We start from the raw sequence: 186,853 nt of genomic DNA, 5'->3' as shown, positions 1-186,853 counted from the left end.
CTTCATGGTCGGCATCATCGCTTCGACCTGCGCGTCGATCTCCTGCCAGGGTACGGTGATCTCGCCCTGCTGGTGCGAGACCGACAAGCCCAGCAGCAGCGCGCGCACCGACTGGCCGACCATGGCCGACGAGATTTCCGCCGAGACGAGCTCCATCAGCCGGTCGACCTGCGTCGAGCGGATGGCGCTGGCCGTGACCAGCAGCTTCTCGCCCCGCTGGATGGCGGCCAGCTGGGATGAGGGGTTGAGCAGAGCGGCGTCGCGCTCGAGCCGGGTCATGCGCTGGCCGAAATCGGACTCGAAGAACTGGCTTAGCGTCGCCTGCTCGGCGTCGGAGAGCCTGCCCTCCAGCGCCTGCGCCAGCCGCTTGTGCAGCAGCTCGGCGTTGAACACGGTGAGCGCCACCGCCTCCCAATGCTCGAGGAAGATCTTGTCGCGCGAGATATCCTCGCTGCGCGCGGAGGATGCGATCGTCGCGGCGAACTGGCTGAACACCACGTCGAGCGCGGTCGCGCGCATCAGGTCGGCGACCTGCAGATGCGGGGCCTGGGTGAGCTGCGGAGCGGCGGCAACCGGGGGCAAGGCAACCGGCGCCAGCGCGAACAGCGCGGCCGTCAACATCCGGACAAGCATTCGACGCCTCCCTTGCTCACCCATAAGAAGCCTAGCGCAGCCGCAAACCCGCCGCTATCACCCGTGTTGGTCTGCGGCACAGCGTTGCCACAATAGCGCCAACAGGGGAGACGAGGAATGCAATTCACCCGTCTGGGCCATACCGGCCTCGAAGTCAGCCGCATCTGCCTCGGATGCATGTCGTTCGGCGAGCCCAATCGTGGCGCGCACGAGTGGACGCTCGACGAGGAAAAGAGCCGGCCGATCCTGCGCGCCGCCTGGGAAGCCGGGATCAATTTTTACGACACCGCCAACGTCTATTCGCTGGGCTCGAGCGAGGAGATCGTCGGCCGGGCGCTCAAGGAGTTCGGGCGCCGCGACGAGCAGGTGATCGCTACCAAGGTCAATGGCGAGATGAGCAAGGGCCCGAACGGGCGCGGGCTCAGCCGCAAGGCGATCCTCCAGGAAATCGACAATTCGCTGCGCCGGCTCGGTACCGACTATGTCGATCTCTACCAGATCCACCGCTTCGATCCGCTGACCCCGATCGAGGAGACCCTGGAGGCGCTGAACGACGTGGTGCGCGCCGGCAAGGCCCGCTATATCGGCGCGTCGTCGATGGCGGCGTGGCAGTTCCTCAAGATGATCATGACGTCGCAAAAGCAGGGCTGGGCGACGTTCGTTTCGATGCAGAACCAGCTCAACCTGCTCGAGCGCGAGGAAGAGCGCGAAATGCTGCCGCTCTGCGTCGACCAGGGCATCGGCGTCATCCCGTGGTCGCCGCTGGCGCGCGGCAAGCTCACCCGGCCATGGGGCGAGAGCACGTTCCGCACCGAGACCGATCAGTACGGCAAGATGCTCTACCAAAAGGCCGAGGACGCGAACCGCGCCATCAACGGCGCGGTCGGCGAGATCGCGGCGGCGCGCGGGGCCAAGATGGCACAGGTCGCACTCGCCTGGGTGCTGCAGAAGCAGCCGGTGACGGCTCCGATCGTCGGCGTCACCAAGCTCGAGCAGCTGCAGGACGCGGTGGCGGCGCTGGACGTCAAGCTCAGCCCCGAGGAGATCGCCCGCCTCGAAGGGCCCTACCAGCCGACCGGCGAACGCAGCTTCGCCTGACGCTCAGAGCGGCTCGCGGATGACCGAAGGGGCCGAGCGCTTCTCGGGGCCGTGGGTCACCGCCTCGATATTGTTGCCATCGGGGTCGAGCACGAAGGCGGCGTAATAGCCAGGGTGATAGTTCCGTTCACCCGGTGCGCCATTGTCGGTGCCGCCGGCCGCGAGCGCCGCCTCGTAGAAGCGCTGCACCATGGCTTCGTCGCGCGCCTGGAAGGCGAGATGGACATGCGAATGCGTCTGCCCTTCGCCCGGCAGGCTGACATAGAGCTCGTCGGCCTGGAAGGCGTAGGACGACAGGTTGCCCGGCGGCAGCTCCAGCGCCTCGAGCACGGCGGCGTAGAATTTCGCCGACCGGTCGAGATCGGCGACATTGATATGCACGTGATCGAGCAGGCGTCCGGCATGAAACTGCATCGCGGTCTCCTCTTGTCCTAAAGTGAACAAATGAGGAACGAATGTCAACGGGACTCTGCGCGGCCAATTATTCGCGGAGTCATTCCCGCTAAAGCGGGAACCTCTGTTTTCGGTCGTGCGGCCAAACGAAGATCCCCGCTTTCGCGGGGATGACCAGGTGGTTGAAATGCCCCGCTCCGAACACACAACAAAGAGCCGGCCGCTGCATCGCGGCCGGCGCTAAAAATGCAATGCCGTCAGCCTTATTCGGCCTTGTCGGCGCTGTCGGAATTCAGCTGGCCGTATTTCTCGACGCCGATCGAGTTGAGCAGCTGCAGCTGGCTCTCGAGGAAGTCGATATGGCCTTCCTCGTCGGCAAGCAGCTCCTCGAACAGGTTCTTGCTCACATAGTCGCCGAGCGACTCGCAGAGCTCGCGGCTGGCCTTGTAGGCCTTGCGCGCGTCATACTCGCCGGCGAGGTCGGCCTCGAGCACTTCCTTGATGGTCTGGCCGATACGCAGCGGCGCGATGCGCTGCAGGTTCGGATGGCCCTCGAGGAAGATGATGCGCTCGATCAGCTTGTCGGCGTGGTGCATTTCTTCGATCGACTCGGCGCGCTCCTTGGCGGCGAGCTTGGTGTAGCCCCAGTCAGAAAGAATGCGGAAGTGCACCCAGTACTGGTTCACGGCTCCCAGTTCGAGGAAAAGGGCCTCGTTAAGCCGCTCGATGACCTGTGCTTCGCCTTTCATTCCGACCTCCTTGGCGTTTACGACGCATGGCCGAAAGCCGCGCATGAACCGGGTGGGGTTCGGCGGGCTTGTCGGTCATCTGGAGGTGGTACTCTTCGGTCACGGCGAGAATAATGTCCACCACATTCGGCACGCAACCGGCGCATTTGCAGCGCTTGTTGAGCTCTCGGTAGACCATGGCCGGCACGATGATCTGCCAGGGGTCCTCGCGGAGCAGGCCGACGATGATCTGCTTGATCTCGCGGTCGGTAATCACATTGCACTGGCAGACGAGCATAGACGCGGCATTCCGAAGACGGGCGCATAGAGCGCCGCTAAAACCTGATTGTCAATGTCAGCGATTGTCGCGCACGGGCAAGTGACATCGCGACGTCACGGCGAGAGGTGGAAGGCCGGAACGGTCTGGCGCAGGGCCTCGGCTCGGCTATGATCGCAGCGAAGCAGAAGGGTGAGGGCCATGAGCGGAAAAACAAGGGTGCTGGTCGGTGCGCTGATCGCGCTTTGCGCAACCCCGGCGCTGGCGGGCGAGACATTCGACGCCTGTGCCGCCCAGGCCGCCAGCCAGTGGGAGCCGGACTATGGCGAGATCGGTGTTTCCACCACAGCAATGGATGCCCCCGCAGCGATAACCGCCTGCCTCGCGGCGCTCGAGGTCGAGCCGGATTCGCTGCCGCTCAAGGCATGGCTCGGCCGCGCCTATGACGCCAACGGCGAGCAGGAGGCGGCGATTCCTTATCTCGAGGAAGCAGCCGAGGGCGGTAACCTGCTGGCGCAGACCATTTTCGGCGACCTGCTGATCGTCGGCGACGGCATCACTGCGGACATGACGCGCGGCGCCGGCCTGCTGCGGCAGGCGGCCGATGCCGGCTTCGCGCCGGCCGAGGACAGCCTCGGGCTTTCCTACGACTATGGCGAGGGCGTAGAGCAGGACCATGTCGAGGCGAGCCGGCTCTATCGCCGCGCCGCCCTGCAGGGGCTGCCGCGCGCCATGGCCAACCTCGGCTCGCTCTATGCCGAGGGGCTCGGTGTCGACCAGGATTATGTGGCGGCGGCCGCCTGGTACCAGCGCGGCGCCGATGCCGGCGACGAGCGGGCACAGTACAACCTGGGTACGCTCTACGAGGACGGCTATCTCGGACCGGTCGACTACCCCAGGGCCGCGGCGCTCTACGAGGCGTCGGCGGCGCAGGGCTACGGCCCGGCGCAGAACGCCATCGGCTATCTCAAGCAATATGGCTATGGCACCGAGGCCGACCCGGACGCTGCCGCGGTGTTCTACCAGCAGGCTGCGGACCAGGGCATTGCGCAGGCGCAGTTCAACCTGGGCTACGTCTACGAAGACGGCATCGGGGTGGAGCAGGATCCGGCCAAGGCTCGCCAACTCTACCGGCAGGCCGCCGACAACGGCCACACCGATGCGGCGGTGAACCTGGGCCTCATGTATCTCGAAGGCGATGGCGGCGAGCCCGACTACACCAAGGGCTTCAGTTTCACCCAGCAGGCGGCCACGGCCGGCAATGCCATCGGGCTCAACAATATGGGGCACATCTACGAGCAGGGGTTGGGCGTCACCGCCGACCGCAAGATGGCGCTCGATTTCTATCAGCAGTCGGCCGCGCTGGGCTACGAGACGGCGATCGAGAACCGAAGCCGACTCGAGGCCGAGCTCAATGCTCCAACCGTTACTCCGGGCGTCGAGCCGTACGGGCCGAGCAAGATCGCCAACTAGCGGACGGCGAAGGGCTCGGCCCCTCACCCTTACCCTCTCCCCGGAGGGGAGAGGGGACGCAAGACCACGGACAGTGCCACATCGCCCCCTCTCCCCTCTGGGGAGAGGGCCGGGGTGAGGGGCCGGCCCCAGAAACCCTCACCCGTGCTCCTTCTCGCGTCGGCTGGCCAGCACGGCGACTGAGGCGGCAAGTCGGTGGGCGCTCGAGAAGAACTCGCGGTGGATGAGGAAGCCGACCGTGATGAGGCTGGTGGCGATCGCCAGCCACTCGCTGGCGAACCAGGCGACCATCGGCACGGCGAAGTAATAGGCGCGGATGCCGTTGTTGAAGTTCTTGGCAGCCAGCGAGTTGAGCTGCGCGATGCCGTCGATCTCCTCGGCCGAGGTGTGCCCGTCATGGTCGATCGCGCCGAGCAGGATGCAGAAATGGTTGAACTGCCGGAGCGCCAGCGTAAACGAGAAAAAGCTCAGCACGAAGATCGAGAGGCTGGCGAACAGGTGGATCTGGACGTTCTGGATCGAATGGCTGGAGCGGATGCCGACGGTTTCGAGCGTCTCCATCAGCGGCGTCAGGTTGCCGAAGGCGGTGAACACCGCCAGCACCAGCAGCACCGAGGTCGAGGCGAGAAAGCTCACCGAGCCCATCAGGTTGCCCGACAGGATGGCATCGAGCGGGCTTTCGCGCTGCACGGCGTTGGCCACCCAGCGCCGCCGTTGCATCGACATGATCACCGATAGCGAGGGCCGGCGCCGTTCGAGCAGCGGCACGCCATAATTGTAGAGGAACCAGCACAGCAGCGGAAACAGCGAGGCGACATAGGTCATGCGCCGGGACCCCTTGGCGAATCGGTGTCCCTTTATACCGCCGCTGTGTCGCCGACGCTCAGAGGAAGGGCGGCGACAGCAGGTTCGCGAACAGCATGGTGTCGGCCGGGTCGCGCGGAAAGCGCGGGTCTTCCGGCTTGTCGTCGGGTTTGCCTGGCTCGGATCTGGTGAGGCGCAGCTCGGGGCCGAAGAACGGCTTCTGGCGATCGTCGCCTTCCGGATAATCCTCGCGCGGGGTGAGGATCCCAATGAAATGCATCATGCCCGTCTCCTCTCGGATGACCGGCCCCGCCGCCACAGGGGAGGGACGGCGGAGCCGAAGTGACGCCGGACAGGGAGGAGTGAGCCCGGCGGATGAGGAGAGCATGACAAACTCTATCAAGCTGGTCGAGAATTGAGATGCTACGCCGAGGCGGATTGAGGGAAAGAGTATTTCAGGGGTGGTGGCCACTCTTATCCTCCCCCGCGGGGCGGGGGAGGGGGACCAGCGAAGCTGGTGGAGGGGGCGGGCAGAGGCGCCGGAGCGCGTGGCTCACCCCCACCCACCCGCTACGCGGGTCCCCCCTCCCCACAAGGGGGAGGGAAGTCGTGCCCTATCCTCTGCCTCGGATTTCCCTCCCCTTGATGGGGAGGGGAGTGAAGCTTGGCAGCTTGCTGCCTAGCGCAACTGGGTGGGGTGGAGCCCTACGCGCCGCTGCTCAGAGCGTGCGGGCATACCGCATGAAGATCTGCTGGATCCCCGCCAGCACCTCTTCCGACAGCGTCACGTCCGCCGCCGCGATATTGGCCTTCAGCTGCTCCATCGTCGTCGCGCCGATGATCACCGAGGTCATGAACGGCTTGGTCAGGCAGAAGGCGATGGCCATCTGGTTGACGTCGAGCCCATGCGCCCTGGCCAGCTCGATATAGGCGCGGATCGCCGGCTCGGTATACTGGTTGTTGCGATAGGCCGAGCCCGACACGGCGCCGCGCGTGCCCGGCGGCAGCACGCCGCCGAGATACTTGCCGCTGATCGCGCCAGCCGCCAGCGGGGAGTAGGCGAGCAGGCCCACATCCTCGTGGTAGGCGAGCTCGGCGAGGTCGAGGTCGTAGTAGCGGCGCAGGAAGTTGTATTCGTTCTGGATGGTGGCGACGCGCGGCAGGCCGAGCTCCATCGACAGCTTCAGGTACTGCATGGTGCCCCAGGCGGTCTCGTTGGAGAGGCCGAAATGGAGGATCTTGCCCTCACGCACCAGCTCGCCCATCGTCTGCAGCACTTCGAGCATGTTGGGCAGCACGGCCGCCTTGTCCTGCTTGTAGGGATTGTAGTCCCACGAGCCCTCGAAATGGTAATGCCCCCGGCGCGGCCAGTGGATCTGGTAGAGGTCGATGCGGTCGGTCTTCAGCCGGCGGAGGCTCCCCTCGACCGCCTCGCGTACGCCCGCGGCATCGATGCCGCGGCCCCCGCGCACCCACGGACGGCCGCCGCCGGCGACCTTGCTGGCGAGGACGATCTGGTCGCGCTTGCCGGTCTTTTCGAACCAGGTGCCGATGATCTCCTCGGTCTTGCCATAGGTCGAGGCATCGGGCGGCACGGCGTACATCTCGGCCGTATCGAAGAAGTTGATGCCGTGCTCGATGGCGTAGTCCATCTGCGCATGGCCGTCGGCCTCGGTGTTCTGCTTGCCCCAGGTCATGGTGCCCAGGCAGATTTCGGAGACCTGCACATTGGTGCGGCCCAGCGTCTTCATCTTCATTCGGAATGCCCTCTCGATGCGGCGCGAACCCTAGTGCAATTCGCCGCTCAAAAGGAACGGCCAATTGCCCTAGACTTTTGTTTGGTCGCGCTTCCGAACCAGAAAACCGTCACCACTTTTCCTGGAAGCGCTCCGCATTGTCCTCACGACAATGAGACAATCCCCACGGTTGCGTCCAAAAGTCGGATCGTAGAGATTTGCCGGCCACGCCACAGGGGTTCGATTTGCCCAAGCTTTTTCGTGCCGCCGCCATTGCCGCCTCGCTACTGTTCGCACTGCCGGGGCTGGCGCAGGAAACCGAGCCCGACCGCATCGCCAGGATGACGCTGCCCGAGCTCTCGACGCTCGCCGAAACCATCATCGGCAGCGTCGGGCAGGATGTGCGCCGGCTCGAGCCGGCGGCGCGGCGACGCGACTGCGCGGAGCTCACCCGCGCCTTCAACGGCTTCAACCTCGCCTATGAAATGCTCGGCCATGCCGATGCCGCCCTGGAGGGCCGACCGCCGCGCGAGGCGCTGCCGGTCAAGATCAAGCTGGTCCAGTCGCGCGTCATCACCTTCGCTTCGCGCGTGCGCGCCGAGGAGTGGCACACGCGCATGTGCCGCGCCTATGTGGCCACCGGCGAACAGGCGGGCGATGTCCGCTACGCCAAGCCCAAGCCGGTCGCCATGAGCGAGTTCACGCAGGCGGCGATCGAGGCCCGCCAGGCAGCCGAAGCCAATCTCGCCACCATCATGGCGGCGGGGGCGAGCAAGAAATGCGAGAATGTGCGCTCGGCCATGCAGTCGGTCGAGCTGTTCATCCCCTATCTCGAAAAGCTGGCGCTCGATATTTCCAAGCGTCCGCAAGCCATGGGCCCGCTGGCGAGCCGGCGAGCGCTGGAAGCGGCGCGCAACCAGCTGGTCGGCACGGCCAATCGCCTGTTCAACGAGGTCGGCCGCAGTTGCATGGCCCCCGCGCCGCCGCCGGCGCCCGAGGCTCCGGCGGAAGAGCCGGCGCCGAGAGCCGGCCCGGTGTCGCCACTGCCGCGCTCGAGCGGACCGTCCTTCCTTGCCTCGGCATGATGGTTCAAAAAACTGTCACGCCACGCGCTTTTTGGCCTTGAGATAGCATCGATCACCCCCTATATACGCCCTGCGTCGCGGCGATGGCCGCCTTGAAACGGCGCAATCAATCTCAGGATTGAATCTGACGCGGGGTGGAGCAGCCCGGTAGCTCGTCAGGCTCATAACCTGAAGGTCACAGGTTCAAATCCTGTCCCCGCAACCAATCCGAGATTGACGAAAGCCCCGCGAAAGCGGGGCTTTCGCTTTTTAGCACCGCTGCAGCCCGTGGCAGGCTTTCTGTCACGGTTTCCATCCTCGCCGACATGCGTTACATAAGCGGCCCCTTAAGCAATTAGCGGCGAACCGATGAGCCCGTTTCACCAGATTCTGGGCAACAACCTCGTTGCCAACGTCATGAACTACACCGTGTGGTTCGGCGTCACCTTCTGGGTCTATATCGAGACCCAGTCGGTGTTCGCGACGGGCATGATCGCCGGCATCTTCCTCGTGATGACGGCGGCGCTCGGCATCTGGCTGGGCTCGATCGTCGACCACAATTCCAAGAAGCTGGTGATGATGGGCTCGAGCGTGGTCTCGTTCGGGTTCTATGCCGCCGCGATGGTTCTGCTGCTGGTCGCCCCGGCGGACGCTTTCACCAATCCCTATGGGCCGGTGCTGTGGGGCTTCGTGGTCCTCGTGATGTTCGGCGTGATCGCCGGCAACATCCGCTCGATCGCGCTGCCGACGCTGGTGACGATCCTGATCCCCGAGCCGGAGCGCGACAAGGCGAACGGCCTCGTCGGCATGGTGTCGGGCATCGGCTTTCTCACCACCTCGGTGATCTCGGGTTTCCTCGTGGCCTGGGGCGGCATGCATGCGGTGCTCGGGCTGGCGCTGGTGTTCACCGCGCTCGCCTTCTTCCACATGTGGACGATCAAGCTCGACGAAGGCCGGATCGAGCCGCATCCGGACGAGCCGGCGGCGCCCAACAAGATCGATCTCGCCGGCACCATCCGCGTTATCGGCGCGGTGCCGGGGCTGTTCGCGCTCATCATCTTTGCGACCATGAACAATTTCCTCGGCGGCATCTTCATGGCGCTGCTCGATGCCTACGGCCTGTCGCTGGTCTCGGTCGAGGTCTGGGGCCTGCTGTTCGGCGTGCTCTCGACCGCCTTCATCGTTTCGGGCCTGATCATTTCCAAGACCGGGCTGGGCAAGAACCCGCTGAAGACGCTGCTGCTGGTCAACCTCATCACCTGGGGCGTGTGCTGCGTGTTCACCATCCAGCATTCGCTGTGGCTGCTGATCGGGGGCTGCTTCGTGTGGATGTTCCTCGGGCCGTTCGCCGAGGCAGCCGAGCAGACGACGCTGCAGAAGGTGGTGCCGCCCGAGCGGCAGGGACGCGTGTTCGGCTTTGCCCAGTCGGTGGAGCAGTCGGCCTCGCCGTTGACCGCCTTCCTGATCGGGCCACTGACCGAGTTCGTGGTGATCCCGTTCATGACCACCGGGGCCGGCGCCGTGGCGATCGGCAGCTGGTTCGGCACCGGCGCGCCGCGCGGCATCGCGCTGGTCTTCACCATTGCCGGCCTCGTCGGCGTGCTGCTGACCATGGTGGCGTTCAACACCAAATACTACCGCCAGCTCTCGGAGGCCTACGCGAGGGGGCCGGACGATCCCGAGGGTCCGGCGGGCGGGGCGGTGGTTACGGCTTAGCCATGCTTCGATGCCGGCGGCAGGCCTCTCCCCCCTGGGCGGGGGAGACGCGAGACTTACGAGCGTAGCGAGTTAGTCGCAGCAGAGAGGGGGTGCGGTGGCGCACCGTGCCCTCCAAGACCCCCTCTCTTGCGAAAACTAAGGACTTAGCTGTGCTAAGCCCAAGTTTTCGCTTTCTCCCCCGCCAGGGGGGGAGAAGGCAGCCGCATGCATCGCGGGAAGGCTTGCCCGCTCTCCCACCACCACCTAGCGTCACGCCATGGCCGACAAGCTCAGCAGCTACCGCAACAAGCGCGATTTCTCCCGGACATCGGAGCCCGCGGGTGCTGTCGCTGCGCCCGGGGGCACCCGCTTTGTCGTCCACAAGCACTCGGCGACCGCCGATCACTACGATCTGCGGCTCGAGCATAACGGCGTGCTGCTCAGCTGGGCGGTGCCGCGCGGGCCGTCGCTCAACCCGGCCGACAAGCGGCTCGCCGTGCATACCGAGGACCATCCGTTCGAGTATATCGACTTCGAGGACGTGATTCCCGAGGGCGAGTATGGCGGCGGCCCGATGATCGTGTGGGACACCGGTGACTGGGCGCCGATGGAGGATGTCGATACCGGCCTGCGCAAGGGCGGCTTCAAGTTCCGGCTGTGGGGCGAAAAGCTGAAGGGCGGCTGGATGCTGACCCGGCTTAAGGGCCGCCCCGGCGACGAGGGCAAGGACAACTGGCTGCTGATCAAGGAGCATGACAGCGGCGTCGACACCGAGATCGACATCGTCACCGCCCGCCCTGAGAGCGTGAAATCGGGTCTGACGACGGAAGAGCTGCTCGCGGCGTCGAAGCAGGTGGCCAAGCCCAAGCCTACCGCCGTGCTGAAGCCGGCCAAGCTCGCCGGTGCGGTGAAGGCACTTCCACCGGCGCTGGTCGAGCCGCAGCTCGCTACCGCCGCGACCACGCCGCCAGACGACACGCGCGCCGCCAGCTGGCTGCACGAGATCAAGTTCGACGGCTACCGCACCATGGTGCACGTCATCGATGGTGCGGTGAAGATGGTGACGCGCGGCGGCCTGGACTGGACGCGGCGCTATGGCGACCTGCCCAGGGAATTCGCAGAGCTGCCGGTCAAGCAGGCGATCATCGATGGCGAGGTGGTGGCGCTCGACGAGAAGGGCATCTCGCGCTTTGGCGGGCTGCAGGATGCACTGGCCGAAGGGGCCGGCAGCAGCCTCCATTTCTACGCCTTCGACCTCGTCTATCTCGACGGTTACGACCTGCGCGGTGTGGCCCTGAGCCAGCGCAAGGCGCTGCTGGCGCAGCTACTCGGCGGCCATGTCACCGGGCGCTCGGCCATCCAGTATTCCGATCATGTCGAGGGCGACGGGCATGGGCTCTACGAGCAGGCTTCCGAAATGGGGCTCGAGGGCATCGTTTCGAAGCGCACCAACGCCACCTACCAGTCCGGGCGCACCACCACCTGGATGAAGATCAAGGCGCTCAAGTCGGACGATTTCGTCATCGCCGGCTATACCGTCTCAGCCGCCGCCGAGGGGCTCGCCTCGCTGGCGCTGGCCGAGTGGGTGGGCGACGAGCTGCACTATCGCGGCAAGTGCGGCACCGGCTTCGACGCCGCCATGCTGGCGCAATTGCACCGGCGGCTCGAACCGCTGCGCGATCCGACCACGAAACTCGACGGCGCACCCAAGGATATTCTCTGGGTGCAGCCGGTGCTGCGCTGCCACGTGCACTATGCCAACCGCACGTCGGAAAACCTGCTGCGCCACGCCGTGTTCAAGGGCCTGCTCGATGTCGAGCTGACTACCTCGGCGGCGCCGCGGCAGCGGCTGGTCACCGATGCCGATCTCGCGTCGATCTCGATCACCAACCCGACGCGCCGGCTGTTCGGCAAGAGCGGGCCGACCAAGCTCGATATCGCGGTCTACTACGCGGCGGTCGGCGATTTCATGCTGCCGCATCTGTTCAACCGGCCGGTGTCGCTGTTCCGCTGCCCCACCGGCGCGGTGAAGGACTGCTTCTTCCAGCGCCACGCCTTCAAGGGCATGCCGCCCTCGATCAACGTGTTCGAGACGCAGAATTCGGGCGAGGAAGACCGCACCTATCTCACCGTCGAGGACGCCAAGGGCTACCTGGCGCTGGCGCAGTTCGGGGTGATCGAGTTCCACGCCTGGGGCACGCATCTCACCCATCTCGAAAAGCCCGATCGCGTCACCTTCGATCTCGATCCCGGTGAGGGGGTGGAGTGGCGCGAAGTGGTGGAAGCGGCGCTGCACCTGCGCGGCGAGCTCGAGGGCATGGGCGTCGTGCCGTTCGTCAAAACTTCGGGTGGCAAGGGCATCCATCTCGTCGTGCCGATCACCCCGCAAATGGCGTGGAAGCAGGTGCACGACGTCACCGGCGATATCGCCGTGGCGCTGGCGAAGACCGCGCCCGACACCTTCGTCACGGTGATCGGCGCCAGTAACCGCAAGCGGCGGATCCTCATCGATATCCATCGCAACGCGCGTTCGGCGACGGCGGTGTCGGCCTATTCGCTGCGGGCCCGCACCGGCATGCCGGCCTCGACTCCGCTCGACTGGCGCGATCTTGAATCCATCGACGCCCCGGTCGATCTCAACTATTCTACGCTTCCCGGATTGTTAACCACGACCGGCGATCCGTGGGCGGCGATTAACGAGTCCGCTCGTGATCTGCCTGCATTGTCGAAGGCTGGACGTAGTACGCGCGCGTAGGAGGCGAGAGTGGCACCAAGGGCAAGCTGGAAGGGCTATATCAAGCTCAGCCTCGTGAGCTGTCCGGTGAAGATGTTCCCGGCCACCTCGGCTTCGGAGCGCATCACGTTCAACCAGCTCCACAAGGACACGCATAACCGGATCAACATGAAGCCGGTGGATCCCGAACTGGGTCTCGTCGAGCGCTCCGATCTCGTCAAGGGCTACGAGTACGAGGACAAGCAATACGTCATCATCGACGAGAGCGACCTCGACGCGGTGCGGATCGAATCCAGCCACACCATGAATATCGAGGCCTTCGTCGACGAGGACGAGGTCGATGTCATCTACCAGGACGCCCCCTATTATCTCGCCCCCGACGGCGCCATGGCCGAGGAGACCTTCGCCGTGCTGCGCGAGGCGATGCGCCGCTCCGGCAAGCTCGCCATCGCGCGCCTCGTCATGTCGAGCCGCGAGCGCGTGATCACGATTGGCGCGCGCGAGAACGGCATGTTCGTCACCACCCTGCGCAACCCGAACGAAGTGCGCGGCACCTCCGAATATTTTGGCAACATCCCCGACGTGAAGGCCGACGAGGAGATGCTCCAGCTCGCCGAAAAGCTGATCGAGCAGAAGGTCAAGCCCTTCGACCCGAAGGACTACGAAGACCGCTACGAAGTGGCGCTGATGAACATGATCCGCGAGAAGCTCAAGGGCCACAAGCCGATCATCGCCGCCGCCCCGGAGCGCGGCAACGTCATCAACCTCATGGATGCGCTGAAAGCCAGCCTCGGCACCGCCAAGCCCGCCGCCCCGAGCAAGGCCAAGGCGGAACCGGCAGCAGCCAAGCCCGCGGCGAAAAAGCCGACGTTGAAGGAAGCGGTCGAGGCGTCGAAGGCCGTGGCCGGCAAGCCGGCGGCGCGGAAGAAGGCTTAGAGATGCCAATGGTAGGCATGCAGCTCGCCCAATACCCGATGTCATCCCGGCGCAGGCCGGGATCCATCCTGAGGTAGTCGCTGTCATCCCGGATCGTCCAAGCCATCTCAAGATGGGCCCGGCCTGCGCCGGGGTGACCCGGTGGGGATGTGAGAGCCCCGAGCAGTACGAGGCATCTTGCCCACCCACCGGCTGTCATCCCTGCGAAAGCAGGGATCCATTCCGCAGCCCGCGTTGGCGGTGAGTTGGATTCCTGCTTTCGCAGGAATGACACCGGGGTTGTGGTGACCACCGTGTCCACACTCCCCTAGCAAATCACCCCCATCACCCGTAGAATCGCCTGATGCGGAAACCGGACAGCACCATCGGTATCGTGGGAGCGCTCAGCGCCTTCCCGCGACGGCTGGCGGCGCGGGCGCTCTCGACCAAGGGCAGCCGGCTGCGGCGCGGCCTGACGCGCCACACCGGCACGGTCGTGCTCGGCCGCACGCTGCTCGACAAGCTGTCGGATGCCGAGATCGAGGCCAAGGTCGCCGACCTGCGCGCGAGCGATGCCAGGCTGATCAGCGAGAATGGCTTCCTGCGCCTCCTCGGCCTGCTCTCCGCTCCCGAGCAGTCCAATCTCACCCGACAGTCGCTGCTCGATCAATCGAAGCTCGACGCGCGCGCCTTCGACCTGCTCGTCCTGTTCGATGCCTTCGAGCACCACGCCGAGCCATTCTCGTTCCGAGACCTGATCCTCTCCCGCAAGTATGCCGGGCTCCTCGCCGGCGGCGCCACCTGGGGCGCCATCGCGCGCTCAGTGCATCGCTCCGGCCCGGTGCAGTCGCTGACGGCATTGTCGCTGCATCCGGGTGGGCCCAAGCGCATCCACGTGCTGATCGGCGACCAGCCGGCCGAGCTCGATGGCCAGCGCCTCTTGCCGCTCGCGCCGGTCGAGGACGAATCCGAGCAGTATTTCGAGCTGGCCGAGGCGGCCGAAGCCAATGGCCTGTTCGCCGAAGCCGCGGTGCTCTACGGCCATTGCCTTGCCATCGACCCGAACGACTCGATCGCCGCCTATAATCGCGCCAACTGCCTCAAGGCCGCGCAGGACAATTCCGACGCCGCCGCGGCCTATATGATGGCGATCAAGCGCGACCCGGATCTCGTCGAAGCGTGGTTCAACTATGCCGGCCTGTTGCGCGAGGAGGGCAAGATCGCGCTGGCGCGCGAGCACCTCAAGCGCGCCATCGAGATCGACCCCGACTATGCCGACGCGGTCTACAACCTCGCGACGCTGGAATACGACGCCGGCGACCTCGCCGAGGCGCGGCGCTGGTGGGTGCGCTATCTCGAACTCGACCAGGATTCGGACTGGGCCCGTACCGCCGCGCGCGGTATCGCTTACGCCGACACGCAACTGAGGCGATCGGCGGGGTGATGGCGACTGCGGGCGGGGGCGTCCGCACCCCCGAGGTTGCTACTCCCACGGAGTCATTCCCGCGAAAGCGGGAACCTCTGTTTTGGTGCCGTCCTCACGGCCGCAAACGGAGGTCCCCGCTTTTCGCGGGGATGACCCGGTGGGTACAAGTGTCATCGTGCGTGGGGGTGCAAGCATGCCAACCGATTTCCTGTTCGACGGCTCCGAGGATGCGGAGACCACCATCCTCCTCGCCCATGGCGCCGGCGCCCCGATGGATTCGGCTTCGATGAATGCCACCGCCAAGGCGCTGGCTGCCGCCGGTTTCCGCGTCGTGCGCTTCGAGTTCGGCTATATGGCCGGCCGCCGCACCGGCGTGCGCAAGCCGCCGCCGAAGGCCGAGACGGTGATGCCCGAATACGTCGCGGCCATCGACGATCTCGGCCCCACCAACGGGCCGCTGCTGATCGGCGGCAAGTCGATGGGCGGGCGCGTCGCATCGATGATCGCGGATGCCGAGTACGACGCCCGCCGCATCGCCGGCCTCGTCTGTCTCGGCTATCCCTTCCATCCGCCGGGGCGGCCGACGCAGTTGCGCACCAAGCACCTGATCGACCTGAAATGCCCGGCGCTGATCGTGCAGGGCACCCGCGACGAGTTCGGCGTACCCGATGAGGTCGCGACCTACGGCCTGTCGCCGCAGATCGAAATGAAGTGGCTCGAGGACGGCGACCACGACCTCAAGCCGCGCAAGGCGATCTCCGGCTTTTTGACCGCCGATCACCTCAAGACGCTGGCCGACAGCGTGAAGGATTTCGTCTCCCGTATCACGCCGTGAAGATCGCCAGCTTCAACATCAACAACGTCAACCGCCGGCTCGACAACCTGCTGGCCTGGCTGAAGGTCGCCCGGCCCGACGCGGTCTGCCTGCAGGAGCTGAAGGCGCGCGACCTGCAGTTCCCGGTCACGGCACTGGCGAATGCCGGCTATGGCGCGGTGTGGCGCGGCGAAGCGAGCTGGAACGGCGTCGCCATCCTCGCCCGCGGCACCGAGCCGGTGCTGACGGCCGACGAGCTGCCGGGCGATCCGGACGACAGGCAGGCGCGCTATATCGAGGCGGCCGTCAATGGTGTCGTCATCGGCTGTCTCTATGCGCCGAACGGCAATCCGCAGCCGGGGCCGAAATTCGACTACAAGCTCAGCTGGGGCGAGCGGCTGATCGCACATGCCGCCGAGCTCGCCGACAGCGGCCTGCCCATCGTCCTCGCCGGCGACTACAACATCGTGCCCGAGCCGCGCGACATCTACGTCACCACCTCGTACCGCGACAACGCGCTGGTGCAACCGGCCCCGCGCGAGCAGTTCCGGCGCCTCGTGGAGCAGGGCTGGACCGACGCGCTGCGAAAGCTCTACCCGGACGAGACGATCTACACGTTCTGGGACTACATGCGGAATCGCTGGGAGCGCGATGCGGGCCTGAGGCTCGACCATTTCCTGCTGTCGAAAAAGCTGGCGCGCAAACTCAAGGCCGGCGGCGTCGACAAGGCCGTGCGCGGCGAAGACGGGGCTTCGGACCACGCCCCGGTGTGGATCGAGCTGGATGTTTAGGCCCGGGCGCCCCCCTCCCCCTTGAGGGGAGGGGATGGGGGTGGGGGTCCGTCGGCGATCACCGGATCACCCCCACCCTCTGTCCCTCCCCGCAAGGGGGAGGGAGGCGATAGCCTTGCGCCCGGAGACACCGCACCCACCTTTAAGTTGACTACTTACATCATAATTAGTAGCCCACCTGCGTTGTCTCGCAGGAAGGTTCATCCATGGCGCCGCTCAGGCTGTTCACCGGTACGGTTCTCGCCCGCAAGATGGTGACGCCCGGCATGGTGCGGGTCACGCTGAGCGGCGAAGGCCTGAGCACGCTCGAGAGCACCGGCGTCGGCGACGAGTATGTGCGGCTGTTCTTCCCCGATCCTCAAACCGGCGAGCTGGTCCTGCCCGAAGTGAACGAGAAGGGGCAGTGGAAATACCCCGAAGGCAAGAAGCCCGCGCATTGCGAGTGCTACACCATCCGCTATTTCCGCCCCGGCGAGATCGACCTCGATTTCGTCATCCATGACCACGGCCGCGCCAGCGAATGGGCGCAGGCGGCAAAGCCGGGCGACACCATCTCGGTACGCCAGCCCTACGGCATCTACGAGGCCCCCGCCGATACCAACTGGGTGCTGTTCGTGTGCGATGCGACCGGGTTGCCGGCGCTGGGCCGGCTGCTCGAGGGCCTTCCGGCCGGCACCGAGGCACGCGCCATCGTCGAAGTGCCCGATGCGAGCCACGAGCAGCAGTTCGAGACGGCGGCCGATCTCAAGATCGTCTGGCTGCATGGGGCCGGCAACGGCATCGCACCGAGCCGGCTCGAGGAAGTGGTGCGCACCGTCAGCTTCCCGACCAATCGTCAGACCTACGTGTGGGTCGCTGCGGAATCGAAGGGCGTGCGGCCGATCCGCAAGTATCTGCGCCACGAGCTGGGCTGGGGACCGGACAAATACTCGGTCACCGGCTACTGGACCGCCAATGTCGAGGCCTGGAACGCCGGCTGGGAGGCGCTCGATCCCAAGCTTCGTCAGCAGATCGACGACCTGTGGGTCTCCGGCCGCGACCAGGAGGAAGTCGCCGACGAGGTCGAGGCGATGATGGAGAAATACGGGCTCTAGGCCGACTCGCCCAGCATGTCGCCGAGGTCGCGCGACAGGAATTTGCGGAACAGCTGCAACTGCGCGGCGCCGAGCGGGATGGCGCGAACGCCGAGCTTGCCGGCGACGATATCCGGATGCCGCGGGTAGAAGCGGCCGAGCGCAATCAACCCCCGGTCCGCTGCCTGCGCCAGTCGCTCGACGATCTCGTGCGGGAAGGTGCCGTCGATGATCACGCAATCGAATTCCAGCACGGCTCCAGTGTTGAACAGCACTTCGGCCAGCGCCGCGCCGGCGTCGTCGATCCAGGCCGCGACATGCGGTTCCCACTCGGCCCAGGGCCAGTCTGCGGGATTGGTGCCGATCGGCAGGGCGACGCCCGCTGCCTCGAGACGCCGGCCCAGTCCCTCGGCCGAGGCGATGTCGGCGGCGGTGTGGCGCTCGCTGCCATGGCCGTTGACCAGCATGGTGCCGAGATTGGCCGCGTTGCCCGTCGGCCCTTCCCACAGGGCATGCTCGGACGTGATGCCGGCGCCGAGGAAGGTGGAAACGAACAGGTGCACGAGGTTGGGCGGCCGCGGCGGCGGCGACATCACCATCTCGGCAAAGCAGGCCGCATTGCCGTCGTTGAACCAGCTGGTCGGCAGGCCGGTTGCCTGCTCGAGCGCCTGGCGCAGGTCGAGCACGCGCCACAGCGCCGCCTGCTCGGCCGGCGCGCCGGCGCGCACCACCAGCTGGTCGACATGGGTGGGCGAGGCCAGGCCGATGCCGGCCAGCCGGTCCCGCCTGCCGGCGGGGAGCCTGTCGGCCAGGTCGGCAATCGCCGCGGCCGCTTCGGCGACGATCGTGCTGGCATCGGGCCAGGCGAAATCGCGGCGGTAGCGTGCGATCTCCTGGCTGCCCATGTTGATGAGAACGATGTCAATGTGGCGCCACGAAATCTCGCAGCCGATGCCGAAGGCGCCGTCGTAGTCGAGAAACAGCGGCGTCGCCGGCTGGCCGCGGCGGCCGCGCAGCACTTCGCCGCGGGTGACCAGGCCCTCTTCCTCGAGTTCGCTGACAATGGCCGACGCGGTCTGCGGGGCGAGGCCGGTGCGGCGGGAGACTTCGGCGTTGGAAATGCCGGCGTTGAAGGTGATCGCCGTCAGCACCGCGCGGCGATTGGCCGCGCGCAGGCTTGCGTGCTGCACGCCGCGTTCCGCGGGTTCAAAGAAATCCGCCACCAGTTCTGTCCTCGCGCCCCACATGCACCAGACGCGATAACACTCCGTCCCGGGCTGACAGCGGCGGCCCGGGACCGATTCCTGCGTCCGGAGATCATATTTGGGCGATAATACAGTCCCGTCAACCCGTTAGGATGCTACCAGTTGGTCACCGAGCCGTCGCGGCGTTGCAGGTGCGGAGCTTCCCAGAACTTGAAACTCTGTTTGCGGATCAGCTCCTCATTGACCTCGATGCCGAGGCCCGGGGCGTCGCTGACCTTGTAGACGGCGCCTTCCAGCCGCGGCTGGACCGGGAAGAACTCGGTATTGTCGAAGCCGAGCGCTTCGGCCGGGCTGGAGCGGGTCTCGAGCCAGGAGAAATTGGCGACGGCGGCCGAGAAATGCACGGTCGCTGCCGTGCAGATCGGCCCGAGCGGATTGTGCGGCATCAGGTCGACATAATGCGCCTCGGACCAGCCTGCGACCTTCATCGACTCGGTCAGTCCGCCGACATTGCACACGTCGATACGGTTGAACTGATGGATGCCGCGTTCGATGTAGGGCAGGAACTGCCACTTGGATGCAAACTCCTCGCCGATGGCGAAGGGGATGTCGGTGAGTTTGCGCAGCGACTCGTAGGCCTCGGGGGTCTCGTCGCGGATCGGCTCCTCGAGGAAGTCGAGCGTGCCCGACGGCATTTTCTGGCAGAAGCTCGCCGCCTCGGCCACCGACAGGCGGTGGTGATAGTCGATGCCGAGCACCACTTCCTCGCCCAGCTCCTCGCGGGCTTTCACCATCCACGGCGCGGTCCCGGCGATCGAGGCGCGCGGCTCGTAGACATTGCTGCCGCGGTGATCGGCCGGCGACAGCCGCATGGCGTTCCAGCCGGCGGCGATCAGCATCTTGGCCTGTTCGATCATCTCGGGGCCCGGAGGGGCCGAAGTGGTGGCAAAGGTCGGGATCACGTCGCGCTGCTTGCCGCCGAGCAGTTCGTAGACCGGCACGCCCAGCGCCTTGCCCTTGATGTCGTGCAGCGCGATGTCGATGGCCGATTGCGCCGCGAGCAGCACGCGGCCGCCCTCGAAATACTGGCTGCGGTAAAGCTCCTGCCAGATGCGGCCGATCTGGAACGGATCCTTGCCGATGAGGAATTCGCGGAAATGCTCGATTGCGCCGACCACCGCCTTCTCGCGGCCCGACAGCCCGCTCTCGCCCCAGCCGAACACACCGTCGTCGGTCTCGATCTTGACGACCAGCTGGTTACGCGTGCCCACCCAGACGGCATAGGGGATGATGGCGGTGATCTTCACGAAAAACTCTCCCTCGAGGCGGGTTTCTCCCCGCTGATGGGGGAGGGGGCCCTGATTGGCAGGGTGGAGTCAATGCGACGAGGGGCGGAGGGTGGAAGTCGGAGGTCGGAAGTCGAAGGTCGGAAAGCTCAAAGCGTGCCACGGCAGGGCGCTCCGAACTCTCCAAATACGACTTTCGACCTTCGACTTCCGACCTCCGAGATCGGTTCCATCGTAAACCGCCGATGCAACGCTCTTCCCTTTTATGACAGTAGCGGGTAGGGGAATCCGGCGAGTTTTCCGAGGAAGCCGATGCCCAAGACCGATATTGCCCGGCGGGTCTACAACCACACCTGGAAGCTCGATCCGATCGTGCGCTCGCTGCTCGATACGGACTTCTACAAGCTGTTGATGCTGCAGATGATCTGGGGTCTCTACCCCAAGGTCGACGCGACCTTCTCGCTGATCAACCGCAAGACCTCGGTGCGCCTCGCCGACGAGATCGACGAGGGCGAACTGCGGGCCCAGCTCGATCACGTGCGCTCGCTGCGCTTCGGCAAGAAGGAGATGATCTGGCTCGCCGGCAACAGCTTCTATGGCTCCAAGCAGATCTTCTCGCCCGAGTTCCTGCGCTGGCTCGAGGGCTTCCGGCTGCCCGACTACCATCTCGAAAAGCGCGACGGCCAGTATGTGCTGGAGTTCCACGGCCGCTGGCTCGAAACCACCATGTGGGAAATCCCGGCGCTTGCCATCATCAACGAGCTGCGTAGCCGCGCCGCGCTCAAGGGCTATGGTCCGTTCACGCTCGATGTCACCTATGCCCGGGCGAAGGCGAGGATGTGGGAGAAGGTCGAGCGGCTGAAAAAGCTGCCGGAGCTGCGCATCTCCGATTTCGGCACCCGCCGCCGCCACTCGTTCCTGTGGCAGCGCTGGTGCGTCGAGGCGCTGAAGGAGGGGCTGGGCACGCAGGTGTTCACCGGGACCTCCAACGTGCTGCTCGCCATGGACAACGACCTCGAGGCGCTTGGCACCAATGCGCATGAGTTGCCCATGGTGCTGGCCGCCATTGCTCCAAACGAAGATGCGCTCAAATACGCGCCCTACCAGGTGCTGCAGGACTGGGAGAGCTATTATGGCGGGAACCTGCTGATCGTCCTCCCCGACGCCTTCGGCACCGACGCGTTCCTGCGCGATGCGCCCGACTGGGTGGCGGACTGGAAGGGCTTCCGCCCCGACAGCGCCCCGGCCATCGAGGGCGGCGAGAAGATCATCGACTGGTGGAAGGAGCGCGGTCGCGATCCGCGCGAGAAACTGCTGATCTTCTCGGACGGGCTCGACGTCGACATGATCGAGGAAGCCTACCACCATTTCTCCGGTCGGGTGCGCATGGCCTTCGGCTGGGGCACCAACCTCACCAACGACTTTGCCGGCGTCTCGCCATTCCCCAACCCGCAGCTCGATCCGATCTCGCTGGTCTGCAAGGTCAGCGCGGCCAACGGCCATCCGGCGGTAAAACTCTCCGACAACCCGGAGAAGGCCACCGGTGATGCCAAGGAAATCCAGCGCTACATCCGCATCTTCGGCGACAAGGGACGCGTGTCGCACAAGGTTACTGTCTGACTATTCTACGATCCGAGGACTAATGCGTTATTCCGCCTGCATCGAATGGCTGTTCGCCGACGCTAACGGCCTGCCCGGCCTGCCCGGCACCGCCGAGGGTTCCAACCCGGCGACGGTCAAGGCTGCCTTTCCCGATCGCATCCGCGCTGCGAAGGCAGCGGGCCTCGATGCCGTGGAGTTCTGGCACTGGTCGAACAAGGATCTCGATGCGGTCAAGGCGGCGCTCGACGAGACCGGGCTGCCGCTCGCCGGGATCCTGTGCGAGCCCATCGCACCGCTCGGCAATCCCGAGGCGCACCAGTTCTTCCTCGAGGGCGTGAAGGCTTCGGTGGCCGCCGCCCAGCGGCTCGGCGCCAAGGTGATCATCGCGCAGGCCGGCGACCACCAGCAGGGCGTCGCGCGCATTGCTCAGCACGCCGCCATCGTCAAGGTGCTGAAGGAAGCCGCCAAGCTGGTCGAGGGCTCGGGCGTGACGCTCGGGCTCGAGCCGCTGAACGACCGCGTCGATCATCCCGGCTACTATCTCACCTCGACCGAGGAGGGCCTCGACATCATCGATGAAGTCGGCCGTCCCGAAGTGCGGTTGCTCTACGACATCTACCATGCCGCCGTGATGGGCGAGGAGATCGAGCTTCTGAAGGGCCGGCTCGACCGCGTCGTCCACGTCCACCTCGCCGACACCCCCGGCCGCGGCGCCCCCGGCACCGGCCGCCTCGACTATGCCGAGCGCCTGCACTGGCTCTCCGCCCAGGGCTATGACGGCCTGGTCGGGCTCGAGTACAAGCCGGGCGGCGCGACGGTGGAAACGCTGAAGTTCCGCGAGAGCGTGTAGGGGGCAGGACCCCCTCTCTTGCGAAAACTGAGGACTTAGCTGCGCTAAGATCCAAGTTTTCGCTTTCTCCCCCGCCAAGGGGGAGAAGCCTTCCACAGCCGTCGAGTCCTGCAGCAACGCCCCCTCTCCCCCTTGGCGGGGGAGACGCGAGACTTACGAGCGCAGCGAGTTAGTCGCAGCAGAGAGGGGGTTAGTGGAAGCCACCGCCTCCGCACACCCCTCCATCTTCCCCCGCGCGCGCACCTATTCCTCGCGCAACCCGCGCCACGAGATGATGCCGCAACGCCCAGCTCCTCTCACCGCCGGCAGCAGCAGGTTCTGCGCCCCGGCCGTTATCATTGATCGACAGTATCGAACGATCTGTGCCCGAGCGCAGGCTTTTGTCCAACCCGGAGTGACATATATTTGTCGTCGAAACGCGGCGAGGGCGCCGCAGGATTTCGGAGACAATGCCATGCTCACTCAGATCAAAGGACTGCACCACGTCACCTCGATGGCGCGCGATGCCGCCGAGAATAATCGCTTCTTCACCCGGACGCTCGGCCTCCGCCGGGTGAAGCAGACCGTCAACTTCGACGCGCCCGATGTCTATCACCTCTATTATGGTGACGAGGTCGGCACGCCCGGCACGGTGATGACGCATTTCCCGTTCCCGCACATCGCGCGGGGCAAGCCCGGCACCGGCGAGGTTGGCCAGACCGTATTCTCGGTGCCCAAGGGCTCGCTGAGATACTGGGAAGACCGGCTCGCTGCCGACGGTGCCGGCAATCTCGAGCGTTCCGAGAGCTTTGGCCAGAACCGCCTGGGTTTCCGCGCGCCCGAGGGCGACGACATGGCGCTGGTCGAGGTCGATGGCGACGCGCGCCTGCCCTGGACCGGCAACGGCGTCGACGCCGAGAACGCCATCCGCGGCTTCCACTCGGTGTCGCTGCGGCTGCGGGACGGTGGCGCCACCGAGGAGCTGCTCAAGTACATGGGCTACGAGAACTTCGAGAGCCGCGACGGCATCAAGCGGCTGATCCGGCCGGGCGGCAATGGCGCTGACCTCGTCGATATCCAGGCGCTGCCCAGCGTCGGCTTTGCCGGTCTCGGCGCCGGTTCGGTGCACCATGTGGCCTTCGCGGTCGACAACCGCGCGACCCAGCTCGAGGTGCGCAAGGCGCTGCTCGATACGGGCTACCAGGTGACGCCGGTGATCGATCGCGATTACTTCTGGGCCATCTACTTCCGCACCCCCGGTGGCGTGCTGTTCGAGATCGCCACCAATGAGCCCGGCTTCGATCGGGACGAAGACACCGCCCACCTGGGCGAAGCGCTGAAGCTTCCCACCCAGCACGAGCATCTGCGCTCGACGCTGGAGCAGACGCTGCAGCCGCTCGATGAGAAGGAGCCTGCGTAATGGCCGATTACCAGTTCGTCGATTATCCCGGCGCGTCACCCGACGCGCCGGCCTTCTTCCTGTTCCACGGCACCGGCGGCGACGAGCACCAGTTCACCGATCTCGCGGCTGAGCTCCTGCCCGGCGCCCGCCGGATCGGCGTGCGCGGCGACGTGTCGGAAGGCGACGCGCTGCGCTACTTCAAGCGCGTCGGCGAGGGCCGCTACGATATGGCCGATCTCGCCCGCGCGACCACCAAGCTCGCCGGCTTTGTCGGCGCGCAGCGTGGCACGGCCGGCAAGTCGGTCGGGCTGGGTTATTCTAACGGGGCCAACATCCTTGCCTCGGTGCTGTTCACGGCGCCCGAGCAGTTCGACACCGCGGTGCTGATGCATCCGCTGATCCCGTTCACGCCCGACCCGCAGCCGGGCCTGAAAGGCAGGCGCGTGATTATCACCGCCGGCCGCCGCGACCCGATCGCGCCGGTGCATTCGGCCGAGCTGCTGGCGGCTTACCTCAAGGAGCAGGGCGCGGACGTCACCGTGTTCTGGCACGAGGGCGGCCACGAGATCCGGCGCGAGGAACTGCTCGCGGTACGGGACTGGCTGAGCGCGTGAAAACGGGGCCGCCGACAAGGCGGCCTCACGCGCTCAGGCACAGATACTTGATGTCGAGATAGTCCTCGATCCCGTATTTCGACCCCTCGCGCCCGTGCCCGGACTGCTTCACGCCGCCGAAGGGCGCGACCTCAGTGGAGATCAGCCCGGTGTTGATCCCGACCATGCCGTAGTCGAGCGCCTCGGCCACGCGGAACACCCGGCTCAGGTCGCGCGCGTAGAAGTATGACGCCAGCCCGAACTCCGTGGCGTTGGCGAGCCCGACCACCTCCTCCACCGTCTCGAACCGGAACAGCGGCGCCACCGGGCCGAACGTCTCCTCGCGCGCCAGTATCATGTCGGACGTCGCATCGGCGAGTACGGTCGGCTCGAAGAACAGCCCCGTCTTGCGCTTGCCGCCAGTCAGGAGCTTCCCGCCCTTGCGCAGCGCGTCGGTCAGGTGCCGCTCGACCTTTTCGACCGCTTTCTCGTCGATCAGCGGGCCGGTGGTGACGCCTGGCAGAAATCCATCGCCCAAGCGCAGACTTTCGACGGACTTTTTCAGCTTTTCGGCGAATTCTTCATACACGCCGGCCTGCACATAGATGCGGTTGGCGCATACGCAGGTCTGCCCATTATTTCGGTATTTCGACACCATCGCGCCTTCCACCGCCGCATCGAGGTCGGCATCGTCGAACACGATGAACGGCGCGTTGCCGCCGAGCTCGAGCCCCAACCGCTTGATCTGGTCCGCCCCCTGCCGCATCAGGATGCGGCCGACCTCGGTGGAGCCGGTGAAGCTGAGCTTTTTCACCACATCGTTGCTGCAGAACTCCTTGCCGAGATCGGACGAATGCGTCGACGGCAACAGGTTGAACAGCCCGCCGGGGAGCCCGGCGCGCTCGGCCAGCACCGCAATCGCAATGGCCGAGAGCGGCGTCTCGGCCGCGGGCTTGCTCACCACCGCGCAACCGGCGGCGAGCGCCGGCGCCATCTTGCGGGCCAGCATGGCGTTGGGGAAATTCCACGGCGTGATCGTCGCGACAACGCCCACCGGCTGCTTGATGACGATGATGCGCTTGTCTTCCTGGTGGCCGGGAATGGTGTCGCCATAGACGCGCTTCGCCTCCTCGCCGAACCACTCGATATAGCTCGCCCCGTACAGCACCTCGCCCCTGGCCTCGGGCACGGGCTTGCCCTGCTCGGCCGTCATGATGGCGGCGAGGTCGTCGGCATTCTCGACCATCAGGTCATAGAGCTTGCGCAGCACCGCGGCGCGCGCCTTGCCGGTCTTTGCCGCCCACACCGCCTGCGCCGTTTCCGCCGCGGTGATCGCGAGCTTGGCCTCGGCCACCCCGCAATTGGGCAGCACCGCCAGCACTTCGCCGGTCGAGGGGTTGGTGACCTCGAAACTCTCGCCATTCTCTGCCGTCTCGAGCCAGCGCCCGCCGACATAGGCTGCGGCCTTGAGCAGGCTCTTGTCCCGAAGGTGGGCGTTCAGCGCATCGGTTATCGGCATCGGAAATCTCCTTGGGGCAGAAAGCTTTGGGCTCCACCGGGCTACAACGCAAGTGGCCTTGCCGCGCTCCAATTCTTGCGATTGGATGCGCGCCAACAACAAACCTTAGGGGGGCAATCATGGCCGGTATCTACCAGCATCACGAGAAGGAATTCGGCAGCCTGCTGCAGGGCTCGGCCAAGCTCGAAACGCTCTACAGCGATTGTCGCTGGGCGGAGGGGCCGTGCTGGTTCGGCGACGCCAACCAGCTCGTCTGGTCCGACATTCCCAACAACCGCCTGATGCGCTGGACACCCGATGGCGGCGCCTCGGTGTTCCGCCACGGCTCCAACTACATCAACGGCAATACCCGCGACCGCGAGGGCCGGCTGGTCAGTTGCTCGCATGGCGGCCGCAACGTGGTGCGCACCGAGCTCGACGGCACCATCACCGTGCTCGCCGACAGCTATCGCGGCAAGAAGCTCAATGCGCCCAACGACCTGGTGGTGAAGTCGGACGGCACGATCTGGTTCACCGATCCCGGCTACGGCATCCTGTCGGACTACGAGGGCTACAAGGGCGAGTTCGAGCAGGAAGGCTGCTACGTCTTCTGCCTCGATCCGGCGACCGGTGAGCTCAAGGTGGTGGTCGACGATTTCGTCCGCCCCAACGGCATCGCCTTCTCGGCCGACGAGTCGATCCTCTATGTCGCCGATAGTGGCTACAGCCACGGCACCGAGTTCCCGCGCCACATCCGCGCCTTCGACGTCAACGCCGACAACACGGTGAGCAAGGGTCGCGTGTTCTGTGAGACCGATACCGGCCTGCCCGACGGCTTCCGCCTCGATGACCGCGGCAATGTCTGGACCTCAGCCGGCGACGGCGTCCACTGCTTCAATTCGTCAGGCGTGCTGCTCGGCAAGATCCTGACGCCGGACACGGTGGCCAATGTCGAGTTCGGCGGCGCAAGGCGTAACCGGCTGTTCATCTGCGCCACGCAGAGCCTGCACAGCATTTACCTGGCGGTGAACGGCGCGCGGCGGCCTTAAGGGTCGCTCGCCTCGCTACTATCTGATACTATCTATTGGTATCGGAGGTGCAGCATGGCCAAAGCAACATCGATCGTACTGGGTGACCAGTTGAACGACTTCGTTGACTCACAGGTGGCAAAAGGCCGTTATGGCTCGAGTAGCGAGGTCGTCCGCGCTGGCTTGCGGCTGCTTGAAGAACACGAGGCAAAGCTGGAAGCGTTGCGCCAGGCCTTGATCGAAGGCGAACGCAGCGGTGAGCCGAAGCCATTCGACTTCGACGCGTTCATTGCGCGCAAGAAGGCATGCTGATGCGATATCGGCTCAGCCCCGCCGCTGAAGCCGACCTGGAGAATATCTGGGACTTCACGGCACAACAGTGGAGTCCCGATCAGGCGGAGAGCTACATCCGCGCCATTGAAGAACGCCTTCTCGGCGTCGCTCACGGGCGGATACCAGCGCGCTCAGCTGATGCTGTCCGAATGGGCTACCTGAAGTGTGCAGCCGGTTCGCACATGATCTACTTCCGCCGCGAAGGCGATGAGATCCTGGTGATCCGCATCCTGCATCAGGCGATGGACGTCGAGGGCCAGCTCGGCGGCTAACCCCGCCGCCGCGGCACCAGCCGCGTTACGTTGCTGCCGAGTGCCTGCCGGATCACCGCGCGGGGCGGCACGCTGGTGCTGCGCACCGTGTCGGCGAACCAGTCGTCCTCGACGAAGGCGATGCTGTTGGAGCCGAGGTCGTAGCGGATCGCCAGCGCCTGGCCGGTGGTCGAGCGCATACCGGTGACGGACGAGAGTCTAGCGTGGGCACGGAGTTGGGCCATTCGAGCCTCCACGGGCTTGGCGCGGCCCGGGCCGGCCGCAGGGATTTGTTAACCATAACCTGCTGAGGCCGTGTGACGGCTGGGCCGCACAATTGTGACAGCCCAACCGTTTGAGGTGCATGGGATTTTCGCGACGCACCGAAGCCGGGCAGCGATGCCGGCTCGAATCAGCCGGCGACGGACACGACCGTGAGCACGTGCTTGTGCCCGGTGCGATCCTCCCAGGTGATCGACTGGCCGACATCGAGCCCGATCAGCGCCGTGCCGATCGGGGTCAGCACCGATATCTTGCCCTCGGCAATATCGGCATCGGCTGGATAGACCAGCGTCACCGTGCGCTCGAGGCCGCTATCGGCCCGATAGGTCACGGTCGAGCCCATGCGTACGACGCTGGACGAGAGCTTCGGCGCGGGCACGACACGGGCCCGCTCGATCTCGTACAGCAGGTCCTCGGCGGCGTCGGTGCCGGCATGCGCCAGCCCGATGAGCTTGCGGTGATCCTCCTCGGTGAGGACGATCCGGGGCCTGAGGTCGTAGCGACGAAGCGACGACATGATGAATTCCTTTCGAATGCGAGCCGTCGGCGGGCCTCATGGGCCGCGACGGCTCGGGACTGTGTTTGATGTGGCGCCGGGTGATCGACACGCGCGGGCTTGCCGCGCTGGGTCGGGATTACCCCAGACCCGGCGGCGCCTCAGGCGCGGGTCATGGGGAGATCAGCCTGCGACCGGATATTCCCGGCGCGGGGCGAAACCAACGATGATGGTCGCGATACTGATCATGATCGCCAATATGGGCACATGGCCGGCAAAGTCAAATTCATGCGGTCGGCAGCGATGTGAAGCCCTGCGGTATCGGCCCGTCATAGGGGCCGGGCCGCACGTCGGTAACGGCCGCGGCCGGCGGGCCGGCATTGAGCTCCATGAGGATATGCTGGATTTCGTGCTCGTCGCCGGCGAACACCGCCTCCACCGTGCCGTCGCGCCGGTTCCGCACCCAGCCGTCGAGCCCGAGAGCCTCGGCCTCTCCAACCACGAATGCGCGGAACCCCACGCCTTGAACGCGCCCACTGATGACAACGTGGACGCTTCGCCGCATCAGAAGGTGGCCCCGATCTGCCAGGGCACGAACTCGTTGTCGCCGTAGCCGAGCAGCTCGGACTTGGTCTTCTTGCCCGAGGACACCGCGAGGATCTCCTCGAAGATCTCCTGGCCCTTCTGTTCGAGCGAGCCGCCCTCGATGACCTCGCCGCCATTGATGTCCATGTCGTCGATCATCTTGTGGTAGATGTCCGAGTTGGTGGCGATCTTGATCGACGGGGTCGGCTTGCAGCCATAGGCCGAGCCGCGCCCGGTGGTGAAGCACAGGACGTTCGCCCCGCCGGCGACCTGGCCGGTGGCCGAAACCGGATCGTAGCCGGGCGTGTCCATGAACACGAATCCCTTCTCGGTCACTGGATCGGCATAATTATAAACCGCATTGAGCGGGCTCGTCCCGCCCTTTGCCGCCGCCCCCAGAGATTTTTCGAGAATAGTCGTGAGTCCGCCAAGCTTGTTGCCGGGCGAAGGGTTGTTGTTCATTTCCATGTTGTTGCGCTCGGCATAATCTTCCCACCAGTGGATGATATCGATGAGCTTCTCGCCGACTTCACGGTTCTTCGCACGCCGCGTGAGCAGATGCTCCGCGCCATAGATCTCGGGCGTTTCGGACAGGATCGCCGTGCCGCCGTGGCGGACGAGGATATCGGCCGCGACGCCGAGCGCCGGGTTGGCGGTGATGCCCGAATAGCCGTCCGAACCGCCGCACTGCAGCGCCAGCATCAGCTCGCTCGCTGGAGCGGTCTCGCGCTTCGACTTGTTGACGATGGGCAGCATGGCCTTCACCGCCTCGACGCCCGCCTCGACGGTCTTCTTGGTGCCGCCCACTTCCTGGATGGTCATGGTCCGGAACGTCTCGTTCTCGGTGACGCCATAGGCTTCCTTGAGGCGCGGGATCTGGAAACCCTCGCAGCCGAGCCCGACCATGATCACGCCGCCCATGTTGGGGTTGGTGGCATAACCCCAGGTGGTCTTTTTCAGCGTGTCGAAGATCACGCCGCGATAGTCGATCACGCAGCCATTGGCCTGCTTGAGCGCCACCACGCCATCGATATTGGGATAGTCGTCGAGAATGCCCGAGCGCTCGATCTCGCGCACGATGAAGCCGGCGACCGTGGTCGAGCAGTTCACCGAGGTCAGCACACCGACATAGTTGCGCGTGCCCACCTGCCCGTTGGAGCGCTTGAACCCTTCGAACGTCGCCTGGTCGGCGCCGGTGTAGAAATCGACCGGCTGCACGCCCTCCGAGAAGGCGTAGTCGCGCTCGAACGCGCCATGATCCTCGCCGATGGTGACGTTGTGCTCATGCACCCAGTCGCCCGGCACGATGCGGTCCTTGGCAAAGCCGATGATCTGGCCGAACTTGACGATCGGCTCGTTGGCCTCCACCACCCGCACGGTGAACTTGTGGCCCTTGGGCACGCGCCGGACGGTCGTGACGCCCTGCTGGGTTTCGGTGCCGACGTCGAGGTTGGTGAGCGCCACCGCGACATTGTCATTGGGGTTGAGTAGAAGCGTCTTGGCCGCGGGGCGGGACATCACGTCGGACATTGGAGAAATCTTCGTTCCTGGGGGCAGCAATGAGCCGGATTGGGGATCGTGTGGCCAGTCGTAGCGCGGTCTGGCGCCGCGTCAACTGCAAGCGCACGCGATTGAATTGCTCCGGCACTCCAACTAACATGTTAGCATGAAGCCCGACGCAAGTCCCTACTCATTTCTGTCTACCCCCACGGCGCCGACGCGCGGCAACGTCACGGTGTTCGTCACCGATACGCTGCGCCAGGCCATTGTCGGGCTCGACCTCGCGCCGGGGGAGATAATCGACAAGGGCGCACTCTGCGAACGGCTGGGCGTGTCGCGCTTCCCGGTCTCGGAGGCGTTGGCGCGGCTGCAGGCCGAGGGCCTCGTCGACATCCTGCCGCAGCGCGGCTCGACCGTGTCGCTGGTCCGCATCGCCGATGTGCTCGAGTATATGCTGATCCGCAAGGCGCTCGAGGCCGAGGCGGTGCGTGTCGTCACCGGCAGCCACTCCGACGAGCTGATCGACACGCTGCAGCGCAACATGAGCTACCAGCGTGCCGCGGTGCAGATCGACGACCGCAAGGGCTTTCACGAGCGCGACCTCGAGTTCCACGACATCATCTTCGGCGACATGCGCTTCACCCGGGTGAAGGCAGTGATCGAGAATACCCGCGCCAATCTCGACCGCGCCCGCCGGCTGATCCTGACGCCGCGCCGGCTGAGCGTCACCCTCAGCGAGCACCAGAAGATACTCGACGGGCTGAGCGCCGGCGATGCGGCTGCCGCCTCGGGCGCCATGCGCGTCCATATCGACTCGGTGATCACCGAACTCATCGAGTTCGCGCTCGCCCACCCCGAACTCTTCGCCGACGGAACCCAGCTCCGCGACGACCCGACCTACGCCGCGTTTCCATTCGGATAGGTGCGGAAGAAGGTAGGAGTTAGAAATTAGAAGTTAGAACGGCTGCGCCGCGCTGCTTCTGCCAGCCCCTTGCCTTCCTTCTACCTTCTAATTTCTACCTTCTACTGTCTATTTCTGGAGGACCCATCATCATGCTCAAAAACATCCCCCCCATCCTGAGCCCCGATCTACTGCACATCCTGCGCTCCATGGGGCACGGGGACGAGATCGCCATCGTCGATGCCAACTATCCGGCCGACAGCGCCGGCCCGCAGCTGGTGCGGCTCGATGGCGTCAGCGCCACCGACGTGCTCGACGCCGTTCTGACCCTAATGCCGCTCGACACCTTCGTCGACGACCAGGCCTTCGGCATGGAAGTGGTCGGCGATCCCAAAAAGCGCGAGCAGACGCACAAGGAGTTCGACAAGCTGGTCAAGAAGCACGAGCCCGGCATGAAGCTCAGCATGCTCGAGCGCTTCGCCTTCTACGAGCGCGTGCACGGCGCCTACGCCGTGGTGCAGACCGGCGAGCGCCGGCTCTATGGCAACGTGCTGCTGAAAAAGGGCGTGGTCCGCCCCGAATAGGCCGAAGGAACGGCTCCTTCGAGCGTGAGTTCTTCACCGGGTCATCCCCGCGAAAGCGGGGACCTCTGTTTTGCCTCACGCACCGAAACGGAGATTCCCGCTTTCGCGGCAATGACACCGAGTTCCAATTGCCCCACCAGTAGTAGTCCAAAAACTGTCCCGAATAGGCCAAAAACCGCCCATTCCGAACCGTTTCGACCTAAGTTGGCCTCGACGGGGCCTTGCCCGCTGGCTTAGGTGCGGCCCAAACTTGAGGAGTCATCCATGAAGCTTCTGCGCGTTGGCGCCAAGGGCGCTGAAAAGCCCGCCATCCTGCACACCGACGGCACCTATCGCGACCTGAGCAGCGTCGTGCCCGACATCACCGGCGCCACCATCGGGGCCGAAGGCCTGAGCAAGATCAAGGCCGCCGACCATGGCAGCCTGCCCGTGCTCGACAAGGGCTCGCGCATCGGCCCCTGTGTCGGCAATGTCGGCAAGTTCATGTGCATCGGCCTCAACTACGCCGACCACGCCGCCGAGACCGGCGCCGCGATCCCAAGCGAGCCGATCCTGTTCATGAAGGCGACCAGCGCCATCATCGGGCCGAACGACGATGTCGAGCTGCCCAAGAACACGCTGAAGCCCGACTGGGAAGTCGAGCTCGGCGTCATCATCGGCAAGACCGCCAAATATATCGAGGAGAAGGACGCCCTCGACTACGTCGCCGGCTACTGCGTCGTGAACGACCTCAGCGAGCGCCATTTCCAGACCGAGCGGGGCGGCCAGTGGACCAAGGGCAAGTCGGCCGACACCTTCGGCCCGATCGGCCCCTGGCTCGTCACCAAGGACGAAGTCGCCGACCCGCAGAACCTGAAGATGTGGCTCGAAGTGGACGGCCACCGCTACCAGGACGGCTCGACCAAGACGATGATCTTCGGCGTCGCCCATCTGGTGGCCTATCTCAGCCAGTTCATGAGCCTGCAGCCGGGCGACGTGATCACCACCGGCACCCCGCCGGGCGTCGGCATGGGCATCAAGCCGAACCCCGTCTGGCTGAAGCCGAACCAGACCATGCGCCTGGGTATCGAAGGCCTCGGCGAGCAGCAGCAGCGCACCTACGCCTACAAGGGCTGAGGCTGACTGCCATCGAATGAAAAAGGGCGTCGTCCAGAAGGACGGCGCCCTTGTCGTTCAGCGGTAGCGGCCGCAAGAACCGCCCTACGGCCTCCGGGCCACGAAATCGATCTCGACCAGCGCCCCGACGGCCAGCGCCGTCACCCCCACCGTCGTCCGCGCCGGCAGCTTTCCCGCTTCGAAGAAGCTCGGCCACAGCGCGTTGAGCGCAGCATAGTCGCGCTGGAACGCGGTGAGATAGATGCGCGCCATGGTGACGTGCTCGAGCCCGAGCCCGATGCCGCCGAGCACGATCTTCAGGTTCTCGATCACCCGCCGTGTCTGCGCCTCCACGCCCTCGGGCAGCGGCGCATCGGGAGCGGCGGGATCGGTCGGCATCTGCCCGGTAACGAACACCCAGCCATCCGCCTCGACGGCATGGCTGAACGGCGCCACCGGCTGCGGCCCGGCGGCGATCATGTGGTGGATGGGCAGTGGCATAAGATAACTCCGGTTGCGGCCCCGAGTCGGGACGGCGCATACTAGCGCCCGTTCACACGGAGTTCATTGATCCTCCGTCAAATAGCCACACAGGGCGCGCTTGAGAGTGGCCCTCTCGCCCGTTCCCGGTGCAGCGCGCCGGCCAAGGAAATCGCCGCCCATATGCTGGATCTGTTCCACAACATCGCTCTGTGGCTCGAGCTGTTCCTCGAAGCCATTTCCGACAATTTCTGGCTGAGCTTCTGGTTCGTCTTCGCCATCGCCATCGGCGAGGCGGTGTTCATCCTGGGCCTGTTCGTCCCCTCCACCCCCGTACTGCTATTGGCCGGCGGCCTGATGGCGCAGGGCAAGCTGCCGTTCTGGGAAATCTACCTCGGCGCCGTCGCCGGCGCGGTGGTGGGTGACGCGATTTCCTACACCGTGGGCTACTGGCTCAAGGACCGGATCAAGACGGTCTGGCCGTTCCGCAACTATCTCGGGCTCATCGAGCGCGGCGAGGCCTTCTTTGCCAGGCATGGTGGGAAATCGGTGTTCTTCGGCCGGTTCATCCCGGGCGTGAAGGCGGTCGTTCCCGGCGTCGCGGGCATCTACCAGATGGACTACCGCAAGTTCTCGATCATCAACATTACCTCCGCCTTCGCCTGGGCCGCGGCGCATATCCTGCCCGGCCTGCTGCTCTCGGCCTGGCTCAAGTCGATCGGCCTCAGCCTCGAACTGGTGATCATCGTCGGCGCGCTGGTGCTGCTCGGCCTGTTCCTGCTCATCCACTACTGGAAGCAGATCCTGCTGGCGGCGGCGCCGTTCCTGGGCAGTTTCGGCCGTTCGCTGCAGGCGCGCTGGAGCAAGCCCGAAGCCGGGCACTGATCGTCACAAGGTGACTTGCCACTGGCGCGCCGCGGGTCGAAACTCGGCTCATGCGACGCGATGGGGCGATGCAGTTCTGGCGGTGGACGCGCCTGTTTCTCGGCGCGCTGCTCATCGTCTTGGCCCAGCCTTCTCTCGCCGGCGAGGCCGAGGACAAGGCTGCGCTCGATGGCCTCTTCGCCCGCCTGCGCCTCGCCCCGGACGCCGGCACCGCGCAGCAGATCGGCGCACAGATATGGGATGTGTGGACCAAGCCCTCCGACCCCGAGCTCGCCCGTCGCATCGGCGAAGTGCTCTTCACCCGCAACCTGGGCGACGTCGGCAGCACCATCCTCTTGCTGAACAAGCTTGTCGCCGACTATCCAGATTACGCCGAGGCCTGGAACCAGCGCGCCACCATGTATTACGTGCTCGGTGATTTCGAACGCTCGATCGCGGATTGCGCCAGGGTGCTCGAGCTCGAGCCGCGCCATTTCGGCGCCCTATCGGGCCGGGCGCTGATCTATCTGCAACTTGGCCAGCGCGACCGGGCGCTGCGCGATATGGCCGCGGCCCTTGCCATCCACCCCTTCCTCAGCGAGCGGCAGCTCTTTCCCGAACTCGGGGAGCCTACGACCCAGATCTGACCCGCGCATATCAGCCGCGCGCCAGCGCCGCTTTGGCTCCTGCCGCATCCACCCCATATGACAGCTACGGCGCTCCCGGCGCCACATGAGGACCCCAATGACTGAGCAATACCCTGTCGAGCACGAGGAAGCCGGCGGCCGCGGCCGCTTCGTGGTCTATCTTCCCGATGGCTCGGAAGCCGAAATGACCTATTCGCGCCGCGACGCAGCCACCATCATTGCCGATCACACCGGCGTGCCGCCGCAATATCGCGGCCAGGGTATCGCCGAAGTGCTGGTCAAGGCCGCCATGGACAACGCGCGCGCCACCGGCGGCAAGATCGTCCCGGTCTGTTCCTACGTCGTCGCCCAGTTCCGTCGGCATCCCGAGTGGGCCGACCTCAAGGCCTGATCTGCGCCAAGCCCGAATGGGGCAGGGGCCTCCACCCGCCTTCTACAACCGCATCAACCCCGCCAGGGTCGGCTGAAACCCGCAGCCCTTGTAGAAGCCGTCCAGGTGCGGCTCGTAGTCGACATGCAGGTATTGTCCGCCGCGCTCGCGCGAGATCTCGGCGGCCCGGCGCACCAGTAGCGTGCCCAGCCCGCGCCGCTGCACGTCCTGGTGCACCGTGGGGTCGAGCAGGAAGGCGTGGCCGCTGCCATCGGTCGCCACATTGACGTAGCCGACCAGCCGCCCGTCCTCGTAGGCGCCGAGATGAACGAGGCTAATGCGCCAGTTCGGCAACGGCCCGCGCCATGGGCCACCCCAACCGGATTCCCATAGCGCCGAAAATTCATCGCGGGGCGGAAACGGATCGATACGGATCTCGAATTCGGCCGCGTCAATGCCGGGCATGCGGCACGGCTCCGGCGAGGCTTTCGATGATCGGACAGTCCGGCCGGTGATCGCCGTCGCAGGCCTCAGCCAGGTGGGCGAGCGTGTCGCGCATCTCGCCGAGCAGGCGAATCTTGCTGTCCAGTTCCGCGATGTGCCCCTGTGTCAGCGCCTTCACGTCGGCACTCGAGCGCTCATCGTTGCCCCACAGTTTCAGCAGGTCGCGTATCTGCTCGATCGAAAAGCCGAGGTCGCGGGCGCGGCGGATGAAGCCGAGGCGGTGGATGTCGTGGTGGCCATAGTCGCGATAATTGCTGTCGCGCCGGTCGGCGTTGGGGATAAGGCCGATCGATTCATAGTGCCGGATCATCTTTGCCGACACGCCGGTCAGCCGCGAGGCCTCGCCAATCTGCATGGGATCACCTATCTGAAGAATGTCCTTGACCTTACCATGATGGGAAGGTGCAGAACAATCCTCGACAGGAGTATCGGACTGCCCGGCGGCTGCAACGACCACGGAGTCATTCCCGCGAAAGCGGGAACCTCTGTTCTCGGTGCGCGTCGTCAAACGAAGGTCCCGCTTTCGCGGAGATGACCCGGTGGGGCGTCAAGTCCGAGGCAGACACTCTGCAATGAGACAGGAGCCGACCATGGATACGCATGCTCATCATCATTCGACCGAGGGCGCGGTGACGCGTGACCCGGTGTGCGGCATGACCGTCGACATGGGCAAGACCCCGCACCGCGCGACGCTCGAGGGCCGTGAGTTCGGCTTCTGCAGCGGTGGCTGCAAGGCCAAGTTCGAGGCTGAGCCGCAGAAGTACCTCAAGGCCACCGATCCCGTGTGCGGCATGCAGGTGGACCGGGCGACCGCCAAGCACATGAGCAAGCATGAGGGCACGCGCTACTATTTCTGCTGCGAAGGCTGCCAGAAAAGCTTCGAGGCCAACCCGGACAAATACCTGAACCAGAAGCCGTTCGTGCTGCCGGGGAAGGCTTCGGTGAGTGGAGTCTCCTCCAATTCGTCCGCTTCCCACCCGCGTCATCCCCGCGAAGGCGGGGATCCAGTGCCCCACGCACCGACGGCGCAACTGGGTTCCCGCCTGCGCGGGAATGACATCGCGCATGACAGCCATCACAGCCATCACGACCATGGCGCCCCGCCGGTCGACCCCGCAACCGTGCCCGAGGGCACCAAGTGGACCTGCCCGATGCATCCCGAGATCATCAAGGACGGGCCGGGCGATTGCCCGATCTGCGGCATGGCGCTCGAGCCGATGGTGGCTTCGCTCGATGACGGTCCGAACCCCGAGCTGGTCGATTTTACCCGCCGCATGTGGGTGAGCGCGGCGCTCAGCGTCCCAATCCTCGTCATCGCCATGGGCGCAATGGTCGGCCTGCCGGTGCGCGACTGGCTGGGCGAGCCGTTGGCCAGCTGGGCCGAGCTCGTGCTCGCCACCCCGGTGGTGGTCTGGGCGGCGTGGCCGTTCTTCCGGCGCTTCTGGAATTCGCTCGTCAACCGATCGCCCAACATGTGGACGCTGATCGGCCTCGGCGTCGGCGCGGCCTACCTGTTCTCGGTCGTCGCCGTGCTGTTCCCGTCGATCTTCCCGATGTCGATGACGCATATGAGCGGCATGCCGCCCGTCTATTTCGAGGCGGCGGCGGTGATCGTCACGCTGGTCTTCGTCGGCCAGGTGCTCGAGCTCAAGGCGCGCGACGCCACCGGCAAGGCCATCCGCGCCCTGCTCAACCTCGCGCCCAAGACTGCGCGTAGGGTGTGGGAAGGCCGCGATATCGAGGTGCCAGTCGAGGACGTCGTCGCCGGCGACTGGCTGCGCGTGCGGCCGGGCGAGGCGGTGCCGGTCGATGGCGAGGTCGTCGAAGGCCAGTCCTTCGTCGATGAGTCGATGCTCACTGGCGAGCCGGTGCCGGTCGAAAAGCTGAAGGGCGAGCCCGTCACCGGCGGCACGCTCAACGGCGAAGGCAGCTTCGTGATGAAGGCGACCCGCGTCGGGTCGGAAACCAGGCTCAGCCAGATCGTCGAGCTGGTCGGCAAGGCGCAGCGCAGCCGCGCCCCGATCCAGGCGCTGGCCGATCGGGTGGCCAACTGGTTCGTGCCGCTGGTGGTGCTGATCGCCGTCGGCGCGTTCCTCGGCTGGCTGATCTGGGGGCCCGGCCTTTCGGAAGCCATCGTCGCCGCCATCTCGGTGCTGATCATCGCCTGTCCGTGTGCGCTCGGGCTCGCGACGCCGATCTCGATCATGGTCGCCACCGGCCGGGGCGCGCATGCCGGCGTCCTGGTCAAGGATGCCAAGGCGCTCGAGGGCTTTGCCCGCGTCGACACGCTGATCGTCGACAAGACCGGCACGCTGACTGAGGGCAAGCCGACGCTCGATCAGGTGATCCCGGTCAAGGGCGTCGACGAGGGGTTCGTGCTCGCCGTCGCCGCGGCGCTCGAGCGGCATTCCGAACATCCGATCGCCCATGCGGTGGTCACCGGCGCCGAAAAGCGCGGTGCCCGGGCCTACGAGGCGACCGGCTTCACCTCGCTCACCGGCCGCGGCATTCGCGGCGAGGTCGGCGGCAAGCCGGCGCTGATGGGCAATGTGCGGCTGCTGCGCGAGCAGGGGATCGAGGTCGACAACAAGCTCGCCGCGCTGGTCGAGCAGCAGGCGGCTTCCGGCAAGACGGCAATCCTCGTCGCCCATGACGGTGCTAGTATCGGCGTCGTGACCGTGGCTGACCCGATCAAGACCAATGCCGCGGAGTCGATCCGCGCGCTGCGTGAGGACGGAGTGGCGGTGGTGATGGCGACCGGCGACGCCAAGGGCACGGCGGAGGCCGTCGGACGCGAGCTCGGCCTCTCCGATGTGCAGGCCGGCATGACCCCGGAGGACAAGCATGCCCTGATCGAAAAGCTGAAGGGGCAGGGCCGTTCCGTCGCGTTCGCCGGCGATGGCGTCAACGACGCCCCGGCCCTCGCCGCCGCCGATGTCGGGGTGGCGATGGGCACCGGTGCCGACGTCGCCATCGAAAGCGCCGGCATCACCCTGCTCAAGGGCGACCTTGCCGGCACGGTGAAGGCGCGCACGCTGGCCAAGGCGACGCTCAGCAACATCAAGCTGAACCTGCTGTTCGCCTTCGGCTACAACGCGCTCGGCATCCCGATCGCTGCGGGTGTTCTCTATCCGTTCACCGGCTGGCTGCTCTCCCCGATGATCGCCGCCGCGGCCATGGCCCTGAGCTCGGTGAGCGTCATCGCCAACGCGCTCAGGCTGAACGGAGTGAAACTGTAGCTGGCACGATCGCGCCCCACCCACGATGTCATCCCGGCGCACGCCGGGATCCATCCTGAGGTCTCTCCACTTGCTGAGGAGGTGGCGACATCTCAGGATGGGCCCCGGCCTGCGCCGGGGTGACCCGGTGAGGGGGGCGATAGTGTGCCCGTTAACCTCGACCGGCATCCAGCCGTTCAGGTTGCGTCAATGACCGGTTCAGAATCGGTCGTTCATCAGGTCAGCGAGCCTGACCCATCGCCTTCACAATCGGGGCCCGGCGCATCCTGTCGGGTTGACGCTTACGTCATTGCGTGTTGCCTTAGCCGCCTGTAATCGGCGCTAGACCGATCGGGGGGTGGCCCAGGTATGAACGTGGCCTTGCGCATTACGCGCATCATCGACGAGATCAGCCGGCTGGTCGGTCTCGTCGCCGTGTGGCTTGTGCTGTTTTCGGCCCTGCTCAGCGCCTTCAACGCGATTTTTCGCTATTCGATCAGCGGGATGCTCTGGCTGGAGCGCAGCTATGGCGGCGGCGTTTTCGGGGGGCTGGTCAGCTTCTACACCCAGTATTCCAACGTCTTTTCCGAGGGCGTCTGGTACATGTTCGGCGGCATGGTGATGCTCGGCGGCGCCTGGACGCTGAAGATGAACGAGCATGTGCGCGTCGACCTGCTCTATGGCGCCATCAGCGAGAAGGCGCGCACCTGGATCGACCTGCTCGGCGGCCTGTTTTTCCTCGTACCGCTTTGTATTCTCTTGATTTATTTCACCTGGCCGTGGTTCGTGCAGGCCTGGGTGCAGAACGTGATGTCCAACGCCGCCGGCGGCCTGCCGCGCTGGCCGGTGCGGCTGATGCTGCCGGTTGGGTTCGGCGTGCTGCTGCTTCAGGCCATCGCCGAAATCATCAAGTGCATTCTGGCACTTACCACGAACTACCACCGCGAATTCGCGTACGAGAAGCCGCTGCAATGATCGATCTGTTGCGCGAGAACATGGCGCCGGTGCTGTTCGGCGGGCTCGTCGTGTTCCTCATCATCGGCTACCCGGCGGCCTTCTCGCTCGCGGCGGTCGGCCTGTTCGGCGGCCTGCTCGCCATGGAGCTCGGGCTGATCGCCCCTAACTTCCTGGGAAACCTCACCTATCAGCTGTACGGCGTGCTCAGCAACGAACTGCTGCTCGCCATCCCGTTTTTCACCTTCATGGGTGTGATCCTCGAGAAATCCGGGCTCGCCGAGGACCTGCTCGATGGCTTCGGGCAGCTGTTCGGCGGGGTGCGCGGTGGCCTCAGCTACGCGGTGATCATCGTTGGCGCGATCCTGGGCGCCATTACCGGCACCGTCGCCGCCTCGGTGATCGCCATGGGCCTGATCTCGCTGCCGGTGATGATGCGCTACGGCTACAACGTGCGCCACGCCACCGGCGTGATCGCGGCCTCGGGCACGATCACGCAGCTGATCCCGCCCTCGCTGGTGCTGATCGTCCTCGCCGACCAGCTACAGCGCTCGCCGGGCGAGATGTATATCGGCGCCACCGGCGCCTCGATCCTGCAGGTGCTGCTATTCGCCGGCTGGGTGTTCATCCTCTCCATCATCCGCCCGCAGGATGTGCCGGCGCTACCGCCCGAAGCGCGCACGCTGCGCGGCTGGCCGCTCTGGTCCAAGATCATCCGCGGCATGGTGCCGAGCCTGGCGCTGATCTTCGTCGTGCTCGGTACGATCCTGCTCGGCCTCGTCACCCCCACCGAAGCCGGCGCCATGGGCGTCGTCGGCGCTATCCTCCTCGCCTGGTTCAACGGCCGGCTGAGCTGGCACCTGATGTGGGAAGGCATGGTCGCGACCATGCGGCTCACCGCCATGGTGGTGTTCATCCTGCTGGGCGCGCGTGTCTTCAGTCTCGTCTTCCAGGGTGTCGGCGGCGGACATTGGATCGAGCACCTGCTGTCGCACCTGCCGGGCGGCGTGGTCGGCTTCCTGATCTTCGTCAACATCTTCATCTTCGTTCTGGCGTTCTTCCTCGATTTCTTCGAGATCGCCTTCATCGTGCTGCCGTTGCTGATCCCGACCGCCAATGCGCTCGGCATCGACCTGGTGTGGCTCGGCGTGATGATCTGCGCCAACATGCAGACCAGCTTCATGCACCCGCCCTTCGGCTTCGCGCTGTTCTACCTGCGCGGCATCGTGCCCCGGGACCAGGTGAAGACGCGCGACATCTACCTCGGCGCCATCCCATGGCTGGTGCTGCAACTGATCCTCGTGGCCATCCTCATTGTCTTCCCCGAGACGGTGACGTTCTTCCTCGACAAGGCCCCGGAAGTGGACCTCAACACGGTAGAGATCGTCCTGCCGCCGCAGGGCGGGGGCACGGGCGCGCCGAACTTCGAAGCCCCGCCACCACCGAGCTTCGGGGCACCGCCGGCGCCGACGTTCACACCACCACCGGCGCCGAGTTTTAACTGAGATTTCAACTCTCGCCGGCCGCGCAGTCGGGACTCCTCTCCCGCTCGCGGGGGAGGGGGACCGCCGTTAGGCGGTGGAGGGGGGAGCCACACGCGCGATTGTTGCCAACACGGCGGCGGGCCTTGCTTCGACTTCGCCGGTCGTGAACCGCAACACTTGAATACCTTCCTTGGTCAGCCACGTTGTCCTGCGCCCGTCCCTCTCTGCAGTGTCGTTATGCGCCGGCCCATCGAGCTCGACGCAAAGCTTGACCGCAGGACAATAGAAATCCAGCACGTACGGCCCCATGGGATGCTGCCTCCGAAAGTGTAGGCCAAGCTGGTTGCGGCGCAGCAACGCCCACAGCAGTTTTTCGGGACCGGTCATCGTTCGCCGTAGTGACCTTGCGCGGTCACGGATGAAGTCTGGTGATCGCAACAGCTTGCTCCGTGCGCGTGGCTCCCCCCTCCACCACGCTACGCGTGGTCCCCCTCCCCCGTAAACGGGAGAGGAGACCCGACTGCTGGCCTCGCTGCGGGCGGAAAGCAAAAAGGGCCCGGACAAGCCGGGCCCCCTCAACTCGCTCGGCGTCGAGCCTTACAGCTTCCCAGCCCGCTGCTGGGCCTGCATGAAGGCGTCGAAGTTCAATTCCGCCACCTGGTTCCACAGATAGTGGTCGCGACGGAAGGCGGTGATCGAGTCCCAGATCTTCTTGAACGCCGGGCTCGAGACCGACAGTTCGGCATAGGTCTCGTTGGCGGCGTTGAAGCTGGCTTCCATGATCTCGGGGCTGAACGGGCGGAGCTGGGCTCCGGCCGCCACCAGCTTCTTGATCGCGGTGGGGTTCACGTAGTCGTACTTGGCCAGCATATCGTTGCTGACGGCCTGGCAGGCGGTCTTGAGCAGCGACTGGTAGGCCGGCGGCAGTTCCTCGAACTTGGCCTTGTTGATGAGGGCGTGCACGGTCGGACCGCCTTCCCACCAGCCGGGATAGTAGTAGTAGGGCGCGACCTTCTGGAAGCCGAGCTTTTCGTCGTCATAGGGGCCGACCCATTCGGCAGCGTCGATCGTGCCCTTTTCGAGCGCATTGTAGATTTCGCCGCCTGGGAGCGTCTGCGGGATCACGCCGAGCTTGGTCAGGATGGTGCCGGCAAAGCCGACGCGCATCTTGAGGCCCTGCAGGTCGGCCAGCGTATTGATCTCCTTGCGGAACCAGCCGCCCATCTGGGCGGCGGTGTTGCCGCACGGAAAGCCGACGATGTTGTAGCTGTCGAAGAACTCGTTGGTGATGTCGAGGCCGCCGCCATGGTAGTACCAGGCGCCCATGCCGCGGGCGTTGAGCGAGAACGGGATGGCCGAAAGCGCGGCCCAGGCGACGTCCTTGCCCGAGAAATAATAGCCCACCGTATGGGCCATCTCGATGGTGCCTTCCGACACCGGATCGACCACCTCGAAGGGCGGCACCAGCTCGCCGGCCGCGAACACGTCGATGGTGAAATTGCCGTCGGTCGCCTCGGACACGTATTTGGCCAGCGTCTCGCCGCCACCGTAAATGGTGTCGAGGCCTGGCGGGAAAGACGAGGCAAGCCGCCAGCTCACCTTCGGATTGGATTGCGCGATAGCCGGCGCCGCCAGCGTAGCCGCCGCGGCAGTGCCCGCCGCAACGGCGGTCGCCGACTTGAAGAACTCGCGTCTCTTCATATGCATTTTCCTCCCAATGGCATTCGGGCCGGCCCGTTTCGCCGGCCTTGCCGCCAGATTGAACAGGAGCCGCGGTACCTGTCCAGTGGCGCGAGCCCTTATCGGATCGGGTTTTTATCCGGGTCGGGAATAAACCGGAGCGGGCGGTGTTGAGCTAGGTGAGAGCCAGCCGTCCGGCTGGTCTCCATCCCGATTGGAGGAACCATCATGAAGTTCGCAATCGCGCTCGGCGCCGCCGCACTCGCCCTCTGCACCAGCGCCGCCTTCGCCGAAGACTATGCCGGCGGGGCCATCAAGACCTCGGAGATCGGTGGCAAGGAAGTGCTGACCGATGCCAATGGCATGACGCTCTACACCTACGACAAGGACACTGCCGGCGTCACCAACTGCTACGACAAGTGCGCCACCAACTGGCCGCCGCTGATGGCCGCCGCCGATGCTGCCGCCGACGGCGACTTCACCATCGTCGATCGCACCGACGGCACCAAGATGTGGGCCTACAAGGGCATGCCGCTCTACCTGTGGATCAAGGACACCGCTCCGGGCCAGACCACCGGCGACGGCGTGGGCGGCGTCTGGCATACTGCCATCGAGCAGTAAGCGGGCACGCCACCCACATGGACTTTCTGGACGAGATCGAGGCGACGGTGCCGGCTTTGCGCCGCTACGCGCGGGCGCTGACGCGCAACGCCGATCGGGCCGATGATCTCGTCCAGGACTGCCTGGAGCGGGCTATCCGCAAGCGCAGCCTGTTCCAGCCCAGCGGGCCGCTGCAGGGCTGGCTGTTCCGTATCCTCATCAACCTGTGGCGCAACGACCTGCGGTTCGAGCGCCGCCGTGGAGACCATATTCCGATCGACAGCATAGCCGAACCTTCCGTCGCGCCAGCCCAGCCGGGCCGCATCGCCCTCGCCGAAATGTCGCGCGCCCTCGACCGCCTGCCCGATGACCAGCGCGAGGCGCTGCTGCTCGTTGTGCTCGAGGGCCTGAGCTACCAGGATGCCGCCGAGGTGCTCGGCATTCCCATGGGCACCCTGATGTCCCGTATCGGCCGGGCCCGCGCGACACTGCGCGCGTTGACCACCGGCACGGGCGAACCGAGATTGAGGTCGATCAAATGACCCAGCTCGCCCCGATTTCCGAGACCGATCTCCACGCCTATGCCGACGGTAAGCTGGCGCCCGAGCGCGCCGCCGAAGTGGAGGCCTGGCTCACCGCCCGCCCCGACAAGGCCACCGAAGTCCAGAACTGGCAGCGCCAGAACGAGGCCATGCACGCCCTGTTCGATGGCGCAGCCGGCGAGACGGTGCCCTCACGGCTCGATCCGCATCTCATCGCCCGCTCGCGCGCCGTACAGGCTGGCCCGCGCTGGCCGCGCTTTGCCGCGGCGGCGGTGGTGCTGCTGGCGCTGGGTGGCGCCATGGGCTGGGCCGGGAACAGCTACTTTGCCCGCGAGCCGGTGCGCGACGAGCTGATCGCGGCCGCGGTTTCGGCGCATGCCCTGTTCGTCAAGGAGAACCGCCACGCCGTCGAGGTCGCCGCGGCCGATAGCGAGCACCTCACCTCGTGGCTATCGAACCGCATCGAGCGGCCGATCACGCCGCCTGATCTCAGCGCCGATGGCTTCAACCTCGTCGGCGGCCGCTTGCTGCCCGGCTATGACGGCAGCGCCCCGGCGGCGCAGCTGATGTACGAGAATGCGGCCAAGGAACGGGTGACCGTCTATGTCACCGCCGCGCTGGCTGACCGGCGCACCGAGCGCGAGTTCACCAGCCGCGACAATCTCGAGGCGTTCTACTGGGCCAATGACCGGATCACCTGCACCGTGGTCGGCGACCTGCCGCAGGCGCAGATGCAGGACGTAGCGCGCAAGATTTACACGCAGATGTCGTGGCGGCCCGACGGCGCCACCGGCGTCTGAGGGTCAGCGGCCCGGCCACAGCATGGCGATGCGGGCGGCGATCAGCCGGCCGATGAAGCTCAGCGGATAGGTGCGATAGACCGGCACATCCTGCGGGATCCTCGCCGGATCGGGGGCGAAGCGGGTCTGCAGCCGCATTTCGAGCGGCGGTACGTCGCCGGCATAGCCGGGCCGGTACATCGAGATCCAGTGCGGGCCGCCGTCGAAATCGACCAGCATGGCGGAGTTGCAGCAGCGGGCGACCACGCGATTGGTGCCGCTTTTTGGCTTGAGCTTGGTGCGCTCGAGCCGCTCGGCGCCGCGCACCACGCGGTGGCGATCCTTGCGATAGAGCGCCATCCAGGTGCCACCATCGGCATCGTGGAACGGGCGAGCGCCGGGCAGGGCCTCGAGCTTCTTAGCGCCGGCCTGGCAATCGTCGCAATAGCAGGCGGCCGTGAGGATGGGCGCGCCGCGCACCGCCAGCTGCACCTGCCCGCAGGCACAGCTCACCAGGCGCTCCTCCGTCCCCGCTGCAAGTCCCTCGGCCACCGCTCTCTCCCTCGCGTTCCCGGCCCGCACTCGATGCGTCCGCCTGTCAAACACAAGGCGACTTAGGCCGGATGGGCGATGTGCCGCAGCTTATCGGGCGGCGGCTGCCTCGCCGAGAATCCAGTCGCGAAACGCTATCACCTCGGGCCGCCGCCGCGCTGCCGGGGCGATCAGCAACTGGTACTGCAGGTCGGCCTCGAGCGTTTCGACGAAGCATTTGACCAGCGTGCCGCGGGCAAGATCATCGGCCACCAGCGAGTTGCGCACGAGCGCGAAGCCTTCGCCGCGGCGGCAGGCCTCCAGCATGGCGCCGAAGGTGGGGAACAGCGGGCCGCCATCGATATCGAGGCCGGGCAGGCGCTCCGCCGCCTCGTCGCCGGTGGCATTGAACAGCAGGCTGCACCAGCGGCGCCAGTCGAGCAGGGTGTTGCGGGCGCCCTCGTAGCGCAGCAGCGGCGCGGCCAAGAGGCCCTGGCGTTTGGGCAGGGTCTTGGCGAGCGCCGGCGAGCTCACCGCGAACTCGTCGTCGCGCGTCAACCGCTCGCCATCGCCGCCGCCACTCAGGCGGATGACGATGTCGGCTTCCTCGGCTGTGGGTTCGATCCGCCGGTACTCGAGCGTCAAGCGGATATCGGCCTCCGGGTGCTCGGTGCGAAACTGCTCGAGCCGCGGCGACAGCCACTGCGTGCCGAACTCCGGGGCGGTGGAGATGTGCAGCCCCGGGCGCGAACTCCGGCGCTTGGCGCCGGCCAGCGTTTCGCCCAGCCGCGCCAGCGCTTCCGCGATCGCCGGTTGGATGGCCGTTCCGCCCTCGGTCAGCACCACGCCGGCCCGGCTGCGCACGAATAGCGGAAAGCCCAGCCAGGCTTCGAGCTGCGCGATCTGGTGGCTCACCGCGGTCTGGGTAACGCCCAGCCGCTGGGCCGTGGCAGTGAAACCGCGCGTTTCAGCCACGACCACGAAGGCCCTCAGGCACTGCAGCGGCGGGAGCTGGCTATCCATGAATTTCCATCATGCATGTCCATGCGGACACTTCGTTTCCATGAGCGGCAGCCTAGCGCGATGCTAAGGCAACGTCCAATCGGAGCACGTAAAGGATGAGAAAGCTGCATGAAGGATTGTGCTCGTGGCTGAGCGCTTGGTTGCGCCACGACATCGGCCTCGACCACGAAGCCGAGCCGCGAGACTGGTGGCGCTACCTCTGAAAAGCAACGAGCCGCGCATCGGGCGCGGCTCGCTTGGGATGCCTGTGACCGGCGAGGGTTCAGTAGCCCTGACGACGCAGCAGATCGTTGGAATAGATGTTGTGCGGGCCGACATTGCGCACGTCGCGCTCGCCCATCAAGGCCATGGTCGTATCCATTTCCTTGCTGATGATGTTGAGAGCGCGGGTGACGCCCGCCTCGCCGCCGGCGCCCAGCCCGAAGGCCATGGCGCGACCGACGAAAGTGCCCTTGGCGCCCAGCGCCAGCGCCTTCAGCACGTCCTGGCCGGACCGGATGCCAGAGTCCATCAGCACTTCGGTCTTGTGGCCGACGGCGTCGACGATCTCGGGCAGCACGCGGATCGAGCTCGGGGCGCCGTCGAGCTGGCGGCCACCATGGTTCGAAACGATGATGCCGTCCGCGCCGTTATCGATGGCGAGCTGGGCGTCCTCGGGGTCGAGGATACCCTTCACTACCACCGGGCCGCCGAAGCGCTTTTTGATCCAGGTGATGTCCTTCCAGTTCAGCGTCAGGTCGAACTGGGTAGCGGTCCAGCGGCTGAGCGTGCCGAGGCTGGTGGCTTCGGTCACGTGACCGTGGATGTTGCGGAAAGTGCGGCGGTTGGTGCCGAGCATGCCGAGAGCCCAGGCGGGCTTGGTGGCGATCTCGAACAAGAATTTCGGGGTGATCGGCGGCGGCGCCTTCAGGCCGTTGCGGATATCCTTGTGGCGCTGGCCGAGAATCTGCAGGTCCATGGTGAGCACCAGCACCGGGCACTTTGCAGCCTTGGCGCGGTCGATCAGCCGTTCGATGAACGGGCGATCGCGCATCACGTAGAGCTGGAACCAGAACGGCTTGCTGGTGTTCTCGGCCACGTCCTCGATCGAGCAGATCGCCATGGTCGAGAGGGTGAAGATGGTGCCGAATTTCTCGGCCGCGCGAGCGGCCTTGATCTCGCCGTCGGCCGATTGCATGCCGGTCGAGCCGACCGGTGCGATGGCGACCGGTATCGAGACCGGCTGGCCCAACATGGTGCTCGACAGGTTGCGGTTCTCTAGGTTCACGGCCACGCGCTGGCGCAGCTTGATCTTCTCGAAGTCCGAGGTGTTCTCGCGATAGGTGCCCTCGGTGTACGAGCCCGAGTCGGCGTAGTCGAAGAACATTTTCGGCACGCGGCGCTTCGCGGCCTTCTGCAGGTCTTCGATCGTCAGATACTTGTCCATATTCGCCATAGCGCGCCCCGGAATTCGATGCCGGTTTCTATTGCGCTAACATGTCAGTGGTCAATGCGACCTTTGCTTTGAAGCCGCAGGGTGCCTGCTGGCGCCGCTCCAAACGCGGGGGTCATCCCAGCGAAAGCTGGGATCCAACTCACCGCCCGCGCTGGCTGAGAGATGGATCCCTGCTTTCGCAGGGATGACAGTGGTAGGTGAGGCCGGGGCGTGCCCAGCCCCGACCTCAGGCTCGGTTCAAGCCTCCAGCCACTTCACCTGTTCGGGCGTCAGCTTGATGTCGAAGGCATTCATGCTGTCGTCGAGCTCGTTGAGGGTGCGCGGCCCGATGAGCGGCACGGACGGGAAGTCCTGCGCCAGCACATAGGCGAGGGCGACGTGGATCGGGCTCTTGCCGAGCTTTTCGGCCAGTTCCACGGCGCGGTCGCGGCGGGCGAAGTTGCGGTCGTTGTACCAGACGCGGACCAGTTCCTCGTTGTCGCGCTTGTCACGACCGGCACGGTCGGTGAAGAAGCCGCGGGCCTGGCTCGACCAGCTGAAATTCGGGATCTGGCGATCCTTCAGCCACTGCTTCCAGTCATCGGTCGAGGCGGTGACGCAGCCGGCCCAGATCGGGTCGAGCATCTCGGCCAGCGCGAAGTTGTTGGAGAGCGCGCCCGGACGTTGCTTGCCATGCTTGTCGGCATAGGCGATGGCCTCGTCGAAGCGCTCCTTTGTCCAGTTCGAACCGCCGAACGGCCCACGGATGCGGCCCTTCTTCACCTCGGCATCCATGGCGTCGACGAACTCGCCGACCGGCACGTCGAGATTGTCGCGGTGCATGAAGTAGACGTCGACATAGTCGGTCTGCAGCCGGTCGAGCGACTGGCTCAGTTGCTTCGAAATCACGTCCGGATAGACCAGCGGGCTATGCGCGCCCTTGCCGATCAGCACCGCCTCCTCCCGCACGCCGCGCGACTTGTGCCACTCGCCGAACAGCTTTTCGGTATAGCCGCCGGCATAGATGAAGGCGGTGTCGAACATGTTGCCGCCGCGCTCCCAGAAGGCGTCAAGCAGGATCGCGCCCGAGGCGAAAGTGCGGAAATCCTCAAAGCCCAGCGCCACGGCCGAGGCCTGCTTTTTGAGGCCCGGGATAGTGCGCTTGGGGATCACGGCGCCGCCACCCTTGAGCGGCCGGCCGGTGAGGGTGTGGAGCCGCTTGGTCGGCTTTTCGACGGCATATTCGATGCCGGCATCGGCGCGCCATTTGTCGAGCACGCGGGCATTGCCGAGGCTGTCGGCCCAGGTCATGCCCGGGGCAGCGAATTCTTGGCGGCCGGCGAGGATGGCTTCGGCGGCGGCGTCGGCCTCGTAGGCGTAGAGGTGCTTGGACTGTCCGGCGACCACGGTCTCGCGGCTGCCGTCCTTCCTGATGATATCGATCTTGCCCTGGCCGCCCGAGCGGTCGCCATTGGCGAACCAGAAGGCCGGCACTTCGATGGTGCCCTCGCTGCCATGGATGCGGCCAACATTTTCGAGGTTGGCCATCACGGCGCAGCTCACCTGGGCGAGGATCCCGTTGGCGAAGGTCAACACGGCTGCCGCCGAGTTGTCGGTGCCTTCCTCGTTCAGCGTCGCGCCGCCCGCCACTTTCAGCGGATCGAGGAACGGCTTGCCCGCCGCTGCGCCGGCGATCAGCCGCGCGAACGACACCGGGTAGCCGCCGACATCGAGGATGCCGCCGCCAGCGAGCTCCGAGGCAAACAGGCGGTGCTCGGGCATGAAGCGCGGCATCTGGAAGCCGAAGCTCGCATCGATGAAGCGGATTTCGCCGATGGTGCCCGACGCGATCAGCTCCCACAGCTTCTGCGTCTGCGGGTGCAGGCGATACATGAAGGCCTCGCCGGCGAAGGTGCCGGCCTTGCGGTGGGCGTGGAAGATCGCGTCGACCTCGAAGGCGCTCAGGGCGAACGGCTTTTCGACCAGCACGTGCTTGCCGGCTTCGGCCGCCTTGATGGCCCACTCGGCGTGGCCGGTATGGGGCGTGGCGATGTAGATCGCATCGACGTTCGGGTCGGCGAGGATCGCGTCATAGCCATCGAGGATGCGGGCTTCCGGGAAATCCTCCTTGAGGCTCGCCTTTCCGGGATTGCGCGTGGCGATCGCCTCGAGCTTGCCGAACTGGCTGGCGAGCACGCCGCGGCGAAAATCCTTGGCGATAGCGCCCGGGCCGATGATACCCCAGCGAATGGGGGCCTTGATGGTCATGGTGGTCTCCTCGAAGGTCTGCGGCCGCGCCGGTAACGGGGGCCGCGAAAGGCGGGTCGGCTCAGCCGCTGGATGGCGAGCGCGTGGCTGTTGTTCTCGTTGGTCGCTGCGCGGCGATGCTATACATGCTGATTGGCGCATCGTCGGCAAGTGTGGCCAGCATAGGCAGCCGTGAGCGCATGTCCGCGACAAAGGGAAACTGGACTTGGCGGAAAGTAAGGTGGAGCAGCGGCCGATCTATCGCCCCGGTATCGGCGGCGTGGAGGGACTGCCGAACGCCCTGCAGCTCTTCTACGCATCGCCCTCGGTGATGCTCAAGCCGCACTGGCACGCGCAGGTCGAGGTCAATTTTATCATGGCGGGCGAGGTGCACTACCGCATGCACACGCACGAACTGACGCTCAAAGCCGGGCAGATGGTGCTGTTCTGGGGCGGCCTGCCGCATCAGCTCGACGATCGTTCCGACGACGTGGTCTATGCCGGCGGTCACCTGCCGCTGATGCACTTCTTCCGCCTGCGCCTGCCCGAGGATGTGCCGCAGCGGCTGATGCAGGGCGCGACGCTGAAGATCGATGCCACCGACGATTCCGATTTCCAGAATTTCCCGCGCTGGTGCCAATACGCGCGTTCCGGCGACCCGGTGAAAGCGCAGCACGCCGTCGACGAGCTGATCCTGCGGCTCGAGCGCGTGCGCTTCGAACCCTATGAACTGGTCGGCGACAGAGAGGGGGCGCAGGCCGAGACGGTCGAGATCCAGTCTTCGCGCAAGCTGGGGCGGATGTGCGATTTCATCGCGGCGAACTTCCTCAACGAGATCGACTCGGTCGATATCGCCGCCGCCGCCGACCTGCACCCGAAATACGCCATGAGCATCTTCAAGCGCTCGACCGGCATGACGCTGAACGAGTACGTCAACCTGCTGCGGTTGAGCTACGCGCAGGCGCTGCTGCTGCGCGATGATGCCAACGTGCTGCGCGTGGCGATGGAATCGGGCTTTGGCTCGCTCAGCGCTTTCAACAAGTCGTTCCGCAAGATCGCCGGCATGTCGCCGTCGGACTTTCGCCGCGACGCCTTCATTCCCGGCGCGCTCGCCTCCTGAGCTTGTATTTCCGCCGCCCGCCATTGTAACCAAGCCCGACGCTAGCGCGGGGGAGTTCGCATGTTCGTTGTCGGTGGCGAGAGCCTGATCGATCTCATTTCGGAGCCGGCCGGCCTCGATGGCAGCATCCGCCTCGTCGCGCACCAGGGCGGCTCGCCCTATAACTGCGCCATCGCGCTCTCCAAGCTCGGCAACGATACCGGCTTTCTCTGCCCGATCAGCTCGGACGGGCTCGGCACCTACCTGCTCGCCCCGCTCGCCGAAGCCGGCGTGACGCCGCTGCTGAAGGATCGCGTCGACGCCTATACCACGCTCGCCGTCGTCACCTTCGACGCGAAGAAGAGTGCGCAATACGGCTTTTACCGCCAAGCCGATCGCGCCTTCACCCGCGAGGGGCTGATCGCGGCGCTGCCCGAAAAGCTCGAGGTGTTCCAGGTCGGCGGCTTCTGCCCGATCGAGCCCGAAGATGCGGCGGTGTGGCTGGATGTATCCAAGGAAGCGGCCCGGCGCGGGGCGACGCTGTCGATGGACCCGAACGTGCGGCCGTCGCTGGTCAGAGACTTTACCGGCTACAAGCGGCGGCTCGACCAGTTCCTCGACATCGTCAACCTCGTGAAGGTTTCGATCGAAGATCTGGGGGCGCTCGAACGCAACAAGGCGGTGAAGGCGAGCGACTTCACCGTGGCCGAAACCGAGGCGCTGGTCGAAAAATACGTCGCCGACTTCCTCGGCCGGCCCAACATGGGCCTCGTCATCGTCACCTTCGGCGAGGAGGGCAGCCGGGCCTTCACCAAAGCCGGCGCGGCCACCGCGCCGATCTATCCCGCCGAACCGTTCGGCGACACGGTCGGCGCTGGCGACAGCTTGATGGCCGGCGTTCTGACGACGCTCAACGAGCGCAGCGCGCTGTCGCCCGACAGCCTGCGCCAGCTCGACGGCAAGGCACTGGCCGAGATCCTGCGCTTCGGCGCCGTCGTCGCCGGCCTCAACTGCCGCCACTTCGGCTGCGTCCCCCCGACGCGGCCGGAGGTGGATGCGGTGCTGGTAGCGCGGTAACTACGCCCTCAGTCCTCGAACAGCTCGGCTGTGATGTCGCGGGCGCCGTGCATGACACGGCGAATTTCGATGGCGTCTGGCGCGATGGTGTAGAAGATCAGGTAGCTGCCGACCGGGAAATATCGAAGGCCCACCTTCAGTTCGCTGCGATCCCTTCCCGCGGCTGGCTGTTCGGCCAACATGAAGATCAAGTACGCCGTCTGCGCCGCTGACGCTGTCCTCTGCGACTGTGAGCCATATGCCGTTCTGATCAAGCTGCGCCAAGCGCGAGCGACGGATCCTAAGCGGCATTGTTTCGGCGGCGCTCGGCAAGAATCCTCCGGCCTTCTCGCTTGGCCTCTTCCGGATCCCATGGCTCGGGCTCCCCCTCGAAGCCCTTTTCGATCTCCGCTTTCAGCCAATCAAGCTTGGCTTGCCGCTCGATATTGCGCTGTTCCATCAGTCGCAGCCCGTCGCGAACGACTTCACTGGCGCTCGCGTACCGTCCGCTCTCCACGAGCTCGCGGACGAATTTCTCGTAGTGCTCGCCGAGGGTGTAGCTGGATGGCATGGTGCGTCTCCTTTGACCTCAAGACTATCACTTTATGATAGTTTCGCCAATCACGCCCCGGCGCGGATCCTCAGTGCGTCGTCCAGCGTCATCTCGGTGTGGTGCGCCCACTCGGTGCGCGGCTCGGGGAAGTCGGTGCGGAAGTGGCCGCCGCGGCTTTCTTCGCGTTGCAGAGCGCCGGCGGCCACCAGCGTTGCCGATGTCGTCATGTTGAGGAACGAGCGGGTGACGCCTTGCGCCGTTGCCTCGAGTTCGGCGATGGAGCGGAGCGCGATGCGCAGGTCGGCGGCGTTGCGTTCGACGCCGACCAGGTCAGTCATCACCCGGCGCAGCTCCTGCACGGCGGTGAGGTTGCGCAGGCGTTCCTCCACCGCCTCGCCCTCGGCCTCGTTCCAGCCGATGCCGGGAAAGGGGGCGAGCGGAGCGCGTAGCGGTTCGAGGCCGGAAATGTCGGCGGCGATGCGCGCGCCATAGACCACCGCTTCGAGCAGCGAGTTCGACGCGAGGCGGTTGGCGCCGTGGAGGCCTGTCGACGAGCACTCGCCCGCGGCCCAGAGGCCAGGCAGCGACGAGCGGCCGTTCTCGCTCACCTTCACCCCGCCCATGTGGTAGTGCGCGGCCGGCGTCACCGGGATCAACTGGTTGACCGGGTCGATGCCGAAATCGGTGCAGTACTTGGCGACCGTGGGGAAGGCGGTGAGGATGCGCGCGCCGATCGCCTGCCGGGTATCGAGGAAGACGCGGCGGCCCGCCTTGATCTGCCGATAGTTGGCGCGGGCGACGATATCGCGCGGGGCGAGCTCGGCATCCGGGTGGATCGCCGGCATGAAGCGTTCGCCGAGATCGTTGACGAGGATAGCGCCTTCGCCGCGCAGCGCTTCGGTGGCGAGCGGAGCCGGGTCGGCGCCGGTGGCAATCGCGGTGGGGTGGAACTGCACGAATTCGGGGTCGGCGATCACCGCGCCCGCCCGGGCTGCCATGCCCATGGCGTGGCCGCGCACGCCGGGCGGGTTGGTGGTGACGGCATAGAGCCCGCCCAGCCCGCCGGCGGCCAGCACGGTGGCGCGAGCGCGCACCAGCACCGGCTCGGCATAGCGGTCGCCGAGCTTGCGGGCGTAGACGCCGATGATGCGGCCGTCGGCGCGGGCGAGGTCGACGACCGTCAGGCCCTCGACCACCCGGATGGATGGCGTTTTTCGCACTTCGGCGATGATGGCCTGCATGATGGCATAGCCGGCGCGGTCGCCGGCCACCCGGACGACGCGGTTGCGCGAATGGGCGGCTTCCTTACTGAGCAGATAGTGGCCGAGTTCGTCGCGATCGAAGGGCGTGCCCCAGCGGGCGAGATCCTCGATGCGCGCCGCGGCCTCGGCCGCCACCGACTCGGCTTCGTCATGGTCGACGATGCCGGCGCCGGCGATTTCGGTGTCGACGGCATGGTCGTGCGGGCTGTCGCCCTCGCCCACGGCCGCAGCGACGCCGCCCTGGGCCCAGGCGGAAGAGGCGCCATTGCCGAGCGGCTTGGGGCTGATGACGGTGACCGGGCGCGGCGCCAGTTTCAGCGCGCAAAACAGGCCAGCAAGACCCGCGCCGACGATCAGGGCACCGTCGGCGTTGAGCACATTGTCTGTGAAAACCATGGTCTTACCGGCGCTGCCGGTCAGGCCTCGTCGACGACGGGCGTGTCGACAGCCCGGGTCTGCAGCGATTCGATGGCATTCTTAGCGCTAGACTTGGATGCGTAGGTTTCGGTGCGGACCATGGTTTCGCCATTGGAAGCAACGAAACGCACGAAAGTCTGGCCATCCTTGGAGGCGACGATCTCGAAGCGGTAACCCTTGCCTTCTTCACCGGCTGTCGTGTCGACGACGCTGGCCCCGGGCGCGTTCTTCTTCAGCGAATCGATGCAGTTCTGAGCGCTCGACTTGCTGGCGTAGTTCTCGGACCAGAAGATCGTCTCGGCATTGTAAACGAACTTGGAAACGAACTGGCCGCCCTTGGCGGCAGTGATCTTGAATGAATGTGGCATGACGCTTCGACCTCGTGTTCCGGGCCGAGGCTCCTCCCCCGCCCGCCGCGGCAACGTTAGCGCGAAGTACCGGCGTGGCAATACAAATTTAGCCTCAGGCCCAAAGGGCTAGCCATCCCATCGGGGCGACTACGTAGACTATTTCCCGTATCCATGCCTAGTTTGCGCTGACATGGGGGCGTCGGTGGCGAGGCTGGCACTGGCAGTGGGGGAGGAGGTGCAGCTCGGCGCGGGTCGGGTTGGCTTCCGCATCCCTAGCCGCACGGGGGTGATTGCTCACCGGGCTTTCGGCCAGTCCATCGTTATCTATCAGCGTGCAGCGGAAGCTCTGCTGTTCGTGGGTAGCGGGCGGGTGATCGGCCTCGATCTTGACGCGCCGGATTTCGATGTACTGCGGCTGGGCGACTATCGAGCCTTCTCCCCGCCGGTGCTCAGCGCGATTGAAGACGAAGTCCGTGATCCCGGTGTGCGCCGCAGCCTCTCGCTCGACGACGACCGCTTCGAGGAGATCGTGCAAGCTGCGGCTGATGCCAGCGAGCAAGCGCTGGCCGAGGCGCAGGCCTTGTTCCTGCAGGATCGCGAGGCGGCGCTTGGCGCGTATCTCAAGATCCATGATCGCGTGCTCCAGCGCTGGTCCTATCGCTGCGCTTTCACCGGTGCTCAGTTCAGCCCGTCAAAGGTCCGGCCGCATCCCGGCCTGCGCGTGGTCGCCATCCGGCCGCGCGAGCTGGGCGGTCCGCTGCATGTGCGAAACTACCTGCCCATGGTGCCTGATGCCGAGCGGGCCTGGACCCACGGACACATCACGCTGGGACCAAGCTTCGGCTTCCAGGTGTCGGAACGGCTGATCGATCCGGAACTGCACGAATGCCTGCTGCCACTGGGGCGGCTGGCGCTGTCCGAAGAGCCTTCTTTATGGCCCGATCTCGAGCTGATCGCCTATCACCGGGCCCACATCTTCGACCGAGATTGAACCCGGTCGCTAGTCGCCCTTCTTCGAGAAATCGATCATCCGCTGCACGGCGGCGCGGGCGGGTTCCATCAGCTCGGCGGGGACGGTGACTTCCTCGCTCATGGTGTGGAGCGACCACAGCACGTTCTCGAGGTTGATGCGCTTCATGTGCGGGCAGATGTTGCAGCCGCGCAGGAAATCGACGCCGGTCGTCTCGGACGCGACGTTGTCCGACATCGAGCACTCGGTGACCATCACCACGCGTGGCGGCTTTTCCGATTTCACGTAGTTGATCATCGCGGCGGTCGAGCCGGAAAAATCCACCGCGTCGATCACTTCGGGCGGGCACTCGGGGTGGGCGATGATCTTGGCCGTCGGATAGGCGTGGCGCAACTCGGCGATGTCGTCGGCGGTGAAGGTTTCGTGCACTTCGCACGAGCCGGCCCAGGTGATGATCTTCTTGCCGGTCTTCTTGGCCGTGTTCCGCGCCAGAAACTGGTCGGGGATCATGATGACGGTGTCGCCCTTGATGCCGTTGACGATGTCGGCGGCGTTGGACGAGGTGCAGCAGATATCGGTCACCGCCTTCACGGCCGCCGAGGTGTTCACATAGGTGACCACCGGTACGCCCGGGTACTGGGCGCGCATGGCGATTACGTCCTCGGGCGTGATCGAGCTCGCCAGCGAGCAGCCGGCACGGCTGTCGGGGATCAGCACGGTCTTTTTGGGATTCAGCAGCTTCGACGTCTCGGCCATGAAGTGCACGCCGCACTGCACGATCACCGATTGCTTGACCTTGGTTGCCTCGATCGCAAGCTGCAGGCTGTCGCCGACGATATCGGCAACGCCGTGATAGATCTGCGGCGACTGGTAGTTGTGTGCGAGGATGACCGCATCCTTCTGCTTCTTCAACCGGTTGATCTGCAGGATCAGCGGCGCATAGAAGGGCCATTCGATCTCGGGGATGCGGTCCTTGACGCGGTCATAGACGCGCGCGGTGACACGCTCGACGGCCTTGGTGAACTTGAGGTCGAAGTTCTCCGCGAGGATGGCGCGCGCCTCCTCGAGCGGGGTCAAGGCGTTGATGGTCTGCACCGCAAGGTCCCTCCAGAGCCGGGGGGACACTTAAGGTCGAATGGTGGCCATTTCAATGCATCGATTTGGCTTGATCGCCATGCGCGTTCTGCCTAACCGTGTCGCCGAAAGCCAGACCCGAGGATCACCATGCCGCAAGATGCCGCCGCCCTTCGCCAGACGTTGTCGCTCGCGCCGGTGATCCCTGTCATTATCCACGACGATGTTTCGACGGCGCGGGACCTTGCCGAGGCGCTGGTCAATGGCGGCCTGCCGGTGCTGGAAGTGACGCTGCGCACTCCGCATGCGCTGCAGGTGATCGAGGAAATGGCCAAGGTCAAAGGCGCCGTGGTCGGCTCGGGCACGGTGCGCTCGCCGCTGCAGATGGGCCACTCGGTCGATGCCGGCTGCCAGTTCATGGTGTCGCCCGGCGCCTCGCCGCGCCTGCTCGAGGCGGCCGAGGAGCACAAGATCCCGCTGCTGCCCGGCATCGGCACGCCGACCGAGGCGATGACTGCGTCGGAGCATGGTTACTCGTATCTCAAGTTTTTCCCGGCCGAGGCGCTGGGCGGAGCCAAGGTGCTGAAGGCTTATGCGAGCCCGTTGGCCGACATCACCTTCTGCCCCACCGGCGGCATCGACATGGTCAAGGCCAAGGAATACCTGGCGCTGCCCAACGTGATCTGCGTCGGCGGTTCATGGGTGATGCCGGCGGACGCGATCGCCAACAAGGACTGGAAGCGGATCGAGACGCTGGCACGGGAAGCGGCTGGGCTGAAGGGCTGAGGCGGGCAGGGCCCCTCATCCTCCCCTGCGCAGCGGGGGAGGGGGACCAGCGAAGCTGGTGGAGGGGGCGGCCACATACGCCGGCGCCTCCCGTCGTCCCCTCCACCGCCTGCGGCGGTCCCCCTCCCCCGTGAACGGGGGAGGATGAAGAGGAGAGCTTCGTGCCCAAGAACAAGACCGTCGGCCTTTCGCACCTGCGCGTCACCCTGTCCGAGACCTTCTACATCGGCCCCGGCCGGGCCGACCTGATGGAGCTCATTGCCGAGACCGGCTCGATCTCCGAGGCGGCCAAGCGCATGGGCATGTCATACAAGCGGGCCTGGAGCCTGGTGCAGGCGTTGAACGACGGGTTTGGCGCCCCGCTGGTCGAGACGGCGCGCGGCGGTAACGCGCAGGGCGCTTCGCTCACCGCCATCGGGCGCGAAGTGCTGGAGCGCTATCGCGGCATGCAGGAGGCGACGCGGCGCGCTATCGCCCGCGATGTCGAGGCGCTGACGACGCTGCACATCGATATGTCCAAACGAAAATAACGCTTGAACGCCTGACTGTGGCTTGCCACAACCATCGATATTCCCGTTCGGACATATCGAGGACAGATCATGCGTCGGATTTCCCTGCTCGCCGGGCTTGCGATTGCCGCGCTGCTGAGCGCGCCCACGCTCGCCGCCGAGGTCAAAGCGGCCGTCGCGGCCAACTTCACCAAGCCGGCCGAGGAAATCGGCGCCGCCTTCACGGCCAAGACCGGCGACACCGTGGTGTTCAGCTTCGGCGCCACCGGCCAGCTCTATACGCAGCTGACCCAGGCGGCGCCGTTCGATGTGTTCCTGTCGGCCGACAACAAGCGGCCGGCGCAGGCGGTGATCGAGGGGCATGGTGTCGACGGCACCGTGTTCACTTATGCGGCGGGCAAGGTCGTGCTCTACTCGCCTTCGATCGATGTCACCGATGGCGCGGCGGTGCTGGCGGCCAATGCGTTCCAGCACATCGCTATCGCCGACCCCAAGACCGCGCCCTATGGCGCGGCAGGTGTGGAGGTGATCGAAAAGCTCGGGCTCACGGCAGCGGTGACGCCCAAGATCGTCCAGGGCGAGAACATCACTCAGGCGCTGCAATTCGTCGATTCCGGCAATGCGGAGCTCGGCTTCGTGGCGCTGAGTCAGGTGGTCGGCAAGCCCGACAAGCAGATCTGGCGCGTGCCGGCCGAGGACTATGCGCCGATCCTGCAGGATGCGGTGTTGACCACGCATGGCAAGGACAACGAGGCGGCCAGGGCCTTTCTCGCCTTCTTGCAGTCCGATGAAGGCACGGCCATCATCGAGAAATACGGCTACGAGGTAGCCGCCGAATAGGGGCAGGCCCGCCATGCTGAGTGCCGAGGAGATACTCCAGCCGGTCCGGCTGACGCTGACCCTAGCGCTCATCGTGACCGCCCTGCTGCTGGTGATCGGCACGCCGGTCGCCTGGTGGCTGACCCGCTCGAAAAGCGCGTGGAAGGAGCCGGTCGCCGCGATCGTGTCGCTGCCGCTGGTGCTGCCGCCCACCGTGCTCGGCTTCTACCTGCTGCTGGCCTTCGGGCCGAACGGTCCGGGCGGCCTTGTCGCCGGGTTGTGGGGCGCACGCACGCTCGCCTTCTCGTTCGAGGGGCTGGTGGTCGCCTCGGTGATCTACTCGCTGCCCTTCATGGTCCAGCCGCTGCGCACCGCGTTCGAGGCGATCGGCAGCGAGCCGCTCGAGGCCGCCGCGACGCTCGGCGCCACATCGCGGCAGAGCTTTTTCCGTGTTGTCGTCCCAATGGCGCGCTCGGGCTATCTCACCGGCGCCATCCTCACTTTTGCCCATACGGTGGGCGAGTTCGGCGTCGTGCTGATGATCGGCGGCAATATTCCGGGTGAGACCAAGCTCGTTTCGATGGCGATCTACGATTTCGTCGAGCGGATCGAATGGGACAAGGCGCATGTGCTCGCGGGCGGGATGGTGGTGTTCGCGTTTGTGGTGATTACCGCGGTGATGCTGGTGGATCGGCGGTTCGGGCGGGTGGTGGGGTAGGGGCTGGCGGTTGTGGCCGCCCCCTCCACCAGCTTCGCTGGTCCCCCTCCCCCGTTTCACGGTGGAGGATCCGCTGTGGCACGATCTCGCCGGGATCCTCCCCTGCGCAGCGGGGGAGGGGGACCGCCGCAGGCGGTGGAGGGGGCGACCACACGCACCGGCCTAAGCCAGCCGCAGCAACTCCACGAACCGCTTCAGCGCCTTGTCGATGCCCTTGCGCTTCTTGTCCGCGAGTTCGGCGAACAGGGCGCCCTCCAGCTGCTCCCAGTTGGCGGCGAGCACCTCGTGCACGCGGACGCCGCGCTCGCTCAACGCCAGCCCGGTCTCCTGCCGCACGATGATGTCGCGCTCGATCAGGCGGTTCAGCCGCGGGTCCAGCGCTTCGCGCGGCAGGCCGAGCGCGTCAGCCAGCCGGTCTTCGTCGGCAGCTCCGGCGTGCAGCACGAAGATCACCGCATCGTCGCCCGGCTCGAGCCCGCGGTCGAGCAGCGGCACCAGCAGGGCTTTGTGCGCTAGCTGGCCGGCTTCGATCAGCCGGTAGAGCGTTGAACGGGCTTCTGGTTCGGACATGGGCGGATAGATAGACTGCGGCGTGGGCTCGAGCGACATGAGCGCCATCCTATCGTTAATCGCGATGCGACCAAGGGGCCGCATTGTTCAGCATTCACAGATGAATTATGCGTTCTGTCGTCCCGTTCGCGGGATGCAGGAATTTCCCAGCCGCGAGCCCGTCAGATGAGCCAGGATCTCGCCCGTATCCGTGCCTTCGTGCAGGTGTTCGACGCCGGCGGTTTTTCGTCCGCGGCGCGCCAGCATGGCCGCTCCAAGGCGCTGCTGAGCAAGTATGTCACCGATCTCGAGGATTATCTCGGCGTGCGGCTGATGAACCGCACCACGCGAAAACTCAGCCTCACCGAGGCGGGCGAGGCTTACTATCGCGAGGCGAGCCAGCTGCTGCAGCAGCTCGATGACCTCGACGCCACCATTTCCGACCAGACGGCCGAGCCGCGCGGCATGGTGCGCGTATCGGCGCCGCGCAATCTGGGCGAGACGACGCTGGCGCCGGCGATCTTCGATTTCATGGCCAAGAACCCGCTGGTCTCGGTCGATCTCAGGCTGGAGGACCGTTATGTCGACCTCGTCGAGGAAGGGATCGACGTGGCGCTGCGCATCTCGACGCTCGCCGACTCTTCGCTGATCGCGCGCAAGATCGCCGACATGAAGCATGTCATCTGCGCGTCGCCCGGGCTGGTCAAAAAGACCGGGCTGCCCAAATCCGGCGAGGAGCTGCGCAACATGCCGTGCATCCTCGATGTGAACATGCCGTCGCACAGCACCTGGCGCTTCATCGAGGACGGCAAGCCGATCACCGTGCATGTCGCCGGTCCGGCGCGGGTAAATTCTCCTGTGGCCGCCATGCAGGCGGCGCTCGCCGGCCTCGGCTTTGCCGTATTGCCCACCTACCTCGCCGATGCGCATATCGCCGCCGGCCGGCTGGTGAAGGTATTGGAGGACCGCATGCCCGAAGGCCCGAGCCTGCAGGCCGTTTACCCGCATCGGCGGCATCTCGCGGGCAAGGTGCGCGCGCTGATCGACCACCTGGTCGGCTGGTTCGCCGATAATCCGGTCAACTGACGGAATGGCGATGTCGATGCTGCGTCAATTCGCTCTCGCCACTGCTACTGTGCTCGGGCTCACGAGCGGCGCGGCAGCGCATCCGCATATCTTCATCGACGCCAAGGCCACCATCACCTTCAACGACGCGGGCGAACTCATCTCGATCCGCAACGCCTGGACCTTCGACGAAGCCTTCTCGGTCTGGCAGGTCCAGGGGCTTGATACCAATGGCGACGGCATCACCTCGAGCGAGGAGATGCAGGATCTTGCTGCCGAGAATGTCGCGGGCCTCGCGCAATATGGCTTCTACACCTCGGCCGGCGAGGCCACGGCCTCCTTGCCGTTCGCCTCGATGGATAACGGCCAGTTCGTCTACGAGAACAACCGCTCGACCCTCACCTTCGGCATCGAGCCGCAAGCGCCATACCGGATCAAGGACAGGCTGCAGATCGCCATTGCCGATCCGGAATATTATGTCGCGATCACGCTGCGCTCCGAGGACCTGACGCTCGAGAACGCGCCGGCTGGCTGTGCCGCCCATCTCGAGCCGCCGCGCGATGTGCCGCCCGACCTGCAGGCACGGCTGTTCGAACTGCCGCCCGACGTGACGCAGCTGCCGCCCGACCTGGAGCTGGCGCTGCGCGGCACGCAGGGCGCCATCATCATCGATTGTTCCGGCGCCGCGCCGCCGCCGGTGGCCGCGACCGCCGTCGAGGCGGTGACGCAGGTGGCCGAGGCGCGGCCGGCGCTGCCGTTCGGCGGTCCGCCGCCCGAGCCCGGGTTCGTGTTGCCGCGCACCGGCTTTCTCGGTTGGGTGGCGCAGGTGCAGTCGGATTTCTATCGCGGCCTCACCGGTGCGCTGTCGGCGCTCAAGAGCGACGGCAACGCCTTCTGGATCCTGGGCGGGTTGAGCTTTCTCTATGGCGTGTTCCACGCCGCCGGGCCGGGGCATGGCAAGGTGGTGATCGGCTCGTACATGCTGGCCAACGAGCGGCAGCTCAAGCGCGGTATCTCGCTGAGCTTTGCGGCGGCGCTGACGCAGTCGCTGGTGGCGGTGGTGTTCGTCGGCATTGCGGCGGCGATCCTGGGCCTTTCCAGCATCGCCATGTCCGACGCGGTGAGCTGGATCGAAAAGGCCTCCTACGCGCTGGTGGCGCTGCTCGGCCTGTGGCTGATCGCGCGCAAACTGTTCGGCTGGGGCCATTCGCACGATCACGCGCACGAGCACGCGCCGGCGACCGATCTCGCGGCCAAGGCGCATGCGCATCTGCACGAGGAGGAACTGGTCGGCGCCGGTCTGCGTGATGCCTATGGCCGCGCACCCGGGCACGCGCACTATGGCCATGACCATGGCGACGAGCATCATCACCACGGTCACGGTCACGGCCACGATGACCACGATCATGCCCATGCACACGCCGTGACCGCCGACCGCACCGGCGGCGATTGGCGCGAGCAGCTGGGCGTGGTGCTCGGGGTCGGGCTGCGGCCGTGCTCGGGCGCACTGGTGGTGCTGGTGTTCGCCCTCAGCCAGGGCATTTTCTACCAGGGGATCGCAGCCGTGTTCCTCATGGGCCTCGGCACCGCGATCACCGTCGCCGTGCTGGCCACGCTTGCCGTCGGCGCCAAGGGATTTGCGACGCGTTATCTCGGCCGCGATGGCGTGGTGGCGCAGCGCGTGGTCTGGTGGGCGGAACTCGTCGGCGCCATCGTCGTCTTCCTGTTCGGCGCCACGTTGCTGCTGGCCTCGATCTGAGCCGGCGCGACACCCTAGCTCTTGTGTTGTCGCAGTCGCCGACTATGGTGCGCCCGATTTCGAACCGACCCCGCGTGAACCGATGGCCGTAGAGCTGCCCCCCGGACATCCCCCCATCGCCGCCCCGCGGGTCGGCGTGCTGCTGCTCAACCTCGGCACACCCGATGGCACCGACTACTGGTCGATGCGGCGCTACCTCAGCGAATTCCTGTCCGACCCCCGTGTGATCGAGGCCAACCCGCTGATCTGGCAGCCGATCCTGCAGGGCATCGTGCTCTCGACGCGGCCGCAAAAGAGCGGCGAGAACTACAAGCGCATCTGGGACAACGAGGCCGGCGACAGCCCGCTGCGCGTCATCACCCGCCGGCAGGTCGCCAAGCTCCAGGAGCGGCTTGGCCATGACGTGGTGGTCGAGTACGGCATGCGCTACGGCAAGCCGTCGACCAAGGCCGGCATCAAGGCTCTGATCGCGGCCGGGTGCCAGAAGATCCTGCTGGCGCCGCTCTATCCGCAATATTCGGCGACGACGACCGCGACCGCCAACGACAAGGCCTTCGAGGCGCTGCGCGATGTGCGCTGGCAGCCGGCCGTGCGCACGCTGCCGGCCTATTTCGAGGAACGCGCCTATGTCGAGGCGCTGGCCGAGAGCATCTACGAGGGCGTGGCGCGGCTCGATTTCACGCCCGATGTGATCCTCACCTCGTATCACGGCATGCCGGTCGAGTACCTGAAGAAGGGCGACCCGTACCACTGCCAGTGCGTGAAGACGACGCGGCTGGTGCGTGAGCACCTGGGCTGGCCGGCCGACAAGCTGATGGTGACGTTCCAGAGCCGGTTCGGGCCCACCGAATGGCTGCAGCCCTATACCGACGAGACGCTGATGGCGCTGCCGGGCAAGGGCATCAAGCGCGTCGCCGTGGTGTCGCCGGCCTTCGCGGTCGATTGCATCGAAACGCTGGAAGAGCTCGCCATCACCGGGCGCGAGCAGTTCGAGCATGCCGGCGGCGAGCACTACGCCTACATCCCGTGCCTCAACGATTCCGAGGGCGGCATGGATATGCTGGAAGCGGTGGTGCGGAAGGAACTGGCGGGGTGGATTTAGGCTGCTAGCGCGCATGCAGCGACGCGCCCTCTCCCCCTTGGCGGGGGAGACGCGAGACTTACGAGCGTAGCGAGTTAGTCGCAGCAGAGAGGGGGCATGGAGGGCATGGCGCGCGCCGCCCACCAGCTGTCATCCCAGCGAAAGCTGGGATCCAACTCTCCTCCGCGCTTGCTGAAGCTTGGATCCCAGCTTTCGCTGGGATGACAACCGAGTTGGAGGCGAACCACGATTCCTCAGCCGTCATCGGCGGGCTTGATCCGCCGACCCATAGGACGCCCGAAGCGATGCACGGGTGCCCGGGTCAAGCCCGGGCATGACGGCGGTTGGGGTTGGCCTCCGTAGTCCCCACCCGACGATCGAGCTGCCGCCTGCTGCTCAGCCCTTCAGCAAATCCTCCGGCACCTTCTCAAGCATTGCCTTGGTGATGGACTGGCGCAGCTTGAAATAGTCCGGCCACGGGTCGGGCTCCTGCGCCTTGGCGGCCGCGGTCTCCAGCGAGAAGGCATTGGCGGCCTTGAGGCCGTCGAGTTCGTCCCAGCCTACCGGCACGGCGCACGGCACGCCGGTGCGGGCGCGGGTCGAGAACGGAGCAATGGCGGTCGAGCCGCGCTCGTTGCGCAGGTAGTCGACGAACATCCGACCTTTTCGCGTCGCCTTGCGGATGTTCGAGGTGAAGCGCTCCGGCTCGGTCTCCGCCAGCCAGTCGGCGAGATAGTGGCAGAAGGCCTTGACCTCGGGCCACTCGGCGCGCGGCGTCAGCGGGGCGATAACGTGGATGCCCTTGCCGCCGGTGACCATGGGGAAGCTTGCGAGCCCCCAGTCCTTCAGCACGTCGCGGATGTAGCGCGCGGCGTCGCGAACGTGGTCGAAGCCGAGGCCCTCGTCGGGGTCGATATCGAAGATGATGCGGTCGGGCTGCTCGAGCTTGTCGATGCGGCTGCCCCAGATGTGGAACTCGAGCGTCGACATCTGCACGCCGCCGACGATGCCGGCGAGGTCGTCGATATAGAAATGGTCCTCGTCGTCGCTCTCCTTGAGCTTGATCTGGACATGCTTCATCACGTCGGGAAAGCCGCCGCTGTCGTGCTTCTGGAAGAACGGGCGCTGGCCGTGCGGCACGCGCACGAGGCTCAGCGCGCGGTTCTCGATATGGGGCAGCATGCGCTCGGCCACCGCCTCGTAATAGGCGACGATCTTGCCCTTGGTGGCGGTCTCGTCGGGCAGCACGGCGCGGCTGGGATTGGTCAGCCTGACGCCGAGCCGCTCCGCCACCGCTATCCCCATGTCGTCGGTGAGCTCCATGGACTTGAGCTTAGCCGCTGATTTTTTCTTTGTCGCCGGGGCAGCGGGCGCCTTGGTTTCCAGTTTCACCTCGCGCGCGGGCTTGTCCTTGCGCAGGCCGACGAAGGAAGGATGGCGCAGGACGCCGTCAGGGGTGAACTCGGTGAAATCGACCTCGCCGACCAGCTCGGGATCGATCCACCTGGCGCGCCGGACGATGTCGCGCGGCACGCTCTCGAAGGCCGAGGTTTTGCGCGCCCGCTTGTCCATTTCGGCCTGCAGCTCGGCGGCGCTCTGGGCATTGAAGCCGGTGCCGACGCGGCCGCGATAGATCAGCTTCCCGTTCTCCCAGGTGCCGAGCAGCAGCGAGGCGAAGCCGCGCTTCTTGTCCGACGGACGCCAGCCGCCGATGACGAATTCCTGCCGGTTGGTGCACTTGATCTTCAGCCACTCGCGCGTCCGATCATGCCGGTAGGGCGAGTCCGTCCGCTTGGCGATCACGCCTTCCTGGTGTGCCTCGCACATGGCGGCGAACACCTTGTCGCCGTGGCCGACAATGTGGTCGGAGAACAGGATCTCGTCATCCCTCCGGCGCTTGCCGAGCAGCTTTTCGAGCCGCGCCTTGCGTTCGAGCAGCGGCAGTTTCTCGATGTTTTCGCCATCAACCTCGAGCAGGTCGAAGGCGAAGAAGGTCAGCTCGCCGCCGTTGGACAGGGCGTCCTTGAGCGTCGAGAAATCGCTGCGGCCATCCTTGAAGGCGCAGATTTCGCCGTCGATCAGCGCCGAGCCCTTGGTCAGCTTGCTGAACGGCTCGACCAGCCTATTGAACTGGGTGGTCCAGTCATTGCCGTTGCGGGTGTAGAGCCGCACTTCGGGGCCGGCGACCGCCACGATGGCGCGATAGCCGTCATATTTGGTTTCGAACAGCCAGTCATTGCCGGCCGGCACTTCCTCGACGAGGGTCGCCAGCTGTGGTTCGCGGAACTCGGGCAGGGCGACTGCACCGGCCTTGGTCCACACCTGGCTCGTCGGCTTGTCGGCTGTGGCCTTGCGCCGGGACTTCAGCCCCTTGGCGATGCCGTCGAGATCGCGGCCGGTCTCGACGCTGGTGGTGAACTTTTCGGTCAGCCCATCGGTCTCGGTGGCGTAGCGGTCGCGGTGCTTGATCAACAGCCAGTTCTCGCGCGTGCCGGTGCGGGTTTTCTGGTCGCGGCCCTTCATGTGGACGAGCACCCACTCGCCCTTCATGCGCTTGCCCTTCAGCGTGAATTTCAGGTCGCCGCCATCGAGCCCCTCGTGCGGGTCGCCGATCGGCTCCCAGGTGCCTTCGTCCCACAGCATCACCGTGCCGCCGCCATACTCGCCCTCGGGGATGGTGCCCTCGAAATCGGCATAGTCGAGCGGATGGTCCTCGACATGCACCGCAAGCCGCTTGTCGGCGGGATTGGTGGAAGGGCCCTTGGTCACGGCCCAACTCTTCAGGACGCCATCGAGCTCGAGGCGGAAATCATAGTGCAGGCGGGTGGCATCATGCTTCTGCACGATGAAGCGCAGCGGCTCGTCTGTCTTGCGCCGGGCGACCTTGCCGGCGGGTTCGGCTGTCTTCTTGAAATCGCGCTTGGCGTTGTAGGCCTTGAGTTGATCGGGGGATTTCATCGTGTGGCCTCCCCCCTCCCAACCTCCCCCTCAAGGGGGCAGGTGCTGATCGAGTTTTGAGGCTCTATCCAGCCAAAGTCACCGGCCGGCACCTCCCCCCTTGTGGGGGAGGTTGGGAGGGGGGTGAGGCTCTGCATCTCAGCTCGCCTTCCGACGCGCCGGAGCCTTCGCCGCCGGCTTCTTGGTGGCGGCAGGCTTCTTGGCCGGCGCCTTGCGCGCAGCCGGTTTTGCCTCCGAGGCCTTGCCGCCTTCGAGGCTCTTTTTCAGCGCCGCCATCAGGTCGACGACGTTGTCGCCGCGCGGCCGGCGCTCTTCTTTCTCGACCTCGACCTTGCGGCCCTTCGACTTGAGCTTGCGGTCGATCAGTTCGCGCAGCGCCGCCTGATAGTGATCCTTGAAGGCCCCGATATCGAACTTGTCGGTCTTTTTCTCGATCAGCGCCGTCGCCACCTCGAGCAGGTCGTCATCGGTGGATTTGGCCGGAATGTCGGAAAAGAAGCTGTCGGACTTCTTGATCTCGTTCTCGTAGTGCAGCGTCTCCAGCAGGAGACCCTTGCCGCATGGCTTGATCGAAACGAGATACTCCTTGCCGCGCAGGGCCAACTGCCCGAGCCCAACCTTCTTCGACTTGCGCAGCGCGTCGCGCACGACGCGGAAGGCGTCCTCGGCGAGTTCGTCGCCCGGCGTGAGGTAGTAGGGCGTGTCGAAATAGAGCGGCGGGATCTCGTCCTCGTCGACGAACTGCACCAGCTCGAGGGTCTTGCGCGTTTCGAGCTTCACCGCGTCGATCTCGTCGTCGGTGAGGAGGACGTAGTCGCCCTTCTCGTACTCGAAGCCTTTGCGGATATCGTCCCTGTCGACCTTGCCGACGCCGTCGACCACCTTCTCGTAGTGGATCGGCTTGCCGGTCGGCTCATGGATCTGGCGGAAGCTCGGCTTTCCGGCCGATTTGGTCGCCGTGTACATCTCGACGGCGATGGAAACGAGGGAAAGACGCAGCTGGCCTTTCCAGACCGGACGGGTAGCGGGAGCCATAGTGAAAACTCTGAACGACTATCGTTCGGTTTCAACGGTATTTGCCGCCGGCCGTTCCCTCCCCCAGCCAACTGCAATTGGCAGCGACCGCAGGTTGCGCCGACTCCACCCCCCGCCTACATCTTTGCTGTGGGTCGGGCCGTGGACAGGGGAGTGGGATGGACTTTTTCGAACTCGATGGGCTGAGCCTCGCGCTGCTGGTGCTCGGCGTCCTCGCGGTGCTGGTGCTGTTCGCCGGCGCCAAGGTGGTGCCGCAGGGCTACAACTACACGGTCGAGCGCTTCGGGCGGTACATCCGCACGCTGAAGCCGGGCCTCAACCTGATCATCCCGTTCGTCGACAGCATCGGCAAGAAGATGAACATGATGGAGCAGGTGCTCGACGTGCCGCACCAGGAGGTGATCACGCGCGACAACGCCACGGTCACCGCCAACGGCGTCACCTTCTTCCAGATCCTCGATGCCGCCGCCGCGGCCTACGAAGTGGCGCAGCTCGAGGTGGCGGTGCTCAACCTCACCATGACCAATATCCGCTCGGTCATGGGCTCGATGGACCTCGATGAGCTGCTCAGCCATCGCGACGAGATCAACACCCGCGTGCTGCGCGTCGTCGATACGGCGGTGAGCCCGTGGGGCCTCAAGATCACCCGCATCGAGATCAAGGACATCGACCCGCCCAAGGATCTCGTCGAGTCCATGGGTCGGCAGATGAAAGCCGAGCGTGAGAAGCGCGCGCTGATCCTCGAAGCGGAAGGCAAGCGGCAGGCCGCGATCCTCCAGGCCGAGGGCCAGAAACAGAGCCAGGTGCTCGAAGCCGAGGGCCGGCGCGAAGCCGCCTTCCGCGATGCCGAGGCGCGCGAGCGTGCCGCCGAAGCCGAAGCCAAGGCCACCGAGGTGGTGTCGAACGCCATCGCCTCGGGCAGCGTGCAGGCAATCAACTATTTCGTCGCTAACAACTACATCAAGGCGCTCGAGGGCCTCGCCAAGTCACCCAACCAGAAGGTGCTGATGCTGCCGGTCGAGGCCTCCAGCGTCATCGGCGCCATCGGTGGCATCGCCGAGATCGCCAAGGAGACGTTCGGGCCGGACAAGTCGCCGCCGCGCGTCCCCAACAGCCGTCCGCCGTCGACCACCTGACCGGGAGGGTTCGTCATGCAGATCATCGAGTTCATCGCTGCCAACGGGTCGTGGTCGTGGGTGGTGGCCGGGCTGATCCTGCTCGGGCTCGAACTGGTGGTGCCGGGCGGGGTGCTGATCTGGCTCGGCGCCGCGGCGCTGGTCACCGGCATCGCCTCGATGCTGATCCCCATCTTCTGGCCGCTGCAATTCGTCATCTTCGGCGTCCTGGCGCTGGTCGCCATCTGGTTGTGGCTACGCGTGCGCGGCCGCGAGCCGGTATCGGACAGCCCCTATCTCAACCAGCGGGCGCATCGCTTCATCGGGCGCGAACTGGTGCTGGCCGAGCCGATCGAGCAGGGCGCCGGCCGCGTGTCGCTCGACGACACCACCTGGCGCATCGAGGGCCCGGACCTCGCCGCCGGTTCGCGCATCCGCGTCATCGATGCGGTGGGCGCGGTGTTGAAGGTCGAGGCGGCCTGAGCCGACTCGATTTGGCCATGCACCGCCGCTAGCCTGCCCGCGATTCGGTGGAGGGAGACGCCGTGCTTCGCATCCTGTCGCTGCTAGTGGCGCTCGCTTTCGTGTCGCCGGCCCTCGCCGAGCCGAACGAGCCGTTCGACCAGTTCCTGCGCAATTTCGAGGCCAAGGCGGTCGCGGCTGGGGTCAGCGCCGCGACCTATCGGGCCGCCACCGACGGGCTGACGCCCGATCCGAACGTGCCCGACCTCGTCGTGGCGCAGCCAGAGTTCACCACGCCGGTGTGGGATTATCTCGATACGCGCATCACCGGTTCGCGCATCGAGCGCGGGCAGGCGGCGATCGAGCGCAACCGGTCGTTGTTCGCGGCCGTAGGGCAGTCGACCGGCGTCGACCCGTATTTGCTCGGCGCCATCTGGGGCATCGAGACGGACTATGGCGCGGTGCTGGGCAATCGCAAATATATCCGGCCGATCATCCGCTCGCTGGCCACGCTCGTGCATCAGCGCCGCTCGCGCTTGCGCGAGGACGAGGCCGATTTCATCGCCGCGCTGCAGCTGCTCGAGCGCAACCGCATGCAGCCGAGCGAGCTGGTCGGCTCATGGGCCGGCGCCATCGGGCATCTGCAGGTGAACCCGTCCAACGTCGTCGCGCACGGCTCGGACGGCGATGGCGACGGGCGGATCGATCTCCACAACTCGCTGGCCGATGCGCTGGCGACGAGCGCGAAATTCCTGCGCGACCTCGGCTACCAGCCCGGCCTCGACTGGGGCTTCGAGGTCGATGTGCCGGCCGGCTTCGACTATCTGCTCGCCACCCGCGACGAGCTGCGGCCGGTCTCGTTCTTCGCCGATCGCGGCGTGCGGCGGGTGAAGGGGCGCGACTTCGCCGACCTCTCCACGCCGGTGTTTCTCTACGCGCCAGCCGGGCAGGATGGCCCGAAATTCCTGATGACGGGCAACTACCTCGTGCTGAAGGGCTATAATTTCTCGGACAGCTACGCCATGGCGGTCGCTCACCTCACCGACCGGCTGAAGGGTGGGGGCAGCTACGTCACCGCGTGGCCGCGCGACACGAAGTTCCCCAATCTCGGCCAGCGCAAGGCCATCCAGCAGGCGCTGATCGACCTCGGCCTGCTGCGTGGTTCCGTCGATGGCCGCATCGGGCCGATCAGTCAGGCCGCCTACGCCCGTTTCCAGGCAAGCCGCGGCGAGGTGGCGGATGGCTTCATTACGCTCCATAGCTACGAGGAACTGGCCGCGGCAACCCGCTAACACCGGTAGATTCTGCGCGAGGCGTCTTAACTTCGGCGCCGATCCTCCGCTAAATGCTGGCAATGATGAGAAAGCCTAACCGTTTCGTGCTCTGGATCGCCGGCCTCTTGGTCGTGACGATGCTGCTCGGCGATCTGGCCGCGAGCTTCGCCATGGCGCGCGAGACGGTCGCGCTTGCCCCGGCAGCCGTGACGAGCGGCGATGGGCGCGTGCTGGTGGCGCAGGTCGAGGGCCAGCCGCGTCGCAAGCGGCGCACGCTGTTCGATCTCCTGTTCGGCGAAGAGCCGCAGGTCGAACAGCAGGCGCCGGTGGTCGAGAAGCCGGTGGCCAAGCCCAAGAAGAAGGCCAGCCTGCCGCCGCCCAAGCCCAAGATCGAGAAAGCTCCCGGCGCCACGCGCCTCGCTGTCTTCGGCGACTCGATGGCCAGCGATCTCGGCAATGCACTCGAGCGGCTCTATGCCGAGGATCCCAACCTCGCGATCATCAACCAGGGCGTCGGCTCATCGAGCTTCGTGCGCCCGGACTTCTTCGATTGGCCCAAGGCGGTCGGCGACGCGCTCGGCAAGAACGAGTTCGATGTCGCCGTTTTCCTGATCGGCATCAACGATCGCCAGAAGATGAACCTCAACGGCGAAAGCTACGGCTCGCTGACACCGGAATGGACGACGGAGTATTCGGCTCGCGTCGCCAACGTGGTGAGGGCCATTCGCGCAGCTGGCAAGCCGATCATCTGGGTCGGGTTGCCGCCGGTCGAGCCGCCCAAGCTCGGCAAGGCACTGATCCAGGTCAACGACATCCAGCGCCTTGCGGCCTTTGGCGGCGGCGCCGAGTTCGTCGACATCTATGAGCGGTTCGCGACGGAGGAGGGCGCCTACACGGCGCGCGGCCCCGATCTCAACGGCAACCAGGTGCGCATGCGCAAGGATGACGGCATCCATTTCTCGGCCGCCGGTGCCGACAAGCTCGCCTTCTACGTCAACCAGGTGCTGCGCAACTACTATCGCGGCGGCGGCACCGTCGGCATCGAGGTCGCCGACCCGCTGCTCGGCACCGACGCGCAACTGATGCTGCGCCCGCCTTACCAGGGGCTGGGCCAGATGAAGCTGCTCGAAGTCGCCGGCGCGGTGATCCCGCTCACCAGCGCTGCCCGGCGGGCCAACGACCTCGTTACCGCCGACATGGCCAATGTCACGCCGGTCGGCTTCGATATCGTGCAGATGCTCGATGCCCCGACGGGCCGCGTCGATGCCTTCGGCGTCGGTCGGGTGGAGAACCCGACGGGGCGATGATCACCCGCCTGCTGGTGCTCCTTGCCATCCTCGTGGGAACAACGCCTGCCATGGCCGACGATGCCGGTTTTCTCGCTGCGGCGCGCGCCAACGACGTGCCGTCGTTGCACCAGATGCTCGCCGCCGGTCAGCCGGTCGATACGCGCGACGAGGGCGGCCGCACTGCGCTGCTGCTCGCCACGCATGCCGACGCGGCGGACGCGGCGCGGGTGCTGATCGAGGCCGGGGCGGACGTGAATGCCAAGGATGGTATCGACGATACGCCATATCTCTTCGCCGGTGCCGAGGGGCGGACGGAAATCCTGGCATTGACGCTCGCCAACGGCGCCGATCTCACCGACACCAACCGCTTCGGCGGTACGGCTCTGATCCCGGCGGCGGAAAAGGGGCATCCCGAGAATGTGCGGATGCTGCTCGCGGCCGGTATCGATGTGGACCACGTCAACCGGCTCGGCTGGACCGCACTGCTCGAGGCCGTGATCCTCACTGATGGCGGGCCCGTGTACCAGGAGATCGTGCGCGACCTGATCGCGGGTGGCGCTGATGCCAATCTCCCCGATGCCGAAGGGGTGACGCCGCTGCAGCATGCCCGGCGCCGCGGCTTTGCTGAGATCGTCAGGCTGCTGGAGGCGGCAGGGGCGCGCTGAGGCTTGGTGACGCTGGTGCGTAGGGCTCCCCCTCCACCAGCTTTGCTGGTCCCGCTCCCCCGTAAACGGGAGAGGATCGGCTGTGGCACGATCCCGCCCCACGGGCTCCTCTCCCGCTTGCGGGGGAGGGGGACCACGCGAAGCGTGGTGGAAGGGGGGCGCCACCCCCACAAAACGAGAGGGGCGCACCAGGCGCCCCTTTGCTTATTCAGCGTTACCGCGGCAGGTCGGTCGTCCCCATCAGCCACTCGTCGATCGAGCGGGCGCACTGGCGGCCTTCGCGGATGGCCCAGACGACCAGCGACTGGCCGCGACGCATGTCGCCGCACGAGAAGAACTTCTCGCGGCTGGTCTGGTACTTCACCGTGTCGGCCATGACGTTGGAACGCTTGTCGGTGGCCACGCCGGCGTCCTGCACCATGCCTTCCTGCACCGGGCCGAGGAAGCCCATGGCGAGCAGCACGAGATCGGCCTTGAGGGTGAACTCGGTGCCCGGGATCGGCTGGAACTTCTCGTCGGCGCGGGCGCACTGGAGGCCGATGACCTTGCCGTTCTCGCCATCGAACTTGATGGTCGCAACGGCGAAGTCACGCACGACGCCTTCTTCCTGCGAGGACGAGGTGCGCATCTTCAGCGGCCAGTTCGGCCAGACCAGCGCCTTGTTCTCCTTCTCGGGCGGAGCGGGCATGATCTCGATCTGGGTGACCGAAAGCGCGCCCTGGCGGTTGGAGGTGCCGATGCAGTCCGAGCCGGTGTCGCCGCCGCCGATCACCACCACGTGCTTGCCGCCGGCGAGGATCGGGTTGACGTTCTGCAGCGGCTCGCCGGTGACGCGGCGGTTCTGCTGGCTCAAAAAGTCCATGGCGAAATGGATGCCGTCGAGCTCGCGGCCCGGGATCGGCAGATCGCGCGGCTTCTCGGCGCCGCCGGCCATGGCGATCGCGTCATACTGGTTGGCCAGGTCCTCGACCGAAATGTCCTTGCCCACGTTCACGCCGGCATGCAGCACCACGCCCTCGGCCTGCATCTGGGCCACGCGGCGGTCGATCAGGGTCTTGTCGAGCTTGAAGTTCGGGATGCCGTAGCGCATCAGCCCGCCGATCTGCTGGTTCTTCTCGTAGAGATGAACCTCGTGGCCGGCGCGGGCCAGCTGCTGGGCTGCGGACATGCCGGCCGGGCCCGAACCCACCACGGCGACCTTCTTGCCGGTCTTGTTCGGGTTGACCTGCGGAGTGACCCAGCCTTCCTCGAACCCCTTGTCGATGATCGCGCATTCGATCGACTTGATGTTCACAGGCGTGTCCGGAATGTTCAGCGTGCAGCTCGCCTCGCACGGAGCGGGGCAGATGCGGCCGGTGAATTCCGGGAAGTTGTTGGTGGAATGAAGGTTCTTGAGCGCCTTCAGCCACTCGCCCTTGTAGACGAGGTCGTTCCAGTCCGGGATCTGGTTATTCACCGGGCAGCCGTTGTGGCAGTACGGAATGCCGCAATCCATGCAGCGCGCCGCCTGGTCGCGGGTGCCCTTGTCGCCCAGCGGAATGACGAACTCGTTGTAGTTCTTCAGCCGCTGATCGATCGGGAGGTAATCCCGCTCGACGCGATCGATCTCGAGGAAGCCAGTAATCTTGCCCATTTCAGTTCTTCCTGTCCGTGATCACGCACTTCGCAGCGATGATCGTATAGGAGTGGGTCTTGCCGTCGGCGAACACAGCATTGCCCCTCGGTATGACCTTGCCAATCTCCACTTGCTTCAAGGCACGAAGGCACCCGCCTCTGTCGTAGCCGAGGTAGCCAGGCGACTGGATTATCTCTCCGTTTTCCAACTGGAGTGTCCTCTCCAAGCGGTGTTCGAAGCCGCCCTTGGCCGCCGCAGGAAGTGCGGCGGCGGAGCAGGCGAGCAAGGTTGCGGCCCAGATGGCCGTGCGCATGCCGCACCTCATTCCGCCGCGACCTGTTGAGCGGCCACGCGGGCCTGTTCGAGCTTGGCGAGTGCCTTGCGGTACTCGGTCGGCATGACCTTGCGGAACTTGGGCAGGTACTCGTCCCAGTTCGACAGGATGTGGTTGGCGCGTGACGAGCCGGTGAAGCTCTTGTGCCGGGCGATCAGCTGGTACAGCCGCTCGGCGTCGCGACGCTGCAGGTCGTGCAGGATCTCGACCACGCCCATGGTCTCGAGGTCGTTGCGATGTCCGAACTCGCGAGCGTTGAGGCGTTCCTCCTCGACGACCGGCTCGAGTTCCACCATCGACATGTTGCAGCGGCTCTCGAAGGTCTCATCCTCGTCGAGCACGTAGGCGATACCGCCCGACATGCCGGCCGCGAAGTTGCGCCCGGTCTTGCCGAGCACGACCACCACGCCGCCGGTCATGTACTCGCAGCCATGGTCGCCCGTGCCCTCGACCACCGCGATGGCGCCCGAGTTGCGGACGGCGAAGCGTTCGCCGGCGACGCCGCGGAAGTAGCACTCACCGGTAATGGCGCCATAGAGCGCGGTGTTGCCGATGATGATCGACTCTTCCGGCACGAAGCCGCGCTGCTCCGGCGGCCGGACGACGAGGCGTCCGCCCGAGAGGCCCTTGCCGACATAGTCGTTGGCTTCGCCGACGAGATCGAGGCTGATGCCGTGCGCCACCCAGGCACCGAAGGCCTGGCCGGCGGTGCCGGTCAGCGATACGGCGATGGTGTCTTCGGCGAGGCCGACATGGCCGTAGCGCTTGGCCACCGCACCACCGAGCATGGCGCCCGCCGAGCGGTCGACGCTGGTGATGGTCTCGACGATCTTGACCGGCGTGCCGCTCTCGAGCGCGGGCTGGGCCGCGGCGATCAGCCGGCGGTCGAGCACCTTGTCGATGGGGTGGTTCTGGCTCTCGGTGTGGGTGATGCCCACGCCCTCGGCCGCGAACGGCTTGTGGAACAGCTTGGTGAAATCGAGGCCCTTGCCCTTCCAGTGGGCGACGGCCTCGGTCTTGTCCAGCATCTGCATCTGGCCGACCATGTCGTCGAAGCGGGTGTAGCCCATCTCGGCCATCAGCTCGCGCACTTCCTCGGCGACGAAGAAGAGGTAGTTGATGACGTGCTCGGGCTTGCCGGTGAAGCGCGCGCGAAGCACCGGGTCCTGCGTCGCGACGCCGACCGGGCAGGTGTTGAGGTGGCACTTGCGCATCATCACGCAACCGGCCGCGATCAGCGGGGCGGTGGCCATGCCGAACTCGTCGGCGCCGAGCAGGGCGCCGATCACCACGTCACGGCCGGTGCGGACACCGCCGTCGACCTGCACCGCGATGCGGGAACGCAGCTTGTTGCGCACCAGCGTCTGGTGGGTTTCGGACAGGCCGATTTCCCAGGGGCTACCGGCATGCTTCAGCGACGTCAGCGGGCTTGCGCCGGTGCCGCCTTCGTAGCCGGAAATGGTGACGTGATCGGCACGCGCCTTGGCGACGCCGGCCGCAACCGTGCCCACGCCGACTTCCGACACGAGCTTCACCGACACCTGGCCGTCCGGGTTGACGTTCTTCAGGTCGAAGATCAGCTGGGCCAGGTCTTCGATCGAATAGATGTCATGGTGCGGCGGCGGCGAGATCAGGCCGACGCCCGGGGTCGAGTGACGCACCTTGGCGATGGTCTCGTTGACCTTGTCGCCGGGCAGCTGGCCGCCTTCGCCGGGCTTGGCGCCCTGGGCCATCTTGATCTGCATCATGTCGGAGTTGACGAGATATTCCGTCGTCACGCCGAACCGACCCGAGGCCACCTGCTTGATGGCCGAGCGCTTGCTGTCGCCGTTGGCGAGCGGCTTGAAGCGATCCGGCTCCTCGCCGCCCTCGCCGGTGTTCGACTTGCCGCCGATCCGGTTCATGGCGATGGCGAGCGTCGTATGCGCCTCGAGCGAGATCGAGCCATAGCTCATCGCGCCGGTCGAGAAGCGCTTGACGATCTCGACGGCCGGCTCGACCTGGTCGAGCGCCACGGGCTGCCGGCCATCCTCGTCGGCCTTCCGGATGCGGAAGAGCGAGCGGATGGTGACGTACTTGTCCTCGACCTCGTTCACGAGCTTTGAAAACTCGCGATACTTGTCGCGGGCATTGCCACGGGCAGCGTGCTGGAGGTTCGCAACCGTCTCCGAGCGCCAGACATGGGCTTCACCGCGCTGGCGGAAAGCGTAGTCGCCGCCGATATCGAGCGCGTCCTCGTAGACCGGCGAGTTGCCGAAAGCATCGATGTGACGCTTCACCGTCTCCTCGGCGATCTCCTTCAGCCCGGCACCTTCGATGGTCGTCGCGGTGCCGGTGAAGTAGGTCGAGACGAAGTCGGTCGAGAGGCCCACCGCGTCGAAGATCTGCGCGCCGCAATAGGACTGATAGGTCGAGATGCCCATCTTGGCGGTGACCTTCAGGATGCCCTTACCAATCGCCTTGATGTAACGGTAGATGATCTCGTCCGCGTCGAGCTCGGCCGGCAGGTCGGGCTTCATCGCCACCAGCGTCTCGAACGCCAGGTAGGGGTTGATCGCCTCGGCGCCATAGCCGGCGAGAGCGCAGAAATGGTGGATTTCGCGCGCTTCGCCGGTTTCGACCACGAGGCCCACCGAGGTGCGGAGGCCCTTGCGGATCAGGTGATGGTGCACGCCCGCCGTGGCGAGCAAAGCAGGGATCGCCACCCGCTCGCGGCTCATGCCGCGGTCGGAGAGGATGATGATGTTGTCGCCCGAATGCACGGCCATCTCGGCATCCGAGAACAGCTGGTCGAGCGCCCGCTCCATGCCGGCCGCGCCTTCGGACACCGGATAGGTGATATCCAGCGTCTTGGAACGGAACGGATTATCCTCCATGCCGCCGATGGCGCGGATCTTTTCCAGGTCCTCGTTGGTGAGGATGGGCTGGCGCACTTCGAGGCGCTGGCGCTTGCCGCCGCCGGTGAGGTCGAGCACGTTCGGCCGCGGCCCGATGAACGAGACAAGGCTCATCACCAGCTCTTCGCGGATCGAGTCGATCGGCGGGTTGGTCACCTGCGCGAAGTTCTGCTTGAAGTAGGAATAAAGCAGCTTGGACTTGTTCGAGAGCGCCGAAATCGGCGTGTCCGTGCCCATCGAGCCGACCGCTTCCTGGCCGGTAGCGGCCATGGGCGGCAGGATCAGCTTCAGGTCTTCCTGGGTGTAGCCGAAGGCCTGCTGGCGATCGAGCAGCGGTACGTCCGAGGTCTTGGGCTCGAAATGCACCGCCGGCAGCTCTTCCAGCACGATCTGCGTGCGGCCCAGCCACTGCTTGTAGGGATGGGCGTTGGCGAGCTCGTGCTTGATCTCCTCGTCGGAGACGATGCGGCCCTGCTTCAAATCGATCAGCAGCATCTTGCCCGGCTGCAGGCGCCACTTCTGCTTGATCTTTTCGGCCGGGATCGGCAGCACGCCGGCTTCGGACGACATGACGACCTCGTCGTCTTCCGTCACGAAATAGCGGGCCGGACGCAGGCCGTTGCGGTCGAGCGTCGCGCCGATGTGGATGCCGTCCGAGAAACACATCGCGGCCGGGCCGTCCCACGGCTCCATCAGCGCGGCGTGGTACTCGTAGAAGGCGCGCCGGTCCTCATCCATCAGCGGGTTGCCGGCCCAGGCCTCGGGGATGAGCATCATCGCCGCGTGCGGCAGCGAGTAGCCGCCACGGATCAGGAATTCGAGCGCATTGTCGAAGCAGGCGGTGTCCGACTGCCCCGGATAGGAGATCGGCCACAGCTTCTGGATGTCGGCGCCGAACAGCGGCGACGACACGGAAGCCTGGCGGGCCGCCATCCAGTTATTGTTGCCGCGCACGGTGTTGATTTCGCCGTTGTGGCAGACGAACCGGTACGGGTGCGCCAGCCGCCAGGACGGGAAGGTGTTGGTCGAAAAGCGCTGGTGGACGAGGGCGAGGGCGGACTCGAAGTCCTCGTCGTGCAGGTCCTTATAGTAGGCGCCCAGCTGCCAGGAGAGGAACATGCCCTTGTAGACCAGCGTGCGGCAGCTCATCGAGACGATGTAGAAATCGTTCGGCTTGCCCTCGAAGGCCGAGAAGATCTTGGCCGACATCACCTTGCGGATGACGTAGAGCTTGCGCTCGAAGGCTTCCTCGTCGGCCACGCCGTCGCCCATGCCGATCACCACCTGGCGGTGGAACGGCTCGGTGCCCATGATCTCGGGATCCTGGCTCAGCGACGAGTTGTCGGAGGGCACGTCGCGCCAGCCGATGACCGTCTGGCCCTCGTCCTCGATCGCCTTGTTGACGACGCGTTCCATCTTGAGACGCAGCTCGGCATCCTGCGGCATGAAGATGAAGCCGACGGCATACTTGCCCTGCTCAGGCAGGTGCCAGCCGAGGCGGGCGCCTTCCTTGACGAAGAACTTGTGCGGGATCTGCACCATGATGCCGGCGCCGTCGCCCATCAGCGGGTCGGCACCCACGGCGCCACGATGCTCGAGGTTCTCGAGGATCTTCAGGCCGTTCTGGACGGTCTTCTGGGTCGGACGGTTCTTCAGGTCGACGATGAAGCCGACGCCGCAGGCATCGATCTCGCGCGTCGGGTCATAAAGGCCCTCGGCGGCGGGGCGCAGCACGCCTGTCGGCAAATCGGTGCGATAGCCGGTTTTGCGATTGGCGGTGTCCGTGACGGGATGAAACATCTTGCCGTTCCGTTCTGCTGCCATTTGCAAATCCTCTGTTGCAGTCGACTTCAAAGCCAGGGGACATCGATTCCCCGGCGTGGATTCCTTTCGACGCGTCTTCAGCCCCCAGTCGTACCTCAGTGTACGGCTCGAAACCGACGGCGCAATCCTTTAGTGGGGAGCGGCTCTGCATCCAAATGGCCGCTCATTCGGGCTCGATAAGGCCCCGCTCCTCCGTTTCCGCTCTCGTCAAGCGGGCCAGCCAGATCGGCGTGTGAAACGCATCCGGGGAGACCGGCCGCTCACGAATTTGGACAGGCGTGCTGTCCTATCGAGGCTACATTTGCATAATTCCAAACTGCGAGCAAGCGGTCGATACCACTTTTTTGCCGTGATGTCCGTGACGGGCGTAGGAAATGGCTGCAGAAAATAGGAAATGTGTAGGCAATCAAGTCAGGCAGGGCAGGGATCAGCCGCTGCCGCGCCGGGAATCGTCGAATCGTGGATAGGAGACGGGTGGGTTCTTCCGGCCCGGCTTGACCGCTGCCGCCGGCCTGCCAATGTCTTGGCGATGCGGAGGAAATTGAGATGGCAGCGCCCGAACGTCCGACCTTCATCCGGAATTATCGCGAGTTGCTGAAGCCGTTCGAGCGGGCGCCGGCCGGCATGGGCGGGGCGGGCGCGCGGTTCGGCCAGCGCTTCGGACTCAATCGCCTCGGCATCAACCTCGAGGTCATTCCGCCGGGCAACCGCTCATCGCACCCGCATGCGGAAAAGCTCGAGGAAGAGTTCGTCTACATTCTCGCCGGCACGCCCGACGTATGGATCGACGGCGTGCTTCACCCACTCGAGCCGGGAGACGCCGTCAGCTTTCCGTCCGGCACCGGCATCGCGCACAGCTTCCTCAACAATGCCGGGACGGACGCACAGCTGCTGATCGTCGGCGAGCACCAGGTCGCCGGCAACCAGCTCCTTTATCCGCTCAACCCCGAGCGCATGGACGATTTCCGCAAGCGCAACCGCGCCTGGGATAATGCGCCGCGCCACCAGCTCGGCCCGCATGACGGCGTGGCTCGGGCAGGAACCCGCCACGGGATGGCCGACAAATCCGGTCGTCCGGCCTTCATCGCACATGTCACCGACCGCATGCAGCCGGTCACCGACCCGGGCTTTGCCAATTTCGGCGGCCGCCGCAGCCGGCTCGGCGCTGAGGGCGGTCTCACCCGCCTCGGCATCCACCACGATGTGCTGCCGCCGGGCAACCGCACATCCCATCCGCATGCCGAGAGTCGCGAGGAGGAGTTCGTCTTCGTCCTCGACGGCAGGCCTGACGTCTGGATCGACGGGCACCTCCACGAACTCGAGCAAGGCGACGGCGTCGGCTTTCCCGCCGGGTCGGGCATCGCCCACAGCTTCCTCAACAACTCCGACACGGAGGCTCACCTGCTGATCGTCGGCCAGCACGATGTTGCGGGCAATCAACTGATCTATCCGCTCAACCCGCAGCGCAACGAGGAATTCCGCAAATGGGGCGAGTTCTGGGAGGATGCCCCGAAGCGTGAACTCGGTCCGCATGACGGGATGGCGAAGGCCGGGACGCGGAAGGGGTAGGGGCGGCGCAGGCCGGGGCCTATCCTGAGGTCGTCGCGGTTCGGGCTCGAGACCCGCACCCCCTCAGGATGATTCCGGCCTCCGCCGGAATGACACAGTGGTTGGTGCCCCGATGAATCGCCACCCACCAGCTGTCATCCCTGCGAAAGCAGGGATCCATCTCTCCATCAGCGCGGGCTGTGAGTTGGACCCCTGCTTTCGCAGGGGTGACAGCCGGTGGTGATGAAGAATCTTCGCCAATCTTATCCCCCTCTCTCCACCACCCCTTACAATCCCCCCGTCCGCTGCACCGAAGCGAGATCATGACGAGTGGTTGGTGCGGTGGAGATTGGGTGGGTCGGCAGTCGTGCCGGTCCAGGCCTAAAGCACGTCGGCATGATCCGGTTCGCCGGGGACGCCGCTACACAACGCGGGGGACTTGGCGGATGCACGCCGGGTCTCAGGCTGCAACTGCCCGCATCGGGCGGCGGGGTGAAGGTTGGTGAGCGCGGAATCCGGCAGCCAGCTCAGCTTCGGGCAGCTCGCGATGCGGCACGGGATGCGCCCGGGCCCACGTGCCATAAGCCCAAAACCCCGATCGGCCGGCGAGGCGTGAGCCTCACATATTGCTGCGGACTACCGCGAGGGGCAAAGGCCCCGCCGGCCCGTCGCTTCGTTCTTTGACATCCTCCGGGGCCGGTGGCCGCCGGATGCATCAGCATGGTCAGCAGGTGGCCACGGACCATGCAACCCCGCCTCCCTCCCCCTTGCGGGGAGGGATTGAGGGTGGGGGTAGTGCGGTGATCCCCGATGGACCCCCACCCCCTCACCCCTCCCCGCAAAGGGGGAGGGGAGCCTGCCGGCGGGCCTCACTATTCCAGATGGCTCTTCAGAAACCACAGGTTCTTGTCGAGCGTGCGGGAGAACGCCGTGAAGATGTCCGCTGTACCGGCGTCACCAGCCTCGTCGGCGGTATCGATCGCTTCGCGCGTCGATTTGCTCAGCGCACCGTAGCGTTCGACGAGCGCGTTGAGGTGGTCCTCGACCTTGCGGATGTCGGTGGGGTAGGGCGCGAGCTTGCTGGCCTTGCCGGCCGTCTGCAGGGTGCCGAGCGCAATGCCGTCGAGCTGGGCCACCCGCTCGGCGATGATGTCGACATGCTCGTCGACGTCGCCGCGCAGCTGGTCGAGCAGTTCGTGCACGGCGATGAAGGTCGGGCCCTTCAGGTTCCAGTGCGCCTGCTTGGTGATCAGCGCCAGGTCGATCGCATCGGCGAGGCGCGCGTTGAGCAGGTCGATCATGGCCGACTTGGTGTTCGACTTGAGGCCGATCTCGGGGGATTTCATGAGAAGACTCCGTGACGCTGAAATGCCCGTAGGAACGGGTTCCGGACGATAGAGGTTCCGTCACCGGTGCATTGGAGTCGAGCAGAATCAGTGCGGCAGAATCGAAAGGGCGCCGCCGTCGCCGGCAGCGCCCCATATTCCGTTCTCCTGATCCAACAGACCGCCTGAGGATCAGGCGTTCATGACCGGAAGCTTAGTTGACCGACTTGTCCTCGATGGTCTTGGTGCCGGCCGCGATCGGGATCTGGCGAGCCTTCTTGCTCTCCGGGATCTCGCGCTTCAGCTCGACATGGAGCAGGCCGTTCTCGAGCGAGGCCCCCGCGACCTCTACGTAGTCGGCAAGCTGAAAGCGGAGCTCGAAAGCCCGCTCGGCAATGCCACGGTGGAGGAATTCGCGGGCCTTGTCGTCGTTCTCCTGGGCCTTGGCGCCTTTGATGACCAGGTTGTTCTCCTTGGTCTCGATGGCGATGTCGCCCTCGGCGAAGCCGGCAACGGCGATCGAGATGCGGTAGGCGTCATTGCCCAGCTTCTCGATATTGTAGGGAGGATAGGTCTTCTGCTCCTGGCCGACGAGGGCGTCGAGCCGGTTGAACACGCGGTCGAAACCGACCGTGGAGCGATAGAAGGGGGAAAAATCGTATGCAGCCATCTCACATTCTCCTTTTGAGCAACGTGGCTTAGCGGGTGTCCCACGCAAGCTCCCCGATTGGGCGAACCTGCATTCTCGGGTGTCCCGATCCCCGGGGCTTCCCGGCGGACCGCATTGATTTAGGGAGCCGAAACGGAGGTTCAAGCCCCCTGTTCAGGTTGCTGAACGGAAGATGAATGTGCCGATCAAAGCCGGTTCAGGCGACCGTCCCTATAAGCGTGACTGTGCTTACTGTCTGCTGCAGAGCACACCGAATGAGCCGCCTTCACCCGCCCCCCGCAAGGCGGCCATCACAGGAAAGCCAGTGCTTCGAATCCTCGGAGCGCTGGCTTTTCTGTTTCCGGGTCACCCCGTATTGCGACGCCGTGGAATCCGCTAAGACACGCGCATGAACGCCATCGTCGATCCCAATGGTCCGGCCCTCGCGGTCGTCCCCTCCAACCCGGTGCCGGAGGGCGCGCGCGTCGGCTATTTCACCACGCCCGATAAGGTGCAGCTGCGCTACGCCACCTTCCCCAAGGGGCCGGGCGCGGCGCGCGGCACCATCTGCCTCGTGGGCGGCCGCACCGAGTTCATCGAGAAATATTTCGAGACCATCGCCGATTTCCAGAAGCGCGGCTTTGCGGTCGCCACCTTCGACTGGCGCGGGCAGGGCGGCAGCCAGCGGCTGATCGGCAACAAGAAACTCGGCTATGTCCGGCGCTTCGACGATTACTGGGAGGACCTGCGCGCCTTCCACGGCTCGATTCTTCTCCCCGATTGCCCGGCGCCCTATTATCTCGTCGGCCATTCCATGGGCGGGCTGGTGTCGCTCTATGCCGGCATCCGCGACCGCATGATGTTCGAGCGCATCTTCCTCAGCGCGCCGATGGTGGCGCTCGACCACCAGCCGCTGTCCATGGCCGGCATGGCCAAGCTCGCCGGTACGCTCAGCAATCTCGGCCTCGGCCGCCTGCCGGTCGGCCGCCCCGGCGACAAATCGCAGACCCGGCAGCGCTTTGCCGGCAACGCGCTGACCTCGGACCTCGCCCGCTTCAACCGCTCGACCGAAATCCTGCTCGCCCGGCCCGATCTCGAGCTCGGCGCGCCCACGTTCCGCTGGGTCGCCTCCGCCTTTTCCGCCATGGCCGGCGCCTCGACCGATGCCTTCCCCGGCGCCGTCCGCATCCCCGTGCTGATGCTGGCCGCCGCCCGCGACGAGATCGTCTCGACCAGCGCCATCGAAACGCTGGGCCTCAGGATGCGCACCGGCCGCCACGTCATGATCGCCGGCGCCCGGCACGAAATGTTCATGGAAAACGACACGATCCGCGGCCAGGTCTTCGCCGCGTTCGACGCGTTCATCACCGAACCGTCGGCTTGAGTTACAGCCGAAAGCGCGGCGAGAACGGACTGTCCGGGTTCACGTCGTAGTCGACTTCGGTGACGCAGGTCTGTGCCGCGCTGTGGCCGCTCCCCGCGTGCCACGGTCCATCCCGCAGCTCGATGTCCGTCACCTCGGCCAGCGTCAGGCAGCGCCACTCGCCGCCCGGCGGCAGGCTGCTGCCGCTCTCGCCGGCGAACTGGAAGGTCAGTGCCTTCTCCACTCCGCCGCCCCGGCCGAGCACGATCGGGCAGAGTTCGCGCCGCTTGCCGCGATAGGTGCAGGTGACCTGCCGCCGTTCGCGCATCGCCTCGAGGAACAGCTCGTACGCTGCGCTGGCCATGCTAGCCCCGTAGCACCGCCATGGCCGCGGCATGCAGCTCCGGTGTCGCCGCGGCGACGCAGTCGCCGCCGTTCTCGGCTCGGCCGCCATCCCAGGTGGTGATGACGCCGCCGGCATTCTCGATCAACGGAATCAGCGGGCAGATGTCGACGTCCTTCAATCCCGCCTCGACCACGAGGTCGATATGACCGGCCGCCATCAGCGCGTAGCCGTAGCAATCGAGCCCGTAGCGGGTGGTGAGCACCGCGTGGCGGATACGGCCCCAGGGCTCAAGCAGGCCGTCGCGCTCGAACAGGTCGGGCGACGTCGTAGTCATCTTGGCCCCGGCCAGTTCGGTCACCTTGGACGTCCTGAGCGGCTCCTTGTCGAAGCCGCGGTAGTAGCTCGCCTCGCCCGGAACGCTCAGGTAAATCTCGCCGGTGAAGGGTTGCGCCATCAGCCCGGCCACCGCCTTGCCGTCGACGCGCAGGCCGACCAGCGTGCCCCAGACCGGGACGCCGGTGATGAAGGCGCGGGTGCCGTCGATGGGGTCGATGATCCAGGCAAAGCGCCCCTTGCCCTCCTTGTCGTCCCATTCCTCGCCGATGATGGCGTGATCGGGAAAGCGCTCATCGAGCAGCTTGCGGATGGCGAGTTCGGCCTCGCGGTCCGCTTCGGTGACCGGGTCGAAGCCGGCGACCAGCTTGTTGTCGACGGCGAGGCCGGAGCGGAAGCGGGGCAGGGTGTGCTCGGCCGCAATCTCGGCGGCATCGAGCAATGTGCGGCTCACCAGGTCCAGTTCGAGCCCGCCAAGGTCTGCGTTGCCGTTCGCATCGTTCATATCAGCCCCCGCGCCAGGTTTTGCTTATATTTGGCAGCACATTAGCCGGCATGTTCGGCCCCCACTGCAATAGCGTGTGATAGTGATGAGTCATTTTTGCAACAGAGCTTCGAATTCCCTGTTGAAGACTTTCGTCTGCCTTGTTCGGAGCAGCAAATCAGTTCAATCCGGAAGGTGCATGATGGATGGGCGGTTCGAAACCTACGCCGCGACTTGGGCATAAGCTTCTGGCCGCCATCGTTTCCTCCCTTGACTGGGCCGCTCCGGCGGCCCGTTTTTCTGGGACCTACCTTCCCCAAATCGACGTGAGTGCGGCGCCTACTCAGCGGCGTATTTCTCGCTGGTCGCAGCCGGCGGCTGCAGCACGCCGAGATCGAGCCCGATCAGCGTCGCCACGAGGCGATCGACCAGCTGGCGCACGGCGCCGAAATCGGCTGATTTCTCCAGCGTCACCTCGTTCATATAGAGATGGCGGCTGACTTCGATCTGCAGCGCATGCACGCCATGCTGCGGCCGGCCGTAGGTGCGGGTGCAGAAGCCACCGGCATAGGGCCGGTTGCGCGCCACGCGCAGACCGGCGCCGGCAAAGATCATCTCGGCGATATCGGCCAGCATCGGCGCGCAGGTCGTGCCGTAGCGATCGCCCAGCACCACGTCCGGCCCGAGCCGGTCGCCCGAGCGGGCCAGCCGCGGCATCGAGTGACAATCGATCAATACGGCGACGCCGAAGGCGGTGAATGCCTCCGTGAGGAGCTTCTGCAGCGTCGCGTGATACGGCTGGTAGATGCCCTCGATGCGCATGCGCGCGTCGTCCAGCGTCAGCCGCTCGCGATAGATCGGCTTGTTTTCGGCCACCACGCGGGCGAGGGTGCCCAGCCCCGCGGCCACGCGCGGGCTGGTGGTATTGAATCGCTCCGACAGCGGCTCGACGAACATCGCCGGATCGAGCTCCCAGGGCTCGCGATTCACGTCGAGGTAGGCGCGCGGGAAATGCGCGCGGACCAGCGGCGCCCCCAGGTGCGGCGCGCGGCCGAACAGCTCGTCGACGAACGCGTCCTCGGATTGCCGGATCGACAGATGGTCGAGCCGGGTCATCCTCAGGAAGCGTTCGGGATAATCGCGGCCGGAATGGGCGGAGTTGAACACCAGCGGGGCGAGCACCCGGCGGGGCCGGATGGTTTCGAATGCTGGCCTGTCCCAATAGTCGGACTGCACGGGGTTCCCCTCGAGCGCCGAAGCGCCGTCACTACGTCGTCACTGTGCCGCGCCGGGGGCGGATTGTCCATATGAACGAAGGTGATGCGATCTGTTCGTTCACACTCGTGCCGGCCCGGTTCACGATCGGGCAAACTTGCATTAAACATCACCCGCTAGAGTCCGGCAGAAGCCGCGATTGGGCGTGAAGAGGATATGATGAAGCGCATTCTGCTCGCCGAAGACGATAACGACATGCGCCAGTTCCTCACCCGTGCCCTCAAGCAGGCCGGTTATGAAGTGGTCTCGTTCGACAACGGCAAATCGGCCTATGAGCGGTTGCGCGAGGAGCCGTTCTCGCTGCTGCTCAGTGATATCGTCATGCCCGAGATGGATGGCATCGAGCTGGCGCGCCGCGCCACTGAACTCGACCCCGATCTCAAGGTGATGTTCATCACCGGCTTCGCGGCGGTGGCGCTCAACCCGGACACCGAGGCTCCCAAGGACGCCTCGGTGCTGAGCAAACCCTTCCACCTCAAGGACCTCGTGCACGAGGTCGAACGGCTGCTCGCGGCCTGATCCGCCGGCAGTTTCCCCAGGCCGGAATTGACGCTTGACCCGCAAACGGGTTTCATGGTGTATCGCGCTTCGCAACGGCGGGCGCGGCCCGGCGTTGATGGCGTGATGGGTGTATAGCTCAGCGGGAGAGCACTACCTTGACATGGTAGGGGTCACAGGTTCAATCCCTGTTACACCCACCATCCGCCGCCCGAAGGACTTCCCAAGTCCTTCATCCGCCGGCCTTTCCGGCGCAGATTTCTACCGCGGCAATTTCCCGGCCCGCGGTTATCGGATGGGTGCGTAGCTCAGCGGGAGAGCATCGCCTTCACACGGCGGGGGTCACAGGTTCAATCCCTGTCGCACCCACCATCCCTTACCCCAGGACGCCACCTCGGTAGCCTTCGTAACGAAGGCTTAATCGTGTCCATTTCGACCCAAAAATGACCCCATTGCTGCCTTGATTTTGCCATCGCGGATACAGGTGTGGCGGGAATGCTACGACTCGTCCCGGCGGGGTGCGAAAGCAACGATTTGTTGGGATCCGAGGTCGCTTTTCTCGCATTCTCGGGCTAGTTCCGCAGCCCTCAGACTAGGAGTAGCACTATGAATCGTTATGCAATCGCCCTGCTCGCTGGCGTCGCCGGCGTGTCACTGGCATCGGCCGCCTCGGCTGCCGACCTCATCATCAGCGAGCCGGCGCCCATCGTGCCGATCGTAGAGACCGCCGGTGGTAACTGGGATGGCGTCTATGTCGGTGCGTTCGCTGGCTTCGGCTGGGGCACGCTCGGCGATGAGGACGACTACTTTGTCGGCGACGACTACGAGGGTGACGGTTGGAAGCTCGGCGTGACCGCCGGTGCCGACTTCACCATCTCGGAAGCCCTGGTTGCCGGTATCGTTGCCGACATCGCCTGGACCGACCTCAACGGCGAGGACACCGTCGATGGCGTCGAGTTCAGCTCGGACTGGAACGGTAGCGTTCGTGGCCGTCTCGGCTTCGACGGTGGCGCCTTCCTGCCGTACGTGACGGCTGGTATCGCGTTTGCCGACAACACCGTCACCGACACTGCACTTGACCTCGAAGACAGCGCCACCCATGTCGGCTGGACCGCCGGCGCCGGTGTGGAATTCGCCGTTGCCGACAACGTGTCGCTCGACCTGCAGTACCGCTACACCGACTTCGGTTCGCAGACCTATGACTTCGGTGGCGACGAGCGTGACATCAGCCTGACCTCGCACGCGGTCACTGCCGGCGTTAACTTCCGGTTCTGATCCGTCAGCAATCGCAAGGTCGCAAGGCCACTCGACCCCGTCCGGCAACCGCCGGGCGGGGTTTTGCTTGCGCATGCACAGAGCTGTGACGGTGTTGCGAATTTGCGCTTGCCGGACCGGAAGAAGCGGCGCATCGTTACGGTCATGTTCAACCAGCAAAGGAGGTGATCCAAGTGTCTCATCAGAAATCGTCGGTTTCGAAGGGTCTTGGAGTCTCCGCTAGCTCGGAGCAGCCTCTGGCCTAGTCGAAGGCCTCCTGGCCCTTCAGTGGGCAGGACACTTCGAAAGCCGTGCGAAATCGAGAAGGGCCGCCTCCGGGCGGCCCTTTTTCTTTGCCTCGGATCCGGTGTTCGGGCGCGGTTCAGCCCGAAAAGTGACCGCCAGAGGCGAGAAACCCCTGCAGTCATCACATTCAGGGCGAGTTTTTGTCGTTGGTGAGGCGGGTGGCGTCGGATACGTCTTCTCGACCGTAAGGCGTTGAGCCGGCTTCAATATTCATCGATTTATGCACGAAAATACTCTGTTGCGGCAGAGCAACATACGCCACATTCCCGTCAATTTCTGGCCTGAGTCCAAGCAGCCCGACTCGATTATTGTCGATCGAGGATGTATTTTGATGGACAACTGGTTGGAGGGTTTAAGTAAATGAAGCGTTATACTCTGGCACTGCTGGCGGGCCTGGCCGGCATGGGCATCATGTCCTCGGCCGTCGCGGCCGACCTCATCATCGAAGAAGCGCCGGTGGTTGGTGTGGTCGACGTCTCGAGCGACTGGGAAGGGCCCTATATCGGCGGTTTCGTCGGTTGGGCTTCCGGCGAAGCCGACATGACCGATCCCCTGGCGGGTCCCTGTTCGGTGGGCGACCTCGAGGGCTGCGATGTCGACATCAGCGGCTGGCTCGTCGGCCTCAAGGGTGGCGTGAACTTCGCGATCGCAGATGGGGTCATCGCCGGTATCGTCGGCGATATCGCCTGGGCCGACATCTCGGGCACGGACACGTTCCCGCTCCCGGTCGATGAGTCGACCAATTCGATCAACTGGCAGGGCTCGGTGCGCGGCCTGCTCGGCTTCGACGGCGGCGCCTTCATGCCGTATGTCACGGCCGGTCTGGCGTTCGCCAATGCCACGCACTATTCGGACTTCGCCGATCCGTACGTCGACGAGGTCGACAACACTCATGTCGGCTGGACGGCTGGTGTCGGCGTCGATTTCGCGGTGACCCAGGATATGTCGGTCAACCTCGAGTATCGCTATTCCGACTACGGCTCGCAGGAATATGACCACGAGACGCCCGTCGCTCCGCCGGAATTCGCGCTCACGACACACCAGATCACGGTCGGCCTCAACTGGCAGTTCTGATCGGTTCGCCGCAAGGATCGAGACATGGGGCCGCCCTTCGGGGCGGCCTTTTTGTGCCTCGCAGGCCCGCAACCTTTCGTTAACCACCGGGTCAGGGTTACCGCCAGATTAAGGAGTTATTTGCAATTCGGATTCGATTCATGCGCCCGACAAGGCATTGTTCCTCGTACCTTGGAGACACAACATGAATCGTATTTCTCTCACTCTTCTCGCCGGCGTTGCTGTGCTCTCCATGGCTTCGGCCACGCAGGCCGCCGACCTCCTCATCCAGCAGCCCTCCTCGCCCGGCTTCATCGACATGGGCGGCAGCAGCGGCGGCTGGGACGGCGCCTATGTCGGTGGCTTTATCGGCTACGGCTGGGGCACTGCCGTCGACGACCTCAACAACTATCCGAATGACATCGAACTGTCGGGCTGGACCGTCGGTGCGACCGTCGGCGCCAACTTCACCGTCGCTCCGGGCTTCATCCTGGGTGCGGCCGGCGACATCGCCTGGGCCGGCATCGGTGGCTTCGAGGCACCGATCGACTACGACGTCAACTGGACCGGCTCGATCCGCGGCAAGGCCGGCTTCGACGGCGGCGCCTTCATGCCCTACGTGACCGGTGGTCTGGCGTTCGCCGGCGCCACTGCCAGCGAAGCGGGCGACGACAGCACCCAGGCGCATTTCGGCTGGACCCTCGGCGGCGGTGTGGAAGTCGCGGTTGTCGACAACGTCTCGCTCGACCTGCAGTACCGCTATACCGACTACGGCACGGCCGACTACGACAACCTCGGCTCGCCCGCCACGTTCGACCTCAACACCCACGCGGTCACCGCGGGCGTGAATTTCAAGTTCTGATCTCTCCGATCAGTCCATGCATGGAGGGGCTGCCGCGAGGCGGCCCCTTTGCTTTGCAATCGTCGGGCCGAACGATTATGTAGCGGCTTCCCTCATTCTCGCGATTGCCATGAACGTCCACACCCCGGCCGCGGCCACCAAATTGCTGCCTTTCCAGACGCGCCGGACTTTTGCGATCATTTCGCACCCTGACGCCGGCAAGACCACGCTCACCGAGAAGCTGCTCGCCTCCTCCGGCGCCATCCAGCAGGCCGGCCAGGTCCGACACCGCGCCAACCAGCGCGCCACGCGCTCGGACTGGATGGAGATCGAGCGCCAGCGCGGTATCTCGATCACCTCGTCGGTGATGACCTTCGAGCATCTGGGACTGACCTTCAACCTGCTCGATACCCCCGGACACTCGGACTTTTCCGAAGACACCTACCGTACGCTCACCGCGGTCGATGCCGCCATCATGGTGATCGATGTCGCCAAGGGCATCGAGGCGCAGACGCTGAAGCTGTTCGAGGTGTGCCGCCTGCGCGACATTCCCATCATCACCTTCGCCAACAAGGTCGACCGTGAAGGCAAGGACCCGGTCGAGATTCTCGACGAGATTGCCTCGACGCTGGCGCTCGACGTCTCGCCGGTGGTCTGGCCGCTGGGCGGCGGCGTCGACTTCAAGGGCATCGTCGATCTCGCGGCGGGCGTCGTGAAGCGGCCCAATGGCGAGGTCTGGAAGACCTTTGCCAAGGTCGAGGACCTCGCCCGCGACAACGAGTTCGCCATGGATCCGGTCATCATGGCCAGCCTCGAAAACCTCGAGCTCGCCCGCGCCGGTTTTCCCGAGTTCGATCACGAGATTTACCTCGCCGGGCACCTGACGCCGGTCGTGTTCGGCTCGGCGCTGAAAGCCATCAGCGTGCCGGAACTGTTGACGGCGCTCGGAGCCTGGGCGCCCGAACCGCGGCCGCAGCCGGCCGAGCCCAAGCCGATCGAGCCGGGTGATCCGAAGGTCTCAGGCTTCGTCTTCAAGGTGCAAGCCAACATGGACGCCAACCACCGCGATCGCATCGCCTTCGTGCGGTTGAGCTCGGGTACGTTCAAGCGCGGCATGCGGCTCAAGAATGTGCGCACCGGCAAGGATATGGCGGTGTCGAACCCGATGTTCTTCTTCGGCCACGATCGTGAACTGGCCGAGGAAGCAGTAGCCGGCGACATCGTCGGCATCCCGAATCACGGCGCGCTCAGCGTGGGCGACACGCTGACCGAGGGCGCCAACATCAAGGTCACCGGCATCCCGAACTTCGCCCCCGAAATCATCCGCCGCGTTCGCCTCGCCGACCCGATGAAGGCCAAGCAGCTGGCCAAGGCGCTCTCCGATCTCGCCGAAGAAGGCGTGGCGCAGATATTCCGCCGCATGGTGGGCGCCGACTACATTGTCGGCGTCGTCGGCCAGCTGCAGCTCGAGGTGCTGCAGAGTCGCATCAACACCGAATACAACGTGCCGATCAGCTTCGAGGCGATCAACTTCGAACTCGCCCGCTGGGTCACCAGCGACGACAAGAAGGAACTCGAGCGCTTCATTTCCACCCAGAAGCTGGAGATGGCCGAGGACAAGTATGGCGACCCCGTCTATCTGGCGCAGTCGCAATGGTGGCTCGGCCGGGCGGAGCGAGACTATCCCGCGATCAAGTTCCATACGACCAAGGAGCGGCATTAGGGTCGGCGAATGGCATCGTACATTTGGAGGCTTTCGAGCCCTCCGGTCAGCCGCTAAGACACTCCCCAACCAAGGGAGCCACATCATGAACATCCGCAAACTGGGCAAGACCGGCTACGAGGTCTCCGAAATCGGGCTCGGTACCTGGCAGCTGGGCGAAAGCTTTGGCCCGGTCAGCGATGAGTCGGCCGCCGAAATCCTCAAGACGGCTCGCTCGCTCGACGTGAATTTCTGGGATACTGCCGACGTCTATGGCGGCGGCCAGTCCGAACGCCGGATCGGCGAATTCCGCGACAAGAATGGCGTTTTCGTCGCCACCAAGCTTGGCCGCAATGGCGAGATCTTCCCCAACAAGACCGGCTACAACAAGCGCAACATCAAGGAGAGCCTCGCTGGCTCGCTGAAGCGGCTGGGCGTCGAAACGCTCGATCTCGCCCAGCTCCACACGGTTCCCACCGAGGTGCTGCGTGACGGTGAGGTCTTCGCCATCATGGACGACATGCGGGATGCCGGCATGGTGCGCCACTGGGGCGCCAGCGTCGAGAATGTCGAGGAGGCCCAACTCGCCATGCGGGCCGATGGCTGCACCACGCTGCAGATCATCTTCAACCTGTTCCGGCAGGACTACATCACCGAAGTGTTCCCGACGGCGCAGCAGAAGAATGTCGGCATCATCGTCCGCCTGCCGCTCGCCTCGGGCCTGCTGTCGGGCAAATGGAGCAAGGACACGAAATTCGCGTCGACCGACCATCGCAGCTTCAACGCCAACGGCGAGAAGTTCAACGTCGGCGAAACCTTCTCCGGCCTGCCGTTTGAGACGGGTGTGGCGCTCGCCGACCAGCTCAAGCAGATGGTGCCCAGGACCGCTCCGCTCAGCCAGTTCGCCCTGCGCTGGATTCTCGACCAGCCGGCGGTCTCGACCATCATCGCCGGGGTGACGCGGCCGGACCAGTTGCGCAGCAACGTCGATGCGATCGGGCTCGATCCGGTCGAGCCGAAACTGGCCGAGGAATTGAGCGGCTGGTACCAGGACAAGGTGCGTCCGGCGATCCGCGGCCGGATCTGAGCCGCCGGCGCCCCCAAGTTTTCAGCCGGCCCCCTCGACCGGCCCTATCGCCCGGAATTCGGCGGATTCCGGGCGACGAGATTTTTTTCGACTTCCTTCGGTCGCGATGAAGCCGTAATCGGCGGCGTCGCAGACTTTCAATGCGAGGTTGCTAGCAAGATTACAGTCTTGCTTTAGTTGCTCCGGCAAATCTACGCCAACTCCTCCCAACTGTTGTTGCGCAAGTAGCGGGAGATTTGACAGCATTGCTGTTCAACCTTTAAGGTCCGCGCGTCAAATCACACGGAGCAGATACGGATGACTTTCAAATCCGGCGGCATTGCCGCTGCGATCGCCATTTCCCTTTTGTCCGGCGCCAGCGCGCCCGCCCAGGCCCAGGATGCCGCGGCCACGACTTGCGGCACCGACCGTACCATCGATATTGCCGAGATGACCTGGCCGTCGGCGGCCGCACTCGCCCATATCCATGCCACGATCCTTTCAGCCGGCTACGGCTGCACCGTCGAGATCGTCACCGGCGACACGGTGCCGACCTCCTCCTCCATGCTGACGCGCGGCTCGCCCGCCATCGCTCCCGAGCTCTGGACGAGCACGATCCAGGAGGCCTGGGAGCAGGGCATGGCCGACGGCACCGTGGTGCAGCTCGGCGATGCCATAACTGATGGCACGGTCGAGGGCTGGTTCATCCCGCGCTACACGCAGGAAGCCAATCCGGACCTCACTACGGCCGACGCCGTGATCGCGCGCCCGGACCTCTTCGCCGATCCCGAGGATCCGTCCAAGGGGCGGCTCTACTCCTGCCCGCCGGGCTGGGCCTGCGAGCTGTCCACCACGGCGCTGTTCGAAGCTTATGGCATGGGCGAGACCTGGAACCTGTTCTCGCCGGGCTCGGGCGGGGCGCTCGACGCCTCGATCGCCCGCGCCTTCACCCGCGAAGAGCCGATCCTGTTCTACTACTGGGGCCCGACTGCAATCCTGGGCAAGTATGACGCGGTGCAGCTCGACCTCGGCGAGGCACTGCCTGAAGTCTATGCCTGCAACACCGATCCGGATTGCACCGAGCCGGCCGGCAAGACCGCCTATCCGTCCAGCCCGGCTGTCGTCGGGGCCGCAGCCTGGGTCCAGGAGGAGGCGCCAACCGTCGCCACCTACTTCTCCAAGGTCGGCCTCAGCAACGACCAGATCAGTGAACTGCTCGTCTACGGCGACGAGAACCAGGCCGATGCCGCGCAGACGGCGGAGAATTTCCTGCGCACCAAGCAGGATGTGTGGAGCGCCTGGGTGCCGGCCGAAGTGGCCGAGAAGGTCCTCGCCTCCCTGGGCTGATCTCCAGCAGCCTCAACTTGCGGTCGGGCATCAGCCCGGCCGCCTTTCCCGTGCGTCCGATCCCCGAGCCAGCTGATTCGCTGCCTCCGGGATCGCACGTCTGACGCCTCCCGAGAGAGCAAGAATGTTTCCCGAAGTTTTCGACACGCGTCCGCTGCGACGGGCGATCGATGACGGCCTCAACTGGGTCGTCCGCAACTGGGGGGGCGGGTTCGAAGCCGCCGCCTCGCCGCTGCTCTGGCTGCTCAACGCCATCGAGCGCACCCTGGTCGCCACGCCCTGGTGGCTGATCATCGCCATTCTCGTGGGCATCGCGTGGCTGGCCACGCGCCGCATCACGCTGCCTGCCATCGTCCTCGTCTCGCTGCTGTTCCTGGGCGTGATGGAACTGTGGCGCGACGCCATGGCGACGATGGCGCTGATGCTCGCCGCCACCATCACCGCCATCGTCGTCTCGATCCCCGTGGGTGTATGGATGAGCCGCTCGAGCCGCGTGCGGCAGGTGATCACGCCGCTGCTCGACCTGATGCAGACGCTGCCGAGCTTCGTCTATCTCATCCCCACTGTGATGATCTTCGGCCCGGGCAAGATCCCGGCGCTGATCGCCACCATCGTCTACGCCGCTCCGCCGCTGGTCCGGCTCACCGACCTCGGCCTGCGCTCGGTCGATCCGGCGGTGATGGAAGCCAGCCGGGCCTTCGGTACCGATCCCGGCCAACGCCTCTTCGGCGTGCAGATCCCGCTGGCGCTGCCGACCATCCTCGCCGGCATCAACCAGACGACGATGATGGCGCTCGCCATGGTGGTCATCGCCTCGATGATTGGGGCAGGGGGGCTCGGCTACCAGGTGCTGCAGGGCATCGGCCGGCTCGAGGTCAGCCGCGGCCTGTTCGCGGGGCTGGGCATCGTGGCCCTGGCGATCGTGTTCGACCGCATCACCCAATCCTTCGGTAAACAGCTCCAGGCCCGCATCGGCCTGGCGGAGGTACGCTGATGAACGCCATCGACATCGATACCGACCTCGCCATCCGCATGCGCCACGTCACCAAGATCTTCGGCGATGATCCGCAGCGGGCGATGGAACTGCTCGCCGGCGGCAAGTCCAAGGCCGACGTGCAGGCCGAAACGGGTTGCGTCGTCGGCCTCGACAATGTGTCGCTCGATATCCGGCGCGGCCAGATCTACGTCGTCATGGGCCTGTCGGGTTCGGGCAAGTCGACGCTGATCCGGCACGTCAACCGGCTGATCGAGCCGACATCGGGCGAAATCCTCGTCGACGGCACCGACGTGCTGAAGATGAGCCTGCCCGAGTTGCGCAGCTACCGGCGCAGCACCGTCGCCATGGTGTTCCAGAAGTTCGGCCTCTTGCCGCACCGCTCGGTCATCGACAACGTCGCCTACGGCCTGGAAGTACGCGGCGTCGACAAGGCGCAACGTCTGGCCGAGGCGGCGAAGTGGATCGAGACGGTCGGGCTCAAGGGCTACGAGCAAAGCCGGCCGCGTCAGCTGTCAGGCGGGCAGCAGCAGCGCGTCGGCCTCGCGCGCGCCTTGGCCCTCGATACCGACATCATCCTCATGGACGAGGCGTTCTCCGCCCTCGACCCGCTGATCCGCTCGGGCATGCAGGACCAGTTGATCGAGCTGCAGAAGTCGCTGGACAAGACGATCCTGTTCATCACCCACGACTTCGACGAGGCGCTGAAGATCGGCGATCGCATCGCGGTACTGAAGGACGGTGCAGTGCAGCAGGAGGGCAAGCCCGAGGATATCGTGCTGCGTCCTGCCAATGCCCATGTCGAGGAGTTCGTGCGCGAGGTGAACAAGGCCCGCGCCATCCACGTTCGCTCGATCATGGAGCGCGGGGAGGCCGAGCCGTGCGAGGTCGCCGTGCCCGAGTCGGCGCGCTGCGAGGATGTGCTGCCGCTGTTTGCCGAGCACGAATGGGTCGGGGTCACCGACGAGAGTGGGCGCCAGATCGGCCGGGTGACCGCCAAGCAGGTGATCAAGGCGCTGGCGCGGTATAGCGCTACCTGACCAATTGGCGGATGGAAGGGGGCCTTCCATCCGCCATCGTGCGTCCCTAGATTGTCGGAACCCTCCACCTCCGAGTATTTCCATGTCCGAGCATCCCGCCTTCGAACTCCTCCGCGAACAGCAGATCGGGGAGATCAGTTCGCTGGCGCGGCTCTACCGGCACAAGAAAACAGGGGCGGAGGTGCTGAGCCTCATCAATGACGACGAGAACAAGGTCTTCGGTGTCACGCTGAAGACCCCGCCCGAGGATTCGACCGGCGTCGCCCATATCCTCGAGCATTCGGTCTTGTGCGGCTCGCGCAAATACCCTGTGAAGAAGCCGTTCGTGGAGCTGCTCAAGGGCAGCCTTCACACCTTCCTCAACGCCATGACCTTCTCGGACAAGACCGCCTATCCGGTCGCCAGCCAGAACCTTAAGGACTTCTACAACCTCGTCGATGTCTATCTCGACGCGGTATATTTCCCGCTGATCACCGAAGACACCTTCAGGCAGGAAGGCTGGCATTACGAACTCGACAACACGCAGGGCCCGATGGTGTTCAAGGGCGTCGTGTTCAACGAGATGAAGGGTGCGTATTCGTCGGCCGCGGCCGTGCTGGGCAAGTTCAGCCAGCTCTCGCTCTATCCCGACACGACCTATGGCGTGAATTCGGGCGGCGATCCCAAGGCCATTCCCGATCTTACCTACGCCTATTTCAAGAACTTCCACGAGAAGTTCTACCATCCGTCCAACTCGCGCGTCGTGTTCTACGGCGATGACGATCCGGCCAGACGCCTCGAAATCCTCGAGGAATATTTCGGCCAGTTCGAGCGCGGCGAGCCGGCACCCCAGATCAAGCTGCAACCACGCTGGAGCGCACCCCGCCAGTTCGCCGAGACCTATGCCGCCAACGAGAGCGAGCCGGGCAAGAAGACCGCGATGGTCAGCGTCAACTGGATGCTCGACGAGATCACCGATCCCGAGACGCTGCTGGCCCTGAACATCCTCGAGTCCGTGCTGGTCGGTAACCCGGCCGCGCCGCTCAGGAAGGCGCTGATCGATTCCGGGCTGGGCGAAGGGCTCACTGGCTCGGGCTTTGCCGATGGCATCCGGCAGCCCTATTTCACCTTCGGCCTCAAGGGCATCGACGATGCCGATGGCGGCAAGGTGCAGGACCTGATCCTCGCAACGCTCGAGTACCTGAACGTCAACGGTATCGATCCCAAGACCATCGAAGCGGCGATAAATACGGCCGAGTTCGCACTGCGCGAAAACAATACCGGCTCGTTCCCGCGCGGCATCGCGCTGATGTTCCGCTCGATGGGCACCTGGCTCTATGGCCACGACCCGCTGGCGCCGCTCAGCTTCGAGGCGCCGCTGCAGGGGCTCAAGGACAAGCTCGCCAGTGGCGAGCGCGTGTTCGAGAACCTGATCAAGGCGCACATCCTCGACAACCAGCATCGCACCACGGTGCTGCTCACCGCCGATACGGAAAAGGCTGCCGCCGAGGCTGCTGAGGAGCGGGCCAGGCTCGATGCGGCACAGCAGGAGCTCGATGCCGCCGGCCTTGCCGGTGTCGCCGAGCAGACGAGGCATCTCAAGGCGCTGCAGGAAGCGATCGACCCGCCGGAAGCGCTGGCAAAAATCCCGACGCTGACGCTCGAGGACCTGCCGCGCACCAACAAGGCGATCCCGATCGCCGCCGAGGAGCTGAGTGGCATCAAGCTCTATACGCACGACCTGCCGACCAACGGCGTCGTCTATGTCGATCTCGGCTTCAACCTCGACCGGCTGCCGGGGCGCCTGTTGCCCTACGTGCCGCTGTTCACTCGCGCGCTGACGCAGACCGGCACCAGCACCGAGGATTTCGTCTCGCTCACGCAACGCATCGGCCGCCTCACCGGCGGGGTCGGCGTCAACCGCTGGATCTCGGCGCGCCGCGACACCTCCGGCACGGCGGCATGGCTGTTCGTACGGGGCAAGGCAACGCCCGACCATGTCGACGACCTGCTCGCCATCTTCCGTGACGTCATCACCGACGCGCGGCTCGATAATCGAGAGCGCATCAAGCAGATGGTGCTGGAGGGCAAGGCTGGGTTCGAAAGCTCGCTCGCCGGCATGGGCAATGGTATCGTCTCGATGCGGGTGCGCGCTGGGTTCTCGGAAGCCGATTGGCTGAACGAGAAGCTGGGCGGCGTTTCCAACTACTTCTTCGTCAAGGACCTGCTGGCTCAGATCGATGGCAACTGGCCGGCCGTGCAGGAGGCGCTCGAGGAAATCCGCACGCTGGTCCTCGGTCGCAACGGCATGATCGCCAACGTCACCGCCGACAGCTTTGCACTCGCCGCACTGAAGCCGCAGCTTGCGAGCTTCATCGAGTCGCTACCGGCCGGCTCCGGACGCTCCGTGGAGGGCTGGGGTTTTGCGCTGGGCCCGCAGTCGGAAGGCCTCACCTTCCCGGGGCAGGTCAACTACGTGGCCAAGGGCGCCAACCTCAAGGAACTGGGCTTCGAACCGACCGGCGGTACCGCGGTCGCCATCAAGCACCTCAACACCACTTATATGTGGGACAAGGTGCGCGTGCAGGGCGGCGCCTATGGCGGCTCGTCGGGGCTCGATCCGTTCTCGGGCACCTTCGCCTTCACTTCGTATCGCGATCCCAACCTGGTCGACACCATCGACGTCTATGACGGCGCGGCGGGGTTCCTGAAGGACGGGGTAGGGGAGCAGGATCTCGTCCGCTCGGTCATCGGCGTCATCGGCACAGTCGACACCTACCGCCTGCCGGACGCCAAGGGTTTTACCTCGCTGATCTGGGAACTCGCCGGCGACACCGAAGAGACGCGCCAGCAGCGCCGCGAGGAAATCCTTACGGCCTCGAACCGCGATTTCAAGGCGCTGGCCGAAGCGCTCGACCAGGTCGCCCGCCAGGGGCAGGTCGTGGTGCTGGGGTCGGAAAAAGCCATCAAGGCCGCCAATGACGAACGCGGCGGGTTCCTGAAGGTGACGAAGGTTTTGTAGGGAGGTGGCGCCGTGCCCGCGGCCGGCCCCCTCTCTTAGAATTTCTAAGGCTAGCGAAGAGCTAAGCCCAAGAAATTCCTTTCTCCCCCGCCAAGGGGGAGAAGCTCGCCATGAACACCGGCGCATGCAGTTCGCAAGAGAGGGGGTGCGGAGGCGAGCTTACTCCCGCGAAGCATCCCCAAACATGTCATTGCGAGCCACTGCATAGTCCGCGTCACCGCCCAGGTGGAGCGAGGCGAAGATGCGGCCGAGCAGGGTCTGCTCGGCGCGGCCCTGGTTCTGGCGCGTCAGGTCGACCAGCAGGGCCGAGGTCGAGTCGAGGCGGGTCGCCATCAGGTGCGCCAGCCGATAGGCTAGCGCCGGGTCGCGCTGCAGGTATTGCTGCGCGTCGCGGATGACCCGCACGGTGGTCGGAATGGTCGCCTTCACCGTGGCGCTGGCTGCGGTGCCGAGGATGACCGACATTTCGCCCACGAGGGAGCCGCTGCGCGCGATCGTCGCGATGTCGATGCCATCACGCTGGACCGTCAGTTCGCCGCTCTCGAGGATGAACAGGTCGCCGCCCTCGTCGCCCTGTGAAATCAGCGTCGTGCCGGCCGCCAGTTCTCGTTTTGGATGGGTCTGTGCGATTTCGGTCAGGCTGATCATGTTGCGTCCCCCGGTGCTGGTGCGCAACCTAGTCCGCGGAAATCACTGCGTATAGTGTCGCCGATACGGCCTCTCGTGCGTTGTGCTGCCAAACACCATATCCGGCCCATGATCCCATTCCTCGATCGCGACCTGCGCGTCCTGCCCATCAACGCCTATATCGACCCCTCGCAGCCGCGCGCCCGGGCCATCATCACGCACGGGCACGCCGATCACGCGCGCTCGGGCCACGATGCGGTGCTGGCGACGCCCGACACCATTGCCATCATGAAGACGCGTTATGGCGAGGACTGTGCCAAGAGCTTCCAGGCGCTGGAGTTCGGCACGCCGCTGCAAGTCGACGACGTCACCGTCACCTTCTATCCGGCCGGCCATATCCTCGGCTCGGCACAGGTACTGCTCGAACACCGCGGCCAGCGGATCGTGGTCACGGGCGATTACAAGCGCCTGCCGGACCGGACGGCGCAGCCGTTCGAGCTGGTGCCCTGCGACCTGCTGGTCACCGAGGCGACCTTCGGCCTGCCGGTGTTCCAGCACCCCAAGCCGCAGGACGAGGTGAAGCGTCTGCTGCGCTCGGTCGCCAGCTTCCCGGACCGCGCCCATGTCATCGGCTGCTATGCGCTCGGCAAGGCGCAGCGCATGATTGCGCTTTTGCGCGATGGCGGCTGGGACGCGCCGATCTACCTGCATGGCGCGATGATCCGGCTATGCGAACTCTATGTCGAGCGTGGCATCGACCTCGGTGTGCTGAAACCCTCGATCGAAGCCAGCAAGGCCGAGCTTGCCGGCCAGATCGTCATCGCACCGCCCTCGGCCATCAAGGATCGCTGGAGCCGGCGGCTGCCCGATCCGGTGCTCGCCGTCGCCTCAGGCTGGATGAGCGTCAAGCAGCGGGCTCGCCAGTCGGGGGTTGAGCTGCCGCTGGTCATTTCCGACCATGCTGACTGGAACGAACTCAACGAAACCATCGCCGAGACTGCCGCATCGCGCGTCTGGGTCACGCATGGCCGCGAGGATGCGCTGGTCTATCAGTGCCGCAAGAACGGGCTCGAGGCCGAGCCACTCAACATCCAGGCCTTCGAGGAAGGCGAGGAGGACGGCGGGTGAGGCGCTTCGCGCAACTGATGGAACTGCTCGCGCTTACCCCCTCGCGCAATCGCAAGCTCGAGGCGCTCACCGAGTATTTTCGCGATACGCCCGATCCGGACCGCGGCTTCGCGCTTGCCATCCTCACCGGCGCGCTGACCTTCAAGAACGTGAAGCCGGCGATCCTCCGCGATGTCGTCCTCGCCGAAGTCGATCCGCACCTGTTCGCGCTCAGTTACGACTATGTCGGCGACCTGGGTGAGACCATTGCGCTGATCTGGCCACATCACGCTTCCTATGACGATCCGATCAGCACCGAGCCGCTGCCGTCGCTGTCGACGCTGGTCGAACTGTTCAACATGACCAGCAAGGCCGAGCTGCCGCGGCTGATCGGCTCGCTGCTCACGCGCGCCTCGATCAACGAGCGCTGGGCGCTGGTCAAATTCGCCACCGGCGCGCTGCGCATCGGCGTCAACGCGCGGCTGGCCAAGACCGCATTGGCGGCGATGAGCGGCAAGGAGCTGCAGGATATCGAGGAGGTCTGGAACGGGTTGAGCGTCCCCTATACCGACCTGTTCGACTGGCTCGAGGGCAGGGCGGAGCGCCCCGATATCGACCATACTGCTCGCTTCCATCCGCTGATGCTCTCCAATCCCATCGACGAGGAGAAAGACCTCGACAAGCTCGACCCGGCCGACTGGGTGGCGGAGTGGAAGTGGGACGGTATCCGGGTGCAGCTGATCGGTGCGCAGGGCCGCGTCTCGATGTTCTCGCGCACCGGCGACGACATCGCGGCCGCCTTTCCGGACGTGGTCGAGAACGTGTTCGGCGACGGCGTGCTCGATGGCGAACTGCTGGTCGGCGCCAATCTCGAGCCGCTGCCGTTCAACGACCTGCAGCAGCGTCTCAACCGCAAGGTGGCGATCGGAAAGCATCTGCAGACGTTCCCGGCCTTCGTTCGGGTCTACGACATGCTGTTCGACGAGCACGAGGACATCCGCAGCCTGCCCTGGTCCGAGCGCCGCCAGCGGCTCGAAGCCTGGTTCACCCGCCACAAGCAGACCCGGCTCGACCTGTCGCCCATCGTCCCTTTCACCAGCTGGGACGAGCTCGCCGAAATCCGCCGACGCGGCGCCGACGAGCAGGGGCACGAGGGCGTCATGCTCAAGTTGCGCGCCTCGCCCTATGTCCCCGGCCGCCCCAAGGGCCTGTGGTACAAATGGAAGCGCGACCCCAACGTGGTCGATGCCATCCTGATGTATGCGCAGCGCGGTCACGGCAAGCGCTCGTCCTACTACTCGGACTATACGTTCGGCGTGTGGAAGGGGAATGAGATCGTGCCCATCGGCAAGGCCTATTTCGGCTTCACCGACGAGGAGCTGAAGCAGCTCGACAAATGGGTGCGCAACAACACCGTCGCCGCGTTTGGCCCGGTGCGGGAGGTATCGAAGGAACTGGTGTTCGAGGTCGCCTTCGACAGCGCCCAGCAATCGGGCCGGCATAAATCCGGCATCGCACTTCGCTTCCCGCGCATCAACCGGATAAGGTGGGACAAGCCTGCCAACGAAGCCGCCACGCTCGACGACATGCAGGTCTTTCTGAGCGCCACCTGAGAGCCGCCATGTCCCTCGCCGCCTTCGAACGCAAGATCATCCAGCTCGAAGCCGAGATGGCCGATGCCGTGGCGCGCGAAGACTTCGAGACCGCCGCGCGCCTCCGCGACGAAATCGCTTCGCTCAAAGGCGGCGGCGCCGTCCGCAAGCCCCCGCCAGGCGAAATGGGGCTGGGCACCAACGTACCGGTGGTGAAACCGCCCAAGGGCTGGGTGCGGCCGAAGAAGCCGGACCTGATGACGAACGTGAAGCCGCGGAAGCGATAGCTATTTGTGGTAGTGGAACCGGCACTGGGCGATGATCAGGTCGTCACCGTCGACGCGATAGATCAGGCGATGCTCCTCGGCGATACGCCGAGACCACCAGCCGGAAAGTTGGTTCTTAAGGGGTTCCGGTTTGCCAAGCCCCGAATACGGCGCCCGTGTGCACTCGACCAGAATGCGGTTGATCCTCTTCAGCTGAGAACGATCTTTCTCCAGCCACCACAGGTATTGCTCCCATGCCAGCGGTAGAAAGACGGTTCTCACTCCTCGACGTCAATCAGCTCATGAGCAACAAAGCGCCCCGCCTTGTACTCCTCCAGAGCCTTCATCAGCGCCTCGCGATTGGCTTCTGTGCTGAGCAAGTAGTCCGTCTCGTCTTGTGATCCGAAGTCCTCGAGCGGAATCAGTACAGCTCCAGGCTTCCCTCCGGTCCGAACAATAACGAGCGGCTCGTGGTCGTGATTGACCCGATCGAGCTCTTTGGCGAGGTTCTTGCGGAAATCGGCAGCTGTTGTGGCACGCATAATGCACATATGTACGCGATAACGTACATATAATCAACCCCGCCCCAGCTGCTCCCCCGCGAGCTTCCGGATCTCGCGCAACTCCCCGATCGTCGTCTCGAGGTCCCGCTTCTGTGCCTCGAGCAGTTCCAGCCGTTCATCCACCTTGCTGACCAGCATGCTGGTCTGGGCGCGCTGCGACTGGGCGTCGTAGAGGCTGAGATAGTCCGAGATGTCGCGCAGCGAGAAGCCCAGGCGCTTGCCGCGCAGGATCAGGATCAGCCGGGCGCGGTCGCGGCGGCGGAATACGCGGGTGCCGCCGATGCGCTCGGGATTCAGCAGCCCCTTGCTTTCGTAGAAGCGGATGGCGCGGGTCGAAATGCCGAACTCGCCGGCGAGGTCGGCGATGGCGAAGAGGTCGCGGTTTTCCTGCTCAGGCCGGTTCATGGTTCGTCTTCCGCGCCGCGTATTCCTCGCGCAGTTCCTTCTTGGACAGCTTGCCGATCAGCGTCTTGGGCAATTGGTCCTTGAAGATGATTTCCTTGGGCATCTCGATCTTGTTGAGCGTCTCGCCGAGGAATTTCTTGAGGTCGGCCTCGCTCACCTCTTTGCCATCCTTGAGCTTGACGAAAGCGACCGGGGCTTCGCCGCGATATTCGTCGGGCACGCCGATGACATTCACTTCCTCCACCGCCGGGTGGTGCATGGCCGCTTCCTCGATGGTGCGCGGATAGACGTTGAAGCCCGAGCACAGGATCAGGTCCTTGATCCGGTCGACCAGGAACACATAGCCATCTTCGTCGAGGATGCCGATATCGCCGGTGCGCAGCCAGCCATCCATGAAGGCATTCCGGGTCGCATCGGGGTCGTTGTAATAGCCCAGCATCACCTGCGGACCTTTGACTTGCAGTTCGCCGCGCTCCCCGATCGGCACGACTTCGCCGCTTTCGACATCGACGAGGCGGATGTCGGTCGCGGGGATGGGCTGGCCGATCGACAGCGGCTTGCTTGGCACACGCAAGGCAGCGCAGCACACGACCGGCGAGGCCTCGGTGAGGCCGTAGCCTTCGGCCAGCAGGCCCGAGCTGACCTTGGCCCAGTTGGCGCGGACTTCGTCGGCGAGCGGGGCGCCGCCGGAAACCGCGACTTCTATGCTGCCCAGGTGTGCCTTGGCCTTGTCGCCAGCCTTGGCGAGGGCCTGGATCAAGGTCGGAACAGCGGGCATGATGTTGGCGCCGGTGCGGCTCACCAGCTCGAGCAGGGCCTTGAGTTCGAACCGCGGCAGCATCACCACCTGACTGCCCGCAGTGAGCGGCACGTTCATGCAGGCGGTCATCGAGAAGATGTGGAAGAAGGGCAGCACCGCCACGGTTCGCGAGGGCGGGTTGAACAGTCCGAGCGCCCAGTGGTCGATCTGGCTGCAATTGGCCGCCACGTTGGCGTGACTCAGCATCGCGCCCTTGGGAATGCCGGTGGTGCCGCCGGTATATTGCTGCAGCGCCACGTCGGTCTTGGCATCGATCGCCACGGGATCGTGGCTGAGCCTTTTGCCCACCAGTTTGTCGAACCAGACGCAGCGCTCGGCGATCTTGCTCTGGTCGGGCTTGATCATGTCGCCGGCCTTGGCGACCGAATAGGCGAGCTTCTTGATGCCGGGCAGGACATCGGGGAAATGGCAGACGACAAGGCGCTTGACGTGGCCGGCCAGGGCCAGCTCCTCAGCCTTGTCGAACAGTTGCTTCAGATCGAGCGTCACCATCAGTTGGGCGCCGGAATTGCCGACGATGTGGGTGAGCTCCTTGACCGTGTAGAGCGGGTTGCAGTTCACCACGATGCCGCCGATCTGCAGGATCGCGTAGTAGGCCACGACATAGAAGGGTGTGTTGGGTAGCAGCAGCGCCACGCGCGTACCCTTTTTGACGCCGAGTTCCTTCTGCAGTGCGCCGGAGAAGGCGTTGATCTGGCGGGCCAGCTCGCGATAGCGGGTCTTCTTGCCGAGGAAATCGAGCGCGTCGGCATCGGGGGTACGGGCGCAAGTCTCGAGCACGCGCTGATGCACCGGGGTCAAATCGATGGGCGCATCCCATGAAATGCCTTCGGGGTAGTGGTTTACCCACGGGCGCAATGCACCTGCCTCGGCTGCCGCCATACTGTCCTCCTCCGGGCCGTTCGGCCGCATCGTAGAAAACTATCCCATCCATTGACGTTAACGTCAAACGAGGGACGCGGAAATTCGACCGTTCATGTTCGGGAACCAGGCGCCAGACGCAAACGTCGTCCAGTTGACGTATACGTCAACTAACCCTATTTTATGGCGCAGGGCGCAGGCTTGGGCTTAGACTCGGGGAGAGTGGAGTCGGGCGGGGGGCACCGGCGGTGGCAACCATCGCGACGCATCCGCGTCCCGCGCCAGTCGAGGAGGACATTGATGGTCTGGGTGCTCTTGATCCTCACGCTCGTCGGTGCCGCGGTGCTTGCCATGCGGCGCGCGCCGCTCTGGCAGTGGGCGCTGCTGGCCCTGGTGATCGGCGCGCTGACCCGCATTTCGACCGACAATGGCATCTGGCTGATGACGGACACGCTGGGCTGGATCTTCGCCCTGCTGCCAGCCGCTATTCTCGGCCTCCTCGCGCTCGCTCCCCTGCGAAAGCTGGTCCTCACCGGCCCGGCCCATGGCATGGTCAAGCGTATCCTGCCGCGCGTTTCGCGCACCGAGCAGGAGGCGCTCGACGCCGGCACGGTCGGCTGGGACGCGGAGCTGTTCTCGGGGCGGCCGGACTGGACCAAGCTACTGGGCGTGCGCAAGCCCACGCTCTCGACCGAGGAGCAGGCCTTCCTCGATGGCCCGGTCGAAAAAGTCTGCTCGATGATCGACGACTGGGACACGCGCAACAATCGCGCCGACCTGCCGCCGGCGGTGTGGACCTATCTCAAGGAGAACGGCTTTCTCGGCATGCTGATCGGCCGCGAGCATGGGGGCCTCGGTTTCTCGGCGCAGGCGCAGAGCCAGGTCGTTTCCAAGATCGCCTCGCGCTCGATCGCCGCCGGCATCACCGTGATGGTGCCCAACTCGCTGGGGCCGGGTGAACTGCTCGAAAAGTACGGCACGGCCGAGCAGAAGGCGAAGTACCTGACCCGCCTTGCCAAGGGGCAGGAAGTGCCGTGCTTCGCGCTGACCGGCCCGCATGCGGGCTCGGACGCGGCCGGCATGCGCGATGTCGGCGTCGTCTGCTACGACATGTACGAGGGCAAGAAGACACTGGGTGTGAAGCTCAGCTGGGACAAGCGCTACATCACGCTCGCGCCCGTCGCGACGTTGCTTGGCCTCGCCTTCCACCTGCACGATCCCGAGCACCTGATCGGCGAAACCGACAATGTCGGCATCACGCTGGCGCTCGTCCCCGCCAGCTTCAAGGGCGTGAAGATCGGGCGCCGGCACTACCCGTCGCGCTCGGCCTTCATGAACGGGCCGACGCAGGGCCGCAACGTGTTCGTGCCGATGGATTTCCTCATCGGCGGCGTCGAGTATGCGGGCCAGGGCTGGCGCATGCTGATGGAGTGCCTTGCGACCGGCCGGGCCATCTCGCTGCCGGCCATCGGCACGGTGTCGATCAAGTACGCGCTGCGGGTGACTTCAGCTTACGCGCGCATCCGGCGCCAGTTCGGCATTCCGGTCGGGCTGATGGAGGGCGTGGCCGAACCGCTGAGCCGGATGGTGCGCTTCTCGTATATGTACGAGGCGTCGCGCGCGCTCACCGCCTCGATGGTCGACGAGGGGCAGCGGCCGTCGGTGCTGTCGGCGCTGCTCAAGTATCGCACGACCGAAGCCATGCGCCTCGCCTTCAACGACGCCATGGATATCCATGGTGGCCGCGCCGTGCAGGATGGGCCGACCAACTACCTGTTCTCGGGCTATGCCACGACGCCGGTCGCCATCACGGTGGAAGGCGCCAACATTCTCACCCGCACGCTCATCACCTTCGCGCAGGGCGCGCTGCGGGCGCATCCGTACCTCTATGCCGAAATCTCGGCGGCGCAGAACAAGGACCGGAAGGCCGGCGTCGCCGCCTTCGACACGGCCTTTTCGGGGCATGTCTCGTTCATGCTGCGCAACATGGCGGGCAGCTTCCTTCATGCGATCAGCGGTGGACGTTTTGCGGCCTCGCCGGTCGATCACGAGATGGCGCACTGGTATCGGCAACTCTCGCGCTACACGCAGAGCTTTGCGCTGGTCGGTGACTGGACCGTCGCCTTCCTCGGCGGCGACCTGAAGCGCAAGCAGCGCCTGTCGGGCCGCATGGCCGATATCCTGTCCGACCTCTACCTGCTCTCGGCGACGCTCAAGCGCTACGAGGATGATGGCCGCATTGAAGAGGACAAGCCGGTCGTCGACGCTGTGGCGCGCGACCTGGTGTTCTCGATCGAGCAGAACTTTGCCGCCGTGTTCGCGAACTTCCCCAATTTCGTGTTGCGGAACCTGATGCGGGTTCTGGTGTTTCCGCTCGGGCGGCACGCCAAGCCTGCTTCCGACCGGGCGACCTACCGGCTGGCGCGCTCCGTGCTCGTACCCGGCGCGTTCCGCGACCGGCTGACCAAGGGGGTGTACGTGTCGACCGATCCCAAGGACATCACGGGCGTGCTCGAGGATGCGCTGGTCAAGGTCACCAGCGCCGCCGAGATCGAGACGAAATTCGTGCGCGCCATCAAGAAGGGCGAGATCGAGCGCCGGCTCGATCGCGACGCCATCACCGATGCGGTGGACAAGGGCCTGCTGACCGAGGCCGAGGCGGCCACCCTGCGGCTCGCCGACCAGGCCACCGACCGGGTGATTAAGGTCGACGATTTCGATCCCGACGAACTCGGCTCGAAGCAGGTCCGGCGCGAGGCGCCGAGCATCGAACTCGCGGCGGAATAAGAGGAGTGCCTACTCTGGACTGTTCTCCTGCGGATGCCACTACGCACGGTGTCATTCCCGCGAAAGCGGGAACCTCTGTTTTCGGTGCCTGCGGTCAAACGGAGGTCCCCGCTTTCGCGGGGATGACCCGGTGGGCAGATGAGTCCGATGCGGACACCAGCGGCCAATAAAGGAGTTCCTCGTGCCCGAAGTACAAATCCCGCCCAGCCGCGCCTGGACGCTGACGGTCGATTTCGAAGGCATTGGCTGGCTCACCATCAACGTGCCGGACGCTCCCGTGAACACGCTGAGCCGCGAGACGCTGAGCGAGCTCAACGGCATTGTCGGCTCGATCGAAGAGCTGGCGCAGCGGGGCGAGCTCAAGGGCGTGGCGCTGCTGTCGGGTAAGGACTCGGGGTTCATTGCCGGCGCCGATATCACCGAGTTCGACGAGATGAGCGATCCGGGCGTGCTGCGCGCGGCGCTCGACCGCACGCACGCGATCATGGATCGCATCGAGGCGCTGAAGGTGCCGGTCGTTGCCGGCATCCATGGCTTCTGCCTCGGTGGCGGGCTCGAGCTGGTGCTCGCCTGCCGCTACCGCGTCGCGGTCAATGACGACAAGACGCGGCTCGGCTTTCCCGAGGTCAATCTCGGCATATTCCCGGGTTTCGGGGGTTCCGGCCGCTCGATCCGGCAGGCGGGGCCGGTCGATGCGATGCAGATCATGCTGACCGGCAAGATCCTGCGCGCCAGCCAGGCCAAGCGGATGGGGCTGGTCGACAAGCTCGTCCGCACCCGCGACAGCCTGCGCTGGGAATGCCGCAAGGCGATCCTGCAGAACCGCGCGAGTCCGGAAGCCGGCCTTGCGAAGCGCGCGTTCGCGCTCGGGCCGATGCGTGGCTTCACGGCCAAGAAGATGCGCGAGGGGGTGGCCAAGAAAGCCCGCCCCGAGCATTTCCCGGCGCCATACTCGCTGATCGAGCTGTTCGAGGAGCATGGCAATGACTGGCGGGCGATGAAAGAGGGTGAGATCGAGCGGTTCGTGCCGCTGCTCAATTCCGACACCTCGCGCAACCTGCGCCGTGTGTTCTTCCTCTCCGAAAGCCTCAAGAAGCTCGGCGTGCGCGGTAAGGAGAAGCCGGTGTTCCGCCGGGTGCACGTCATCGGCGCCGGCGTCATGGGTGGCGATATCGCCGCCTGGTGCGCGCTGCGCGGCATGGGCGTGACGCTGCAGGATCTCGACATGGAGCGCATCAAGCCGGCGCTCGATCGCGCCAAGTCGCTGTTCAAGAAGCGGCTGCGCTCGAAGACCGAGATCGGCAATGCCGTGGCGCGGCTCGAGGCCGATGTCACCGGCAAGGGTCTGGCGCGGGCCGATGTGGTGATCGAGGCTGTGGTCGAGAATCTGGAGATCAAGCGCAAGATCTTTGCCGACGCCGAGCTCAAGACCCGGCCGGGGGCTATCCTTGCGACCAACACTTCGTCGATCGAACTCGAGCGGATCGCCGAGGGGCTGACGGCACCCGGGCGGTTGATCGGGCTACATTTCTTCAACCCGGTGGCGCAGCTGCCGCTGGTCGAAGTCATTCGCTCGCGCTTCAACGCCGATGCCGATATCGCCCGCGGTGCGAGCTTTGCGCTCGCCATCGGCAAATCGCCGGTGGTGGTGAAGTCGGCGCCGGGCTTCCTCGTCAACCGCGTGCTGATGCCCTACATGCTGGGCGCGGTTCAGCGGGTCGAGGCTGGCGCCAACAAGGAGCAGATCGATGCCGCGGCGGTCGCCTTCGGCATGCCGATGGGGCCGATCGAGCTAATGGACACGGTCGGGCTCGATGTCGGCAAGTCGGTGGCCGAGGAGCTCGGCAATCCGGTGCCGGAGAACAGCCAGTTCGCGCGGCTGATCGCGGACAAGAAGCTCGGCCGCAAGACGGGGCAGGGGTTCTACACCTGGACCAACGGCAAGGCGCAAAAGGGCGAGGTGCCGCCGCATCCCGATCTCGCGGCGCTGGGCCGCGAGCTGGTGCAGCCGCTGGTCGGCGCCACGGCGGTGGCGGTGGCGGAGGGTGTCGTCGCCTCGGACGATCTTGCCGATATCGGCGTCATTTACGGAACGGGCTTTGCGCCCTTCCTCGGAGGGCCGATGCAGGCCCGCAAGGACGGGAGAGCCTGATGGCGGAAACACGTAAAGTCGCCATTGTCGGCTCGGCCCGCATTCCGTTCGCGCGCGCCTATTCCGGCTATGCCGACCAGGGGAACCTGTCGATGCTGGGCGCTGCACTCGGTGGCCTCGTCGACAAGTACAACCTCAAGGGCGAGCATATCGGCGAGGTGATGGCGGGCGCCGTGCTCAGCCACAGCCGCGACTTCAACCTGGCGCGCGAAGCCAGCCTTGATGCCGGCCTGTCGCCGCGCACGCCGGGGACCAACATCCAGATCGCCTGCGGCACCTCGCTGCAGGCGGCGCTCACGCTGGGGGCGAAGATCGCCATCGGCGAGATCGACAGCGCCATTGCGGCTGGGACCGATACGGTTTCGGACAGCCCGGTGGTGTTCGGCGACAAGTTCCAGCACCGCGCCATCGATCTGAGCCGGGCCCGCACCACGGGCGAGAAGCTCAAGGTGTTCAAGGGCTTCAACCTGGGCGAGTTGACTCCGGTGGCGCCATCGACGCAGGAACCGCGCACCGGGTTGTCGATGGGGCAGCATTGCGAGCTGATGGCGTGGGAGTGGGGCATTACCCGTGAGGCGCAGGACGAGCTGGCGCTGAAATCGCACCACAATGCGGCGCGCGCCTACGACGAGGGTTTTCACGACGACCTCGTGGTGCCGTTCAACGGCGTGCTCAAGGACAACAACGTTCGCGCCGACACCAGCCTCGAGAAGATGGCGACGATGAAGCCGGCCTTCGACAAGTCGTCGGGCCATGGCACGCTCACCGCCGCCAACTCCACACCGCTGACCGATGGCGCGGCCTCGGTGCTGCTGGCTTCGGAGGAGTGGGCGAAAGCGCGCGGCCTGCCGGTGCTGGCCTATCTCACCCTCGGGCAGGTTGCCGCCAACGATTTCGCCGGCGGCGAGGGGCTGCTGATGGCCCCGACCATCGCGGTCAGCGAGATGCTGCGCCGGTCCAACCTCACCTTCGACGATATCGACCTGTTCGAGATCCACGAGGCGTTTGCCGCGCAGGTGCTGTGCACGCTGAAGGCGTGGGAGAGTGCCGAGTACAATCGCGACGTGCTGGCGCGCGAGACCCCGCTTGGCGCTATCGATCCGAGCAAGATCAACCAGAAGGGCTCGAGCCTCGCCTACGGGCACCCCTTCGCCGCTACCGGAGCGCGCATACTTGGGCTCACAGCCAAGCTGCTCAACACGACGCAGAAGCAGCGGGCGCTGATCTCGGTGTGTACCGCCGGCGGCATGGGTGTGGCGGCGCTGGTCGAGCGGGCGGCGTGACGGGGGCGGACTTCTGTCCTATATTGGGAGGGTAAGGAGTCCGCGATGCCTGAAGGCAAGAAACTCGACCCGATCGTCTCCGAATTCGAGACCGAGGAACAGGCTGAAGCTTACGACAAGTGGTTCCGCGCCAAGGTGCAGGCGTCCCTGGATGACCGCGGCGAGAATGTCCTGCACGACGAAGTGATGCAGCGGATAACGCGAGTTATCGCGGATGCGGCCGGCAGCAATGAGGCGTTACCGTCCGGTTTCTACGATCCGATAGCGTCGGAGTTTCAAAGCGCTGAGGATGAGGCCAGCTACGAGAGCTGGCTGATCGCCCGTGTCGAAAAATCCCTTGCTGATCCACGGCTATCGGTTCCGCACGACGAGGTGATTGCGTCCGCGGAGACGATCATCGCCCGCGCGGAAGCTCGTCTCAAGAAGCGCGCGTGATGCAGATAGTCTAGCGCCCGGAAGCCCAGACTGCCCTTATTGACCTCATTATTGACCTCATTTCCTACATCGCCCGGCACGATCCCGGTGCCGCGCGCCGGATGCTGGCTCGCATTGTGGAGTCGGTGGAGCCTGCGCGGCAGTACCCAAACATCGGTCGCATAGGGCGCGCTTCAGGTACACGAGAGATCGTTGCGCATCCGAACTACATCGTCATCTATCGGGTGCTGAATGATACCGTCGAAGTCGTCGACGTGCTTCACGCCCGCCAACAATATCCCTGATCTCGAGCACTTTCCCCCAGCCGTTCAATCCCTGACGTTTACGTCAATGTCACGCTTGTGTCGTTTTCCGCGATGCCATAGGGTCCGTACCCAATCCGGCGGTTTCGACCAGTCGGGCCCATTGAGGCACGACATTCCAAGGTCGGTGCCCGTCAGGAAATGTCTTTATGGAGATGGGACAAGAATGAAAATAACCCGGGTCCTCAAGGCGGTCGCGGCCGCCGGCGCATTGGCGCTGATGTTGGGGGGAGCGGCACAGGCCGTCACCCTGAATCTTGGCAACGGCAGCGAGCCGGGCTCGATCGATCCGCACAAGGCGTCGGGCGACTGGGAGAACCGCATCGTCGGCGAGCTGTTCGAGGGTCTTGCCGCTGAAGACATCCAGGCGCAGCCGATCCCGGGCCAGGCCGAGTCCTGGACCATCTCGGACGATGGCCTCGTCTACACCTTCAAGCTCCGCGCCGATGCGAACTGGAGCGACGGCCAGCCGGTTGTCGCGCAGAACTTCGTCGATGCGTTCCAGCGCCTGTTCGACCCGGCCACCGCCGCCGACTACGCCTACCTGCAGTATCCGATCAAGAATTCGGCCAAGATCGGCGCCGGCGAAATCACCGATTTCAACGAGCTGGGCGTCAAGGCCATCGACGACAAGACGCTCGAGATCACCCTCGAAGCTCCCACGCCGTTCTTCATCGGCGCGCTGACCCACTACACCGCCTATCCGGTCCGCAAGGATATCATCGAGAAGTTCGGCGATCAGTGGACGCAGCCGGAGAACATCGTTTCCAACGGGCCGTACAAGCTGGTCGAGTGGGTGCCGGGTTCGTATCTGCGCGGCGTCAAGTCCGACACCTATTATGGCAAGGACAATCTCAAGATCGACGAGATCAAGTGGGACAACACCGAGGACCTGACCGCGGCGCTCAACCGCTACCGCGCCGGCGAACTGGATATCCTCACCGATTTCCCGGCCGACCAGTACCAGTTCCTGCAGGATAACTATCCGGGCCAGGCCCACGTCGCGCCGTTCCTGGGCATCTACTACTACGTGATGAACCAGGAAAAGCCGCCGCTGGACAACATCAACATCCGCAAGGCCCTGTCGATCTCGGTCCTGCGCGACGTGATCGGTCCCGACGTGCTCGGCACCGGCGAGCTGCCGGCCTATGGCTGGGTCCCGCCCGGCACCGGCAACTACGAAGGCACGCCTTATGCTCCGGATTGGGCCGAGATGCCCTATGACCAGCGCGTCGAGGAAGCCAAGAAGCTGATGGCGGAAGCCGGCTACAGCCCGGAAAACCCGCTCAAGCTGCAGCTGCGCTACAACACCAACGAGAACCACCAGCGCATCGCCGTGGCCATCTCGGACATGTGGAAGCAGATCGGCGTCGAGGTCGAGCTGTTCAACGCCGAGACCGCCGTGCACTACGATGCCCTGCGCGCCGGCGACTACAATGTCGGCCGTGCCGGCTGGCTGCTCGACTACGATGACGCCTCCAACACGCTTGACCTGCTCAAGACCGGCGTGAAGCAGGGCGATGTGGTCAACTGGGGCAACAACTACGGCCGCTACAGCGACCCGAAGTTCGATGAGCTCCTCGCCCAGGCCTCCAACGAGCTCGACCTGGTCAAGCGCGCTGCGCTGCTGCACCAGGCCGAGGAACTGGCGATGGAATCCTTCGCTGCCATTCCGATCTACTGGTATGTCAGCAAGAACGTCGTATCGCCCAAGATCACGGGCTTTGAGGACAACACCAAGGACATCAATCGCGTCCGCTGGATGACGAAGTCCGAGTAAAGTCCGCCTGAACTGCGGTCGCGAAGTTGGGACTTCGCGGCCGCTTTCCGTTTGCCGCCGGCTATCGGCGATGATCCCGCGAGCTGGCGGGAAAGGTCACGAAACAGATGCTAGGCTATGCGCTCAGGCGCGTACTCACGGCTATACCGATCGTGCTGCTCACGATCACGGTATGCTTCTTCATTCTGCGGCTGGCGCCCGGCGGTCCGTTCGACGGCGAGCGCGCGCTGCCGCCCGATCAGCTGCGCAATCTGCGCGCCTACTATCACCTCGATGAACCGTTGGTGATGCAGTTCTTCCGCTATGTGGCGGGCGTGCTGCAGGGCGATTTCGGCCCCTCGATGGTGATGAAGGATTTCACCGTCTCGCGGCTCATCGGCATCGGCCTGCCCTTCACGCTGATGCTGGGCTTCACCGCCTTCGTCGTCGGCACGCTGGCGGGCTTCATTGCCGGCGCCATCGCCGCGGTGAACCAGAACAAGTGGCCCGATTACCTGCTGGTCTTCGTGGTGCTGATCCCGATCATCATCCCGAACTTCCTGATGGCCAATATCGTGCAGCTGGTGTTCGGCGTTTACCTGAGGTGGTTGCCGGTTGGCGGCTATACGCCGGGGGCGTGGATCAACCTCGTTTTGCCGGTCCTCATCCTCGCCATGCCGCACGGAGCGCGCGTTGCGCGGCTGACGCGTGGCTCGATGATCGAGACGCTGGGCACCAACTTCATCCGCACTGCCCGGTCCAAGGGGCTGGGCACGCGGCTGATCCTTGCCCGCCATGCCATCAAGCCGGCTCTGCTGCCGGTTGTCTCCTATCTGGGGCCGGGTCTTTCCTACCTGCTCACCGGTTCGCTGGTGGTCGAGCAGGTATTCTCGCTGCCGGGCATCGGCAAGTATTTCATCACCGCCGCGCTCAACCGCGACTACGGCCTCGTGCTCGGTACAACGATCCTCTACGTGTTCATCATTCTCGCGCTCAACCTGCTCGTGGACATCGTCTACGCCTGGCTCGATCCCAAGGTGAGGTACCGATAATGGCCGGTATCACCGCCAAGGACGCGACCCTCACCGCTTACGCCCAGGCGCTGGAAACCGCGCCCAAGGGCCGCTCGCTGACGCAGGATGCGCTGCGCCGGCTGCGCGGCAACAAGGCCGCGCTGGTCTCGATCTTCGTTTTGGCCGCGCTGGTGCTGTTCGCGCTCGTGGGGCCGTATTTCCTGCCCTGGGCCTATGACAAGATCGACTGGGCCGGCATCAGGAAGCCGCCCGACTGGGCCAAGGGCCACTATGCTGGCACCGACCAGAACGGTCGCGACATGCTGGCGCGCACGCTGCAGGGCACGCAGATGTCGCTGCTCGTCGCCATGGTCGCCACGACTGTGTCGGTCGCCATCGGCATCGTCTATGGCGCCATTGCCGGCTATTTCGGCGGCAAGGTCGACGCCATCATGATGCGCTTCGTCGATATCATGTACGCGCTGCCCTACATCCTGTTCGTCATCATCCTCGTGGTGATCTTCGGGCGCTCGCCGGTGCTGCTGTTCGTGGGCATTGGCTGCCTCGAATGGCTGACAATGGCGCGTATCGTTCGCGGACAGACGCTCTCGATCAAGCAGCGCGAGTTCATCGAGGCGGCCAAGGCCGGCGGGGCAGGGCCCTTCACCATCATCTTCAGGCACATCGTACCCAACCTCACCGGGCCGGTCGTGATCTACGCGACGCTGACCATCCCGGAGATCATTATCACCGAAAGCTTCCTCAGCTACCTGGGCCTCGGCGTCCAGGAGCCGCAGACCTCGCTCGGTACGCTGATTTCGTTCGGCGCGCCGGTGGCCGAGGCGCTGCCGTGGATGCTGTTCACTCCCGCCGCCTTCCTCGTCGTCATGCTCGTCTGCTTCTCCTATATCGGCGACGGCCTGCGCGACGCGCTCGATCCCAAGGACCGCTGAATATGGCCGATGTCCTCACCGTCGACGGCCTCGACGTCACCTTCCAGCTGCATGAATCCGAAGTGCATGCGGTGTCCGATCTCGATTTCACCCTGGCTGCGGGCGAAACCCTCGCCATCGTGGGTGAAAGCGGTTCGGGCAAGAGCCAGGCCTTCCTGTCGATCATGGGCCTGCTCGCCAGGAACGGCCGGGCGTCCGGCCGCGCGATGATGGGCGATGTCAACCTCATCGGGCTCGCGCCCGGCGAGCTCGACCGCTATCGCGGCAAGGACATCGCCATGATCTTCCAGGATCCGATGACTTCGCTGAACCCCTCGCTGCGCATCCGCACCCAGCTCGCCGAAGTGCTGGTGCGCCACCAGGGCTATAACGAGGAACGGGCCTATCGCACGGTGATCGAGATGCTCGAGCGAGTCGGCATCCCCGAACCGGTGAAGCGCGCCAATGCCTATCCGCACGAGCTTTCGGGCGGCATGCGGCAGCGCGTGATGATCGCCATGGCGCTCCTGTGCCGGCCCAAGGTGCTGATCGCGGACGAGCCGACTACGGCGCTCGACGTGACGGTGCAGGCGCAGATGCTCGACCTGTTCAAGAACCTCACCAACGATTTTGGCACGGCGCTGGTGCTGATCACCCACGACCTCGGCGTCGTCGCCGGCGTCGCCGACCGCATGATGGTGATGTATGGCGGGCGCTGTGTTGAAAAGGGCCCGGTGGATACGCTGTTCTACGATCCGCGCCATCCCTACACGCTGGGGCTGCTGCACTCGACCCCGCACGTGGCCAAGCGCGCGCAGCGGCTCGACCCGATCCAGGGGCTGCCGCCCAGCCTCGAACATCTGCCCTCCGGCTGCGCCTTCCACCCGCGCTGTGCCTTCCGCTTCGATCGCTGCTTTTCCGAGCGGCCGCCGCTCATGCCGGTCGAGGACACACGCGAGAAGGCGTGCTGGTACCAGGGCGAACTCAAGTATGAAAAGGTAGCCTGATGCTGGACAAGCCCCAGGATCTGCTCCGGATCGAGAACCTTTCGAAGAGCTTCTCGATCTCTGCCGGCCTGTTCTCAAAACCCCTGCAGCTGCGTGCGCTGCAGGATATCAGCTTCACGGTGAAGCGCGGCGAAACGCTCGGCATCGTCGGCGAATCCGGCTGCGGCAAGTCCACGCTCGGCCGCTGCATCCTGCAGCTGCTGGCGCCCGACGAAGGCCGCGTGCTCTGGCTCGGCCAGGACATCACCCGGTTGCCCGAGGAGGAGATGCGCAAGCGTCGGCGCGACCTGCAGATCATCTTCCAGGATCCGCTGGCTTCGCTGAACCCGCGCATGACGGTAGGCGAGATCATCGGCGATCCGCTGCGCACGCTGATGCCCGAGGTGAATGCCAAGGGCCGGCGCGAGCGCGTGCTGCGGGTCATGGAGGCGGTGGGCCTGCTCCCCGAGATGATCAACCGGTATCCGCACGAGTTTTCGGGCGGGCAGGCGCAGCGCATCGGCATTGCCCGGGCGCTGATCAGCGAGCCCAAGCTGATCGTCTGCGACGAGCCGGTTTCGGCGCTCGACGTGTCGATCCAGGCGCAGATCCTGAACCTGCTATCCGATCTCAAGGAGCGGCTGGGGCTGACGCTGATCTTCATCTCCCACAATCTGAGCGTCGTGCGGCACGTCTCGGACCGCATCCTCGTGCTCTATCTCGGCCGCATCGTCGAGCTGGCCGAGGGCGACGAGCTCTACGACGACCCCAAGCACCCCTATACGCGGGCGCTGCTCACCGCCGTGCCGATCCCCGATCCGAAACGGGCGCGCCAGCGCACCATTGACGGGCTCGTCGGCGAAATCCCCTCGCCGATCAACCAGCCCTCCGGCTGCACCTTTCGCACGCGCTGCAGGTTTGCGCAGCCGCGCTGCGCCGAAAAGCGCCCGCCGCTGGAGACGCTGCCGAGTGGGCGGATGGTGGCCTGTATCCGGTGGGACGAGATCGAGCTGAAGTCGGGGGCCTGAGGCGGGGGCTGATGGGTGTGGCCACCCCCACCCACCCGCTACGCGGTCCCCCCTCCCCACAAGGGGGAGGGAGTGCCGACTGCAGGCCTTAGTGGCTTGGTGCTTCGGTTCGTGCACGGTCTCCCTCCCCTTGATGGGGAGGGTAGTGGACCTTGGCCGCTTGCGGCCTAGCGAAACTGGGTGGGGTGGAGCCACACGCTCGGCGTCAGTGCCTGCGGTTGCTGCCGGAATAGCTTACGCGCCGCCGCCGGCGATCGGGGCCGGCATAGCTGCCGGCCTCGATAAAGGGGCGTGGCGCGGCGACGATCGAGAGCAGGCGGGTTTCGATATGCCTGGTCGCGAACGGCTTGCGCAGGAACTCAGTGACGCCGGCATCGCGGGCGCTGGTGACGTCCAGGGCGTCGGGGGCCGACGACATCATGATCACCGGCGTGTCGCGATTCAGCCCCTCGGAGGCGAGGCGCAGGTTGCGGACGAGCGCCATGCCATCGACCGGCGCCAGGGTGTCGTTGACCATGATGGCGCCGTAGCGGCGCGACAGCAGCAGGGTTTCGGCCGCGCCGCCATCATGCGCCTCGGCGACGCTGCGCACTTTCAGATGGCGCAGCATCTGGGCGATCAGCGTCGTCATGTGCGGCGACGGATCGACAACAAGCAGATCGAGTTGGTCCAACGGGCTCCGCGGCATGCTACACAGGCTAAGCCGAAGCGGTTGCGGCCCAGTTAACCGGCAAGGCCCGGAAAACCTGCGTGCAGGCGTTGACAGGGGCGGGTTTTACCCTTAGGTACAGCGCCAATTCGAAGGGCGCGCGGCGCCTCTTTTTATTTCGGTTCCGAGGTCTGGAATGAAGGTCACCAATTCGCTCAAGGCTCTGATGGGTCGCCATCGCGCCAACAAGCTCGTGCGCCGCCGCGGTCGCGTGTACATCATCAACAAGGTGGACAAGCGCTACAAGGCCCGCCAGGGCTGAGCTGCTGCTCATGACGACGTTTTGAAAAAGGGCTCGCGCAAGCGGGCCTTTTTCTTTTGGGGCGTGCTGAAGCGGACGGCCCCCTCCCGGCCTCCCCATAAAGGGGGAGGTGAAGAGTCGGGGGCTTTGGCTTCGATGGTGCCTCACGCTGGATGCGGCACCTCCCCCTTTATGGGGGAGGATGGGAGGGGGCCCTCTCTCCCGGCGAAAACCCTACTCAGCGAACCCGGCAATAATCCGCAGCCACGAGCGGATGCCCTTGTGGAAGCTGCGCAGGTCATATTTCTCGTTCGGCGAGTGGATGCGGTCGTCGTCGAGGGCGAAGCCGATCAGCAGGGTATCGAGTCCGAGGATGTGCTTGAAATCGCCGGCCACCGGGATCGAGCCGCCGGAGCCGATCAGCGCGGCCTCGTTACCCCATTCGGCGGCCAGAGCGGTCGCGGCCTTGCGCAGGAACGGCCCATCGGTCGGCACCGACACGGCGGGGCTGCCGCCATGTTCCTTGAAGGTCGCGGTCGCATCGGGGGGCAGGCGATCGGTCACGTGCTTGCGGAAGGCGGCGCGGATCTTTGCTGGGTCCTGGTTGCTCACCAGCCGGAACGAGATCTTGGCGCTGGCCTTGGCGGGGATCACGGTCTTGAAGCCATCCCCGACATAGCCGCCGGTGATGCCGTTGATCTCGCAGGTGGGACGCGCGCGGGTCTGTTCGAGCACCGAGCGGCCCTGCTCGCCGGCCGGGGTGGTGAGCCCGGCGCCCTTCATGAACGCGGCTTCGTCATAGGGTAGGCGTTGCCACAGGGCCGCGATGTCCGCGGGCAGTTCGGCGACGTCGTCGTAAAAACCTTCGACGGCGACGCTGCCATCGGGATTGCGCAGCGAGGCGATGATGTCGGCGAGCACCTGGATCGGGTTGCGCGCGGCATTGCCATACATGCCCGAATGCAGGTCGTGGCTGGCGCAGGTGATCTCCACCTCTTCGCCGACGAGGCCGCGCAGCATGGTGACGATGGACGGGGTATCGCGGTTCCACAGGTCGGTATCGCAGACGAGCGCGATATCGGCGGCGCCGAGCTCGGCCTTGGCGTCGCGCAGGAAGGGCTTGAGGGACGGGCTGCCGCTCTCCTCCTCGCCCTCGAAGAACAGGCTCACCTTGATCGGCAGGGGGCCGTTGACGGCCTTCCAGGCGCGGCAGGCTTCGACGAAGGTCAGCAGCTGCCCCTTGTCGTCGGAGGTGCCGCGACCGACGAGGCGGGTCTCGCCATTGTCGTCCTTCACCTCGGTCGCGACGAACGGGTCGGTGTGCCACAGGTTCAGCGGATCGACCGGCTGCACGTCGTAATGAGCGTAGAACAGGACATGCGGGCCGCTCGCCGACTGGTCGTGGCCGACAACCATCGGGTGGCCGGTAGTGGGGCGCACGGAGGCGTCGAAGCCTAGGCCGTTGAGCTCGGCGGTCAGCCAGTCGGCCGCCTTGCGGACTTCGCCGGCATAGGCCGGATCGGTCGAGATCGACTTGATGGCGACCAGCGTCTTCAGGCGCGCCACGCTCTCGTCGAGATGAGCATCGGCATGGGCCAATGCTTGTGTAAGGGCTTGGGCGGCATCAAGCTGGGACATGGCTATTCCTTGTTTGGGGGAAGGCCCCCTCACCCGGCCCTGCGGGCCGACCTCTCCCCCAAGGGAGAGGTGGTGTTGTGGCACGATCGAGCCCCCGCTTCACCTCTCCCTTTGGGGGAGAGGTCGCCGCGCAGCGGCGGGTGAGGGGGCCTTTCGGGATCAGCCCGGAGCCTTACGACGAGCCGGCGCCGTCCTGGCGGACGAAGGCGATGCGCAGCATGTTGGTGGCGCCCGGGGTGCCGAGCGGAATGCCGGCGGTGATGGCGATGCGGTCGCCGGGACGGGCGAGGCCCTCCTGGTAGGCGATGACGCAGGCGCGATCGACCATGTCCTCGAGATTCACCGCATCGGGGCTCTCAACGCAATGGACGCCCCACACCACCGACAGCCGGCGCACCGTACGCAGGTTCGGCGATAGCACCAGGATCGGCTTGCTCGGCCGCTCGCGGGCGGCGCGGATGGCAGTCGAGCCGGACGAGGTGTAGGTGACGATGGCGGCGAGATCGAGCGTCTCGGCCACCTGCCGGGTCGCCGCCGAAATGGCGTCGGCGGCGGTCGCTTCGGGCTCGACACCCTGGGCGCGGATGATGGAGCGGTAGTTGACGTCGCCTTCGACGGCCACGGCCACCTTGTTCATCATGGTCACGGCTTCGACCGGATACTGGCCCGAAGCGCTTTCGGCCGAGAGCATCACGGCATCGGCGCCTTCGAACACGGCGATCGACACGTCCGACACTTCGGCGCGGGTCGGCACCGGCGAGGTGATCATCGATTCGAGCATCTGGGTCGCGACGACCACAGGCTTGCCGTAGCGACGGGCGATGCGGATCATGCGCTTTTGCAGGCCCGGGACCTGCTCGAGCGGCATTTCGACGCCGAGGTCGCCACGCGCCACCATGAAGGCGTCGCACAGCTTGATGATCTCCTCGAGCCGCTCCACCGCCTGGGGCTTTTCGATCTTGGCCATGACGCCGGCGCGGCCCTGGACGATCTTGCGGATATCGATGATATCCTCGGGCCGCTGCACGAAGCTGACGGCGATCCAGTCGGCCTCTGCCTCGAGGCCCTTGAGCAGGTCGGCGTGGTCCTTCTCGGTCAGCGCGCCCATCGGCAGCAGGGTATCGGGCAGGCTCACGCCCTTGCGGTCGGAAAGCTTGCCGCCATAGATCACCTCGGTTTCGACCTGCCCGCCGCCAACCTTGGTGGCGCGGAGCTGGAGCTTGCCGTCATCGAGCAGCAGGCGATCGCCCACCGATACGCTCTCGAGGATTTCGGGATGAGGCAGATAGACGCGCTCGGTGGTGCCCGGCGCATCGGAGCCGTCGAGGGTGAACTTGCCGCCCTGCACCAGCTGAATGGCGCCATCGGCGAACTTGCCGACGCGCAGCTTGGGGCCTTGCAGATCGACCAGCACGCCGAGCGGATGGTGCAGTCGGGACTCGACGTTGCGGATGTAGCCGACGGTCTGCCTCAGCAGCTCATGGCTGGCATGGCTCATATTGATGCGGAACACGTCCGCACCGGCGCGCGCCAGTTTCTCGATCGTTGCTTCGTCGTGGGAGGCCGGCCCCAGGGTCGCGACGATCTTCACGCGTCTCATGCGTCTCATTGTGCATCCGTTTCTTCATCACCTGACTGCTCGTCCGGCGGCGTCTCGCCATCGGTCGGCAGGTCACCCTCGAGCGGCATATCGCCCTCGCCGGCATCGTCGCCACTGACCATCTCGCCCTCGGTCAGCTGCAGCGTCCAATCGCTGCGATTATTCGTATCGACCTCGAAAAAGCCCGTGCGTTCGTAGCCGCGCGCCAGGCAATCCTCAACCCCGAAGATTGTGAAGGTTTCGTCACGGGTGCACATGAAGACGTTGCCGTCCCAGGCCCCGCCGCTCACGTCGTCGGCGGCATAGAGATAGTAGTAGCGGCGGGCTTCGAGATTGCCGCGGTAGACGGTCACGCACTTGTCGGGTTCGGCTACCCACCAGCCTTCCGACTGCCAGCCCTTGTCGGCGCGGTAGCCGAAGGCGATGGAGACGCGGTTGGCAGTCTCGTTGCAGACGCGAAAGCTGCCTTCACCAACATCTTCCGGGGCAGGAGCCGGTTCAGTTGCGGCTGGGGGCTGGTCCTGCGCCACCGCGGGGCTCGAACGCGGCATCACCATCCACAGGCCCGCCGCAGCGATGGCGGCAACCAGGACACCAGCGATAGCCAGGAGGTAGCGCAATGAACCGTCCGGATTTCGGGTGAAAACGATTGCAGCGGTGGTGTTTGTGCGCAGTGCCCGCCGCTCTGTCAACCGCTATCGGAGGCTTTTGTCGGAATTGCGAAACGCCATGTGGCAGGCGATGTGGATTGCCGCCGAATGGGCTTGATCGCGCCGCCTCAAGCGGGTTGAACGGGGGCCGAAACGAAGAGGAATAGCATCCATGTCCACCGTCTCTCCCGACAGCGTCGCGCAGGACCAGATCAAGGCGTTCATCGAGCGGATCGAGCGGCTCGAAGAAGAGAAGGCCGCCATCGCCGGCGACATCAAGGAAGTCTATGCCGAAGCCAAGGGCAACGGGTTCGACACCAAGGTGCTGCGCAAGATTATCTCGATCCGCAAGCAGGACGCCAATGAGCGCCTGGAGCAGGAAGCGCTGCTCGAGCTCTACATGACCGCGCTGGGCATGCAGGCCGCGCCGAGCGACCTCGAGTAAGTTTTCCACTCACGGTCATTCCGGCAAGGCTGGAATCCAGCCTGAGATGCTTCATCTCGCTGTGGGGGAGGAGAGACCTCAGGATGGACCCCGGCCTGCGCCGGGGTGACATCGGGGTAGACAACCAGAAGGCCGCCCATGAGGCGGCCTTTCTTATTCGGCGGCTTCCCCCGGATGTTCTCCATCCCCAGGGTCACCCCCGCGAAAGCGGGGGCCTCCGTTTGGCCGCCCAAAACAGAGGTTCCCGCTTTCGCGGGAATGACTCCGTGGACGAACAATCAGTCCGAGGACGCGACGCTATTCGGCGGCGCTGCGCTCGTCGTACTCGGGCGCATCCGGATTGCCCGGCCCGGTCTCGGTGCCGAGGTCGGGGAAGGCGACGATGCGCTGGTTCCTGAGGTCCATGCGGACGACGATCAGACCGCGCTCCTCGAAATAGGCGAGCATGCGCCGGGCGCGGCCGGTCGAATGCGTGCCATAGGCGCGGGCGATGGCGGCATCGGACGGGCAGGGCGCGCCTTCGAGCGCGGCGCGGGCGAGGACGAGGAATACGCCCTGCACATCGTCGGCGAGGGATGCCGACAGTGCCAAGGCCTGCTGCCAGGTCTCCGAACCCGCCGCCTCGGCATCGACCCCGGCGCGCACGACGGCGAGTTTCCGGCGGAAGGCCGGCAGCACCAGGGCTTCGCCGCGCACCCGGCGGATGCGGCAGCGGACGAGGAAATCCTGGTACAGCACCGCGACCGAGCGGAACGCAGCATCGGGGTCATCGAGCAGCTCGCGGATGACATCATCGAGCGCAGCCTCGCGTTCGGCTTCGTCGATCTCCGGCTCGTCGGCGGCCTGCGCCGGCTGCTGGCTGCGCACCACCTGCGCCAGCAGTTCCGTCGTCGATGGCGGCGGAGGCGGGGGCGGGCGGCGAACCGGACGCGGTACGGCTTCCGGCAGGGGAGCGAAGATCAGCTCTTTGGCATCCACCGGCGCTTCGGGCAGCGGCATGAGCTTGGGGCTGGCCGAGCGGGCCGAAGTCTCGACGGCGCCGATCACCAGCGGCAGCGGGCGGCGTGACAGGGCAGGGCCGAGGGCGACGAAATGGCCGCGCTGCAGGTCGCGGAACATCTCGGCCTGCCGCCGCTCCATGCCGAGCAGGTCGGCGGCGCGGGCCATATCGATATCGAGGAAGGTCCGGCCCATGAGGAAATTGGAGGCCTCGGCGGCGACGTTCTTGGCGAGCTTGGCCAATCGCTGGGTGGCGATCACGCCGGCGAGGCCACGCTTGCGGCCGCGGCACATCAGGTTGGTCATCGCGCCGAGCGACAGTTTTCGCGCTTCGTCGGATACTTCGCCGGCAATGGCGGGTGCAAAGATCTGCGCTTCGTCGACCACCACCAGCATCGGATACCAGTAGTCGCGGTCGGCATCGAACAGGCCGCCGAGGAAAGCCGCGGCGCAGCGCATCTGCTGCTCGACGTCGAGGCCCTCGAGGCTCAGCACCACCGAGACGCGATGCTGGCGCACGCGCGCGGCGATGGTGGTCAGCTCGTTCTCGGAACGGGAGGCGTCGACGACGAGGTGGCCGTAGCGGTCGGCCAGCGTGACGAAATCACCTTCCGGATCGACGATGCATTGCTGCACCCAGGGCGCGCTCTGTTCGAGCAGCCGCCGGAGAAGGTGCGATTTGCCGGAACCGGAATTGCCCTGCACGAGCAAGCGGGTGGCGAGCAGTTCCTCGAGATCAAGCTCCGCCCCGGCGCCACCCTGCGCCACACCCATGTCGATCGCGACCTGCATGGGGATTGGTTAGCTGATTCTTGGGTCGGGTAGGTGCGTGTTGCCGCCCCCTCCACCGCCTTCGGCGGTCCCCCTCCCCCGTTTCACGGTGGAGGATCTGCTGTGGCACGATCTCGCCGCGATCCTCCCCTGCGTGGCGGGGGAGGGGGACCAGCGTAGCTGGTGGAGGGGGCGGCTAAGTGCGCTAATCTAAGCCTTCGGCCGAACTGCCGCCGCCGCGACCGCGTCGTCCGCGATCCCCATCGTCATCAGCGCCGTGGCCACAATCCCGGCCCGATCCAGCCCGGCCACCGCGTACATGTCGCCCACCCCGGCTTGTTCCGTGAACGTATCCGGGATCATCAGCGGGCGGAATTTCAGCTTGCCGTCGAGCAGGCCATTGCGCGCGAGGAAGGTCGCGACGTGGCCGCCGAAGCCGCCAAGGCCGCCTTCCTCGATGGTGATGAGTACCTCGTGCTCATGCGCCAGTCGCGCCAGCAGCTTCTCGTCGAGCGGCTTCAGGAACCGCATGTCGGCGATGGTCGGGTTCAGCCCGTAGCCCATCAGCTTCTCGCCCGCGGCGATCACCTCGCCCAGCCGAGTGCCGAAGTTGACCAGCGCGACCGACTTGCCCTCGCGCAGCAGCCGGCCCTTGCCGACCTCGAGCACGCTGCCGCGCGCCGGCATGTCGACGCCGAGGCCGTCGCCGCGCGGGTAGCGGAAGGCTATCGGGCCTTCGTCATAGGCGGCGGCGGTCGCCACCATATGGCGCAGCTCGGCCTCATCGCCGGCAGCCATCACCACCATGCCCGGGATCGTGCCAAGATAGGCGTTGTCGTAGTTGCCGGCATGGGTCGGGCCGTCGGCACCGACATATCCGGCGCGGTCGATGGCGAAGCGCACGGGCAGGCCCTGCACGGCGACATCGTGGATCACCTGGTCGTAGGCGCGCTGCAGGAAGGTCGAGTAGATGGCGCAGAACGGCTTCATGCCCTCGGTCGCCATGCCGGCGGCGAAGGTCACGGCGTGCTGCTCGGCAATGCCGACGTCGAAGGTGCGGGTCGGGAACAGTTCGGCGAACTTGTCGAGGCCGGTGCCGTTGGGCATGGCTGCGGTGACGGCGACGACGCGGTCGTCGGCCCTGGCCTCCTCGATCAGGCTCGTCGCGAACACCGAGGTGTAGCTCGGGGCGTTCGACTGCGGCTTGGCCTGAGCGCCGGTGATGACGTTGAACTTGTTGACGCCGTGGTACTTGTCGGCCGAGTTCTCGGCCGGCGCGTAGCCCTTGCCCTTCTTGGTGACCACGTGCACCAGCACCGGGCCGCCCTCGAACTTGCTGGCATTGCCGAGCACGTCCATCAGGTCGTTCAGATTATGCCCGTCGATGGGGCCGACATAGAAGAAGCCGAGCTCCTCGAACAGCGTGCCGCCGGTGAAGAAGGAGCGAGCGAATTCCTCGGTCTTGCGCGCCGTCTCGTGGATGAGGCGCGGCATCTTCTCGGTGATCGATTTCGCCGTGTCGCGCACGCCGCGATAAAACGGGCCGGAAACGAGCTTGGCGAGATAACTCCGCATCGCGCCGGTGGGAGGGGCGATCGACATGTCGTTGTCGTTGAGGATGACGATCAGCCGGGCGTCCATGGCGCCGGCATTGTTCATCGCCTCATAGGCCATGCCGGCCGACATGGCGCCGTCGCCGATCACCGCCACGACGTTGCGGCGCTCGCCCTTCAGGTCGGAGGCGACGGCCATGCCGAGGCCGGCCGAAATCGAGGTCGAGGAATGGCCGGCGCCGAACGGGTCGTATTCGCTTTCGGCGCGGCGGGTGAAGCCCGACAGGCCGTCCTTCTGGCGCAGGGTGCGGATGCGGTCGCGGCGGCCGGTCAGCACCTTGTGCGGGTAGGCCTGGTGGCCGACGTCCCAGATCAGGCGGTCGTTCGGGGTATCGAAGGTGGCGTGGATGGCAACGGTCAGCTCGACCACGCCGAGGCCCGCGCCCAGGTGCCCGCCGGTGACCGAGACGGCGTCGATGACTTCCGAGCGCAACTCGTCGGCGAGCTGCCGGAGGTCTTCGCGCGACAGGGATTTGAGATCGGCGGGCGTATGCACCCGATCGAGCAGCGGTGTCTGCGGCTTGTCCAAAAATTACCGATCCAGTTGCCGGTGACGCGGCCGAATTGCTTGCCGAGACTTAGAACCTCGGCACAGCCAATGCAATGCATTGCTGCCGCGGCGTCTTAGCGCTCCGCCACCAGTTGCAGGCCAGAGGTGACGAAGTGGTCGTAGGCGGGGATTGCGGCATTCTCGGGAAGGAAGTCGACGCGACCGGTGAGCGGGCCGAGCTCGGTGCCCTTGTCGAGATAGCCCTCGGCATCGCTGAGCTCGGACCAGAAGGCGGTCTGCATCGGCGCCGGGTGCACCAGCGTATCGTTGACGTGGTCGATCTCGGGCGCCACGAACTCAACCTGCCGCATGGCAATGCTGTCATTGGGCTGGCGGCTGGTGGCGAGTGCGGTCAGCGCCTGCTGCATGGGCGAGGGCGCGTTGCCGGTGAGCGCATTGAAGGTCATGTCGAACATGCCCTTCAGCCCGGCATTGTCCGGCGCGCCGCCGAGTGAGGCGGTGCGGATGTTATCGGGCGCAATCAGCTGCGCCGGGGTCGGCAGCTTGGGCGCAGCGGCGGTTTCGCGCTCGATGATCATCTCGAGCGCCTGCTGCGCGCCGGGGTTCGGGCTGGTCGGCACGTAGGCCGTCACGACGTTATCCCTCGGCGACATCAGTACGCGCGGCCTGGGGACATCCATGGCTTCGAGTGCCGCCACGGCGGTTTCGCCGGCAATCGGGCCGCGGGTCGCGAGCGTCAGCCGCTCCGATTTCGTCACCGGCATCGGCGCGCCTACCGCCGCGTAGGCGGATGCGTCCCCGGGCTGCGCCAGCGCGGCGATGGTCAGGTCACCGTCAGTGCTGCGCGAGACCGGGACCGGCGCCGTTACGGCGAAGGTCGGCACCACGCGCTGGGTCGGCTCCTCGGCGGAGGCGAGCAGGATCTCGGCATTGCCGCCGAGCGCGCGCGGCCGGATCGCCGGGATCGGCGCTGCTTCCTCGGCATTGTCGGCGAGCATCACTTCGGGCTCGGGTACATAGCGGGCGCCGCCGTCGCAGGGCACGGAATGGCACTTGGTCCATTCGGCCTGGGCATAGGCGCGGCCCTGGTTCGACAGCGGCTTGCCGTCGGTGGGTAGATGCAGGGTCTTGCCGTCGGGGAAGACCTTCTTGAGCTGCGCCCGGGTCATGCGCGGCCAGGCGCGCACATTGCCGGTATCCATGTGGATGAAGGGGCTGCCGGAGGTCGGATAATAGCCGACGCCGCCGACCTGGTGGTACATCGCCACTTCGCGCAGCTTGGAAAGGTTCACGCCGGGGATGAACACGTCCATCGCCTTGCCGCGCATGTGCTGGCTGTTATCGGCGACGCCCGAGGATTTGGACGCAAGCATGGCGTTGGTCTTGGGCGAACGGTAGGATGAAACGATATTGTAGGGCTGCTTGCCGCCGACATCCTGGTAGACCTCCCACAGGAGATCGAACAGGGCGGGGTCCATCTTGGTCGGTTCCTTGGTGCGCCAGTCGGCGAGGAACACGTTGAGCTGCTTCAGCACGGCCTGGTCGTATTTGCCGTTGCGCTTGAAGGTGAAGCGGCCTTCTTGCCGCGTATGGGTGTGGTAGAGCCACAGCGTCCGGTCGCCTTCGCCCGAACCGAACAGCGAGAAGGCGGCTCCGGCCGGCACCGTGGTGGTCGGCACCAGCGTGGTCAAAGCCATCGTCGCGGCCATGAGCAGCCGCGGCAAAGAGCGCCAAAATCGCAAAGACTTACCCGACACGCCCCAACCGACCCAGTGTGACCCAACAGTCCGGCAAGGCTAGCGTGACTTCGATAGGAAGAGATTAACGCTAACGAACCGTAATCCGACGGGCTCTTGCAGTGGATGTCTTCTAGCGCCTGAATTCGGCTGAACCAAGGCCAAATTCCTAAGCAGCCGTAAACGCTTGGCCAATACGCGGCCACACGCGACGGAGACTATCCGTTACTGCCTGCCGGTTCTACAGCTCGAGCAGCTCTTTCAACCGCTCGTTCATGCCATACACGTCGCCGTAGGAGCGGATGGTGCCATCCGGGTCGACGCGCAGCGTGAAGTAGGACAGGTGGACCGGGATCTTGTTCTTGAGGTTGAACCAGCGCTCCTTCGGCCCGAACGCGGCCTGCAGGGTGTCGGCCGTCATGTCCGGCTCGGTCGCGAGCAGGGCGGCAGCGAACTCGAACGGGTTCTCGACGCGGACGCAGCCATGGCTGTAGGCCCGGAAGGAGCGGGCAAACAACGACTTCGACGGCGTGTCGTGCAGGTAGATGTCGTGCTGGTTGGGGAACAGGAACTTCACCTGCCCCAGCGCATTGCCCGGCCCCGGCTTCTGGCGGATGTGGAACTGCCGGATATTGGTCTGCGTCCAATCGATCGCGGCGGCGTTGACCACCTTGCCGCCATACAGCATCTCCATGTTCTGGCCGTTGAGATAGCCCGGATTGGCGATGAGGTTCGGGCGGATCTCGTTGCTGGCGATCGAGGCCGGCACGTTCCAGTACGGATTGACGACGATGTGGCGGATTTCGTCGTTGAACACGGCTGTCTGGTGCTTGGCGGTGCCCACCACCACGCGCGTGGTGTAGTGGACCTCGTCCTTGTTCATGATCCAGAGCCGGAATTCGGGAATGTTCACGATGACGTTGAAGTCGCCGTACTCGTTCGGCTCCCAGCGCCAGCGCTCCATGTTGGCGACGATGTCCTCGCGGGTCGTCGCCGAACCGCCGTTGAGTGCGGCGATCGTCGCCGGGCCGACGACGCCGTCAGCATTGAGGCCAAGGCTGTCCTGGAACGCCTTCACGGCTTCGACCAGCGGCTCGTCATAATTGATGTCGACCGCGGCGGCGACGCCGGCGGTCTCCGGAATATCCGGCTCGGGCACGTCGAGCCGCTGGCGCAGCAGGGTCACGCGTTCGTCCTGCGCCCCCGGCTTCAGCAGGCTCCCCTCGGGGATGGTCACCGCGGCATCGATCACCGAGCCATCGTAGAACTTGGCCAGCGCGGCCTTGAGACCAAGGAATTCCGGCTGGGTCGGCGACAGATCGAGCAGGAGCTTGCCCGGATCGTTGGCCTCGGCCAGTTGCACCAGCAGTTCCGCTTCATTGATGCGCTTGGGCGCGAGGGTCCAGGTATTGTTGACGTCGAGCGGGTTCACGCGGCCGCCGAACGCATCCTGGGCATACTTGATCGCCGCGGCCGAAAACGCCGTCTCCAGCGCGGCGAGCTTGGCCGGATCACTGCCGGCGGCGGCAACGTCGAGGTCTGGCGTCAGGTAATCGGCGGGGCGAAAGCCCTCGAGCTCGGACTTCTTGAACACGTCCATGATCTTCTCGGCCTTGGGCGAGAAGACGATGGCGCCATCGTCGCCTTGGCTGAGCCAGAGCGGCTCGAAGTGGCGCGCGCCATAGAAGAAGTAGAGCTTCTGGGTCTGCTGGTAGGCACGCGTGCCCTTCTGGGTCGCCGCGTAGGAGGCCGACAGGCCGGCCTTGATGATGCGGGCGAGTTCGCTGCGCGGCGGGGCGATCACGACGCGAGTCGTCTCGATCCCGGCCACCGTCACGACTTCCTGCGCCACCGCCGCATAGGGGGACGCGAGCGCCACGGTACCCGCCAACAACAAGGCCTTAAGCTTGCTCATAAACTACTCCGTGCCCATGCCCCAAAAAGGGCTGTCCGCGCCCGAACAACCGGCAGGAGGAGCCGGCCTGGTCAAGCGGATTAGACTGGCTTAGCCCACATTCCTTAACGCCGACAATTCCTCGCAATTTCGTGAGCAGCGAGTGTGGATTTGCTGCAACTTCACCGCCGTGAAGGTCAGGCCGCATCGCTCTCCAAACCTTCATCGAGGCCGTATTCCCTCAGCTTGCGATAGAGCGTCGAGCGACCGATCCCGAGCGCCCGGGCGACGCGCGACATGCGGTAGCCGTAGTGGCGCAGCGCGAAGACGATCAGGTCCCGCTCGACATCGGCCAGCGCGGCGACCTCGCCACCCTCTGCCACGAAACGATCGGCTGCGGAGTGCCGCCCCGCCGCCTCGCTGGAGCGAGTGCTAGCGGCGTCGATATGAACGGGAACTGAAGGGGTTGGCGCGGCCGTTGCCTGGCGCATCGCTTCGTCCCGGCCGGCACCGCTGGCGACGATCTGCGGGAAGTCGACCGACTGCAGATAGGCGCTGTCGGAGAGGATGATGGCGCGATAGACGGCATTCTCGAGCTGCCGGACGTTGCCGGGCCAATTGTAGCGGCGCAGCAGCTCCAGCGCCGCGTCGGAGATTCCGATCGTGCGCCGCCCAGCCTCGGCCGCCAGCCGGGCGATGAAGTGATCCACCAGCAACGGCAGGTCGTCGAGCCGGTCGCGCAGCGGCGGCACGTAAACCGGCAGGACGTTGAGCCGGTAGAACAGGTCCTCGCGGAAGGCGCCCTCGCGGGTGAGGTTCAGTAGCCGCCGGCGCGTTGCGGAGACGATGCGGACATTGACGCGCATGGGGCGCTCCGCACCCGCCGGCTCGATCTCGCCCTCCTGGATGACGCGCAGCAGCTTTGCCTGGGTGTCGAGGGGCAGTTCGCCGACTTCGTCGAGGAAGATGGTGCCGCCCTGGGCTTCGACGAACTTGCCGGGCAGGTCGGCGGTGGCGCCGTCGGTGCCCTTCTTGCAGCCGAACAGGATAATGTCGGCGCGTTCGGCGGGCAGGGCGCCGCAGTCGACGACCACGAAGGGCTTGCCCGCGCGATCGCTGGAACCGTGGATGACGCGGGCGACGAGGTCCTTGCCGACGCCCGCCTCGCCTTCGATCAGCACCGGGATGGTCGATTTCGCCGCCTTGCTGGCCAGCAGCAGCACGCGATCCATGATCGAGGCGCGGGTAACGATGTCACCGGTGCCCAGCGTGCCAGTGCGCCGGCTGCGGTCGGTCCGCACCAGGGCTTCGAGCTCGCCCAGCTTCAGCGCATTGCGCAGCGACACGATCATGCGTTCGGGCGCGACCGGCTTGACGAAGAAATCGGCGGCGCCGTGCCGCATCGCGGTGACGACGGTATCCATCGACGAATGAGCCGACTGAACAATGACCGGGGTGGCGATGCCTTCGCGTCGCATCGCCTCCATCACCGCCATGCCGTCGAGATCGGGCATGACGAGGTCGAGGATCACGGCGCCGATGCCGGGGTCGGCGCGGAGCAGCTCCAGCGCCTGCATGCCGCCCGTGGCGGTGACCGCAGCGAAGCCCGCCCGGCTCGCTACTTCGGAAGTCAGCCGGAGCTGGACGATGTCGTCATCGACGATCAGAACGCGCGTCATGGTCCCCCAAGGACTTGTTGTCATTCGCACGACTGCCCGCCCGGCGAATCGTGCTGTGCCGTTTTGGCGCAGCATGTGGTGAGGGAGTTAAGCGTCGATTAAGGCTAACGAATTGGTTCCGTCCGCCGGCCAGAGGCGCCGCGCACCGGCCTCTTCATGATCCTCCCCCGCAGGGCGGGGAGGGGACCAGCGAAGCTGGTGGAGGGGGTGGCCAAGTGCACCGTGCCCCAAACATACCCCCCACCCTGTCCCTCCCCCGCAAGGGGGCAGGTGACCTGCGCTCGCAAGTCTTCGTCCAACAGGCACCTGGGGGCGGTGGCAGGGTCTCCCTCCCCCTTGCGGGGAGGGGACAGGGGTGGGGGTGTTTTCGGGCACGATCCTCCCAGGCCCGATGCCCTTCACATCCCCCAGCCGCATGGCTAAGGTCGCGCGCTTTCAGACGCCCGAGGTGTTGCCATGACGAACCAGCCGACCCATGCCCCCGAAGCCCCGGCCCAGAAGGGGCACAACGAGCTCGGGCAACTGCCGGTCTGGAACCTCGACGATCTCTATCCGGGCAATGACTCGCCGCAGCTCAAGGCCGACCTCGAGGCCGCGCGCAACGAGGCCAAGGCGTTCGAGGCCGACTACAAGGGCAAGCTCGAGGCGCTCGCCAAGTCGGGCCAGCTGGTCGCGGCGATCCAGCGCTACGAGGCGCTGAGCGATGTCAGCGGCAAGCTCGGGTCCTATGCCTTCCTTCAGTATGTGCGGAACACACAGGATCCGGAGAAGGCGAAGTTCCTCGGCGACCTGAGCCAGGCGCTGACGGATCTCTCGACCGGCCTCATCTTTTTCGGACTCGAGCTCAACCGCATCGACGAGGCGGTGCTGGAACAGGCCTTCGCCGCCGACCCTTCGCTCGCCCACTACCGGCCGTGGTTCGCCGAATTGCGCAAGGCCAAGCCGTACCAGCTCGAGGACAAGATCGAGGAGCTGTTCCACGAGAAATCGGTGACCGGCGCCTCGGCCTGGAACCGGCTGTTCGACGAGACGATGGCGTCGCTGAAGTTCGACGTCGACGGCGAGGAGCTGAACCTCGAGTCGACTCTCAACTTCCTCTCCGACAAGGACGAGGTGAAGCGCGAGGCGGCCTTCCACGGGTTGTCAAAGACGCTGCACGGCAATGAGCGGCTGTTCACGCACATCACCAACGTGCTGGCCAAGGACAAGGAAATCTCGGACCGCTGGCACGGCTTCGCCGATATCGCCGATAGCCGCCACCTCGAGAACTCGGTCGAGCGCGAGGTGGTCGATGCGCTGCAGACCGCGGTGCGCGCCGCCTATCCGCGGCTCAGCCACCGCTACTACAAGATGAAGGCCAGGTGGTTCGGCAAGGACCAGCTCAACGCCTGGGACCGCAACGCGCCGCTGCCGACCTCGGATGATCGCGTCTATGACTGGCCGACCGCCGTCGACACCGTGCTCGAAGCCTACGGGGCGTTCTCGCCCAAGCTGGTCGAGATCGCCGAGCCGTTCTTCACCAAGGGCTGGATCGATGCGCCGACCAAGGACGGCAAGTCGCCGGGCGCCTTCGCGCACCCGACCGTGCCGTCCGCGCATCCGTATCTGATGCTCAACTACCTGGGCAAAGCCCGCGACGTGATGACGCTGGCCCACGAGCTCGGCCACGGTGTGCACCAGGTGCTGGCCGGCCCGCAGGGCGCGCTGATGGCGCCGACGCCGCTGACGCTGGCCGAGACCGCGTCGGTGTTCGGCGAGATGCTGACCTTCCGCTCGATGCTCAGCAAGACCACCGATCCGAAGCAGCGCTTCGCGATGCTGTCGAGCAAGGTCGAGGACATGCTCAACACGGTGGTGCGACAGATCGCGTTCTACACCTTCGAGCGCGAGGTCCACAGCCGCCGCAAGGCGGGCGAGCTGACCACGACCGACCTCAACCAGATCTGGCTCGATATCGGGGCGGAAAGCCTGGGGCCGGGGATCAAGCTCAACGAGGGCTACGACATCTTCTGGTCGTATATCCCGCACTTCATCCACTCGCCGTTCTATGTCTACGCCTATGCATTCGGCGATTGCCTCGTGAACTCGCTCTATGCGCAGTACGAGAAGTCCAATGTGGGCTTTGCCGAGCGTTACTTTGACCTGCTCAAGGCGGGCGGGAGCAAGCATCACTCCGAGCTGCTGGCACCGTTCGGGCTCGATGCGCGTGATCCGAAATTCTGGGATCTGGGGCTCTCCATGATCGAGCGGCTGATCAACGAACTGGAAGCGACGCAGCCCTGAGCCGGCGTCACCGACAAGCTGTGCGCGCCCGGTGCTTGTGCGGTGGGCGGGCGCGAAGTATGAACAGTATGGAGGGGGCAGCCGAAAGTATTATGCCCGGCCCCTGCACGCCCCCCATGGACGACAAGAAACTGAGGATCTGATGGCCAGAAAACCCGCCGCCGCGGCAGTCGAAACCCTTCCGCCCGCCATGGACTACGCCCAGCACGAGGGCACCTATGCGGGTTTTCTCGTGTTCCTGAAGTGGACCATCGTTTCCCTCGCCTTCGTGGTGCTGTCGCTCTACGCCTTCATCCAGGCGCACAACCCGATCATCGGCATCGTGCTGCTGATTCTGTCGGTCGTGGTTCCGGTCGCCGGCGTCATCCTCACCGGCCGCAGGCCGGCCGCCTGATACAGGGCTAGCTGCTCCGGGGCGCCCGGCGCCTCGGCAACGAGCGCGGGAGGGCGTTCATGAAAGTCGCCGTGTTACGGGAGCGCGCGCAGGGCGAATCCCGCGTGGCCGCGACCCCTGAGACTGTCACCAAGCTGATCGGGCTCGGCGCGGATGTCGCGGTCGAGTCGGGGGCTGGAGACCTGGCTCGCATCCCTGACGCCGAGTATGCCGCGGCGGGCGCTACCATTGGCAGCGCGGCGGCTACGATCAGGGGTGCCGACATCGTCCTCAGCGTGCGGCGTCCAGCCGCCGCCTCGCTTTCCGGCGCCGTGCCGGGTGCGCTGGTGATCGGCGCGCTCGACCCCTACGGCAACGAGTTGGAGATCGCTGGCCTCGCCAAGGTCGGCGTCACCGCCATCGCCATGGAATTCATGCCGCGCATCACCCGCGCGCAGGTCATGGACATCCTCTCTTCGCAGGCCAATCTCGCCGGCTACCAGGCCGTCATCGACGCCGCCGGCGCCTTTGACCGCGCCATGCCGATGATGATGACTGCCGCCGGCACCGTGCGTCCGGCCAAGGTGTTCGTCATGGGCGCCGGCGTTGCCGGCCTCCAGGCCATCGCCACTGCCCGCCGTCTCGGCGCCGTGGTCACCGCCACCGACGTGCGCGCCGCGGCCGGAGAGCAGGTGGAATCGCTGGGCGCGAAGTTCATCATGACCGAGGCGCTCAAGGACGCCTCGGGCGCCGGCGGCTATGCGCGCGAGCTGACCAAGGACGAGCAGGCGGCGCAGGCCGAGCTGGTCGCCGGGCACATCGCCAAGCAGGACATCGTCATCACCACGGCGCTGATCCCGGGCCGTCCGGCGCCAAAGCTGGTGAGCCGGGCAATGGTCGAAGCGATGGCGCCGGGCTCGGTGATCGTCGATCTCGCGGCCGAGCGCGGCGGCAATGTCGAACTGACGCAGCCGGGCAGCGTGGTCACGACGCCGAACGGCGTTACGATCATCGGCCATCTCAATGTGGCGAGCCGCCTTGCGACCTCGGCGAGCCAGCTCTACGCGCGCAACCTGTTCGCCTTCGTCGAGACGCTGATCGACAAGAAGCAGAAGGTCCTGGCGATCAACTGGGACGACGAACTGGTGAAGGCCACCGTGCTGACCCGCGACGGCGTGATCGTTCATCCCAACATCAAGGTGGACGCTCCGGCAGTTGCGCCGGCCGCGACGGCGAAGCCCAGGGCGCCGGCCAAGGCTGGCGCAACGGGTGCCAAGGCCGCGCCGAAGGCAGCGCCCGCTGCAGATTTCGCGCCTGCCAAGCCTGCCAAGAAGGCTGCGGCCAAGTCATCGCCTGCGAGTGCCGCTACCGCGCCGCCTGCGGCCAAACCGCGTGGTACGCGCAAGCCGGCGGCCAAGCCTGTGGCGCCCGTCAAGGCGGTCGCTAAACAGAAGCCTGCCGCCAGGAAGCCCGTGGCGCCCAAGGGGAACAAGTAATGGAACAGTCCGCCGAACAGACGGCCGACATGCTCACGGCTGCGGTCACCGCGGTGACCGCCGGCGCCATCGATCCGTTCGTCTTCCGCTTCTCGATCTTCGTTTTGGCCATCTGCGTCGGCTACTACGTGGTGTGGAGCGTCACCCCGGCTCTGCATACGCCGCTGATGAGCGTCACCAACGCCATTTCCTCGGTGATCGTGGTGGGTGCGCTGCTCGCCGTCGGCGTGCCGCTCGCGGCCGACAGCAACTGGGTGAGCAAGCTGTTCGGTTTCCTCGCGCTGGTGCTGGCCAGCGTCAACATTTTCGGCGGCTTCCTCGTCACCCAGCGCATGCTGGCGATGTACAAGAAGAAGGACAGTCGATGATCGACGCAAGTCTGGCGGCCCTTCTCTACCTCGTCTCCGGCGTTCTCTTCATCCTCGCGCTGCGCGGGCTCTCGAGCCCCGCTTCGGCGCGGCAGGGCAACACGTTCGGCATGGTCGGCATGGCCATCGCCATCGTCACGACGCTGCTGGTCGCGGGCGTGTCCGACTGGGTCAGCTGGCTGCTGATCATCGGTGGCCTCGCCATCGGCGCCGGTATCGGCGCGGTGCTGGCGCGGCGGGTCAAGATGACCGACATGCCGCAGCTGGTCGCGGCCTTCCACTCGCTGGTCGGTCTGGCGGCGGTGTTCGTCGCGGCGGCGGCGCTCTATGCGCCCGAGGCCTTCGGCATCGGTGAAGTCGGTCATATCCATGCGCAGGCCATCATCGAGATGAGCCTTGGCGTTGCCATCGGCGCCTTCACCTTCACCGGCTCGGTCATCGCCTTCGCCAAGCTGAACGGCAACATGAGCGGCAAGCCGATCCTGCTGCCGGGGCGGCACCTCATCCACATCGCGCTGGGCGTGCTGCTGGTGGGGTTGGTCTGGGCCTTCGCCGTCACCGTCGATCCGATATGGTTCTGGGCCATCACCATCGTCGCGCTGGTGCTGGGCGGGCTGATGATCATCCCGATCGGCGGCGCCGACATGCCGGTGGTCGTCTCGATGCTCAACTCCTATTCGGGCTGGGCGGCGGCGGGCATCGGCTTCACGCTGGGCAACACGGCGCTGATCATCACCGGCGCGCTGGTGGGCTCGTCGGGCGCCATCCTCAGCTACATCATGTGCAAGGCGATGAACCGCAGCTTCGTCTCGGTCATCCTCGGCGGTTTCGGCGGCGATGCCGCGGCGGCCGGTTCGGGCGAGGAGGAGACCCGGCCGGTCAAGCAGGGTTCGGCCGACGATGCCGCCTTCATGATGAAGAATGCCGGCAAGGTCATCATCGTGCCCGGCTATGGCATGGCGGTGGCCCAGGCCCAGCACGCGCTGCGCGAGATGGCCGACCAGCTCAAGGCCGCCGGGGTCGAAGTGAAATACGCCATCCACCCGGTGGCGGGGCGCATGCCCGGCCACATGAACGTGCTGCTGGCCGAAGCCAACGTGCCCTATGACGAGGTGTTCGAGCTCGAGGACATCAACTCCGAGTTCGCGCAGGCCGACGTCGCCTTCGTCATCGGCGCCAACGACGTCACCAACCCGGCCGCCAAGACCGACAAGACTTCGCCGATCTACGGCATGCCGGTGCTGAATGTCGAAGACGCCGGCACGGTGCTGTTCATCAAGCGCGGCATGGCGGCGGGCTATGCGGGCGTCCAGAACGAGCTGTTCTTCCGCGACAACACCATGATGCTGTTCGGCGACGCCAAGAAGGTGACCGAGGACATCGTCAAGTCGCTGGGGCACTGACGGACAGGCGATGGGCGACGGCACGACGCTCCTCGCCTTCTTCCTCACCTCGCTCGCCATCGAGCTGACGCCGGGGCCGAACATGGCCTACCTGGCGCTGGTGGGCGTGTCGCGCGGACGACGGGACGGCCTGATGGCCGTGCTCGGCGTGGCGCTGGGGCTGGCGCTGCTGGGCGCACTGGTCGGGGTAGGGCTGGGGTCGCTGATCCTCGAGAACCGGTTCGTGTTCGAGACCTTGCGCTGGGCCGGCGCGGCGTATCTCGTCTGGCTCGCCTATGACGGGTGGCGCGAGGCGCAACGGGAAGCCGACGCCACCGAGCTGCCGGACCGCGCCTTCACCTATTTCCGGCGCGGCTTTGTCACCAACCTCTTGAACCCCAAGGCGGCGCTGTTCTTCATTGCGGTGATGCCTGGCTTCGTGGTGGCCGACCGGCCCCTGCTCGGCCAGACGACGCTGCTCGTCGCCGTCTACGTGGCGGCGGCGACCCTCATCCACGCTGCCATCGTGCTGCTGGCGGCGACACTCCAGCCGCTGTTCGCCCGACCGGCGCTGCGCAAGGGCGCAGCGCTGGTTTTCGCTGTCGCACTGGTCGGCGTCGCGGTTTGGCTGCTGCTGAAGACGGGGTAGGGCCCGGCGCGCCAGCGCTCAGCGGTTTTTTTTGGGTCGTGATGTCGAAAACCCGATCGGCCGTTCGGCAATTTAGTGAGGGCGACATGCAATCGCGCTCCCGCGAAGAGCTGCACAGCCAAAGGAAGCATCATGACGACCACATACACATGGGATGTCTTTTCGAGCCTCGACGGGTTTGGCTCCCACCACGGCGACTGGAGTGGCTACTGGGGCAAGCAGGGCCCCGAACTGCTCGCCCGTCGTCTGGCCCTATATGAGGTGCCGCAACGTATGGTGTTCGGGGCCAATACCTTCCGCCTCAACATGCAGATGCTGGCCTCCGGCGGGCCAGACCCCTGGGTGGACCGGCTGAGACTTTTGCCGGCTACCGTGATTTCGAGCACCTTGCACGGGCCGCAGGATTGGCCGGATGCGACGGTCGCCAGCGGCGACGCAGTCGACGTCATCCGTCGCCTCAAGGAGCAGGGCACGCCGCTCCGTTCGCATGGCAGCCTGTCGCTGAACCGGGCGCTGATGGCGGCCGGACTGGTCGACCGCATCCAACTCACCATCTACCCGGTAATCACCGGCAAGACCGGTGACGCGCCGCTTTTCGCAGGTGCCGAGGATTTCGATCTCGATCTGCTCGAGCATCGGACGCTCGACGGTCGCACCCAGGAGTTGATCTACCGGCCGGTCCTCCACCGGTAGCGGCAGGCAATGCCGGGGCTTCATGCCCCGGCCGCCGCCCGCTCACCACGGGATCGTGGCATCTTCCCAGCGGGTGAACGTGCCCGTTGGTCCGTCCGGACCGAGCAGCGCCACCCGCACCACTTCGCGCGAGCCGTCTTCCAGCGTGTCGGTGCCCTCGAAATTGTTGAGGTTGGTGCTGGTGAAGCCGGGCGAGACCAGGTTCACCTTGATGCCGCTGCCCTCGAGCTCGATCATCATGGCCAGCGTGATACCGTTGAGCGCGGTCTTGGATGCGGCATAGCCCGGCGTGAAGTGGCTACGATAGCCGAAGGCCGGGTCGGCATTGAGCGTCAGCGAGCCGACGCCGCTCGAAACGTTGACGATCCGCGCATCCGAGGACAGGCGCAGCAGCGGCAGCATCGCCTGGTAGACGGCGAGCACGCCGAACACATTAGTCTCCCAGACGGCGCGCACCTCGTCCATCGGGATGACGCTGGCGAGGCTCGTGCGCGCATAGTCCTCGAGGTTCATCTCGCCCTTGCGGGTATTCGAGATTGCGGCATTGTTGACCAGCAGATCGAGGCGGCCGAACTCGGTGCGGATGCGCTCGGCGGCCGCGGCGATGGACGTGCCGTCGGTTACGTCGATCTGCAGCGGGATGGCGCCTTTGCCGATCTCGGCTGCCGCCGCCTCACCGCGCGCCAGGTCGCGCGAGCCGAGCAGCACGGTGACGCCGGCTTTCACCAGCTCCCTGGTCAGCTGGAAGCCGACGCCCTGGTTGGCGCCGGTGACAAGCGCGATGCGTTGATGGTCCATGATGGTCTCCTTCGGAAGTGTGGGGTCAGGCCGCAACGCGTTCGCCCAGCGGGCGGCGGCGCAGCGCGGCGGTGGTCAGCGCCGGCGGCTGGTAGTTGGCTTCGTTGATGCCGGCATCGACGCCGGGCGGCACGATCTGGTCGATGCGGTCGAGGATGTCGTCGCCGAGCCGGACTTCGGCGCCGGCGAGCAGATCGTCGAGCTGCTCCATGGTGCGCGGCCCGAGGATGGCCGAGGTCACGCCCGGATGCGCCATCACGAAGGCCATCGCCATGTGCGTCAGCGACATGCCGGCTTCGGCGGCCAGTGGCAGCAATTGCTCCACGGCCTCGAGTGCGTTCTCATTGCTCATCTGCCTGGGCATGAAACGGGCGCGCAGGGAATCGGGCAGCGGCTGGCCCTTGCGGTAGCGGCCGGTAAGCATGCCCTTCGATAGCGGGCTCCACACCATCACGCCCATGCCGTAGCGCTGGGCGGCGGGCAGCATGTCGCGCTCGATGCCGCGGTCGAGGATGGAGTAGGGCGGCTGCTCGGTGCGGAAGCGGGCGAGCCCGCGTTTCTCGGCCACCCACTGTGCCTCGACGATTTCCGAGACCGGAAAGGTCGAGGAACCGATCGCCCGGACCTTGCCGGCCCGGATCAGGTCGGTCAGCGCACCGAGCGTTTCCTCGATATCGGTGTCCGGGGTCGGGCGGTGGATCTGGTAGAGGTCGATATAGTCGGTCTGCAGCCGCTTCAGCGACGCCTCAACCGCCTGCATGATCCAGCGGCGCGAGCCACCCTGCTGGTTGGGATCCTCGCCCATCGGCGCGAAGAATTTGGTCGCCAGCACCACGTTGTCGCGCCGGCCCTGCAGCGCCTTGCCGACGATTTCCTCGCTCTCGCCATCGGAATAGCGGTCGGCGGTGTCGATGAAGTTTATCCCCGCATCGAGCGCGCGGTGGATAATGCGGGCGCCGTCCTCGTGGTCGGGGTTGCCCAGCTTGCCGAACATCATGGCGCCCAGCGCGTAGGGGCTCACCTTGATGCCGGTGCGGCCCAGCGTGCGGTACTGCATGTCACTCTCCTTCAGGAAATTCCGTCCCGCCCGTTGCCGCGAGGGCGGCCCGGTGTCATATAAACGGAACAGCATTCCGCATTCATATACGGAACAATGTTCCGTTTACAAGAGGACATGAGCGAATTGAGCACCGGCACGCCCGGCGACACCGATGACGCAGCTGCGAAGGCGGGCAGGCGCGCGCCGCGCGCCGATGCGCAGCGCAATCTCGAAACGCTGGTCGCGGCGGCGAAAACCGTGTTCGCCCGCTCGGGTGTCGACGCCCCGGTGCGCGAGATCGCCGAGGAGGCGGGGGTGGGCGTCGGGACGCTCTACCGCCACTTCCCGCAGCGGGTGGACCTGGTCGTCGCCGTCTACCGGCAGGCGGTCGATGCCGCCGCCGACGCAGCTCCCGGGCTCGCGGCGCAATATCCGCCCGGCGAGGCGGTGGCGCAGTGGATGCAGCGCTTCGTCGATTTCATCGGCACCAAGCGCGGTCTCGTCGCGGCGCTTCACTCGGGCGATCCGGCTTTCGCGACGCTGCCGGCCTATTTCCGCGAGCGCTTCATTCCAGCGCTGAAGGGGCTGCTCGATGCGGCCATCGCCGCTGGCGAGATGCGCTCGGGGATCGAGCCGGCCGATCTGCTCACCGCAGCGGCCAATCTCGCCCATGGCGATATCGAGCAGGGTCGCCGCATGGTGGCGTTGCTTGTCGATGGCCTGCGCCTCGGCGCGGGGACCGGGTGATTTCACCCTTCAGACGGCGTTAATGAACCGTTGGAATCGGCGGGCCGAAAAGGGAGGCAGGCTGTCCTATCGGCCATCGGCGGATGTTAGTCACCTCCATGTGCGTGCTTGCGCAGCCGCACTCGAGCGTCCACCTGTGGCTCGACCCGAGGATCTCCATATGCCCCGCACCATCAAGATCGATCTGTTCACCGACACCGTCTGCCCGTGGTGCCTGGTCGGCGCCGAACGGCTGGACCAGGCCATCGCCGCGCTGCCGGCCGATGTGACGGTCGAAGTCGAGAACCACCCCTTCTACCTCAACCCCAATACCCCCGAGGAAGGCATCGTCGTCGCCGACATGCTGCGCGAGCGTTATGGCCGCGACCCCAGGGAAATGTGGGCGCGCGTCGAAGGTGAGGCCAAGGCCTCCGGCATCGACCTCGATCTCAGCCAGCAGCCGCGTTCCTTCCCCACCCGCAAGGGCCACACGCTGGTCCGGCTGGCCAAGGCCAAGGGCACCCAGCACGCGCTCGCCAATGCCATCGCTTGGGCCTATTTCATGGACCACAAGCTGATCAACGATGACGAAGTGCTCGCCGACGTTGCGGTCGAGCACGGCTTCACCCGCGAGGAAGCGCTGGCGGCGGTGCGCGACGAGCGCGAGCTCGCCATCACCCACCAGCAGGCGATCGCGGCGGCGCAGCAGGGCATCCAGGGCGTGCCCTTCTTCATCTTCGATAACCAGTTCGCGGTCTCCGGCTGCCAGCCGCAGGACGTGTTCGAACGCGCCTTCGAGTTCGCCCTCGATCCGGAAAAGCTGGCTGCGGCCAAGGGCTGATCCAATCCCCGCCTCCCTCGTTCCGGGCTATTGTCCGTCGAGCGGGGAGACGGGTCATGCGAGAGAATAGCCAGCCGAACGAATTGAACGATCAGCGTTCAATTCGTTCAAAAAGAAAAACGCCGGCCCAACGGACCGGCGTCTTGTTCGGCGCTGTTCGCGCGATCAGTAGAGGGTTAGGCCCGAGAAGGCGACCGAGTAGTTGAGGCCGACCTGGCCCTGGATGGACCAGGGCTGCAGTGCGAAGCCCTTGCGCGAGCCGCCGATCAGCCAGTTGCCGCCGAGGCCGACGCCAAGCGTGGCTTCGGCCGAACCGCCGACATAGGTACCGGCCAGCGAACCGCGACCATATTTGGTATCAGAGGCCGAAAACACCAGCCAGGCGATCTGCGTGACGCCGGTCACGCCGATGTCGATGCCGAGCTTCTTGATGTTGCCTTCATAACGCTCGGCCTTGTGGCCGTCGCGCTTGAACGTGCAAGTCATGTCCTTGGACGAGCCGATGATGAACCCGATGCCCGGATCGACGGTGCAGCTGAGCACGCCGACGCGGACGCGCGTTTCGGCCTGGGCCGCGCCGGCAGTCATCAACATGACAGCGGCCGCAGCGGCGGCGATGATCTTCTTCATTGTGGAGTCCCCAATTGTTTGACGCTTTCGACCCTTATGGGCCTTCACTTTACTGTCTGCCACCAACGCCCGGAAGCCCTCCGATCGCGGCAGACAAAAAGAAACGCCGCCTTGTGAGGCGGCGTTCCTGAACCAGGTCTGAACAAGGCCGATGGCCTCGAATCCTACGGCCGCGGCGAGCGGGCAGCAGCAGCGGGGCTGGGCAGACCGCCTTCGCGCTGGGCGCGCTTGCGCGCCAGCTTGCGGGCGCGGCGCACGGCCTCGGCCTTCTGGCGGGCCTTCTTCTCGGACGGCTTCTCGTAGTAGTTGCGAAGCTTCATCTCGCGGAAGACGCCTTCGCGCTGGAGCTTCTTCTTCAGTGCGCGGAGCGCCTGATCCACATTGTTATCGCGAACAACTACTTGCAAGCGTAACCGCCCTTCGTGATCGTCAGTTTGTCTGGTGAAAGCGTCCCAAAGGGGCGCCGACCGGGCGAGCCGGTCAGTTCGTGGGCGGCTATATAGGCCAATCGGATGGGCTTGTCCACACCGCTTAGGCGGCGAGATCGCTCATTTTGCGCGCTTTTTGACGGCAACCCGGTTGATGTGGCCCATTTTTCGCCCCCTGCGCGCTTCGGCCTTGCCGTAGGCGTGCGGCTGCGCCGACTCGCCCAGGCGCTCGGGAATGGCGCCGATCTCGTCGCCGATCAGGTTCTCCATCACCACGTCGGCGAGCCGGGTGGGGTCGCCGAGCGGCCAGTTCAGCACGGCGCGGATATGCTGCTCGAACTGGTCGGTGATGGCCACGGCCTCGGTCCAGTGGCCCGAGTTATGGACGCGCGGGGCGATCTCGTTGACCAGCAGCTTGCCGCTCTCGAGCACGAAGAACTCGACGCCGAGCACGCCGACATAGTCGAGCGCGGTGGCGATCTCGGCGGCCAGCTCGATGGCCCTCTTCGTGGTCTTTTTCGGGATATCGGCCGGGACCGTGCTGGTCTTGAGGATATGGTCGCGGTGGACGTTTTCGGCCGGCTCGAAGGCGGCCACTTCGCCGGCCGCGTTGCGGGCGACGACGACCGAGATTTCCTTGGCGAAGGCAATGAAGCCCTCGAGCACGAGCGGCTTGGGGTTCAGCAGCTCCCAGGCGAGGGCGGCGTCCTCCATGTTCTTGACGATGCGCTGGCCTTTGCCGTCATAGCCGAGCCGCGTGGTCTTCAGCACAGCCGGGGTGCCGATCTCGTGCAGCTCGGCCTCGAGCCGGTCGAGATCGGTGATGGCGGCGAAGGGCGCGACGGGGATGCGGTTGATGGTGAGGAAGGCTTTTTCGGCCAGCCGGTCCTGCGCCACGGCCAGCGCGTTGGCGCCGGGGCGCAGCGGCTTCAGGTTCTGGAGGAACGCAGCGGTCTTGGCCGGGACGTTCTCGAACTCGTAGGTGATCACGTCGACGGCGGCGGCGAATTCGGCCAGCGCGGCCTCGTCATCATAGGCGGCGACGGTCTTGCGCGGGGTGACGTCGAAGGCCGGGCTGTCCGGATCCGGGCAGTAGATATGGGTCTTCATGCCCAGGCGTGCGGCGGCGAGTGCCAGCATGCGGCCGAGCTGGCCGCCGCCCAGAATACCGATGGTGCTGCCCTGCGGCAGGGGAGAAAGATCAGACATCGTCGGTTGGAAATTCCGGTATGGCGGCCGTCTGGTCGGCACGGAAATCGTCGAGCGCCGAAGCGATCTCGGGATCGGACAAGGCGAGGATGGCGGCGGCCAGCAACGCAGCGTTGATGGCGCCGGCGCGGCCGATGGCGAGCGTGCCGACCGGGATGCCCGGCGGCATCTGGACGATCGAGAGCAGGCTGTCCTCGCCGCCCAGCGCTTTGGTCTCGGCCGGCACGCCGAGAACGGGCAGGGGGGTGAGCGCGGCGACCATGCCGGGCAGATGCGCGGCGCCGCCGGCCGAGGCGATGATCACCTGAAAGCCCTCGGCCTTGGCGCCGCGGGCGAATTCATACATCCGATCGGGCGTGCGGTGGGCGGAGACGATGCGCGCCTCGTAGTCGATCTTCAACGCGTCCAGCGTCTCGGCGGCGTGGCGCAGGTTCGGCCAGTCGGACTGGCTGCCCATGATGATGGCGACGGGTGGCGAGGTCGGCACTTGGTTCCCCCGGGAAGGCGCGGCGCATGCCCTGATGGGTGTCACCCATAGGCAGGCGAGCCGGCGAGTGCAAGCGCTGCGTCAGGCAGCGTCGGGCGGAGCGTCGAGCCCGCAGGCGAGGGTATCGAGCAGGTCGCGGTCGGCGAGCTCGATCGAGCCCTCGGGCAGCCCGAGAATGCGGTCGATCACCGTGCCCATGTAGTTGAGTTTCACCATCAGCTCGCGTGCCAGCCGCTCGAAGGTGAAGCGGTCGCGGGTGAGGTAGAGCTCGGTGATGAGGTCGCGGTTGCCACTCAGCAGATGGATGATGGTCTCGGCTGCGTTTTCCGGATCCGGCGTGTCGAAGGTCTGTTCAGCTACGCCCTCGACGATGATGCGGGTGAGGATGGGGCGTACGACGCCGTTGACGGCGCGGTGAGTGCGCTGGAACAGCGCTATATTCTCGGGCCGGAACAGCGGCTCGAAGGTGGCGCGCAGCTCGGCGGCATTGCGCAGCTTGTGGCCGCGCATGGTTTCGAGAAAACCGATCAGCCGCGCAAAGGGATCAAGCGTAGGGTCGTCCAGCACGTCATTGGCGAGGGCCGCAGTCTGCTGGGCGTAGCGGCAGGCGAGGGCCTCGAGCAGGTCCTCCTTGGCCTCGAAATGATGGTAGAAGGCACCCTTGGAGACGCCGACTGCCGCGATGATGTGGCTCACCGAGGTCGCATCGTAGCCCTGGCTGGCAAAGAGCTGCTGGGCGACATCGAGGATCTCGTCACGGCGGGCCGGAGCGGCCTTCACGATTCGCGGAAACGGCATGCGTCAACCCTCCCAAGGGCCCCAACCGACCGACAGTCGGTTTGCGATTAACATAGGATAGGGCGAAGGTTCAACGGCTGGGTTGTCGCGGGGGTGGCGGTCGTAGGGGATGCGGATGCACGGAATGTCACCCCTGCGAAAGCAGGGGCCAATTCCCAGCCCACGCGAGCGGCGACATGGATCCCTGCTTTCGCAGGGATGACAGTCGGTGAGGAGGCACTCTTGTGCGCAGCGAGGTTGGCGCTAAGCGATAATGTCGGGCAGCAGGATGTTCTCGAGCTGGGTGATGCGGTCCTTGAGCGCGAGCTTTCGCTTCTTCATGCGCTGGATCAGCATCTGGTCGGAATAGCCGGAGGTGGAGAGGGTGTGGATCGCCGCGTCGAGGTCGGCGTGTTCCTGACGCTTTGCCGCCAGCTCGAGGCCGAGCGCGGCCTCCTGTTCCTTGGTCAGCGGCAGCATGGCGGCGGTCTGATTTCCCCTCGCACACGGCTCTCAAGCCATTACCGAGGGATACTCGATCACCCTGGCCTTTGCACCTGCTTTTCCACGGATCGCGGGGTGTTGCACCGTTGCCATGTCGACATCGTGCGAATTTTTTGTGACGATGCTCCTCGCCGAATATGTGGAAGAGGAGTTGTCATGACGACTGAAGGCCACATCGAGTCGCTGGAGCGGCGTCACCGCGATCTCGATCGGAAAATAGAAGACGAAATGAGCCATCCCAGCCACGATGACCTGTTCGTCGCGGCACTCAAGCGCAAGAAACTGGAGATCAAGGACGAGCTGGCGCGACTGCAGTCAGCCTGAGGAAGCGACCCACACGCGCGAGCCAGGGCCACGGCAGTTGCCGCGGCCTTTTTTATTGCTCGAAGGCCGGAGGTCGAAAGTCGGAGTTCGGAAGTCGATGGGGTTAGGTCCCGACCTTCGACTTCCGAATTCCGACTTCCTCACACGAAGTCGTTGATCTCGAACCAGTAGCCGTTCGGGTCCTGCACGAACACCGCCCGCATGCCGTCGGGACGGACGTTCACCTCGCCGAGATCGCCCTTCATGTTGGAGAAGGGGACGCCGAGCGTCCGGAAATGGGCAAGCACGGCGTCGAGATCGGGCGCCGACAGGGCGAAATGGGTGCGCTTTTCCACATGGGTGCGGCTGAGGTCGCCGGCCTGGATGTGAAAGCGCTGGCCGTTACCGAACTCGAACCAGCGAATCTCGGTGCCGCCCATGGGGTTGGGCACGGCGCGCACCTGCAGCACCTCGGTGAGGAAGCGCTCCGTCTCGTCGAGGTCGCGGACGAGCAGAGCGATGTGGTCGAGGCGGTAATCGATGCTCATCGCAACCCTCAGGCGGTGGCGCCGGTGAAGAATACGCCGACAAAGCCATCATAGATCAGCTTCAGCGACAGCACGAATACCAGCCAGTAGGTGAGCTGGTAGAAGCGCTTCACCGATATCCGCCGCACCGCCCACACGCCGGCGAACACGCCGGCGATCGCCACCGGCACGAGGAAGGCGCCGTGGGTGAGGTTGGAGACGTTGATCTGGCCGAGGAAGAAATAGGGGACGAGCTTGGCCGTGTTGACGATGGCGAAGAAGAAGGCCGTCGTGCCGGAATATTTCACCGGATCGAGGCGCTGCGGCAGCACGTAGATCTGGAAGGGCGGGCCGCCGGTATGGCTGATGAAGCTGGTGAAGCCCGCAAAGCCACCCCAGAAGATGCCCCATGGCCGCGATGGCGGCAGGCCTTCGAGGCGCTTGCGCAGGGGCAGCAGCGCGTCGAGCACGAAGAGCAGAGTGATGACGCCGACGAACAGCAGCACCATGGCGTCGCTCACCACGGTCCACAGAGCCCAGCCGATCAGCGTGCCGATGGCCGCGCCGGGCAGCATGATCCTCAGAATGTGCCAGTCCGCATCCTTGCGATAGGTCCAGACGGCGATGGCGTCCATCACCAGGAGCAACGGCAGCAGCATGCCGGCGGCGTCTCGCGGCTGCATGCCGCCCAGTACCAGCAAGGGCACGGCGACCATGCCAAGGCTGCCAAGCAGGCCGGACTTCGAAAGGCCGACAATGAAGACGGTCAGGACCGCAACGGTCCAGAAAAGCGGACTATCCATGAGGAGAAAGGGCCGAAAGGAGGGAGGTGGAGCTGTTCACCGTTTCGCGGAAACGCTGAATTGCTCCAGTTGTTGAGTGTCGCGCTTCCGAGCCAGAAAAGTCTGCAACTTTTCCTGGAAACGCTCCTACTGGGACGGTCCAGCAGCCTTCTTGTCAATATCGACGGAGGTCTCGTCCCCGGCTTGCTGGGCGCTATCGCGGTCGGCGCGCATCACCGCATCCAGCATCTCGGTCGAGCGGCGGACGAAGCCGATATAGGCGTCCTGGTCGTGGCGCACGGCATAGCTCTCGCGCAGCATGCGGGTATCGTGACGCTCGAACGCGTCGGCGGCGCGCCGGGCGCGCGCTTCATCCTGGCCGAGCGCGATCAGCGCCTGCTCGCCCAGCCGGATGGCGGCGCGGAAGGTCTCGCGTTCGATGACATGGACCCCGAGCGCCATCAGGTCGTGGGCGTGGCTGCGGTCGACGGCGCGAGCAGCGACGATCACGTCGGGGAAGTTGCGGCGGATGATCTCGGCGATGCCGAGAATACGCGAGCCGCCGGCCACGGCGATGATGATCATCCTGGCCTGGTCGGCGCCCGCAGCGCGCAGGATCTCGACGCGTCCGCCATCGCCGTAGAACACCTTGACGCCGAAGCGCTTCACCAGCTCGATCTGGGCCGGATCGTCGTCGATCAGCGTCATCTCGAAGCCGTGGGCGCGCAGCATGCGGGTCACGATCTGGCCGAAGCGGCCATAGCCGAGCACGATAACCCTGTCGTGCGGATCGGCGACGTCCGGTCCGGGCGGCAGATCGGCTTCGTCGGTCTCGGCCTTGGCATTGAGGCGCGGCATCCACAGACGATCGAAGAGAAAGAGCAGGAACGGGGTGGTCGCCATCGAGAGCGCGACCACCACGGTCAGCAGTTCGACCTCGGGGCCGGAGAGATTGCCGGCGGTGCGGGCGAATTGCAGGACGACAAAGGCGAACTCGCCGGCCTGGCTCAACAGAACCGCGAGCAGCAGGCGCTCGGCGACGTGCATGCGAAAGAAAGTCGCCAGCACGAACAGCACCACCATCTTGAGCCCGATCAGCGCAACGACCAGCGCGAGCACGATCAACGGCTGCTCGAGCACGACGGAAAAGGCAATCGACATGCCGACCGAAATGAAGAACAGCCCCAGCAGCAGGCCTTTGAACGGCTGCAGGTTGCTCTCGAGCTCGTGGCGATATTCGCTGTCGGCGAGCAGCACCCCGCCGAGGAAGGCGCCGAGCGCGGGCGACAGCCCAACCGACTCGGTGCCGAGCGCGGCGCCGACGACCAGCGCCAGGGCGAAGGCGGTGAAGGCTTCGGGCACGCGGGTGCGAGCAAGCCAGCTCATCAGCGGCCGGATGACGAAGCGCGAGCCGAGCAGGGCAGCGCCGAAGGCACCGACGACGACGAGGGCCAGCCACCAGTCGATCGGGTTGTCGACGACCCCGAGCACTTCCTCGCCCAGCGACTCCACCGGGGCGCCGCCCATGGCCGCAAGCAGCGGAATAAGCGCCAGCACGGGGATCACCGCCACGTCCTGCACCAACAGGATGGCGAGTGAGGCGCGGCCCGTATCGGTCTTGGTGATGTTGCGCTGATCCACCGATTGCATGGCGATGGCGGTGGAGCTCATGGCCAATGCCATGCCGACGATAATAGCCGGCGCCCAGGCAAAGCCGACGAGGCGGAAGAGCAGCGCGATAACCACGGCCGTGCCAATGAACTGGGTGATACCCAGGCCGACGACCTTGTGACGCATGCGCCAGAGCTCGGAGGCGTCGACCTCGAGGCCGATCAGGAACAGCATCATGACGATGCCGAAATCGGCGACCGAATGGATCATCTCGCTGTCGGAGACGAGGCCGAGGCCATAGGGACCGATCAGGATGCCGGCGGTGAGATAGCCCAAGATGGTGCCGAGCCCCAGCCACTTGAACAGCGGCACAAGCAGAACCGCGGCCGCGAGCAGCACGAAGATCGCGAGCAGCAGGTTGCTTTCCATCTAAGGCCTTGTGCGCCCCCCGGCGCGTTCCAATCAACGCAAATGTTATGCGCGACGGAAGGGGCGGCTGTCATCCCCGCTGAAGCGGGGATGAGCCATGTCCGCCGGGAAGTCGAAGGGGCTTCGCCGCTCGGGCCTACTCGTCGTCCTGGTCGTTGCCCTTGAGCGACTTGAGGCTCGCGAAAACGGAGTCGGCATCGATCTCCTCCTCGCGCTCGGGGCGCTCGCTGGTCTCGCCCTCCTCGGCCTGGGCGGCGCCGCGATTGGCGCCGGCCAGCGCTTCTTCGGCGGTGAGCAGCATGGTGCCTTCCTCGGGCACCTCCGAGGCGGCGCCCTTGGAGGCGCGGCTCACCTCGAGGTCGAGGTCGATCTGGCTGGCGAGGCCCAGCGTCACCGGGTCCATCGGGGTGATGTTGGCGTTGTTCCAGTGCGTGCCCTCGCGCACCGAGTCGATGGTCGACTTGGTGGTGCCCACGAGGCGCATGATCTGGGCGTCCTTGAGCTCGGGGTGGTTGCGCAGCAGCCACTTGATCGCGTTGGGGCGCTCGTTGCGGCGCGAGATCGGGGTGTAGCGCGGGCCCTTGCGCTTGGGCGCGGCGACGCGAACCTTGGGCTCGCTCATCTTCATGCGGTAGTTCGGGTCGGCCTCGGCCTTCTCGATCTCCTCGCGGGTGAGCTGGCCGTTCTGAACCGGGTTCACGCCCATGATGCCGCTGGCAACATCGCCGTCGGCGACGCCCTGCACTTCCAGGGGGTGGAGCCCGCAGAAGGCGGCGATCTGCTCAAACGAGAGCGAAGTGTTGTCGACCAGCCAGACGGCGGTTGCCTTGGGCATCAGAAGGGGCGTGGCCATGATGAAAATCTCCTTGAGGCGCGGCCGGGTCTTCCTCCCGATCCGCCCCGCCTCGTGGTTCACGATGAGGGGGAATAGCTGCCTATATACGTGGCCGCTCAGGCCGATTCAATCGGATTGTCGCTATCGGCAACTGTCTCTCCCCAGCGGGTGACGAGGATCAGCTTGCCGTAGTTGGAGGATTTCTCGAGTTCGACGTGGCCGCGCGACGCTTCGGCGAGAGGCAGGGCGCGGATTCGCGGCGCGATGAAGCGGCCATCTTCCAGCGCCGGCCAGACATTCTGCTTCAGGCTCGCGGCGATGGCCGTCTTCGCCTCGCGCGACTGCGGGCGGAGAGTCGAGCCGGACAATGTGAGCTGCTTCATCAATATCAGCGCGCCGTTGATCTCTGCCTTGGCCCCGCCCTGGCTCGAAACCATCACGACATGGCCGAAGCGGGCGGAGGCGCGGATATTCTTGTCGAGCGCCTCGCCACCGACGATATCAACGACGCGATCAACGCCATTGCCGTCGGTGAACGATAATGCGCGGGCAACGAAATCCTCGCTGGAGCGGTCGATCACGTCGGTGGCGCCGATCGAGCGGACATAGTCCGCTTTTTCGGCATTCGAGACGATGGCGATGGGGTTGGCGCCGGCGATGCGCACGCGGTTGATCGCAGCGCCGCCGATGCCGCCGGCAGCGCCGTGGATCAGCACGTGCATGCCGGCGGTGAGACCGGCGCGCATGACGAGGGTCTGCTCGACGGTGAAAACCGTCTCGGGTAGGGCGGCGCCGGCCAGCATCGACCAGCCGCGAGGCAGCGGCAGCACCTGGCCAGCCGGCACCGCGACATACTCGGCATAGCCGCCGCCATGGGTGAGGGCGACCACGGAATCGCCGACGTCAAAGCTCGTGACGCCTTCCCCCAGCGCGGCAATCTCGCCGCCGACCTCGAGGCCGGGAAGTGGTGAGGCATCGGGTGGCGGGTTGTACGTGCCCCGGCGCTGGCCGAGATCGGGGGCGTTGAGCCCGGCCGCGGCGACACGGATCAGCACGTCGCCCGGGCGAGCCTGCGGCACGGGTAGGGTGACGGGCTGGAGCATCTCGGGGCCGCCGAAGGCGGTGATGGCGATGGCGGTCATTTCGGCGGGTATGGGCATGCCCTAGCTAGGCGCGACCGTATGCCGGTGGCAAGCCGTTGATTGGTCAGGGTTGCACCGCATGCTGAGGGGGCTAGAATTGGGTGCAAGAAGAAGACCGGGGAGACGACGATGTTCGACGACGATCAGATCAAGCGCCCCAAAGGTCACGAAGTGGGCATGCCGATCGACACCATGTCGGTCGAGGAGCTGGGTGACCGGATCGAGCTGTTGAAGCAGGAGATTGCGCGGCTGGAAGCGGCTATCTCCGCCCGGCAGAAGACCCGCTCCGAAGCGGATTCGCTGTTCAAGTTCTGAGGCGGGACTGGTCTTCGAACTCGGCCGCAGCCTAGCCTTACCCTCGATTGTCATCCCTGCGAAAGCAGGGATCCAACTCACCCCCGTGCCAGCTGATGGATGGACCCCTGCTTTCGCAGGGGCGACAGCCGGTGTGCGTCGCTAGGCAATGCCGCCCGCCGTCCACCAATCGGCAAGGTTAAGAAAGCGAGTCCTGTTAACCTCGAATTAACAGATCGGCGTTAACCTCCAACTCATCCAGTGTTCTGGATTTTGCAGAGCGGTTTCTCCCTCTGTTTGACGCCTCCCTGTTAACTTTCGAGAGCCGCTTCCGCGGCTCTTTTCTTTTTGCGCAATCGCTCCTGTTAAGCCAAAGGCAACGGGGCAGGGCGCAAAACACGGGGGTTCCGGCCGCTCGGCGGCCCATCTCGGCGAGCATCAGGCGTGGACGAGTCTCACAAGCAAGCAGCAGTTGCGATCGGCCCGCGCATTGTCGCCTCGGGGGGCGGTTTCGACACGCTCTACCGCGAGGGCATGGCGCTGATCGAGGAGGTCGCGGCCTATCTCGATGGCGAGGGCCGCGGCGAAAGCCAGAGCCTGCCGCGGGAAGCGTCCTTCCTCTATGCAACCGAGAGCATGCGTCTCACGACGCGGCTCATGCAACTCGCCAGCTGGCTATTGCTCCAGCGCGCCGTCAACGAAGGCGAACTCACGCCCGAGAGCGCGCGCGCCGAAAAGGAGAAGGTCCGGTTCTCGGCCACGCCCAGCGAACGCGGCGGCCCCGGCTTCGTCGATCTGCCCGAACGACTGCGCGGCTTTATCGCCAAGGGGGATCGTCTGTTCGAGCGCGTGCAGCAGTTCGACAAGCTCGAACGCGGCGGCGTTCCGGACTATGCGCCGAGCGGCGCGAATGGTATCGCCGACCAGTTGGCTCGGCTCAAAGCTGCATTCGGGCGGTTGCGCGAAGAGGGCTGAGCCGCAGCGAGGCGGAGGCTCAGATGACTGAATTGACCGGCGGATGCTTGTGCGGCGGAGTTCGCTACGCCTATGCGGGGGAGCTTGGTTCGGCCGGCTACTGCCATTGCGAGGATTGCCGGCGCGTCTCGGGCAGCGCGTTCGGTGTCAGCCTTAGTGTCACGGCAGATGGCTTTCGCATCACGAAGGGCACACCCAAGGGGTTCACCAAGGCCGGCGATAGTGGCCGCCCGGTGACGCGGTATTTCTGCCCCGATTGCGGTTCGCCGCTCTACACCCAGCCGCCGCTCCACCCGGATCGGGTATTCATCAAGGCCGGCAGCCTCGATGATCCTTCGATCGTCACGCCGGTGCGGCAGGCCTGGACCCGCTCGCGCGTCGAGTGGGCCGAGATCGATCCGGCGATCGAGAGTTTCGAGCAGAGCCGGGGCGGATAACAGAAAGCCCGGCGCAGTAGCCGGGCTTTTGTGACGTGTCGGGTGCGCTCGAGCTTAGAAGCCGAGGCCCTTGAACTTGTCCTTGAAGCGGGTGACGCGGCCGCCGCGGTCCATCAGGTTGCCCTGGACACCGGTCCAGGCGGGATGGGTCTTGATATCGATGTCGAGCTGCAGCGTGTCGCCTTCCTTCCCGTAGGTCGAACGGGTCTGGTAGGTGCTGCCATCGGTCATCACCACGTTGATCATGTGGTAGTCGGGATGGATGTCGGCCTTCATGGCGCTTGCCTCAAATCAAACGGGCGCCGCTGCGCCCGGTAAACTGAATTCGGATTGGCGGCGTACATAGAGAAAAACCCGGCGACGCGCAAGGGCGTGACAGCCCAGCTTGTCGCATTGAGCCATTTCACGTTGCGGGCAGGGCTTCGGCTGCCTATACCGGGGCCACTTTGACGAGCAGGTCGACATATGGCTAGGCGCGAACCGGGCAAAATGGGGCTCCGCCCGATCCGGCGGCTCATCCCGTTCGTGTTCCGCTATCCATGGCGGCTAGGCCTCACCTGCGGCTTCCTGCTGCTGTCGACGATCTCGTCGCTGATCATCCCGTCACTCGCCGGCCAGATCATCGACAAGGGGTTTGTCGAGCAGAATCTCGAAAAGGTCGGCCAGTACGGGCTTGCCGCCATCGCAGTGGCGCTGGTCATGGCGCTGGCGAGCGCCGGGCGCTTCTATTTCATCTCGCTGTTGGGCGAGCGCATCCTCACCGATCTGCGCCGGCGGGTGTTCGAGCACATGCTGACGCTCGACTCGCGCTTTTTCGACCTGCACCGGGTGGGCGAGCTCACGGCGCGGCTCAACGGCGACGTGGCGACCATCCGCGGCGCCATCGGCACCAGCCTCTCCATCATGCTGCGCGGCGCGCTGACGCTGATCGGCGCGGTCACGCTGATGTTCCTCACCAGCCCGTATCTGGCCCTCACGGTGCTGGTGGTCGGGCCGCTGATCATCATTCCGGTCGTGCTTTATGCGCGTCGGCTGCGCCGCATGTCGCGGCGGGCGCAGGACACGCTGGCCGACATGTCAGCCATGGCCACCGAGGCGCTGGGAGCCTCCAAGACGATCAAGAGCTTCGTGCAGGAGCCGGAGCAGTCGCGCCTCTATGGCGAGCGGGCGGAGCAGTCCTTTAATGCCGAGGTGAACCGACTGGGCGCGCGCGCGGTGCTGCTGGGCGGCATCCTGTTCCTGTCGACCACGGCATTGGTCGTCCTCGTCTGGTGGGGCGCCAGCGCCGTGTTCCAGGGCATGGTCACCGTCGGCGAGCTCACGCAATTCCTGATCTACGCGCTGATGGCCTCCAACGCGCTGACCAGCCTCGCCGATATCGCCGGCCTGCTGCAGACGGTCGCCGGCTCGACCGAGCGGCTGGTCGAAATCCTCGATACCGAACCGGCCATCAAGGCGCCGGCCAATCCCAAAGCGTTGCCGGAGCCACCACTCGGCACGATACGGTTCGATGGCGTCGGCTTCAGCTACGGCACGCGCGACGGCGACGTGGTGATCCACGACATGGATTTCGCCATCGCCAAGGGCGAAACGGTGGCGCTGGTGGGTGCCTCCGGCGCCGGCAAGTCAACGATCTTTGCGCTGACGCAGCGCTTCTACGACGTGACCTCGGGCAGGGTGTTGGTCGATGACGTCGACGTACGCGACGTCGATCCGCAACTGCTGCGCCGGCGCTTCGCCTATGTCGAGCAGGAGCCGACGATCTTTGCCGGCACCATCGCCGACAATATCCGCTTCGGCCGGCCCGAGGCGAGCTTTGCCGAGGTCGAAGCCGCTGCGCGCGCCGCGCTGGTGCACGACTATGTGGTCGAGCTGACCAACGGTTACGATTCGATCGTGGGCGAGCGCGGCGTGATGCTGTCGGGTGGGCAGAAGCAACGCCTCGCCATCGCCCGCGCCCTGCTCAAGGATGCCCCGATCCTGCTGCTCGACGAGGCGACCTCCGCCCTCGACGCCGAAAGCGAGCGGCTGGTGCAGATGGCGCTCGAACGGCTGATGCGGGGCCGCACCACGCTGGTCATCGCGCACCGTCTCGCCACCATCCGCGACGCCAACCGCATCCTGGTGCTGGAGAAGGGCCGGCTCATCGACAGCGGCACGCATGACGAGCTGGTCAAGAAGGGCGGCAAGTACGCCGAGCTGGCCAAGTTGCAGTTCCGGACGGAGCTGCGGCCGGCGGCGGAGTAGGAAGTGGAAAGTAGAAGGTAGAAGGTAGAAGGTAGAAGGTAGAAGGTAGAACGGCGCGAAGCGGGGGCTCGGCGTGTCAGAACGGACGGTACTCAGGTCGTATCGTGACCTACTTGTATGGTCGGCAGCCGTTGAGCTCGCTGTGGCCTGCTACGCAGCGACGAAGCCTTTTCCGCCCAGCGAAGTCTACGGGATGACGTCGCAAATCCGACGTTCCGCGGCATCTATTGCGGCAAATATCGCCGAGGGCTATGGCCGCGACGGCCCGGGGCACTTCCAGCAATTTCTGAAGATTGCACAAGGCTTGCTCAAGGAGTTGGAGACCCACCTGATCATCGCGTCACGTGTCGGCTTGCTGAGCGATCAGCAGCGGGACCCGCTCCTAGCGCAATGCGACGAGATCGGACGAATGCTCAGCGCCCTGATCCGAAAGACGGTAGCCCGGACCTAGCTACCTTCTAATTTCTAACTTCTACTTTCTCGTTCACCCATCCGTCAGCTTGAACTCGATACGCCGGTTTCTCGCAAAAGCCTCTTCCGTTTCGCCGGCATCGATGGGGCGGCTGTCGCCGAAGCCGGCGGCGACGAGGTGCTGGGCGGGGATGCCCTGCTCGACGAAATACTTGGTCACCGCGATGGCGCGGGCAGCCGAGAGCTCCCAGTTGGAGGGGAATTCCGGGGTGTTGATCGGACGCTTGTCGGTGTGGCCGTCGATGCGCAGCACCCAGTTCACGTCGTTCGGGATCTGCGCCTGCAGCTCCCTGATAGCCGTCGCGAGCTGCGCCACCGCAGCCTGTCCTTCGGGCGAGATGATGGCCTCGCCCGGTGGGAACAGGACTTCCGACTGGAACACGAAGCGGTCGCCGACGATGCGCACATCGGTGCGGCCCTCGAGGATCTCGCGCAGCTTGCCGAAGAAGTCGGAGCGATAGCGGCTCAAGTCCTGCACGCGCTGGGCCAGCGCCAGGTTGAGGCGCCGGCCAAGGTCGGCGATCTGGCCGCGGTTCTCGACATCCTTGGTTTCGGAGGCCTGCAGAGCCTCCTCAAGCGCGCCGATCTGGGTTCGCAGCGCGGCGAGCTGCTGGTTCAGCAGCGCCACCTGTGCTGCCGCCTCGTTGGAAATCTCGACCTGGGCATCGAGGTCGCCCTGCAGGGCGGCGATCTGGCCGTCCTTGCCGTCGTCGCCGGCATCGATGCCGGCTAGTTGGGCCATGGCGCGGTCGCGCTCGTTGGTGGCCGTGGTGAGCGTCGCCGAAAGTGTCGCGATGGTCGATTCGAGGTCCGAGGAATTGCCGCGCTCGAGCTGCAGCAGATCGGTCAGCTCGGCGATCTGGGCGTTCAACCGGCTCATCGCGTCGTCTTTGCCGGAGATTTCCTGGCCGAGGAAGAACTGGCTCAGCATGAACAGCGAGAGCAGGAAAATGATCACAAGCAGCAGGCTCGACAGTGCGTCGACGAAGCCGGGCCAGACATTGGCGGCTTGCGAGCGGCGGGAGCGGGCGAGGGCCATGGTCAGCGCCTCCGGCTAGTTCGGCCGGCGATCGGAATCGGCTTCCCGCAGCATCGCTTCCATCAGCTGCTGCAGCTTCCGGTTGGTCTCGCCCTGCTGGATGATGTGCCCGCGCAGGTCCTCCTGCTCGGCTCGGATATGCTTGACCAGCCCGTCGATGCCGCGGGCCAGCTCGGCCATGGCGCGGATGGCGTTCTGCGAGGAGTTGGAGTTCTGCAGCGTCGAGCCGAACTGCGCCAGCATGGCGCTCATTTCGTCGCCGGAGAGGCCGAGGCCGGTGGCCTGCATCTGGGTGATCGGATGGTCGAGCTCGGTCATCGAGGTCATCCAGTCCTCGAGGTCGGTGTAGAAGGCGTTCTGCGCCTGGCTCGCCTGCAGATCGAGGAAGCCGAGGATCAGCGAGCCGGAGAGGCCGAGCAGCGACGCCGAGAAGGCCGTACCCATACCGCCAAGCGGGGCCGCGAGGCCTTCCTTGAGGTTGGTGAACAGCGTGGCCGTATCGCCCGCGGTTGCGTCGAGCGCCTGGATGGTCGAGGCGACATGGGTCACGGTTTCGAGCAGGCCGTAGAAGGTGCCAAGCAGGCCAAGAAAGACCAGCAGGCCAGTGAGGTAGCGCGAGGTGTCCTTGGCTTCATCGAGGCGGTTGCCGACGGAATCGAGGATCGAGCGCATCGAGGACGGCGTGATCACCGCCTCTCCGAGCCGGTCGCGCAAGAGATTGGCCACGGGAGCAAGGAGCCGCGGCTGGGTCGAGGGAATGCGGCCTTCCTGCAGCGAGTTCACCCAGTTGATCTCGGGAAATAGCCGCAGCACCTGCCGGATCGACAGGATGATGCCGACCGCGAGGGTCAGCAGGATCAGCGAGTTGATGAATGGATTGGCCCAGAAGAAGACGATGAGCTGGGTGGCGAGGATCGCGGCAACCAGGGCAATCAGCACCAGAAATACCACGATCTTGACCAGATAGACCGCAGGGCTCGCAAGACGGTACGGGTCGTAGCTCTGCGACATATCGCTGCCTGTGGTCGGGTTCATTATGCGGGACAATAATGTGCTTCGGCAAACCCGTGCAACGGGTCCGACCCTGGGGTGACGGTTAACCCCATGAAATCCCGGCAATGCGGCGACAGGGCGGCGCTATCTTGCGAGCGCAGCCGAGAATTGCGGGATCAGCTGGTCGAGCGCATAGGGGATCGACACCACGGACGCCGTCGAGAAGGCGAGGTTGTCGAGAATGAAGGCTCGGCCAGCAGCGATCGAGGGCAGGGTCGAAAGCGTCGGGTTCTCAGCTTCGAGTTCGGCGAGGCTGCGCCCGAAGGGATAAATCACCGTGATGTCGGCATCATATTCGGGGAGCAGTTCGGCCGAGACGCTGAGGCTTGAGGTATCAGCCGGCATCTCGGCACCCGGAATAGGGGAGAAGCCGACGCCGTACAGCATGGTGTTGACGATGTGCCGCGAGGAATAGGTGCTGATGCCACCTGGATAGATGTCGAGATAATTCGCCGTCCTGCCGGCAAACTGGGGATGGGCGGCCTTCTGGGTGGCGAGGTAGCTGTCGAGCTGCTGCAGCAGCGCAACGCCGTCATCGTGCCGACCCAGGGCGTCGGCGATCAGCTGGGTGGTCTGCTGCACCGTAGCCTCCCAGGCGATGGCGTCCCTGGGCAGACCTATGGTCGGCGCAATGGCGCTGAGCCGGGCATAGATGTCGGCATCGCCGCCTGAGTTGGCAAAAACGATCAGGTCCGGCTCAAGTGCGGCGATGGCCTCGTAGTTGTACTCGCGGCCGCCCCACACCACCGGCGTGGCGTCGCCGAGCAGCTGTTCGGACCACGGGCCGACGCCCGTTTCGAAGCCGTAGAGCGAGTGAATGCCGACCGGGACGACACCGAGGGCCAAGAGCGTATCAGCATCGCGATCGATCATGGCCACGACGCGTTGTGGCGGCGCGGGAATGGTCGTGGTGCCCTGTGCGTGCTCGACGGTCAGCGGGAAGGACTGCGCGAATGCGGGCGCTGCAGCAAGCAGCGTGTACGCCATGGCGAGGATCAGGACGAAGGGCTTGGCGACCAGATGCATGGGCAACTCCTCGAGACTTTCGAGGAGCTACAATTCATGATTTATCAAGTCAACTTATCAGTTGACCGCCTTCACGATCTTCAGCAGCTGGCCCTGGATGGTCTCGTTGCCCGAGATCACCTGGCCGTTCCACACCGAGCCGGTAGTACCGGCGTAGTCGGTGGTGGTGCCGCCGGCTTCGCGGACCAGCAGCATGCCGGGCGCCACGTCCCACGGCTTGAGCCCGGCTTCCCAGTAGCCGTCGAACCGTCCGGCGGCGAGCCAGGCGAGATCAGTCGAGGCCGAGCCGGTGCGGCGGATGCCTGCGACGGCTGGCGTCACCTGCGCCAGCTGCTTCAGCTGCAGCACATCGAGCGAGCGGCCCTGCGAGTTGATGCCGGTGACGACCACAGCGTCGGCGAGGTGCTTGCGATTGGCGACACGCAGGCGCTTGCGGTCGTTGAGCCAGGCGCCGCCGCCCTTTTCGGCGGTATAGAGCTCATCCATCACCGGATTGAAGATCGCAGACGCGACGATCTCGCTACCGCGTTCGAGCGCGATGGCGACCGCGAACATCGGGATGCCGTGGAGGAAGTTGGTGGTGCCATCGAGGGGGTCGACGATCCAGCGATGTTGGCCGTCCGTGCCCTGCACCTCGGTACCCTCCTCGCCGAGGAAGCCGTAGGTCGGGCGGGCCTTCTGCAACTCCTCGAACACGATCTGCTCGGCGCGGCGGTCGGCATTGGAGACGAAGTCGGCCGGGCCTTTCAGCGAGACCTGCAGGTTCTCGACCTCGCCGAAATCCTTGGCGAGCGATCGGCCGGCCTTCATTGCGGCCTGGACCATGATGTTCAAAAGCGCCGAGCGCATGGGACAAACTCCGCGCGAAAGGGACGGGGCGAAAGGGAAGGGCCGCTATCTGCCCGAGATTGAGGCCAAGCGCAAGCGCTGCTAGTTGGCGCTAGGCGTAGGCGCCGGCGTCTGGGGCGCGGCGGTCTCGGCGACCTGGGTCGGTGGCGCGGATGGCCAGAAGCGCGCGCGCTCCTCGGCCTTGGCAATCATCTCGGCAGGCGCACTGGCGAGGAGCTTGTCGAGTTGCTCGTCCTTGAGCCCCTGGCGGCGGGCGAGGGCACGGTACATGGCGGCACTCTCGGGATCGGCCTTGGCCATGCCTTCGCCGACGGCAAGCAACTTGGCGTAACGATTCTGCGCCACGGCGTTGCCGGCCTCGGCGGCCCGTTGGTACCACTGCGCCGCGCTAGTCTTGTCGGCGGTGACGCCCCGGCCGAGATAGAGCATCGTCGCGTATTCGATCTGGGCGGCGACCATGCCATCCTCGGCGGCGAGACGGAACTGCTCGGCGGCGGCGGCAGGGTTGGGGGCAACGCCAGCGCCTTCGATGAGCATGCCGGCGTAGTCGTAGCGCGCTTCCGGCACCCCTGCCTCCGCGGCCTCGCCGATCAGCTGCGCCGCCTGGGTCAGGCTCGGTTCGGCGTAAAGGCCTTCGACATGCAGCAGGCCGAGATTGTACTTGGCCATGATGTTGCCGGCGTCGGCGGCGGTCCGGAACAGCTCGGCCGCGCGCTTGCGATCCTTGGCGACGCCGGTGCCCTGTTCGTAGAGCATGGCCAGCTCGAACGTCGCGAGTGCATCGCCATTCTTGCTGGCGAGCTGATACCAGCTGGCAGCCGAAGCGGCGTTCTCGGGCACACCCAGGCCGTTGGCGTAGATCTGGGCGATCAGCGTCTGCGCCTTGGCGTCGCCGTCGCGCGCGCGGGGCAGGGCGAGCTCGAGCGCCGTAAGGTAGTAGCCGCGCTGGAAGGCGCCATAGGCGACATCGACCTTATCGCCGAAAATCTGCTCGCTGATCGACTGCGCGTTCTCCGGCTCGATACCCTGCAACTCGGTCGGCACGGGACCGATCGGCAGTTCCTCGAACGACATGTTGTCGGGATAACGCATGCCCTCGGGGCGCAGGTCCTCGATATCGGTGCGCCCCTGCTGCGCCGCGGCTGGCTGCGTCAGGACGGCGGCGATAAGCAGCAAGCCGGCGAGGCGGAGCATCATTGGGCCGCCTCCGCTGCCGCAAGCGGCAGGCCGATGAACTCGCAGCCCTCGGCATCATAGGTGGCGGCAGTCGCATGCGGATCGGAAAGGACGCTCGGCACTTCCATGGTCTCGGCCCACCAGCGCGCCATTTCGCGCTCGGGCTCGCTTATGGTTCCGGAAAGCGGCCCAAATAGGATGTAGTCGATGCCCAGTTCGCCCTTGTCCATGGCGTCGTCACGCGAACGGATATCGCCTACGCCAACGATCAGGTCGGGTTTCAGCGCCGAGACCGCCTCCTTCACCGCCATGATGCCGCCGGACACGTGCAGGCCATCGGCGCCGAGCATCCGGACAATGCCCGGCTCGCCTTCGACCAGTACCGCCGTGCCCTTGCCCTGGGCCAACGGCACGATGGTCTTGGCGAGCGCCTTGTAGGCATTCTCGCTGAGGTTGCCCCGGGGCAGCAGCAAAGCGGCGACCTCCTGGGCGGCGAGCGCGGCCTCGAGGGCGGGCTTCAGCCGATCGGCGGGGAGGTCGGTGGGGAGGATGAGATAGATTTCGGCGGACATGGCGGTGTTATAGCGACAGGCCGGCCGATGTGGAGCCGGATTCTGGCAGCATGCAGGCAGTCCGGTTACCGGAAAACAAAGAGGGCGCCCGTGGGCGCCCAGTTATTGGGAGGTCTTGAGGGAGACAATCAGGCCGCGAGATCGAGCTCGGGCTTGTACTGGCCGAGGGCTGCCAGGGCGTTCATCTTGGCGCGATGCGCGAATGCGGCCTGCGCCGCGGGCACGTTCGCCTCGTCACCATTCCAGGTGACAAGGGCAGAAGTCTGGAGCGCGCGGCCATAGGAGAAGGTCAGTGCCCAGGGCAGGTTGGGCATCTGGTTCATGGCATTGAGGTGTGCTGTCGCCTCCTCGTCGGACTGGCCGCCCGAAAGGAATGCGATGCCGGGAACGGCGGCCGGCACGTAGTGGCGCAGCGTCTCGACGGTGCGCTGGGCCACTTCCTCGACGCTGGCGCGCTCGCGCGAGCGCAGGCCGGGGGTGACCATGTTCGGCTTGAGCAGCATGCCGGAAAGGTCGACGCCGGCGAGGCGGAGTTCGCTGAACACGGCTTCCAGCGTCTCGCTGGTCACTTCCTCGCAACGCTGGATCGAGTGATCGCCCGGCTCGCCGTCGGCCAGCACTTCGGGCTCGACCACGGGCACGATGCCGGCTTCCTGGCAATACATGGCATAGCGGGCAAGCGCATGGGCATTGGCGCGGATACCATTGCGGGAAGGGGCATAGCTGGTGATGGCGATGACGCCGCGCCACTTGGCAAAGCCGGCGCCCAGCTTGGCGTAATGCGCGAGGCGCTGGCGCAGGCCATCGAGGCCCTCGGTGATCTTTTCGTCCTTGCTGCCGGGCATGGGCAGGGCGCCGCGATCGACCTTGATGCCCGGAACGACGTCGGTCGCATCAAACAGGTCACGGAACGGCGTGCCGTCCTTGGCCTTCTGCTCCAGTGTCTCCTCGGTGAGGATGACGCCCGAGATGTAGTCGCGCATCGCGTCGGTCGAGCGGAACAGCATCTCGCGATAGTCGCGCCGGGTCTCGAGCGTGACCGGCAGCCCGATCAGGGCGAAGCGCTTGGCGATGGTCCCTTCGGACTCATCGGCGGCAAGGATGCCCTGCCCACGCGTCACGAGTTTTTTGGCGATTGCATTGAGCGAGGCCATGGGGAGGAGGGTCTCCGTTTTGCAATGAACGGAACATGCCCGAGGCAGTTCCCACGGTCGATTGAACCTTAGGCGTCAGACGAAAGAGGGGATGGAAATCACGCTTCCCAATTCTCGATGCGGAGACCGTCGATACGCTCGAACTCGCGGGTGTTGCGGGTAACGAGGGTAAGGTCGCGCGCCAGCGCCTGGCCGGCGATGAGGGTGTCGTAGGGGCCGATTGGTGTACCGCCAGCTTTGAGGATGGCACGGATTTCGCCGGCGCGCTGGGCGTCGCCCGCATCGAACTCAAGCACGCCGAAACGGATATCGGCGATCACCGCGAGGTCCGAGTTGGTTTGGCTGCCTTTGTAGGCACCGAAATAGAGCTCATGCAGCACGATGGCTGACAGGGAGACCAGTCCCGACCCCACGTTGCGGGCCTGTCTCACCACCTGGCGATCACCGCGCAGGAACGCAATCATCGCGTTGGTGTCGAGCAGGTGACTCACTTGAACAGCTTGTCGAGTTCAGGGCGCTCCTGGTCGGTCAGGCGATCTTCCTCGATCGCGCCGAGTCCGTCCTCGCTGAAGTGGCCGACTACTCGATCCATCCAGGCAAACTCGTCTTCCTCGGTCGCCACCTGCTCAAGTACGATGCTGTTGCCCTCGCGCCGGATCGTCACCTCGTCGCTGTCGAAGCGAAACTCCTTGGGCAGCCGGACCGCCTGCGAGCGGCCCGACCAGAAGACCTTGGCCCGTTTCGGGGCGGGATCGTGCTTGTTCATCGGCTCGCGCTCCATGTCATATCTCAGTGATATATATCATGGAGGCCCGAGCCTCAAGATCAGCCCTTCAGCGCCTCGACGCCAGGCAGGGCCTTGCCTTCCATCCATTCGAGGAAGGCGCCGCCTGCGGTCGAGACATAGGTGAACTGGTTCTTCACTTCCGCATGGGCGAGCGCTGCAACTGTGTCGCCGCCGCCGGCTACTGAGACGACCTTGCCGGCCTTGGTGCGGGCGGCCACGTATTTGGCGACCTCGACCGTGCCGTGATCGAAAGGCTTCATCTCGAAGGCGCCGAGCGGGCCGTTCCAGACCACTGTCGCGGCTTCATCGATGGCGCCCTTGATGCGCTCGATCGAGCCGGGGCCGACATCGAGGATCATGCCCTCGGGATCCATGGCGTCGACGCCGTAATAGCGGTGTGGGGCGTTGGCCTCGAAATGCCAGGCGACGCAGGCGTCGATGGGCAGGATGATGGCGCAGCGCGCGGCCTCGGCCTTGTCGCGGATGCGGTTGGCAGTTTCGGCGAGGTCCTTTTCCGCCAGCGACTTGCCAACGCCCAGTCCACCGGCGTGCAGGAAGGTGTTGGCCATAGCGCCGCCGATGACCAGCGCGTCGACCTTGGTGATGAGGTTTTCGAGCAGGTCGAGCTTGGTCGACACCTTGGCGCCGCCGACGATGGCGATCACCGGCCGCTGGGGGGCGCCGAGGCCCTGCTCGAGCGCGGTCAGTTCCTGCTCCATGGCGCGGCCGGCGGCCGAGGGGAGCAGGTGGGCCACGCCCTCGGTCGAGGCGTGGGCGCGGTGGGCGGCCGAGAAGGCGTCGTTGACATAGATATCGCCGAGCTCGGCCATGCGCTTGGCGAGTTCGGCGTCGTTCTCCTCCTCGCCCGGGTGGAAGCGGGTGTTCTCGAGGACGAGGATCGAGCCGGCCGGCGCCTCGTCGATCGCCTGCCTGGCCTTGCTTACGTCGACCCAGTCGGTGGCAATGAAGCCGACGGGGCGGTCGGTTTCTCCGGCCACGGCGGGGACGACCTGCTCGAGCGAGAACTCCGGATCGACCTTCCCCTTGGGGCGGCCGAAATGGGAGAGGATGATGGCCTTGCCGTCGACCTTGATGATCTCGCGCAGCGTCGGCACCAGGCGCTCGATCCGGGTTGCGTCGGTCACCTTGCCGTCGGCGACGGGAACGTTGAGATCGGCGCGCACCAGCACGCGCTTGCCGGAGAGATCGAAGTCGTCGAGGGTCTTGAAGGCAGCCATCTCACGCGTCCGCTATAGGGGGAGGTGCCGCTGCTATAGCAAGGATTGCTGGCCGGGCAACAGCCGTTCAGGTCCCCACGATCCCCGCAAAAGTTCCGGCGACCGCGAACATCAGGGCGCCGAGCAGCAGGTTGCGAACTGCAAAATAGAGATTGGTGTTGAAGCTGAAGCGGGCGAAGCCCTCGCTAGGCCAGTGGCGCGGGCCGATGCGGCGGCGCAGGGCGCGATCGGCAAGCACCACGTAGAGACCGAACGCCGCCAGCGCCAGGACGAACCACGCAGGGTCGTGCCGGAAACCGAGAACGAGGCTGGCGGCGAGGTTGCCGACAAACAGGAGCTTTTCGATATCACGCAAGGCCGGACGGCTCCGAATCCGTGATCAGACCATGATCATCATAGGTCGAACGGATAACAGTTCGGCGAACAAAACGTTAACGCCAGATGACAGTCCCGCGAGGGTCAGAGCCGCTGGAACAGGGTGGGGTAGTCGATGACGAAGCCGTCTTCGTCGATGGTCAGTACCTGTTCGAAGCTTCCGTCTGCGGCGCGATAGCGGACATGACCGGCATCGAGCCGCGTGTAGATCTGGCCGTCACGGATGGGCAGCAGGGTGTCGAGCGGGACCCACGCCATGTAGAATGAGCGCGGCACGTTCGGCTGCAGCCCGGAGCGGCGGATCGGCAAGGTATTGGTGAAGGGCGTGCCGGAGATGTCGATGTCGATGCAGCCCTGCAACTGGCCGAGAGGCGTACCGGCTCCGTCCCCCCAGTTTCCCTTGCCATCGGAAATGAGCTGCAGGAAGGCGCCGTCAATGCGCTCGAGGCTGAGCGAACGGAACGTATAGTTCCGCTCCAGTTCCATGGCGTAGGACAGGCCGAACTCGAGGCCATTCATTGCCCCGATCAGGGTGGATGAAACGCGAATGGAATCCGGCATCTCACGCACTTGGCAGTGCTCGAGCCCGTTATGCTCGAGCGACCGCCAGCGCAGTACGCGATCGGTCATGGCCGCCGATCAGAGGGTCTTGGCGAACACGGCCGTGACGTCGGCCATGCGGTTCGAGAAACCCCACTCGTTGTCGTACCAGCCCATGATGTTGACGAAGTTGCCGTCGATCACCTTGGTCTGGTCGATCAGGATGGTCGACGAGTGCGGATCGTGGTTGAGGTCCGACGACACCAGCGGGTGCAGGGTGTAGGTCATCACGCCCTTGAGCGCGCCGTTCGAAGCAGCGATCAGCGCGTCGTTGACTTCCTGCACGGTGGTCGAACGCTTGGCGACGAACTTCAGGTCCACCAGCGACACGTTCGGGGTCGGCACGCGGATCGAGATGCCGTCGAGCTTGCCCTTGAGCTCCGGGAGCACGAGGCCGATTGCCTTGGCGGCGCCGGTCGAGGTCGGGATCTGGCTCAAGGCCGCGGCGCGGGCGCGGTAGAGGTCCTTGTGCATGGTGTCGAGCGTGGGCTGGTCACCGGTATAGGAGTGGATGGTGGTCATCATCCCCTTCTCGATGCCGACCAGGTCGTTCATCACCTTGGCCATCGGAGCGAGGCAGTTGGTGGTGCACGAGCCGTTCGAGATCACCACGTCGTCCTTGCCGAGCAGGGCGTGGTTGATGCCGTAGACGATGGTCTTGTCGGCGCCTTCGCCGGGAGCCGAGATGATCACCTTCTTGGCGCCGGCGGTCAGGTGGGCCGAGGCCTTTTCCTTGCTGGTGAAGATACCCGTGCACTCGAGCACGATGTCGACGCCGAGCTCCTTGTGCGGCAGCTGGGCCGGGTCCTTCACCGCGGTCATCTTGAAGGTCTGGTTGCCGGCGGTGATGGTGTCGCCGTTAACGGTCACTTCGTGCGGGAAGCGGCCATGCACGCTGTCATAGCGCAGCAGGTGGGCATTGGTTTCGACCGGGCCGAGATCGTTGGCGGCAACGACCTCGATATCGGTGCGGCCGCTTTCGACGATGGCGCGCAGAATGTTGCGGCCGATGCGGCCGAAGCCATTGATTGCGACGCGAACAGCCATGATGGCTCCTTAGGAAATTCTGGGAGAAGGGCGGAGGCGCGGTTACTTACAACTGCGCCTTGACGGCATCAACTACCGCCTTCGAAGTGATGCCGAAATGCTCGTAGAGCTTCTCGGCCGGGCCGGAAGCACCGAACGAGTGCATGCCGATGAACTTGCCCTTGTCACCGAGCAGCTTCAGCCAGCTCATCTCGATGCCGGCCTCGATCGCCACCTTGGCGCGCGGGTTGCCGATAACCTCGTCGCGGTAGCTCGGCGGTTGCGCGGCGAACAGCTCCATCGACGGCACCGACACGACCTTGGCGGCAATGCCTTCGGCCTTCAGCGCCTCTAGCGCGGCGACCGCGATCGCCACTTCCGAGCCGGTCGCGAAGATCACCACGTCGGCCGACTTTTCGCCCGCGATGACATAGGCGCCCTTGGCCGACGGATTGCCCGACACGGCCTCGGTGCGGAGCGCCGGCAGGTTCTGGCGCGAAAGCGCGAGAATCGAGGGCTTGTCGGCCTCGATGGCGAGCTGCCAGCATTCGAGCGTTTCGACCGCATCGGCCGGCCGGAAGACCAGCAGACCAGGGATGGCGCGGAGGGTCGAGATGTGCTCGATCGGCTGGTGGGTCGGGCCGTCTTCGCCCAGCCCGATCGAGTCGTGGGTCATCACGTAGATGACCTTCTGGCCCATGATGGCGGACAGCCGGATGGCCGGGCGGGCATAGTCGGTGAACACGAGGAACGTGCCGCCATAGGGGATCAGGCCCTTATGCAGCGCGATGCCGTTCATCGCCGCCGCCATCTCGTGCTCGCGGATGCCGTAGCGCATGTAGCGGCCGAGGCGATCCTCGGCGGTGAAGGGCGTGGTCTCGGGCGTGTTGGTGAGGTTCGAGCCGGTGAGGTCGGCGGAGCCGCCGATGGTCTCGGGCAGCAACTTGTTGATCACCTCGAGCGCCATCTGGCTCGACTTGCGGGTCGCGACCTTGGGCTTGTCGGAAACGAGCTTGGCCTTGAAGGCCTCGATCGTCTCGTTCCAGTTGGCCGGCAGCTTGCCGGAAATGCGGCGCTCGAACTCGGCGCGCTTGGCCGGCTCGGCCCCGGCAAGACGGCCTTCCCAGGCCCCCCGCAGGTTGGCTGAGCGGGTGCCGGCGGCGCGCCAGGCGTTGAGCGTCTCGGCCGGGATCTCGAAAGCCGGGTAGGTAATGCCGAGCTGGGCCTTGGCGGCAGCGAGTTCCTCGGCGCCGAGCGGCGAGCCGTGCACGGCGTGCGAGTCCGCCTTCTTAGGCGCGCCGTAGCCGATGATGGTCTTGGCCGCGATCAGGGTCGGGCGGTCCGACGACTTCGAGGCGATCAGCGCCTTCTCGACCGCATCCTGGTCCAGCCCGTCGATCTCGATGGTGTTCCAGCCCACGGCCTTGAAGCGGGCGATCTGGTCGGTCGAGTCGGCGTTCGAGACGCGGCCGTCGATGGTGATGTTGTTATTGTCCCAGATCACCGTCAGCTTGTTGAGCTTGAGGTGGCCGGCCAGCGAGATGGCCTCCTGCGAGATGCCTTCCATGAGGCAGCCGTCACCGGCGATCACCCAGGTGCGGTGGTCGACGAGGTCGGATCCGAACTCGGCGGCGAGCTTGGCTTCGGCGACCGCGAAGCCGACCGAATTGGCGAGGCCCTGGCCGAGCGGGCCGGTAGTGGTCTCGATGCCCTCGGCATGGCCGTATTCGGGGTGGCCGGCGGTCTTACTACCGAGCTGGCGGAAATTCTTGATGTCGTCGATCGACATATCCTCGTAGCCGAGGAGGTAGAGCGCCGAGTACAGCAGCATCGAGCCGTGGCCGGCCGAGAGGATGAAGCGGTCGCGGTCGGGCCAATGCGGATCGGCCGGATCGAACTTCATCACCTTGGTGAACAGTACCGTCGCAATGTCCGCCACGCCCATGGGCAGGCCCGGATGGCCCGAGTTGGCTTTCTCGACCGCATCCATCGAGAGGGAGCGGATGGCGTTGGCCATCTCTTTGGCTTGGGCGGAATTGGGCATGAGACCTGCTTTCGGCTGCGGTGAAAAGGCCCGGAATCCGGGCGCCCCGCACCCCTCCCGGCGAGGCGGCGTTGAGGCTTAGCAGGTTCGTTTGACCTGTCAATGTCGCCCCCTGCGCACCAGGAGTTGCCGCGACACTCCAGCTTTGCGCTATAGTGACAGGTGGAATCGCCGTTTTCCGTCACGGGGGGTGCCGTGTCCGAACAGAACACCGACGATGGATATGAAGCCGCAGCCGGCCGGCTCGACCGCGCGTTTGCACGGCTCGAAGCCAGTGTGCGCGGGCTTAACGGGCGGGTGCGGGCGCATGCGCGCATCGAGGCCGATACGCAAAAGCTGGTGGCCGAGCGCTCCAGGCTTGCCGCCGAACTCGACAAAGTGAGCGCCAGGGCCAAGCGGCTCGACGACAGCTCTGCCGAAGTCGCCCGCCGGCTGGTGGTGGCGATGGAATCGGTGCGCGAAGTGCTGGCCAAGGAGTAGCGCGATGCCCGAGGTCAATGTCGATATCAACGGCCGCAAGTATCGCATGGCGTGCGAAGAGGGGCAGGAGCAGCACCTGCTCGACCTCGCCGAGCGCTTCAACCAGCACATCGACAGCTTCAAGGGCACGTTCGGCGAGATCGGCGACAACCGGCTGACGGTGATGGCGGGCATCGCCGTGCTCGACGAACTGGCCGAGGCGGAACGCCAGATTGCGGCGCTCAAGCAGGATGTCGCCGGGCTCACGCAGGCCGGCGAGGCGCTGTCGCACGAGGCCGAGGATATCGAGCGCAAGTTCGCCAAGCGTCTCAACGACGCCGCGCGCAAGCTCGAGGCGATCGCCACGGTGATCGAGGAGACGGGCGCCGCTGCGAACTAGCCCGGATGGCAAATTCGGCCGGCCTTGGCTAGATTTGGGCCAGAGGAGAGCGTCCGATGGCCAGCATGAGCATTACCCTGCCTGACCAGATGAAGGCGTGGATCGACGAACAGGTCGCCGCCGGGCGCTACGTCAACGCCAGCGACTATGTTCGTGACCTCGTGCGCCGCGACCAGGAGCGGATGCGGAAGCCGGCGCAAGCTTCGGTGAAGCCGGATGCGAATGGCGCCGACGACACCTCGCTCGACAAGGTCTTTGCCGAAACCAAGCGCAAGACCAGGGCGGCGCTCAAGGCCCGTAACACGGTCTCTGGCGCCCGGTAAGCCGCAGCTAATTCTTGCGCACGATGCAGGAGCCGCCGGCGCGGCGCAGCTTGCTGCACAGCGTCTCGGCGGCGTTGCGGTCGTCGCGACCGATCATGGCGAAGTGCCGGAGCCGCGGGCCGAAGTTGGGGTTGCGAGCCTGCAGCAGCATCAGCTTCTCGTCGCCGATGACGGCAGAGTAGCGCGACTGGGCCCGCTCGAAGCTCCTGATGGCGGTGGCCTGCGAGAAGTTCTGCGCCAGCAGCACACCCCAAGGATGCCACTCGCCCGGCTGGCGCTGCATGCTCGGGATGTCGGCGGCCTCGGCCATCTTCACGCAGGCGGAGATGAAGTCGTCGGTCTTGCTGAGCGAGAAATCCACCGTCTGCGGCCCGGCGAGCCAAGTGTCGGCGTCGAGGCCGGTGATGATCTCGACATAGTTCCGCGTTTCGGCGGGCAGGTAGCCGGCGGAGCGCACATAGTTGCCAGCCCGTCCTTCGCCGCCATTGTAGGCGACCGCGGCGAGGCCGACATTGCCGAACTTGTCGGTGAGGAAGCGCAGGTATTCGGCGGATTTCGCCAATGCCTCGGTGGGGTCGAAGGCATTGTTGAGGCCACGCAGCCGGGCGGTGGACGGCATGAACTGGGCGATGCCCTGCGCTCCGGCGATGCTCAGCGCATTGGGGTCGAAATTACTCTCCTGCCAGATCAGCCGCGCGAAGTAGCCGGTGGGCAGCTCGTGCCGGACGGCGAAGAGCTGGATGGCAAGGCAGGTGTCGGCGAAGAAGTGCTCCTGCCGGATGCAGGTTGCGGTCCATTCCGGCGCGTTCGGTGCCGTCGGGTAGCAGGAGCGGACGGGCTCGACCGGCGCCGGGTCCTCCACCGCGACAGCTGGGCTGGCGGAGAGAGCCACGGCGAGCAAAGGAGCGGCGAGCCAGGGGGTGTGCATGCCCGAGGCTAGCGCGGCTCGGTCTCGACGGTCCAGTTGGCCAGTACAGCCTGCTGCAGGTCGAGTTCCTCCAGTTCTTCGCGCAGCACCTCGTCGTCGAGCTGGCGTTCGTCGCGGGCCTTGATCAGCGCGGTGCGGCGGACCTCCAGCATCATGCGGCCGAGTTCGAGCATCAGCGCGCCGTCGTGCTCGCGGACATCCTCGCTGGTCTTGTCGGCATTGCGCATGCGGCGCAGCATCAGGTCGGTCGCCTTCTGCACCTTGGGGTCGGGATTGGCCTCGCGATAGGCAGTCACCGCCGCCTCGGTCGCCGTCTCGGCGATGCGGTTGGCGAGCTTGTGCTGTTCCCTGCGGTAGGTTTCCTCGCGCGGGTCGGAGATGTTCAGCACCTTGATCAGCCAGGGCAGGGTGAGGCCCTGGATCAGCAGGGTGCCGATGGTCACCATGAAGGCGATGGCCTGGATGATGTCGCGGCCGGGAAAGGCCTCGCCGCTCAGCGTGGTGAGCGGAATACCGGCGGCGGCGGCGAGGGTCACCACGCCGCGCATGCCGGTCCAGGCGATGACGATATTCTCGCGCCAGCTGAACGGCTCGGGCACGTTGAAGTCCTCGGGCCGCGCCGGGCGGCCGCCGCGCCGGCGACCCTGCTGGGCCAGGCGCTCGGCCCAGCGCGGGTCGGCCTTCATCTGCTCGAGGCGGCGTTGCGCCGCGCGACCGCGCCAGCGGGCAACCAGCGCCGTGCCGAACACCCAGGCGAAGCGGACAGCAGTCACCGCGATCAGCACGCCTGCCGACAGGGTTACGATCTGCAGGAAGTCGAAGCCGGCGTGCTCGGCCTCCTCGATGACGAAGCGCAGCTGCAGGCCGATATAGGCGAAGACGAAGGCCTCGAGCAGCGCGTCGGTGGTGCGCCAGAACTGCCGCTCCTGGATGCGGGCGGCAAAGCTGGCTTCGCTGGCATTGTGCCCGACGGCAAAGCCGGCCGCGACAACGGCCAGCACGCCCGAAGCGCTCAGCTCCTCGGCGATCATGTAGGCGGTGAACGGCACCAGCACCGAGAGCAGGGTGATGATCGAGGGGTTGGTCAGCCGGCTGCGCAGGCGATTGACGAAAAAGCCGATGACGATGCCGACCAGCGTTCCTGCGATCGCCGAGTACATGAAGAACAGGAAGCGGCCCTCGATGAACAGGTGCGCGCCGGTGACGGTCGCCACCGCGAAGGTGAAGAGCGTCAGCGCAGCGGCGTCGTTGATCAGGCTTTCGCCTTTCAGCACCGTCATCATCCGGCCCGGCAGGCCGAGCTTGCGGCCGATGGCGGTGGCGGTCACGGCGTCCGGTGGCGAGATGACGGCGGCCAGCACCGTCGCAGCTGCGATCGGCAGGCCGGGAATAAAGACCGCCGCGAACGAGCCGACCACCGTGGTCGTCACCACCACGAGGATGACGCCGAGATTGACGATCGAGCCGAGGCGGCGAAGGAAGCTGACGAAGGAGAATTCGGTGGCGGCCGAGTAGAGCAGCGGCGGCAGCACCACGGCGAGGATGATCTCGGGCTCGAGTTCCAGGCGCGGCAGGCCGGGAATCCAGGAGGCGGCGAGGCCGGCCAGTGCCAGCAGCAGCGGCGGCTGGATGTTCCGGCGTTCCGCGAAGATAGTGACCGCGAGCGCCGCGATCATGACGATGAGAATCTGCGAGACCATGCCGCGCTCCGAACCCCGAACCGTCGCCGATTATGCCGGGCGAGGTGGAAAAGGAAACAAGCGCTTGGCGTAGCGGTTGCCCCGACCTTATATTGTGGGCGCTGCCCGGTGCGTGTTGGATCATTTTTCCCTGGGGCCGTACTGATCCTTAAGGGAGCTGTACCTGACCGGACCCGTGGGTTCGGACATACGGCGCCCACCTACGTAAGTAGGTTCCCAGGATCTGTATCCCACGGCCAGGGCGGCACCTGATTTTCTCGCCGGACGTTCATGAGCGACGCACAGATCGAAGAAGCAAAAGCGGCGCTCCGCACAGCGGCGCACAAGAAGCGGGCGGCGTTCCATCCCTCGCTGCGCGGTGAGGCCGCGAAGGCCGCCGCGGCGCACTTCTTCGAGGCAGTTCCGCTCGACAAATCCGAAGTGGTCGCCGGCTACTGGCCGATCCGCGACGAGATGGACGTCAAGAGCGTGATCGGCCGGCTGATGGATGCTGGCCAGCCGGTATGCCTGCCGGTGGTGCTCGGCGACGAGCAGCCGCTTGAGTTGCGGCTATGGCAGGTGGGTGCGCCGCTCTACGAAGCGGGTTACGGCACCTTGGCGCCGGCGGACGATGCGCCGCGCACCGAACCCGACGTCATCCTCATGCCGCTGCTCGGTTTCGACCGCCACGGCACCCGCCTCGGCTATGGCGGCGGCTATTACGACCGTACGCTCGCCGCCTTGAAGAAGCGTCCGCGGCTGATCGGCTTTGCCTTCGCGCTGCAGGAGGTGGATACGATCCCGCGCGATTCCCACGACGTGCCGCTCGATGTCATCGTCACCGAGGATGGGGTGCGCAGCTTCGAGAAGGCGCCGGCCACGTGAGACTTCTGTTCCTGGGTGATGTGGTCGGTCGTTCCGGCCGGGATGCCGTGACCGATCGCCTCGCCGGCCTCGTCGACAAGCATCGCTTCGATTTCGTCGTCATCAATGGCGAGAATGCCAGCCACGGCCGCGGCCTCACCGAGGGGCATTTCGCCGAACTCAAGGCCGCCGGCGCCGATGTGGTGACGCTGGGCGATCACGCCTTCGACCAGCGCGACACACTCAGCTACATCACGCGGGAACCCACGCTGCTGCGCCCGGTGAACCTCGCGCCCGGCACGCCCGGCCGCGGCGCCAATCTGTACGAGAGCCGCAACGGCTTTCGCGTGCTGGTGATCAACGCGCAGGGCCGGGTGTTCATGGATCCGGTGGACGATCCGTTCCGCGCCGTCGAGGCGGCGGTAGCGGCCTGTCCGCTGGGCGAGCAGGCCGATGCCATCGTCGTCGATTTCCATACCGAGGCGACATCAGAGATCCAGGCCATGGGGCATTTCCTCGATGGCAAGGTGAGCCTCGTCGTCGGTACGCACACCCATATCCCGACCGCCGACCACCGGATCCTGCGCGGCGGCACGGCGCTTATGGCCGATGCCGGCATGTGCGGGGACTACGACTCCATCATCGGCGTCGATGTCGAGGAGCCGTTGAACCGCTTCCTCACCGGCATTGCCAATGGCCGGTTTACCCCGGCCGAAGGCGAGGCGACGCTGTCCGGCGTCGCCATCGAGACCGATCCGAGGACCGGGCTCGTCACCTATCTGTCTCCGCTCCGGATCGGCGGAACGCTGGCTCAGGTCGAGCCGCAGTTCTGACCGGCTTCACATTAGCGCGTCGTTTCGCTATATGGCGCGCCATCCCAATCAGGCTCCGACACGAGGGGTGACCGCATGGCCGGCCATTCACACGCCAAGAACATCATGCACCGCAAGGGCAAGTCCGATGCGGCTCGCTCGAAAGTCTTTTCCAAGCTCGCGCGCGAAATCACCGTGGCGGCCAAGCTCGGCATGCCCGACCCGGCCTTCAACGCGCGCCTGCGCCTCGCCGTGCTCAACGCCCGCGCGCAGTCCATGCCGCGCGACAATATCGAGCGCGCCATCAAGAAGGCAGCGGGCGCCGATACCGAGAACTACGAAGAGATCCGCTACGAGGGCTATGGTCCGGGCGGCATCGCTATCATTGTCGAGGCGCTGACCGACAACCGCAACCGCACCGCCTCGAACGTGCGCTCGACCTTCTCCAAGAATGGCGGCGCGCTGGGCGAAACCAACTCGGTCGGCTTCATGTTCGATCGCGTCGGCGAGATCTTCTACCCGGTCTCGGTCGGCTCGGAAGACAAGGTGATGGAAGCGGCCATCGAGGCCGGCGCCGACGACGTCGAGAGCGACGAGGAAGGCCACTGGATCTACACCTCGTTCGAGGCGATGAACGAAGTCTCCGCCGCGCTCGAAAAGGTGCTGGGCGAAGCTGAGAGCACCAAGTTCATCTTCAAGCCGCAGAACACCGTCGAAGTCGATGCGGAAAAGGGCGAGTCGCTGCTGCGGCTGATCAGCATCCTCGAGGAGGATGACGACGTTCAGAACGTCTACGCCAACTTCGATATTTCCGACGAGGATATGGCCAAGATCGACGCCTGATCAGGCGGCTGCGGCCGGCAATGTTTCATAGTGCTTGATGGGCGAGACCGCGGTGCGGTTTCGCCCATTGCGTTTGGCGACATAGAGTTGCTGGTCGGCCAGCCGGAACAGCTCGACGAACGGCAGGTAGCGATCATAGGTCGCCCCGCCCACGGTTACGGTCAGCGCGTGGCGCTGCCCCTGCGGCGCGAACTCGATCTTGCTCGCGGCAATGCGGATGCGCTCGGCCACGGCCTCGCCGACAAAGGGCGAGGTGGCCGGCAGGAAGACCGCGAACTCCTCGCCCCCAATGCGGCCGACCCGGTCGGCACGGCGTAGCACACTGCGGATAGCGAGGGCCAGCAGTTGCAGGGCCGTATCGCCTTCGTCGTGGCCGAAGCGGTCGTTCACCGACTTGAAGTCGTCCGCGTCGATGATCAGCAGTGTTCCCCGCATGCCGTCTTCGGCAAAGCGGGCATCGGCCAGCTCTTCCTCGACCTCCTGGATGAAGGCGGCGCGGGTGAGGAGGCCCGTCAGGTCATCGGTGGTAGCGCGGCGGGCCAGCTGGTCCTGCACGAAGCTCATCCGCCGCATCTTGTTGAGCAGCGCGAAGAGCAGCGGTCCCGCCAACCCAAGCGGCACCAGCACGTCGATGGCAATGGCGTGCTGCAACTCGGCGGGCGTCAGGTTGGGGAAGTTGAAGGAATCAACAAGCAGCGCCACCGCCACGCATCCGAGCGTGCCGAGCACAGTCCAGAGCACGACCTGACCCCAGCCCCTCAGGGCATAATCTCGCGACCGCGTTTCTCGGACCTCCCGTGCAAATCGTGCAAACTCTGCGGGTCGCGGATTGAGATCGGCTCAAGCCGGCTACTGCGATTTTATCGATCGGGCAGGTTAGCCGAGGGCGGCGGCCGGCGCTGCGGGGGCGGCTTCGTCGACGTCGTCGCCGAACTCGATGCGGTTGCGGCCGGCATGCTTGGCTTGGTAGAGGCGCTCGTCGGCGATCCGGAACAGCTGTGCGAAACTGGCGCCATCCGTCGCAACCACCCCGCCAACGCTTATCGACAGGCGCTGCACTACGGTCTCGGAGCTGACGAAGAGGCTGTTCACGCCGACTCGGATGCGCTCGGCGATGCGCGAAGCGGCCTCGAAACCCGCGCCGTCGAGAAATACGCCGAATTCCTCGCCGCCCAGGCGGCCGACGAGATCGGTATCGCGCACGCCCTCGCGGATGGCGCCGGCGATCATCTGCAGCACCTCGTCGCCGCGCTCATGGCCGAAGCGGTCGTTGACGGTCTTGAAGTGGTCGGCATCGATGACGAGCAACGTGCCGCCGGCCTTGCCAAGCGCATCGCCGACGCGCGTGGTGAAGGAACGGCGGTTGAGCAGTCCGGTAAGCCAATCGGTTGAGGCCAGCGCCTCGAGCCGGCCGTTTGCCTCGCGCAACTGCGCCGATTTGATCTGCAGGTAGAACAGGATCGGCCCGCCAAGCACCGTCGGCATGCCGAGCGCGAGCACCATCCCGACATCGTTCATGCCCTGGCCGAGCGAGAACATGATCAACTCGGAAAGCACCCACGAGCCGAGCGTCGACAGGGCCAGGATAAGCAGCGTGCGTCGCCATACCTGCCCCCAGGCAGCCCTCGTTAATTTAGCCTGGCTCATCCTCGCGTCCCCGATGGATGGGACGGGCATACGTGGGCAATGCTTGCGCCAGCCTTAATGGGCCAATCACATCTGTAACGGCAGGGGATTGTTTCCGTTTCGTTCACTAAGGCCTTGGTAGGCTCGCCGGGTTGGTCTAGAGGTCGGAAATGGCGGAAACCGTACGAATCATCGGCATCGATCCCGGGCTCAGGCGCTGCGGCTGGGGCGTCATCGAAAGCACCGGCAACCGGCTGAGTTTCATCGCCGCCGGCACGGTGACGCCGCCCACTGATATCGAGCTTGCCGAACGGCTGGTGATCCTCCATCGCGAACTCACCCAGGTGCTCGACGCCTACCTGCCGCATGAAGCGGCGGTGGAAGAGACCTTCGTCTCGGCCGGTGCGCGCTCGGCATTGCAGCTCGGCCAGGCGCGCGGCGTGGTGCTGATGACGCCGGCATTGCGCGGGCTACCAGTCGGCGAATATGCCGCCAACCTGATCAAGAAGTCGGTCGTGGGCACCGGCCACGCCGAAAAGGCCCAGATCCAGATGATGATCAAGATCCTCCTGCCCACGGCCGAGTACAAGGGCGCCGATGCGGCTGACGCCCTCGCCATCGCCGTGTGCCACGCGCATCACCGCGCCATCCGCAAGCTCAGCGTGCCCGCATGATCGGCAAGCTCAAGGGGCTCGTCGACGGGTTCGGCGACGATTTCGTGCATGTCGATGTCAACGGCGTCGTCTACGAGGTGTTCTGCTCCACCAAAACCATCGCGGCCCTGCCGCAGGTCGGACACGCCGCCGTCGTGCATATCGAGACCATCGTCCGCGAGGACATGATCCGGCTCTACGGCTTCTTCACGGAGGCCGAAAAAGCCTGGTTCAACACCCTGATGACGGTGCAGGGGGTGGGCGCGCGCGTTGCCCTCGCCATCCTCTCGGTGTTGAGCCCCTCTGAGCTCTCGAGCGCCATCGCGCTACAGGACAAGGCCATGGTCGGCCGCGCCAACGGCGTCGGCCCCAAGCTCGCCGTCCGCATCGTCAACGAACTCAAGGGCAAGGCCCCGGCTCCCGGCGCCATCGACGCCGGCGTCCTCGGCCTGCAGGCGGCGCTCGGTGAAGGCGTTGCCGGCGGCAACGTGACGGACGCGGTCTCGGCGCTGGTCAATCTCGGCTATTCCAGCGCCCAAGCTTCGGCGGCCGTCGCGCGCGTCGTCGGCAAGGAGGGCGAGGGGCTGGCGACGGACAAGCTGATCCGGCAGGGGCTCAGGGAATTGAGCAGCTAGCCTTGCAGATGCGGTGACTCCTTACTATTTTGTTTCGGTAAGGAGATGGAAATGGCTACTGCGACGATGACAAGTAAGGGGCAGATGACACTGCCGAAGGATATTCGCGACGAACTTGGGCTGAGGCCGGGTGATAAGCTCGATATCGTCAAGCAGGACGGAAAGTACGTGCTGCTGCCGCGAAACGTGCCGCTCGCTTCCCTTGCAGGCATTCTTGGCAAATCGCCATCTGGCCCTATGAGTATCGAGGCGGAAGAGGCTGCGCTCGGCCGCGCGTTAGCTGACGACGACGAGCGCATCCGTGCTGGGCGTTGACACCAACGTCCTCGTCCGCTTCCTCGCTGACGACGACGACGTTCAGTCGGCGCAGGTGAAACAGTGCATCGCGGACAATCAGCCCATCGTAATCAGCGTGCTGGTACTGGTGGAAACCTTCAATGTGCTGACGAAGGTCCGGAAGTTTCCCGTCGGCGCGGTACATGAGAGTTATCGGCAACTGCTCCGCAGTCCGGCGCTCGAAGTGGAGAATCCTTCGATGGTGGGGCAAGCGATCGACAATGGTGAGGAAGCTGGTTGCGGTTTTGCCGACGCGATGATCGCACTTCAGAACCGTCAACTCGGTTGCTCGACGACGGCAACGTTCGATCATCGAGCGGCTCGGCTTGAAGATATGCGACCTGTCGAGAGTTTCCTGTGACCGACCTCACCTCCGCCAGCGCCGGCCGCGACGATCCGCTGGATGTCTCGCTCCGCCCCTCGGGCTTCTCCGAGTTCATCGGGCAGGCCGAGGCGCGGGCCAATCTCGAGGTGTTCATCAAGGCGGCGCGGCAGCGTGGCGCGGCGCTCGACCATGTGCTGTTCGTCGGCCCGCCGGGGCTGGGCAAGACGACGCTGGCGCAGATCGTCGCGCGTGAGCTCGGCGTCGGCTTTCGCGCCACCTCCGGCCCGGTGATCGCCAAGGCCGGCGACCTCGCGGCGCTGCTGACCAATCTCGAGGAGCGCGACGTGCTCTTCATCGACGAGATCCACCGGCTCAACCCGGCGATCGAGGAAGTGCTCTATCCGGCGATGGAGGACTACCAGCTCGATCTCATCATCGGCGAAGGACCGGCAGCCCGTTCGGTGCGCATCGATCTCGCCAAGTTCACGCTGATCGGCGCCACCACGCGCGCCGGGCTGCTGACCACGCCGCTGCGCGATCGCTTCGGCATTCCGATCCGGCTCAACTTCTACACGCCCGAGGAGCTTGTGAAGATCGTCGAGCGCGGCGCGCGCCTGATGGGCACGCCGATGGCGCCCGATGGGGCGATGGAAGTGGCACGCCGCTCGCGCGGCACGCCACGTATCGCAGGGCGGTTGCTACGCCGCGTCACCGATTTTGCGCTGGTCGAGGGCGCCGCCACTATCGACCGCAAGCTCGCCGACAAGGCGCTGCTGCGGCTCGACGTCGATGCGCGCGGGCTCGACACGCTCGACCGGCGCTATCTCAAGGTGATCGCCGATTTCTATGGTGGCGGGCCGGTGGGCATCGAAACCATCGCTGCCGCGCTCAGCGAGCCGCGCGATGCGATCGAGGAGATCGTCGAGCCCTACCTGATCCAGCAGGGCTTCATCCAGCGCACACCACGCGGCCGCATGCTGACGGCGTTGGCCTTCCAGCACCTGGGCATTGCCACGCCACAGGGCTTCGTCGGCATGCAGGCCAGCCTGTTCGAGGAGCCGGGAGAGGAATGAGTCCGTCGCGCCACATGATCAGCCATGACGTGCCCGGCGGCCGGTTCAATTTCCGGGCGGCCGGCATCGTCATGCGAGACGAGCACATCCTCGTTACGCACTCCGTGCACGAGCAGCACTGGTATCTCCCCGGCGGTCGTGTCGAATGGGGGGAGTCTACGCGCGACGCTGTGGCCCGCGAAATCGCTGAAGAACTGTGCGTCACTGGAGACGTCGGCGAGCTGGCAATCGTCCTTGAGAACTTCTTCACCTATGGCGGGCATCGCTGGCACGAGCTGGCGCACTACTACCCGGTGGTGCTGCCTGGTTCTTTTCCGTTCCGCATCGACGGTGAAATTTGTCACCGAAACCAGGACGGCGGCGTGGATATTGAGTTCAAGTGGGTGCGCGTGGATACACTCGCCGCGCACGGTTTTCAGCCATCCGCGCTGCGACACGAGCTATTGTCGTGGGACGGTTCCCTTCGGCACTTGGTCTGGATCGACGGGGAGGACGATGGCAGCCGACGGGCCTCGGAAGAGCCATGAGGACCAGCCATTTCCAGGCCCGAGTCTATTACGAAGACACCGATTTCTCCGGCAACGTCTACCATGCCGCCTACCTCCACTTCTTCGAGCGGGCGCGGACCGAGTTCTTGCGCGAGCGCGGTGTGCATCATTCCGAGCTGGTGAAGGATGGCATCGCCTTTGCGGTCCGTTCGATGAGCATCGACTTCAAGGCGGCCGCGCATATCGACGACCTCCTCGATGTGGTTACCGAGGTCGCCTCGCTCACTCCGGCGCGGCTCAACCTGGTCCAGTCGATCTCGCGCGACGGGGTGGAGATCACGCGCGCCGAGGTGCAGGTCGTCGCGATCAAGACCACCGGCGGGGTGGCGCGCCTGCCGCGCGGCTTCGTCGATCTGCTCAAGCCATGACAAAGGGCCGCCGATTACCTGGCGGCCCCTTCAAAATGGTCGCGATCCCTACATCGCAGCGGGTGTCACCTGGCCGCGGATTTCGCCATCCGGGAATTTCTCGGTGTGGATGTTGAAGTACCACTGGCCGCCTTGGAGCTGGGTGATCTGCTCGTCGGTCAGGGTGGCGCTGCCGGCGATGGGGCTCGCCAGCGGATCGGGCACGGGCACCACCGGTGGGGCGTTCTCGCCTTCGGCGGCCGGGCCGTGGAAATGGGCAGCGGTGGCGTCGCCACTCAAGCCGTCATAGGTGACGGTCCAGTTGAACATCTTGGTGTCGGTGTCGAGCGATGCCTCTACGGTGCCGGTCGCCGACGAGTCGGCCTCGGGTACTTCGGAGGTGCCGGCAAGCGTGGCGGTGAAGTTCACCATCTCGGCGAAGGCTGGCACGGCCGACACGGCAAGGATCGCCGAGGCGGCGAGAAGGCTGCGTGTGAAATTGCGTAGCATGTGGGACTCCTCCTGTTGGTTCAGTCGAACCAACCGCCGCCCCCAAGAACGGTGGCCGCAGGCCGCAACGCATGTTCGGCGCAAAGGTTGCGCTGATCTGCCGCGCCGGTTTTTGAAGCGGAGTCGCTTTGTTAACGTCTTGGTGACCATAACTAAGGCAGTGCAGCCAGAGCACTGCCAAAGGTCCGGAAATCCGGGCTTTTCTCTTAAATTTGACAAATTTGGACCGCATCGACCGCCTATCTAGTCCGGTCGTCGGGGCCGGACTGAGAAGGACCCTTACATGGAAGCCATGGATGCCGTTGGCACGGTCGCTCCGCATGCCGACCTTTCGATCTGGGCGCTGTTCTGGCAGGCCGATCTCGTCGTCAAGACCGTGATGATCGGGCTGCTCGCCGCCTCCGTCTGGTGCTGGGCCATCATCGTCGACAAATCCATGCTGTTCGGGCGCGCTAAGGCCGAGATGGCTCGCTTCGAGCGGGTGTTCTGGTCGGGCCAGTCGCTTGAGGAACTCTATCAGCAGATGAGCGAGCGGCCGTCCTTCGGGCTCGGCTCGGTGTTCGTGGCCGCGATGAAGGAATGGAAGCGCAGCCACGAGCAGAACGCCTCGAGCTTCATCGGCGTGCAGAGCCGTCTCGAAAAAGTGCTCGACGTCGCGATCGCCCGCGAGAGCGAAACGCTCGAGAGGCGCCTCAGCTTCCTCGCGACAGTGTCATCGGCTTCGCCCTTCATTGGCCTATTTGGCACGGTATGGGGCATTATGAACGCATTCACGGCCATCTCTGCGGCCTCCAGCACCAATCTTGCCGTCGTGGCCGGTCCGATCGCCGAGGCGCTGTTTGCCACCGCGCTCGGCCTCCTGGCCGCCATCCCTGCCGCTATCGCCTACAACAAGCTCAGCGGTGACGCGAACAAGCTGGTGAGCAGGCTCGAAGGCTTTGCCGACGAGTTCTCGACCATCCTGTCCCGCCAGCTCGAAGCCCGGAGTACCCGCTGATGGCCATGTCGGTTTCCGGTGGTGGCGGCGGGCGGCGGCGTGGCCGGCGGCGCGGTGGCGGCAACAAGGCGATCAGCGAGATCAACGTGACGCCGATGGTCGACGTCATGCTCGTGCTGCTGATCGTGTTCATGGTCGCGGCGCCGATGATGACGGTCGGCGTGCCGATCGAACTGCCGCAGACGCAGGCGCGCCAGCTCGAAACCCAGTCGACGCCCATCACCGTGGCCATCACCGATACCGGTGCGATCTTCCTCGGGGACGCGCCGGTGGCGATCGACGACCTCGTGACCCAGGTCGCGGCGCAGGCGACGCAGGGTACCGAGGAGCGCATCTTCATCCGTGGCGACCTCGCCGCCAACTATGGCGCCGTCATGCAGGTGATGGGTGCTCTGTCGGGCGCCGGTTACGCCAAGATCGGTCTGATCACGGAACAGGCGCAGCAGGACCGGTGAGCTGATGCGCGCGGGGTTCACGGTCTCCACCATCGGACATGTCGGACTGATTGCTCTCGCAGTCGTCGGCATCGGCATGGGCCGGCCGATCGAGGCGACCCCGGTGGACTCGATCGCCGTCGACCTCGTGCCGGTCAGCGATTTCGCCAATATCCGCATGGGCGTGATGGACAGCGAGATCGTCGAGACCGAGACGCCCTCGATCGTGGACTCCGAGCAGCCTGCCGAGCTGGCACAGCCGACCGGCAATACCGAGGAAGACCAGCCGACCCCGGCCGACAATGCCCAGGAAACCCCGGCGCCGACCGAAAATACGGCGCCGGCGCCCGATGCCGCGCCCGACCCGGTCCCCGAACCCGAGCCGGAGGTCGCGCCTGAACCTGCGCCGCAGCCCGAACCGGTACCTGAACCTGTTCCCGAGCCCGAGCCTGCTCCCGAACCGGAGCCGGCGCCCGTAGCGGTGCCGACGCCTGCGCCCGATCCGGCCGAGGCGGCGCCACGCCCCATTCGTACCGCCTCGCTCGACCAGAAGCGCGCCGAGTTCAAGCGCCAGCAGGAGGCGGCCAGGGAGCGCGAGGCCAAGGAGAAGGCCGACGCCGAGGCGGCCAGGAAGAAGGCCGAGGAAGAGAAGAAGCGCAAGGCCGCGGAAGACCAGAAGCGCATCGAGCAGGCCAAGGCCGAGGAAGCCGACAAGCTGGCCGACGAGATCGCCAACATGATCAACAACGAGGATTCGCGCGGTGCGACGACGGGGCGGGGGGGCGAAGCCACCCTCGGCCGCGAGGACGGCCGTTCGGCCACCCTCAGCAATACCGAGATCGGCGCGCTGGTCGCGCAGATCCGCTCGTGCATCACCTTGCCGGCCGGCGCCGAGGACGTGGATGCGCGCGCCGAGTTCACATTCACGATCGGTCCCGATGGTATGGTCACGGGACGGCCACAAATGCTCAGCACTCCGGCCAACCAGATCGAAGACGCCTACGCGCGGGCCGTATCCCGCGCCCTGCAGCGGTGCGGTCCGTTCGCGGTCGCGCTGGGGCAGGATGTCCGAGCCCAATTCGCGGCGCGCCCCTTCTGAGCGGCGTGCCTGAGACACAGGAGACGAATATGCCCCTGATCACCCGGCGCGATGCGCTGAAATATGGCCTAGCCGGCGGCGCCCTGGCGCTTGCCACCAATCCCTCGCAGGCGCTGGTCGAGATCGTCGTCACCGGCGGCAGCTTCACGCCGCTGCCGATCGCCATTCCGGATTTCGCCTCGTCCGATCCGGCCTTCGGCGCCGAGATCGCCGAGATCGTGCGCAACAACCTGCGCCGCTCCGGCCTGTTCGTGCCGCTCGATCCGGCGACCCTGCCGATCCGCGTCGGCGACGTGCAGAACGAGCCCGATTTCGCCGCCTGGCGCGGCGCCAATGTCGATGCGCTGGTGATGGGCTCGGCCGAGCGCGGCGCGCAGGTGACATCGCAGGTACGCGTGTGGGACACACAGGCCTCGGCCCAGGTGGTTGGCAAGTCCTACCAGACCGACGCGCAGAACT

General features: G+C 65.5%; 189 protein-coding genes, 3 tRNA genes, 1 other RNA gene and 1 pseudogene (2 of these 194 cut by a window edge). 108 read left to right on the top strand and 86 right to left on the bottom strand.

The features are described from left to right. A protein-coding gene (locus AC3A6I_RS16265; RefSeq protein WP_487544801.1) for a hypothetical protein crosses the window boundary here: on the bottom strand, positions 1-633 show its 5' portion. The gene continues 213 nt to the left of window position 1, outside the view; the window shows 633 of its 846 coding nt (coding positions 1-633); the start codon lies at positions 631-633; its stop codon lies off the left edge, out of view. 117 nt (positions 634-750) lie between these two features. Here AC3A6I_RS16265 and AC3A6I_RS16260 point away from each other — a divergent pair, with 117 nt between their 5' ends. After that, positions 751-1,731 (top strand): aldo/keto reductase, encoded by a 981-nt coding sequence (locus AC3A6I_RS16260; RefSeq protein ID WP_487544800.1) that lies wholly within the window; start codon positions 751-753, stop codon positions 1,729-1,731. 3 nt (positions 1,732-1,734) lie between these two features. Here the strand turns inward: AC3A6I_RS16260 and AC3A6I_RS16255 are convergent, their stop codons facing one another. From AC3A6I_RS16255 to AC3A6I_RS16245, 3 genes are all read right to left on the bottom strand, one after another. Beyond that, entirely contained in the window at positions 1,735-2,145 is a 411-nt protein-coding gene (locus AC3A6I_RS16255) for a VOC family protein (RefSeq protein ID WP_487544798.1), read from the bottom strand. Positions 2,146-2,387: 242 nt separating this feature from the next. Further along, positions 2,388-2,873 (bottom strand): bacterioferritin, encoded by a 486-nt coding sequence (bfr, locus tag AC3A6I_RS16250; RefSeq protein WP_487544797.1) that lies wholly within the window; start codon positions 2,871-2,873, stop codon positions 2,388-2,390. Further along, complete coding sequence (locus AC3A6I_RS16245; protein WP_487544796.1) at positions 2,839-3,150, bottom strand: (2Fe-2S)-binding protein; 312 nt, start codon at positions 3,148-3,150, stop codon at positions 2,839-2,841. Before AC3A6I_RS16245 ends, bfr begins: the two co-directional genes overlap by 35 nt. Before the next feature lie 180 nt (positions 3,151-3,330). On the opposite strand from AC3A6I_RS16245, the gene AC3A6I_RS16240 reads away from it, so the two are divergent. After that, positions 3,331-4,602 carry a tetratricopeptide repeat protein gene (locus AC3A6I_RS16240; RefSeq protein WP_487544794.1) on the top strand — a complete coding sequence of 424 codons (1,272 nt, stop codon included), beginning with the start codon at positions 3,331-3,333 and terminating at the stop codon, positions 4,600-4,602. 138 nt (positions 4,603-4,740) lie between these two features. On the opposite strand, the gene AC3A6I_RS16235 is transcribed toward AC3A6I_RS16240, so the two are convergent. The 3 genes from AC3A6I_RS16235 to AC3A6I_RS16225 all read right to left on the bottom strand — a co-directional run bounded on the left by AC3A6I_RS16235 (position 4,741) and on the right by AC3A6I_RS16225 (position 7,163). After that, a complete protein-coding gene (locus AC3A6I_RS16235) occupies positions 4,741-5,427 on the bottom strand; it encodes a DUF599 domain-containing protein (protein WP_487544793.1) in 687 nt (228 codons plus the stop codon). Between the two features lie 58 nt (positions 5,428-5,485). Next, positions 5,486-5,689 (bottom strand): hypothetical protein, encoded by a 204-nt coding sequence (locus AC3A6I_RS16230; RefSeq protein ID WP_487544791.1) that lies wholly within the window; start codon positions 5,687-5,689, stop codon positions 5,486-5,488. Between the two features lie 436 nt (positions 5,690-6,125). Beyond that, positions 6,126-7,163, bottom strand: coding sequence for an aldo/keto reductase (locus AC3A6I_RS16225; protein WP_487544790.1), 1,038 nt, complete (start codon positions 7,161-7,163; stop codon positions 6,126-6,128). A gap of 224 nt (positions 7,164-7,387) precedes the next feature. On the opposite strand from AC3A6I_RS16225, the gene AC3A6I_RS16220 reads away from it, so the two are divergent. The 9 genes from AC3A6I_RS16220 (at position 7,388) to AC3A6I_RS16180 (ending at position 17,678) form a co-directional block, all read left to right on the top strand. Next, positions 7,388-8,227 (top strand): hypothetical protein, encoded by an 840-nt coding sequence (locus AC3A6I_RS16220; RefSeq protein WP_487544789.1) that lies wholly within the window; start codon positions 7,388-7,390, stop codon positions 8,225-8,227. A 128-nt stretch (positions 8,228-8,355) separates the two neighbouring features. Continuing rightward, positions 8,356-8,432: transfer RNA gene (locus AC3A6I_RS16215), tRNA-Met, on the top strand. Positions 8,433-8,575: 143 nt separating this feature from the next. Beyond that, the gene (locus AC3A6I_RS16210; RefSeq protein WP_487544788.1) at positions 8,576-9,922 is read left to right on the top strand and encodes an MFS transporter; all 1,347 of its coding nucleotides are present in this window, start codon (positions 8,576-8,578) and stop codon (positions 9,920-9,922) included. A 259-nt stretch (positions 9,923-10,181) separates the two neighbouring features. Further along, positions 10,182-12,659 (top strand): DNA ligase D, encoded by a 2,478-nt coding sequence (gene ligD, locus AC3A6I_RS16205; protein ID WP_487544787.1) that lies wholly within the window; start codon positions 10,182-10,184, stop codon positions 12,657-12,659. A 9-nt stretch (positions 12,660-12,668) separates the two neighbouring features. Then, positions 12,669-13,574, top strand: coding sequence for a non-homologous end joining protein Ku (ku, locus tag AC3A6I_RS16200; protein WP_487544786.1), 906 nt, complete (start codon positions 12,669-12,671; stop codon positions 13,572-13,574). A gap of 343 nt (positions 13,575-13,917) precedes the next feature. Next, positions 13,918-14,997 (top strand): tetratricopeptide repeat protein, encoded by a 1,080-nt coding sequence (locus AC3A6I_RS16195; RefSeq protein WP_487544785.1) that lies wholly within the window; start codon positions 13,918-13,920, stop codon positions 14,995-14,997. Positions 14,998-15,172: 175 nt separating this feature from the next. Beyond that, the gene (locus AC3A6I_RS16190) at positions 15,173-15,814 is read left to right on the top strand and encodes an alpha/beta hydrolase family protein (RefSeq protein WP_487544784.1); all 642 of its coding nucleotides are present in this window, start codon (positions 15,173-15,175) and stop codon (positions 15,812-15,814) included. After that, positions 15,811-16,584, top strand: coding sequence for an exodeoxyribonuclease III (gene xth / locus AC3A6I_RS16185; protein ID WP_487544783.1), 774 nt, complete (start codon positions 15,811-15,813; stop codon positions 16,582-16,584). The genes AC3A6I_RS16190 and xth overlap by 4 nt, the downstream gene beginning before the upstream one ends. 206 nt (positions 16,585-16,790) lie before the next feature. Then, the gene (locus AC3A6I_RS16180; protein WP_487544782.1) at positions 16,791-17,678 is read left to right on the top strand and encodes a siderophore-interacting protein; all 888 of its coding nucleotides are present in this window, start codon (positions 16,791-16,793) and stop codon (positions 17,676-17,678) included. Here AC3A6I_RS16180 and AC3A6I_RS16175 read toward each other — a convergent pair. Both AC3A6I_RS16175 and AC3A6I_RS16170 read right to left on the bottom strand, forming a co-directional pair. Further along, complete coding sequence (locus tag AC3A6I_RS16175) at positions 17,675-18,880, bottom strand: ROK family transcriptional regulator (RefSeq protein ID WP_487544781.1); 1,206 nt, start codon at positions 18,878-18,880, stop codon at positions 17,675-17,677. The genes AC3A6I_RS16180 and AC3A6I_RS16175 overlap by 4 nt on opposite strands. A gap of 137 nt (positions 18,881-19,017) precedes the next feature. Then, positions 19,018-20,169, bottom strand: a complete 1,152-nt coding sequence (locus AC3A6I_RS16170) for a mandelate racemase/muconate lactonizing enzyme family protein (RefSeq protein WP_487544780.1) — start codon at positions 20,167-20,169, stop codon at positions 19,018-19,020. A 291-nt stretch (positions 20,170-20,460) separates the two neighbouring features. Here AC3A6I_RS16170 and pncB point away from each other — a divergent pair, with 291 nt between their 5' ends. The 4 genes from pncB to AC3A6I_RS16150 all read left to right on the top strand — a co-directional run bounded on the left by pncB (position 20,461) and on the right by AC3A6I_RS16150 (position 24,595). After that, complete coding sequence (gene pncB, locus AC3A6I_RS16165) at positions 20,461-21,768, top strand: nicotinate phosphoribosyltransferase (protein ID WP_487544779.1); 1,308 nt, start codon at positions 20,461-20,463, stop codon at positions 21,766-21,768. Between the two features lie 22 nt (positions 21,769-21,790). Continuing rightward, positions 21,791-22,600 carry a hydroxypyruvate isomerase family protein gene (locus AC3A6I_RS16160; RefSeq protein ID WP_487544778.1) on the top strand — a complete coding sequence of 270 codons (810 nt, stop codon included), beginning with the start codon at positions 21,791-21,793 and terminating at the stop codon, positions 22,598-22,600. 454 nt (positions 22,601-23,054) lie between these two features. Next, complete coding sequence (locus AC3A6I_RS16155) at positions 23,055-23,999, top strand: VOC family protein (RefSeq protein WP_487544777.1); 945 nt, start codon at positions 23,055-23,057, stop codon at positions 23,997-23,999. After that, complete coding sequence (locus AC3A6I_RS16150; protein WP_487544776.1) at positions 23,999-24,595, top strand: alpha/beta hydrolase; 597 nt, start codon at positions 23,999-24,001, stop codon at positions 24,593-24,595. The genes AC3A6I_RS16155 and AC3A6I_RS16150 overlap by 1 nt, the downstream gene beginning before the upstream one ends. A 25-nt stretch (positions 24,596-24,620) precedes the next feature. Here AC3A6I_RS16150 and AC3A6I_RS16145 read toward each other — a convergent pair whose 3' ends face one another. After that, complete coding sequence (locus AC3A6I_RS16145) at positions 24,621-26,093, bottom strand: NAD-dependent succinate-semialdehyde dehydrogenase (protein WP_487544775.1); 1,473 nt, start codon at positions 26,091-26,093, stop codon at positions 24,621-24,623. A 119-nt stretch (positions 26,094-26,212) separates the two neighbouring features. Here AC3A6I_RS16145 and AC3A6I_RS16140 point away from each other — a divergent pair, with 119 nt between their 5' ends. Genes AC3A6I_RS16140 through AC3A6I_RS16130 form a run of 3 tightly spaced genes read left to right on the top strand, consistent with a single transcriptional unit; the run spans position 26,213 to position 27,705 of the window. Further along, complete coding sequence (locus AC3A6I_RS16140; RefSeq protein ID WP_487544774.1) at positions 26,213-27,121, top strand: SMP-30/gluconolactonase/LRE family protein; 909 nt, start codon at positions 26,213-26,215, stop codon at positions 27,119-27,121. Between the two features lie 54 nt (positions 27,122-27,175). Beyond that, positions 27,176-27,412, top strand: coding sequence for a type II toxin-antitoxin system ParD family antitoxin (locus tag AC3A6I_RS16135; RefSeq protein WP_487544772.1), 237 nt, complete (start codon positions 27,176-27,178; stop codon positions 27,410-27,412). Then, positions 27,412-27,705: a type II toxin-antitoxin system RelE/ParE family toxin gene (locus tag AC3A6I_RS16130; RefSeq protein WP_487544771.1), complete on the top strand. Its 294-nt coding sequence runs from the start codon at positions 27,412-27,414 to the stop codon at positions 27,703-27,705. Before AC3A6I_RS16135 ends, AC3A6I_RS16130 begins: the two co-directional genes overlap by 1 nt. On the opposite strand, the gene AC3A6I_RS16125 is transcribed toward AC3A6I_RS16130, so the two are convergent. The 4 genes from AC3A6I_RS16125 to AC3A6I_RS16110 all read right to left on the bottom strand — a co-directional run bounded on the left by AC3A6I_RS16125 (position 27,702) and on the right by AC3A6I_RS16110 (position 30,577). Further along, entirely contained in the window at positions 27,702-27,929 is a 228-nt protein-coding gene (locus AC3A6I_RS16125) for a hypothetical protein (protein ID WP_487544770.1), read from the bottom strand. The genes AC3A6I_RS16130 and AC3A6I_RS16125 overlap by 4 nt on opposite strands. Positions 27,930-28,096: 167 nt before the next feature. Further along, on the bottom strand, positions 28,097-28,483 hold the full coding sequence (gene rnk, locus AC3A6I_RS16120) for a nucleoside diphosphate kinase regulator (protein WP_487544769.1): 387 nt from the start codon (positions 28,481-28,483) through the stop codon (positions 28,097-28,099). Positions 28,484-28,748: 265 nt separating this feature from the next. Then, entirely contained in the window at positions 28,749-29,027 is a 279-nt protein-coding gene (locus AC3A6I_RS16115; RefSeq protein WP_487544768.1) for an acylphosphatase, read from the bottom strand. After that, the gene (locus AC3A6I_RS16110) at positions 29,027-30,577 is read right to left on the bottom strand and encodes a UxaA family hydrolase (protein WP_487544767.1); all 1,551 of its coding nucleotides are present in this window, start codon (positions 30,575-30,577) and stop codon (positions 29,027-29,029) included. The genes AC3A6I_RS16115 and AC3A6I_RS16110 overlap by 1 nt, the downstream gene beginning before the upstream one ends. A 136-nt stretch (positions 30,578-30,713) precedes the next feature. Here AC3A6I_RS16110 and AC3A6I_RS16105 point away from each other — a divergent pair, with 136 nt between their 5' ends. The 3 genes from AC3A6I_RS16105 (at position 30,714) to AC3A6I_RS16095 (ending at position 33,148) form a co-directional block, all read left to right on the top strand. Then, a complete protein-coding gene (locus AC3A6I_RS16105; protein ID WP_487544766.1) occupies positions 30,714-31,469 on the top strand; it encodes a GntR family transcriptional regulator in 756 nt (251 codons plus the stop codon). Between the two features lie 131 nt (positions 31,470-31,600). After that, the gene (locus AC3A6I_RS16100) at positions 31,601-32,032 is read left to right on the top strand and encodes an RbsD/FucU family protein (protein WP_487544765.1); all 432 of its coding nucleotides are present in this window, start codon (positions 31,601-31,603) and stop codon (positions 32,030-32,032) included. 264 nt (positions 32,033-32,296) lie between these two features. Then, positions 32,297-33,148 carry a fumarylacetoacetate hydrolase family protein gene (locus AC3A6I_RS16095; protein WP_487544764.1) on the top strand — a complete coding sequence of 284 codons (852 nt, stop codon included), beginning with the start codon at positions 32,297-32,299 and terminating at the stop codon, positions 33,146-33,148. An 84-nt stretch (positions 33,149-33,232) separates the two neighbouring features. Here the strand turns inward: AC3A6I_RS16095 and AC3A6I_RS16090 are convergent, their stop codons facing one another. Further along, complete coding sequence (locus AC3A6I_RS16090; protein WP_487545050.1) at positions 33,233-33,607, bottom strand: RidA family protein; 375 nt, start codon at positions 33,605-33,607, stop codon at positions 33,233-33,235. Between the two features lie 183 nt (positions 33,608-33,790). On the opposite strand from AC3A6I_RS16090, the gene AC3A6I_RS16085 reads away from it, so the two are divergent. From AC3A6I_RS16085 to AC3A6I_RS16075, 3 genes are all read left to right on the top strand, one after another. Beyond that, on the top strand, positions 33,791-34,492 hold the full coding sequence (locus AC3A6I_RS16085) for a DedA family protein (RefSeq protein WP_487544763.1): 702 nt from the start codon (positions 33,791-33,793) through the stop codon (positions 34,490-34,492). A 68-nt stretch (positions 34,493-34,560) separates the two neighbouring features. Next, a complete protein-coding gene (locus tag AC3A6I_RS16080; RefSeq protein WP_487544762.1) occupies positions 34,561-35,118 on the top strand; it encodes a tetratricopeptide repeat protein in 558 nt (185 codons plus the stop codon). A 97-nt stretch (positions 35,119-35,215) separates the two neighbouring features. Next, positions 35,216-35,509, top strand: a complete 294-nt coding sequence (locus AC3A6I_RS16075; RefSeq protein ID WP_487544761.1) for a GNAT family N-acetyltransferase — start codon at positions 35,216-35,218, stop codon at positions 35,507-35,509. A gap of 42 nt (positions 35,510-35,551) precedes the next feature. On the opposite strand, the gene AC3A6I_RS16070 is transcribed toward AC3A6I_RS16075, so the two are convergent. Both AC3A6I_RS16070 and cueR read right to left on the bottom strand, forming a co-directional pair. Next, entirely contained in the window at positions 35,552-35,953 is a 402-nt protein-coding gene (locus AC3A6I_RS16070; protein ID WP_487544760.1) for a GNAT family N-acetyltransferase, read from the bottom strand. Next, on the bottom strand, positions 35,940-36,347 hold the full coding sequence (gene cueR, locus AC3A6I_RS16065) for a Cu(I)-responsive transcriptional regulator (RefSeq protein ID WP_487544759.1): 408 nt from the start codon (positions 36,345-36,347) through the stop codon (positions 35,940-35,942). Before cueR ends, AC3A6I_RS16070 begins: the two co-directional genes overlap by 14 nt. A 235-nt stretch (positions 36,348-36,582) precedes the next feature. On the opposite strand from cueR, the gene AC3A6I_RS16060 reads away from it, so the two are divergent. The 3 genes from AC3A6I_RS16060 to AC3A6I_RS16050 all read left to right on the top strand — a co-directional run bounded on the left by AC3A6I_RS16060 (position 36,583) and on the right by AC3A6I_RS16050 (position 41,669). After that, a complete protein-coding gene (locus AC3A6I_RS16060; RefSeq protein ID WP_487544758.1) occupies positions 36,583-39,231 on the top strand; it encodes a heavy metal translocating P-type ATPase in 2,649 nt (882 codons plus the stop codon). A gap of 348 nt (positions 39,232-39,579) precedes the next feature. Then, positions 39,580-40,185: a TRAP transporter small permease subunit gene (locus AC3A6I_RS16055; RefSeq protein WP_487544757.1), complete on the top strand. Its 606-nt coding sequence runs from the start codon at positions 39,580-39,582 to the stop codon at positions 40,183-40,185. Beyond that, the gene (locus AC3A6I_RS16050) at positions 40,182-41,669 is read left to right on the top strand and encodes a TRAP transporter large permease (protein WP_487544755.1); all 1,488 of its coding nucleotides are present in this window, start codon (positions 40,182-40,184) and stop codon (positions 41,667-41,669) included. The genes AC3A6I_RS16055 and AC3A6I_RS16050 overlap by 4 nt, the downstream gene beginning before the upstream one ends. 66 nt (positions 41,670-41,735) lie before the next feature. Here AC3A6I_RS16050 and AC3A6I_RS16045 read toward each other — a convergent pair whose 3' ends face one another. Beyond that, on the bottom strand, positions 41,736-42,086 hold the full coding sequence (locus AC3A6I_RS16045; protein WP_487544754.1) for an endonuclease domain-containing protein: 351 nt from the start codon (positions 42,084-42,086) through the stop codon (positions 41,736-41,738). 159 nt (positions 42,087-42,245) lie between these two features. Further along, complete coding sequence (locus AC3A6I_RS16040; RefSeq protein WP_487544752.1) at positions 42,246-43,349, bottom strand: TRAP transporter substrate-binding protein; 1,104 nt, start codon at positions 43,347-43,349, stop codon at positions 42,246-42,248. A gap of 207 nt (positions 43,350-43,556) precedes the next feature. On the opposite strand from AC3A6I_RS16040, the gene AC3A6I_RS16035 reads away from it, so the two are divergent. The 3 genes from AC3A6I_RS16035 to AC3A6I_RS16025 are packed head-to-tail and all read left to right on the top strand — an operon-like array spanning position 43,557 to position 45,270. Beyond that, the gene (locus AC3A6I_RS16035; RefSeq protein WP_487544751.1) at positions 43,557-43,949 is read left to right on the top strand and encodes a COG4315 family predicted lipoprotein; all 393 of its coding nucleotides are present in this window, start codon (positions 43,557-43,559) and stop codon (positions 43,947-43,949) included. 17 nt (positions 43,950-43,966) lie between these two features. Then, the gene (locus tag AC3A6I_RS16030) at positions 43,967-44,470 is read left to right on the top strand and encodes a sigma-70 family RNA polymerase sigma factor (protein WP_487544750.1); all 504 of its coding nucleotides are present in this window, start codon (positions 43,967-43,969) and stop codon (positions 44,468-44,470) included. Further along, positions 44,467-45,270 carry an anti-sigma factor family protein gene (locus AC3A6I_RS16025; protein WP_487544749.1) on the top strand — a complete coding sequence of 268 codons (804 nt, stop codon included), beginning with the start codon at positions 44,467-44,469 and terminating at the stop codon, positions 45,268-45,270. Before AC3A6I_RS16030 ends, AC3A6I_RS16025 begins: the two co-directional genes overlap by 4 nt. Before the next feature lie 3 nt (positions 45,271-45,273). On the opposite strand, the gene AC3A6I_RS16020 is transcribed toward AC3A6I_RS16025, so the two are convergent. From AC3A6I_RS16020 to AC3A6I_RS16005, 4 genes are all read right to left on the bottom strand, one after another. Then, positions 45,274-45,801 carry a GFA family protein gene (locus tag AC3A6I_RS16020; RefSeq protein WP_487544748.1) on the bottom strand — a complete coding sequence of 176 codons (528 nt, stop codon included), beginning with the start codon at positions 45,799-45,801 and terminating at the stop codon, positions 45,274-45,276. 90 nt (positions 45,802-45,891) lie between these two features. Beyond that, on the bottom strand, positions 45,892-46,803 hold the full coding sequence (locus tag AC3A6I_RS16015; RefSeq protein ID WP_487544747.1) for a LysR family transcriptional regulator: 912 nt from the start codon (positions 46,801-46,803) through the stop codon (positions 45,892-45,894). Positions 46,804-47,065: 262 nt separating this feature from the next. Next, positions 47,066-48,229, bottom strand: coding sequence for an alpha-hydroxy acid oxidase (locus AC3A6I_RS16010; RefSeq protein ID WP_487545049.1), 1,164 nt, complete (start codon positions 48,227-48,229; stop codon positions 47,066-47,068). Positions 48,230-48,475: 246 nt separating this feature from the next. After that, a complete protein-coding gene (locus AC3A6I_RS16005) occupies positions 48,476-50,485 on the bottom strand; it encodes an aldo/keto reductase (RefSeq protein WP_487544746.1) in 2,010 nt (669 codons plus the stop codon). Between the two features lie 220 nt (positions 50,486-50,705). Between AC3A6I_RS16005 and AC3A6I_RS16000 the strand changes: the two genes are divergently transcribed. Together AC3A6I_RS16000 and AC3A6I_RS15995 are read left to right on the top strand one after the other, a co-directional pair. Further along, on the top strand, positions 50,706-51,584 hold the full coding sequence (locus AC3A6I_RS16000; RefSeq protein ID WP_487545048.1) for a helix-turn-helix domain-containing protein: 879 nt from the start codon (positions 50,706-50,708) through the stop codon (positions 51,582-51,584). Between the two features lie 60 nt (positions 51,585-51,644). Beyond that, positions 51,645-52,640, top strand: a complete 996-nt coding sequence (locus AC3A6I_RS15995; RefSeq protein ID WP_487544745.1) for a carbohydrate kinase family protein — start codon at positions 51,645-51,647, stop codon at positions 52,638-52,640. Between the two features lie 8 nt (positions 52,641-52,648). Here the strand turns inward: AC3A6I_RS15995 and AC3A6I_RS15990 are convergent, their stop codons facing one another. Genes AC3A6I_RS15990 through AC3A6I_RS15975 form a run of 4 tightly spaced genes read right to left on the bottom strand, consistent with a single transcriptional unit; the run spans position 52,649 to position 55,219 of the window. After that, complete coding sequence (locus AC3A6I_RS15990) at positions 52,649-52,993, bottom strand: type II toxin-antitoxin system RelE/ParE family toxin (RefSeq protein WP_487544744.1); 345 nt, start codon at positions 52,991-52,993, stop codon at positions 52,649-52,651. Beyond that, entirely contained in the window at positions 52,921-53,190 is a 270-nt protein-coding gene (locus AC3A6I_RS15985) for a type II toxin-antitoxin system ParD family antitoxin (RefSeq protein WP_487544743.1), read from the bottom strand. The genes AC3A6I_RS15990 and AC3A6I_RS15985 overlap by 73 nt, the downstream gene beginning before the upstream one ends. Before the next feature lie 50 nt (positions 53,191-53,240). Further along, the gene (locus tag AC3A6I_RS15980; protein ID WP_487544741.1) at positions 53,241-54,830 is read right to left on the bottom strand and encodes an L-aspartate oxidase; all 1,590 of its coding nucleotides are present in this window, start codon (positions 54,828-54,830) and stop codon (positions 53,241-53,243) included. A gap of 20 nt (positions 54,831-54,850) precedes the next feature. Then, positions 54,851-55,219, bottom strand: coding sequence for a YegP family protein (locus AC3A6I_RS15975; protein WP_487544739.1), 369 nt, complete (start codon positions 55,217-55,219; stop codon positions 54,851-54,853). Between the two features lie 184 nt (positions 55,220-55,403). Between AC3A6I_RS15975 and AC3A6I_RS15970 the strand changes: the two genes are divergently transcribed. Further along, complete coding sequence (locus tag AC3A6I_RS15970; protein ID WP_487544738.1) at positions 55,404-56,192, top strand: hypothetical protein; 789 nt, start codon at positions 55,404-55,406, stop codon at positions 56,190-56,192. Between the two features lie 9 nt (positions 56,193-56,201). Here the strand turns inward: AC3A6I_RS15970 and nadA are convergent, their stop codons facing one another. Further along, positions 56,202-57,266 carry a quinolinate synthase NadA gene (nadA, locus tag AC3A6I_RS15965; protein WP_487544737.1) on the bottom strand — a complete coding sequence of 355 codons (1,065 nt, stop codon included), beginning with the start codon at positions 57,264-57,266 and terminating at the stop codon, positions 56,202-56,204. Positions 57,267-57,395: 129 nt separating this feature from the next. Between nadA and eda the strand changes: the two genes are divergently transcribed. The 4 genes from eda (at position 57,396) to modB (ending at position 60,077) form a co-directional block, all read left to right on the top strand. Next, a complete protein-coding gene (eda, locus tag AC3A6I_RS15960) occupies positions 57,396-58,031 on the top strand; it encodes a bifunctional 4-hydroxy-2-oxoglutarate aldolase/2-dehydro-3-deoxy-phosphogluconate aldolase (RefSeq protein WP_487544736.1) in 636 nt (211 codons plus the stop codon). A 161-nt stretch (positions 58,032-58,192) separates the two neighbouring features. Beyond that, on the top strand, positions 58,193-58,561 hold the full coding sequence (locus tag AC3A6I_RS15955; RefSeq protein WP_487544735.1) for a winged helix-turn-helix domain-containing protein: 369 nt from the start codon (positions 58,193-58,195) through the stop codon (positions 58,559-58,561). Positions 58,562-58,630: 69 nt separating this feature from the next. Then, positions 58,631-59,380, top strand: coding sequence for a molybdate ABC transporter substrate-binding protein (gene modA, locus AC3A6I_RS15950; protein ID WP_487544734.1), 750 nt, complete (start codon positions 58,631-58,633; stop codon positions 59,378-59,380). Between the two features lie 13 nt (positions 59,381-59,393). Beyond that, positions 59,394-60,077, top strand: a complete 684-nt coding sequence (gene modB, locus AC3A6I_RS15945) for a molybdate ABC transporter permease subunit (protein ID WP_487544733.1) — start codon at positions 59,394-59,396, stop codon at positions 60,075-60,077. Positions 60,078-60,239: 162 nt separating this feature from the next. Here the strand turns inward: modB and AC3A6I_RS15940 are convergent, their stop codons facing one another. Further along, positions 60,240-60,686, bottom strand: coding sequence for a hypothetical protein (locus tag AC3A6I_RS15940; RefSeq protein ID WP_487544731.1), 447 nt, complete (start codon positions 60,684-60,686; stop codon positions 60,240-60,242). Between the two features lie 126 nt (positions 60,687-60,812). Here AC3A6I_RS15940 and AC3A6I_RS15935 point away from each other — a divergent pair, with 126 nt between their 5' ends. The 3 genes from AC3A6I_RS15935 (at position 60,813) to hemH (ending at position 64,552) form a co-directional block, all read left to right on the top strand. Next, positions 60,813-61,712 carry a LysR family transcriptional regulator gene (locus AC3A6I_RS15935; protein ID WP_487544730.1) on the top strand — a complete coding sequence of 300 codons (900 nt, stop codon included), beginning with the start codon at positions 60,813-60,815 and terminating at the stop codon, positions 61,710-61,712. 16 nt (positions 61,713-61,728) lie between these two features. Then, a complete protein-coding gene (locus AC3A6I_RS15930) occupies positions 61,729-63,450 on the top strand; it encodes a HoxN/HupN/NixA family nickel/cobalt transporter (RefSeq protein ID WP_487544729.1) in 1,722 nt (573 codons plus the stop codon). Positions 63,451-63,532: 82 nt separating this feature from the next. After that, on the top strand, positions 63,533-64,552 hold the full coding sequence (gene hemH, locus AC3A6I_RS15925) for a ferrochelatase (RefSeq protein ID WP_487544728.1): 1,020 nt from the start codon (positions 63,533-63,535) through the stop codon (positions 64,550-64,552). 375 nt (positions 64,553-64,927) lie between these two features. On the opposite strand, the gene ligD (AC3A6I_RS15920) is transcribed toward hemH, so the two are convergent. Continuing rightward, positions 64,928-67,489, bottom strand: a complete 2,562-nt coding sequence (gene ligD / locus AC3A6I_RS15920; RefSeq protein ID WP_487544727.1) for a DNA ligase D — start codon at positions 67,487-67,489, stop codon at positions 64,928-64,930. A gap of 138 nt (positions 67,490-67,627) precedes the next feature. Continuing rightward, positions 67,628-68,524 (bottom strand): non-homologous end joining protein Ku, encoded by an 897-nt coding sequence (gene ku, locus AC3A6I_RS15915; RefSeq protein ID WP_487544726.1) that lies wholly within the window; start codon positions 68,522-68,524, stop codon positions 67,628-67,630. Positions 68,525-68,682: 158 nt separating this feature from the next. On the opposite strand from ku (AC3A6I_RS15915), the gene AC3A6I_RS15910 reads away from it, so the two are divergent. The 5 genes from AC3A6I_RS15910 (at position 68,683) to AC3A6I_RS15890 (ending at position 73,329) form a co-directional block, all read left to right on the top strand. Next, positions 68,683-69,660: an SPFH domain-containing protein gene (locus AC3A6I_RS15910; protein ID WP_487544725.1), complete on the top strand. Its 978-nt coding sequence runs from the start codon at positions 68,683-68,685 to the stop codon at positions 69,658-69,660. Positions 69,661-69,675: 15 nt separating this feature from the next. Further along, entirely contained in the window at positions 69,676-70,122 is a 447-nt protein-coding gene (locus tag AC3A6I_RS15905) for an NfeD family protein (protein WP_487544724.1), read from the top strand. Between the two features lie 62 nt (positions 70,123-70,184). Beyond that, the gene (locus AC3A6I_RS15900) at positions 70,185-71,393 is read left to right on the top strand and encodes a lytic murein transglycosylase (protein WP_487544723.1); all 1,209 of its coding nucleotides are present in this window, start codon (positions 70,185-70,187) and stop codon (positions 71,391-71,393) included. A gap of 62 nt (positions 71,394-71,455) precedes the next feature. Then, positions 71,456-72,682 carry an SGNH/GDSL hydrolase family protein gene (locus AC3A6I_RS15895; protein ID WP_487544721.1) on the top strand — a complete coding sequence of 409 codons (1,227 nt, stop codon included), beginning with the start codon at positions 71,456-71,458 and terminating at the stop codon, positions 72,680-72,682. Further along, positions 72,679-73,329: an ankyrin repeat domain-containing protein gene (locus AC3A6I_RS15890; RefSeq protein ID WP_487544720.1), complete on the top strand. Its 651-nt coding sequence runs from the start codon at positions 72,679-72,681 to the stop codon at positions 73,327-73,329. Before AC3A6I_RS15895 ends, AC3A6I_RS15890 begins: the two co-directional genes overlap by 4 nt. 214 nt (positions 73,330-73,543) lie before the next feature. Here AC3A6I_RS15890 and AC3A6I_RS15885 read toward each other — a convergent pair whose 3' ends face one another. The 3 genes from AC3A6I_RS15885 to gltB are packed head-to-tail and all read right to left on the bottom strand — an operon-like array spanning position 73,544 to position 79,999. Then, on the bottom strand, positions 73,544-74,962 hold the full coding sequence (locus AC3A6I_RS15885) for a glutamate synthase subunit beta (RefSeq protein ID WP_487544719.1): 1,419 nt from the start codon (positions 74,960-74,962) through the stop codon (positions 73,544-73,546). Position 74,963: 1 nt separating this feature from the next. Then, positions 74,964-75,257, bottom strand: a complete 294-nt coding sequence (locus AC3A6I_RS15880; RefSeq protein ID WP_487544718.1) for a hypothetical protein — start codon at positions 75,255-75,257, stop codon at positions 74,964-74,966. Positions 75,258-75,265: 8 nt separating this feature from the next. Next, complete coding sequence (gene gltB, locus AC3A6I_RS15875; protein WP_487544717.1) at positions 75,266-79,999, bottom strand: glutamate synthase large subunit; 4,734 nt, start codon at positions 79,997-79,999, stop codon at positions 75,266-75,268. Positions 80,000-80,545: 546 nt separating this feature from the next. Between gltB and AC3A6I_RS15870 the strand changes: the two are divergent. Both AC3A6I_RS15870 and AC3A6I_RS15865 read left to right on the top strand, forming a co-directional pair. Continuing rightward, positions 80,546-80,887, top strand: a pseudogene (locus tag AC3A6I_RS15870) (cupin domain-containing protein); the annotation flags it as partial. A 165-nt stretch (positions 80,888-81,052) separates the two neighbouring features. Next, positions 81,053-81,568, top strand: coding sequence for a cupin domain-containing protein (locus AC3A6I_RS15865; protein ID WP_487545047.1), 516 nt, complete (start codon positions 81,053-81,055; stop codon positions 81,566-81,568). Positions 81,569-82,419: 851 nt separating this feature from the next. On the opposite strand, the gene dps is transcribed toward AC3A6I_RS15865, so the two are convergent. Together dps and AC3A6I_RS15855 are read right to left on the bottom strand one after the other, a co-directional pair. Next, on the bottom strand, positions 82,420-82,893 hold the full coding sequence (gene dps, locus AC3A6I_RS15860) for a DNA starvation/stationary phase protection protein Dps (protein ID WP_487544716.1): 474 nt from the start codon (positions 82,891-82,893) through the stop codon (positions 82,420-82,422). Positions 82,894-83,086: 193 nt separating this feature from the next. Continuing rightward, positions 83,087-83,542, bottom strand: a complete 456-nt coding sequence (locus AC3A6I_RS15855) for an Hsp20 family protein (RefSeq protein ID WP_487544715.1) — start codon at positions 83,540-83,542, stop codon at positions 83,087-83,089. A gap of 388 nt (positions 83,543-83,930) precedes the next feature. Between AC3A6I_RS15855 and AC3A6I_RS15850 the strand changes: the two genes are divergently transcribed. Beyond that, positions 83,931-84,905: an alpha/beta fold hydrolase gene (locus tag AC3A6I_RS15850; RefSeq protein WP_487544714.1), complete on the top strand. Its 975-nt coding sequence runs from the start codon at positions 83,931-83,933 to the stop codon at positions 84,903-84,905. A gap of 1 nt (position 84,906) precedes the next feature. Here the strand turns inward: AC3A6I_RS15850 and AC3A6I_RS15845 are convergent, their stop codons facing one another. From AC3A6I_RS15845 to AC3A6I_RS15835, 3 genes are all read right to left on the bottom strand, one after another. Beyond that, a complete protein-coding gene (locus AC3A6I_RS15845; RefSeq protein WP_487544712.1) occupies positions 84,907-85,248 on the bottom strand; it encodes a hypothetical protein in 342 nt (113 codons plus the stop codon). A gap of 1 nt (position 85,249) precedes the next feature. Then, positions 85,250-86,026: a histidinol-phosphatase gene (gene hisN / locus AC3A6I_RS15840; RefSeq protein ID WP_487545046.1), complete on the bottom strand. Its 777-nt coding sequence runs from the start codon at positions 86,024-86,026 to the stop codon at positions 85,250-85,252. Positions 86,027-86,386: 360 nt separating this feature from the next. Further along, positions 86,387-87,283 carry an N-formylglutamate amidohydrolase gene (locus AC3A6I_RS15835; protein WP_487544711.1) on the bottom strand — a complete coding sequence of 299 codons (897 nt, stop codon included), beginning with the start codon at positions 87,281-87,283 and terminating at the stop codon, positions 86,387-86,389. A 195-nt stretch (positions 87,284-87,478) separates the two neighbouring features. Here AC3A6I_RS15835 and cpdR point away from each other — a divergent pair, with 195 nt between their 5' ends. The 12 genes from cpdR (at position 87,479) to AC3A6I_RS15775 (ending at position 100,424) form a co-directional block, all read left to right on the top strand. Next, positions 87,479-87,841 carry a cell cycle two-component system response regulator CpdR gene (gene cpdR / locus AC3A6I_RS15830; RefSeq protein ID WP_487544710.1) on the top strand — a complete coding sequence of 121 codons (363 nt, stop codon included), beginning with the start codon at positions 87,479-87,481 and terminating at the stop codon, positions 87,839-87,841. Between the two features lie 107 nt (positions 87,842-87,948). Next, positions 87,949-88,023 (top strand) — tRNA-Val (locus AC3A6I_RS15825). A 94-nt stretch (positions 88,024-88,117) separates the two neighbouring features. Further along, a tRNA-Val gene (locus tag AC3A6I_RS15820) sits at positions 88,118-88,192 on the top strand. A gap of 234 nt (positions 88,193-88,426) precedes the next feature. After that, positions 88,427-89,095, top strand: a complete 669-nt coding sequence (locus tag AC3A6I_RS15815; protein ID WP_487544709.1) for an outer membrane protein — start codon at positions 88,427-88,429, stop codon at positions 89,093-89,095. Between the two features lie 645 nt (positions 89,096-89,740). After that, positions 89,741-90,454 carry an outer membrane protein gene (locus AC3A6I_RS15810; protein WP_487544707.1) on the top strand — a complete coding sequence of 238 codons (714 nt, stop codon included), beginning with the start codon at positions 89,741-89,743 and terminating at the stop codon, positions 90,452-90,454. A 184-nt stretch (positions 90,455-90,638) separates the two neighbouring features. Then, the gene (locus AC3A6I_RS15805; protein ID WP_487544705.1) at positions 90,639-91,295 is read left to right on the top strand and encodes an outer membrane protein; all 657 of its coding nucleotides are present in this window, start codon (positions 90,639-90,641) and stop codon (positions 91,293-91,295) included. A 109-nt stretch (positions 91,296-91,404) separates the two neighbouring features. After that, positions 91,405-92,997 carry a peptide chain release factor 3 gene (locus AC3A6I_RS15800; protein WP_487544704.1) on the top strand — a complete coding sequence of 531 codons (1,593 nt, stop codon included), beginning with the start codon at positions 91,405-91,407 and terminating at the stop codon, positions 92,995-92,997. An 85-nt stretch (positions 92,998-93,082) separates the two neighbouring features. Beyond that, positions 93,083-94,063: an aldo/keto reductase gene (locus AC3A6I_RS15795; protein WP_487544703.1), complete on the top strand. Its 981-nt coding sequence runs from the start codon at positions 93,083-93,085 to the stop codon at positions 94,061-94,063. Positions 94,064-94,360: 297 nt separating this feature from the next. Further along, entirely contained in the window at positions 94,361-95,389 is a 1,029-nt protein-coding gene (locus tag AC3A6I_RS15790; protein ID WP_487544702.1) for an ABC transporter substrate-binding protein, read from the top strand. 124 nt (positions 95,390-95,513) lie between these two features. Further along, positions 95,514-96,383 carry an ABC transporter permease gene (locus AC3A6I_RS15785; RefSeq protein WP_487544701.1) on the top strand — a complete coding sequence of 290 codons (870 nt, stop codon included), beginning with the start codon at positions 95,514-95,516 and terminating at the stop codon, positions 96,381-96,383. Continuing rightward, positions 96,383-97,423, top strand: a complete 1,041-nt coding sequence (locus tag AC3A6I_RS15780; RefSeq protein WP_487544700.1) for a quaternary amine ABC transporter ATP-binding protein — start codon at positions 96,383-96,385, stop codon at positions 97,421-97,423. Before AC3A6I_RS15785 ends, AC3A6I_RS15780 begins: the two co-directional genes overlap by 1 nt. Before the next feature lie 82 nt (positions 97,424-97,505). Continuing rightward, positions 97,506-100,424 carry an insulinase family protein gene (locus AC3A6I_RS15775; RefSeq protein ID WP_487544699.1) on the top strand — a complete coding sequence of 973 codons (2,919 nt, stop codon included), beginning with the start codon at positions 97,506-97,508 and terminating at the stop codon, positions 100,422-100,424. Positions 100,425-100,583: 159 nt separating this feature from the next. On the opposite strand, the gene AC3A6I_RS15770 is transcribed toward AC3A6I_RS15775, so the two are convergent. After that, entirely contained in the window at positions 100,584-101,072 is a 489-nt protein-coding gene (locus tag AC3A6I_RS15770; protein WP_487544698.1) for a Crp/Fnr family transcriptional regulator, read from the bottom strand. Between the two features lie 108 nt (positions 101,073-101,180). On the opposite strand from AC3A6I_RS15770, the gene AC3A6I_RS15765 reads away from it, so the two are divergent. Genes AC3A6I_RS15765 through AC3A6I_RS15755 form a run of 3 tightly spaced genes read left to right on the top strand, consistent with a single transcriptional unit; the run spans position 101,181 to position 104,037 of the window. Then, on the top strand, positions 101,181-102,179 hold the full coding sequence (locus tag AC3A6I_RS15765) for a ligase-associated DNA damage response exonuclease (protein ID WP_487544697.1): 999 nt from the start codon (positions 101,181-101,183) through the stop codon (positions 102,177-102,179). Further along, entirely contained in the window at positions 102,176-103,771 is a 1,596-nt protein-coding gene (locus tag AC3A6I_RS15760; protein WP_487544696.1) for a cisplatin damage response ATP-dependent DNA ligase, read from the top strand. Before AC3A6I_RS15765 ends, AC3A6I_RS15760 begins: the two co-directional genes overlap by 4 nt. Before the next feature lie 8 nt (positions 103,772-103,779). Beyond that, complete coding sequence (locus AC3A6I_RS15755) at positions 103,780-104,037, top strand: UvrB/UvrC motif-containing protein (protein ID WP_487544695.1); 258 nt, start codon at positions 103,780-103,782, stop codon at positions 104,035-104,037. Here AC3A6I_RS15755 and AC3A6I_RS15750 read toward each other — a convergent pair whose 3' ends face one another. From AC3A6I_RS15750 to AC3A6I_RS15735, 4 genes are read right to left on the bottom strand one after another with little or no spacing between them, the layout of a single operon-like run. Continuing rightward, complete coding sequence (locus AC3A6I_RS15750; RefSeq protein ID WP_487544694.1) at positions 104,038-104,298, bottom strand: Txe/YoeB family addiction module toxin; 261 nt, start codon at positions 104,296-104,298, stop codon at positions 104,038-104,040. Next, positions 104,295-104,558 carry a type II toxin-antitoxin system Phd/YefM family antitoxin gene (locus AC3A6I_RS15745; protein ID WP_487544693.1) on the bottom strand — a complete coding sequence of 88 codons (264 nt, stop codon included), beginning with the start codon at positions 104,556-104,558 and terminating at the stop codon, positions 104,295-104,297. Before AC3A6I_RS15745 ends, AC3A6I_RS15750 begins: the two co-directional genes overlap by 4 nt. Positions 104,559-104,591: 33 nt before the next feature. Then, on the bottom strand, positions 104,592-104,984 hold the full coding sequence (locus AC3A6I_RS15740; protein WP_487544692.1) for a MerR family transcriptional regulator: 393 nt from the start codon (positions 104,982-104,984) through the stop codon (positions 104,592-104,594). Continuing rightward, a complete protein-coding gene (locus AC3A6I_RS15735) occupies positions 104,971-106,686 on the bottom strand; it encodes a long-chain-fatty-acid--CoA ligase (RefSeq protein WP_487544691.1) in 1,716 nt (571 codons plus the stop codon). The genes AC3A6I_RS15740 and AC3A6I_RS15735 overlap by 14 nt, the downstream gene beginning before the upstream one ends. A gap of 279 nt (positions 106,687-106,965) precedes the next feature. On the opposite strand from AC3A6I_RS15735, the gene AC3A6I_RS15730 reads away from it, so the two are divergent. The 10 genes from AC3A6I_RS15730 (at position 106,966) to AC3A6I_RS15685 (ending at position 119,342) form a co-directional block, all read left to right on the top strand. Continuing rightward, positions 106,966-109,452, top strand: a complete 2,487-nt coding sequence (locus AC3A6I_RS15730; protein ID WP_487544690.1) for an acyl-CoA dehydrogenase — start codon at positions 106,966-106,968, stop codon at positions 109,450-109,452. A gap of 181 nt (positions 109,453-109,633) precedes the next feature. Continuing rightward, positions 109,634-111,604 carry a 3-hydroxyacyl-CoA dehydrogenase NAD-binding domain-containing protein gene (locus AC3A6I_RS15725; RefSeq protein WP_487544689.1) on the top strand — a complete coding sequence of 657 codons (1,971 nt, stop codon included), beginning with the start codon at positions 109,634-109,636 and terminating at the stop codon, positions 111,602-111,604. Beyond that, positions 111,604-112,887 carry an acetyl-CoA C-acetyltransferase gene (locus AC3A6I_RS15720; protein ID WP_487544688.1) on the top strand — a complete coding sequence of 428 codons (1,284 nt, stop codon included), beginning with the start codon at positions 111,604-111,606 and terminating at the stop codon, positions 112,885-112,887. The genes AC3A6I_RS15725 and AC3A6I_RS15720 overlap by 1 nt, the downstream gene beginning before the upstream one ends. Before the next feature lie 45 nt (positions 112,888-112,932). Next, positions 112,933-113,322 carry a type II toxin-antitoxin system RelB family antitoxin gene (gene relB, locus AC3A6I_RS15715; RefSeq protein WP_487544687.1) on the top strand — a complete coding sequence of 130 codons (390 nt, stop codon included), beginning with the start codon at positions 112,933-112,935 and terminating at the stop codon, positions 113,320-113,322. Positions 113,323-113,360: 38 nt separating this feature from the next. Continuing rightward, positions 113,361-113,606 (top strand): type II toxin-antitoxin system RelE/ParE family toxin, encoded by a 246-nt coding sequence (locus AC3A6I_RS15710; RefSeq protein ID WP_487545045.1) that lies wholly within the window; start codon positions 113,361-113,363, stop codon positions 113,604-113,606. A 190-nt stretch (positions 113,607-113,796) separates the two neighbouring features. Then, positions 113,797-115,404: a peptide ABC transporter substrate-binding protein gene (locus tag AC3A6I_RS15705; RefSeq protein WP_487545044.1), complete on the top strand. Its 1,608-nt coding sequence runs from the start codon at positions 113,797-113,799 to the stop codon at positions 115,402-115,404. A 107-nt stretch (positions 115,405-115,511) separates the two neighbouring features. After that, the gene (locus AC3A6I_RS15700) at positions 115,512-116,435 is read left to right on the top strand and encodes an ABC transporter permease subunit (RefSeq protein ID WP_487544686.1); all 924 of its coding nucleotides are present in this window, start codon (positions 115,512-115,514) and stop codon (positions 116,433-116,435) included. Then, positions 116,435-117,349 (top strand): ABC transporter permease, encoded by a 915-nt coding sequence (locus AC3A6I_RS15695; RefSeq protein WP_487544685.1) that lies wholly within the window; start codon positions 116,435-116,437, stop codon positions 117,347-117,349. The genes AC3A6I_RS15700 and AC3A6I_RS15695 overlap by 1 nt, the downstream gene beginning before the upstream one ends. Before the next feature lie 2 nt (positions 117,350-117,351). After that, the gene (locus AC3A6I_RS15690) at positions 117,352-118,335 is read left to right on the top strand and encodes an ABC transporter ATP-binding protein (RefSeq protein ID WP_487544684.1); all 984 of its coding nucleotides are present in this window, start codon (positions 117,352-117,354) and stop codon (positions 118,333-118,335) included. After that, positions 118,335-119,342 (top strand): ABC transporter ATP-binding protein, encoded by a 1,008-nt coding sequence (locus AC3A6I_RS15685; RefSeq protein ID WP_487544682.1) that lies wholly within the window; start codon positions 118,335-118,337, stop codon positions 119,340-119,342. The genes AC3A6I_RS15690 and AC3A6I_RS15685 overlap by 1 nt, the downstream gene beginning before the upstream one ends. Positions 119,343-119,547: 205 nt before the next feature. Here the strand turns inward: AC3A6I_RS15685 and AC3A6I_RS15680 are convergent, their stop codons facing one another. Further along, the gene (locus AC3A6I_RS15680) at positions 119,548-120,015 is read right to left on the bottom strand and encodes a response regulator transcription factor (protein ID WP_487544681.1); all 468 of its coding nucleotides are present in this window, start codon (positions 120,013-120,015) and stop codon (positions 119,548-119,550) included. A 172-nt stretch (positions 120,016-120,187) separates the two neighbouring features. On the opposite strand from AC3A6I_RS15680, the gene ykgO reads away from it, so the two are divergent. Next, positions 120,188-120,313, top strand: a complete 126-nt coding sequence (gene ykgO / locus AC3A6I_RS15675) for a type B 50S ribosomal protein L36 (RefSeq protein ID WP_055046235.1) — start codon at positions 120,188-120,190, stop codon at positions 120,311-120,313. A 213-nt stretch (positions 120,314-120,526) separates the two neighbouring features. On the opposite strand, the gene AC3A6I_RS15670 is transcribed toward ykgO, so the two are convergent. The 3 genes from AC3A6I_RS15670 to AC3A6I_RS15660 all read right to left on the bottom strand — a co-directional run bounded on the left by AC3A6I_RS15670 (position 120,527) and on the right by AC3A6I_RS15660 (position 124,150). After that, a complete protein-coding gene (locus tag AC3A6I_RS15670; protein WP_487544680.1) occupies positions 120,527-121,930 on the bottom strand; it encodes a M20/M25/M40 family metallo-hydrolase in 1,404 nt (467 codons plus the stop codon). 172 nt (positions 121,931-122,102) lie between these two features. Next, complete coding sequence (pyk, locus tag AC3A6I_RS15665) at positions 122,103-123,539, bottom strand: pyruvate kinase (protein ID WP_487544679.1); 1,437 nt, start codon at positions 123,537-123,539, stop codon at positions 122,103-122,105. Beyond that, complete coding sequence (locus AC3A6I_RS15660) at positions 123,536-124,150, bottom strand: DUF1036 domain-containing protein (RefSeq protein WP_487544678.1); 615 nt, start codon at positions 124,148-124,150, stop codon at positions 123,536-123,538. The genes pyk and AC3A6I_RS15660 overlap by 4 nt, the downstream gene beginning before the upstream one ends. A gap of 202 nt (positions 124,151-124,352) precedes the next feature. Here AC3A6I_RS15660 and AC3A6I_RS15655 point away from each other — a divergent pair, with 202 nt between their 5' ends. Then, on the top strand, positions 124,353-124,625 hold the full coding sequence (locus tag AC3A6I_RS15655) for a DUF2312 domain-containing protein (RefSeq protein ID WP_487544677.1): 273 nt from the start codon (positions 124,353-124,355) through the stop codon (positions 124,623-124,625). Positions 124,626-124,922: 297 nt separating this feature from the next. Here AC3A6I_RS15655 and AC3A6I_RS15650 read toward each other — a convergent pair whose 3' ends face one another. From AC3A6I_RS15650 to AC3A6I_RS15630, 5 genes are all read right to left on the bottom strand, one after another. Then, positions 124,923-126,416: a helicase HerA domain-containing protein gene (locus AC3A6I_RS15650; RefSeq protein ID WP_487544676.1), complete on the bottom strand. Its 1,494-nt coding sequence runs from the start codon at positions 126,414-126,416 to the stop codon at positions 124,923-124,925. 189 nt (positions 126,417-126,605) lie between these two features. Further along, entirely contained in the window at positions 126,606-128,537 is a 1,932-nt protein-coding gene (gene dxs / locus AC3A6I_RS15645) for a 1-deoxy-D-xylulose-5-phosphate synthase (protein WP_487544674.1), read from the bottom strand. Between the two features lie 95 nt (positions 128,538-128,632). Next, a complete protein-coding gene (locus AC3A6I_RS15640; protein WP_487544673.1) occupies positions 128,633-130,216 on the bottom strand; it encodes a peptidoglycan L,D-endopeptidase MepK in 1,584 nt (527 codons plus the stop codon). Between the two features lie 280 nt (positions 130,217-130,496). After that, positions 130,497-132,170: a L,D-transpeptidase family protein gene (locus tag AC3A6I_RS15635; protein WP_487544672.1), complete on the bottom strand. Its 1,674-nt coding sequence runs from the start codon at positions 132,168-132,170 to the stop codon at positions 130,497-130,499. A gap of 176 nt (positions 132,171-132,346) precedes the next feature. Then, a complete protein-coding gene (locus AC3A6I_RS15630; protein WP_487544671.1) occupies positions 132,347-133,828 on the bottom strand; it encodes a sigma-54-dependent transcriptional regulator in 1,482 nt (493 codons plus the stop codon). Between the two features lie 456 nt (positions 133,829-134,284). Here AC3A6I_RS15630 and AC3A6I_RS15625 point away from each other — a divergent pair, with 456 nt between their 5' ends. From AC3A6I_RS15625 to AC3A6I_RS15595, 7 genes are all read left to right on the top strand, one after another. Beyond that, positions 134,285-136,111 carry a M3 family oligoendopeptidase gene (locus AC3A6I_RS15625; protein ID WP_487544670.1) on the top strand — a complete coding sequence of 609 codons (1,827 nt, stop codon included), beginning with the start codon at positions 134,285-134,287 and terminating at the stop codon, positions 136,109-136,111. 142 nt (positions 136,112-136,253) lie between these two features. Then, positions 136,254-136,505 carry an aa3-type cytochrome c oxidase subunit IV gene (locus tag AC3A6I_RS15620; protein WP_487544669.1) on the top strand — a complete coding sequence of 84 codons (252 nt, stop codon included), beginning with the start codon at positions 136,254-136,256 and terminating at the stop codon, positions 136,503-136,505. A 59-nt stretch (positions 136,506-136,564) separates the two neighbouring features. After that, the gene (locus AC3A6I_RS15615) at positions 136,565-137,980 is read left to right on the top strand and encodes a Re/Si-specific NAD(P)(+) transhydrogenase subunit alpha (protein ID WP_487544668.1); all 1,416 of its coding nucleotides are present in this window, start codon (positions 136,565-136,567) and stop codon (positions 137,978-137,980) included. Further along, complete coding sequence (locus tag AC3A6I_RS15610) at positions 137,980-138,348, top strand: proton-translocating transhydrogenase family protein (protein ID WP_487544667.1); 369 nt, start codon at positions 137,980-137,982, stop codon at positions 138,346-138,348. The genes AC3A6I_RS15615 and AC3A6I_RS15610 overlap by 1 nt, the downstream gene beginning before the upstream one ends. Next, entirely contained in the window at positions 138,348-139,751 is a 1,404-nt protein-coding gene (locus AC3A6I_RS15605) for an NAD(P)(+) transhydrogenase (Re/Si-specific) subunit beta (protein WP_487545043.1), read from the top strand. The genes AC3A6I_RS15610 and AC3A6I_RS15605 overlap by 1 nt, the downstream gene beginning before the upstream one ends. A 10-nt stretch (positions 139,752-139,761) precedes the next feature. Further along, the gene (locus AC3A6I_RS15600; RefSeq protein ID WP_487544666.1) at positions 139,762-140,379 is read left to right on the top strand and encodes a LysE family translocator; all 618 of its coding nucleotides are present in this window, start codon (positions 139,762-139,764) and stop codon (positions 140,377-140,379) included. Positions 140,380-140,511: 132 nt separating this feature from the next. Then, a complete protein-coding gene (locus AC3A6I_RS15595) occupies positions 140,512-141,072 on the top strand; it encodes a dihydrofolate reductase family protein (RefSeq protein WP_487544665.1) in 561 nt (186 codons plus the stop codon). Between the two features lie 42 nt (positions 141,073-141,114). Here the strand turns inward: AC3A6I_RS15595 and AC3A6I_RS15590 are convergent, their stop codons facing one another. Beyond that, a complete protein-coding gene (locus tag AC3A6I_RS15590; protein WP_487544664.1) occupies positions 141,115-141,870 on the bottom strand; it encodes an SDR family NAD(P)-dependent oxidoreductase in 756 nt (251 codons plus the stop codon). 25 nt (positions 141,871-141,895) lie between these two features. After that, on the bottom strand, positions 141,896-142,927 hold the full coding sequence (locus AC3A6I_RS15585; protein WP_487544662.1) for an aldo/keto reductase: 1,032 nt from the start codon (positions 142,925-142,927) through the stop codon (positions 141,896-141,898). A gap of 117 nt (positions 142,928-143,044) precedes the next feature. Here AC3A6I_RS15585 and AC3A6I_RS15580 point away from each other — a divergent pair, with 117 nt between their 5' ends. Continuing rightward, positions 143,045-143,656 (top strand): TetR/AcrR family transcriptional regulator, encoded by a 612-nt coding sequence (locus tag AC3A6I_RS15580; RefSeq protein ID WP_487544661.1) that lies wholly within the window; start codon positions 143,045-143,047, stop codon positions 143,654-143,656. 160 nt (positions 143,657-143,816) lie between these two features. Continuing rightward, entirely contained in the window at positions 143,817-144,476 is a 660-nt protein-coding gene (locus AC3A6I_RS15575; protein ID WP_487544659.1) for a DsbA family oxidoreductase, read from the top strand. A gap of 165 nt (positions 144,477-144,641) precedes the next feature. Here AC3A6I_RS15575 and AC3A6I_RS15570 read toward each other — a convergent pair whose 3' ends face one another. The 6 genes from AC3A6I_RS15570 to AC3A6I_RS15545 all read right to left on the bottom strand — a co-directional run bounded on the left by AC3A6I_RS15570 (position 144,642) and on the right by AC3A6I_RS15545 (position 148,487). Beyond that, on the bottom strand, positions 144,642-145,106 hold the full coding sequence (locus AC3A6I_RS15570) for a DUF992 domain-containing protein (protein WP_487544658.1): 465 nt from the start codon (positions 145,104-145,106) through the stop codon (positions 144,642-144,644). Between the two features lie 164 nt (positions 145,107-145,270). Then, on the bottom strand, positions 145,271-145,513 hold the full coding sequence (gene rpsU, locus AC3A6I_RS15565) for a 30S ribosomal protein S21 (RefSeq protein ID WP_487544657.1): 243 nt from the start codon (positions 145,511-145,513) through the stop codon (positions 145,271-145,273). A gap of 141 nt (positions 145,514-145,654) precedes the next feature. Further along, positions 145,655-146,743 carry a 5-(carboxyamino)imidazole ribonucleotide synthase gene (locus AC3A6I_RS15560; RefSeq protein WP_487544656.1) on the bottom strand — a complete coding sequence of 363 codons (1,089 nt, stop codon included), beginning with the start codon at positions 146,741-146,743 and terminating at the stop codon, positions 145,655-145,657. After that, positions 146,736-147,200, bottom strand: coding sequence for a 5-(carboxyamino)imidazole ribonucleotide mutase (purE, locus tag AC3A6I_RS15555; RefSeq protein ID WP_487545042.1), 465 nt, complete (start codon positions 147,198-147,200; stop codon positions 146,736-146,738). Before purE ends, AC3A6I_RS15560 begins: the two co-directional genes overlap by 8 nt. 111 nt (positions 147,201-147,311) lie before the next feature. Then, positions 147,312-148,028, bottom strand: a complete 717-nt coding sequence (locus tag AC3A6I_RS15550) for a TetR/AcrR family transcriptional regulator (protein WP_487544655.1) — start codon at positions 148,026-148,028, stop codon at positions 147,312-147,314. A gap of 243 nt (positions 148,029-148,271) precedes the next feature. After that, positions 148,272-148,487 (bottom strand): YdcH family protein, encoded by a 216-nt coding sequence (locus AC3A6I_RS15545; RefSeq protein ID WP_487544654.1) that lies wholly within the window; start codon positions 148,485-148,487, stop codon positions 148,272-148,274. A 180-nt stretch (positions 148,488-148,667) separates the two neighbouring features. On the opposite strand from AC3A6I_RS15545, the gene AC3A6I_RS15540 reads away from it, so the two are divergent. Then, positions 148,668-148,835: a YdcH family protein gene (locus tag AC3A6I_RS15540; RefSeq protein ID WP_487544653.1), complete on the top strand. Its 168-nt coding sequence runs from the start codon at positions 148,668-148,670 to the stop codon at positions 148,833-148,835. A gap of 140 nt (positions 148,836-148,975) precedes the next feature. Here the strand turns inward: AC3A6I_RS15540 and AC3A6I_RS15535 are convergent, their stop codons facing one another. The 5 genes from AC3A6I_RS15535 to AC3A6I_RS15515 form a co-directional block, all read right to left on the bottom strand. Beyond that, a complete protein-coding gene (locus tag AC3A6I_RS15535; protein ID WP_487544652.1) occupies positions 148,976-149,362 on the bottom strand; it encodes a VOC family protein in 387 nt (128 codons plus the stop codon). 8 nt (positions 149,363-149,370) lie between these two features. Beyond that, complete coding sequence (locus AC3A6I_RS15530; protein ID WP_487544651.1) at positions 149,371-150,144, bottom strand: sulfite exporter TauE/SafE family protein; 774 nt, start codon at positions 150,142-150,144, stop codon at positions 149,371-149,373. Positions 150,145-150,270: 126 nt separating this feature from the next. Further along, positions 150,271-152,163: a monovalent cation:proton antiporter-2 (CPA2) family protein gene (locus AC3A6I_RS15525; protein ID WP_487544650.1), complete on the bottom strand. Its 1,893-nt coding sequence runs from the start codon at positions 152,161-152,163 to the stop codon at positions 150,271-150,273. Positions 152,164-152,299: 136 nt separating this feature from the next. Next, positions 152,300-153,016 (bottom strand): DUF1013 domain-containing protein, encoded by a 717-nt coding sequence (locus tag AC3A6I_RS15520; RefSeq protein ID WP_487544649.1) that lies wholly within the window; start codon positions 153,014-153,016, stop codon positions 152,300-152,302. Between the two features lie 98 nt (positions 153,017-153,114). Next, positions 153,115-154,158, bottom strand: a complete 1,044-nt coding sequence (locus AC3A6I_RS15515) for an NAD(P)H-quinone oxidoreductase (protein WP_487544648.1) — start codon at positions 154,156-154,158, stop codon at positions 153,115-153,117. Positions 154,159-154,269: 111 nt separating this feature from the next. Here AC3A6I_RS15515 and AC3A6I_RS15510 point away from each other — a divergent pair, with 111 nt between their 5' ends. The 3 genes from AC3A6I_RS15510 (at position 154,270) to AC3A6I_RS15500 (ending at position 155,846) form a co-directional block, all read left to right on the top strand. After that, a complete protein-coding gene (locus AC3A6I_RS15510) occupies positions 154,270-154,455 on the top strand; it encodes a DUF1192 domain-containing protein (RefSeq protein WP_487544646.1) in 186 nt (61 codons plus the stop codon). 423 nt (positions 154,456-154,878) lie between these two features. Further along, on the top strand, positions 154,879-155,409 hold the full coding sequence (gene rcdA / locus AC3A6I_RS15505; RefSeq protein ID WP_487544645.1) for a protease adaptor protein RcdA: 531 nt from the start codon (positions 154,879-154,881) through the stop codon (positions 155,407-155,409). A gap of 23 nt (positions 155,410-155,432) precedes the next feature. Next, positions 155,433-155,846 carry a GFA family protein gene (locus tag AC3A6I_RS15500; RefSeq protein ID WP_487544644.1) on the top strand — a complete coding sequence of 138 codons (414 nt, stop codon included), beginning with the start codon at positions 155,433-155,435 and terminating at the stop codon, positions 155,844-155,846. Positions 155,847-155,900: 54 nt separating this feature from the next. Here the strand turns inward: AC3A6I_RS15500 and rpmE are convergent, their stop codons facing one another. Next, entirely contained in the window at positions 155,901-156,122 is a 222-nt protein-coding gene (gene rpmE, locus AC3A6I_RS15495; RefSeq protein ID WP_487544642.1) for a 50S ribosomal protein L31, read from the bottom strand. A gap of 189 nt (positions 156,123-156,311) precedes the next feature. Between rpmE and AC3A6I_RS15490 the strand changes: the two genes are divergently transcribed. Together AC3A6I_RS15490 and AC3A6I_RS15485 are read left to right on the top strand one after the other, a co-directional pair. Next, complete coding sequence (locus AC3A6I_RS15490; RefSeq protein ID WP_487544641.1) at positions 156,312-158,093, top strand: ABC transporter transmembrane domain-containing protein; 1,782 nt, start codon at positions 156,312-156,314, stop codon at positions 158,091-158,093. A 73-nt stretch (positions 158,094-158,166) separates the two neighbouring features. Then, complete coding sequence (locus tag AC3A6I_RS15485) at positions 158,167-158,544, top strand: four helix bundle protein (RefSeq protein WP_487544639.1); 378 nt, start codon at positions 158,167-158,169, stop codon at positions 158,542-158,544. Between the two features lie 33 nt (positions 158,545-158,577). Here AC3A6I_RS15485 and AC3A6I_RS15480 read toward each other — a convergent pair whose 3' ends face one another. The 14 genes from AC3A6I_RS15480 to tkt form a co-directional block, all read right to left on the bottom strand. Then, the gene (locus AC3A6I_RS15480; protein WP_487544638.1) at positions 158,578-159,603 is read right to left on the bottom strand and encodes a peptidoglycan -binding protein; all 1,026 of its coding nucleotides are present in this window, start codon (positions 159,601-159,603) and stop codon (positions 158,578-158,580) included. Positions 159,604-159,618: 15 nt separating this feature from the next. Next, on the bottom strand, positions 159,619-160,638 hold the full coding sequence (locus tag AC3A6I_RS15475; RefSeq protein WP_487544637.1) for a flagellar motor protein MotA: 1,020 nt from the start codon (positions 160,636-160,638) through the stop codon (positions 159,619-159,621). A gap of 102 nt (positions 160,639-160,740) precedes the next feature. Continuing rightward, positions 160,741-161,682, bottom strand: coding sequence for an ABC transporter substrate-binding protein (locus AC3A6I_RS15470; protein WP_487544635.1), 942 nt, complete (start codon positions 161,680-161,682; stop codon positions 160,741-160,743). A gap of 57 nt (positions 161,683-161,739) precedes the next feature. Next, positions 161,740-162,531, bottom strand: a complete 792-nt coding sequence (locus AC3A6I_RS15465; RefSeq protein WP_487544634.1) for an inositol monophosphatase family protein — start codon at positions 162,529-162,531, stop codon at positions 161,740-161,742. 81 nt (positions 162,532-162,612) lie between these two features. Beyond that, positions 162,613-163,728, bottom strand: a complete 1,116-nt coding sequence (locus tag AC3A6I_RS15460; protein WP_487544633.1) for a tetratricopeptide repeat protein — start codon at positions 163,726-163,728, stop codon at positions 162,613-162,615. Beyond that, the gene (locus AC3A6I_RS15455) at positions 163,725-164,279 is read right to left on the bottom strand and encodes a thiamine phosphate synthase (RefSeq protein ID WP_487544632.1); all 555 of its coding nucleotides are present in this window, start codon (positions 164,277-164,279) and stop codon (positions 163,725-163,727) included. The genes AC3A6I_RS15460 and AC3A6I_RS15455 overlap by 4 nt, the downstream gene beginning before the upstream one ends. Before the next feature lie 128 nt (positions 164,280-164,407). Continuing rightward, on the bottom strand, positions 164,408-165,433 hold the full coding sequence (locus AC3A6I_RS15450) for a class I fructose-bisphosphate aldolase (RefSeq protein WP_487544631.1): 1,026 nt from the start codon (positions 165,431-165,433) through the stop codon (positions 164,408-164,410). A 98-nt stretch (positions 165,434-165,531) separates the two neighbouring features. Then, positions 165,532-165,924: a PIN domain-containing protein gene (locus tag AC3A6I_RS15445; RefSeq protein WP_487544629.1), complete on the bottom strand. Its 393-nt coding sequence runs from the start codon at positions 165,922-165,924 to the stop codon at positions 165,532-165,534. Continuing rightward, positions 165,921-166,199 (bottom strand): antitoxin, encoded by a 279-nt coding sequence (locus tag AC3A6I_RS15440; protein WP_487544628.1) that lies wholly within the window; start codon positions 166,197-166,199, stop codon positions 165,921-165,923. Before AC3A6I_RS15440 ends, AC3A6I_RS15445 begins: the two co-directional genes overlap by 4 nt. Positions 166,200-166,258: 59 nt before the next feature. Continuing rightward, the gene (locus AC3A6I_RS15435; protein ID WP_487544627.1) at positions 166,259-167,458 is read right to left on the bottom strand and encodes a phosphoglycerate kinase; all 1,200 of its coding nucleotides are present in this window, start codon (positions 167,456-167,458) and stop codon (positions 166,259-166,261) included. A 67-nt stretch (positions 167,459-167,525) separates the two neighbouring features. Further along, positions 167,526-167,813 (bottom strand): hypothetical protein, encoded by a 288-nt coding sequence (locus tag AC3A6I_RS15430; RefSeq protein WP_487544626.1) that lies wholly within the window; start codon positions 167,811-167,813, stop codon positions 167,526-167,528. A gap of 104 nt (positions 167,814-167,917) precedes the next feature. Next, a complete protein-coding gene (locus AC3A6I_RS15425) occupies positions 167,918-168,463 on the bottom strand; it encodes a putative glycolipid-binding domain-containing protein (protein WP_487544625.1) in 546 nt (181 codons plus the stop codon). A gap of 9 nt (positions 168,464-168,472) precedes the next feature. Further along, positions 168,473-169,480, bottom strand: a complete 1,008-nt coding sequence (gene gap / locus AC3A6I_RS15420; protein ID WP_487544624.1) for a type I glyceraldehyde-3-phosphate dehydrogenase — start codon at positions 169,478-169,480, stop codon at positions 168,473-168,475. A 46-nt stretch (positions 169,481-169,526) separates the two neighbouring features. Further along, a complete protein-coding gene (gene tkt, locus AC3A6I_RS15415) occupies positions 169,527-171,503 on the bottom strand; it encodes a transketolase (protein WP_487544623.1) in 1,977 nt (658 codons plus the stop codon). Between the two features lie 195 nt (positions 171,504-171,698). On the opposite strand from tkt, the gene AC3A6I_RS15410 reads away from it, so the two are divergent. Genes AC3A6I_RS15410 through AC3A6I_RS15400 form a run of 3 tightly spaced genes read left to right on the top strand, consistent with a single transcriptional unit; the run spans position 171,699 to position 172,685 of the window. Continuing rightward, the gene (locus AC3A6I_RS15410; RefSeq protein ID WP_487544622.1) at positions 171,699-171,983 is read left to right on the top strand and encodes a DUF4164 family protein; all 285 of its coding nucleotides are present in this window, start codon (positions 171,699-171,701) and stop codon (positions 171,981-171,983) included. A 4-nt stretch (positions 171,984-171,987) separates the two neighbouring features. Beyond that, entirely contained in the window at positions 171,988-172,362 is a 375-nt protein-coding gene (locus tag AC3A6I_RS15405) for a cell division protein ZapA (protein ID WP_487544620.1), read from the top strand. Positions 172,363-172,418: 56 nt separating this feature from the next. Then, complete coding sequence (locus tag AC3A6I_RS15400; RefSeq protein WP_487544619.1) at positions 172,419-172,685, top strand: type II toxin-antitoxin system ParD family antitoxin; 267 nt, start codon at positions 172,419-172,421, stop codon at positions 172,683-172,685. 7 nt (positions 172,686-172,692) lie between these two features. On the opposite strand, the gene AC3A6I_RS15395 is transcribed toward AC3A6I_RS15400, so the two are convergent. Next, positions 172,693-173,613 carry a lytic transglycosylase domain-containing protein gene (locus AC3A6I_RS15395; RefSeq protein ID WP_487544618.1) on the bottom strand — a complete coding sequence of 307 codons (921 nt, stop codon included), beginning with the start codon at positions 173,611-173,613 and terminating at the stop codon, positions 172,693-172,695. 8 nt (positions 173,614-173,621) lie between these two features. Then, entirely contained in the window at positions 173,622-175,313 is a 1,692-nt protein-coding gene (locus AC3A6I_RS15390; protein WP_487544617.1) for a cation:proton antiporter, read from the bottom strand. Positions 175,314-175,408: 95 nt separating this feature from the next. Here AC3A6I_RS15390 and ssrS point away from each other — a divergent pair. From ssrS to AC3A6I_RS15370, 4 genes are all read left to right on the top strand, one after another. After that, positions 175,409-175,565: non-coding RNA, 6S RNA (gene ssrS / locus AC3A6I_RS15385), on the top strand. Positions 175,566-175,583: 18 nt separating this feature from the next. Continuing rightward, on the top strand, positions 175,584-176,177 hold the full coding sequence (locus tag AC3A6I_RS15380; RefSeq protein WP_487544616.1) for a 5-formyltetrahydrofolate cyclo-ligase: 594 nt from the start codon (positions 175,584-175,586) through the stop codon (positions 176,175-176,177). Next, complete coding sequence (locus AC3A6I_RS15375) at positions 176,174-176,989, top strand: TIGR00282 family metallophosphoesterase (protein WP_487544615.1); 816 nt, start codon at positions 176,174-176,176, stop codon at positions 176,987-176,989. The genes AC3A6I_RS15380 and AC3A6I_RS15375 overlap by 4 nt, the downstream gene beginning before the upstream one ends. A gap of 75 nt (positions 176,990-177,064) precedes the next feature. Beyond that, positions 177,065-177,811 (top strand): YebC/PmpR family DNA-binding transcriptional regulator, encoded by a 747-nt coding sequence (locus tag AC3A6I_RS15370; protein WP_487544614.1) that lies wholly within the window; start codon positions 177,065-177,067, stop codon positions 177,809-177,811. Here AC3A6I_RS15370 and AC3A6I_RS15365 read toward each other — a convergent pair whose 3' ends face one another. Both AC3A6I_RS15365 and AC3A6I_RS15360 read right to left on the bottom strand, forming a co-directional pair. Next, the gene (locus AC3A6I_RS15365) at positions 177,812-178,552 is read right to left on the bottom strand and encodes a GGDEF domain-containing protein (RefSeq protein ID WP_487544613.1); all 741 of its coding nucleotides are present in this window, start codon (positions 178,550-178,552) and stop codon (positions 177,812-177,814) included. It lies immediately after the preceding gene. Between the two features lie 135 nt (positions 178,553-178,687). Continuing rightward, positions 178,688-179,458: a GGDEF domain-containing protein gene (locus AC3A6I_RS15360; RefSeq protein ID WP_487544612.1), complete on the bottom strand. Its 771-nt coding sequence runs from the start codon at positions 179,456-179,458 to the stop codon at positions 178,688-178,690. A gap of 149 nt (positions 179,459-179,607) precedes the next feature. On the opposite strand from AC3A6I_RS15360, the gene ruvC reads away from it, so the two are divergent. From ruvC to AC3A6I_RS15325, 7 genes are read left to right on the top strand one after another with little or no spacing between them, the layout of a single operon-like run. Then, positions 179,608-180,111, top strand: coding sequence for a crossover junction endodeoxyribonuclease RuvC (gene ruvC, locus AC3A6I_RS15355; protein ID WP_487544611.1), 504 nt, complete (start codon positions 179,608-179,610; stop codon positions 180,109-180,111). Then, positions 180,108-180,725, top strand: coding sequence for a Holliday junction branch migration protein RuvA (gene ruvA, locus AC3A6I_RS15350; protein WP_487544609.1), 618 nt, complete (start codon positions 180,108-180,110; stop codon positions 180,723-180,725). The genes ruvC and ruvA overlap by 4 nt, the downstream gene beginning before the upstream one ends. Positions 180,726-180,776: 51 nt before the next feature. Further along, positions 180,777-181,040 carry an AbrB/MazE/SpoVT family DNA-binding domain-containing protein gene (locus AC3A6I_RS15345; protein ID WP_487544608.1) on the top strand — a complete coding sequence of 88 codons (264 nt, stop codon included), beginning with the start codon at positions 180,777-180,779 and terminating at the stop codon, positions 181,038-181,040. Next, the gene (locus AC3A6I_RS15340) at positions 181,027-181,422 is read left to right on the top strand and encodes a type II toxin-antitoxin system VapC family toxin (RefSeq protein WP_487544607.1); all 396 of its coding nucleotides are present in this window, start codon (positions 181,027-181,029) and stop codon (positions 181,420-181,422) included. The genes AC3A6I_RS15345 and AC3A6I_RS15340 overlap by 14 nt, the downstream gene beginning before the upstream one ends. Next, the gene (gene ruvB / locus AC3A6I_RS15335) at positions 181,419-182,459 is read left to right on the top strand and encodes a Holliday junction branch migration DNA helicase RuvB (RefSeq protein ID WP_487544606.1); all 1,041 of its coding nucleotides are present in this window, start codon (positions 181,419-181,421) and stop codon (positions 182,457-182,459) included. The genes AC3A6I_RS15340 and ruvB overlap by 4 nt, the downstream gene beginning before the upstream one ends. Beyond that, positions 182,456-182,986, top strand: a complete 531-nt coding sequence (locus AC3A6I_RS15330; RefSeq protein ID WP_487544605.1) for an NUDIX hydrolase — start codon at positions 182,456-182,458, stop codon at positions 182,984-182,986. The genes ruvB and AC3A6I_RS15330 overlap by 4 nt, the downstream gene beginning before the upstream one ends. Then, on the top strand, positions 182,983-183,375 hold the full coding sequence (locus AC3A6I_RS15325; protein WP_487544603.1) for a YbgC/FadM family acyl-CoA thioesterase: 393 nt from the start codon (positions 182,983-182,985) through the stop codon (positions 183,373-183,375). Before AC3A6I_RS15330 ends, AC3A6I_RS15325 begins: the two co-directional genes overlap by 4 nt. Positions 183,376-183,423: 48 nt before the next feature. Here the strand turns inward: AC3A6I_RS15325 and AC3A6I_RS15320 are convergent, their stop codons facing one another. After that, complete coding sequence (locus AC3A6I_RS15320; protein WP_487544602.1) at positions 183,424-183,864, bottom strand: CHRD domain-containing protein; 441 nt, start codon at positions 183,862-183,864, stop codon at positions 183,424-183,426. 292 nt (positions 183,865-184,156) lie between these two features. On the opposite strand from AC3A6I_RS15320, the gene tolQ reads away from it, so the two are divergent. The 4 genes in view from tolQ to tolB are tightly spaced (at most 29 nt apart) and all read left to right on the top strand, a layout consistent with a single transcriptional unit that may run on beyond the window. Further along, positions 184,157-184,861 carry a protein TolQ gene (gene tolQ, locus AC3A6I_RS15315; RefSeq protein ID WP_487545041.1) on the top strand — a complete coding sequence of 235 codons (705 nt, stop codon included), beginning with the start codon at positions 184,157-184,159 and terminating at the stop codon, positions 184,859-184,861. Then, positions 184,861-185,316 (top strand): protein TolR, encoded by a 456-nt coding sequence (gene tolR, locus AC3A6I_RS15310; protein WP_487544601.1) that lies wholly within the window; start codon positions 184,861-184,863, stop codon positions 185,314-185,316. Before tolQ ends, tolR begins: the two co-directional genes overlap by 1 nt. A 4-nt stretch (positions 185,317-185,320) precedes the next feature. Beyond that, a complete protein-coding gene (locus tag AC3A6I_RS15305; RefSeq protein WP_487544600.1) occupies positions 185,321-186,394 on the top strand; it encodes a hypothetical protein in 1,074 nt (357 codons plus the stop codon). A 29-nt stretch (positions 186,395-186,423) separates the two neighbouring features. After that, positions 186,424-186,853, top strand: the start of a protein-coding gene (gene tolB, locus AC3A6I_RS15300) for a Tol-Pal system beta propeller repeat protein TolB (protein ID WP_487544599.1). The gene runs 881 nt beyond the window's last position; only the first 430 of its 1,311 coding nucleotides appear in the window; it begins with the start codon at positions 186,424-186,426; its stop codon lies off the right edge, out of view.

This window comes from Devosia sp. Soil_C_22 (genome assembly GCF_057657195.1).
This window is presented reverse-complemented; position numbering and strand designations above follow the sequence as displayed.

Excerpts from the sequence above, each read along its gene's own strand:
- AC3A6I_RS16260 (WP_487544800.1), top strand. The coding sequence starts at position 751 with ATGCAATTCACCCGTCTGGGCCATACCGGCCTCGAAGTCAGCCGCATC.
- AC3A6I_RS16255 (WP_487544798.1), bottom strand. The coding sequence starts at position 2,145 with ATGCAGTTTCATGCCGGACGCCTGCTCGATCACGTGCATATCAATGTC.
- bfr (WP_487544797.1), bottom strand. The coding sequence starts at position 2,873 with ATGAAAGGCGAAGCACAGGTCATCGAGCGGCTTAACGAGGCCCTTTTC.
- AC3A6I_RS16245 (WP_487544796.1), bottom strand. The coding sequence starts at position 3,150 with ATGCTCGTCTGCCAGTGCAATGTGATTACCGACCGCGAGATCAAGCAG.
- AC3A6I_RS16240 (WP_487544794.1), top strand. The coding sequence starts at position 3,331 with ATGAGCGGAAAAACAAGGGTGCTGGTCGGTGCGCTGATCGCGCTTTGC.
- AC3A6I_RS16235 (WP_487544793.1), bottom strand. The coding sequence starts at position 5,427 with ATGACCTATGTCGCCTCGCTGTTTCCGCTGCTGTGCTGGTTCCTCTAC.
- AC3A6I_RS16230 (WP_487544791.1), bottom strand. The coding sequence starts at position 5,689 with ATGATGCATTTCATTGGGATCCTCACCCCGCGCGAGGATTATCCGGAA.
- AC3A6I_RS16225 (WP_487544790.1), bottom strand. The coding sequence starts at position 7,163 with ATGAAGATGAAGACGCTGGGCCGCACCAATGTGCAGGTCTCCGAAATC.
- AC3A6I_RS16210 (WP_487544788.1), top strand. The coding sequence starts at position 8,576 with ATGAGCCCGTTTCACCAGATTCTGGGCAACAACCTCGTTGCCAACGTC.
- ligD (WP_487544787.1), top strand. The coding sequence starts at position 10,182 with ATGGCCGACAAGCTCAGCAGCTACCGCAACAAGCGCGATTTCTCCCGG.
- AC3A6I_RS16195 (WP_487544785.1), top strand. The coding sequence starts at position 13,918 with ATGCGGAAACCGGACAGCACCATCGGTATCGTGGGAGCGCTCAGCGCC.
- AC3A6I_RS16190 (WP_487544784.1), top strand. The coding sequence starts at position 15,173 with ATGCCAACCGATTTCCTGTTCGACGGCTCCGAGGATGCGGAGACCACC.
- AC3A6I_RS16180 (WP_487544782.1), top strand. The coding sequence starts at position 16,791 with ATGGCGCCGCTCAGGCTGTTCACCGGTACGGTTCTCGCCCGCAAGATG.
- pncB (WP_487544779.1), top strand. The coding sequence starts at position 20,461 with ATGCCCAAGACCGATATTGCCCGGCGGGTCTACAACCACACCTGGAAG.
- AC3A6I_RS16160 (WP_487544778.1), top strand. The coding sequence starts at position 21,791 with ATGCGTTATTCCGCCTGCATCGAATGGCTGTTCGCCGACGCTAACGGC.
- AC3A6I_RS16155 (WP_487544777.1), top strand. The coding sequence starts at position 23,055 with ATGCTCACTCAGATCAAAGGACTGCACCACGTCACCTCGATGGCGCGC.
- AC3A6I_RS16150 (WP_487544776.1), top strand. The coding sequence starts at position 23,999 with ATGGCCGATTACCAGTTCGTCGATTATCCCGGCGCGTCACCCGACGCG.
- AC3A6I_RS16145 (WP_487544775.1), bottom strand. The coding sequence starts at position 26,093 with ATGCCGATAACCGATGCGCTGAACGCCCACCTTCGGGACAAGAGCCTG.
- AC3A6I_RS16140 (WP_487544774.1), top strand. The coding sequence starts at position 26,213 with ATGGCCGGTATCTACCAGCATCACGAGAAGGAATTCGGCAGCCTGCTG.
- AC3A6I_RS16135 (WP_487544772.1), top strand. The coding sequence starts at position 27,176 with ATGGCCAAAGCAACATCGATCGTACTGGGTGACCAGTTGAACGACTTC.
- AC3A6I_RS16130 (WP_487544771.1), top strand. The coding sequence starts at position 27,412 with ATGCGATATCGGCTCAGCCCCGCCGCTGAAGCCGACCTGGAGAATATC.
- AC3A6I_RS16125 (WP_487544770.1), bottom strand. The coding sequence starts at position 27,929 with ATGGCCCAACTCCGTGCCCACGCTAGACTCTCGTCCGTCACCGGTATG.
- rnk (WP_487544769.1), bottom strand. The coding sequence starts at position 28,483 with ATGTCGTCGCTTCGTCGCTACGACCTCAGGCCCCGGATCGTCCTCACC.
- AC3A6I_RS16115 (WP_487544768.1), bottom strand. The coding sequence starts at position 29,027 with ATGCGGCGAAGCGTCCACGTTGTCATCAGTGGGCGCGTTCAAGGCGTG.
- AC3A6I_RS16110 (WP_487544767.1), bottom strand. The coding sequence starts at position 30,577 with ATGTCCGACGTGATGTCCCGCCCCGCGGCCAAGACGCTTCTACTCAAC.
- AC3A6I_RS16105 (WP_487544766.1), top strand. The coding sequence starts at position 30,714 with ATGAAGCCCGACGCAAGTCCCTACTCATTTCTGTCTACCCCCACGGCG.
- AC3A6I_RS16100 (WP_487544765.1), top strand. The coding sequence starts at position 31,601 with ATGCTCAAAAACATCCCCCCCATCCTGAGCCCCGATCTACTGCACATC.
- AC3A6I_RS16095 (WP_487544764.1), top strand. The coding sequence starts at position 32,297 with ATGAAGCTTCTGCGCGTTGGCGCCAAGGGCGCTGAAAAGCCCGCCATC.
- AC3A6I_RS16090 (WP_487545050.1), bottom strand. The coding sequence starts at position 33,607 with ATGATCGCCGCCGGGCCGCAGCCGGTGGCGCCGTTCAGCCATGCCGTC.
- AC3A6I_RS16085 (WP_487544763.1), top strand. The coding sequence starts at position 33,791 with ATGCTGGATCTGTTCCACAACATCGCTCTGTGGCTCGAGCTGTTCCTC.
- AC3A6I_RS16080 (WP_487544762.1), top strand. The coding sequence starts at position 34,561 with ATGCAGTTCTGGCGGTGGACGCGCCTGTTTCTCGGCGCGCTGCTCATC.
- AC3A6I_RS16075 (WP_487544761.1), top strand. The coding sequence starts at position 35,216 with ATGACTGAGCAATACCCTGTCGAGCACGAGGAAGCCGGCGGCCGCGGC.
- AC3A6I_RS16070 (WP_487544760.1), bottom strand. The coding sequence starts at position 35,953 with ATGCCCGGCATTGACGCGGCCGAATTCGAGATCCGTATCGATCCGTTT.
- cueR (WP_487544759.1), bottom strand. The coding sequence starts at position 36,347 with ATGCAGATTGGCGAGGCCTCGCGGCTGACCGGCGTGTCGGCAAAGATG.
- AC3A6I_RS16060 (WP_487544758.1), top strand. The coding sequence starts at position 36,583 with ATGGATACGCATGCTCATCATCATTCGACCGAGGGCGCGGTGACGCGT.
- AC3A6I_RS16055 (WP_487544757.1), top strand. The coding sequence starts at position 39,580 with ATGAACGTGGCCTTGCGCATTACGCGCATCATCGACGAGATCAGCCGG.
- AC3A6I_RS16050 (WP_487544755.1), top strand. The coding sequence starts at position 40,182 with ATGATCGATCTGTTGCGCGAGAACATGGCGCCGGTGCTGTTCGGCGGG.
- AC3A6I_RS16040 (WP_487544752.1), bottom strand. The coding sequence starts at position 43,349 with ATGAAGAGACGCGAGTTCTTCAAGTCGGCGACCGCCGTTGCGGCGGGC.
- AC3A6I_RS16035 (WP_487544751.1), top strand. The coding sequence starts at position 43,557 with ATGAAGTTCGCAATCGCGCTCGGCGCCGCCGCACTCGCCCTCTGCACC.
- AC3A6I_RS16030 (WP_487544750.1), top strand. The coding sequence starts at position 43,967 with ATGGACTTTCTGGACGAGATCGAGGCGACGGTGCCGGCTTTGCGCCGC.
- AC3A6I_RS16025 (WP_487544749.1), top strand. The coding sequence starts at position 44,467 with ATGACCCAGCTCGCCCCGATTTCCGAGACCGATCTCCACGCCTATGCC.
- AC3A6I_RS16015 (WP_487544747.1), bottom strand. The coding sequence starts at position 46,803 with ATGGATAGCCAGCTCCCGCCGCTGCAGTGCCTGAGGGCCTTCGTGGTC.
- AC3A6I_RS16010 (WP_487545049.1), bottom strand. The coding sequence starts at position 48,229 with ATGGACAAGTATCTGACGATCGAAGACCTGCAGAAGGCCGCGAAGCGC.
- AC3A6I_RS16005 (WP_487544746.1), bottom strand. The coding sequence starts at position 50,485 with ATGACCATCAAGGCCCCCATTCGCTGGGGTATCATCGGCCCGGGCGCT.
- AC3A6I_RS15995 (WP_487544745.1), top strand. The coding sequence starts at position 51,645 with ATGTTCGTTGTCGGTGGCGAGAGCCTGATCGATCTCATTTCGGAGCCG.
- AC3A6I_RS15990 (WP_487544744.1), bottom strand. The coding sequence starts at position 52,993 with ATGGGATCCGGAAGAGGCCAAGCGAGAAGGCCGGAGGATTCTTGCCGA.
- AC3A6I_RS15985 (WP_487544743.1), bottom strand. The coding sequence starts at position 53,190 with ATGCCATCCAGCTACACCCTCGGCGAGCACTACGAGAAATTCGTCCGC.
- AC3A6I_RS15980 (WP_487544741.1), bottom strand. The coding sequence starts at position 54,830 with ATGGTTTTCACAGACAATGTGCTCAACGCCGACGGTGCCCTGATCGTC.
- AC3A6I_RS15975 (WP_487544739.1), bottom strand. The coding sequence starts at position 55,219 with ATGCCACATTCATTCAAGATCACTGCCGCCAAGGGCGGCCAGTTCGTT.
- eda (WP_487544736.1), top strand. The coding sequence starts at position 57,396 with ATGCCGCAAGATGCCGCCGCCCTTCGCCAGACGTTGTCGCTCGCGCCG.
- modA (WP_487544734.1), top strand. The coding sequence starts at position 58,631 with ATGCGTCGGATTTCCCTGCTCGCCGGGCTTGCGATTGCCGCGCTGCTG.
- modB (WP_487544733.1), top strand. The coding sequence starts at position 59,394 with ATGCTGAGTGCCGAGGAGATACTCCAGCCGGTCCGGCTGACGCTGACC.
- AC3A6I_RS15940 (WP_487544731.1), bottom strand. The coding sequence starts at position 60,686 with ATGTCGCTCGAGCCCACGCCGCAGTCTATCTATCCGCCCATGTCCGAA.
- AC3A6I_RS15935 (WP_487544730.1), top strand. The coding sequence starts at position 60,813 with ATGAGCCAGGATCTCGCCCGTATCCGTGCCTTCGTGCAGGTGTTCGAC.
- AC3A6I_RS15930 (WP_487544729.1), top strand. The coding sequence starts at position 61,729 with ATGCTGCGTCAATTCGCTCTCGCCACTGCTACTGTGCTCGGGCTCACG.
- hemH (WP_487544728.1), top strand. The coding sequence starts at position 63,533 with ATGGCCGTAGAGCTGCCCCCCGGACATCCCCCCATCGCCGCCCCGCGG.
- ligD (WP_487544727.1), bottom strand. The coding sequence starts at position 67,489 with ATGAAATCCCCCGATCAACTCAAGGCCTACAACGCCAAGCGCGATTTC.
- ku (WP_487544726.1), bottom strand. The coding sequence starts at position 68,524 with ATGGCTCCCGCTACCCGTCCGGTCTGGAAAGGCCAGCTGCGTCTTTCC.
- AC3A6I_RS15910 (WP_487544725.1), top strand. The coding sequence starts at position 68,683 with ATGGACTTTTTCGAACTCGATGGGCTGAGCCTCGCGCTGCTGGTGCTC.
- AC3A6I_RS15905 (WP_487544724.1), top strand. The coding sequence starts at position 69,676 with ATGCAGATCATCGAGTTCATCGCTGCCAACGGGTCGTGGTCGTGGGTG.
- AC3A6I_RS15895 (WP_487544721.1), top strand. The coding sequence starts at position 71,456 with ATGATGAGAAAGCCTAACCGTTTCGTGCTCTGGATCGCCGGCCTCTTG.
- AC3A6I_RS15890 (WP_487544720.1), top strand. The coding sequence starts at position 72,679 with ATGATCACCCGCCTGCTGGTGCTCCTTGCCATCCTCGTGGGAACAACG.
- AC3A6I_RS15885 (WP_487544719.1), bottom strand. The coding sequence starts at position 74,962 with ATGGGCAAGATTACTGGCTTCCTCGAGATCGATCGCGTCGAGCGGGAT.
- AC3A6I_RS15880 (WP_487544718.1), bottom strand. The coding sequence starts at position 75,257 with ATGCGCACGGCCATCTGGGCCGCAACCTTGCTCGCCTGCTCCGCCGCC.
- gltB (WP_487544717.1), bottom strand. The coding sequence starts at position 79,999 with ATGGCAGCAGAACGGAACGGCAAGATGTTTCATCCCGTCACGGACACC.
- AC3A6I_RS15865 (WP_487545047.1), top strand. The coding sequence starts at position 81,053 with ATGGCCGACAAATCCGGTCGTCCGGCCTTCATCGCACATGTCACCGAC.
- dps (WP_487544716.1), bottom strand. The coding sequence starts at position 82,893 with ATGAAATCCCCCGAGATCGGCCTCAAGTCGAACACCAAGTCGGCCATG.
- AC3A6I_RS15855 (WP_487544715.1), bottom strand. The coding sequence starts at position 83,542 with ATGGCTGCATACGATTTTTCCCCCTTCTATCGCTCCACGGTCGGTTTC.
- AC3A6I_RS15850 (WP_487544714.1), top strand. The coding sequence starts at position 83,931 with ATGAACGCCATCGTCGATCCCAATGGTCCGGCCCTCGCGGTCGTCCCC.
- AC3A6I_RS15845 (WP_487544712.1), bottom strand. The coding sequence starts at position 85,248 with ATGGCCAGCGCAGCGTACGAGCTGTTCCTCGAGGCGATGCGCGAACGG.
- cpdR (WP_487544710.1), top strand. The coding sequence starts at position 87,479 with ATGATGAAGCGCATTCTGCTCGCCGAAGACGATAACGACATGCGCCAG.
- AC3A6I_RS15815 (WP_487544709.1), top strand. The coding sequence starts at position 88,427 with ATGAATCGTTATGCAATCGCCCTGCTCGCTGGCGTCGCCGGCGTGTCA.
- AC3A6I_RS15810 (WP_487544707.1), top strand. The coding sequence starts at position 89,741 with ATGAAGCGTTATACTCTGGCACTGCTGGCGGGCCTGGCCGGCATGGGC.
- AC3A6I_RS15805 (WP_487544705.1), top strand. The coding sequence starts at position 90,639 with ATGAATCGTATTTCTCTCACTCTTCTCGCCGGCGTTGCTGTGCTCTCC.
- AC3A6I_RS15800 (WP_487544704.1), top strand. The coding sequence starts at position 91,405 with ATGAACGTCCACACCCCGGCCGCGGCCACCAAATTGCTGCCTTTCCAG.
- AC3A6I_RS15795 (WP_487544703.1), top strand. The coding sequence starts at position 93,083 with ATGAACATCCGCAAACTGGGCAAGACCGGCTACGAGGTCTCCGAAATC.
- AC3A6I_RS15790 (WP_487544702.1), top strand. The coding sequence starts at position 94,361 with ATGACTTTCAAATCCGGCGGCATTGCCGCTGCGATCGCCATTTCCCTT.
- AC3A6I_RS15785 (WP_487544701.1), top strand. The coding sequence starts at position 95,514 with ATGTTTCCCGAAGTTTTCGACACGCGTCCGCTGCGACGGGCGATCGAT.
- AC3A6I_RS15780 (WP_487544700.1), top strand. The coding sequence starts at position 96,383 with ATGAACGCCATCGACATCGATACCGACCTCGCCATCCGCATGCGCCAC.
- AC3A6I_RS15775 (WP_487544699.1), top strand. The coding sequence starts at position 97,506 with ATGTCCGAGCATCCCGCCTTCGAACTCCTCCGCGAACAGCAGATCGGG.
- AC3A6I_RS15770 (WP_487544698.1), bottom strand. The coding sequence starts at position 101,072 with ATGATCAGCCTGACCGAAATCGCACAGACCCATCCAAAACGAGAACTG.
- AC3A6I_RS15765 (WP_487544697.1), top strand. The coding sequence starts at position 101,181 with ATGATCCCATTCCTCGATCGCGACCTGCGCGTCCTGCCCATCAACGCC.
- AC3A6I_RS15755 (WP_487544695.1), top strand. The coding sequence starts at position 103,780 with ATGTCCCTCGCCGCCTTCGAACGCAAGATCATCCAGCTCGAAGCCGAG.
- AC3A6I_RS15745 (WP_487544693.1), bottom strand. The coding sequence starts at position 104,558 with ATGCGTGCCACAACAGCTGCCGATTTCCGCAAGAACCTCGCCAAAGAG.
- AC3A6I_RS15740 (WP_487544692.1), bottom strand. The coding sequence starts at position 104,984 with ATGAACCGGCCTGAGCAGGAAAACCGCGACCTCTTCGCCATCGCCGAC.
- AC3A6I_RS15735 (WP_487544691.1), bottom strand. The coding sequence starts at position 106,686 with ATGGCGGCAGCCGAGGCAGGTGCATTGCGCCCGTGGGTAAACCACTAC.
- AC3A6I_RS15730 (WP_487544690.1), top strand. The coding sequence starts at position 106,966 with ATGGTCTGGGTGCTCTTGATCCTCACGCTCGTCGGTGCCGCGGTGCTT.
- AC3A6I_RS15720 (WP_487544688.1), top strand. The coding sequence starts at position 111,604 with ATGGCGGAAACACGTAAAGTCGCCATTGTCGGCTCGGCCCGCATTCCG.
- relB (WP_487544687.1), top strand. The coding sequence starts at position 112,933 with ATGCCTGAAGGCAAGAAACTCGACCCGATCGTCTCCGAATTCGAGACC.
- AC3A6I_RS15700 (WP_487544686.1), top strand. The coding sequence starts at position 115,512 with ATGCTAGGCTATGCGCTCAGGCGCGTACTCACGGCTATACCGATCGTG.
- AC3A6I_RS15695 (WP_487544685.1), top strand. The coding sequence starts at position 116,435 with ATGGCCGGTATCACCGCCAAGGACGCGACCCTCACCGCTTACGCCCAG.
- AC3A6I_RS15690 (WP_487544684.1), top strand. The coding sequence starts at position 117,352 with ATGGCCGATGTCCTCACCGTCGACGGCCTCGACGTCACCTTCCAGCTG.
- AC3A6I_RS15685 (WP_487544682.1), top strand. The coding sequence starts at position 118,335 with ATGCTGGACAAGCCCCAGGATCTGCTCCGGATCGAGAACCTTTCGAAG.
- ykgO (WP_055046235.1), top strand. The coding sequence starts at position 120,188 with ATGAAGGTCACCAATTCGCTCAAGGCTCTGATGGGTCGCCATCGCGCC.
- AC3A6I_RS15670 (WP_487544680.1), bottom strand. The coding sequence starts at position 121,930 with ATGTCCCAGCTTGATGCCGCCCAAGCCCTTACACAAGCATTGGCCCAT.
- pyk (WP_487544679.1), bottom strand. The coding sequence starts at position 123,539 with ATGAGACGCATGAGACGCGTGAAGATCGTCGCGACCCTGGGGCCGGCC.
- AC3A6I_RS15655 (WP_487544677.1), top strand. The coding sequence starts at position 124,353 with ATGTCCACCGTCTCTCCCGACAGCGTCGCGCAGGACCAGATCAAGGCG.
- AC3A6I_RS15650 (WP_487544676.1), bottom strand. The coding sequence starts at position 126,416 with ATGCAGGTCGCGATCGACATGGGTGTGGCGCAGGGTGGCGCCGGGGCG.
- AC3A6I_RS15640 (WP_487544673.1), bottom strand. The coding sequence starts at position 130,216 with ATGGCTTTGACCACGCTGGTGCCGACCACCACGGTGCCGGCCGGAGCC.
- AC3A6I_RS15635 (WP_487544672.1), bottom strand. The coding sequence starts at position 132,170 with ATGAGCAAGCTTAAGGCCTTGTTGTTGGCGGGTACCGTGGCGCTCGCG.
- AC3A6I_RS15630 (WP_487544671.1), bottom strand. The coding sequence starts at position 133,828 with ATGACGCGCGTTCTGATCGTCGATGACGACATCGTCCAGCTCCGGCTG.
- AC3A6I_RS15625 (WP_487544670.1), top strand. The coding sequence starts at position 134,285 with ATGACGAACCAGCCGACCCATGCCCCCGAAGCCCCGGCCCAGAAGGGG.
- AC3A6I_RS15620 (WP_487544669.1), top strand. The coding sequence starts at position 136,254 with ATGGCCAGAAAACCCGCCGCCGCGGCAGTCGAAACCCTTCCGCCCGCC.
- AC3A6I_RS15615 (WP_487544668.1), top strand. The coding sequence starts at position 136,565 with ATGAAAGTCGCCGTGTTACGGGAGCGCGCGCAGGGCGAATCCCGCGTG.
- AC3A6I_RS15610 (WP_487544667.1), top strand. The coding sequence starts at position 137,980 with ATGGAACAGTCCGCCGAACAGACGGCCGACATGCTCACGGCTGCGGTC.
- AC3A6I_RS15600 (WP_487544666.1), top strand. The coding sequence starts at position 139,762 with ATGGGCGACGGCACGACGCTCCTCGCCTTCTTCCTCACCTCGCTCGCC.
- AC3A6I_RS15595 (WP_487544665.1), top strand. The coding sequence starts at position 140,512 with ATGACGACCACATACACATGGGATGTCTTTTCGAGCCTCGACGGGTTT.
- AC3A6I_RS15590 (WP_487544664.1), bottom strand. The coding sequence starts at position 141,870 with ATGGACCATCAACGCATCGCGCTTGTCACCGGCGCCAACCAGGGCGTC.
- AC3A6I_RS15585 (WP_487544662.1), bottom strand. The coding sequence starts at position 142,927 with ATGCAGTACCGCACGCTGGGCCGCACCGGCATCAAGGTGAGCCCCTAC.
- AC3A6I_RS15580 (WP_487544661.1), top strand. The coding sequence starts at position 143,045 with ATGAGCGAATTGAGCACCGGCACGCCCGGCGACACCGATGACGCAGCT.
- AC3A6I_RS15575 (WP_487544659.1), top strand. The coding sequence starts at position 143,817 with ATGCCCCGCACCATCAAGATCGATCTGTTCACCGACACCGTCTGCCCG.
- AC3A6I_RS15570 (WP_487544658.1), bottom strand. The coding sequence starts at position 145,106 with ATGAAGAAGATCATCGCCGCCGCTGCGGCCGCTGTCATGTTGATGACT.
- AC3A6I_RS15560 (WP_487544656.1), bottom strand. The coding sequence starts at position 146,743 with ATGTCTGATCTTTCTCCCCTGCCGCAGGGCAGCACCATCGGTATTCTG.
- purE (WP_487545042.1), bottom strand. The coding sequence starts at position 147,200 with ATGGGCAGCCAGTCCGACTGGCCGAACCTGCGCCACGCCGCCGAGACG.
- AC3A6I_RS15550 (WP_487544655.1), bottom strand. The coding sequence starts at position 148,028 with ATGCCGTTTCCGCGAATCGTGAAGGCCGCTCCGGCCCGCCGTGACGAG.
- AC3A6I_RS15545 (WP_487544654.1), bottom strand. The coding sequence starts at position 148,487 with ATGCTGCCGCTGACCAAGGAACAGGAGGCCGCGCTCGGCCTCGAGCTG.
- AC3A6I_RS15540 (WP_487544653.1), top strand. The coding sequence starts at position 148,668 with ATGACGACTGAAGGCCACATCGAGTCGCTGGAGCGGCGTCACCGCGAT.
- AC3A6I_RS15535 (WP_487544652.1), bottom strand. The coding sequence starts at position 149,362 with ATGAGCATCGATTACCGCCTCGACCACATCGCTCTGCTCGTCCGCGAC.
- AC3A6I_RS15530 (WP_487544651.1), bottom strand. The coding sequence starts at position 150,144 with ATGGATAGTCCGCTTTTCTGGACCGTTGCGGTCCTGACCGTCTTCATT.
- AC3A6I_RS15525 (WP_487544650.1), bottom strand. The coding sequence starts at position 152,163 with ATGGAAAGCAACCTGCTGCTCGCGATCTTCGTGCTGCTCGCGGCCGCG.
- AC3A6I_RS15520 (WP_487544649.1), bottom strand. The coding sequence starts at position 153,016 with ATGGCCACGCCCCTTCTGATGCCCAAGGCAACCGCCGTCTGGCTGGTC.
- AC3A6I_RS15515 (WP_487544648.1), bottom strand. The coding sequence starts at position 154,158 with ATGCCCATACCCGCCGAAATGACCGCCATCGCCATCACCGCCTTCGGC.
- AC3A6I_RS15510 (WP_487544646.1), top strand. The coding sequence starts at position 154,270 with ATGTTCGACGACGATCAGATCAAGCGCCCCAAAGGTCACGAAGTGGGC.
- AC3A6I_RS15500 (WP_487544644.1), top strand. The coding sequence starts at position 155,433 with ATGACTGAATTGACCGGCGGATGCTTGTGCGGCGGAGTTCGCTACGCC.
- rpmE (WP_487544642.1), bottom strand. The coding sequence starts at position 156,122 with ATGAAGGCCGACATCCATCCCGACTACCACATGATCAACGTGGTGATG.
- AC3A6I_RS15490 (WP_487544641.1), top strand. The coding sequence starts at position 156,312 with ATGGCTAGGCGCGAACCGGGCAAAATGGGGCTCCGCCCGATCCGGCGG.
- AC3A6I_RS15480 (WP_487544638.1), bottom strand. The coding sequence starts at position 159,603 with ATGGCCCTCGCCCGCTCCCGCCGCTCGCAAGCCGCCAATGTCTGGCCC.
- AC3A6I_RS15475 (WP_487544637.1), bottom strand. The coding sequence starts at position 160,638 with ATGAACCCGACCACAGGCAGCGATATGTCGCAGAGCTACGACCCGTAC.
- AC3A6I_RS15470 (WP_487544635.1), bottom strand. The coding sequence starts at position 161,682 with ATGCATCTGGTCGCCAAGCCCTTCGTCCTGATCCTCGCCATGGCGTAC.
- AC3A6I_RS15465 (WP_487544634.1), bottom strand. The coding sequence starts at position 162,531 with ATGCGCTCGGCGCTTTTGAACATCATGGTCCAGGCCGCAATGAAGGCC.
- AC3A6I_RS15460 (WP_487544633.1), bottom strand. The coding sequence starts at position 163,728 with ATGATGCTCCGCCTCGCCGGCTTGCTGCTTATCGCCGCCGTCCTGACG.
- AC3A6I_RS15455 (WP_487544632.1), bottom strand. The coding sequence starts at position 164,279 with ATGTCCGCCGAAATCTATCTCATCCTCCCCACCGACCTCCCCGCCGAT.
- AC3A6I_RS15450 (WP_487544631.1), bottom strand. The coding sequence starts at position 165,433 with ATGGCCTCGCTCAATGCAATCGCCAAAAAACTCGTGACGCGTGGGCAG.
- AC3A6I_RS15440 (WP_487544628.1), bottom strand. The coding sequence starts at position 166,199 with ATGAACAAGCACGATCCCGCCCCGAAACGGGCCAAGGTCTTCTGGTCG.
- AC3A6I_RS15435 (WP_487544627.1), bottom strand. The coding sequence starts at position 167,458 with ATGGCTGCCTTCAAGACCCTCGACGACTTCGATCTCTCCGGCAAGCGC.
- AC3A6I_RS15425 (WP_487544625.1), bottom strand. The coding sequence starts at position 168,463 with ATGACCGATCGCGTACTGCGCTGGCGGTCGCTCGAGCATAACGGGCTC.
- gap (WP_487544624.1), bottom strand. The coding sequence starts at position 169,480 with ATGGCTGTTCGCGTCGCAATCAATGGCTTCGGCCGCATCGGCCGCAAC.
- tkt (WP_487544623.1), bottom strand. The coding sequence starts at position 171,503 with ATGCCCAATTCCGCCCAAGCCAAAGAGATGGCCAACGCCATCCGCTCC.
- AC3A6I_RS15405 (WP_487544620.1), top strand. The coding sequence starts at position 171,988 with ATGCCCGAGGTCAATGTCGATATCAACGGCCGCAAGTATCGCATGGCG.
- AC3A6I_RS15400 (WP_487544619.1), top strand. The coding sequence starts at position 172,419 with ATGGCCAGCATGAGCATTACCCTGCCTGACCAGATGAAGGCGTGGATC.
- AC3A6I_RS15395 (WP_487544618.1), bottom strand. The coding sequence starts at position 173,613 with ATGCACACCCCCTGGCTCGCCGCTCCTTTGCTCGCCGTGGCTCTCTCC.
- AC3A6I_RS15390 (WP_487544617.1), bottom strand. The coding sequence starts at position 175,313 with ATGGTCTCGCAGATTCTCATCGTCATGATCGCGGCGCTCGCGGTCACT.
- AC3A6I_RS15380 (WP_487544616.1), top strand. The coding sequence starts at position 175,584 with ATGAGCGACGCACAGATCGAAGAAGCAAAAGCGGCGCTCCGCACAGCG.
- AC3A6I_RS15370 (WP_487544614.1), top strand. The coding sequence starts at position 177,065 with ATGGCCGGCCATTCACACGCCAAGAACATCATGCACCGCAAGGGCAAG.
- AC3A6I_RS15360 (WP_487544612.1), bottom strand. The coding sequence starts at position 179,458 with ATGAGCCAGGCTAAATTAACGAGGGCTGCCTGGGGGCAGGTATGGCGA.
- ruvC (WP_487544611.1), top strand. The coding sequence starts at position 179,608 with ATGGCGGAAACCGTACGAATCATCGGCATCGATCCCGGGCTCAGGCGC.
- ruvA (WP_487544609.1), top strand. The coding sequence starts at position 180,108 with ATGATCGGCAAGCTCAAGGGGCTCGTCGACGGGTTCGGCGACGATTTC.
- AC3A6I_RS15345 (WP_487544608.1), top strand. The coding sequence starts at position 180,777 with ATGGCTACTGCGACGATGACAAGTAAGGGGCAGATGACACTGCCGAAG.
- AC3A6I_RS15330 (WP_487544605.1), top strand. The coding sequence starts at position 182,456 with ATGAGTCCGTCGCGCCACATGATCAGCCATGACGTGCCCGGCGGCCGG.
- AC3A6I_RS15325 (WP_487544603.1), top strand. The coding sequence starts at position 182,983 with ATGAGGACCAGCCATTTCCAGGCCCGAGTCTATTACGAAGACACCGAT.
- AC3A6I_RS15320 (WP_487544602.1), bottom strand. The coding sequence starts at position 183,864 with ATGCTACGCAATTTCACACGCAGCCTTCTCGCCGCCTCGGCGATCCTT.
- tolQ (WP_487545041.1), top strand. The coding sequence starts at position 184,157 with ATGGATGCCGTTGGCACGGTCGCTCCGCATGCCGACCTTTCGATCTGG.
- tolR (WP_487544601.1), top strand. The coding sequence starts at position 184,861 with ATGGCCATGTCGGTTTCCGGTGGTGGCGGCGGGCGGCGGCGTGGCCGG.
- AC3A6I_RS15305 (WP_487544600.1), top strand. The coding sequence starts at position 185,321 with ATGCGCGCGGGGTTCACGGTCTCCACCATCGGACATGTCGGACTGATT.